The following is a 171236-nucleotide window of genomic DNA, read 5'->3' on the forward strand; positions in this document are numbered from 1 at the left end:
TGTCTCCGTCAAGCTGAACGCGCCCATCATGCGTCGAAATATTCAGCAGTGGGAAACGGTTGTGCCGAGTCGCTTACTGAAGCGTAGGTTCGATTCGGCCTTTGCGGACGCCCCAATCTCGATCCGGATTAGACCGTGGCACGACGCTTTCCGGTCATTCACCTTAGCAAGACGGCTCGAGACAAAACCACGGCGTACGATCGGGGAAAAGCAATGCACCCAACACTGCGCTTGCTGCGGTGGTGGAGTCCGGAGGAGTCGGTGCGTCCCCTGGCCACGATCGAACAAGGTCAGATACGCGAAAAACGTCGTGGCCGATCGCCCAAGCAAGGTTTCGTCCGTGATTCATCGTCTCGCCACCATATTCTGTGAAGACGGGGTTCAGATAGGCAGCAAACGATACGCCGTCAAGCTTCCATAGATCATGGTCAAATACCTCGTCGAGTTCCAGCAGAGGTGCGGCCTTAAGAAGGACAGTGAGAGTTTCGTTCGGCCGTTCGACCAGCTCCGGTACTCCGGCATACGCATTCTGACTTCTTGCTAGAACATAATTGAATACAGAATCGGCTGCGATATCCCAACGCGCCACCCTTCCTCCGCAAGCGGTTAGGGAAGCGAAAATCCGGCCGGCCAGTTCGTCGGCGTTTTCGCCGAGGCGCAGTCTAGCGGCAGTTGACAGCGCGATCGCCCAATATGGCGCTTGCGCATCGCTCATCGATACGATCGAACCGCTATAGTGCTCCAGGATCAGTTGCAGGATCGAAGCAAAGAGCTCTTCCGACTCTCGACGTCGGCTCTCGTCATTGACCAAGGCAGGCGCCGCTCCCATCCAACCCAGCACCTTCGAGATTCGAATCGGCAGGTAAAACAGCTCCGAGATACCGCCTCCGCGAGTTGCCAGCAAGCAGAAAGGGTCCCGTTGAAGATGCTTTAGCAATGCCGATCCTGCATCCAGAAGCAGCCTTCCGGTAGCGTTGACCAGGCGGTCAATGCAACACCGTACCTCCGCTGACGCGATATAGGGCAACATGGAAACTGCGAGGGCTGCACACACTTGGGACTGCCTGAAAACATCGCTCGATAAGGTAGCTCGCTCCAACGTAGCATCCCGAAACCGCTCTACGAATCCTGCAAGCAGCTCGGGATTCGTGGCTATTGGCGACAACGCTGCACCGATCACGTCGGAGAACGAACGCGCACTCCATTCGCCGCTTATCGATGAATAAGCCCGCCAAAGATTGTCGTATCGCTCCCTAGTGATGTTGCTCGCACTGGGAGGCCAGGATTGCATAACTTCACGCAGGGGGCGTGCGGGGTCTTTGCCGTAATGGGGATTTCGGCAGAAGCCCGGAGGGCCGTACAAGTTCAATCCCCAAACGACAGGCGACTGGCCTTCTGTTCTGAGCCGGTTCGAAATACGGCGACCGATCTCGACGAGATCAAGGACACTCGCGGTGTCCTGAATGAAATCTCGGCCTTCGATACAATCGAGAATCGCATTGGTGCCCAGTCCACCTGCATCGGTTTCAACTGCAGATTGGTTCTGTGCGGATGTCGCGACCAGAGTGATGCCGGGGGTTCCTACGTCCCCGAGCATCTCCGATTTGAGGAGGACGCCGAGATCGGAGATCAAACCGCCGCTTTCGCACGCATCGATAATGATATTGCTTTGCCCCGGAGCAGCCTCGTTGAGGCTGCGAAAGAGATCCGAAAGCGATAATCCAGTCATAGACTGCGCTTCTTGCTGCGTGTCTCGGACCCACATATAGAAGCTGCCTGCGCGTACAGTACCGTGACCGGCAAAGAAGAAGGTGAACGTGTCGATCCGCCCAACTGAAAACAGTGCATCCCTCAGCGCGGCACGCACCATCTCCGCCGACGGCGATAGAAGCAGTCTGGACCGACGGGCGTCGTACTCCCCGATCTCCGGACGAGTCAACGACTCAAAAATACGCCTGGCGTCATCTTCGGCGCCTCCTAGGGGCACGTTGTGTTCGTAGGCGTCGCAGCCGATCGAGACGAGGACCCTCATGCTTCGTCCCCGTAGTTCGCGAATTTGGCCTTCCGATCAGCTTCACGCGCGACGGCTACCTTGCTCTTCCGGCGCAAAATTTCGTCGAAACGCACTTTGAATTCAGGCGATGCAGCGCTCAAGGCATCTGCCAGCTTCACTGCAGCGTCGGGACCCGCGTGCAGTTGGGGCAGAATGACTTCTCCATTCCGGCTCGCATTGAGCTCTATTTTTTCCAGCATGTCGAGAATGGCCTGCTCCAGCGATCCGGACGCTTGGGCATCGACGGTATTTCCAGTTTCGGCACACGCAGCCGTGACAGTCGAGTAAAGCATTGTCGCAAATTGCTGATGCATAGACTCTCGAAGCTTTGCCGCATTTCGTTGAATGATACTGAGATCGTTATCTATTAGACTGCAAAACGGCGTTTCGATGCTCGAGGAGTGTTGTTGGAGTTCAGTATCCGGTAAATCGGGAAGACCCGGGTGCAGCCAGTTACCCCGATGCCGAAATCGGTGAGTGCTTTCGGGCGACAAGTATTGCGAGACGAACTGTTTCTGCTGTTCTGCGACAAAGTTCGCGAAGGACGCGTTGAAAGCATGGGCTCCAGCATCTTCAGCAAAATAGTCCTTGTCGCCGTCCACGACCGCATGCTCGTTCACGTGTTCCTCGCTATCGGGTGGGGGATGGCTGATTTAGCATCGTATCATCGCGTGCGCATAGTGCTGAAGCCATGCTTGACCAGGTAGCCAGGGTTTGTTGTTCATTGCCAAGCTCGCGTACTGCGCTGTGCGCCTGTTTTCAGCAGCTGCGGACCGTGTGACCGCGAGGAGCGTCAGCGCGGCGATACTTTCGCCGTGAGTATCGCGTCCGCGTGCGAGACGAGTGCAAGGCAGCTTCTTCGGATTTCGCGGAAGGCCTCCGGGAACCGTGCAGAGATCTCGGAGTGTCCGCGACCATCGATGTCAACGTGTTCAGGCAACACCGCAGACGTGTTTCATTCGCCTGAAGTCGCGGGCTGGAACTATTGACCTTTCCATAATTCTTTACGTCACCACAGGGTTGCCTGAATCCAGCACGCGGCAATGATTGAAGGTCGGTGCTGCGCGCTTTTCAGCTTGTTGCGGGCGACGGTCTGCAACTCGTCGAGGTTGTCGGGGCAGAAATTCGCAATGGCGTGACGTTTGAGCCATGCCCACAGATACTCGACGGGATTGAGTTCTGGACAGTACGGCGGCAGAAAGGTGATCTGAATATGGCCCTCGAGAGAGTCCAGGTATTGCCGGACAATTGCCGCGTGGTGGGGCCTGGCACCGTCCCAGATGATCAACAGCGGCTGCCTCAGATGGGCTTTGAGCGCCTTGAGAAACTCGACCACCTGCTCCTTCTTTACGCTGCCTTCGTACAACCGAAACAGATAGTTCGTGCGACTGAGGCCCGCAATCGCGGACACATGCTTCCAGTTGAAATGAAACTGGATAACCGGCGTTTGCCCCTTCGGCGCCCAAGTACGCACTCGCGTCGGCCGCTCGCTGATGCCGGTCTCGTCGATAAAGACGATCAGTCGGCCTTCGCGCTTGGCTTTTTTTTAAGCGCGGGCCAGGTGTGCTGCTTCCAGTGGCGCACAGCCTCTTCGTTACGCTCGATTGCGCGCCGCTCAGGCTTCTGTGCGCTAAAACCGAGCGTCCCAAGAATGCGCCAGATTTGCGTTTGTCCGAACTCGACGCCATACATGCGCTTGATGAGCATACCGACGCGCTTGAGCGTCCATAGCTCCGTGCCAAAGCCGTGTTCGGTGGGGTTGTGTAACAACGCCTGCCGCAGCTGCGCCAATTGCTGCGCATCGAGCCGAGCCGGACGACCTCGACCCGGTACCGCGCGCAACGCATCGATTCCGCCTTCATCGAGCAATCGCTTCCATGCGTACACCGTCTGTCGGGCTACCCCTACGGCAAGTGCTACCTCTGCCGGACCTTTGCCTGCCTTAAGCATGCGGGCGGCCCGCAAGCGCTTCTTGGTTGCCTCGTCCATCGGCTTCTTTGCCATGGCATGCATCTCCAATCAATCCCTCAGAGATACAACGCACCAGCATCGAATCGGTTGTCATCTTTTATGGAAATCTCAATAGTTTGGCGAAGAATAAAAACGTAAAGGTGAATCGCGTGGATTGCGCAAACCGACGTCTTATATAATTCTGCTTGTTGTCGTCTGCGGCCGTCGGTTCTATCGCGCCGCGTGAAGCAGCATTTTCTGCCCTGAGGCCCGGAATGCAGCTACTCGCAATTGACAGCAATGACGTAACGTGACAGTGAGGCGACAGTGGCATTCATCTTTCTCCATGGAATTGCACAGCAGGACAGGAAAGCGGACGAGCTTCTTATGCTTTGGATCGAGAGCATTAGGGTCGGTCTTGACCGCGCACGATCGAAGAATACATTGCCATCTCGAGAGCGGATCTTCATGCCCTACTACGGAGACCTATTGGCAGATCTTGAGCCGGCCGCGGCTCAAAAGCAGATTCGTGTCCGAAATGTGAGAGGCGCAGACGCGCGAACGACGATTGATGCACCGTCCGGGATAGGTGCGCCGAGCGATACCATGGAGGAGTTGCTCAACGAGATCATTCGGGAAAAGTCTGGTTCGCATGCCCGGCGGCGCCTTGATAACGGGCAGAGGACTCGGGGGCTCGCGAGCAATGCGTTAGGCGCGTTGTCGACCGTCGTGCCGATTCCCGCGCAGAGGCAAATTGTGAACCACGCCTTGACGCAGGTTGCGGCATACCTGGAAGACGCTTCTCTGAAGCGTGCAATTCTCGACAGTGCAATGTCGGCCATTATTGACGGAGCGCGTATGGCGGAGAGGCATGGCGAAGCGCTGATAGTCGTGGGGCATTCGTTAGGCTCGGTAGTCGCGCTTGAAGCGCTTGCGGGATTCACAGGGAAGCGGGTGGACCTGCTGATGACAATCGGCTCACCTCTGAGCACAGAAACGGTCTCGTCAAGAATGAACCGAGATACACGAAGGTGGCCCGAATCGGTAAGAAACTGGGTGAACATTGCAGACCCTGATGATGTGGTTGCGTTGCATCGCTCGATCGATCGGCGTAACTTTTTGAAGAACTCTTCGGATGACGACAGAGCGGCTATTTGGAACATCCTCGACATCAAAAATCACATGGACAATCACCACGGAATCGCCGGGTACCTTGATGACCCTGTGGTAGCGCACCTCCTTACGGATTCGGAGCGTTGGATTGGCGACTGATTGTCGATGTGGGTCGGGACGATCGGGACACTGTCCTGCCCACCGTTGCGATGGGTCAGGGTCGAAGTTAGCCGGTGGCCGCATGTAAGACACGGGTATCGCTAGCTGGCTACAACAAGAGTGCGGCATTCCTCCGACACCTGACCTGCGTGGTTACCTAGTGAGTAGCGGTTGTATGAATCGTGGCGCACTTCGGACGGAACGCGAAATCGAGATCCGGCACGCGCATTATGCGATCGGGCGTCACCGCGTGGAACTTGGCATTGGGCGTCGGTCATAAGATCAACGGCATAGGCCGGCGCCGTTAAACTGACGGCGGTTGTTCTTTGGTACTCAGATCGTACGTCGACTCATGAGTGGCCGATCACAGTCGCACCGTTTAGCCACCCTCTGACGCGAGTTGTGCTCGATAAATCCGCACAGACACTTCATAGCACGATTCGTCGAAGGCGAACCCCCAATCCACGTGGCCGTGATATCAACGGTCGGTGTAGAGAGTTGAACGGCCGTCCCAGAAGCCACCGTCGAACGTCCGCAAAGACCGATTATCGAAGTGTCGTCGGGTGACTTGGAAGGACGGGCCTCTTTATCTCAATCAGTCACATCCAAGTTCGTCCTCGCCCGGAGCCCTCATTGTCATTGCGTCTCTGACAGCGATGCGCTGCCCTGCTTATGTTTTGCAAGATGATTCCCGCTTGGGAGGAGTTGATCGTCTCAACAAGATATTGGCATCCGAAACCTATCCAAAGGCACATTAGCGACCCACAGAATGCCGCGGCACCAAGGACGAAAGACACGAGAACTTTGTCGGCAGTCGGATCAACCTTGCTGAAGATGATCCAGTTGGGATGGGCCCAATGGACATACGTTGTGAACGACAACAAAACGCCGCCCGCGACCGCAAACGTCTTCGCTGCTCCCCAGACGACGATGTTGTATGCGGTGGAGACGAACCTCGGAGAGGACGCGCAGCCAAATATGCCGCAACAAATGAATGACGCGGCTTGGGGCACGACTACCAGAGAAAAGACGGCGAGGTAGAAGCTGACACCGCCTAGAAGGTCATACGAGTGCGTGAGCAGTCCGTCTTTGAGGAAAACACCGAAACCGTTGAGTGGCATCCCGTCAGGTCCGATAGCGTCTAGACCGACTGCCGCCATGGTAACTATCGGTGTCAATACCGTAGTAAGCCAAAACACGAATGTTATCGTTGCGATCGCGCTGGCGTGAGCTCGTCGTAGATCCAAGAGCAATGCCGTAGAAATGATCAGAAAGGAAATCAACAGCAAAATGTGCATCGGCTGGTCGCGTCAGATAGGTACTGCCCGGTGGATCGGTGTGCCACAAGGTCTAGTTTAGAATGCCCAGAAACACCGGTAGCGAAATCGCTATCCCATCGCGGATGCCAGCGCTTCTCGAAGGGTTATCGGCAAATTCATGGACAACTTGAGCCGTAATGATCGAGGAATTCGAAACCGCTCGGGGCAATTGAATTGTCCCTGGGAGCGGAGCCTACTCGCTCGCTCACGGTTTATCGCGTATTCGCGGTCGCAGCATCCGAAGACAGAGAGGTAACCCGAAGCGGCCGCTCAAAGAGAGGGACGTGAAGGTCCGCAATGGCCGACGCGCCACCATTCGTTGTGCGACAGCTCGGCCAAAACACCAGCCATTAACGGTCATCCGAATTCGTCCTCGCCAAGGTATTCAGGCGTCGCTTCCCTTCGTCTGCAAATGCGTTGATTGGTGGTTCTTCGTCCGACTGCGGAAGTGCAATCGAGCCAGTCAGGGTACACGTGTTCGCGTTTCAATGAAGCGTTGGTCTCGTATCAACTAAAGCTCAGGGCGTGTTGACCGAAACGGTTCTTGCAGCGCGCCAGTTGAACCCCTTCTGATAAGAGTAATCGGCATTACTTCGCGGGCAGGTTCCACGCTCCCCCCATACCGGATTCGCTGAATCAAGCGACGTACGGCGACCCTGGCCATCAGTTCGACCGGCTGTCGAATCGAGGTAAGACTAATGAGGGAAGAGGATGCGATCGGCATATCGTCGAAGCCAAGTATCGAGAGCTTTCCGGGCACCGCGATGTCTCGCCGCTTCGCAGCGTCCAAGACGCCGAAGGCAATTGTGTCGTTTCCGGCGATGATGGCGGTGACTGGTGATGCGGCGTCGAACATCGAGAGCGCATGAGCCAGTCCGGCTGCCGATGTGTAGTCGCCCCAGCGTACGTCAAGCGAAGTGATCGGAACGCCCGCCTTAATCATTTGCCTCTGGACGCCAATCAAGCGGTCTCTGCTCGTCGACGTGTTCTCGGGGCCGAGAATCAGCCCTATTCGTCGATGACCAAGCGACAGCAGGTGCTCGACTGCTACTGCGCCCGCATCGGCGTTGTCGATCTCGACAAGATCCACTTTGACGTCGATTACGCCTCGCACGACAAGGACTAGCGGGATGCCACGTTCATGCATCTCTTGAACGACGGCTGAATCCAGCGTCGCGGTGGCGAAGATGAGACCCTCGAGGTATCCCTCGATGAGCGGGCGATAGGCAAACAAATTTCGAGAGTCATTCATCGAATCGATCAGCAGCGTCATGTGGTATCCAATTGACTGCAACTCGTCTTGCAGGCACGCGAGAAGTTGGGTCATGAAGCTGTTATGGAGCGCGCCAACTACCACGCCGATAAGTCGCGTCGCGGCCTTGCGAGGGCGGCGGTTCGATACAGGAAGGCGAAAGCCTAGCGCTGATGCCGTGGCATGCACAGCCTGGCGTGTTTCCTCACGTATCGCCGCATGTCCGCTCAGGGCACGCGAAACCGTCGAGACAGAGAGACCCAGGTGCGCAGCGACGTCGCTGAGTCTTACAGGATGGCTCGCTAATTGACTCGACATGGTTCGTCTTTCTCCGCAGGTATTAAGACTTCTTGCCGTCGAATGGGGCTAGGGAAAACCGTTAGCATTTGCATACGCATTGCAACTCGCATTGGCGTTAAATTGCCGAAATCAACCAACGCACGGATGCAGCGAGCGGAGGTTTCATCCAAGAACTGTGAGGCTAACAATGGCAATTCGAAACTTGAAGCTTGGGCGAAGCGAGCAGAACGTGAACGATGACGCCGTTATGGTGCGCGACGTCGTGACTGGCATTCTCGCGGACGTGTCGAAACGAGGCGACGCCGCAGTACGTTCGTATTCGGATCGGTTCGACAACTGGTCGCCCGAGTCTTTTCGATTGAACAACGACGAGATCAGCGCGTGCGTTAGGGCGCTTTCGCCGGGGCAGATCGAGGACATCAAGTTTGCACAGTCTCAGGTCCGCCATTTTGCCCAAGTGCAGCGGGAGGCTATGCACGACGTAGAAACCGAAACCCTGCCGGGCGTCATTCTCGGTCATCGAAACATGCCGGTAGATAGCGTCGCGTGTTACGTGCCGGGAGGGAAGTTTCCCTTGGTCGCGTCGGCGCACATGGGCGTGGTGACGGCGAAGGTTGCCGGTGTGCCGAGGATCCTGGCGGCGTCTCCGCCCATTCAGGGTGCGCCAAATCCTGCGGTCGTCGCGGCGATGCATTTGGGCGGGGCTGACGAAATCTACACGTTCGGCGGCGTGCAGGCGATTGCCGCGCTCGCGCTTGGAACGGAGTCGATAGAAGCTGTGTCGATGGTGGTCGGGCCTGGAAACGCATACGTCGCCGAAGCAAAACGCCAACTGTTCGGCCGGGTCGGTATCGACTTGATCGCCGGACCCTCGGAAACGCTCGTGATTGCGGATGACAGCGTCGACGCGGAGATGTGTGCGACAGACCTTCTCGGTCAGGCCGAACACGGCTTCAATACTCCGGCCATCCTGCTGACGAACTCCCTTAAATTGGCCGAAGCAACCATTGTTGAGGTCGAGCGACTCCTCAGAGTGCTGCCGACGGCGGCGACAGCCGGCGTTTCTTGGCGGGACTATGGGCAAGTAATTGTGGTCGACACGATCGACGAGATGGTCAGTGAGGCAGACCGCATCGCATCTGAGCATGTCCAGGTCATGACGCGTGATCCTGATCATTTCCTCAAGCATATGAAAAACTATGGCGCCTTGTTTCTTGGTCCCCGGACTAACGTTGCTTACGGCGACAAGGTGATCGGCACGAACCACACCCTGCCGACTGGACGCGCCGCGCGTTACACCGGTGGCCTCTGGGTTGGGAAGTTCATCAAGACCTGCACTTATCAGAAGGTACTGACCGATGAGGCGAGCGCCTTGATCGGACGCTATTGTTCGCGCCTGTGCGCGATCGAAGGAATGATCGCGCACGGTGAGCAAGCCAATCTTCGCGTTCGTCGATACGGGAACGAAGACGTTCCGTACGCCGGCGTCGCCACTCGATAACCACGCGTGCGGACCGCAACCAGCGGGCAGACGCAATGCGAAGCGCGCATGCGTTTCGCATTCGCCAACATTCAGGAGTAGCGAAACATGCAATCCGTCATTGATTTCGTTTTCTGGCCTGCACCCATCAGGCACTTGCGGTTCCGCGATCACGTTGACGCCGCGGTAGCGGGCGGATTTTCCAGCGTGGCGATCTCTCCGATCACCTACATCGATGAGGTATCGCGCGGACTCAGCGCGCAGGACCTTTGCGCATACGCCGACGACCATGGAGTTCCCGTCCGCCATCTGGATTCGCTCACGGGGTGGGCGCCCAGCGGCCGCATGGAAGGTTACGATGACGAGATGCGAGCACGGTACATGATCTCGCTCGAAGAATCGCTCGAGATCTGCGTATCGATGAAAATCTCGAGCATTCTCGCGTGCGCTGCGTTCGAAGCAGACACGGTCGCCACAGAACTCGTAATCGAAGGCTTCGCCGACCTTTACCGTGAAGCGCATGACCTGGGTATCTGGGTAGACCTCGAGCCGATGCCATTTCTCGGTGTACCCGACCTGCGCGCCGCGCTTTCGATCCTCGATGCGGCAGGCGCAGTTGATGCGGGCATCGTATTGGACACCTGGCATTTCAACCGCGGAAATCCGGATCTGGCGTTGGTTCGTTCGTTGCCACCCGGCAAGATTACTACGGTGCAGATCAGCGACGCGTTGAGGAGGCAGCGGGCACCGACGATGATGGAAGACACGCTTAGATATCGGCTGTTCGCCGGCGAAGGTGAACTTTCGATCACGCCAGTTCTGGAGGTACTCGGAGAAAAAGGAGGGCTGGCCCGAGTAGGTGCGGAAGTGTTTTCCGATTTCGCCGCCACCCTGACTCCCCGCGAAGCAGGCCGCAGGAGCGCCCAGTCCGTACGCAGTGCCTTGGCTCTGGCCGGGTTCTCGATGGAAGGCACGACGTTGTACGCGGGCTGATGACATTACTTCGCTAAGCAGTCACTGCGTCCTTGCCTACGGAATCTTCCCTTAGTAGCGCTTTCAAGCCGTCGACCAGGATGTTGGCTGTCGTGCGCAAGTGCTCAACCATGAGCGTAGTAGCCGTGTCGACGTCCCGCTCAAGCGCTGCGGTCACGATTGCCGTGTGCTCCGCAAGCACATCACGGTCTTGCTTATAGAGCGGCACAGATAGGCGACGATATCGTTCACCTTGCTCGTACATTTGCGCGCGCATGCGCAGCAGCCGCTCGCTTCCACAGGCCGACACTAACGATTCGTGCAATGCGTGGTGAGCCTCCGACCACGCATCACTAAGGCGCGATGGATCGTCTGCGGTACGGTAAGCGGTTTTTCCCAGCCTGTGCATGGCTGCAACAACGCGGGTTTCCCAGTCGATCGTGCCTCGCGCGATCGACCTGGCGAGGCAGAGGGACTCAAGGTCAATTCGCGTCTCGGTAAGGTCGTAAAGGTCCTCCAGCGAAACCGGCGCGACCCGGTAGCCACGCTGTGGTTCTGAGATGACCAGTCCTTCGGCTGACAGCTTGGATAGCGCCTCGCGGACGGCCGGCAGGCTGACTTCAAAGCGCTCACAAAAATCACTTATCCGGAGACGCGTGCCCGGCGTAAGACGGCAACTGAGAATGTCCGCTCGCAATCCGTCAAAGACGGTCTCGGACAATGTCTTTTTATAAGCCATGACTCAACCCAATCAAGAGCGCAAGAGCCGCCAGACGGAAGCGGCCACTTTCGATGAGAAATATATTTCGGTGGTTGAGTGTACATCATGAATCCGGTTACTACCAAATAGTCGGGTTTGCCCTACTTAATGTATCTACTATGGAATAATATATTTTGACCACGTTGACCAACTGTGGGGCTTGCAAGTGTCCAAGGACCAGCCGGTACGCCGCCGCGAAGAAACGCTAGGGATCGGCGAAAGCGCATCTCGTCGCGTGCTCGCGACCGCAATCGAGGAGGCGAGGATTGCACCGGGAACCGTGCTTACCTCGCAGCTGCTTGCGCGCCTCGGCGTTGGCGGCCCGCTGGACGATCAAGATTTAGTTGCCCTTACGGAGTGCGGCTTGGTCGAGGAGGCCGGTGGCGCACTGAAGGTGGCGCACGCAGGTACCACGAGCATTGTCCATTTCGCGGCGTCTTCGCGGGACGCGACAAGCCAGTAAAACGCCGTACGAACGCCACAGGAGTACCTCCATGATTTCCTCAGCGCGCGAAGATCGCCCTGGCTTCACGCTCGCGGAAGCGGCCTTGGCGCTCGGCGCCTTGGCAATCGGTGTCGGTGAGTTCGCTTCGATGACCATCGTTCCGGCGGTCGCAGGATCGATGGAGGTACCTCTCCCGGAAGCGGGAGCAATTGTGACCGCGTACGCTCTGGGGGTCGTAGTCGGGTCACCAGTGGTGACACTGGTTTTTCCCCGCATTGAGCGTCGGAAGATGCTTGTCATGCTTATGCTTGCCTACGCCTTGGCCAACCTATTCAGTGCAATTGCGCCGGACTTTGACTCGCTGCTCGGCGCGCGGTTGCTGGCCGGCTTTCCGCATGGCGCTTACTTTGGCGTTGCGGCACTCGTTGCCGCCAGCCTTGTGCCGCGCGACCGGCGCGGTCGCGCTATCGCACACATCATGCTCGGCCTGACTGTCGCGAATATCTTCGGCGTGCCGCTGGTGAATTGGACGAGTCAGCTCTTAGGATGGCGCGTTGTTTATGTTCTAGTAGCTGTAATAGCTTTTGCAACCTGCGTTTTGATTTTGACGTTTGTTCCGCGCTCGCGATCGGAAGGTGCCACTGTAACCGCGGAGATGTCTGCGCTCCGGAACATACATGTATGGCTCACGCTCGGCGTTGTCGCAGTTGGATTCGGAGGTATGTTTGCGTTCTACACATATCTCACGCCCATCCTGACCGATGTCACGCGTGTCGCGCCACTTGAGGTTCCGTGGTGCTTGGCTTTGCTGGGCGTAGGGATGACGGCAGGGTCTCTAATCGGCGGACGGCTCGCGGACTGGTCTCAAGACAAGGCAATCGTCTCCTCACTGCTTTTCGGTGCAGCGACGCTTGCTAGCTTCTCGGTGACGAGTTCTTATCTGCCGTTGGCGCTTCTCAATATCTTCGCAATAGGGGGATTTCTCGCGATCGTTCCGGCGGTGCAGGCCCGTCTCATGGACATTGCCGGACCCGCGCAGACGCTGACGGCGGCATTGAATCACTCAGCTTTTAACGTAGCCAACGGACTTGGTGCATGGCTAGCCGGCGCTTCGATCGTCGCAGGACTGCCTGTGGTTGGGGTGGTATGGATCGGTGCAGCGCTCGCTATCGGCGGCTGTGTTCCGTTAGCAATTTCGGTGGCCCTTGGCTATCGTCGCCCATCCTGTCCCTGCTCTTCGCCTTGACATGTTTGCTGCTTCTGCATCGATGTGGGCGCCAACCCGCGCCTGATGAGAATAAACATTTTGTTTTATGGAGACACGCAATGAAATCCATCCCGGTTCGCTTCAACCGTCGCCGCCAAGTTGTCATCAGGCGCGCGCTGTCTGTCGCGCTTATAACCACCAGCGTAGCTCATCTGTCGGCGATGGCCGCAAAGGTGCCGGGCATCTACTACGGCATCGCCACCGAGTCGAGCGAATATTGCAACGCCCAAGTGCAGGGCGCGAAGGCGGTCGCAGATTCCGTCAATACGAAGCTAAACGTCCTCGTCAGCGAATTCCAGGGACAAAAATTTTTGCAGGACTACGGTGCGATCTTCTCGGCCGGCTGCAAGGACTGCGTCGCGATGATGGACCCGGTGTCGAACGCATTCACCAAGGCAATCGTCGATCGTGCGAGCCGCGCGGACGCCAAGGTCATCACGTTCTGGAACCGTCCAGAGAATATTCATCCGTGGGACACCGCCCCACAGAGTTGGGTCGCCCATATTTCGTTCGACGGTGTTGACTCGGGCTATCAAAACGGAATGGCGCTGTGCAAGGCAATTGGAGGAACGGGCGGTGTCCTGGTGTTGCAGGGTGTTGCAGACAATCCTCCCACCAAGCAGCGTTTCGCGGGATTTCAGCGAGCCATGAAGGAATGTCCCGGGATGACCATCCTTGACAATCAATACGCAGATTGGGGGCAAACCAAGGCTCAGACGATTGTGCGCGGCCAACTTGCAAAATATGGCGACAAGGTTAAAGGTGTTTTCTCTGAGAACGATTTGATGGCGCTCGGCGCGCTGGCAGCGCTGCGTGAGAAAGGCCTGGCTGGCAAGGTGCCGGTCACCGGAAGCGATGGACAATCCGATGTGCTGCGTCTCATCAAGTCTGGCGAAATCGTCTCGACGATGAAGGTCGATGGCGCCGCACTCGGCGCAGTTTCGACGGCGCTCGCCTACGGCGTCGTCACCGGAGATATCGACCTGGCGAAACTCACGCACGCGCAACGTAGTTTTTATCTCAAGCAGACGCTGGTCACAAAATCGAACGTTGATCAATTCCTCGACAAAAAGTTCGATCCGTCGGAATTCACATACCAAAAGCTGAAGGGCGACATGTGGACGTATTCGTCGGGGCCCATCACGGATAGCGCGAACAAGTAAGCAAGTACCTCAGCGCCGACGAACTTCGACTGTTCCAAAGGACGGACAATGTCTTCGAAACTATCTTTTCCGGTTCGCAACGTGGGGCCCCTGATTGCATTGCTCGCGCTATCGCTTTTTTTCAGCCTGACCGGAAGCAACTTTGCCAGTATGGCGAACTTCGTTGCGATCATCGAGTCCAGTGCTGTTCCTTGCATTGCAGTGGTTGGCCTCACGTTCGTGATCGTTCAGGGGTCAATCGATCTGTCCGTCGAGGGGCTTGTCTCGCTCGCGTGCATTCTTACCGGATTGTTCGTCGCGAATTCGGTGAACGCGCACAACAGCGTAGGCCTGGCGCTTCTGCTGGCGTTGGGCAGCGGTCTCGCGCTGGGTCTGTTTAACGGAATCGTGTACGCGAAGGCAAAGGTTCCGTCGCTGATCGTGACCCTCGGCACGTGGTTCGCCGCTAAGGGTCTTGCCACGATGCTCTTCCCGTCGATGCAACCGCAAATCCACGATGCAGCGTTTCTATCGATCGCACTCGAGAAGCACCTCGGTCTAAGCGGCATCGTCTATTGCGCGGCGCTCATCGTGCTTGCGGCGCTCGTGATCGAGAAGCGCACCACCGTCGGCAGGGTGAGCTACGGCATCGGCGGAGACGAACACCTGTGCCGGCTCGGGGGTCTACGGGTGGACCAAACGAAGATCACCGTCTTCGCGCTCTCGGGCGTGCTCTCGGCAGTGTGTGGGGTGCTACTCGCGGCGCAGCTGGGCGTCGGAAGTTCGCAGGCCGGGGAGGGGTTGCTGTTCCCTTCAATCAGCGGCGCGGTCATCGGCGGGACCCTGCTAAGCGGTGGTAAGGGCGGCATTCTCCAGTCGTTGACTGGCGTGCTGATTCTTAATGTCATCCAGAACGGCCTCTTGCAGATCGGTGTCGACCCGTTGGTCACGCAAGTGGTCGAGGGCGTGACAATCATCCTTGCAGTCATCGGGGGCTCGTGGAACCTGCGCGAAAAGATGAGGGTAGCGAAATGACCGATGCAGTCTATGAAGTGAAAGACCTGACGAAGCGGTTTGGTTCCGTGATAGCGCTCGACGACGTCAGCGTGCGCCTTGAACCCAATGAAGTGGTGGGCCTCATTGGCCAAAACGGTTCGGGAAAGTCGTCTTTGATGAAGACGATGGCAGGAGTGCAGCGCCCGGATAGCGGGAGTCTTTTGCTCCGCGGCAAGCAGGTGGCCTTTAAGTCGACCGCCGATGCAGCGAGCCGCGGCGTCGGACTTGTGCACCAAGAGCAGTCGCTCGTTCCAAATCTGACTGTTGCCGAGAACATTTTTATCGACAAGTCCGCGTCCTTCGTCCGACACGGCTGGTATAGGTGGCGGGAGCTACTCGGAGCCGCGCGCCGACAGCTCGACAAAATCGAACTGGACATTCGACCGGATGCGCTTGTCGAAAAGCTGTCTTTTGGTCAGCGTCAGATGGTGGAGCTGGCGAAGGTCCTCGCGCTGGAGGAAATGATTGAGGACGATCTCGTGATCATGTTCGACGAGCCGACATCGATGCTCACGTCGCGAGAGATCGACGACCTCTTCAAGCAGATAAACCGCATTCGGGCGCGAGCGTCAATCGTTTTCATCAGCCATCGGATGGACGAGGTGCTAACACTTTCGGACCGCGTCTATGTCATGAGCGACGGTCGTCGTGTAGCCGAGCGCCGGCGAGGGGAAGTCAATTCCGACGAGCTCTATGAATTGATGGTCGGCAAGCAACGCAGCACAGTGACGAGGGAATCCGCAGGACCGCGAACAACGAAGCCTCGTCTTGTTCTCGACAACGTTCGCTTCGCCGCGGACGCCGGACCGTTTTCAATCACCGTCAATGAGGGCGAGATACTCGGATTGATCGGTGTGCAGCGCTCGGGGGCGGAAACGCTTTGTCGTGGACTTTTCGGGATCGACGAGGCGACCAGCGGTCAGATCATACTTGACGGTAAGCCGTTCCAACCGCACACGCCCACCGATGCGGTGCGCCGCGGGGTGGGCTATCTACCGGCCGAACGAAAGAAAGAGGGGATGCTCGCGGGCATGTCGGTGTTAGAGAACATGACGCTCAGTTTCGGTTTCGACTACGCCTTTGGCCGCGTCATTGCGAACCGCCGCGACGAAGGCTTGGTTGCAAGCGACTGGGCAAGACGTTTGAAGGTGAAGACGCCATCGCTGTATGAAGACATTTCTAAGCTGAGCGGCGGCAATCAGCAAAAGGCTGTGCTCGGCAAATGGCTGATGGGCAAGGATCTCAGACTGTTGCTCCTGGATCATCCGACGCGAGGACTGGACCCCGGCGCGCGGGCGGATCTCTTCGAAAGCATGAGAAGCCTCGCTAGCGAAGGATTGTCGATCGTCTTCGTTGCCGACACGCTCGACGAAGTGCTTCTACTCAGCGATACGGTCGCAGTGATGCGGGACGGGCAGTTCACTGAGGTGTTCAGCGATATAAGCCGAAATAGACCGACCGAGGAGCAGATTGTGAGGGCAATGGTATGAGACTCAATGAACTTCCGATCGAAAAAGGCGAAGCCTCTCTGCAAAGGCGCCGGGATCTAAAGCAGGGCCAAAGCAGGCTCGCATGGCGGCGTTTAGCACCGGGGCTGGTGCTCGCGGTCATGCTAGCGGTCGTGGGCACGATTTCGCCGGGCGCAATGTCTTCGAGTTCGCTGATTTCATTCTCGATTGACGCCGCACCGCTACTTCTGCTAGTGCTTGGCAGCACTTTGCCGATTCTTCTGGGCGGCATCGACCTTTCAGCGGCGGCCATGGCAAGCGTCTCGGGCGTGGTGATTAGTCTTGCCGCGCCCCACCTCGGATCATGGTCGATTCCGCTGGCAGTGGCGCTTGCCGGACTGGTGGGCGCGGCGCAGGGCTACCTGCACGCTAAGTACCAGGTGCCGTCGTTCGCCATCAGCCTTGGCACGCTTGGACTGCTTTCCGGCGTTGCGCTCTTCGTCACTAAGGCCACGGCGCTTCCAATAGAGAACGATCTTCGCATTCTCGACTTGCTTAACGGGTCGATGTTAGGCGTCCCCGCCTGCGTGTATCTCGTGGCAGCGGTCTGGTTCTTTCTCTCGCTGACGCTCCGTTACCTTCGCTTGGGCCGACACATCTATGCCATTGGCACGTCCGAACGGGCGGCTCGCATGTCGGGCATCGATGCACTCAGGGTGAGAGTCATCGTGTTCTCCCTATGCTCAATGTGCGCAGCACTGGCCGGCGTGCTGTACATATCGCAGACCATGTTCAGCTCCCCGACTCTTGCGCAGACGATGCTGCTGCCCGCGATTGTCGGGGTCGTGCTTGGCGGCACGTCGATCTCAGGCGGTATCGGAGGCGTCGGAGCTAGCGTGATCGGTGGAATTTCGGCGGCGTTTCTGCGAGTGGGTTCGGTCGTAGTGGGTCTACCGCCCACTAGCCAGGATTTGGTCTACGGCATCGTGATTCTCGTGGCGGTGACCGCAACGATCGATCGCCGCAAGATGGGCCTGGTGAAGTAAGGCAATGCCGGCTTCCACGCCGGTTCCTACAAAACATCAAGGATAGTCACTCATGAAATTGGTTCGATATCGAAACGGTTGGGGCGAAGGGCTCGCTGCCTACATCGACGGTGAATGGCGTGGCCTCGCGGTGACGCACGCAGCTTTGCATGGCGGAGCGGAAGAAGTACTTCTCAGTCCGGGAAGGCTTTCGAGCGTTTTAGAGACATTCGCACTCGAGGGCCAGCGCCTCGACATGGATGAAATCACCTATTTAGCGCCGATTTCATCCAGCAGGAAGATCATCTGTGTTGGCCTGAATTATCACGACCATTCGGCAGAGTCCGGGTTCAAGCAGCCGGACTATCCGACGCTGTTTTTCCGAGTTGGGACGAGCCTCACCGCGCACGGTCGCGGTATCGTGCGGCCCTCTTTTAGCGACTCGCTCGATTTCGAAGGCGAACTCGCCGCAGTCATCGGCAAGGGAGGAAGCAATATCCCGGCGGCTGATGCGTTCGAGCATGTTGCCGGTTATTCGATCTTCAACGACGTGACCGTGCGTGAATATCAATTCAAAACACCGCAGTGGACCGTGGGTAAAAATTTCGATGGCACAGGCGCGTTCGGTCCATGGTTTGTCACGACCGATGAGTTTCCCGATGGCGGTAGGGGGCGCACGCTGGAAACGCGACTCAACGGCGCGGTCATGCAGCGCGCTTCGCTGGACGACATGGTGTTTGGTCTGCCACGCCTCATCGAGACGATCAGTCGAGCCATCACGCTCGAACCGGGTGACGTCATCGTCACGGGCACGCCGTCTGGCGTCGGTCACGCGCGCAATCCTCGTGTCTACATGAAGCCCGGCGATGTGGTGGAAGTTGAGATCGAGGGCCTCGGCGTGCTGAGCAATACCATTATTGATGAACCTTCGTCCAAGCGGGCCGCATAAAGAGGGGGCCGAATGGGATTGCTTGAAGCAGGCGTTCGCAGGGACCGGCTTGGGTCGGTTCATTCGATCGATCGCGTCGTGATGTCGGTCCCCGGTCTGGCGGAGGCCCAGGAATTCTTCGAGTCCTTCGGTCTCAAGTGTACGCCCGGAAATGCACAAGGCTTGCTGGATGTTGGGACTTTTGACAGCGCGCATGTCTGGCTAACGGTGGTATCTGGTGCACGCAAGAAGCTCTTGTACGTTCGCTATGGTGTCTACCAGGCCGACTATGAATTGATACAGGAAAAGGTAACGCTTTTGAATGTACCTCGGTGTGCGGCACCAGAAATAGCTCATGGAGTCGCCGAAGCGGATGGTCTGTGGCTTATGGATCCCGATGGCATCCCCTTACAGCTCGTGGTCGCAGAGAAGTCTTCACCTAGTTCCAAGTCGCCGCTGACTGAGACTTCAGCCACTCCTTTGGGAAAAGGCGCGGCTCCCAGCAGGAGTGCAGCCCCCCGCGTTCATCCTCGTTATCTATCGCACGTACTTTTCTTTACGGCCGATGTGCGTAGAGCAATGGACTTCTACGTCAATATTCTTGGACTAAAGCTATCAGACCGCTCTGAGTACGACATAGCGTTCCTGCACGGCGCCTATGGCAGCGACCATCATCTCGCCGCATTTGTTAAGTCAAACGGGCCAGGGGTTCATCATTTGTCGTGGGACGTAGGTAGCGTGGACGCGGTTGGATTAGGCGCCGAACAAATGAGGCGTAAGGGGCATAAACAGGGATGGGGCGTTGGCAGGCATGTGCTGGGATCGAACTATTTTCACTATGTGCGTGATCCGTGGGGCAGCTATGCGGAATACTCCTTCGACATTGACTTCATCCCTGCTTCTCTTGACTGGCCTGCTGCCAACCAGCCTGGAGAAGATTCCTTTTATGTATGGGGTCCGGAGCCGCCCGAAGACTTTGCTGTCAATTACGAGCTGCCGGAACAAGGATTGCCCGCGAAAGTCGCAGGCGAAAAGATCAACTGACTAGGATTGACACGGTTGCTATGGATACGTCACAGGCGATGCAGCAGAGGTTTGCGCTGCCGCGTACACCGGGCTTTTCGTTGGCGGGCAGGCGAGCGCTCGTCACCGGCGCAAGCAGGGGGGTAGGCGTTGCGGCGGCTTCTGCGCTATGTGAATACGGAGCGGAAGTGACGCTCGTCGCTCGGTCTCTCTCCGAAGCCGAGGCGGTAGCTGACGCACTACGGCTGCGCGGCGGAGCGGCGCATGCGGCGAAGTTGGACGTGACTGACTTGCCAGGCCTCCGTGGCGCATTAGGTGAGATTGGCGGCCCGGATAGGCCTTTCGACATTCTGGTCAATAACGCCGGAACGAACCGCCCTGCACCATTCGTCGATGTAACGCTTGACGACTTCAATGCAGTGATGGATCTGAACGTTCGGAGCTCATTCTTTGTGGCCCAGTTCGTAGCGATGACCCTCATTTCAGCAGGCCGACCAGGTTCGTTTATCAATATGTCATCACAGATGGGACACGTCGGGGCGCCGATGAGAACCGTCTACTGTAGCTCCAAGCACGCCATTGAGGGTCTAACGAAAGCCATGGCTGTAGAGCTTGGTCAGTATGGCATACGAGTGAATTCGATATGCCCGACCTTTATCGAGACGCCAATGACGCGCGATTTTCTGGCATCGAAAGACTTCAAACGGGACGTACTTGCGCGAATCAAACTGGGTCGCGTGGGGACTATGGAAGACGTTATGGGCGCGGTGCTCTATCTCGCGAGCGACGCCTCGGCGATGGTCACGGGTAGTTCACTGCTGGTGGATGGTGGGTGGACCGCCGACTGAATTTGCACGAGACATCAATCTGAAAAGGATCTAAGTCAATGGATATTCGCTCTACAAACACGGTCGTTCCGGTATCGATGCATGACAACGTGAAAGTCTGGGGGCTGTTCCCGAAGTTCTCCCTCTTCGAGCAGACACAGGGAACGTATCTGGAGGCGATCGAAGAGTGGACGATCGCGCCGCACACGCGCGCGACGCCTCATTCGCACGACACACACGAGTTTTATTACATCCTCGTTGGTGAGGCGGTCGTGCAGATTGAACAGGAAGCCAAGAAAGTCAAGCCCGGCGACCTCATCTATATTCCGCCGAGGGTTCCGCACAGCATCTGGCCCACGACCGACGAGGGCGTTCGCGCATTCTCGTTTTCGGTGAGTTACCAAGAACCGCGCGGGCCGGGCTACAAGGATGAAATACTGGCAGAAGTCCCCGTCACCGAGTGACGACGTTCGCTGCCCTTGCCACGCGAGTGCGAGGGCGTTGATCGAGGCACTACGAAAAAGGAGTCGAGCACGATGATAGAGGAGGAGTTGCGGCCGATGGCATTAAACGAATCGAGGAGGCAGGTCGCGTTGCTAGGGGCGGGTAGGATCGGAGTCGTTCACGCCAGGGCGCTCGCACAACTGCGCGACGTGGAACTGAGGTACGTAATGGACGTTGATGAAACCCGCTGCAAGGCGTTGACCTCGACCTTCGGCGGAGAGCCGGCGACGCTCGACGAGATACTCGCGGATACCCACGTGTCGGCGGTTATCATCGCGACGCCGACGAACACGCACGCTGAGCTGATGGTGACGTTCGCCCGCGAAGGCAAGGCAATTTTCTGTGAAAAACCTGTGGACATAGACCGCGAGCGTGTCTTGTCTTCTCTTCGCGCCGTAGAGGAGTCGGGCGTGCCGTTTGCCCTGGGTTTCATGCGCAGGTACGACCCTACATATCGCAGGATTTACGAACGGATCTTGGCTGGAGACATCGGTATCCCGGAACAGGTGACTATCTTCAACCGCGATGTGGCGCCGCCTCCTATCGACTTCGTCCGTGCATCCGGCGGCCTCGTGCGCGACATGACCAGCCACGATGTAGATCTTGCTAGCTGGTTGCTTGGCGAGGACCTCTGCACCGCATTTGCATCGGGCAGTTGTCTTATCGACCCGCGCATCGGCCAGGCTGGCGATGTCGATTCGTTGGCGGTCGTGCTTACAACGGCGACGGGGAAGCTCGTTCAAATCTCTGAGAGCCGGAGGTCGGCGTACGGTTACGACCAGCGTGTGGAAGTTCTAGGATCTCAGGGCATGCTCCAGGCGGGAAACAAGCTCGAATCGCTCGTCCTCCACGGTGGTTCACAAGGTCTGTCGTCGGCCAGACCATTGAATTTCTTCCTCGAGCGATACGAGGACGCATACCTGTTCCAACTGAGAGATTTTTTCGAATCACTGGAGGCTGGCCGTCGTCCCGCCGTGGGCGTTGCTGAAGCGCGGCGCGCATTGTTCGCGACGGAGGCCGTGCTCGAATCAATGAGAACGGGCGCGCGTGCGGATATCGAGCAAGCGTGACGCATCATCGCTCAAACCTATGCAAGGAGCAGAAGAATATGAGAGCACCGCTCAAGATCGGCGTCGTCGGAGTGGGCACCGTTAGCCTGAGAGGCGTCATTCCGCACCTGATTCAGTCCGACATCGCGCACAGAGTCCAACTGACGGCATTATGTGATCCCGTGGAATCGAGAGTGCGCGGCGCGGCCGAGAAATTTGGCGTCGCACAAGCCTTTACAAGCTATGAGCACTTTCTCGATGAAGCGGATATTGACGCGGTGACGCTTGCAACGCCGATTGGAATCCACTTTGAGCAGGGCAAGGCCGCATTGCTTGCAGGCAAACACGTTCACTTCAACAAGACCATGACGGTCAGCACGGCCGAGGCGGACGAGCTGATTGCTTTAGCGAAGGAAAGAGACCTCAAAATTGTTGCTTCGCCGGGCGAAATGCTCAGGCCGCACAATCAGGCAATCAAGCGGATGGTGGAAGATGGCACCCTCGGCACGCTCGCATGGGCAATCTGTGGGGCGGCATTCGAGAATTATCACGAAGACGAACCGGAGCGCGACAATGCGCCGGGCACGACGCCCATCGATCCCGGCTGGTACTTCAAAAAACCCGGAGGCGGACCGCTATACGATATGGCGGTTTATGCTCTGCATGGTCTCACAGGTATTCTCGGCCCCGCGCGGGCGGTGACTGCGCTTTCCGGCGTCCGTCTGCCAGAGCGAACGTTCAAAGACAAAACGATCGTGACCGAGTGCGATGACAACACGATTATGTTGTTGGACTTCGGGCGCGGTCTATTCGCGGTTGTGTATGGGACGGCGGCCGGTGGACTACGGGATTCTCTGGATTTCAGCGGAAGTTATTTCGGCACACGGGGAACAATCGCCGGCTTGCTGCTCAACGGGAAGCCATTTGACTACGCAAACCGCGATATCGCGATCTCCGCGCCTGACCATGGCATGCGTGCGGGCTTTGGTGGGAACGAATGGATCCTTCCGAACATCACCGGGCCCCACCGCGACATACCGGAGCAACACGTCTTTGCCGACGTCATGCAGCTCGTTGACTGGGTCGTCGATGGGACACCGTCCGTTGCAAGCGCGGAACATGCTCGACACGTAATCGAAATCATTGAGGCCGCATTCCGGTCAGCGGAAACCGGAATCGCGCAGGCTTTACAGACGACGTTCTGAACCGCTTGGCGGCGGTACAGCCGAGTACGTGTCGGTCTAGAGTTATGCGATTAGGGGAGCGCTGTCATTCTGAAGGCGCCCCCTTTCGATCTTGCAGAGCCGAAGACGATCCTATACGCAACGTCAGCGCAGAGGTAATCAGATGTTGACCGTAGACGTTGCGGCTAAGACATGCACGCTGTCATGTCGCGGGCGCTCCAGCCCAATTCGGACAACGCGTTATCAGATTGACTGAAGCTTGATGTTTTAGGACGTTGACGAGCCTCGAATGGCGGGTCGTGGTCCGGCAAGACTCGTTCGCTAATCGGGGAAGTTCGATGGTCGACTGCGCCCCGTTGCGAACGACAGCAAAGCGGCGCGCTGCAGCCGCACGGCGGATTAACGGCGAGCGTCGGCTAAGGCCGATTCAGGTTCCTCCGGCAGGTGCCGGCATCAGCACCCCAGCGTGAGCAAGGCAAGACGCTGCTGTCAAACAACGGGGATCGTGCGAGGAGGATGGCGCTCGCTACCGCGTTGTGAAATTGTTGGCAGAATTCGAGCCGTTAAAAGACTTAGAGTTATCTTAATAGCGGTCTTTGATGCTCAATATTCGATCGACACCGGTGGTCCACTGGCCGTTACTTACTCGCTACGAGGCGTGCCCCGTCGACCTGACGAAGTGCTCTCGGCCAGGAAGGGATGCTCGCGGTTTTCGGCATCTTGGCGTTCGAACGGCAGTTCGCGTCCGGGAGGCGTCGCTCAAGCTGTGGTGCGCAGCCCGTGCGAGGGATCCTGTTTCTGGCGCTCGCAGGATTCGGGGGACCGACACGACGGGTGTCGGCGCTTTGGCCAGAGAACAGTAAACATTAGTGTTGCTGTGTGCCGGATTGAATCGCGGCCTGGCGCTGCAATGACGTTTGCTCAGCCTGCAATCGCGCTTCAGCCTTTTGCAGATTGACCGGATAGTCCACATCAACAGCCAGCGGGTTGTAGCCGGCTTGTTCGAGATTGGCGAGTTCGGCGCGTACTTGTGCGCGTGTAAGTGGCGCATCGGTTTGAGCGAACGAAGTAATTGGAGCAGGGGCGAGCAGGGCGAAGGCAGCCGTCACGAAAATCTGTTTCATCAGATACCTACTTTTGGCGTAAGGGGCTTCCGAAGTACTGCTAGAAGCGTCAAAGTATATGCGTCTTAAGCTAGGTATTTTCCCTTAATTCGGACAAGACTACATTGCGCAAAGCACAATGCTGCGCGCCTACCGCCTTCAGATGGACCGCAGAAAGGCAGTAGACACGCCCAGTCGAAGATCTGAGGAGAGGGTGCGCGACCGCGCGATCTCCTTGGTGAGCTGCTTCACCGTACGGCACGCCAGCGTCAGTTCGCCGTGGGGTGACATGGCAAGCGCAATGAAGCGCGGCACGGACGGCTCCCTTGGCGCAGCGCGCCGTGAGCATTATCCGAGAGTGCTACGCCGACTTCGGCCCGACTTTGGCGCGCGAGAAGCTCGAGCAATGCCACGGCATCCGGCTGGCCAAGGAAACGGTGCGGCATCTGATGACCGAAGCGGGCCTGTGGGTACCGCGTTCACTGCGCGCCGACGAGAGTCTGGAGCGGGCGCTGACGTGGCGCAAAGCGCGACGGGTCACCAAGACGCTCACCGTGCAATACGACCGCGTGTTGTATCTGCTGGAAGATACCGACGCGAACCGCGCGCTGATCCACCGTGACATCGAGGTGTGGGAATATCCGGACGGACGCACGCAGTTACAGGCCGGCGAGCGGGCGCTGGTATGCCGGCAGTACGACCGTCTCACCGAGGTCGATCAGGGGGCGATCGTCGAGTGCAAGCGTCTCGCGCACGTGCTTGAGTTGGCGCAGGCGGTGCAGGCTCAGCGCGACAACCGCAGCATTGGCACGGCGCCCTCGCGCATGCATCGCGGCGCGCAGGTACGCACGCCACGCCGCGTATCCGGCACCAAGAAACAGCGCGAGCCCACGCAACAGGACCTGGAGGCAACGATGATTGCGCTGCATGAACACGAACGCGGTGCCGCGTCAGTAAAAACAGCTCGGCGGTGCAAACGGGGAAGTCGACGCACCCGCGCCCTGCCCGCTCGACCCTGCATCTTCAACACCGTGTGAGAGCAAAAACCTTGGATAGATACGACATCTGTATTTAGCCCGCACCCCGACATCTGTATTTGGCCGTGACACGTTAGGCAACCTAATAGAATTGTGGTCATCATTTTTAGCTTCGCGTGCGCGGGTCGGACGAAAGCACCGCGGGATGCGAGAAGTCGCATGCTGCAGCCAGATCAGAGCCAGCCCGTCTGTTACGTACTGTATGCGGAGCCGCGTACGCGATGTGACTTGTTCACATTTCCTGTCCTTGAGCAAGCCGCCGGAGAGGCAACCCCATAGTTGAGTATCGTCAACCGCTTGGCTTCAGGATCCCGCCTTTCGAGAACCCGAAGCGCGCGTTGTTTCCCACGAGGGGACGACCATGCCGTTATGCTGGTTGTACCAGACAAGTCTGACTGGAAGGGGGTTGGGCTCTTGCACCGTATCTTGTCCTTGCGCAAAAAATCGGACGGCGCGCGAATCAGGCGTATGTCCGGCATTTGCTGGTTGACCTTCGCCAAAACTTGTCTCTACAATCTGGTACAAGCAGATTGGCGGTTGACGGCATGATGGGATGTACGGACGTTATGTGGGCTGACTAAATAAATAGGAGACTTCGTGGAATCAAAATTCAGATGGAAGGTGATGGGCCTGATGTTCCTCATTGCAGCGGTGAGCTACCTAGATCGAGCCAACCTAGCAGTGGCTGCACCGGTCATACGAGCCCAGATGGAATTCACGCCCAGCCAGATGGGTTTCATTCTGAGCGCGTTCACGTTCGCATACGCGGCCGCCCAGGTTCCCGCAGCGTTTTTGGCAAACCTCCTCGGGCCACGAAGATGTTTCTTTTACTTCATGTGGCTCTGGTGCATTCTGCTTGTAGCGACAACCAGTGCGACGACTTTTGCATCCTGGATCGGCTTTCGTATTCCGTTCGGGGCTGCTGAAGCAGTGAGCTGGCCAGCCCTGGCGCTGTTGATGAGTAAATGGTTCCCAAGGATCGAGTATTCGCAAGTCTCGTCCATTCAAAACTTGGGCCTTGTAATCGGATCGGCTGTCGCACCGCCTCTGGTATCAGCTATCATTGTGAAGGCGCATTGGCAGGCTGCCTTCGTCGCGACCGGTGCGATGGCTGCGGCTTTGGGAACGTTCATCTGGTTCTATCTGCGCGACGATCCGAAGGCCGATTCCCGCGTCTCTAGTAGCGAGCGCGAGTGGATCTCTCATGACAAAGTCGTTGAAACTGAATCCGCGACGCCGGCCGGATTTTTGAAGTTGCTTGCGACGAGACCTTCGGTATGGGCCTGCGCCCTTGCTTGTTTTGGACTGAATCTCGTCAACTTCCTATTCCTCTCTTGGTACCCGACTTATCTCACCGACACGTACCGGATGTCGATGTCGAAGATGGGGCTGCTTGCGGCGCAGCCTTACGTTTTCGCAATAGTTTCAGTCGCTGGTGCGGGTTGGGTCGTTCGACGGCTAGTCGAAGCCGGGCAAACGACGGAAGCTGCTACCCGTCGAGTAATTTTCAGCGGCCTCTTCTTCGGGACAGTCTGCTTATTCGTTGCTGTTAGCGTAAATAATCTCTATCTTTCGGTAACGGCGATGTCGCTCGGGTACGCGTTTGTCATGTCGATATTGGGCCCGATGTGGGCGATGGCCCCCGAGATTGGTGGCCGACGTGGGGCAAGCATCGTTTGCTCGATCATGAATTGCGTGGGACTGTTTGGGGGAATCGTTTCGCCGATAACCATGGGCTTTTCGTTCCAATGGTTCCAATCATACACGCCCGCCATTGCATGCTCAGCTGGGGTGACCATGTTGTGCGCACTGGCATTCTTGCGGTTATTTAGGTCTGAATCCGACCGCGGCAAAGTCGACGATTTCTTGACAGCAACGGCAGTTCACCGTGATGTCCTGCACGTCACCTGAGGACCTCCCGGACAAGACCAATCGCACGCAGAATTGCACTTCGTGCGAATGGAGTTTTGATGGCGTACGCCGCAACGTTGCGTGTCTTCTTGGACTGCCCGTCGAGCCATGGGCGATTCCCTAACGGTCATCGGCGAGAGTCATGCGGGTGCGAGCACGCTTCCGGGGGGGACGGGTGGAAATGAAAACTGACGCGAACTCCTTCGAGAGGGGCGGTTGGCGCGACCGGCGCCCGACGATCGTGCGGTGCTCACGGGCATTCTCTTCATTTTACAGGCGGGCCCTGCATTGGGACTTACTGCCTCGGGGATACGCAGTCGGCGAAAAGAGAAGCCACGAAATGGCTTCGCTCTTCTGCGTTTTGCCAGTCACCCGAACGACGCCAGCAATTCATGCCACTGACGGAGCGATTGACGCCTCGCTTTCATCCACGAGACTTTCCTCAATATCGTCTGTTGCGTCCGTGACACTTGTAAGCGTCATTCTGCGTTTTGAGCACTGTCGAGCGCCATGGACCAACAATTTCCGGGAGATGAGGGATCCTGGCATAGGCAGCCTTGCAAAGCCGTCATGTGCGCTGGACTTATATCTGCGCCGGTCGGACAATCCTAGAGGAACAAAGCCGACCAACTAACTTGGTCGACCGCGGCACCTTGGCCTGACAATCAACGTGTCTGGTAGCCCAGTCCAAGCGGCGTGTAAGCATGGCGTTTTTGCAAGCGAGATTGGAAATCGGAAGCATCACACACGAGTCGAAATTGAGCTAGCCATAGCTAGCTTGATATAAAGCGACGATGTCGCCACGGGCAGGGATGCGAGGGTTGTTGTATGGGCTACTCGATGCGAGAGCCTGGTCCGCCATCAATGGTAAGAGACGCTGCCACTCTGTTGGCGAGATTCCGTAATTGCGTGGCGATGGAACTGAGAGTTCGCGATTCAAGCGTTGAAGCATCTCGACCAAGGTGCGCGACGCTGTCTCATCGTCCATTTCGCTCCTCGCGAACCCAGCGATCCTTGAGGCTTCTGCGTATTTGTCTAGCGCACTCGGTAACGAGTACTCCGTAACTACGGGCAACATCATTGCGTTCGACATGCCGTGTGAAACGTGGAAATGCGCGCCAATCGGCCTCGCCATGGCATGCACTAATGCCACGGGAGCAATCGAACAAGCTATGCCGGCATGCGTCGCGCCAAGCATCATTGCTTCGCGGGCCAGGCGATCTCCCGGTTCGGCATAAGCTCTGCGCAGATGATGTCCGATAAGCGACAATCCCGACCGAGCAAAGAGATCTGAATGTGCGTTGGCTCGACGGGAGACGAAGGCCTCGAGCGCGTGCACGAAGGCATCCAGTCCGGTGTCAGCGGTCACTCGCGGAGGCACGGTCATGGTTAGTTCGAAGTCCACGATTGCTGCTACTGGCAGCGCGGCCAGGCCGGAAATGAGCATCTTCTCATTATTCACGGTGTCCGTTACGACTGTGAAGCGCGTGACTTCGCTTCCTGTCCCAGCCGTCGTCGGAACTGCGATAAGGGGGACAGCCGTGGCATCAGCGTTCACCGGTAGCTTGAATTCGCGGATATGTATCCCAGGATCAAGTCGGTGTGCGGCTGCCAGGATGTTCATCGCCTTCGCGGTGTCCATTGGCGACCCGCCTCCGAACGCAATCAAACAATCAAAATTTCCTTCAATAAGGACTTTCGCCCCCCGGGCGACGACAGTATCAGTCGGATCCGGAACCGTGTCTGAGAATATGGAATACTCGATGCCGCTTGCGTCGAGCCCGACGGTGAGTCGGTCGATCAGCCGAGACGTTTTCATGAAAGGGTCGGTCACGATCAGCGGACGCGTAACCCCGAGCCGTCTGCATATTGCCGCAGTTCCCGACACTGAGCCACCGCCGATTTCCATGTAACGCGGTGCATAGATATAGGCCTGATTATTCATTACGCGATGCTCTTCTTGGCAGACCATTCAGTCTATTTCATATGTCTCGCTTAGTAAACTGGTACGACCAGATTCAGAGGAAAGGGAGCCCAACTTGGCCACTTTCGGGTTTGCTATTTGTCGCACGTCTTGGCGACTACGTCGAAAATCGGTGACGTCTCGGCGGGTACTTTCCCGTTCGCACAGGTCGTGTGACGGGCGACCGGACCGGATACATACATAGCTTGCGCTTTCTTGCTGGGCACATTTACTTGCGTAGTTCGATTGATCGTGCCAGTCATCTGCACGTCTTGCGCCGGAGTCACGTCGGGGCCGAGCGATAGGGACCGTGATAGGGGACTATTGGCGGAGAACATGCTGGCAGGACCTGCGGCGAGCCTCATCGCACCGCTCCTCGGATGGCACGGCATGTACACGACAGATGCCGCATTTGTGGGTGCTCGGACTTCTCCTCGCTCGTCGGACGCTGGCTGCTTGATCCATTCAGCAAGGCGGATTATGAAAATTCGGACATCGCAGCGGAGGCGCGCGTCAAATAGTTGGCCTTCGCGCCTCCTTACGTGATAGCGGTTGGCTATAATTTCTTGAATCGCGGCCGCCCTCCGAGGGCTACAAGCACTGCGCTTTTCCACGAAGTTCCCGCGGGTGTTGAAGCGTACGCCTGGTTTGACCAGATTTGATGTCCACGCTATCCTTGTAGCTGTGCGCTTTGGCACGGCGGCCGCCTTTGCTGGCTCAAAAACTTTCGTATTCCAAGAAGCGGTGATCCCATGCTTGACAACGTTCGACAACTCGTGCAACTCATACATGAGCGCGGCTTTGAACCGGGAGACAAGCTGCCCTCTGAGCGAGAGATGTCCGAAATGTTTGGCATGAGTCGCGGGGCACTGCGCGAAGCGTTAATTCGGTTAGATACGCTGCGAATCATCGACGCTCGCCCAAAGTCGGGTATCTACCTGCGGGCCGGATCGGAAGAGCGGAGTATCGAAGCGATGGTCCTATTCGCGGAGGCCGACGCACCCCTCGCGCCTGACGAGGTCATACAAGCCGTCGAATTGCGACGTTTGCTCGAGACTCAGGCCGTGCGTCTTGCGTGTGAGCGGCGCACGGACGAAGATCTCGAGCGCTTGTCCGCAATCGTTAAACGTTGCGCTGCCGCACGAGGGGACGGCGAGAAGCTCGCGAGTCTGGACGCAGAGTTTCATCTGGCGATAGTCGCGGCGACTCAAAACGACGTGTTCGTGCGATTTGTGAACGTTTTTTACCTTATGTCGCGCAAGCGCCGCGAGGTCTACTTTTCTTCGGATGAGCACTGCCGTCAATCAGTGAACGACCACCGCAAGTTGCTAGCCGCGATAGTCGAACGTGATGTCGAGAAGGCGGAGAGCATCTTGCGGCAGCATATTAAAGGGGTTGACGTGTATTTTCGTGCGTTGTTTGGATCGACCGCTGACATCAAGACCAAGGTTGATCCACGGGCGCCCGCGGAAACAAAAAGATCGGCGAGCGGGCGGAAGCGCAAACCAGTCACATCAAACGACGCTGTCTGAGATACCGAGCAGAGATCAAGACGCGGATACTCATGTACAAGTGCGTGCGTCGCCTTGCTCGGACTCGCTAACTGCAAGCGCTAGGTCGATTTAGGGCTTGTCCGCCGCGTGAGTTGCGAAATCGGCAGGAGACACGACCTCGAGTTGCTCGAAGTCGTCGCTGTTTCCGAGAACTTGGTGACGAACGCCCGGGGGGAAGAGGCAGGAGGAGCCCGCCGTAAGACGAGTTACGCCGATGTCTTCAAACTCGAAGTCGATCCATCCGCGCAGTACAAACACCATCTGGAACGCCGCATCGTGCGTATGCCACTCGGGCTCCGCCCGCTTGCCCGGCACTGCGCGAATAATGTGTGCGACGTAGCCTCCGTTCGACGCTTCTTTGAATCCGAGGTCGCGATACTCGAAGTAGGGGCGCAAGCCGAGTTCAAAGTCGCTCTGGTCAGCTGCGGCGTGTGAAACAGAGGTGCGTCGGATTGTATTGGTCGACATTGCTTTCCTTGGGGATGGTTGATTAACGAAAGACGATTCTCGGCATCAGACGAAGCCGGGACCGCTCGAACCAGCATGGCGTTGAATGAAATCCTCGTTGACTTCGATACCGATGCCAGCCTTCTCGCTCGGTCGGATCGTGCCACTTGCGTCAACGTCGAACGAGAAATCGATCAGATCGTCGCGCAGCGGGTTGTAAAGTGAGCAATCTGCTTCGAAGTACCCGGCGTTTTCAACAGCGCTGAGAACGTGCAGGGTCGCGGCCATGTTGATTCCCATACTGGAATGACAATGAATAGGAAGCTTTTGTGCAGAGGCCATCGCCGCAACCTTCAGTAACTCGGTGATACCACCCATCTTTGAGATGTCAGGCTGCAGTACAGTAACGGATTCGGCCTCGATGAGTTGCGCGAATTCGAAGCGGGTGAAATGGTTTTCACCGGCAGCCAGTGCAAAGCTGCACAGCAACTTCGCTTCACGATAGCTGCGGTAATCGTGTGCGGGAAACGGTTCCTCGAGCCAACCTATGCGCGCCGCATCCAGGTACGGCGCAACAGTGCGAAAGTCGCGCAGAGTGTATGCAGTGTTGACATCGGTCAGGATATCGATGTCTGGGTATGCCTCGCGCACGGCGCTGACTCGTGCGATGTCGTCTGTGGTGGAGTCGCCTAGCCTGAGTTTGACCGCCTGGAAGCCGCGTTGAACGATCGACGCGACTTCGTCGATTAATGCGCCGGGCGACTGGAACCCGAGGCAGATACCGCCAGCGTAGGCCGGTACGCTACGCGACGCTCCGCCGAGCAGCCGGTAGAGCGGCCAGCCTGTCGACTTGCCACGGATGTCCCACAGCGCCATGTCGATCCCGCTCATAGCCGCCGCACAAGCCGCACCCATTCCGTGTGACGCAAGCTGATAGCGATAGATTTGCGACCAGACGCCATTCACATCTGTTGCCTCGAAACCGGTAACAAGTTGCTTAAGTGTCGTGTTGACGAGCGTAGCGACCGCGAGGTGAGCACGCCCGTGGTGCGACTCGCCCCAGCCGACGATGCCCTCATCTGTAATAACCTTGACGATTACGGTATCCCGCTTGACCATCCTCCCGATTCCCAGACTGACCTGATATGCAGGAGGAACTGGAACGGTAACCGGATAGGCCACGATATCCAAGATTTTCATTTTCTTCTAAGTACGGACGATGCGTTGTGGGTTAAAGACGTCTCTGCGTCTCAGGGCTTTTGATAGAGTCGAGATAGCGCGACCACACTTCGGGATTGACTAAATTTTCCGGCATGCGTGAATGCAGGATGTCAACGACGGCCCGAGCTGCGCCAGTGCTCATTCGTTCCAAACCTTCAGTTGTGAAAGCGGCGACGTGCGGCGTCAATAAGACGTTGTCGAGCGACCAATAGGGGTGTGCGGTGGGCAATGGCTCCGGTTCGAATACATCAAGTGCTGCGCCAGCGATCTGACGGCTACTCAAGGCTTGAACCAACGCTTCATCGTCAATCAGCCCGCCGCGCGCTGCATTGACGAGTAGTGCGCTCCGCTTTGCCAGAGCTAGTAAGCGTGCATTAACCATGTGTTTTGTTGATGCGACTAGCGGCGCGTGAAGCGTGATGACGTCTGCGCCAGCGAACACTTCCTCGATCGACGTTTGCTCGATGAACAGCGGCAACCCTTCGCGCTTGCTGCTGTCACAACCAATGACGCGCATCCCAAAGCCATGATGCAGCGCTTCCGCGACTCTGATGCCAATTCGGCCAAGGCCAACTACGCCGACGGTCCGCCCGCGCATCTCGAAGCCCTGAAACGCCTGCCTCACGAGCCAGCCGTTTTTCCGCCAAGATGTGGGGAGCCGGTCAAAGCCGCGAGCCATCGCTAAGATCGCACCAACGACATGCTCGGCGACCGCTTGCGTGTTTGAGTCTGGGAGGTTTGCGACCGGAATTCCTGCGCGGGTTGCCCGTTCAACCGGTATGAAATCCAGACCGACTCCGTGGCGCACACAGGCTCTCAGACGCCGAGCGCGATCGAAGATGTCCTCCGGAAGACGCACGCGGACGATGAGCGCGTCAACGTCGGATACGAGCGAGCGCAGCGTATCCTCCCGATCATTTGGCGCGGTAAGTAGTTCGCAAGTTGGCGCGAGGATGGATAAGGCGGATGGATCGATTGGGTTCGTTGCTAGAACGCGAAACGGTTTCGTCATGGAATATCCTGCGTGCGTCTTAACTGGTACAACCAGATATTACGAGCCGTCGTCGCGTTCCGTCAACAAAAAAGTAGATCGGCCTTGAGCAGCACGACTGCGTGCAGAACAGGATCGGATGCGGCACGACGATCTAATACTCGCGAGACTTGCTTTTCGGCGCACGTCGTCGTAGTGTCAAATCTGGTACAACCAGAAACCGGAGTAGATATGCCGAAGACAGTGGGCGTTGTGGGAATAGGTGCGATGGGGCAAGGCGTAGCAAACTCGCTTATACGGGCGGGGTTCGCAGTAACAGGCTATGACGTGAGTGCGGACGTGCGCGCCAAATTTTCGGCAGCTGGAGGCATTGCGTGCGACCGCTTGGCTGATCTCGGTCAGCGGTCGGATGTGGTGATTATCTTGGTGGTAAACGCTGCTCAGACGGAGCAGGTCCTTTTTGGCACCGATGGATTGGCTTCAACGCTCAAGGCAGGCAGTGTCGTGATTGCTAGCTCGACGGTAGCACCAGCATTCGCCGAGGCAATGGCGAAGCGACTCGAAGAGCAGGGGATCGCGATGATCGACGCTCCTGTATCGGGAGGGGTGGTCGGCGCAGCGGCGGGAAAACTGACGATCATGGGCTCAGGACCGCAGTCGGCGTATGATGCCTGTAAGGATGTATTTGATGCCTACGCAGCCAAAGTGTACCGGTTTGGTGAGCAAGTCGGATTGGGCTCCAAAGTGAAGCTGATCAATAATCTGCTTTGTGGCGTACATATCGCAGCTGCAACCGAGGCAATGGCATTGGCGAAGCGCCAAGGAATCGAGCCTCAGCTCCTGTACGACGTTATCACGAACAGTGCAGGAAACTCGTGGGCGTTCCAAGATCGCATGCCCCACGTGATTGCAAATGACTTTGCTCCCGTGACTGCGCTGAACATCTTCGTTAAAGATCTAGGCCTGGTTCTCGACATGGCCGACAGCTCGCAATTCGTCGCGCCGTTGACAAAATGCGCGCATCGCATGTTCTTGTCGGCTGCCGAAGCGGGTCACGGTCTCGCGGACGATACCTCCGTAATCAAGATTTTCGATGACGTCGGCCGAGTACGCTCAGTACTGGCCCCTTGATACTTGGATTGATTGGGCGAGCAGTTGTCTGAGGCCTGTTGACATTCGCTTGGTACGCCGATACGACGCCGGTCGGCGTAAAGCCAAACGGACTCGCTTCGTTGAAAGCGAGCCAATCAGAGTCTCAGAGACGAAGTCAAGTAGTCGAGCCGGCCGCCCGAACACCGACGAGAAGATCTCTCATTGGGGCTATTAACGCATTCTCGAAGTCAGCATAATTCTCATCCTTGCAGGCTGCCGCGACTAGACGGTCAGAATCTAACGATCACGCTAGCGCCCGAGCTACGTCTGCGACCGGCCAAGTACTTGTAGGCAGGCAATGTAAGCACGGAACGCCAGGGACGCCTTGGCTTCATACTTTGCAAGGCCGTGACCCGCGCTACCGCCGCCGGCGTAATGAGCAACTTAAACGGAAGACGGGGGAGACATTCGAGGTAGCGCGTAGTCACCCATGGACTGCGATGCTTGCTATGTAGAAGTGCCGAGAGGTAAAGTCGTTGGCTGACGGAAAACTTAACGCGCATAGGACCCGGCATGAAGCCAAAACTCGAGAGCTTTTCGAGCGCGATTAACATATTCGCTGCAATCGTAGACGCAGGCACGTTTAAAGGGGCGGCGGAGATTGTGGGAATGTCTCCGCCGGGGGTAAGCAGAGCGATTGCAAGGCTTGAAGATCGGCTCAAGCTGAGGCTATTTCACCGCACCACCCGTGCAGTCTCTCTCACGGAGGAGGGGCACCGCATGTACGAACGCATGTTGCCTCATCTTATTGCACTCGAAGAAGCGGCGGCGGAAGTTTCGGGTGTGTCGATGTCGGTCCGCGGCCGGCTTAAAGTGAACCTCGATCCCGTATGCTATCGAACTGTGCTCGGTTCGCGGCTTGACAGTTTCATGGACCTGCATCCCGAGCTGAAAATTGAATTCATCGCGCGGGACAGCTTGGGTGATCTGGTGTCAGAAGGCTTCGACGTCGCGCTCAGATTCGGCAAGCCAAAGGACTCTACGCTTGTAGCGCGTAAAGTACTCGATACGGCTATCATGACACTCGCAGCGCCATCGTATCTCGTGCAGCGAGGGCGTCCCAGCAGACCTGAGGATCTCGAGAACTCCGACCATCGATGTTTGGAGTTCCGCGATCCGGCAGGCGGAAAGCCCTTCCCTTGGGAGTTCCATCAGGGCCGGAAGCGCGTCGTGATAACGACACGCGGTCGGCTGACGGTCAACGATCCGAGCGCATTACTTGACGCCTGTCTGGCAGGATCGGGCATCGCCCAAATGCTATCTATAGGCGCCGAGCATTTGATTGCAACAGGGCTTTTAGTGAACCTATTTCCTGATTGGGCAGACGAGCGTTATCCGCTATACGTTTTTTATCCGTCGCGTGAGCACATTCCAGCAAAGACCAAGGTCTTTCTCGACTTTATTGATGGGCTGAAGGAATAATTGCAACCATTCGCGCGCGTCCGGCCTGTATGCCTGATAGCGCTCCCGATGTACGTTTCCATTATGATTCAGCCAGACGGCGAGGCTGGGGACGCCGTGAGGCCATGCGCCTCACGGCTCAGGTCCCGGTTACCCAAATTGCAATTACGACCCTTATACAAGCACCGCTTCCCTGAGGATGGAAAACGCTATGCCCCGGGTTAGAGGCAGGTGAGAAATGCTGTTATCGAATTCGATGACGGCGCGGATGTTGAATGTCAGCGGCTAACAACCGCGGCGTCGACGCAGCGCGCTAAATCAATCGATCCTTATCGTGGTAACGTTGCATCCAGTGGGGATATGGTATTCGAGTTTCTGAAACCGAGTCCAAACGCGCGAGGTGTTCGACACTGAGTTGAATGTTACGCGCGTCAAGATTCTGCGCTAGCTGCTCCGGCGTGCGGGCACCGACTATGACGGATGCGACGGCTCGCTTCGCGAGAAGCCAAGCTATCGCGACCTGCGCCTGCGATGCCTCGAGGGAGTCAGCTACCTCGATAAGCACCTCTAGAATCCTATGACCTATACCCTGGTCGACCGGCGGAAACTCTAGTTTACTGCGCCGCCCCGCGGATGACTCGGCGCTTGCATATTTTCCGCTCAAGTAGCCACCCGCGAGCGGACTCCACACTAGCAGTCCCATTGACCGCGACTCGGCCACGGTAACGATGTCGTGTTCGACGTCTCGGCTCGTTAGTGCATAGTGGACTTGGTTGCTCACGATCGGTGTGCGATCGGTGCGCTCTGTATAGGCTGAGGCACGCTCCATATCAGCCGCGCTGAAGTTACAAGCGCCGATGTGACGGACCTTTCCCTGCGTCACCAGATCATCAAGCGAACGTAGCGTTTCGTCGAGCGGTACCAGCGCATCCCGATCGTGTAGCTGGAGTAGGTCGATATGGTCTCGTCCGAGACGCCGTAGACTCGTCTCCACCGATCGGATTATGTGGGAGCGACCAAGGCCGACCTGATTATGGCTGGGACCGGTACGAAGCCGTACCTTCGTGGCCACCAGCATTTTCGTCTCGTCGAAGCTAAGCGCCTTGATTACTTGCCCGACGATCTCTTCGGAGAGACCTTGCGAATAAACGTCCGCTGTGTCGATAAGATTGACGCCTTGCTCGGCGGCGACAGCCGTGAGGTGGATGGCTTGATCGCGGTCCAGTCCGGCTATGTTGCCCCAGATGCCGGATCCCGCACCAAAGGTCATTGCACCAAGGCTCAGGCGGGAAATACGCAGCCCAGTTGTACCAAGAGTAATGTAGTCCAAGAAGCTCTCCTTGTTTCGACGAGTGGCGCGTCTCGAGCGCTCAGCTCGCGTCTGCGACTAGCTTTTTAATAACGGTATCGAGATCGACCTGACCGCGGATGACATTCTCAGGCGATCCTTCAAAGCAGATCCAGCCTTCATTGAAGCCGTCGAGCATGCGGATACGGGGCATCGGATTCCTCATGCCTTGGGACTGGAACATAGATTCCCACTGCGACCTTTCAACGACTTCGGCCTGCACGGGATGCCCGAAGGCTCGCGAGAAAGCAGCCGCAATATCGTTGGGACTGACACGGTGTGGACCCTCGATCTCAACGACGCGGACGCCGGTCCACGTCTCCTGCAGCAATTTTGCCGCAAGGGAGCCAACGTCTTCCGTTGCCACCATTGGCACAACGCGATCTAGCGGTTGCAGGAAGCTGGCGATTCTCGCCGCGTCACGAGCCGCTGCGACGTCCCACGCCGAATTTTCTAGGAACCAGCCCGGCCGCAAGAAGGTTACTGGGATGGACAGATGGGTCAACGTTTGTTCCATGAGCGTTCGCTGCGTGAGCAAATTGCTCTCAGTTGCATGTGCGCCAATGGTCGACAGACATACAACCTTTTTCGGTTTCGCAAGACGCAAAGCGCTCGCGACTGCGTCAATTACGGCCTTGGCCTCTGGAAATCCAGGAGCCGGGTCGAACTCGGAGGGTGGCAAAATAAAGACTCCCGTTGCGCCATGGAAAGCAGTCGCTAGCGCTGACTCGTCTTCCATGTCGGCGATAGCGATTTGACAACCTCGCTCTCGCCACGATGCGGCGCGGTCCGCATCTCGAACGACTGCCCGTACTTGCTGGCCGCAGGCGAGGAGCGCCCGCGCCAATGCGCCACCGACTTTGCCCGTGATACCCGTGACTGCATACATGATGCCGGTCCTTTATAGAGTTGAAGTGATCGGTAAGGAGTTCCGCACTAACTAACTTTCAGTTAGGCTCGGCGCAAGCCGGAATAAAGGCCTTGCTCGAACTGACCATACAGGTTGACCACGCGTTCATCATAAAAAGGCAGGACCTGCGAGAACATGGACCCCGCTACGCGTTTGACAGGGTCGATCCAGAAGTAGGTATTTAGCAGGCCCGCCCAACTGCCACTTCCGGCGCTACGACCATGTGGGCCTGCCTCCGTGTTGATGTCAAAGGACAATCCCCATTTGTGTGCCTGATCAGGGAACTGATCGAAGCTATTTGACCATGCGGGTTGCGCTGTCTTCATCTCGCCAACTGCGAGATCACCAATATGATTGCGGAACATCGAGGCAACTGTCTCGGAGCGCAGGAGGCGCTCACCGCGGTATGTTCCATTTCCAAGAAGCATGCGCAGAAAAGTCATGTAGTTGTTCGGCGTACTAAACAAGCCTCCTCCGCCCATGAAGAACTCTGGGCGCTGGTTCATCTCGAACGGTTCGGGCTTGAGACTTCCATCACCTTGACGACGGTGTAACGTCGCGACCCGTCGCTTCTGTGCGGTGCCGATAAGAAACCCGGTATCGTTCATTTCAAGCGGAGCGAAAATGTTCTCTCGGAAGTAGACTTCAAGTGACTGGTCGGCCACGGCCTCGACAAGCTTGCCAACCCAGTCCATGCTAATCCCATACTGCCAACGCTCGCCCGGTTCGAATTCGAGCGGTGCTGCAAACGCACCATTTAGCGAGTAGCCAATATCTGGCATCCCGGTCACTTTCTCGTACTCGGTGAGGCGATCGCTCCAGATGCTGTAGGTGAAGCCGGAAGTATGGGTCAGCAGATGACGGACCGTGATCGCATTCCGCGCTGGCCGCAGTATTGGATGACCCGTTGTGTCGAATCCTTCGAGCACCTGCGGCGTTTTTAGTTGCGGCAGCAGATCCGAGGCGGGTTGTTCGAGCTTGAGCCTTCCCTGCTCGACAAGCTGCATGCACGCCGTTGCAGTGATTGCCTTGGTCATCGAGGCGAGCCAGAAGATCGAGTCTCCCGTTATCGGCCGCAAGCGTTCAGCATCTGCATGACCAGCATGACCCGAGTAGACAACCCCTTGCTCCGTCGCTCCTATCGCAACCACCCCGGCTACTGTGCTGTCTTCGACCGCTGTGCGGAGGGATGCGTCGATTGAGTCGAATCGTGCAGTGGACTTCGAAATGGCGGCAGATTGGTGCCTACTCGTGGCAGCGCTCGCGCTGCGCGCTTGCAGTGGCGCCAATGTTGCCGCAGCCAGCAGACCGGATGCGCTCTTAAGTAGAGCGCGGCGTTGAAGTCGGAAAGACATGTTTTCTCCAGTATAAGGACGATGACAATGTGTTATCAGATCGGTCTGGGCACCATTCTCGATGTCGGCGCCAACAAGCAAAATACTTCGCTAAGCACTTCATTAGTGACGTTTAGTCACTAATCGGTGTGTCGTGTCTGTTTTGCAGACCCCAAACCCGACGCCAAGACGCGGCTTCGCACGACTTCAGGGACGAGGCATGAAGTGCCTTTCGCAGAGCCGTTTTGCGACATATTGACGAAAGCGTCGCGCGGGGTATACTGAGCGCTCAGTCAGATGCAGTCTTGGTGGTGTTTTGGTCGGGGCGGTGGTTGCCCCTCGGAGACCGGGGCTTCCAGCGCGGTCGCATATATAGGTGGACCAAATATGAAAATCGTCGATATGCACTCGCATTGGGGCACGCGCCGCGGCTTTCCGTTGCGAACGCCCGAAGAGCTCGCGCAGCAAAAGAAGACATGGAATTCTGAACCCGTCTACCACTCGGAGGCGGAAATGGTCCAACACTTCCGAGACAACGACGCGCGCGTTATCCTAGATTTGGGCTACACCAAATACCTACCGATCGAAGAAGTCTCGGCGTTGCACGACTATGCGTTCGATGTCCAGCGCAAAGGCATGGACGTAATCGCCGGGCATTGGCTGCATATTGACCCGTTAGATCGCGACGCTGGGGTGCTGGAATTACGACGGTGCATCGAGGCAGCCCCGAGTTTTGTGGGTTACGCGGTGTCGGGTTCGGGGTCCGCTCCTGCAAGCGACCCGATCTGGTTTCCGTTCTACGATCTTTGTGCGCAGACCGGAACGCCAGTGTTGATCTTCGTCGGCACCACCGGACTAGGCGCGGGACTGCCTGGCGGAGGCGGAATACTGCTAGACAATTGCCATCCGCGTCATCTCGATTTCGTCGCGGCGAAGTTTCCGTCGCTTCGCATAGTCGCGGCACGCCCTGGTTGGCCATGGCAGACGGAAACCATCGCAGTTTTGATGCATAAGCGCAACATATGGTACGAGCTGCACGGATGGTCTCCGAAGTACTTTACCACCGACCTTAAGCATGAAATCAGCCGACGTCTGCGTAATCGCGTGATGTTTGGTGCCGATTATCCGCTGTACTCCTACAATCGATTGCGCGCCGATTGGGAGAAGGAAGGCTATGCGCAGGAAGTCCTTGAAAGTGTGTTCTATCTTAATGCCGAGCGCTTTCTCGCCGGCGAGGAGACGCAATGAATCTCCAACTAAAAGGGAAGGTGGCGATCGTCGGCGGTGGCAGCCAGGGAATCGGTCTTGGTATCGCGCGTACACTCGCCGCTGAGGGCGCCAGCGTTGTGATCACCGCGCGTCGTGAGGAAGACCTCAAGCGCGCGGCCCACGAAATTCACGAAATGACCGGCAACCAGGTGACATGGATCCCAGCGGATTGCCGTAAGGCGGAAGACTGCGAAAGAGTAGCGACGACCGTTCGCGCTGTCCACGGGGGCATTGATGTGCTGGTGAACAACGACGGTGCGCCGCCGGTCGGCCCATTGCTTTCTTTCGACGATGCAGCGTGGCATCGCGCAGTCGAGCAAAATCTAATGTACCCGGTGCGCATGGTCCGGCAGGTCGCGGAGTCAATGAGAGAGCGGGGCGGTGGGAGCATTCTTAACATAACTGCCATCTCTGCAATCCAGCCGATCCGCGACCTCGGGCTTTCGGTGGCGACTTGGGGCGGCGTGATCGGCTATGCGAAGACTTTATCGATAGAACTCGCAGAGTTTGGCATCAACGTCAACACAATCTGTCCCGGCTACATCGACACCTCGCGCCTGCGCAAGGTCTTCGCCGCGGGCGATGAACCGGACGAGAGCGTGCGCACCCGTTTGTTACTGGACGTTCCCCTCGGGCGAGTCGGTACGGTCGACGATATTGCAGGTCTCGCGGCATTGCTGGTGTCGCCGCGCGGCGCCTACATTACAGGCGCTGCCATTCAGGTTGACGGCGGTCTGCTTCGCGGCGTCCGCTAGACCGTCCAGTCATTGCAGCAAAGGAGCCGACCATGAGAGTTCAGCCGGAGCGCCAAGTAGCGCAGCATTTGCAGGATCTTTATCGTCGCAATGGTTGGTGGAAAGACGTTACGTTTAGCGAGATACTGGAGAAGCGCGTCTACGAGATGCCCGATCGCATTGCGTTCAAAGATGACCGCCGTTCAGTGACTTACGCGCAGCTGTGGTCCGAAGTGCGGCGGTTTGCGGAACTGCTGCGCCGCCAAGGGATCGGTCATGGCGATGTCGTAACACTGCAAGTGCCGAACCGCGTCGAGTTTCCGGTCGTGTTCTTCGCACTCGAACTGATTGGGGCGATTGCGAATAAGATCAGTCCCGATCTGCGCGCGGAGGAATTGCGCTACATTCTCGATTTTTCTGAGTCTAAGGCATACGTGTGCGCGCTTCAGTTCAAGGGCTTCAATTACATTGACATGTTTCGCGACGTGCGCGGCAGGTTGCCTGCCCCTGTGTTGGCCGTTTGCGTCGATCCCGTTTCAGGCGACGACGTCGTCTCTTTCGCGCAGACACTTTCCGTCTTGCCTGAGATTCGTGACGAGCATCGGCTGTACATGGACCCTGACGAGATCATGCGAATGTGCTTTACATCTGGAACAACCGGTAATCCGAAGGGTGTACTGCATAGTTTTAACACTACACTGTGTGCTGCAGCTTTTTTGAATCGCGACATGCGGGTTACTAAGGACGACGTGTTCCTGGCGTATTTGCCGGTAGCGCTGAACTGGGGCTATCTGACGTTGCTTCAGTCAGTTATGGCGGGAGCATGCACCGTATTGCTAGAGCGCTTTTCGGCGCGTGCCGCACTTGAGCGCATCGCTTCGGAGAATGTGACGTTCGTTCCGACCGCGCCCGCTGCCATCGTCGCAATGCTCAACGCGCCGGAGTTAAGCTCGACGGACTGCTCCTCGCTACGCGTGATGGTAACCGGCGGTGCATCTGCGTCGTTAGAAACGATTAGACTCTTCGGCTCGGCTTTCCCTCAGGGTCGGCTTATCGAACTCTACGGCATGTTGGAGACAGGCTTCCATTCTTATACACGGCTCGAAGACGATCCCCTCGAAGTGATCGGGACGGTAGGGCGGTGCGTGGCGGAGATGGAACTCGGCGTACTCGACGACGTGGGACGGTTTGTCAATGACGGCCAGACAGGCGAGCTATGCGCGAAAGGGCCGTCGGTGCATCTTGGCTATTTGAATAACGCACAGGCGAACAGCGAGAGCTTCACGGACGAGGGGTGGTTCAGAACTGGCGACCTTGGAGAGATCGTCGATAAGAACCGCAATATCCGAATTTCTGGGCGCAAAAAAGAGATCATCAATCGAGGTGGAAAAAAGTATTTTCCGCGCGAGATCGAAGACCTGCTGTACGAGCACGAAGCCTTTCTGCAGCTTGCAGTTGTCGGCGTACCCGACGCACGCCTTGGCGAACGGAACTGCTTATGCGCAGTTCTCAAGCCAGGCGCCCAGATCACCCTCGACGCGATCATCGCCATGATAAAAGGTCGGGTTGCCGATTACAAATTGCCGGAGGAACTGGTGATACTAAATGAATTCCCGATGACTCCAACGGGAAAAATTCGTCGTGCCGAGCTACTCAAGCAACTCAGTGCACGCGTTGGTTGACCGGCATGGAGCAGTCTTGATTGGCAAGGAGGCGGTTCGCAGGCATAGCGCCGACGCGCGGGTCGGCGCTATGCTTGAGTACTGAATCGACATGATGGAAAAGTTTGATCCACCCCCGTTTTTGGTCCGAACCGCAGTCAAGTGTCGGTTTAAGAACTGCTGCTTTGGATTGCGCGCCCGCGCGATCTGAACCTGCGTCATGTGACTACGAGGCCGCACGGTGCCGGCCTCGTACGCCATTCTTCATCAGCCGCTCGGCGTGGCGCATTGAGGCGAACCGGTGCTCGTTCAGCATGCATCCAACACCTTGGCGCCAATGCTGGCCCGTTGTCGACCGTAATGTTGGCCGGTGGTGGGAAATTCACTGCGCCGCTAACCTTGTCGACTACCAACCCGAGTCGTTGGTCAATTAAGGCTCGACAACGCCGCGCTGGAAGACCTGCTGGCTCAATATAGCCAGCCAACAGGCCTAGCGCGATCCGGCCAGGGATTGATGACCGAACGCACCGCGGGATGTTGCCCGGCGGGCCGTAGGGATTCGCGCTCGCTGATTTACTACGATCCACACCTTTCTGACGGGCTGGCCTATGTTCGGCAGTTTCGATCCCTGAACGTGCTCGACGACTACACGTGCGAACGCCTGGTTATCGAAGGTCGGTACGTCATCCGAGTGCGCCTACCGAATGTTCGTGGCGGCGGCCAAGGCGAGTTACGGTCTGGCAGACGATACGTCTGTAATCAAAATTTTTCGACGACGCAGCACAACTCCGAGCGCTGACGAGTCGGTGAGATGTTCTTCCTTGCGCTCCGATCTTGGGGTCTTTCCGGATGTAAATCGCGGCGCTTTCACATTGACAGCAAGTGTTCCACTGCTATACTCAAATGCAAGGTGACTGAGCGCTCAGTTCGATAGATGGTAAGGAGGCGTTGATGGGTCGGCTAGTTCATAAGACTGCATTTATAACGGGTGGTGGGAGCGGCATCGGTGCAGCAGCGGCGTTGCTATTCGCGAGAGAAGGATGCGGAGTCGCAATAGGCGATCGTGATGTAAGCGCCGCGCATCGGATTGCCGATGAGGTCAATCGCGCGGGTGGAGAGGCGATCGTTTTCGAGCTAGATGTCACGCGCGAAGACAGCGTCCGAGGAGCGATTGCGGGAACTGTCTCCGCCTTAGGCGGTTTGGATGTGCTCTACAACAACGTGGGCGGATCTGCAGTAAATGACGGGCCAGTCACTGAAGCTTCAGCAGAAGAGTTCTGGCGTTGCATCAATGTCGATTTGTTTGGCACTTGGCTGGGCTGTCGCCATGGCATTCCCGAGCTGGTGCGGCGCGGGGGAGGATCGGTAATTAACACCTCTTCCGTTCTTGCACTGATAGGTTCGCCGAACAAGGATGCCTACACAGCCGCCAAGGGCGCGGTCGCTGCACTGACGCGATCAATGGCGGTCGAATATGCGCCACACAAGATCCGCGTCAACGCAATTGCGCCGGGCATCACCCGGACACCACGCGTCGAGCGTCTGCTTGCAGAGGACGGAGTGACCGCACGGCTCGCACAGGGCTATCTTCTTGGCATCTGCGAGCCGATTGACATCGCGCATATGGCACTTTACCTAGCGTCGGATGAATCACGGTTGACGACGGGACAAGTCTTGTCAGTTGATAGCGGCGCATCCATCGCTTAGCCAACCAGAGCGAAAAATAGAAAAATCTTAGGAGACGGAAAATGCAACGACGAAACGATTTTGGCGCTTTTTTCCTTGGCGTCACACTCTCAATGGCGGTGGTTCCAGCACATGCGGATGACGTGCTCAAGTTCGGCGTGAGCGCACCGATGTCAGGTGCCGCGGCGAACTGGGGCATCGGTTGCGACTGGGTCGGCCAAAAGGTCGCAAAGCACATTAACGACAACGGCGGCATTCGTGCTGGCGGCAAGTCTTACAAAGTGCAACTGACTACCTACGACAACCTGTACACTGCCGCTGGTGGCGCGCAGAGCGCACAGGCTATGATCAACCGAGATGGCGTACATTACATTGTTCAGAGCCTTGGAACCGCGCCCGTGCAGGCGACGCAGAGTCTATCGGAGCGTTCGGGCGTAGTTCTCTTGACAACTGCATGGGGCAAGACAATCAAAGGCCCAAAGTTCCCGCTGACGTTCACCAATTCAAACACACCGTATGAGATTTTTGGACCGCTCTTTTCGCTCGTGAAGCAACAGCATCCGAACGTCAAGACCGTGGCATTGCTCAATCCGAACGATTCAACCGGCCAGCAGGCCGAAGCGCAATCCAAGCAGGAGTGGGCAAAGCTCGGCGTGAGTGTCGTCAGCTCCAGCTTCTATGAGCGCGGCACGACGGAATTTCAGTCCATTGCGACAAAAGTGGCCGCTGCCAAACCCGATGCTGTTGATCTCGGCGGATCGGCGCCCGGCGACGCTGGCAGCGTACTGAAGGAACTGGCGATTCAAGCCTGGGCGGGCGTAAAGCTGTATCCAGCGGGCACGGGAAGCGACACTCTCGTGAAGGTGGGCGGCAAGAGCGCTGAAGGCGTCTATATGGGCCAAGGCGCCGACTTCTCCGGCCCAACGGCGACCAAACTGCAACGAGATCTCGATACCGAGGCCAAACTGGCGCTAAAAGAACCGCTCAACATCCTGCAGATGGGCGTATGGGACGGCGTGATGGCGATCAAGGCCGGTATTGAAAAAGCTGACAGCGTTGATCCAAAAGCGGTAGCCCGAGCACTGCCGTCAACGAAGCCGGACACATCGTATGGAGCGGTGGGTTATGGCGGCAAGGCGACCTATGGCTCGCCGCAGCAACTGCTCGTGCCCGTGATCATTACCCAAATCAGAAATGGCAACACGGTCGAAGTGCGTCGAGTGGATTCACCGGACGTCAGCGGCAGTTAAGCGGGCGGCCATCTCACGACCCTCACATCGGTGCTGCACCGCTCGCGGACCGACCGCAAATCTGCACAGAAGGGTGATCTCCATGACGTTATTTCTTCAGCTTGCGTTGAACACGCTACAGGCAGGCTCCGTATACGTGCTGTTCGCGCTCGGCCTTACGCTGATTTTTGGCGTGATGGGCGTGGTGAACTTCGCGCACGGTCAGTTCTTCACGCTTGGCGCCTTACTAACGAGCGTACTGGTGCCGTCGCTGCAAGAAGCGCTGCACATCGGCGTCGCCGTGTCGTTCTTACTGTCGAGCGTGCTCTCGATCGCCGTCGTGCTCGCGTTGGCACTCGCGGTCTATCAGTGGGGCTTCCGGCAGTACCTGAGAGATATGGTCGGCTCGTTCATCCTTTCGGTCGGCATGCTGCTGTTTTTCGAAGGCGCTTTCTTATGGATCTTCGGCGGCGTGCCGCGGGTGGTCCCGAACATCGCGCCCGGCGAGCTACGCATCCTTGGTGCCGGGATCGAATTGCAAAGACTGATCGTTTGCGTGGTCGCGGTCGTGGTCGCGATATTGCTGTATGTGATGCTCGGGTATACGCGCTTTGGTCGCGCAATCCGAGCAACCGCTGAAGACGCCGGCGCTGCCGCGCTCCAAGGCGTGCGGTATAAGCGGACACTGCTCTATGGCTTCATGATAGGGTCGTTTCTCGCTGCTGTCTCCGGTTGTCTGATCGCGCCAATCACGGTGATAACCCCGGCAGTCGGGAACGACTATCTAGTCAAAGGTTTTATCACGATTATCATCGGCGGGTTGGGCTCAATTCCCGGGGCTATTCTTGGCGGGCTAACGATCGCGTTTCTCGAAAGCGTCGTCGGTTATTACCTTGACGGCACTATGGCGACGATCGGCATGTTCTGCCTAGTTGCCGTGCTACTTCTGTTCCGACCACGGGGGATGCTCGGCCATGTACAGCATTGACCGCAAGATCATTGTGCTGAATGCCGTGTTGTTGGTCGCGGCCATCGGGGCGCTCAGTTATTTTGAGCCGACGTATCTGACGCAACTTGTCGTCTGGTCTGCGATTAATGCGGTTCTCGCCGCCAGTATGCGCTTCGTTTTGCTCATCGGCGAGACGAACATGGCATGCGGCGCAATCTATGGCTTCGCTGCGTACCTCACCGCGATCGCCGTGACGAACGGTTTGGACGTGGTGCCACTTGTGCTTATTGCATCGAGCGTCGGCGCGGCCGTACTTGGCTTGCTGTTCGGTTGGATGACCTTGCGTGTGAAGGGGCCGTACTTCATGCTGATCGGTTTCGCGTTCACCGAGGTCATCCGTCTAGCATACACGCGTATCGATTTCGTCGGCGGCAATTCTGGCATGGTTGGCATCTATGCTCCGATGTCGCTCGAACCGTGGATGCCCGCGCTCAGCGTGTCGGTATGCTATCTACTGCTATGCGGTCTTTTCGCGGTGGAGAAGTCGTCGTTTGGTTTGCTAATGAACGCCATTCGCAACAACGACAACGTGGTTGAGACGCTGGGTGTTAGCGCTCTGCGCGTGAAGCTCTTGTGCTTTGTAATCGCCGCGTTGGTGGTCGGTGCGGCGGGATCGATACACGCATACAGCTATCACGTCATCAGCCCTGGCGATTTCAGCTTCCTAATTCCGGTTTACGCGCTTGCATACGCGAAGGTCGGCGGTGAGCGTCATATCGTTGGACCGGTGATCGGCGCCATCTTCCTCACGGTCGTCTCGCAACTCGTGCAGGGCTCGGGCGCGCTGCAGTATGTGCTGTTCGGCGGAGTCATTATTTTATCGATGCTCGGCGTGCGCGGCGGACTGATCGACGTCGGAAAATGGATTGGTTGCTGGTGCCTAATTGGCGGAAGGCCCGGTGTTTCGAAAGACCGTGCGAGCGGAGAACTTGGATGAATAACCATGACTTGCAATCGTCGCGCCAGTACTCCGCGCATCCATTGCTGGCGGTGAAGGGCTTGACACGGCGCTACGGCGGACTCGTCGCGGTTTCCGATCTGAATTTCGAGATCCGCGCGGGCGAGATCCTCGGGCTGATCGGTCCGAATGGGGCCGGGAAGACCACGACATTCAATCTGCTCTCGGGTCACGTGAAACCAAGCGGTGGGGAAATGCTCTTCGACGGCGCCAGCATTGCAGGTCTCGCGCCGCACGCGATTAGCCGACGTGGACTGGTTCGCACCTTTCAGCACGATAGTTTTTTCCGCGACATGACGGTGCTCGAAAACCTCGTAATCGCCGCAAACCGGCAGTGGCGAAAACGCATAGACCGGGTAGAAAGCGCGCATGCGATTGCAGCGCGAGTAGGTCTGGAAAAACATCTTGACATGGAAGCCGGGAGTTTGCCGCACGGAATGCAGCGGCTGCTCAGCGTTGGCATTGCGATCTCGACAAAGCCCAAGCTGCTGGGGCTAGATGAGCCGTTGACCGGACTGCATACCGTCGAAGTTGCGAATGTGCTCCACTTACTTCGCACGCTCTGTCGGGAAGACGGCACCACCATCCTAATCGTCGACCACAATATGAAGGCGATGATGGGCATATGCGATCGTTTCATCGTGCTTCAATACGGCAAGTTGTTGGCACAGGGTAGTGCGGAAGAAGTGCGCAATAACCCCGAGGTGATTCTCGCTTATCTGGGGACAACACAATGACAACGACAACTTCTCTTTCAGTGCGTGATCTGCGTGTGCGCTACCGCGGCGTGACAGCCGTTGACGGCGTCAATCTCGACCTGCCCCGTGGCGCAGTAGTAGCGCTGATTGGCTCGAACGGGGCCGGTAAGACTTCTGTGATGAACGCGGTGATGAATCTCGCGGGGGACTGTTCCGGCACCCGCGTCTTTGACGGCAATGATATCTCCAAGATGCGCACAGATCAGATCGTCGGTCTCGGAATGGCGCTCGTGCCCGAAGGGCGGCGGCTCTTTCCGTACATGACCGTTGCGGAGAATCTCACGATGGGTGCGTACCTGCGTCGCGACTCGGCGGCGATCCAACGCGATAGGGACCGCGTATTAGACGTCTTCCCCGCGTTGCGCGAGAAGCTCAATCATCCGGCGATGTCGCTGAGCGGCGGGCAGCAGCAAATGGTTGCGATCGGCCGCGCACTGATGTCGTCGCCGCGCCTTTTGCTACTTGATGAGCCGACCATCGGACTCGCACCAGCCGTGGTCGATCTAATCGGTACAACCATCCGCGCAATCAATCGAGATGGAGTGGACGTACTCTTAGTCGAGCAAAACGCGTCGGTGGCGCTTGATCTGGCGAGCTACGCCTACGTAGTTGATGGTGGCAACGTGGTCATGCAGGGCTCATCTGAAACCCTGAAACACGACAATCGGGTTCAGGCTACTTACCTTGGTCTTTGAAGCGGCGAGACAAGCCTATCGGAGCGCGTATGGATCACCGACCGAAACCGGTTTGGGCGCCTACTGACCATGACGTCACGACTGCGCAGGTTACTTCACTCGCGGAAACGCTTGGACAGAAGGATTTTGACAGCTTGTACGCATGGTCAATCGCCCATCCGGATGAGTATTGGGAAGGGGTGATACGGTGGCTTGGCATACGTTGGCGGGAGCCGTACTCATCATATGTCGACCTATCTAAGGGCAAGGCGTTTCCCCGTTGGTTCCCGGGTGGCAAGATCAACTGGGTCGAGAGCATCTTCGCGCCTTGCATGAACGACGGGCGCAGCGAACGACTAGCAGTCGTCTCGGAGGACGAGGGCGGGCGGGTCGTCGCACGTACTTTCGCGCAATTGCACGAGGATGTCCGTGCGTTCGCGGCGGGGCTGCAGAAAGCTCATCTCGGCGCTGGCGACCGGGTCGGCCTGCTCATGGAAAATAGCTTTGAAGCGGTCGTCTCGTTCTTGGCAATTTCGTGGATCGGTGCAGTCGCTGTGCCGCTCTTCTCCGGGTTCGGGGCGGACGCTATTGTCGCGCGGCTGATGGGCTGTGAAGCGAAAGGGCTAATTTGCACGGCCGGATATACGCGGCGCGGAAAGCCGGTGCGAATGGGCGAGACGATTGAGGCATGCGCGGCGGCACTCGCCTCGCTAAGTGTGGTGATTACCAAGCCGACGCGCGGTATGCCGCTCCAACCCATCGCTGGGGCGCTGAATTGGTACGACGTAACAGCGGCGGGCCGCGCAGATCCACTTGTCAACCCGCTGCTCGTTGAAGCGGATACGCCCTTTATGATCGTCTATACGTCGGGCACCACTGGCAAGCCAAAGGGCACGGTTCACACTCACGGCGGTTTTCCTCTGAAAATTGGCCACGACGCTGCGGTGTACTTCAACCTCGGCCCAGGCGATACTTGGCTGTGGCCAGCCGATATGGGGTGGGTCGCCGGTCCTATCACGATTGCTGGTGCGTTGTTGCGGGGCGCGACCCTGGTGTGCTACGGCGGCGCACCGGACTGGCCTGACTGGTCACGCTTGCCGCATTTAATTCGCCGGCATGGCGTTACCCACTTCGGCGCGTCGCCTACACTGATCCGCTCACTCGCAGCGCATCGATCGTCGATCTCGCGTTACGATCTCGAGTCCATCCGGCTTGTAATCACGGCGGGTGAGGTGATCGACACCGATACTTTCTGCTGGTATGGCCGCGCCTTCGACTGTCCCGTAATCAATTTCACAGGCGGTTCTGAGGCTTCGGGCGGACTGCTTGCGAACGTGGTCGTCAAACCGATCGTTCCCGGCGGCTTTAACGCCGTCGCACCCTCAATCCGGGTTGACGTCCGCGGGGGCGACGGACAACCGGTGCGCGGCAAGATGGGCGAATTGGCTGTGCTCGAGCCGTTCGTTGGGATGACGCGCTCGTTCTGGAACGATGCTGAACGTTATTTGGACACATATTGGCGCAGCATGCCCGATATCTGGATTCACGGCGATCTTGCGATCCAGTACGACGATCACATGTTCTTCCTTTACGGCCGCTCCGACGACACGCTTAAGATCGCGGGCAAGCGCGTAGGGCCAATAGAGATCGAAGACGTCGTCGTGAGCTTACAAGCGGTGGCAGAAGTGGCGGCGGTAGGCATCGCAGATCCGCAAAAGGGGCACCGACTCGTCGTGTTCGTCGTTCCCGACGAAATGTCGACAGAGGCGCAAACCGATGACGACCTTTGCGAGCAAATCAAGAGGATCGTCGCGCGAAAAGTCGGCCGGGAATTCGCGCCATCGGAGGTGCATGTCGTCGGCGAACTTCCAAAGACACGAAGCGGAAAGGTGATGCGGCGTCTCATTAAACGCGCATACGAGCGGCAGCCGCTCGGTGACATTGCGTCACTGGAAAACCCGGGCGCACTCTGCGCAATCCGCGCCCTGAGTCGAACCGATTGAATGGGAAGGGGGCAGTATGAAGATCGGTTTCGTCGGTGCTGGCCGGATGGGTTATCGAATGATCGGGAACCTGCTGCACCACCGACATGAGGTGTGTGTATTTGACAATGACGAGGCCGCGCTAAGACGCGTCGCAGAGCGTGGGGCGGCGGCTGCTTCACTCGCCGAGGTCGCGCGTCAGGAAATCGCAATTACGATGCTGCCGACGCCCGATGTCTCGCTGCAGGTGTAGAAGGCGACGCTGGTCTATTTGCGCTCACGCCGCGCAAAACGTTGCTGCTCGAATGCTCCACTGCCGACGTCGTGACGATCGAACGACTCGGCGTGAGGGGGACGCGGGCGGGCGCGCAGTTCGTCGATGCTCCACTGACAGGCGGCGTAGAAGGTGCGGAAGCCGGAACGCTAACGTTCATGGTGGGAGGTACGGGCGCACAAGTCACGCGCATCCGCCCCGTGTTGGAGGCGATGGGCGAGCGCATTCTCCACAGCGGGCCGTTCGGTAGCGGCAGCAAAATGAAACTCGTTACCCACATGATCTGCGCAACCAACTTGATGGTCGCCGCGGAAGCGCGGACACGGGCTCAAGCTGGGACTCGACGCGCAGTCAATGTATGACGTAATCGCAAACGGCACCGGGTGTTTGGCGCATACTACCCTCTACCAGGAGTCGTGCCCGGCGCCGCCGCGAGCCGGCGTTTCGCCCAACCGACGTTTCCAGTGACCGGCATGGCGAAGGACATGCGTTGCGCGCTCGACGCGGCGCGCGGCGTAGACGCGATTACCCCTCTACATAGCGTCGCGGAGAACCTGCTCAGGACTACTGCCAACATTTCGACAGGACGCTCGACTGGACCGCGGTCTCGACGATGTTCGGTTCGCGTCGCTTTTACCCGGATCTGCCGGGGGCTGGCGATTTTTTGTAACCTTGACTGAGATTACTTGAAGCCAAGGCCTCGGGCCATGAAGGTGCTAAGTGCTTCGATTACTTCTTCCGGCTCGGTGCGATCACGCAACGACCAGCGGCGCAATGCGATCATGGTCGGCAGGAATGTGACAATGTTTGCAGCGATATGAAGATTGCCGAAATCGAGCCGGGTCTCAGAACTGGCCGTCGAAAGAATCCCCTCAAACATCGCGATGAACTCCTCGACACGCGCAAGGATCACTTTACGAGACCGCTTGTCGAGCAGATGGCTATTTTGATAAATCAGCATGATCTCGTCCTGGTGCTCGTACATGATGCGTGCGACCGTACGCAGCGCCCCTGAAACTTGCGTTGCCGGCGCCGCGGATTCGTCAAGTGCCTGTTTCACCTTGAATTGGTACTCGGCAATAATCCGATCGCAGACAAGGTACAAGATGTCATCCTTCGATTTGACATAGTTATAGATCGTCCCCTGTGTCATATCGGCTGCACGTCCTATGTCGCGTACCGTTGCCTCATGAAATCCCTTTTCTATAAAAACTCTGATAGCCGCACGGACTAGTATGTCGCGGCGCTCTTGCACGAGCGTTTCGTCGCGAGTATTTGTTTTGACGATGCGCGCGCGAGGCTTGCGGACTGTGGGAGACTGGTCGTTGGAAGATGCATCGGATTTCATGCGTATATGCGAATGGAGAGTTTGTTCGAGCATCATTTCGCGGACTTGAATACTCGACGGAAGATGTGGCCAAGCGGTCGGCAAAGACGTAACTGACTGACGGCTCAGTCACTACAGTGTATGCCATCGCGCGTCCGAGGACAATTCTTGCTATTTCCTTGCGTTATACCGGCGCCTCCGCTACGTCCTTGGAGCGATCGGCCACCAGGATCGTCATTTTGGCAACTCAGATAAAATTGGAGTCGCCGCCTTCGATCCACGCATCCCGTGGGGGTCAGGCGGGCGCCGCCCTTTGCGGATCTGGATAGCCAATGATTAGCCTCAAACAGGTAGCTGCACTGGCGGGCGTGTCAACATCAACTGTGTCGCGAGCGCTGGCCGCACCAGAGCGCCTTCATCCGAAGACACTGAAAAAAGTGAAGGACGCCATTGAGTCGCTCGATTACCTGCCGTACGCGCCCGCACGGGTCTTACGCTCCGGGCGGTCGCAGTCAATCGGCATTGTGGCGCCAACCTTGATGAACGAGCTCTACGCGCGGGCAGTTGACACGCTGGAAGGAGAATTCCTTCGCATCGGTTACACGGGGCTGCTGACCTGTCATCGCGACGATCCCGATCTGGAACTGACCATCGTACGCACCCTGATTGAACGGCGAGTCGATGGTCTGGCGTTGATCGGGACGAACCACCATCCCGATCTTCTCGCACTTGTGCGGAAACAGAAGCTTCCATACGTGCTGATGTGGGCGACCGACGCCTCCGCTCTCCATCCGAGCGTCGGTTATGACAACCGTTTGGCGATGGCTCGCGTCGCGGAGCACCTAGTGCGGCTCGGACATCAGCGGTTCGCTGTGCTGCCTGGACCGATCGGAGTGCCATTAGCGGCTACACGGCTTAACGGCGTGCGACAAGCCCTAGCCATCCACGGAATACGCCTGGAGGCGCGCGATGTGGTCCCGACGCGATACGATCCGGGGGAAATCCGTGAAGCGACTCGTCGACTTATGCACACAGGGGTGCGGCCCAGCGCGCTGGTGTGCGGCAACGATATGATTGCTGCCACGGTACTGGCCGAATGCCGGGAACTCGGAATCGACGTGCCTTCGGAGGTGTCGATTACGGGATTCGGTGACTGGGACATCGCATCTTTGACGTTTCCCCCGCTCACGACCATTCGCTCCGACGCGGTTAGGATCGGCAAACTCAGCGCGAAGAACCTTTTGCGCCAAATCAACGCAACGGGCACGAGCGAGTGTCAACAGGACCAATTTGAAGCTGAGCTGATCGTGAGGCAGAGCACTGCCCGGGCTGCATGATGCACAAGCAAGCGTCACATTCGCTTTGCTACCAGATTGCGGGCGCTTTTTAGCAGACTTGGTTTAGACCTATTTGACTGTGACACCGCGCAGGCGCGCGCTTCTCTCCGCTTCTCTTCTCTTCGATCGCTCGATCAGAATGCCACCTCGCGCCGATCTGTAGCTCTTAGCCACCCCGTCAAGCAATTCGTCCACGGCGTGCGCGGCCGACTCCCACGTAAACCCTAGCGCGATCAGCGTTGACACGGTTGCGCACGCGCCGATACTCTATGCCAACGATTGCAAAACGCTAAATCGATGTTTTGTCGAGGAAATATAGCTGGTTTAACCAGAAGGTGACAACGTTGGCAAACCTGAAAAAGGAGATGCAGATGCAGAAGCGACGCCGCAAGTTCTATGGGTGGGGCTACGAGGGCGAAGATGTGTCCAACGACGAGCTCGTCGAATTTGAAAAAGCATGGACCCGCTTGCTAGGGGTGTCAGATTTCGAACCGGTGCCGTTTCCGCGGCCCGAAATGATCAAGCTGCGTGCCCCCCGGATAGCCGTGCCCGAATCGCTCAAGTCGATCTGCACGGTCGATCATCATGAGCGGCTCTATCACACATATGGAGCGTCGACGATTGACGTTGCTCGTGCGATCCGCGGCGAGTTCGACAATCCGCCCGACGTTGTAGCGTATCCGAACAGCGAAGACGATATCGTCGCGTTGTTCCGTTGGTGCGAAGACGCGAACCTCGCGGCGGTGCCATACGGCGGTGGCACGAGCGTGGTCGGCGGCGTGAACCCGCCGACGCATGACCGGTACCGCGGCGTCGTGACGATCGACATGCAGAACTTTGACAAGGTGCTCGAGATTGACCACAGATCGCAGGCCGCGCGCATCCAAGCAGGCGTGCTGGGCCCGCACCTCGAGCAGCAGTTGAAGGCCAGTGGACTGACGCTGCGCTTCTTCCTGCAGGCGTGGGAGTTCTCTTCGCTCGGTGGCTGGATCGCGACGCGCGCTGCGGGCCATTTTGCGACGGCCTACACGCAGATCGACGACCATATCGAGAGCCTACGGGTCGTGACGCCGGCGGGCAGCATCGAATCTCGTCGTTTTCCGGTGTCCGGCGCGGGCCCGAATCCCGACCGGATGTTCCTTGGCTCAGAGGGTGCGCTCGGCATCATCACCGAGGCATGGGTCAGACTGCATCGCAGGCCGACGCATCGTCGCATGACGAGCGTGCGTTTCGCGGACTACAATCGCGCCGTCGAAGCCGTGCGTGTTATTTCACAGTCTGGCCTTAATCCGGCGAATGCACGCCTCGTCGAGCGGGAAGAAGCACAGTACACAGGTTCCAGTGATGGCACCTATGACATTCTGGTGCTTGGCTTCGAATCGGCCGACCACGCCGTTGACGTTTGGATGCACCGCGCGCTCGAAATTTGCGGCGATTTTGGCGGTCAATGGGACCGCGGTGGGCCTGCAGACAACGACATCGGGCGCGATGCGTCGGCGAAGAGCTGGCGCGACAAGTTTTTGCGCGGACCCGCGTTGCGCGAACACGCGATCGCGCGTGGCGTGATGCGCGAGACGATGGAAACGGCGATCACGTGGGATCGCTTCGCGCAACTGCGCGAACATGTGAAGTCCGAGACCCACCGCGCGATCAAGGAAGTTACCGGCCGTCCCGGTTCGGTGACCTGCCGTTTCACACACATCTATCCGGATGGACCCGCGCCGTATTTCACATGGTTCGCATACGGCGATAAGCGCCGCATTCCTGAACAATACATGGCCATCAAGCAGATCGCCGAACAGTCGATGGTAGATGCAGGCGGTACCGTTACGCACCATCACGCGCTCGGACGAGATCATCGCCCCTGGTACGACAAGGAGCGTCCAGAGTTATTCTGCTCAGCGCTGCGCGCGGCAAAGCAAACCCTCGATCCTCGTGCAATCTTGAACCCCGGAATTCTCTTCGATCCGTCGTAAAGGGCCACAACAACGATGCGTCAAAACTGGAGATATCAATGAAAGGAGTGCTTTCCGGTATCCGGGTGCTTGATCTCAGCCGAATTCTTGCCGGACCGTGGTGTACCCAGCTCCTCGCTGATCTCGGCGCCGACGTCGTCAAAGTCGAGCGCCCGGGCAGTGGCGACGATACCCGCGCGTGGGGGCCCCCGTTCGCGCCTGGCCCCGACGGGGCGCCGAGCCGTGAGTCTGCTTATTTCCTTGCAGCGAATCGCGGCAAGCGCTCGATAGCGATCGACTTTAGCGTAGCGGCCGGGCAAGATGTAGTGCGAAAACTCGCAGCCAATGTCGACGTCGTAATAGAGAACTTCAAATTCGGTGACATGCGCCGTTATGGACTGGACTATTCGACGTTGCACGCGGTGAATCCGAAGCTTGTCTATTGCTCGATCACGGGGTTCGGACAGAGCGGCCCGTATCGGGAACGTGCCGGCTATGATTTCGTGATCCAGGCGATGGGCGGCTTAATGAGCGTCACTGGCGAGCGCGACGATCTGCCCGGGGGCGGCCCCCAGAAGTGCGGCGTGCCAATTTCCGATTTGATGACCGGCATGTATGCGACTGTGGCGATCCTTGGAGCGCTTAACGAACGCCATGTGAGCGGGCTCGGCCAGCATATCGACATGAGCCTGCTGGACACGCAGATTGGCTGGCTTGCCAATCACGGGCTCAACTATCTCGTCTCGGGCGACAACCCTAGACGTTGGGGTAACGCTCATCCAAATCTCTGTCCTTATCAGTCGTTCGATGCAAGCGATGGTGCGATGATCGTCGCCGTCGGTAATGACCGGCAATTTCAGTCTCTTTGCCGAGTGCTTGGACTGGACCAGATTGCGTCGTTGCCCGAATTCGCATCGAACAGCGGCCGTCTGGCTAATCGTGAACTTTTGGTCCAGCAGATCCAGCGCGCGCTGGCCAGCGGTACGCGTGAACGATGGCTCGCCGAACTAGAAGCAGCGGGAGTGCCGGCGGGTCCGATCAATTCTGTTGCACAGGCGCTCGCGGATCCACATGTTCTCGAGCGGGGCATGACGTTTTCCCTACCGCATGCAATGGGTTCGGAGGTGCCGCAGATTGCCAATCCGATCAAGTTCTCTCGCTCGCCGGTCCGATATGACCGTCCGCCGCCCGCTCTGGGCGAACACACCGACGAGGTGCTGACAGCGGCGGGTCTTTCTGACGCAGCAATCGCGGGCCTCAGAGAATCCGGCGTAATAGGGGCATGTAATCTGCGGACACCTGTTCCCAGCTGACTTGGGGCCTTGCAAAGCGACGACGAAGGATAGGTTTCAAATCGGCGCAGCACTGACAATGCTTCACCGACGACGCGGCTGCGGAGAATCGGCTCCGGGTCGCGTCAGTAGCAAGTTTGGCCTCGCGCCTTATCCACACGACAACAACTATTTGGATATCGGCTCTGAACAAATTTTGTAGTACTGAGAATGGTGGAGACGAGACATGCATCAGATCGACCCGACTGTAACCTACATTATCATCGGAGCACTCATCGCTTACATTGCGGCAACCGCGTTGCTAACCGTCAAATTGCGAAGCAGGGATTCAAGCGACTTCATGGTCGCCGCGCGTTCCATGCCGGCGATTGTCGTTGGCATTTTGATGATGTCAGAATTTGTGGGCGCGAAATCGACCATCGGTACGGCACAGGCCGCGTTCGAGTCCGGCTCCGCTGCGATGTGGGCAGTACTTAGCGCGGCGATCGGCTTCCCCTTATTTGGCATCTTTTTGGCGAAAAAACTCTATACGTCTGGGGAGTTCACGATTTCGGGCGCCGTTGCGAAGCGCTATGGCAGATCGACGCAGATCACAGTGTCACTCATCATGATATATGCGCTGCTCCTGGTCAACGTCGGCTACTACGTGAGCGGCGCTGCCGCTCTATCGACGATTCTTAACATCCCGCTCGGGCCTGCGGCGATCGTCACCGCGGTGGTCAGTACCTTCTATTGCGCGATTGGCGGGATGAAGAGCGTCGCATACGTATCCGTGGTTCACACGGTGGTGAAGTGTGTGGGCGTTGCCGTTGTGCTGGGCGTCGCGCTGACTTTGGCCGGCGGCATTCGACCAATGCTGGAACACATGCCGCAATTCAACTTCAGCGCCACAGGTAAAATTGGCTTTCCGACCATCTTTGCTTGGTCTATCGCGAACATCGGCGCGATCTTTTCGACGCAGTACATCATTCAGGCTGTGTCGTCGTTGAGAAGTGCGAACAGCGCGCGTACTTCGACATATATCGCGGGTGCATTGTGCATACCCGTCAGTATTGCGCTCGGGCTAATTGGTGTGGCCGCGAAGTATCTGTTTCCCGGAATGAAGAGCCTTTACGCCTTTCCGGTCTTCATGACATATATGTCGCCGTTACTCGCCGCAATAGTTGCAATATCACTGGCCGCATCCGTTTTCGTCGGTGTTTGCAGCGTATGTCTTGCCATCTCGTCATTGATCGTAAAAGATTTTTATAGCCCGATGCGTCACCCTTCGCCTGACCAGGAATTTCGGATGTCTCGATTGCTGGCGATTCCAATTGGTTTCGTACCGCTCGCGTTTGTGTTCTTCTTTCCCGAGGTGCTGCACCTGTCTTTCTTCACGCGCGCGATTCGCTTGTCAATAGCGGTAGTGGCAGTGCTCGGTTTCTACCTGCCGTTATTCAGCAGTAGCCGGGGCGCAACATTGGGGCTGCTGTGCGCAGTCCTTGCGACCACAGCGTGGTACGCGATGGGCGATCCATATGGCATCGACAATATCTACATTGCGTTGGCAGCGCCGCCGATCGTGATGGCGCTTGATCGACTTTTTCCAAAAGCGGCAGACAAACGTCAGGTGGCACCCATTACAAACAACGTCGAATAGGACCCTTTCATATGACTCTCTTTTCTCTCGCCGATGAGCGACCCCGAGTTTCGTCCGATGCTTACATTGCGCCCAATACCGTCCTGATCGGTGACGTGCGCATCGGTAGCGGCAGCAGCGTCTGGCCGCAAGCCGTGCTACGCGGTGATAACGATGCAATCTCGATTGGCGACGGCAGTAATATCCAAGACGGAGCGGTCGTGCATGCCGACCCCGGCCATCCCGTCGACATCGGCAACAATGTAAGCGTGGGCCATGCGTGCGTGTTGCACGGGTGTCGAGTGGGGAGCGGCACCCTGATTGGCATCCACGCGACGATTCTGAACGATGCATATATTCCAGAAGGCTGTATCGTTGGCGCCAACGCGTTGATTACTGAGGGCAAGGTGTTTCCGCCTCGTTCGCTAATCATCGGTTCGCCCGCGAAAGCTGTACGCCAACTTACGGGCGCGGAGATTCAGGCGGTTCTTACCAACGCGAAGGACTACGAGTCCAAGGCTGTGCGTTATAAGGAGGCACTCCAGGAAATTTGAAACGGCCACATTCGAAGATGGGTTGTGGTTAGAAGGCTCTTCCCCGACGCTTATGCAGCCGCTTGCCGCCACGGAATGAGCGGGCGGCGAGGTCGATTTTTCTAACGCTAAGCTGGAGGTTCATATCAGGCGACGAAATGTCGCCTGATTAGGAACCTTTTTACACAGATTGGTCGTGTATCACCGGAGGGGCTCTGATACCGCCCGGCGCGGGGGTGGACTCGCGACTGGCAGAATAATAGTGGCACTTCGGACACGCACAGACCGGTGACCGACGGACAACCTGTTTGCACACCGCCATCGGTAACCGTTGCTTCGCATGCGTTTGCCCAATCGTGTCAAGTTCGACATCGTTCGCGTTACCATCGCGAGGGTAACCGCCGGGTCCGGATGCGCAAAAGGATGCCGCATTTGCGCTAGGAGACAATCCAATAGTCTACTCGCGCCGCAATCCTGCCGATTTGAATTACTACCTTAACGGCCTGCCGATGCTTGTCGAGCCGTTGATGCGCCTCATTCGATGCGCACATCGCTTTGAATCCTCGGCAACTGCTGGTGCAGCGATCGAATCGAGGTTATCGACTGCGTTCGGCTGTGGTTTAAGCTACCTGTTGTAACGAGGGAGGCGGCCAATCGATTGCTTGGCAACAAAATGGCATCGCGCAAGGTCGACCTGTTGGCCAGCGTGCTGTATGCGTTCTGCAAAGTCCATATTCGCTTCCTGTAGCCATGTGGTTCCGAGCACAGCATTCCATAACGGACGATCGCAACGCTATGCACCCGCCGGCCGCGACAGTTTCACGCTCTGCAGCAGCGCCTGCAAGTCGTCGATATTGAACGGCTTGGAAAGAATCGTCACGCCGACATGTTTCGCGCGTTCAAGTTCATCGGCATAGCCCGTCATGAGCGCGATGGTCTGTTGTGGCCACTTCCGGCGAACTTTCTCCGCGACGTCGATCCCGCTATTCAAGCCCGGCATCTGCACATCGGAAAGAATCAGGTCGAAGGTCGCGCCATCCTCGAGTAGACTGAGCGCTGCATCGCCGGTCAGTTCGTGCCGCGAGTGCCAGCCGAACACTTCCAGAACCGCCGACAGTCCGGCTGCGACCTCTTCGTTATCCTCGACGAGCAGAATCGAGCCTTTTACCGGCGCTGTCGTGGGCGCGGGTGCAAGAGGCGATGCGACGGGATTTGTGCCGACGCTTTCTGTCGAACGCGGAAGGATGAGCGATACGGTCGTGCCTTCCCCAACGATGCTCTCGATACGCGCCGTCCCGCCCGCCTGCTCGCACATCGCGATGACCTGCGCGAGACCGAGTCCGGTGCCCGCATTCGCGGCTTTCGTCGTGTAGAGCGGTTCGAATGCGCGCTGCACGACCGTGGGCGCCATGCCGACGCCCGTATCGGAACAGGAGACCAGTACATACTCGCCGGGCTTGAGATTGCCGCTGCCCGTTTCGACGATGCTGTTCTCGCAGCGCACGACGAATTTTCCGCCGTGAGGCATCGCATCCTTGGCGTTGACCGCGAGGTTGATCAATGCCGACTGCAGTTCGGACGGATCGACGTAAATCGACCAAGTGCTCTCCGGAGCGTCGATATGCAAGCTGATACGGTCGCTGAGCGACATGCGAATCAGCGATGCGTCCTGTTCGAGCCATGCGCCGACATCGACGACTTCCTGACGCAGGGGCTGCTTGCGCGCCACGCTGAGCAGCCGCCTCGCCAGGCCCTCGGCCGTCACCGAGGCGCGTTCGACCGCTATGACTTCCTTCTCGAGCCCATTGAAGCCCTTGCGCCGCGCCAGTTCCATATTGGCTTTCACGACCATCAACAGATTGTTGAAGTCGTGCGCGACGTTCGCCACGAGATTGCCCAGCGCGCCCATGCGCTTCATCTGACGCGTCGTCTCCTCCGCCGAAAGACGCATGCCAAATTCCGCTTTCCACCTTTCCCATGCCGTTCGCTCGCGTCTGAGGCGTGTCAGGCTGAACGCGACCAGCAGCCAGATGCCGACACAAGGCACCAGCGTTGCGATGGCGATGAGACCGTCGTGCTTCAGCCACCTCGACATCACGACGGAAACGGGAATCCCGCTCGTCACATAGAGCGGATAGTCTCCCACTTGCCGATAGACGAGCAATTTCTGCACGCCATCGAGCGTCGAAAAAATTCTGAGGCGTCCGCTCTTGCCGTTAACGTGCACGGCTTCCATCAGAGGCTGATTGTTCGTGGGCGGTCTTCGTGCGCGCGGAGCGGGAAATCGCACGAGCGTCGTACCGTCGCCCCGAAACAGGCCGATGGTCAGCGCGCTGTCATGGATGGTCAGCCGCTGATAGAAAGACAGGAAATAGTCCCGCCGAAGCGAAATGACCAAAGCGCCGAGATAATGACCTGCGGCGTCGTAACGGGGAAACGTAAGGTTGAAGACGTCGATGACCGGGGCCGGAGTCCGTTCGGGTTGCGAAACGGCCATCTTTGCGCCGCCCACGGGCCTGTCGAAGAAACTGATGAGGCGTTCGTCGATGGATTGCAGTCCGACCGGGTAGGCGCTGCTGCTTGCTAAAAGATTGCGGTTGCGCCCGAATAACGTGATCGCGGCGACCGACGGTAGCCGCTGTGCGGTATCCGCAAGAAAGTCGTGAAGCGACTTTTGTCGCGCGCGTATTTCCGCATCGCCGTCGCCGCCCACCATGGTCAGCACGCGAAGCGACACCTCCTGACTGACATCGAAGACCTTCACAGCCTGTTCTTCGGCCACCCGCGAAAGTCGGTCGATGCCTTCCGACGAGTCGGAAAACCGACTTTGAAAGCCGAAATAGCCATACACAGCCAGAAAAAGCAGGGGCGTGACGATCGAAGCGACCAATGTCGCGATAAGCATGCGGCGCGTCGTGCCGAAGTCGCGTGGCGGCACAGGTATGTCCAGCGCTGAGCCGTCCGGATTGGATGTTTCCGGATGAATGATCATAAATATTGCGTCGGTATCGAGAACGGGAAGTCTATGGACATGTCCCGGCAGCGTCAAATGAGTATCGGCGCTGCATGCGCGGCGGCGAGGACGTGGCCTGAGTTTCCGAGCGATGGCGGGGAGGGCAGCGGCGGCGGACCGTGAGTTTCGTGGATTTGCATCGGCGAGGGGTCTTCGCCGCGCATCACGACTCGCTTTACTTTATAGTACTGACTATTGCCATCGCGCGCGCAACGGAAACCAGGGCTGATAATTGGGCTGTCGTTCGTTTAATGATGCCATCATGGAACAAATCGTTGTCGAAAGACTGACGGGGCTGATTGCTTTCGCGCGTGCCGCATCGCTTGGCAGCTATACGGCTGCCGCGCGTTCGCTGTCCGTTTCGCCATCGGCTATCAGCAAGAGCATCCAGCGGCTGGAGCAGCATTTCGGACTCAGCCTGTTCAGCCGGACCGCTCGCTCACTGACGCTGACGCCGAAGGGACGCGATCTTCTGGAGCGCACGCAACGCTTATTGCACGAGGCGGAAGGTAGAGCAAGGCGTCGCCGCCGCGCGCGCGGAGCGGCCGGAACGTCGCTCAGGCTAACGACGAAATCGCTGATCGAACTGCGGTTCTGCCTCCCCTCGGAGATGCCGCCAACGGCGGTATTTCGTCGGTCTGCGGGCTCAAACTTCGCCTGCTTCAGTTTTACGAACATGCGAGGCGCAGCAATCGAGGAAGTGAACCTCGCTGAGCACGTGGTGCGCGACGCGTCTACCGGGCTCTCCGGTGTGCTGCGTATCAGCGCCGCCGTGACCTTCGCGCGCATGCACGTCATACCCAAGCTGAAGACGTTCCTCGACCGGCACCCGAGCCTGTTGTCGTTCTGGCTTGCCGCGAAACTGACTAGCACATGCACGTTATCTAGGGAGGTGTGCTCAAGCGCCAATGAGGCAACATTGTTGTCTCGGGCTCTTTGTCCGGTGCTGGAACAATCGGCACTCCGAGCGAAAGCGACTGCGGAATAGGGCGTCGTGTTGCGTGTATAAAATTACCCGCCGATGACAATTCGGCGGAGTTGCATTTCCAATACGACCACCTGAAATTCACGGACCGTGAGTGGGGCATTGAATGCGATCATAGCGCTTTCTCAATCCTTTCTGCCACACGAAGCAAGACCGTTAGGAAACGGCCGGTCAATTCATTTGCGCTTACGCGCGCTGACGACACGCTCACACTCAAAGCTGCTTCGATGGTCCCTTCTCGATTCCGAACCGGCACGGCGATCGCTCGCATCCCCAGTTCGAGTTCCTCGTCGCTGATGGCGTAGCCGTCTGAATTAACGCGGCGGATAGAATCGAGCACCTGCTCAGGCTCATTGATCGTCCGGGAAGTGAGCTTTGTCATAGGCAACGCCAAGATGGCGCGCTCAATCTCTTCGTTCGTCTTCTGGGAGAGCAATACTCGACCTGTCGCAGAACAATAAGCAGGGAGGCGGCCGCCAAGCTTCGCCCCGGTCGATACGATGCGGATTGCCTCGGCGCGTCCGACAAACACTGATTGACCGTCATCGAGTACGGCGAGAGATACCGACTCCTGGAGCTCGTCGCGCGCAGCCGCGAGCAGCGGCTGCGCGATCTGCGCAACCGACGACGTACTGAGATATGCGCCGCCCAGCCGCAGCATCCGAGGCAGCGGTGAAAAAAACTTACCGTCGTGGGACAAGTACCCCAGGTCCACAAGTGTCAACAAACAGCGCCGGGCGGCCGGACGCGTGACGTTAGCTAACCGGGCCGCCTCGGCGACGGTCATCCGTGGGGATGCCGCACTGAATGCCTCGATGATGGCCAAACCCTTTGCAAGTCCACCCATTCCCTCCCGTAAGCGGGATCCGCCCTCGCCCTCAACTTCAGATTCCTGCTCAAAACCTGGCGCGCCGACGGACTCGTCAGCGTTGACTGCTTCGTTGGGGAATGTCATGATAGTTCCGTATTCGAACACTGTACGGTATTCGAACACATCCACCCGGCGGTGTCAAATGTCGAGCGGCATGGATTCAAGACGCTCGGCACATCAAATTTCGCGCAAGGAGAAACACTTGAACTTCATTCCCATCAAACCAGCGCCTCGTGCAGATATCAGGTGGCCCGAAAGAGGCTTGACGCGCGTGCCCTATACGGTGTTCCGAAGCGAAGCGGTGTACGCCGACGAGCAGGACAAAATTTTCCGCGGCGCAAACTGGAATTTTCTTTGCCTCGAAGTGGAAGTGCCGAACGCAGGCGACTTTCGCTCCACGTTCGTTGGCGACACCCCGGTCGTCGTCACGCGCGATGAAGACGGAGAGCTTTATGCGTTCGAGAATCGCTGTGCGCACCGCGGCGCAATGGTGTGCCTGGAGGATCAAGGCAATGCCAAGGACTTCAGCTGTGTCTATCACGCCTGGACCTATAACTTGCAGGGGGACCTGAAGGGTGTCGCCTTCAAGGACGGTATCAACGGCAAGGGGGGCATGAAGCCTGATTTCTGTATGGAAGATCACGGGCTACGCAAGCTACGTATCGAAACGCTGCACGGGCTTGTGTTTGGTAGCTTTTCGGACGATGTGGCGCCGCTGGAGGATTACCTCGGCGAAGAGATCGTGTCACGCGTCGCACGCATTTTGGATGGTCGGGTTCCGGTGGTGCTCGGCCGATTTACTCAAACGCTTCCAAACAACTGGAAGCTTTACGTTGAGAACGTCAAAGATTCCTATCACGCGAGTATCCTGCATCTATTTTTTACTACGTTCCAGTTGAACAAACTTTCGCAGCGCGGTGGAATCATTGTTGACCCAAGCGGAGCGCATCACGTCAGTTTCTCCGCGGTGGACCATACGAAGGATGACGCGGGAAGCGACTATTCGAAGCAGAACATTCGCTCGGAGAGCGGACATCGTTTAGAGGACGTGTCCATCCTCAAAGGCACCGACGAGTTCGGTGATGGCATTACGCTGCAGATCCTGTCCGTGTTTCCAGGCTTCGTGCTACAGCAGATTCAAAACGCCATCGCCGTGCGTCAGATCTTGCCGAGAGGCATCGAGGAAACCGAGCTGAACTGGACATATCTCGGATTCGACAATGACACGCCGGAGCTGCGGGAAATGCGCTTGCGGCAAGCTAACCTGGTTGGCCCCGCGGGATATGTCTCGATGGAAGATGGCTGCGTCGGAGGCTTCGTTCAGCGTGGTATCGAAGGCGCGGAAGGATCCTGCTCGGTACTTGAAATGGGTGGCGACACAGCCGATAGCAGCGAGAGCCGTGTAACAGAAGCCTCCATTCGAGGCTTTTGGAAGGCGTATCGCCACGCTATGAACTATTGATCGCAGGGGACCCCATCATGCAAGACGTTTTTCAGTTGATTGCGCGAGCGCAGGCTGAGTATGTGCGCTGCATAGACGATGGAGATCTCGCCGGATGGCCAGACTTCTTCGTCGACGAATGCATCTACAAAGTGACTACGGCTGAGAATCACAAGCGAGGTCTCGAGGCAAGTCTGATCTATGCGGCGTCGCGCGGCATGCTAATGGACCGGGTCGCGTCGCTGCGGGATGCGAACATTTACGAGCGTCATGCGTATCGACATCTACTCGGACAGCCCTACATCGTGTCGGAGGACCTCGACGTCGTCCGCAGCGAGACTTCGTTTATGGTCGTGCGCATCATGCGCGACGGAACGACGAGCCTATTCGTCACAGGGCGCTATCTTGATGCTTACGTGCGTAATGGGAACAGCGTGCGATTGCGTGAACGCGTTGCCGTGTGTGATAGCTCGCGCATTGATACTCTGCTCGCGCTGCCGTTGTAGAAGGTATTGCGTCCATGGTTGCGCGGGGTGTGCGCAGCCTTCATGACATCACGCCGGAATCGATACGAAAGCTAGTACGGACCGGTTAGCGATGAGTGTCCTCGAGCAATGTAAGCGTGCAGGTCACTCGTCGCCGTCAATGTTCATAAGGAGTGAATGTGGCTCATCATATCAACGTCGCCGCGAGCGACATCAGCTTCCAGTGCAACGACGGCGAGACCGTTCTTGATGCCGCCGAGCGGGCCGGCTTTGCACTCCCGTATTCATGTCGCAAGGGTGTGTGCGCCGAGTGTGTCGGAGAGGTAGTCAATGCGGAAGGGACGGAGAAGGCGCTCTTTTGCTGCACGCGTCCGACGACGGACTTGACCATCGTGCCTCGCAAGATCGAGAAGCGGGAGCGCATCGCGCGCAAGAAAGTTGATGCCTCGGTTTTTCGAATTACGCAGCCTGCGCCGGATGTGACAGTCCTACAACTTCGCCTGCCGATTGGAGTGCGCGCAAAGTTCAGAGCCGGCCAGTACCTGCAGGTTCATCTCGACGACAACACGGTTCGGAACTATTCGATGGCCAACCCGCCGCACCAGAATGACAGCGTGCATCTACACGTGCGCCGCGTGCCAGGTGGCCGTTTCTCGGACGGGGTGCTGAAAGAACTCGCAGTGGGAAGCAAGTTGCGGATAGAGTTGCCCTACGGCGAGTTCTTCTTTCGCGACGGGTCTACAAAGCCGGTAATTCTCGTTGCAACGGGAACGGGTTTCGCGCCGGTGAAGTCCATCATTGAAGATGCGCTCAAGCGCAAGTTTGCGCGTCCGTTGAAGTTGTATTGGGGCGCTCGCAACGAGAGTGACCTTTATTTTTTGGATCTTGCGCGTAAGTGGCACGACGAAGGGCACGTCGAACTCGTGCCTGTGTTGTCGCATCCTGACGCGATATGGGCTGGCCGCACAGGTCTTGTGCATCGCGCGGTACTTTCGGATCATCCGTCGCTCACTGCGTATCAGGTCTACGCATGCGGTAACCCGGCGATGACGCGTGCTGCACGTACGGAGTTCATCCGTGCGGGCCTGCTGGAAGATGAGTTTTTCTGTGACGCCTTCGTCCAGACCGACGTGCTCGAAACTGTGCTCTAAGAATGGTCGATCCGCCCCAAAAAATTCTGGTCTACGCCCCAGCAGAACGAAGAACTTGCACTACCTTTGTGTTCCCTGGCATGTGGTCGAGCGCACGGCTCAACAATGCGACCCTGTCGTTCGTATCCGTACCGTTTTGCCTTCCGACTTATACAGCTTAACCACAAATCCATACGCCATCCGGCTTTGAAAGCTCTAAATGAGCAGACGTCTGCGATTGTCCGCGCTGACATCTATAATGCTGAGCAATTCCCACGACCCGACGGAAGCGGGGCGAATCCAACAATTTTTCGAAAAGATCATTCATGAAAGCCGCGTTCTACGAAAGACAAGGCGATGCCGTCGATGTCCTCAGGATCGGCGACTTCCCTGACCCATTACCGGCGCGTGGCGAAGTACGGGTCAAGATCGCGGTCTCCGGTCTGAATCCGTCCGACATCAAGGCCCGTACCGGCTTCACAGGTGCTCCGATGCGTTTCCCACGGGTGATTCCCCACCAGGATGGCAGTGGAACCATTGACGCGGTCGGCTCCGGTGTATCAGAGGAACGGATCGGAGAAAGGGTATGGGTGTTCAAGGCACAAACAGAACGGCCTTTCGGCACTGCGGCAGAATATGTAGTCCTCCCGTCCCGCCTGGCGGTCCCGCTCGGCAACGATGCATCGTTCGAGACGGGGGCATCTATTGGGATTCCAGCGATTACCGCTCACCGCTGCCTGTTCGCCGATGGCGATTTGCGTGGAGGGCGTGTGCTAGTGCATGGTGGCGGCGGCGGAGTAGGTACGGCCGCGATTCTCCTTGCGAAGTGGGCAGGCGCATGGGTCGCCGCGACGGTGAGTAACGAGACCCAGGCCGATGCGGCCAGAAACGCAGGTGCCGATGTCGTAATTTTTCGCCATTCAGAGGATGTTGCGCAGCGTGTCCTGACGGCCACAGGGGGTGTAGGCGTCGACCGTATCGTTGACGTCGACATAGTCGCGAATGTGCACATCGATCTTGCCTGTCTTGCAACGGACGGCGTCGTGACTGCTTATTCCAGTAGTCGTTCAGATGCGACGCTTGAAATACCCTTCCGTCCAGCGATGTTTGGCGGTCATGTTTTTCGATTCGTGTACCTTTATTCGATGTCCGAGAGGTCGATTCAAGACGCAGTGCGGGATATATCAGCGTGCATCAGCGCCAGGGCATACTCGCCGACGATAGGGCAGCAGTTCCCGCTCGAAAAAGTCGTGGATGCGCATCTCGCGCAGGAGAGCGGGACGGTGGTAGGGAAGATTCTTGTGAAAATCGGGAGCTAGCCTTCATGGGATGGCTATGATCGGCCCGGGTGTTTAGGTTGCATCGAGGCGTGACGGTTTATCGAGCGATCCAACGTCAGAGTCCGATGGCCCGGTCCTGCCTTCGTCCGACAGGCTGAGCGAGCTTGGTGAAATGGTAAACTGAGCGTACTTACGGGGGGCGGCGGAGATGAATTCAGAGAAGTCGACAGAAGAAGTCGCGTATCGCAATCAAGCGGCGCAACGAGTCCTGTCGGTTCTGAGCTTCCTGATCGACGAAGAGGGCAGCACGAGTGTCTCGCGGTTGGAAGCCGAGCTGTCACTCAGCCGCATTATCATTTCCAGGGCCTTGGATACGCTAGAGTCAGCGGGCTTCGTGATCTCCTCCGGTGACAAGAAAACGGTTTCGTTGGGTTACCGCGTTCTTGGACTGAGCAACGGCAAGGTCGACGACTTCGACATACGGGCACTTTGCCATCCGTATCTCATTGCCTTGCACGAACTTACCGGCGAGAGCGTCTTTCTCTCGATTATTGCCGGGGACAACCGAGTGCCGGTCGAGGTGATCGAAGCGAAGGGGCCGCGCGTCGCGCATAGTCAGCGAGGGCTTTCCGTGCCTTTGCATGTCGGCAAGACGTCCAGGACGCTGCTTGCATTTCTCGATGACCAAGACATTGAAGACTTCTTGCGCGCTGCTGCGCCAATCGATCAATATGTCGATTTCTCCACCGCGTCCAAGTACGAAACCGTGGATGACGTCTGGAAAGACATCCAAACCGTTCGAAGAGACGGATCAATCATGTGGCACGGCGCAGAACAGTTTGGCGCGCTTTACCTCGCATTCCCATTACTTGACCGGGCCAACCGTCCTCACGCGGCTATCACCATTGGCGGTCCGCGTGAAAGGTTCAGTCAAGCGCGGGCAGAAGAATTACTTCCGCAAATACGGACGATCCTGCGCCCGCTTCAAGAGCGAGCCCGATTGATACCGGCATCGCCGATCTTTGTGACACGTGAACACTCATGAGCAGTTCCGCGCTTCGAGCTCTGACGCTCCTTGAGATCATATGCACCGCTGAAGCGCCGATCGGCGTCACGGCTCTCGCCAATCAGCTTGGCCTTTCTGTTGCGACAGTATTTCGCAGTCTAGATGCGCTTGAGCGCCTAGGTTATGTCGCTCGGTTCCAGTCTTCCACTGACTTCGTTGCCGGGGATACGACAAAACGATTGCGTCAGACGGGATTCGCGCGTTTTTTTCTTCGCGATGTCGCTCTGCCGTACATGAGACAGATTGCGTTTGCGACTGGAGAGTCGGTGACGCTGACTATGCCTGTCGGTTGGTATGGTGTCACGGTTGCGACCGTTGCAGGGACCAATCCAATCAGGACGGCCTCTGCGGTGGGTTCCATCGGCGAATTATCGCGCGACCTTCCATCGAAAGTACTCTTGGCTTCGTTGGACGGACTAGAATATCAGCGCTTTGTCGCATGGGCTAGGAAGGAAGGAGTAACGCTCAAGAACGATCTGCCTCGCGAGCTGGACGCCATACGCTCCAACGGATATGGATGCGAGGCATTCAAGTTTGCGGAAGGACGAGCATCGATTGCGCTGCCAATCCGCTTGAGTAGCCGCACGCTAGGCGTCCTCGCCATCGAAGGCCCTGTGCTTGATTCTCAGAATCAGCGTGCCGACGATAAGAAGATCCGCGACTGGCGTCAGATCGTGACGTCGATTGAGACCAGAATCGCGGACCAGCCGGCATTGTTCGAGAATCCGTATGCTCACATCGATCCCGACACTATCAGCTTGCCGGTTACGCAAGTCCGGTAGCCAGTGCTGTAGTCGCGTGCCGATCGATCCAGATGACTGACCTGACTGACCGGCATTCGCTTATCACCTTGAGTGGGTTGCGCCTCGAAAGGCGCAGGATTATTCATCGTCTGTGTCGATAGACTGCGATTACGTTACCGCGGCCTCTGTACGCTTGCTCTCGCTGTAAATCCAACGCATCACGAACGTCACCGCAGCGCCGAGGAGCACTGGAGCCGCCGCGATTCGAAAGATCTCGTCGATTGACAGTTGGGCGCTGTATAGCACGCCAGCGAGCAAGGGCCCGAGAATTCCGCCCAGCCGCCCCATGCCAAGGGCCCAGCCTGTTCCGGTCGCTCTTAAGCCCGTGGGATAAAAGTGGATCGCGAGCGCGATTGTTCCCTTTTGTCCGCCGCTTACGCAAAAGCCAACTGCAAACGCTGCGCACATCAGTACCTTTGGTTCTGCCGAGATAGACGATGCCATCCATAACATTGACGCAGCGCCGCCGAGATAAAGCGCGGCGAGTGTCAGGTAGGGCCCGGTCCGATCCATCAACGGCCCGATGACAAACGCGGCACAGAAGCCGCCTATCGTAGTCAAGGTCGTTACCCATACGATGGAATCTGTCGCGTACTTCAAAGAGTGAAGCATAGTCGGCAGCCAACTTTGAATGAAGTAGAACACGCCCAGATTCAGGAAAACGAGTATCCAGAGACAGATGGTGCCTCTGCGCTCGGCCGATCCAAGCAAGCCCAGCACGCCGATACGATCAGATTCGGTCGTCGAGTTGACGAAGCGCGCGCCTCGAATATTGGGCAGGGTGGGGTAGTGGCGGCGCAGAAGTTTCTCGACTGTGTCGGTTCGCCCTTTGCGCAGTGCAAAGTAGATCGATTCCGGCAGAAATTTCCAAAGAAGATACGTCAGGGCGAGCGGTGTTACTCCGCCAACGAGAAACACCGACCCCCAGTGGTAGCGCGACAGCAAGGCGCCAGCAACGAATCCTGACGCGACAAAACCGAGCGAATAGCAGCAGTAAATCAACATCACCGCCGTGGCACGAAACCTTTTCGGACTGTATTCCGAAGTTAATGCGATCGCGCTCGGAATGGCACCACCTAGGCCGATGCCTGCCAGAAACCGGAACGCGATGACCTCCGACACGTTGGTGGCGAAGGCTGTCGCAAGCGTGAACAGCGAGAACACGACCCAAGAGGCGATCATCAGTCGCTTGTGACCGATGCGCGGGGAAAGTGGCGATACGACGAGAAATCCCACCATCAGTCCGATCAGCGCGGCGGAAAATAACGGACCGAGTTCCGCGCGCTTGAGCTGCCATTGGGCGGCCATGTGAGGAACCGCATAACTGATGCACTGCGTGTCGAAACCATCGACGAAGAGGACAAGACCGCAGAGAAGAATGATGAGGTAATGCCGCTTTCCCATCTTCCCTTCATCGATTAAATCTTCGATACATAAGGTGCGTCCCGTCACAATCGTCTCCTTGTTTTCATATAGGAACCCTCATCGATCACCGCGCTTGAAGTGGCATGGGGGGTGTGTCATGCCGCTGGCGGGTTCGCAGTGCGAGGTGAGATCTACGTTGCGAACAAACACTATGTGAAATGTCATTTCACATATATTCATCCTAGGGTGTGGTGGCGTCCGTTGTCAACTAATCTCTTCCGCCTCATTGGACAGGGCCGTGGCGATGCCTGCGATTGGACGCTTGGTGACCAAAATCTAAGGATTTGGAGCATTGACGTCGATCCCAGGCAGCTCATATTCTGAATTAAGTGAAATGTATTTCACATACTGTCAAGGAGAGATATGGCTACTAGCAGGCTTACCGTCAACAAACTTGATATCGATGTCCTTCGCGCCGGTCATGGCCGTGTGCTGCTCTTTCTGCATCCGCATCTCGGGCGCGCCAGTTCAGTGGACGTGCTGACTGCTCTAAGCGAGTCATTCGATGTAATCGCACCGTCCCATCCAGGCTTTGATCAGTCGTCCATCAATGACGATTTCGATTCGGTCGACGACCTCGCGTACTTCTATCTCGATCTGTTGGGGGAGCTCGATCTAAAAGATGTCGTTTTGGTCGGAAGCTCATTCGGAGGCTGGGTCGCGTTGGAGATGGCGGTGAAGTCCGTCGAGCGCATCGGTCAGGTCGTTTTGATCGACTCAGTAGGCGTCAAGTTCGGACACCCGACAGATAACGACATTGCCGACGTGTTTTCGATGTCGGAAGCGGCCTTCGCCGAACATGCCTATTTCGATCTTCGCTTCGCGCCTCCGCCGAGGGATCGGCTCACTGACGAGGAGCTGTTGACCGTTGCCACGAACCGCGAGGCTTCCGCGCGATTCGCATGGCTACCGTGCCTTTACAACCCTAAACTCAGGCAGCGACTGGGTCGCGCGGACAGACCTACGTTGGTTATCCAAGGTGCGAATGATGCAATAACCGCGCCTTCATATGGTCGTGAGCTTGCTGCAGCGCTGCCGTGCGCCGAGTACCGCGAGATCGTCGACGCGGGCCACTTTCCACATATCGAACAGCCTGCCGTGGTTGCGCGGGAGATCGTCAGCTTCGTCCAGCGAGTCGCGTCGCAACATGAAGCAGCCGTGTCGATCGAGCAGTGAAACGTCAAGGAGGTTAATAATGAATGTCTTCTATTTCACCGAGCAGCCTTACCCCGATGCTTGGAATCCCGAGGCAACGTCGCTGCGTGTGACGCTGCCGAATAGCGAGTGCGATCCTTCGGTGATGGCCGACTTATATGCTCGCTACTTCGACGAATGGATGCTCGCGGATGAACTCGGCTTCGACCTTATGGTCAACGAGCATCACGCCACGGCCACCTGCTTGTCATCCGTCGCTGGCGTCACGTTATCGATTCTAGCAAGACAAACGAAACGCGCCCGCCTGCTCACGCTCGGTTATCCGATCGCCAATCGGCTGGATCCGGTACGAATCGCGGAGGAACTCGCGATGATCGACGTGATCTCCCACGGCCGGCTGGAAATGGGCTTCGTCAGAGGTGTCCCTTACGAACTCGGTGTCACGCAGAAATCCGCTGTCGGCATGACCGACCGTTTCTGGGAAGCGCACGACTTGATCTTGAAGGCGCTGAGCACGCGGGACGGCCCCTTCAACTGGCAGGGAAAGCATTTCCAGGCGCGCAATGTCAACGTCTGGCCTCGACCTTACCAGGATCCGCACCCGCCGGTCTGGATCTCCGGACGAAGCCGAAGCAACATCCGCGATATTGCGTCGCGCGGACACGTCTTCGCCACGTTCCTGAGCGGAAAGCAGACGGCAGGCATGTTCGACTACTACCGGGAGGTTGCGGCCGAGCTCGGACATGCCACGCCTTCTGCGGATCGCTTCGCCTACCTCGGGATCGTCGCCGTCGCTGATACGCATGACAAAGCCATGCAGCGCGCACGGATCCTCGTGAATTACCTGCGAACCTCGGCGCTGGTTGCCGAGCCATTCGACAATCCGCCCGGTTATATGTCAGCGGCCGACAGTGCGCGCATGATGCGGGCGAATGGAAAGCGCACCGCGAAGTCAGCATCCGGCAAAGCGGTCGATGTTCATAGCGGCTCGATCGAAGAACTCATCGATGCCGGTGCGATGTTCGTCGGCACGCCGGATGAGGTGTATGAGCAGATCGCCGCTTTCGATGACGACGTAGGCGGCCTCGGCAACCTTCTCATGATGGGCCATGCCGCGTCGCTCTCACATGCCGACACGGTGGACAACCTGACTCTGTTTGGCAAGGAAGTATTGCCTCGCCTCAAGCAGCGCTCGGCGTCGCGCATCACTGTCTCTCGTGAGCTCGAACAGGCAGGCACGTAAGCAGCAACGGTGTTGGTGGTGAACCTGTCGGGTCCGAGTGCCGGCTCAATGGTTCGCCGCCGCTCGTCTAGAACTGTTCATGGTCGCTTCTTACCAATCTACGGATTTGCAATACATGTCTCCAATGCAAAGTGCCCAAAGCCGGTTCGAGACGGTCAATGGGCTCAAGACGCACTACCTCGAAGGGGGCAAGGGACCGGCCTTGGTTCTTCTTCATAGCGGGGAGTTCGGTGCCTGTGGCGCGTTGAGCTGGGAATGGAACTTCGACAGGCTGGCAGAACATTTCCGCGTGATCGCGCCCGATTGGCTCGGCTTTGGTCAAAGCGAAAAGGTATTTTTCTTCGAAGACATGTGGAACGCCAGGGTGAACCACATGAGCGCCTTTCTTCGGCAGATCGGGGTAGAGCGCGCTCATTTCATGGGCAATTCCATGGGCGGCACTGTCCTCGTCAATGTTGCCGCGAGCGATGACAAGCGTTGGCCGATCGATCGCATGATCCTGGTCAGCGGCGGAGGGCACGTCCCGGAGAACGACGATCGCAAAGTGCTGACCGACTATGACGGTTCGGAGGAAGCAATGCACCGCATGGTCGACGTGCTCATCAAGCGTCCTTCGCTGCGCAACGACCTCGGATATATCAAGCGGCGTCACGCCTTGTCAATCGAGAAGGGCGCCTGGGAGTGCGTGGCGGCCGCTCGATTCAAGGCGCCAGTGCGCGCGGCGCGGCCTCTGGTGGACAAGCATCCAGACTATTCTCGCATCGATATTCCGACGCTGATCGTCGCGGGACATCAGGACACGCTTCGTGAGCCCGGCTACGCGCGGCAGTTGCAGAAGCAAATCGGCGGTTCCGAGCTCCTGATGCTCGACGGCGGACATTGCCCGCAAATCGACGTGCCCGACGTGTTCAACGAAAGGGTGCTGACGTTCCTTCTATCGTGAATTCAAACAGCTGGGCATCGAAGGGTACTCAAGACAAGTCCCTTACGAGCGACTCGCTACAGAAAATATGGAGACAGTCGGTGAGGAAAGCCCTAACCCTGATAACGTGTTCCTTGTTGGCAAGCTCGGCACATGCACAAAGCGCCGTAACTTTGTACGGTCTGGTCTTCGAGGGCTTTGTCTATACGAGTAATCAGAAGGGATCGTCGGTATTTCAAACCGCTACGGCGTTGACGAATCCCAGCCGATGGGGCTTGCGCGGTGAGGAGGAGCTCGGTGCAGGAATCAAGGCTGTCTTCACGCTGGAGAATGGATTTGACCCGAACAACGGGAAGCTCTCTCAAGGGGGGCGAATGTTCGGTCGTCAGGCTTATGTTGGCTTGACTGGGCCCTTTGGTGGATTGACGCTCGGCCGTCAGTACGAGCCGGTGTTCGAGTATATCGGGCTATCGAGTGCGACGGCGCAGTGGGGATTCTTTGGATCGCATCCCGGCGACTTCGACAACATGAACGCCACAGCCCGGATAAACAACGCAATAAAGTACGCAAGTCCCCGGTTGGGCGGCGTCGCGGTCGAAGGCGTGTTTGCTCCCGGCGGAACGCCAGGAAACTTTGGCAACAACCGCGTGTACAGCTTCGGAGTCGACTATCAAACAGGCCCGGTTAAAGCGGCGGTTGCCTTCGCCAATTTGAACAATCCGTCGGTCACCGCGTTCGACGGCAGCGTGTCTCCCGGCTCGCCTGGTTACAGCTCACCGGTAACGAGTCCGGTTTACCGAGGCTATGCGTCAGCTGCATCCTTGCAGATCTTCGGCGCTGCATTCACATACAAGATAGGTGACGGAAAGGTCGGACTTGTCTACACGAACACCCGCTTCGTCGATATCCGTCCGATCGCCGGTATCCCGTATCGGGAACCGCAGGTACGGATCAACAGCTACGAAATCAACTCGTTGTATCGACTGACGCCATCGCTGGCGTTGGCCGGATCGTACGATTTTACCGATGCGGACACGGCGCGATATCACCAGGTCGATCTCGGCGCGATCTATTCGCTGTCGAAGAGAACCGATCTCACTTTGGTCGGCGTGTGGCAACGCGCTGAAGGGATCGATTCGACGGGACAGAAAGCAGTGGCGAACATTACTGGTCTGACGGCTTCCAGCAACGCTACGCAGCTAGCCATCAGAGCGATGATCGCCCACAGATTCTGACGTGCTTTCCATACCCCTGATTGTCTCCGCGACGAATCTTTCAGAAGATCGAATCGTGCGCTAAAGAACCGCACAGAAAGGAGAAACGAGCACAGGCATGTGTTGGAGTTTGACGGCTGTAATTAAATTCGAAACCTGTAGACAGTGAAAAAACGGAGTTCAAAATGGCACGTCCTTTTATTTTGGGTATTGGTGGAACTCTGCGTGACGGCTCTACCTCGGAGAGAGCCTTGCGAATCAGCGTCGACGAAGCCCGGTCCAGAGACTGTGAAGTCGAGGTGGTGTCAGGCGACAACCTCGTATTACCAATGTATGCGCCCGGCGTAACGGCCACACATCACGGTGCGCGCCGCCTCGTCGAACTCATCCGTCGATGCGACGGAATCATCGTCTCGACACCGTCTTATCATGGCGGACTTTCTGGACTGGTGAAGAATGCGCTGGACTATCTCGAAGACTTGCGAGACGACAGCCGTCCCTATCTCGACGCGCGGCCAGTTGGATGCATCGTTTGCGCGGGCGGTTGGCAAGGAGTCGGATTGACTCTTACTTCTCTGCGATCGATCGTGCATGCGTTGCGCGGATGGCCGACGCCGCTCGGCGTAGGAATCAATACGATCATTCCGCCGGGCAGCGAAGTACGCGACCCCTTGACGGAGCAGGAAAAACTGCTTCGTGCGGTCGGGGAACAGGTCGCTGGCTTCGCCTGGAATCAGCGAGTGTCTTGCCGAGCCGAGAGCGATGCAGAAACGTGCTGAAGCTCCGGCACGACGATGGCAGGGTCGGCTGACTGCACTGGCGTTGCGCCGTCACTTGCATTCCGGTGCCTAACACCGACGTCTGCGAACGGAGGAACGACACCTGGCACGTACTTTTGATGTTGTCGATGTACCTGACGATCAAGGAACGAATGAAGCGTCCGCACCTTGACACTCGGATGCGAGCGGTGCTGAGATCGTCCCCCTCAAGGTGGCGACGCGCAAGGGGCTTGCGCATCGCGAGATCGAGCTCACGTCACTCCGCGACTTGAGATTCCGCACGGGGAGGGGTCTACCTCAACGCGCTCCGCTCACAAGCTCGGCGTAGTCCAGAGGGATTCTGAAATCCGACCCCTCGTTTAGCGTGCGTTCTTGAAAGACTATCGCTGAGGTTGGGCACAAAATTCAGCAGACTTACGAGCCTAAATAATCCGCGTTTTTTCATCCGAAGAGCGGGGGGATGTGTTATCTCAATATCGGTTTCGCGGTCACCGAGCGCGGGCGGGGTGCTCCTGCACAAAATGGATCGGCCGCCGGCGCCTTCGTTGATGTGCATGAATTCAAATGTTGTCGACTCTGATGCTCTGAGATCAAGCGATCGTGTTTATGTCATGGCGCGACGCGCGCCTACCGAAGAAGCAAAAGACTGGCTTCTTGCACCCCAACGATTGAGGACCTGGACGCGAACAGACGGCCGAAAAGCGCAGGTGATTGAGCATAGCCTCCTTTCACCCAAGCGGTTTCCGATGCAAAAAGGGAAGAGAGAGTCGAGGCACTAAGTCAGAGCACTCGACGTGTCGCATCTGCGTACAGGTCCGCGTGTAAAGCGGTTCTATGCCTCGGCGGCTACCAAGCAACAGCCATTGGACCCGGGCGCTCCGTGCGACCGGCAAAGATTCACTCTGCCTATCTCACGCGGGGCTTTTACTACGCGCGATATGGTGCTCACCTGCCCACTGCGGCCAACTCAAGGAAACGACCATGAAACTGTACGTTCATCCGCTGTCCGGTCATTCTCACCGTGCCCGACTGCTGATTTCGCTCCTTGCTATTACCCATGAACTCGTCGAAGTCGATCTTGCCGCCGGCGCACACAAGTCCCCGGACTTCTTGAAGTTGAACCGTTTCGGTCAAGTTCCGGTGCTCGTCGACGGAGACGTGGCGATCGCCGATTCGAACGCGATTCTGGTGTATCTCGCGCGCAAGTCCGGCAGGACTGATTTCCTTCCGCAGAATCCGGTCGAAGAAGCCGCCGTACAGCGCTGGCTGTCGGTAGCAGCGGGCGAAATCGCTTTTGGGCCGGCGGCCGCGCGGCTCATCACCGTGTTTGGTGCCAAATTCAATGCCGACGAGGTCATCGCGCGCGCGCATCGTATCCTCAAATTGATCGATGAAGAACTCAGCGGTCGTGACTTCCTCGTCACGTCCAAACCGACTATCGCTGACGTCGCGTTGTATGGGTACATCGCGCGTGCGCCCGAGGGCAACGTGGACCTGTCCAGCTATCCAAACGTCAATGCGTGGCTTCGACGCATCGAAGCACTGCCGGGCTTCGTCGAATTTGCCAAGACGCCGGTCGGACTTGCCGCCGCTGCATGACTGCTCCCGCCGCGGAGACGGGTTCTTGCAACATCGAACGCGCATTTTCGATCGAGGAGATAGATCGTGAGTTCTGTATCGAGCCAAATCGGCTCGCCCTGGCATCCGGGCGAACTACAACTACAAGAGAAGGTCGGTGTAATGCAGAAGATGGACAGCGTGGGCCGGCGTTTCGTCCGGGATCACATGCCCGAACAGCACCGAAGCTTCTTTTCCCAACTTCCATTCATCGTCGTTGGCGCAGTAGCAAACGATGGTGACGTGTGGGCGTCCTACGGGTGCGGGCGACCGGGCTTCATGCGTTCGCCTACCGATCGGATCCTCTCTATCGATGCCGCGTTCGATCCTAATGATCCAGCCGCCGGTGGCATCGGTGACGGCGCGGCGCTCGGGCTGCTCGGTATCGAGCTGCACACTCGCCGACGCAATCGGCTGAATGGCATGATCCGCCAGCGGGCCGCGCGCGCATTCGATCTTGAAGTCGTGCAAAGTTTCGGCAATTGTCCGCAATACATCCAGTTGCGCGACTTTGAGTTCGTGCGGGATCCGGATGTCTTCTCGGAGACGGCGCCGATAGAATACGATCGCATCGACGACCGCGCCCACGAGATGATAACAAGCGCCGACACGTTGTTTGTCGCCTCGTATCAAGGCGATGGCGACGCGCGCCAGGTCGATGTTTCGCATCGAGGCGGGAAGGCGGGGTTTGTGCGCATCGGCGATGACGGTGTGCTGACGATTCCCGACTTCGCTGGCAATCTGTTCTTCGCGACGCTTGGCAATTTTCTGGTCAATCCCCGCGCCGGCTTGCTATTCACCGACTTCGAAACCGGCGATGTCCTGCAAATGGCAGGCGACGCAGAGGTCGATCTCGAGTCGCCAGAGATCGCTGCTTTTCAGGGCGCCGAAAGGCTGTGGCGCTTCAAGCCGCGCAGAGTGATTCACCGCCGCGGCGCGTTGCCGTTGCGCTGGAAGTTTCAGACGAGCGGTTGGTCGCCCAACTCGCTTATGACAGGGAGTTGGGATGATGCAGCGAGCCGACTAAGGGCCTCAGACCTCGCGCGTTCATGGCGCCCTTTCAGGGTTGCGAAGATCGTCGACGAAAGCGCAGTGATCCGGTCCTTTCATTTGGAACCGATCGACGGTGCTGGGCTGATTCCGCACCTTGCGGGTCAGCATCTGCCGATTCGTGTCAGTATCGTGAGCGATGGCACGCCGATTCCGCGCAATTACACATTGTCGAGTGCGCCGTCGGACGGCTTTTACCGAATAAGCGTGAAGCGAGAAGGAAGCGTCTCATCATATCTGCACGACACCTTGCGCAATGGCGACGTGATTGAGGCGCGTGCCCCGGCGGGCCAATTCACGGTCGATGCACTCGAACGCCGGCCCGCAGTGTTGCTTGCCGCCGGTGTTGGTGTAACGCCGATGCTCGCCATGTTACGTCACATCGTCTACGAAGGCCTACGCAAGCGCGGAATTCGCAAGACGTGGTTCATACACTCGGCGCGTTCAATCAAGGACCGTGCGTTCAGCGAGGAGATCAGCCGTCTAGTGGCTTCCGCCGATGGTGCAGTGAAGGTCGTGCGCGCGCTGTCAGACCCGAGCGACGCGCGCGAGGGCGAAGACTTTGACGTTGCGGGACGTGTTGATATGAATTTGCTGCGTGCGACGCTTCCCTTTGACGACTACGACTTTTATCTGTGCGGGCCAGCGGGTTTCATGCGGTCGATTTATGACGGGCTGCGCGACCTCAACGTCGCAGACGCCCGCATCCACGTGGAAGCCTTCGGTCCGTCCGGCGTTAAACGGCGCACCGATGCGACGTTGAGCGTTTCCTTGCGCGCACCGGCAGATAAGCCGACGCCCGTCGCGTTCGTGAGGACAGGAAAGGAAGCGCGCTGGCAGCCGGATTCCGGATCTCTGCTTGAACTGGCCGAAGCACGTGGCTTGGCACCAGACTATGGTTGCCGGAGCGGCAGTTGCGGAAGCTGCCGGACGCGCATTGTTGAAGGCGCAGTGGCCTACACTGCAAGTCCAGAATTCAAGGTGCCGGAGGACGAGGCGTTGATCTGCTGCGCCGTGCCTGCACATCCCAGCTCGGGCGGTGGGGATCGTCTGCTGCTCGACGTTTGACAATACTGCTCGTCCCTTAGCGACTAGCCTCAAGTCCTCACCCTTAGAAAGGAATTGATCATGAAAGATGTCGACGCAGCGCGGCCGCCGTTTCCGCCCTTTTCGCTGGAAACCGCCATTGAGAAGGTGCGTCTTGCAGAGGACGGATGGAATTCGCGCAATCCTGAGAAGGTATCGTTTGCGTACAGCGCGGACAGCGTGTGGCGCAATCGAGCAGAGTTCGCTACGGGTCGCACTGCGATCGTGGCACTGCTTACGCGCAAATGGCAACGCGAGCTCGACTACCGTCTTATCAAGGAATTGTGGGCATATGAGGGCGCACGCATTGCCGTTCGCTTTGCATACGAGTGGCACGACGACGCGCAGAACTGGTATCGCTCTTACGGCAACGAAAACTGGGAATTCGGCGCCGACGGGCTTATGCATCACCGCTATGCCTGCATTAACGACCTGCCCATCAAGGAGAGTGAACGGAAGTTCTTCTGGCCGCTAGGGCGCAGACCCGACGACCACCCCGGACTGAGCGATCTGGGTCTGTAAGAGCCTGCCCCCGCCGCAACCATGCAGGAGTCTCATCGTCATGAACACTGCCTCCTATGTACGATCTCCCGTCGAACGTGAAGCTTTGCTACGAAGGCTGGCCGGTGTCACGTTCGTGATCTTCTTCCAGGCTTACATGGTTGCCCCTATCGTGCCAGCGCTTTCGCACATCTTCGCGGCACCACAAACAGCTGTCGCTCACATCGTGCCGGCCTATCTTATTCCGTACGGTGTCGCGACGTTGATCTACGGCTTGGTTGCGGATTGGGCCGGCATCCATCGCGTGTTGTACGGGTCGCTCGCCGCGTTCGCAGGACTCACGCTCCTGAGCGCGAGCGCAACGAGTGTCGATCAGCTTGCGGCCTGGCGAATCGCGACGGGCCTCGGCGCAGGCGGCGTCGTGCCTCTTGCACTCGTCCTAGTCGGCCGCGCCTTTCCCTACGAACAGCGTGGGCGCCCGCTAGGCTGGCTTTTTGGCGCGATGGCAGGTGGCATGGCGTTCGGTTCCCCCTGCGGTGCCTTGCTCATGCCGCTCATTGGCTGGCGCGGACTGTTCGTCATGGTGGGACTTGTCGGCGCCATGCTTCTGCTTGTGCTGCTTCCTTATCGCAGATTCCTTGCAGCGGCGACGCCACCACAAACCATACAGCTTCCCGACGTTTTTTCTGGATACAGGCAGCTGCTCCGCAATGCTCGCGCTCGACGCACCTACGGCTATGTGCTGGTGAACTCGATGTTTCACTCCGGCGTCTTTACTTGGCTCGCGGTATATCTGGAACAGCGCTATCGACTTGATGCCGTGCATGTCGGCCTCGCCTTGCTCGGATACGGGGTTCCCGGTTTCCTGCTGGGGCCGTTTATCGGACGGCTGGCGGACCGGTATGGCCGCGCGCGCATCGTTCCGCTCGGTCTGGCCCTGAGCGCGCTGGGAGCGGCTGCCCTTTGCATGAGCGTGCCAGTGCAGGCAATTCCGCTCGTCGCGATGATCCTTTCGCTCGGATATGACATGACGCAGCCGCTTTTCGGCGGCATTGTTACTTCTCTTGGCGGTCAACGCCCGGGACAAGCAATGGGGCTCAACGTCTTCACGTTGTTCGTCGGATTCGGCCTCGGTAGTCTGCTCTTCGGCGTGATCCTCGCCCATGGATTTGAGATGGCCTTGGGCCTCTTCGCCGCCTGTGAACTCGTCGCCGCAGCGGTCTCATTGAGCCTGTTCAACTCTGAAAGGCGAACAGACGCAAGCGGTGGAAAGGCTGCTACGGCGGAAAGGCCTCGATGAGTTATCGACTTCCGATTGCGCACCCAAATATCGGCGCCCGGATGGAAGCCCGTAACGACCCGCGACGATACAGTATTGATTCGACCGCGCTCACATCGACGCTCCGGCTCCTTCAGACCAAGAGTCGCAGGCGGTTATAGCGCTCTACACACCAGACCTCAAAGAAAAGCGGGGTACAACATGAAGCGGCCAAATCGACTGTGGTCGGCTTGACCAGGAAATCCATATGGAATCCCTGTAAAACGAGCATGCTGTACCGGGTGAGGCGTCCGCGGGTCCGGCGCTACGCGAATCTGGGATAGGTCAGAGATGGGAATGAGCGGCGCGGTGGGAAGACGCGCCAGGTGCCGTCATCGTGCCGAAAGAAGTACATTTCCGCAGCCCTGCCGCTTTCCGAGGTTATGACCTTCACGAAGCACTCGTTCGTGCGTCCACGATTCTTAAACCGCAGTATGCGCACGAGCGCAGCAGGGGACGGCGAAAGCCAATACTCAACTGTCTTTCGCAGGGAATGTTTCCAGTCGTTCATCGATCTCTCCATATCGCGGCAGCTGCCGCTAGCGTGATGCGAGGTTCGCCGCACGGATCGGATGTTCGATTTACGGCGCAGGCACGAAATGTCGGCCACATAAATGCGGAGGCGCCAGATTGACGCAGTCCGCGTAGTATTATCAGACGATTGTCGTCTCGAGTTCGCCGAGCGCCTCGATCCATACCTTCATGACGTCGCCGCGCTTGAGGAACGTCCCAGTTTCCATGCCAACGCCGGCCGGGGTGCCGGTCAACAGAATATCGCCGGGAAACAACGTCATCCGCTGGCTCAGGTAAGCAATCTGGTCGGCCACGGAGTAGAGATGATTTGACGTATTCGAGTCCTGCTTGATCGCATCGTTGAGCCAGAGCTTGATGCCGAGCTTTTCCGGCGATGCCACGAACTGGGCTGGCGTGAAGTAAGGTCCGAGAGGACATGCGCCGGTAAAGCACTTGTGGCCGATCCAGTCGAAACGGAACGGCGACGATTCGTCCACCTTGTCGCGCTTAAGGTTATCCCGCGCCGATAGATCGTTCGCGATGCTGTAGCCCGCCACGTAGTCTAGGGCGTTTTCGACCGCGACGTTGTCCGCGCGCTTGCCGATGATCACTGCGAGCTCCGCTTCCCAGTCCAGCAACTGCGTGTGGCCCGGATACCTGACTTTCTGGCGGTGACCCGCTAGCGTGCCGCGTCCGGCTTTGATGAAATGCCAGGGCGGAATGCCGTCCCCGCGTGGGTCGAGCGTGATGCGCATGTTGAATGCGCGCGCCATGGCCTCCACGTGGTCCCGATAGTTTGCGCCGCATGCGTAAATGACACCGGGGCGGGTGACCGGTGCGTCGAACGAGAGGGCGTCCGCCTGAAGCCGCGCGGGCGCACTGTCAAAGGCGGCGTTGTCCAACGCCTGGACCAGGGCCTCCAGTTGCGCATGAGCGCCCGCCCAGTTTCCGATCAGTTCATCGATACCGGCGTCCGAGCGATCAAAGAGCGCAGGACCTGCCCATGCAGAGTTGAGGGCCCGGAGGCTGAAGTGTTGTCCGCGATGCAGGAGACCCGGACAGGTGGCGCCTGACGAGTCGATGTAGGTGAAAAGCTGATAAGTCATCACATGCTCTCAGTCGATGCCGGCTCTCTGGTTTGACAGGGTGATCGTGCAGTTGAGGCTTCCTTCCATCAAAAGCCACGGCCTCAACTCCGCTTCGAACACGCCTTCGGCGATGAAGGGATCTTGTGCAATAAGGCGCTGCGCTTCCTCGATCGACGGCGCGCGCAGTATGCTCATGCCCCCTTGCGAACCGGGCGGGCCGTCGCCGGTGAACGGCCCCGAGAGGAAGACTTCGCCGGTACGCTCGGCCTCAAGCATCCACTCGATATGGCGCGGTAGCACATCGGCCACGCGCTTAAGATCGAGTGGCTTGCGCAACGCAACGTAGAACGTCTTGTTGAGCATGTTTCGCAGAACGGTCTGAAGGTCGCTCATGGTCGCTTCGAAGATTCAGGTGACAGTCGTGGGGGACGCAAGACAGCGCGATCAATCGGGTTCTTCAAAGTTCATGATGAATTCCTTGGGCGCCGGCATGCCCGACCAGACTGCTTCGAGTACGGCCCGTACTTCATTCTCCGTCGAACCCATCGGTGTCCAGTCCGCGCCTTCGGGAATCACGTCGATATCCCAAAAGTATTCGATCATGCTGTTCCACGGGTCGCGAATGTAGTGAAAGTAGTTCGATCCGGCGCCGTGCCGTCCGAGGCCATATCCGTCGCGGTATCCGGAGGCGAGCAAGTGCTGAGCGCCCATTTCGATCTCGTCGATGTCGCTCACCTCGAAGCTCATGTGATGTAAGCCGGTATGCGACGATTTGGCGATGCCGAGCATATGATGATCCCCACCGAATGGCGAGCGCATGAACGCGATGATGTCCAAAGCACGGTCGGAAATCAGCAGGCCGAGCACGTCGGTATAGAAACGTACGGCACGGTCGACGTCCGGCGAGAACTTGATGAGGTGCCCGAGACGGCGCGGACGCGTGCGCTTTTGCGACGACGTTGCATCACATGCCCGCACGCCGAGACGACGGTAGCGCTGCGGTGAATTCACTTCTACCGGGGCGGGCAACGTCGAGGGCACATCGTCGGCCTCCTGCACGTTGATCCAGTCGCCGTCCGGATCCTTGAACCAGATGCCGTCGAAGGGCACGGCAAAAGGCGCATCGTGCAGTTGAACGTCAGCCGCTTCGAGCCGCGCGCGGAGTTCGGCAAGGCCACCCTTTGGCGTGCCGAACGATACATAAGCGAGGCGCTTCTTCGGACCTTGAATGAGACGGACTTGGTCCTGGTCGCGACCTTCGCAACGACAAACCAGATGGCCTTCGGACATGCGGGTCTCGAGGCCGGCGCATTCATAGAAAGCTCGACCGATTTCGAGCGAAGGAACGATCAGTCCTATGTGGTTCAGGCTGTGGATCATGTCGGCCTCAGCGGATAGGAGAGAAGGGCGCAGGCATCAGCAGTTCGCTGCGCTGTTCGATTACATATGACCCGGCTTTTGTGAGAAAAGCCCGCCACGCCTCGGACTGCGACAGCGCCCGGCGGCGTTGAAGGCGGTCCTCGAAGGTCTCGAAGCCCCACAGCTGTACGACACGGTTAAGCTCGCCGGTCTCTGTGACGAAATACCCGACCAGGTTGCCGAGCGCTTGGGCTTGCACGTCAAGTCCGTCGGACTGATAGAGCGCGAGGAACGGTTGCACGGTTCCGGGCTTAAGGGTGTAGGTTCGTTGCTCGATGATCATGAAATATCCTCACGCGTTTCTGGACTCTTGCTCGAGTAATGTGATGACTGCTGAGATGTCCTTCTGCCCGATGCCCTGATCGACGGCACGGCGAAAGTACGGTGCAGCGGCTGAAAAGAGCGGCATGGCGCTGCCGGTCTCGCCCGCCATTTCAGAGGCAAGATGTAAATACTTCTCCAACGCCGTGAAGGGGCCTGGCGCGGGCTCAAAGCGCCGGTCCGCCATCATCGGAGCGCGGATGTTGAACATGGTCGAGGCGCCCGCGCTTTTGCCGATCGCCTCCACCAGCACATGCGGATCGATGCCCGCGCGCACGCCGAGATTCATCGCTTCAGCGGCCGCGAGGGTATGCACTGCGAGGAGCGCATTCGCGATCAGCTTCATGCTCAGCGCGGCGCCGATCGGTCCGAGGTGGAACTGGGTCGGCGCGATCAGATCGAGCACGTCCTTGCAGCGGGCGTAGAGTTCCTGTGATCCGCCGACGAAGAGTGCCGCCTTCTTCTGCAGCACCATCGGCGGTGAGCCGCTCACTTCGCATTCGAGCAAATCAAGGCCGGCGTCCCGCAGGCGCTGTTGCATCTCGAGCTTGAATGCAAGGCTGTACGTGCCGAGCTCGACGACAATCTTGCCTCGCACGCCCGCTTCCAGGAGTCCGTGCTCGCCGCCGAGTACCTCAAGCTGCGCCTCCTCGCCAGGCAGACAGAGCAGCACGATGTCTGCGTCGCGCAGAAGCGTCGCAGGATCTGCAACGGCAACGCCGCCTATATTGCGGAATTCCTCCATGCTGCCACGTGCAACGCCCAGCACACGCGCTCCGGCCTGGACCAGATTGGACGCAACGGGGAGGCCGAGTTGCCCTAGGCCGATCATTCCCACTGTCTTCATGCCGCTGTCTCCTTCTTTATCGATCTGATGTGTTTGACGAAATTCTGATCGTGAGGTTGAACGCCGTCGAGGAAGTGGCGCTTATTCAAATGGATAAATGTGATTTATAGCCCGCCGAGGGCCGTTCTGAACGGGAACTTCGGCGCAGACGTGTAAACCCCAGTGCATGCCTGCTACCGGTCGTCTATAAACTGGATTAATAGCTGCAACGAGTCGAGCATTTCAAGTGAGAGACAGCTGGCAGAAATGAAAGACCTCAATTTGCTTTACGTTTTCGAGGCCATGTGGCGTGATCGGTCCGTCACGGCAGCGGCCGAGAATCTCGGGCTGACGCAGGCCGCCGTCAGTGCGTCGCTCAAACGGTTACGGGAAACGTACGGAGACAAGCTTTTTGTGCTTGTCGGAAGGCGGATGGAGCCGACCGCAGTGGCGCTGGAGCTAGCCGGGCCATTGATCGAATCGCTCAACCTTGTGCGCGGCACGACAGGCGTGCCACAGCCCTTTCGGCCCGAGAAATCAGATCGAACGTTCACCATTAGGACACGCGACATCGGCGAGGTCGTCCTATTGCCGATGCTATATCGAGAGCTCCAACGTACAGCGCCCGACATCAAACTGCATACGATGTTCACGCGCATCGAAGACACGATTCCAGCGCTCGGTAACGGGCGGATCGATGTGGCGGTGGGTTATCTGCCGACGCTTGAGCAGGACATTCACCGCAAACCGCTTTTCAAGCAACGTTATGTCTGCGTGATGCGAAAAGGTCATCCGCTCGCACACGGAACGCTGGATGCGCATGCATTCGGTCAGCTCGATCATTTGCTGGTCGAATACGGCGGCAGCGGGCATCTGTTGCTCGAACGGGCATTATTCGAAGCAGGGGCCAAGAACCGCATAAAAGTGCGCATCCCGCAGTACCTTGCCGCGCCACATTGCCTACTGAGTTCGGATCTCATCTGGGTAGCGCCCGAGATCCTCGCCGCCACGTTGAGCCGTCATTTTCCATTGACGTACCGGCCCGAGCCTCTCGGGCTGGAAGCGTTCGAGATCGCGCTGTACTGGCACGACCGTTACCATCACGACCCAGCAAATCGCTGGTTCCGGTCGTTGATTGTCGACCTCTTTCGCAAGGAAATCTCAAAACCGATGTCAGGTGGCCGAGAGATGTCAGGCGACCGCGACCTCGAAGTTCTTGCCAAGCCCTTCCAGCCGTCAGACATGGGTGACGAACCTCGCTACCAGGCCTAAGCCATGGGTGCAGTGCACCCATGGCATGGTTGTTCAACGAGCTAGAAGTGCTTAGCGATGCGTCTTGCTGCGGGCTATCGAATGGCGTCACGCGGAGAATGCTTGGCAGAGGAACTTTGTCTCCATGAACTCGTCGATGCCTTCACGCGCACCTTCCCGGCCAACCCCTGATTCCTTGTAACCGCCGAACGGTGCGACTTCGGTTGCGATCATGCCAGTATTGATGCCGACGATGCCCGCGTGCAATGCACGGGACACGCGGTGGATGCGCGAAGCGTCACGGCTGAACAGGTAGGATGCGAGGCCCATGCGCGTGGCATTGGCGCGTGCGATCAATTCGCGCTCGTCGCTGAAAGTGGCGAGTGCCAGCACTGGCCCGAAGGTCTCCTTGCACGACATCGCCATGGACTCGGTGATGCCGCTCATCAGGGTGGGCTCGAAGAAGTGGCCCTTGCGCTGAGCACGCTTGCCGCCGGCAAGAAGAGATGCACCGAGTTCCAGCGCGTTTTCGACATGCCGCTCGATCTTGCGAAGCGCCTCCTCGCTGATGACCGGGCCGAGCGTAACGCCAGCCTCCGTGCCGTCGCCAAGTTTGAGCGATTCCATCGCCTTGAGCATGCGCGCGACGAACTCGTCGTGCACAGAAGCCTCGACCAGAAAGCGATTCGGCGCGATGCACGTCTGGCCAGCATTGCGGAACTTGGCGAACAGTGCGCTGGACACGGCGACGTCGAGGTCGGCATCGGCAAAAACGATGAACGGCGAATTGCCGCCGAGTTCGAGCGATACCCGTTTCATCGTCGCCGCGCATTGCGCGGAGAGGATCTTGCCAACTGAGGTCGATCCCGTGAAGCTCAATTTGCCAACTGCCTCGCTGGAGGTCAGCGTCCGTCCGATCGCCTCGGCCGCGCTGCGGTCAGCAGTGACGACGTTGAGCACGCCTGGCGGAATCCCCGCGCGTTCAGCGAGTGCGCACAGCGCGAGTGCGGACAGCGGCGTGTGCTCGGCGGGTTTGAGCACCATCGTGCAGCCAGCGGCGAGCGCGGGCGCGGCCTTGCGGGTAACCATCGCAGAGGGCAGGTTCCACGGCGTGATGCCCGCGGTCACGCCGATCGGCTCCTTCACCGTCGTGAAACTCATGTTGCGGCGCGCAGCAGGAATAGTGTCGCCGTAGGTCCGACGCGCTTCTTCCGCGAACCATTCGACGAAGGACGCTGCGAAAATCACCTCGTTCTTCGCATCCGACAACGGCTTGCCCTGTTCGCTCGTCAGGATTGCTGCGAGTTCGTCCGCATGGTCAACAATGAGACGCGCCCACTTTCTAAGCGGCCCGGCACGCTCTGTGGCCGTGCGCTCGCTCCACTCGTCGAATGCCCGTTGCGCGCTCGTGATGGCGTACTCGACATCCTCGGCCGACATGTGTGGCACGGTGCCGACGAGTTCGCCGGTGGCTGGGTTGCGGACCTCGAAGGTCTCGCCGCTCAGGGCGGCGACCCATTCGCCACCAACATAAGCGCGGTCGCGCAACAGAGTTTGATGGTTCGATTTCATTGTTTCCTTGATTACAAGTCCAGTGTCAGGTCGCCGCACCGTGCCCGGGACACGCACACGCACATTTGCTTGCGGCTGGTTTTGTCATCGGGAGAAAGCACGTAATCGCGATGGTCGACCTCGCCTTCGATGACCGTAGTCGCGCATAGGCCGCATTCGCCCCGCTTGCAGTCGTAAATCGGTTCGACCCCCTGGCGGATTAGCGCATCGAGAATCGACTCGTCGCTTGCTACCTCGACCGTCTGCCCGCTTTGCTGAAGCACGACTCGAAAGGCGGCGTCACCGTCGGCGGGGGCCGCTGCGCCGAAGAACTCGAAGTGGATTCGTTCGTCCGGCCAATGCGCACGCCGTGCCGCGCCGATTACGGCTTCGTTCAGTCCGCGGGGACCGCATACATAGACGTCCGCGCCCGCAGGCGCATTGCTCAGCAGGAGATCAAGGTCCACGCCACGGGTGGGGTCACCGCCGTCGCAATGGAGTGTCAGCTTGTCGCCGGCAAGGGCCTTCAATTCGTCGACGAACGCCGCGTCATCTGCGCTGCGCACGCAATAGTGGATGCTGAACGTGCGCGCCTGGGCGGCAAGGACATGCACCATTGAAAGGATCGGCGTAATGCCTATGCCACCTGCTACCAAAAGATAATGGGGCGATTCCGGCACGAGCGGAAAGTGATTCTTCGGAAGGCTGCACGTCAACAGCTGCCCGGCCTGCACGCGTCCGTGCATCGCAGCGGACCCGCCCTTTCCCGCGTCCTCGCGTAAGACGCCAAGCAGATAGTGGCTGCGGTCCGCGGGCGAACTCGCGATGGAATACGATCGCACCGCCAGCTCGCCGGTCGCGAGGGGAATCGATACGTCGAGATGCGCGCCTGCCTCGAAGGCGGGCAACGCATCGCCCTGCGGATGGCGCAGAACAAAGCGGCGGATGCGAGCCGTCGCCTGCAGCACTTCGGAGACGACTAGCTGTTGACTGTCTTTCATACGCTTTACTCCCGGGTATCACCTAACCGCCGCCTGACTGACGCGGCCCGCTCACGACGCCAGCGCGGTCGATTGCTGCTTCACCAGCTTCTCGACGATCCGGCGTGCCGCAACCGAGCCGCCGTCCGCGCGCACGCCAACTTCGGCCTTCATCGAATCGTCGGTGTCGATCATGATCTGCTGAGCTTCCAAAACCTCGACGTCTTCCATGAACGTGGTGTAGATCGAGTCATGAATCGTCTTCGTGACCTCCGCGTCGTCCTGGGCGAAGCAGCGCGTAATGGTCCAGTAGTACTTGCTCGTGCGCGCGTCGACGGGCGTGATCGTGTTGACGGAGAACCAGCGCAAGCCGCGTTCGAGATCGTCGGTGCCTGCCGGATAGGCGCGCGCATCGATGGTCACGCTCGCCGGCGGCTGGAAGCGAATGACCTGCCAGCGGTCGATGTTGCCCCCGAGCTTGCGAACGCGCGAGAACAGGGGCGGCGGCGGGGCGTTCTTGATGATTCGTTGCACATGCACTTCGTTGCCCTCGACACGCTGTGTCATCGGCGTTTCAACAATCTCGTTGGTACCGATGGTCCGCGTATGCACATACGTCTCGTGGGTGAGGTCTAGCAGGTTGTCGGTGAGAAGCTGATAGTTCGCCTTCACGTCGATGCAACCGCCGGTCGAAACCCAGCCCGGCTCGCTGTTGTAGCGGAAATCAGGAATCAGCGATTCATCTGCGGCCTCGGGATCGCCCATCCAGACCCAGATCCATTGCCACTTTTCGACCACCGGATAAGTGCGGACCTTCATGGAAGGAGGAATCTGCTGCTGGCCCGGAATGGCCACGCACGCGCCGCTGCAATCGAGCGTGACGCCGTGATAGCCGCATTGCACGGTATCGCCAATCAGATTGCCCTTGGAGAGCGCCGCGCGCCGGTGCGGGCAGCGGTCCGTCAACGCGACAACCTTGCCTGCCTGGGTGCGATACAGCACGAGCGGCTCGCCGATAATCCAGCGTTGCGTCAGAGAGCGCTGGATCTCGTTGCTCCAGCCAGCCACATACCATGAATTCTTGAGGAACATTCTTTTCAACCTTGATTAGAGTGATTAGGCGACAGGAGGGAGCAACCTCAGACGGGGTCGAGAATGCGGGAGGCGACCAAGCCCCCGTCGACCGGCAGATTCACGCCATTGATCCAGGCGCTTTGCGCTTGCAGCAGGAAGACAATTGCGGGCGCCATCGCTTCCGGCGTGCCGACCCCGCCTGCACGGCGAATCGCGTCGTCGACGTTCGCGGCACCGAGTGATGCACGGAAGTCCTTCAGGATCGGCGTGTCGGTCGGCCCCGGGCTGATGCAGTTCATGCGGATGCCAGCGGCACTGCGCAGGGTCGTGGCGCGCGCCATGGTCCAGACGATCAGCGCTTCCTTGAAGTACGCGTAGGCGCCCGCGTCCGGGACCGGATGCTGTTCGAGCCACTGCAGACCTTCCGTGAAGTCGCGGGTGGCCGCGAGCTCGACGTGAAGCGCGCGCCGCGCCTGCCAGTTTTGGCCGGCCGTAGAAGCCACATTGACGATGGAGCCGTCTGCGCGGAGCTTCGGCAATACGGCTTCAGTGAGCCGGCGCAGGCCGAGATAGTTCACACGGGCAACGATGTCGCCTCCCGCATTGCCGGGAACGCCCGCGACGTTACACAACCCGTCGAGCGTGCCGGGCAATTGAGCGGCGGCGGCGTCGATCGACAGCGGGTCGGCAAGATCGATCTGGATGAAACGGGTGACGTCGAAGTCGGGTGCGTGACGATCGAGTGCAATGACCTCGATATCCTGTGCGATAAGCAGACGAGCGGTGTGCGCACCGATACCGGACGCGGCGCCGGTGATCGCAACCGTCTTCAGCTGCCCGGATTGGGACGCTGACATGTGTTCTCCTGTTTCAGAAGCGAAGTGGCTGAGCGTTCTATTCCAGCTTCACTTTGATGATGTGTCTCTTGATCTATTTCGTTCTATGTCTGTATCGGCCGGTCGCACTCGAAGTAGCAGTCTTGCGATGCGGCGATGTAATGATTGTCGAAGCGCTTGATTGACGAGTCCATATAACGAGGTTGATAGCGCACGTTCGATGCCGTTTATACGAGCCGAAGATGCAAGCCGGGATGGTGCCGTGGAGCCGAATAACCACACAAGTCGCGAATAAATGAGATCGATAGCTGAATATTGGCCATGCCAATGGTTGTTCCAGCATGGCCCACCTAGAATCAAATCCAGTGCATGGAACGTGTCCATCGCTGCAGAACCATATTTCGCTCAAAGGAGACAGTAATGATCAGCGTCAGCCGCAAGCTGGAAGTCAATCCTGCAGACGGTTCCGAAAAGGTTCGTCTCAATCGTCAGCAAGTGTGGGAAGGTCTGGTCCGCAAGGCGGAGAACGCCGTGCCATACGTTGAAGCCATCGAGAAGTGCGACATCGTCGAACAGAAGCCGGACCGTTTAATTCGTGAAGTCGTGCTCCATGGGGAAACCCTGCGCGAGCTGATCCTGTTCTTCCCGCAGGAGCGCGTCGAGTTCGTCCGCCTCTCGGGACATGCGAAAGGACAGATCAAGAACATCATTGAGGAAGATGCCGACGGCACGCTATCGCTGCGCTTCACGTTCGATATTGTGCTCGAGGGCGAGGAGCCGGGTAGTAAGAAGGAAGCGGAATTCGCAGCAGGCATGGAGCAAGCCTACCTAGACGCCGTTCGCACCACGCTGCGACGCATTCGCGAGGATGCTACAACGCAGGTTTGAACGATCGCCCGACCGCGGCAAGCAATTACAAGAAAGGAGACAGATATGCGCTGCAATATCGAAGCAATGTTCACCGATATCGACGCGAAGAACGTGCAAGGCTTCCTCTCGAATCTCGCAGATGACGTGGTATTCCAGTTCGCCAATGCCACGCCGTTGAAGGGAAAGCGTGAGGTGGAGGAGGGTGTCAGCGGCTTCTACGCGAGCATTGCCGGACTAAATCACGAAATGACGGGCAAATGGGAAATCGATGAAACGACCGTATTGCGCTTCAGAACGGTCTACACCCGGCACGATGGCGGTGCTATCGAAGTGCCGTGCTCCGTGATCCTGCATCATGCCGAGGACGGCCGCATCGACGATTACCGCATTTATACCGACCTCTCCCCTGTCTTTGCTCCTCAGATGCACTAGCCCGTTAACCCGGAGGATGAAATGCAACATCCATTGGATGGCAAGGCGATCATCGTCACGGGCGCCGCGCGTGGGATCGGGCGTGCGGCGGCGTACGCATTGGGCGAGGCGGGCGCTTCACTCGCGCTGGCCGATCTCGATGAAGAGGGCCTGCAGGAAACCGCGGAGTACCTGAAGCGCTCTGGCGTGCAGGTAATGGCCGTCAAGACGAACGTGGCGCGGGAACCCGACGTTGCGGCGCTGGTCGAGCGTGCCGTGACCAAGTTCGGACGCATTCACGGGGCGTTCAACAACGCGGGCGTCGAACAGCGTAATGCGGCGCTGCATGAGATGACCGAGGAGCAGTGGGACGTCGTGATGGACGTTAACCTGAAGGGCGTCTTCCTCTGCCTCAAGCATGAGATCGCTGCGATGCTGAAGTCGGGCGGCGGCGCAATCGTCAATACGTCGTCGGGTCTCGGCCGTGTGGCGATTCCGAACGCGGCGGAATACTGCGCATCCAAGGCTGCGGTTCTCGGCGTCACGAAAAGCGCGGCGGTCGAATACGGTGCTCGCGGTATTCGTGTGAACGCGGTCTTACCGGGCATTATCCGCACGCCGATGATTGAGTCGCTCATTAGTCAGCCGCAGTTCTCGGACCTTTTGCCTCAGCTCGAGTCGCGACATCCAATCGGCCGTCTCGGGTCGCCCCACGAGGTCGGAGACGCCGTGGTTTGGTTGCTCTCCGATCAGTCTTCATTCGTTACTGGGGCGGAAATCGCCGTCGACGGCGGATATCTCGCGCTGTAGCCAATAAACATTCGCAGTCCGGTCACCCTTCGACGCTTCCTGGCTCACGTTGCAACGTGAGTCCCGGAAGCGTTTTTTGGCTCTTTTGAAAATGAAGTGGGTAATGGCTCTCAGCGGGCATGCGAGTTGAATGCGGAGAAGTCGAGTTTGCCAGCGATAAGAAACAGCACCGTTCGCATGGTTGCGAAGCGCGTGTAGCCACGAGCCTTGCGCTTCGCGGCCTGAAACAAGCCGTTGATGGCTTCGATAAAGCCGTTGGTCTGTCGGGTCTGGGTCCACGCAACGATGCCGTCAAAGTGTCGGCGAATCAATCGTGCGACCTCCTTCATCGGTTCGACTTTCGAACGCATGACGTTGGTGCACCACTGCCGCAACAATTCGGAGACGACATGAATTTGCTTGCGTTCGAGAATCTCGCGCAACTGCTCGCGATACAACCAGGCGCGGGCCGTTCGCTTGGTGGTGTACTGCCCGAGAAGGGCCTCGAGGTCCGTCAATTGCGCAAGGTTCAGCTTGTTGGCGTCCTTAAGCAGTGTCCAGCGCATCCCTTTAAGTTCTGGGTCGGCTTTCTGTTGTTGGCGCCGGACCGTATCAAGCGCCTTGGACGCATGGGCGACGACGTGAAACTTGTCACTCGCGCATTGGGCAGATGTTCGCCGACGCCTTTGATGAACGCGGGCGACATGTCGATGCTCACGGACGTCATTTGCTCAGGCGTGCCGTGATGCTGGCTAAGGTGGGCCGCAAAGCTCTCAATCGTCTTCGCGTCACGGCGAGGCGTGACGAATACGACGCGCCGAGCCTGCATATCGGCGACCAGCGTCAGATATTCGTGGCCTCGCCGGTACGAGGTTTCGTCGATGGCCACCGAGCTGACGTCCGACAGGTTCGCCGACGCCAGCGCGAGTTCCACATAGCGCGAGCAGATGGCATGCACCCGATGCCAGGACAGATTGACGATGCGCGCCACTGCGGCAAACGGCATCTGTTGCGCCAGCATCAGCACCAGGGCCTCGAACAGCAACGTGAAACCGTCGAGTTGGCCGACCCATTCCGGCACGACCAGCCGCACCGAGCCATCGGGCAAGCGCACGCGCGGCACACGCACTTCCAGATAGCACTCGTGCTGGAAGAAATTCAGGTGGCGCAGCCGCTTGATTTGCGTGTCGTGCACTGGATGCTCACCGGCGAGCCCGGAGTAGGCGAAGCGACTTCCTGCGACAAAGTCCACCGCAATCGTCAGCTGTCGTTTGGCCGTATCAAAGTCGACACCTTGCACGTACCACGGTGCCTTGATTCCCAGGGCGGCTTCAAAGAGTTGATTCGTCATTGTTCGCTTGGTCGTGCATGGCTGGTTGCCGCATTCTGCCGCAACCAGCCATTTCCCAGCTTGTCGATGCAAAGCGCCTCAAGGGTTCGCTGCGCCGGGCTCCCGCCCGCCCTTGACCCGCACAACCACCCACTCTGATTTCAAAAGAGGCCGTTTTTTTTGGCCTTCGAAGGCTCGCGATATAGACCGGATTTGTATCGAACCTTAGAGCGTAGCGAATGGTTTATCAAAGCGCACACCCATAAAATCGAATCGCCGTCTGTCTCTCTGGACAGGTGGAGCAAGCCATCCATCCACTTCGGAAATCATTCAAGCCTGCCTTGATCAAGTGAAAAAGATAAGACCAATCTTGTAACGAATATACAGGAGGAGACGGTCGATGTTAAAGATGAAATCGGCGGCGCACGTGGCGACCGCCTTAGGTGTTTGCGTGTGCAGTACGCATGCTGAAGCACAAAGCAATGTCACGCTGTATGGGATTGTGGATAGCGGATTTTTCTACTCTAGTAAATCGATTGATTCATCGGGGAATAGAACAGGAAAGAAATTTGCATTGATTGATAGCGGTCTTTCCCCTTCGCAATTCGGCTTGAAGGGCACCGAGGATCTTGGCGGGGGATTAAAGCTCGATTTCGATCTGGAAAGCGGCATTAACATGACCAACGGGGGGTACAACAGCTCCAATGGCAATTTTTTTGGTCGGCAAGCCTGGATGCAGTTGCGCAGCGATATCGGCAACTTGAAGATGGGTCTGCAATTCTCCCCCTTCTTTCTGACTCTCTATGATCTTGATCCACGTGGCCTCGCACCGTTCGGCACCAGCGTCGTCCATTACATTGACAACGTGGTGGGGACAGGCCTGGCCAACGCCAACGCGATCTCTTACACCACCCCGGTCATGGCTGGTCTGCAGGCGAGCGTCATGTATGCATTTGGTGGCTCGCCAGGCGATTTCCAAGCCGGCCAGCAGTACTCAGCCAGCCTGAAATACGACAACGGAAGCCTGCTGCTCGCCGCTTCGATTTACAACGGTAATGCAGGCGGCACTGCGGCCTCGACTCCGGTGCCTACGACCGTTGAATTCGCCGGCCGGATGATCGGCGGAGGCTATCGCTTCGGGAAACTGACGGTCAAAGCTTCCTACACGAGCTACAAGGTCGCTGGCGCAATGAGCAATAACGTCTGGGGCGGAGGCGCCGATTTCCTGGCCACTCCTGAAATCGATGTGAACGCTGGCGTCTGGTACGCCAGCGACCGCAATAACACGGCCAACCATTCATTGCTCGGATCCGCGGGGATTAACTACTACTTGTCAAAGGCCACCACCTTGTACGGTCAGGTAGCCGTCGTCAACAATCACGGCGCGATGACTACCGGGCTGTCCGTCAATGGCGCGCTGAAAGAGGGAGCCGGTACCTCGGTGGGCGGCGCAATCGGCGTTCGGCACATGTTTTAATTTGGCGGGAGATAACGCATGAACAGAAAGCACATGAGCGCCGGCTTGGCTGTCCTGCTTTCGCTGGCGGGAATCGGGGGCGTGAGCGCTCAGGGTAATGAAGCGGTTGCGTCGGATGTTGCCCCGTCCAGCGCGGTCCCGTCGGCAAGAGAAGCAAGACTTGCCAATCGACGGCTCGCGAAAACGGTGCGAAGCCGACTCGCGAAGGTGAAGGGCATCGACGTGCTCAATATCGTTGTGGTCGCGAAAAACGGTACGATCACGCTTGGAGGTTCGGTACCGGAGGCCGGTCAGATAGAGCTCGTCGTCGCTGCCGCGCGTGATACACCCGGCGTGGAGGCGGTCAATAACGCACTACGAGTAAAGGCAGCTGGGCAGTGAAGGCAGCGTCCCTCGCGTATAGCGAGGGACCTGTCGTGCTTTACCTTAGGCGCCGGACGAAGCCTCCAGTCCTTTCACTGTATAACCGGCAACTTGCTTGTAGCTCGCAGTAATACTCTGAAGCTCGGCCTCGTCGATAATTCCTGCAAGCGACGTGAACGGCTGCCCATTCGTCCTTTCATGCACCACTTGCAGGATCTTGTCGGGCGGCGCCTTGCGATTGGTAAGCACCACCTCGCCCGTCGCCTTCACGCGTTCCCTGTCGTAAGCCATAAGTGCCTCCGGACCGACGCCGATGTCGACGAGATATGCGCTGAGCACATCGGCATCGACGATCGCTTGACCCGCGCCGTTGGAACCACGCGGCACCATCGGATGAGCCGCGTCGCCAAGCAGCGTGAGCCGACCGAACGTCCACCGCGGCAGCGGGTCTTGATCCACCATCGGGAACTGCAAAATGCCTTCCGTTGATTCGATCATGGCCGCCACGTCGAGCCAGTCGAAGTGCCAGTCAGCGAACGCTGGGAAGAAATCCTCAAGGCGTCCGGCACCATTCCAGTCGCGACGCGCAGGCTGTGGCGCATTGATTTCCGCCACCCAGTTCACGAGCTGACGGCCCTGTTCGTCGACATTGTCGCGAATCGGGTAAATGACCATCTTGCCGACGCCTGGCACCAGCGCGCCGGCGCGCACCATCGTAGCGCCGCTGAGAAAGGGCTTCCAGTGAACCGCGCCGCGCCACATGTTCACGCCCGAGTAACGCGGCGCCCCTTCATCCGGATAGAACTGCTTGCGCAGCGCCGAATGCAAGCCGTCACATGCGACGGCAACCGAAGCTCTAACGGCGTACGCGCGATCATTCGAATCCACGAAGTTGACGATGGCTTCGTCATCCGAACTCGATGCACCAACGCACTTACGATCGAGCACGACGGCATCGTCACCGAGGCGTTCGCGTACCGCTTCCAAGAGCGTGGTTTGGAGATCTCCGCGATGAATCGAGAACTGTGGTGTCGCATAGCCGGCAGCAACGCCCGACGGCTCACGATAAATCAGTTGGCCGTGTCTGTTAAAGAAGGCAGCTTCCTTCGTTGCCACTGCGACTTGAGCCAGCCGTTCGTTAAGGCCGAGACGCCCCAACACCTTCGTGGCATGCGGCAACACGTTAATGCCCACGCCAAGCGGACGAAGCTCTGGCACCGCTTCATATACGCGGCAACTGATTCCTGCATCGTGCAGAGCAAGCGCGAGCGTCAATCCGCCGATGCCCGCACCGATCACCGCGACTTCACATTCCTTTGACATATCTCCTCCGTGCACAATCGTGCGATTCACGAACGACACCAGTTCTTGGCATCGGCGATAATTGACAGACGTCTGCCGAATATTAGTGAGAGCCGCGCGCCGTGTCAACAACGTTCGGAAGACTAGACGAGCTTGCTGCAAGCGCTAGGTTAAACTTGCTCGGCACAGACCTTATAACCCTTACGCGGAATGACAAAGAGAACCGCCCAATCGCCCACTTCCGACCCGGCGCTCGATGAACTCTATCGGCGCCCGGGCTTTTTGATTCGCCGGGCGCACCAGATTGCGATGGACATGTTCATCGAGGCGTGCGCGCCGATCGATCTGACGCCAAGTCAGTATGGCGTGCTCTATATTCTCAACGTAGCCGGGCCGATGAGTCAGATCGGCGTCGCACGTCTGATCGGTCTTGACCGGTCGACCACTGCGCTCGTCATCAAGCTGCTCACCGAACGCGGCTTAACGATGAAATCGCCCAGTCCGCTCGACGCGCGCAAGGTCGAAATACTGATCACGGCGGACGGCAAGCACGCGCTGCGCCAGGCCGCAAAGTTCGCCGAACGGGAGCGTAAGTCGCTGCTTGCGCCGTTCAGCGCGGAAGAAGCGTCCACTTTTCTCCGATTGCTCGAGAAGTTTGTGACGCACCATAACGAGAATACGCGCGTGAGTATCGTCGGATCCATCGACGCATAACTCACTCAGTCTAAATCCCCGGTTCAATCGGTCTGCGACGAAGCATGCAGTCATGCATCGTCGCATTCCTATATTGACAGACGTCTGCCGAAATGTGACTATCGCTTCGTGATTGCGAGAGCGTGCTGTCGAAGAGTCGATGCGGGCCGTCGCGACACCTCGTCAAAACAATGCTCGTGGCGGAGCAGGAGACTGTATGCAACATATCGATATCACCCGGCTCGTCGACGAAGGCCCATTCGGCAAGACACGCTTTCTCGTGGCACTGCTGTGCTGTCTAGCTGTGTTCTGCGATGGCTTCGACACCCAAGCCATCGCGTACATCGCGCCGGCGCTCGCGGCGGAATGGCATGTGAGCAAATCGGCCTTCGGCCCTGTGTTCGCCGCGAGCCTCGCCGGTCTGATGGTCGGGGCTCTATTGTTCGGTTCGCTGTCCGACAGGCGTGGCCGCAAGATCGGACTAATCCTGAGCGTGGTCGTGTTCGGCGTGTTTTCACTTCTGACCGCAAGCGTCGATTCGGTCGGCGCGCTTCTCGTCATGCGATTCCTCACCGGCCTAGGTCTTGGCGGCGTGATGCCGAACGCGATCGCGCTGACGTCCGAATACGCCCCAGCACGAATTCGCAGCACGGTCGTGATGGTCATGTTCTGCGGGTTCTCGCTGGGCGCGGCGCTGGGTGGCGTGGTGGCGGCATCGCTGATCGGCCATTTCGGATGGCGCAGCGTGCTGATAGCCGGGGGAATCGCACCGTTGTTGCTTACACCTGTGCTAATGCGCTATCTGCCGGAATCGCTCGACTACATGGTGGCGAAGGGCATGGCGCGGGAGCGGATCGTAGCGGCGTTGGCGCGCATCGCGCCAACCGTCGACATCGATCCCGACGACCGGTTCATCCGCCATGCGCGTGATGCGGCCCGGTCATCGGTGGCCGAGTTGTTCTCGAAGGATCGCGCGCGCACGACAGTGCTGTTTTGGCTGATCTTCTTCATGAGTCTGCTCGAGGTGTATCTGTTTTCGAGTTGGCTGCCTATTTTGCTCAGCGAAAGCGGGCTGTCTGTCGATCGCGCGGTGACGACCAGCAGCCTATTCCAAGTTGGAGGCGTGGCGGGCACCTTGCTGCTCGGGCGCTTTATTGACCGTCGCTGGCCGTTCGCGCTGCTGTCGCTCGTCTATGCGGGGGCGTCGGCCGCCGTGCTGCTGCTCGGCTTAAATGTGCACGGCGCTTTTTCTGTGATGGTCTGCGCCATTCTCGCGGCGGGCTTCTGCATCGTCGGTGGTCAGATTGCTGCGAACGCGCTGGTGGCGCGCAGCTATCCGACTGCGATTCGCGCGACCGGCGTCGGCTGGGCGTTCGGCGTCGGGCGCATCGGCTCCATCATGGGACCGCTCATTGGCGGCGCTTTGCTCGAAATGCGATGGGATCCCGCGCATCTGTTCATGCTCGGCTGCGTTCCCGCGCTCGTGTCCGCTGGCGCCGCATGGGCACTTCACGCGCGCCGGGTTGAGGGCAACGCGGTCACGGCGCTGGAGCAAGGCGGTGCCTGATGCCGGCTAATAACTGAAACTGTCGCTGATTCTTCGCGGAGCACGACGCAGAACAGGGCGTTCCTACGCGTCGCATTCGATCGACCAACGTCAGAAGGAGACATGCAATGTCCACGGAACAGATCCGCGCGTCGCGCGCGGCGTACTACACAAAGATTGCACAGCAACGCATGGCACCGTTGTGGGAATCACTGCACAACTTGGTGCCGAAGACGCCGCAGCCGGAGGCCGAGCCTGCCATCTGGAAGTATTCCGAAGTGCGCGAGCTGGTCATGCAGGCGGGCGACGTCATCAGCGCCGAGGAAGCCGTGCGGCGCGTGCTGGTGCTCGAAAACCCGGGGCTGCCGGGAAAGTCGAGCATGACGCCGAACCTATACGCCGGGCTGCAACTGATTTTACCCGGCGAGATTGCACCGAGTCATCGCCACACGCAGTCGGCGCTGCGATTCATCGTCGAGGGCAAGGGGGCGTGGACGGCGGTTGATGGTGAGCGCACCACGATGCATCCAGGTGACTTCATCATCACGCCGTCATGGACCTGGCACGACCACGGCAATCCTTCGGTCGACGAAGGCGGCGAGCCAGTCGTTTGGCTCGACGGTCTGGACATTCCCTTGCTCGCGCAGATTGACGCAGGCTTCGCCGAGAACTATCCGGAGAAGACGCAGCCTGTGTCACGCGCGGAAGGCGAGAGCTTTGCGCGCTTCGGGCACAACATGGCTCCGGTGCGGCATCGCGTAAGCGATCCGACCTCGCCGATCTTTAGTTACCCCTACGCACGCAGCCGCGAAGCGCTCGACACTCTGTATCGCAACGGAGCAGTCGACGAGTGGGATGGCGTGAAGCTGCGCTACGTTAACCCGACGACCGGCGGTTGGCCGATGCCGACGATCGCCACCTTTATGCAATACCTGCCGGCGGGCTTCAACGGACGCACCTACCGCAGTACCGACGCTACGGTGTATTGCGTCGTCGAAGGTAACGGCGAGGTGGCCATCGGCGAGCGCGTGTTCAGCTTCGCACCGCATGATGTGTTCGTGGCACCGTCGTGGGCACCGGTTCGGCTGAATGCGTCCGCGGAGAGCGTGTTGTTCAGCTACTCGGATCGCCCGGTGCTGTCCGCACTCAATCTCCTTCGCGAAGAGCGTCACTGAACTTCATATCAACGAGCGTACTGCGCTTCCATTCTTTCCATTCGAGTAGATACCATCATGGCATTCGTTTTCCCTCCCGAAGCACCGGTCGCGGTTCCTGTCGCGGGCCGCGATGCCCAATTTGCCGTACGCCGCGTTTATTGCGTAGGCCGCAACTATGCCGCGCATGCGCGCGAAATGGGTTTCGATCCCGATCGCGAGCCGCCGTTCTTCTTCTGCAAGCCCGCCGACGCCATCGTGCCCGTCGGCTATGACGAGACCCTCGAACTTGCGTACCCGTCGGAAACCCAGAACTATCACTACGAAGCCGAACTGGTTGCAGTGATCGGCAAGGGCGGCTCAGACATCACGCTCGAGAACTCGTTGAGTCACGTATGGGGCTACGCGGTCGGTCTCGACATGACCCGCCGCGACCTACAAATGAAGATGCGCGAGATGGGCCGTCCCTGGGAAATTGGCAAGGCGTTTGACCGTTCTGCGCCGCTCGGCCCGATTCATCCGGTAAGCGACGTCGGCCACTTTGAACAAGCCGGGCTCTGGCTCGATGTCGACGGCGTCACAAAGCAGAAGAGCGATGTGTCGCATTTGATCTGGTCGGTCGCGGAGACGGTCGCATATCTGTCGAAATTCTTCCGACTGGAACCGGGCGACGTAATCTTCACCGGTACGCCGGAAGGTGTCGGCGCCGTCAAGCCGGGCAACACGATGAAAGTCGGCGTGGAACGCCTCGGCGAACTGACCGTACGCGTCGTGTAGCGCGACATCCGTCATCATCGACCATGGGATCCGCCGTGCAATTACATAGCTTCTTCAACAGCTCGACGTCATATCGCGTGCGCATCGCGCTGGCGCTCAAGGGTGTCGCTTTTGATACGCTGCCGGTCAACATACGCAAGGGCGAGCACCGCGCCGTCAACTACATCGCGAACGTAAATCCATCCGCCGCGGTGCCGGCTATTGTCGACGACGGCTTCACACTGGGTCAGTCCATCGCGATCATCGACTATCTCGACCAGGTTCATCCTGAGCCACGGTTGATTCCGTTGCAAACGCACAGCCGCGCGCGCGTGCTCGAGTTCGCTTCGCTGATCGCCTGCGACATTCATCCGGTGAACAACCTCCGAGTGCTGCGGTATCTGGAGACTGAACTGGGCGTGACGGCGCAGCAAAAGAGCGACTGGTACCGTCACTGGATCGCGGAGGGCATGGAAAGTGTGGAGCGAATGCTCGCTCGCGAGAATTCCGGACCGTGGTGCTTCGGCAACCAGCCGACGCTCGCGGATGTGTGCCTCTTGCCGCAAATCTCGAACGCCTTGCGGATGGGCTGCGATCTCCGTCCCTACGCGCGCAGCCTGGCGGTGTATGAATTTGCCGCGGATCATCCGGCGTTCGTACGCGCGGCGCCGGCGCGCCAGCCGGATTTCGTGGCCTGACAGAAGCTCGTGGATGAATGGTTCAGGGCAGATCCATGACTGGATCTGCCTTTTTTGATTGGTTGGTCGGCAGACGGAAGCTCCCCGATCCGCGCGGTAGCTCAACCACGATTCGTGAATCGGCAGGTCAGAACTTATGCACCAACCCGAGTTGCATGCCGCGTGCGGGAGCGCCCGGATAGGCGACCGGAATGCCCGCGGTCGTCGCACCGTTCATGGCGAAGGTAGCGCGGTTGTGGTTCTCGATCCAAGATGCGGCAGCGTACACGTTGGTCCGCTTGGAAAGGAAATAGTTAAGCATCACGCCTACCTGATCAGCGTTACTGTCTAGGTTCGACTTGTCGTGCAAGTGTGCTGCTCCGAAGGAGAAGAACGTCGCCGGATTGAACATGTAGCGCACCGATGCCGTGAGCACGTCTCGATTTAGCGGCGTGTCCGATTGCCGGTTGTTGTTGTAGCCGAGATAGAAGGTGAGATTGCCCAAATCGTACGAGGCGCCGGCATAAAGCGCTTTCAAGACTGTGCCGGCACTTGAACCTGGCCAGACAACTCCCACCGGGTCTTCGACGCGCTGATAGCCGATTACCGCGCCTACCGGCCCTTTTGCGTATTGGATGCCGATGTGATAACTAGCGATTCCGTTCTGCGACGAATTGCTCGCATCGCGAAGACTGATCATCAACTGCGCCTTGGTACCTGCTATCTCAGGCGACTGGTAGGAGATGGCATTGCTCACCCGGGGCACGATTGCAAGAAAACTGATTAGGCCGGAACCAATTGTCTGGCCGTTGAACGCGTCGAGCGCGCCGGAGACCGGAATATACACAGGCGAGTTCTGTCGGCCGAAGCGGACCTCGCCATAGGGACTGCCGAACCCAACCCAAGCTTGACGGCCGAAGGCCGAGTTGGGAACACTTGCCGCGCCCGTCGTGGTGAGGATGCCTTGCTCCAAGATGAAATTAATGGAGTACCCGCCGCCAATATCTTCCTTTCCGAGCATGCCGAATCGCGAACCGAGATACATGCCGGGATCCATGCGCGCAGTCGTGCCGCCGCCAGTGTTTGCTACTTCTATGCTGTTATCCAGCAAACCATAAAGCGTGACGCTCTGTGCATGGGCTTGCGAGGCGCAAGCGATCAGGGCGGCGCAAAACAAGTGCTTCGTCTCCATTCCGTATTCCTATTTTTTGATGCGCGCTTGGCAGGGAAACGACGGCGCGATGGTTTCGTGACTTCGAACGGGTTTTTATGTGACGCGCAACACTTCGCGAGGAGGTATGGCAGACGCAGCACCCGCACCGGTCGCCTATCGTCACCCAACAAGTTTGTGCATAAAACGGATTTTGTGCAAGTAAGGCTAATCCCCGACCAGTTGCGGCGCTTCGATACACGCGTGGAGCGACAACGTAGCCCAAGCGTACGCGCAGTTTGATAACCAGCTAGGGACAAACCCTTTGTTTGCAGAATGCTTTAGAACATGCATACTTTGGCCAAGTCATTTCGAGGAGACAACCGTGCCGTTCGTAAATGTCCAGCATCTGGCGGGTGCGTTCACCCGAGAGCAACAACTGGCAATCATGGAAGACATCGTTGCGGCCGTCGTGCGACAGGGCGGCGAGGGCATCCGCCCCGCAACGATCGTCACGATTACCGAAGTTGCGGACGGACTTTGGTCAGTAGGCGGTCAGAGTCTGACTATGAAGGAAGTCGAGCGGCGCCGGGCTGCCCGTGCCGCCTCGTCCGATAAATCTTGAGTCCCGCCATCTTCAATCGTTAAGGAGAATCAGCCGATGTACGCCATTTCTGCAGCTTTCGAAGTAAATACGGCCAACGAGCCCGTTCAACTAACACGCGCCCAGATGTGGAAGGGCCTGGTTCAGAAGGCCGAATACGCGGTTCCGTTCGTGCCCGCGATGAAAGAGTGCGAGGTCATCGAGAGGTTCGAGGACGGGTTCATTCGCCAGATTTCGCTGCGCGGCAAGACGCTCCGCGAGCGCATCACGTTCACGCCCGATGTGCAGGTGCACTTTCAGCGCATCGAATCGGCAGACAACGGCTGGATCACGAATGTGCTGAGCGATTCTGAGCGCGGTCTCACGCTGACGTTCACATTCGCGCTGGTGTTCGACGGCATCGCGGCCGGGTCGGAGGACGAAAAGCGCAAGGGTGAAGAAGTGCGCGAGAGTTATGTTGAAGCGATTTCGGCAACCATCGCGGAGACGCGCCGCCGCGTGCAGGCCGGTGAGATCTGATCACAAGACCCGACGATGAACAGAGATACTTTCGCAAACGTTCCTGCGTATCCGGTGCTCGTCTCGTATGAGTCGAGCCGTGGCGCGCGAACCGGTGTGCTGGTGAACGACCGGGTTCACGACCTTGCGGGCGTGTCCGGCAAAGAAGAATACGCCGAGATGAAGGCGGTGCTCGAGAGCTGGGCCGACGTTGAGCCGTGGCTTGCCAGCTCCGACGCCGCGCGGGCAGGCGAGTCGCTGGCCCAAAGTTCTGTCCGGTTGCTGCCGCCGATTGCAAACCCCGGCGGCATCTACGGCGCCGGTGCGAACTACACCGACCATGCCGAAGAGATGGCCAAAATCACGGGCTCGGGCACGCCGGCGGCCCGCGGCGATCGCTCGTGGCACTTTCTTAAGAGTTCGCATTCGATCGTCGGCCCGGAAGCGACCGTGAGACTGCCGGAGGGCGCAACATCAATCGATTGGGAAGTGGAGCTGGCGGCGGTAATCGGACGTCAAGGCAAGAACATCGCGCTGGAAGATGCGCTGAATCACGTCGCCGCGTACACCGTCGCTATCGACTTTTCGGCGCGAGACTGGAGCCGCCGCACCGATCTGTCGGAGCGTTCCCCCTTCCGTATGGACTGGCTCTCGCACAAGAGTTTTGACGGCGCTTGTCCGATCGGGCCTTGGCTCGTTCCCGCCTTCCGCGTGCTGGATCCTCAGGACCTCGGGCTGCAGTTGTCGGTCAACGAGGTCGTAAAGCAGAACTCGAACACCGGCAAAATGATCTTCTCGCTTGCCGAACAGATCCGCGATTTGTCGACGCGCATCACGCTTTGGCCGGGCGACCTCGTACTGACCGGCACGCCGGCAGGCGTGGGCAGCAGCCGCGGCGAATTCTTGCGTAATGGCGATGTGGTGGATGCAGCGGTCTCCGGACTCGGCGTCCTGCGCGTGAAAATTTCTGCTTGACCCAGGCGATTGCACCATGAAAAGCACCATGAAAGCCATCGTGATGCGCCGTTTCGGCGGTCCGGAAACGTTGGAACTGGCCGAGGTGCCACGCCCCGTGCCGCAAGCGGACGAAGTCCTGATTCGGGTGCACGCGGTCACGGTGAATCGAACGCTCGATCTCGCTGTGAGAGCCGGGCGGTACGGCCGGCCAGTAACGCTCCCGCATGTGCTCGGCGCCGACCCGGTCGGCGAGATCGTCGAAATCGGCGATGACGTGGTCGATCGTAAGATCGGCGATCGTGTGGCGACCTCGCCGTTCGTCAAGGCCGCGACCGGATCCGCGCCTCCGGTGCTGCTCGGCGTTTCAGCATGGGGCGGCTATGCCGAATTCGTCGCGGTTCCGGCGCGCATCACGCATCTCGTTCCTGCGAAACTGGATTTTGCAGATGCAGCCGTCGTCGCGCGTCACGCTCCGCTTGCGCTGCATCTGCTGGAGACAAAAGCGAGAGTATGCCCTGGCGAGACGGTTTTAGTGATGGGTGCGAGCGGAGGACTGGGTTCTGTAGGCGTGCAGGTGGCGAAATCACTGGGGGCAACGGTCATCGCGGGGGCCGGTGCACCCGAACGCGTCGCGCGTGCGGTCGCCGCAGGTGCGGATTATGGCATCGACTACCGGCGCTCCGACCTTGTGCAGGAGGTCATGGTGCTGACGGGCGGACGCGGCGTGGATGTCGTGTTCGAGAACATCGGCGATCCGGATCTCTTTCCGCAAGCGGTTTCGAGTCTTGCGCGGGGCGGGCGTCTGGTCACCGCAGGGTCTCATGGCGGCGGAAAGGTCACGCTCAACGTGACGGAGTTGTATCAGAAGCAGCTCACGCTGTATGGATCGACAGGACAGAGGAGCGGCGACCTCGACCGGGCCCTCGCGCTGGCAGCGGATGGTCTTCTTCAAGCCGAGATCGCCGACACGTTTCCGCTGTCGAGCGCCGCCCGGGCGCATGAGGACTTGGAAGAAGGGCGGATCACTGGAAAAATCGTACTGCTGCCGCAGCATATAGAAGTTCCTCTATCGAGCTAGTGCGCCATAATATCGACATCATGAAACGCGACGAGCCCATCACCATCCAGTCAGCCTTGCCGCATGCGGGCGGCAAGAGCCGGCCGCTTTCAGAGCAGGCATTCAACACGCTGCGGCGCCGCATCCTGCGCGGCGAAATCGCGCCGGGTACCAAGTTGCGCATCGAGGTTTTGCAACAGGAGCATTCGCTGTCGAGCAGCCCGCTTCGCGAAGCCCTGAACCGGCTCGTAGCGGAAGGACTTGTGACGGCGGACGACAACAAAGGATTCCGCGCGGCCGCCGTGTCCGCCGAAGACCTCAAGGACATCACCAATTTCAGGCTGCTGGTTGAGCCCGCCGCGCTGGCGCAATCCATCGCCAACGGAGACGGCGAGTGGGAGGGGCGCATCGTCGCAGAGTTCCATCAGCTCGAGCGCCTGCGCAAGCGTGTGGCTTCAGGAGGCGACTGGCCCGACGAAGAATGGACCGAGCGTCACAAGCTCTTCCATATGGCCATGCTCTCAGCTGCGGAGTCGCCGCGCCTGCTCGCGCTGTGTTCGAGCCTATTCGATCAGTCGGAACGCTATCGGCGTTTTTCGGTTATGAACCGGAAAGAGCCGCGCAATACGGACGAAGAGCATCGCCGTATGATGGAAGCGGTTCTTGACCGGAAGTCGGAGCTCGCCTGCGCGATCCTTCGGGACCATATCGCGCAAACCGCCCGAAATGTCATGCTGATCAAAAGCGTCCAGGACGCGTAAGCGTCTAGGATGCACGCGTTTGCCTCCCTGCGTTTATCAGGAACGCCGCGGCACCACGGCCGCCCTCGCCATCGAGCCACTCGCGCTACATCAATTCTGTTCTTTCGTTTTTAGACCGAGCGCTCCCCTAAGCGGCTCGCTTTTTCCCATTTTTGTGCACAAACTTTTCGGCAGACTTAGTCGACTACGCTGGCTCGGCTCTCTGCCCTGTGGTCTCCGTTTGTTATAGGGAACATCTCTACTTGCACAAAACCATCTTTGTGCACAAAATGATTTCATAACGAACCGGAGGAAGACAGCATGGCAACGAGCGACAGCCCGCGGTGGGGGCAACAAGTCAGGCCGATCAGCGGTCAGGATGCATCCAGGGAAGGTTTAGAAGCGGCGGCTTCGAACGAAGAGAACGGCATGGCACATCGCGCGGCGTCGACGGATTCGAAAGCCGCGGCATCGATGTTGCCGCTGTCCAGGGGTTACACCACGCTCGCGGTTCTCATCGTCGCGTACATCATTTCGCTGGTCGACCGCCAAGTCATGTCGTTGATGGTCGCGCCGATCAAGCAGACCCTTCATATCAACGATGTTGAGATCGGTCTTCTTCAGGGATTTTCGTTTGCGCTTTTTTACTGCATCCTGGGTCTGCCACTCGGGCGGATTGCAGATCGCAGCAGCCGGCGCATTCTGATCGCCGCAGGGATGGCGTTTTGGAGTGCCGCAACGATCGCTTGCGCCTTCGCCCACAGCTTCACGGAATTGTTCGTCGCGCGCATGTGCGTCGGCATCGGCGAAGCTGCGCTCGCGCCGGCCGCCTATTCCCTACTCGCCGATCTGTTCCCGCCGAAGCGGCTGATCCGCGCCAACGCGCTTTTCTCGATGGGCGCGATGCTGGGTGGCGGCCTTGCGCTCGTGGTCGGGGGTACGGCGCTCGACTACGCGGCGAAGTTCGCGGGAGTATTGTTCGGCGGGCAGTTCCAAGCATGGCAACTGGTGTTCATCGCGGTTGGTCTGCCCGGGATCCTGCTCACAGGCGTGTTGCTCGCGCTCGTGAAGGAGCCCAAGCGTCTGGACGACACGCCGGTTCCCTCCATCCGTGAAGCCTGCGGTCAACTGTGGGCCCTGCGCGGTCATCTGGTGCCGCTCTACACATGCGCGACCTTGTTGTCGATCGTCATGTTCGCGAATCTCGGCTGGCTGCCGACGCACTTCATCCGCGTCTTCCACATGACGGCCAGCCAGACCGGAATGGGCCTGGGGATCGCACTCATGGCCGGATGCGTGATCGGCGCATATTTCGGCCCGTCGCTTACTGGCATGCTGCTGCGCCGCGGTCATCAGGACGCACATATGCGCACGGTGCTCATCGCTTCGCTCGTCATCATCGTGCCTGTGATGGGGCCGCTTATGGACAACCGTTATGCAGCCCTGTTCGCAGCCTTCCTGTACTACCTCGTGCAGAACTCGTACTTTGGCGCAATAACCGCGTCGGCCCAGTCCGTCACGCCGAACCGAATTCGCGCGATCAACTCGGGCATTCTGTTCCTCGTCATGAATCTGGTTGGCCTGGGTGGAGCCTCGGTCATCGTCGCCTGGGTTGCCGGTCACGTATTCGGGGGCGGCCCCAATGCGATCGGTCATTCAATTGCGCTCGTCAGTGCCGTTGCCGCGCTTGCTTCGTCCGTCATCGCCCTAAGGACGATGAAGCGCTATCGTCAGCCGGCGGGTATCGTCAACTTCACGGAGAACCGCTGATGTCATTGGAAAAGGAACACGGCCTCGCGAACCTCGAATTTCCTGCGCTCGCCCCGGCGGACGGGTACAGGCTCGTTGTCGTGGGCAGTCACGGCGGCATCGGTTCGGCGCTGTGCCGAGCCGCCGAGGCAAACGGCATGCAGGTCGTGGGACTGGATACGGAACAGGCGATCCGCGACAAGCCGGCCGCGTTGGCTGGACCAGCCATCGCCGTGGACGTGCGCGACGAAGTGTCGATCGCGGCGGCCTTTAAACAGGTCGGCGAGTTGCATGGTCGGATCGATGGGCTTGCCTATGTCACCGGGATCGGCATTCCGCCTACGCCTGCGGTGGATCATCAGATCGGGCAGTGGGACAAGACGATGGAGGTGAACCTCCGCGGTGCATTTCTGACTGCGGTAAGCGCACGGCCATTGCTGAAGCCTGACGCTTCGGTTGTTTTCGTCTCGTCGGGTCTTGCGGTTCAGGCGGATCCCGGTTTCGCCGCCTACAGCGCGTCCAAGGCGGGCCTGCTTGCGCTTGCGAAAACGCTTGCAAAAGAGTGGGCGCCGGTACGTGTAAATTCCGTCGCTCCAGGCCTCGTCAATACCGCCTTCCTGGGCGGTGGGAGTGGGCAAGGCAAGGCTGTCGATGGAACCGTCGAGGACTGGTTCGGACCCGAGCGGGCTCGCGCGATCTTGGAGACCATTCCGCTGAAGCGGATTGCCGTTCCGGACGACGTTGTCGCGCCGATGCTCTTTCTCCTGGGGGCGGGTTCTCGGTTCGTCACTGGACAGACCCTGCACGTGAACGGTGGAAGGCTGTCGCTCTAACGGCATCATTTTTTCATGGATCCAATAGCATGAGTATCATCAAATGTAACGAGCTGCTCTACATCCGGCGCAGCGTGCCGGACGTCACGCAAGTCGAGACATTCCTCAATCGCTTCGGTCTTATCACCTGCGCAAAGCAGGGCGAATCCGTGTACTTGCGCGCCACCGATCCCGTTCACCACTGCTATATCCTAGAACAGGGTCCGGCCCGCCTGTTGGGATTCGCCTTCTTGGCCAAATGTGAGGCGGATCTAAGAACGCTCGCGGCGGGCACCGGCCGTGACGTGGAAGAGATCACCGAGCCGGGCGGCGGTCTGCGAGTGCGCCTGAAAGAGCCGAATGGCTATGACGTGGATATCGTCTACGGCATCGCCGTGCCCGCGCCGATCAACGTCGAGCGTCAGGCCGTCAACACCGGCCGCGAGCCGACGCTTCGTGCCGACGAACCGCTGCGCTTGCCTCGCGGCCAGGCAACGCCGGTCAAGCGGATCGCGCATGTGGTCCTGGGGACGCCGCTCGTCGAAGAAACCGCCGCATGGTTTCGCGAAACGCTCGGCATGCTGCCCTCGGACGAAGTCTTTCGCACGGCCGGCGGTGAACAGATTGCGTCGTTCCTGCGCGTCGATAAAGGCGCCGAGCATGTCGATCATCACGCGTTTCTGCCGATGCGTTCGGATACCGCCGGCTTCCAGCACGTTTCGTTCGAAGCGCAGGATATCGATGCCGTGATGGCCGACCACCATTATCTGAAGTCGATGGGCTATGAGCACCTGTGGGGTATTGGTCGCCACTTGCTTGGAAGCCAACTCTTCGATTACTGGAACGACCCGCTAGGCTATGCACACGAGCATTGGGCCGACTCGGACCGTCTTTCGGCGACTGCAACCACCGGAGTATGGGAGGCCAAGGAAGGCATGGTCACGCAGTGGGGTGAGGGCGCAAGCGAGCAATTCCGCCATAACGTGAAGCCGTGACTCTAGTTCGTTCAGGAGTAACCGACTTACCAGGGTCGTGCGCAAGCCAATTGTACGTAGCGAGCCGGACGAAATAGTCGACCGTCGTAAGCCTCTCTCAGGGGCTCCGCTCGGAGCCTTTTTGCCGACGCTCTGGCGTCGGCTTTTTTTGTGTGGCTTGAATGGAATTTACGATTCGGACAGGAAGTCTATTGAGCCCGGGGCACCAAAGGTCAGCTCGACGCCTGTTCGCAAACTCCCATGCGGGGGCTGAGCAACTTTTCGTTTCGTCGCAGAAGTGCGGGACCCCGCCATACGCTAAATTGGGGCATCCAGTTATTCCCCGACGGAGGGAACGGTGGCCTGCGGCGCCGACGACACTGAGTCGTCGGCCGCGCGCGAGGGAGTTGCCAACGGTAGCCTCAACTTCTCATCCAAGCGCGGCCCCAGCTATTTAACGTGCGTTCGCCGTGAGGCCAAACACCGGGCTTGGCGCCCACCGCGACGCGTGCGAGTTCCGCCGAAAATTCGAGTCGGTTTCCATCGGGGTCGGTGACCATGAAGAAGAGGTTGTTACCCGGTCCATGACGTCCCGGCCCGAAGAAGATCGGCACATCAATTGCCGCGAACCGGTCGCCCCAATCGCGGATGTCGTTCCATTTATCGGTTTCGTAGCAATGGTGATCCCATTCGTTTCGCGAGCCCTGGAAGAACGCAAGGCTGTGATGCTCGTCGTCCGAGCGGAGGAATACCACTGCGACACGGCCGTTATCATCCACTACTTCGTCGGAAATAGAGAAACCGACGATATCGGTGTAGAAGGTCACAACGCGTTCGAGTTCGGTCGTTTGAAAAACGGTGTGCTGCAGGCGGGCCGGAAGACCGTCGCGACTAGCGACCGATGCCGCGTCGGACATCTCAAGTCCGAACGCCATCCGGCGACCTTGCGGATCGCCAATCACGAATGCGCCGGGTTGAAACAGCGAGGCGGTCAGAGCCTGGCAGGCTAGCCCATGATTCTGCAGTCGCTTACGCAGCGCGTTGAGTTCCTCCTGATTTCGCATCGCGTAGCCGAAATGCGGCCCCTGCCCGCTCGAACGCGCGGTGATCTCCATCGCGCGGTCCCGACCGACCAGGACAACCCGATCATGGCCTGTCCCACCCACAGAGGTCATCTGCATCTGCGATGTATAGAACTCGGCGAGCCGCCCGGGGTTGTCCGACACGACGTGGAGGTGATGCAGGCGCGCGGGCGTGCTTTGCTGAAGCGAAAAAGACAAATGACCCTCCTGTTTATGTCCCTGAAGCGTTCCAAGCCGATCTGTCGGTCATAGCAGTTCGTCGACGACGATGTTTCTCAGCGTGCCGACGCGCGAGATCTCGACCTCCACAACATCGCCCGGCTTCATCCACAGCGGCGGATCGCGAAACGCTCCGACGCCGCCGGTCGTGCCTGTGATGATCACGTCGCCCGGCAAGAGCTCGGTGAATACGGAGCAGTACTCGATCAGCCGTGCGACGTCGAAAATTAGGTCATTCGTGAACGCTTCCTGGACGATCGCGCCGTTCAGGCGGGTGATGAGCTTTAGGGACGACGGGTCGCCCACTTCGTCGGGCGTGACAAGGCAAGGCCCGAAGCCGCCCGTGGCGGGGAAGTTCTTGCCCGGCGTGAACTGGATCGTATGTTTCTGCCAGTCGCGCACGGTGCCGTCGTTGTAGCAGGCATATCCTGCAACGTGTTGCAGGGCGTCGGCCTGCTTTACATGCCGCGCCCGCTTCCCGATGACGACGGCCAGCTCGCCTTCGAAGTCGAGCTTCTCCGAGACGTTAGGGCGCACGATGTGCCCCTCGTGACCGGTTTGGGAGTCGGCCCACCGCGTGAAGATCATAGGATGCTTTGGGACTTCGCGCCCTGTCTCCTGCACGTGCGACAGATAGTTGATCCCTACGCATAGGATCTTTTGCGGGTCCGGAATCACCGGCAGGAGGTTGACATTTGCAAGCTGAAGCGCAGCGTCGGCGGTTGCAGCCCAACCACCCAGGTCGGACAACGTGTCCTTCTGCAGCGCTTCTTTCAAAGTCGCGCCGAATCGCGATGCGAGCGGTCCGGCATCGATGACGCGCGCGCCATCGAGCAAGCCCCATGACGCCGTACCCTGGTGTTCAAAGCTAATCAATCTCATGTTTGTCTTCCTAGAATGACAGACGTATGCTAAATTTTTGATGGGGCTGCCGTCAACAGAATTATGGCGGTCCGAGATAGTTTCCGGAGGTTCGAAAACATGTCGGAAGGCGCATGCCCTTGAGCTTTTTTTCCATTTCTTAGGACACCGTTCCTCGAGCTAAAAGAGTGATCGGTGCTGCGTTTTCAGTATCACGCGGCGGCACACGCCGTGTGATAGCAGATACACACGGAGGAGATTGAGATGGCGCGACGACTCGAAGGGAAGGTGGCTGTCCTAACCGGAATTGGCAGCGGCATGGGACGCGCTGCGGCGATTCTATTCGCTGCAGAAGGGGCGAAAGTGGTGGGATGCGACATCGACGAGGAGAGCGGCAGCGCGACGATCGATTCGATTCGCGAAGCTGGCGGGATCGCTGTGGCGCTTGCTCCCTGCGACCCATCCGAAGCGGATCAGGCTCAGGCGCTGATTGACTCCGCCGTGGCAAGTTATGGTGCCATCGACATCGTCTACAACAACGCTGCAAAGGTGCACTTCGCGCCCATCGAAGAGATGACTATCGAGATGTGGCGTGGCACGATGAAGGGCGAACTCGATATAGTGTTCAACGTGTGCAAGGCCGCGTGGGGACACCTCAAGGAGCGGGGCGGGTCGATCATCAATTGTGGATCGGTATCCGGGAAAATGGCCTATGAGGTGCTTCCCGCCCTTGCACACTCCGCGGGCAAGGGCGGGGTCATCGCAATGACGCGTCACCTGGCCATGGAAGGCGGCAAACATGGCATTCGGGTAAACAGTATTTCACCTGGGCTCGTGAGAACCGCGGCTACCGCTGCACTCATGGAAAACCCTGCATGGTTCGAGCCCATGAAACGCAAGCTGATGTTGAATGGACGTGTCGGAACGCCCGAGGACGTCGCGTATTGCGCGCTGTACCTCGCTAGCGACGAAGCCGGCTGGGTCACGGGCGCCGACTTCGCTATCGACGGCGGTACTACTGCATGGTGATGTGCCGCCCGTCGCATCCTTCTTACGGTTGTCGCCCTGCGATCCGGTGTGCGGTCCGAAGCGGCGATGGCGATCGAAGATCGAAAATCGCCGCGGTGCTGACTCGCGGTATCACATCTTCTATCGGGACACGATGCGCGACGCCTTTAACGAACGGGACGTCGCCGCGTCCGCATTCAAGCGGCTGTAACTGAACGATCCGCTGAATGTGCCGGTCGCTTGAGAAGAGTCATGCGGCGGCGGCGCCGCGCTGGTGAGCTGCTCTGGACGGGCAGCGAGCGGGCGTCTTGCTGGACGGCGCAGTCTCGTGTCATCTGTCGGCAATCCGCCCGCATTCGCTGCGGGCGGCCGTCGACTTCATCCAACGGGCCGTTGCGGTGGTCTGATAGAAGCGCTTCTTGTTACCCGCCGTGATTGACACGCCGTCGAGCTTGCTGAGTTCGTCGACCGTGTGGCAGATCAAGCGGCCATCAAAGCCACCCACGGCATGAGTGGCACGGACCGTGTCATGTATGCGATCGACTATCCCTATAAGCGGATCATCTTGGTTCACATGCTGCCGCGCGCCGTCCCGCGCCTTTATGCCTAACACGACAAGACGTCTTGAGCGCTTGCCTCGGCAGCACGATCGTCGACGTGCCCGCCACTCGCCCCCGTCATCGCCCAGATTGCCAACATCAAGACTCATCCCTCCGGGCGGCTCGCGACAGAGCAAGGCGTCCTCGCGATCCATGGCTGGGTCTAGACGGGGGATCCCGTTTCGATGTCATAGTTCGAGAGAGCCAACGCATTCCTAAAAACCTCACGTTCTCGGGCCGCATTATGTCGAACCCGATATCGCAAACGGCGTGCGGCTAGCTCGCGGTTCGTGGCCAAGCATTCGTGAGCTCAGAACGGCTTCGTGGGAAGATATTTCCCGTCCAGTGTGATCACCGCCCGGTGGCCGCCTTCCGGATCGTCGACCTTCTTGATGTCGAGCTTGAAGTTGATCGCACTGATGATGCCGTCGCCGAATTCTTCATGTACCAGAGCCTTTAGCGTCGAGCCATAGACCTGCACCATTTCGTAGAAGCGGTAGATCGTCGGGTCGGTGGGTACGCCGCCCGGAATGCTGCCACGCATCGGAATCGTCTGCAGGCCGCGCGCCGCGTCCGAGTCGAGACCGAGCCTGTCGGCCACGACTTTTGCCACATCCGCCGGCAGGGGATGCTGTCCGAGAAGCGCGGCGGTCACGAAGGCAATGCTGAGTCCGGTGCCTTCCGTGAGTTGCTTGAAGGTTAGGTTCTTCGCGATCTTGGCGTCGATGATTGCGTCGGACAGCGTTGCACGCGCGTTCTCACGGTACTGGGACTGACTCATGATGAATCTCCGGATGGGAAGTTAAGGTGCTGGTCAGGCGGCAAGGCTCGCACGGGCCGGTTCTGCACACGCGTTCGGATGCCTCGAAAGTGAGACGAAACGATGGGTGGCACCATCGAGCGCGTCGACGGATCCCGTTTCAATGTCATAGACCCAGCCATGGATCGCGAGGACGCCTTGCTCGATCGCGAGCCGCACGGAGGGATGAGTCTTGATGTTGGCAAGCTGGGCGATGACGTTTTCGCGAATCATCGAGTCGATGCGGTCGCGTTCGCTCGAATGCTTGCGTGCTTCGTTCACGACCCGCGCTGAATCCGCATACTTGAACCAGCTCCGGACCGACGGCATGTGATCCATGCAGGCGCATGTCGCGATTGCAGTCATGGCGCCGCAGTCCGAATGGCCGCAAATGACGATGTCGGTCACGCCGAGTCCCGCGACGGCATATTCGACGGTCGCGGTCACGCCGCCCGGTTCCGGACCATGAGAAGGAACGATGTTGCCGGCATTACGGATGACGAACAGGTCGCCCGGTTCACGCTGCGTCACGAGTTCGGGCACGAGCCGGCTGTCTGAACACGAGATAAACAGCGCGCGGGGATTTTGGCTCGTTGCAAGCCTCCTAAAGAGTTTCGTGCGCTGTGGGAAGGCTTCCCGCTGAAACCTGAGAAATCCGTCGATGATGTCTCGCATCTTTCACTCCGCGATTGTGAACGGTGGCTCGATGAGGTGAATGCTCGACGGTTTCGGCTATAGTGTCCAAGACCGGTTTCTTATCCGAGCTATAGGGAAGACCAATACCGAAGGAGTCGCAACCATGCTGCTACGACATATCCGGTATCTGCTGGCCGTAGCGGAGCATCGCAATTTCACGCGCGCCGCGCAGGCCCTGCACATATCTCAGCCCACGCTCTCGCAGCAGATCCGACAACTCGAAGAAGCCCTCGGCGCTCTCTTGCTGGATCGGACTGGGCGTTCTATTCGCCTGACCGACGCAGGGGAGGCCTATGTCAGCCACGCGCGGCGTGCGCTGCAGCAACTCGAGTCCGGCAAGCGCGCGATTTCCGATGTTCAGGACCTCAGCCGCGGCGTTCTGCACATCGCGGCAACCCCAACGTTCACCGCTTACTTCGTCGGACCGTTGATTGAGGCATTTAACCGTCTGCATCCGAAAATCATGCTGAGCTTCACGGAGATGCCGCAAGATCGGATGGAGGCCCTGCTTTCCGACGGCGCGCTGGACGTCGGAATCGCATTCGACACGGTCTCGAATGAGGAAATCGAGCCGCAGGTACTTTTCGTTGAGGAACTGGCGCTGATGATCGGCAAGGCGCATCCCCGAGCAAGACGGCAGCTTCGCATGACGCTCAACGAACTCAAGGAGGAGCCGCTGATCTTGTTGAACGGAGAATTCGCGACGCGCCGATACATCGACCGTTATTTCCGCGAGAACGGGGTGGCACCGCGGCTTGCAATGGAAGTCAATTCGATCAGCGCCGCGATTGAAGTCGTCAGCCGCAGTGCGCTTGCGACGCTGCTTCCAGCCGCAATCACGCGTGAGCATCGCGGGCTGTGCAGCGTCCAGCTTGAGCCGGCACTGCCGCAGCGGACGGCCGCGCTGCTGCTTCGCAAGAGTGGGTACAGGAGCGCGGCGACACGGGCTTTCGTGGCTTTATCGGTGCTGCAAAGCGATGCCGAGCGTGCCGCTGGGAAGCGGGTCAAGCGGAGCAAACGTCCTACCACCGAGTGACGGTCTTGCATCTTCTGGCGGTCGGTTCGACGTTTGGCGACAATGCGACGAAGGTGTCAGGCGGATTCGAACGCCGACGATTAACAAATGCTTTAAGCAAACTGCTTTTCGCATACAATCTTCCGAATGTATGTATCGAGAGCGATGATGATCAAGCGGTGGGTTCCGGATATCAAAGCGCGTAAGGGTCCAATCTATCAGCGCATTGCCGATGCGATGGCCGCCGACATCTCGCATGGAACGCTAAATCGGGGCGACCGGCTTCCACCTCAACGAGCTCTGGCCGCGGCGATCGGCGTCGACTTTTCGACCATCAGCCGCGCCTATGCGGAGGCGCAGCGGCGCGGCCTTATCGATGCGCGAGTCGGCAGGGGCACATTTGTCCGTCATATGCGCGACCGAGCGCCCACGCCAGCGTCCAATGCATCGACGGATTTCATGGTGAACTCGCCGCCCAATGTGTTCGAGGGTGAGGCGGGCAATACTCTCTGGAACGAGGTGTCAAGGGCAACGGTCGCACTCGATGCCAAGGCATTCATGCGGTATCAGCCACCGGCGGGAACGATCCACGACCGCGACGTGGGCGCGCAATGGCTGCGCCAGCGCCTGAGCGCGGTCACGGCGGAGCAGGTGCTCGTCTGTCCAGGAACGCAATCCGCATTGCTCGTGGTCATCATGATGCTTGCTGCAAAGGACGACGTCCTGTGCGTCGAAAACCTCACTTATCCTGGCATCATTCTCATCGCGCGCTATCTTGGGATCCGCCTGGTAGGTGTCGAAATGGACGATCAGGGCGCTATTCCGGAATCTCTGGACAAGGTGTGCAAGGAACATCGGGTGAAGGCGTTCTATTGTATGCCGACCTTGCACAATCCCACCACGCGGAGCATGTCGCTGAAACGCAGGATGGCGATTGCCAGCGTGCTGTCACGCCATCGCGTTTCGCTGATCGAGGATGACAACTATTGGCCGCTTCTCGCTGAGCGTGGCAACGAGTTGCCGCCGCTTTCGAGTTTCTTGCCCGACCAGTCTTTCTATCTTTCGGGGCTCTCCAAATGTCTCACGCCGGCGCTGCGAATTGCCTATCTGGCGACGCCGGAAAAGTCTTTCGCCGAGCGTGCTGCTGTCATTTTGCGCGCGACCGCGTCGATGGCGTCACCTCTGAGCGCTGCGTTAGCAACCCGATGGATCGAAGATGGCACCGCGTCAACCTTACTTGCCGCAATATGCCAAGAGGTCGCAGCGCGGCAGTCGTTGGCGCGGGACATTTTGCCCGAACAGACGAAACACACGGACCTGCGAGCGTTCCACACCTGGTTGGTACTGCCGAAAATCTGGACCCGAGCGGCTTTCGCCGAGCGGCTTCGAGCCGACGGCATCAACCTCGCCTTGAGCGATGCTTTTTGCGTCGGCGTAGCAGAGGAGGCCGTGCGCCTCTCATTGGGTGGGCCGCCCACGATCGGCGACCTGAAGTTCGGGCTCGAAAAGATCGCATCGCTGCTCCGCTCTGACCTATCTGAGCCCAGCGTGATCGTGTGAGCTCGCCGTGCTGCGAGTACGCCGGCCTCGCCGGCCTCGCCGGATGCGCCAGTCATTACCGAAGCAGTTCGGCTGCAGTCGTCCTTTTGGGACGAAGATGCCGAGCGGTCGCAGCGAGACCGATACCCCTTTTTTCGACCCGCTGCGATACGGCCGACACTGCCGCCGTATCGCCCCCCGATCCAGTTCCGACCCGTTGCATGCTGGCACGGCAATGGACGTCTTCTCGCGTTAGTTTAAAGCCGATCGCCCTCAGTGTTTGTAACCACTGGCCCGCACCTTTTGAAGGATTGCTATCCCTCAGCGGATTGCACTCATCATGGGCGATGCGACCTAATGAATCTAAGACGCATATCCGGAGGAGCGCCCGGTACACCGATCCCTAGATTCTGCGAACACGTTTCTCATAGCGTTCGTCCCCAGCGTGGCTGCATACAATCGTTTTAATGTCTGCATCTCGCAATCTGGAAGAGACAGGCGTCTTTGTCCATATCGCCGGGTGTGCTTTCTAACTATTATGAAAGTGGTTGCCTAGCCGAAGCTTTGCCAGCATCATCACGTCATGCCATTGTATGTATCTTTGTATGCGTACAATTGCCCAGTTAACCAAACAACCAACGCTGGATGGATGGGAGCGAGCAATGAGGGCTATAACGGGTTTTATTGGCGGTGCGTTGTCGCTGACGCTGGCGCTCGCGCCGATTGCGGGGCGGGCAGACGATGCGATCGTCAAGATCGGCTTTGCGGCGCCGCTTACCGGGCCGTCCGCGGCCGACGGCAAGGAAATGGAAAACGCCGCGCGGCTGGCGGTCGAAGATGCGAATTCACGCCATCCGACGCTCAAGGGAAAGGCCGTTCGATTCGAACTCGAACCGCAAGACGATCAAGGCGATCCTCGCATCGCTTCGCAGATTGCCCAGCGATTCGCCGACATCGGAGTGTCGGGCGTTGTAGGGCACTTCAATTCCACCTGTAGCATCGCCGCTGCGAGAACGTATTCGGCAGCCAACATTGCCCAGGTCAGTCCAAGTTCGACTAGCGCGTCCTATACGCAGCAGGGCTACAAGACGACCTTCAGGGTGGTGGGTCACGATGCCGTAGCCGGCGCGACGCTCGGCAACTATCTGGTCGATCAGCTGAAGGCCAAGCGAATCGCGATCATCGACGATCAGACTGACTTCGGGCGAGGCCTCGCCGACCGGGTCGAGGCGACCCTGCGCGAGCGCCACGCGAACGTTGTGGCGCATGAATATGTGACCGATAAGACCATCGACTTTAGCGCCGTGCTCACTAAGCTGCGCGCCAAGAACCCCGATGTCATTGTCTTCGGCGGCTTCGACGCGCAGGCGGCTCAGGTGGTAAGACGGATGCGCAGTTTGGGTCTGACGGCGACGCTCGTCGGCGAGGGGTTCAACAACGAGATCTTTCTTGACCTTGCCAAAGGTGAGGGAGAGGGTTCGCTGGCCGTTCAGCCCGGAATACCGTTTTCGCAGATGCCCGGAACGGACTTCGTCAATCGTTATCGCACGCGCTTCGGTACGAGTCTGAAAGGCTTCCAGGGGCCGTATGCCTACGACGCCGCGTCCGTGATCATCGAAGCGGTGCTTAAGGCTCAGTCGAAGGATCCGGCCAAAGTGCTGGCTGCTGTCGCCGACAGCAGCATCAAAGGCGCCACCGGACCTATCGCATTCGATGCACGCGGCGATCTGGCCAGCGCTCCATACACGCTCTACAAGCTAGAAGGAAAAGACTGGCGCGACATCGACGTGATCCGGGCGAAGCAATGACATGCAGGCTTAATGCGTTGGCAAGCGAAGTAAGGTCTCGCACGCGGGAGGGCTGAGACAGATGTCGGGCGAATCGAGGGTCGAGCAAAGCCGAGCGGTTTCGTTGGCATTCAGTGGGCTGGACAAAGTGTTCCTGCGCACGCGATTCGATGCCGCTGCAGCCGATGCCATCGCGACTGACCAGGCAGTCGCATCCGGCGCAAGCCTCCCGCTGAACGGAGTGATTCTGGCCGTGAAGGCGTGCTTCGATGTCGCCGGATGGGTCACCGACGCGGCTTCGGCCGTTCTATCGGACCAGCCCGAAGCGACGCGCGATGCTCCGGCCGTTGCTGGGCTGCGCGCCGCCGGTGCAACACTGGTGGCGCACACTAACATGACCGAATTCGCCTTCGGCGCTCTTGGCATCAACAACACCACGGGCACGCCGGTTACTCCGCTCGATGCGCATGGAGAACGGGTTGCCGGCGGATCGACTTCCGGCGGCGCCGTTGCAGTTGCAAGAGGTTTTGCGGACATTGCGCTCGGTACCGACACGAGCGGTTCGATCAGGATTCCGGCGGCGTTTTGCGGGATCGTAGGCTTCAAGCCTTCGACGAATGTTATCTCGACGCAAGGGTGCATTCCGCTGTCGACCACCTTCGATGCGCCAGGCTTCATTGCCCGCGATGTAAACACCATTGTCAGGGTGGTAGAGGCGTTGAAACTTTACAGGACACCCGTCGTGCGGGTTCGGCCGACGAGGCAGCTTGAAGGGATCCGGCTGGCTCTGCCCGTGGATTTCGCACTGACTGGTTGCGATCCGACTGTCGTCGCAGCGTTTGAAGCGTGTGTCAATCGCCTTGCCAGCCTTGGTGCTTCGATCGTTGAGACCGACTTCATGGACCTTAGAGCGCCGTCGCGTATTGCCGCCGAAAGCGGGATCATTGTGGCGGACGCCTTCGCATGGCACGAACCGTGGATTCGTACGCGACTGGCGCGTTACGACCCGCTCGTCGGGCCCAGGATATTGCGCGGTGAATCGATTCCCGCTTATCGATACCTGAAGGGCGCGGCAGCGCTCAAGCACGAAGCCAATGTGTTTGACGCAGAAATGGCGCGCTACGATGCTCTGTTGACCCCGACAGTGCCCATTGTTCCGCCTCGGATCGCAGACGTGACCGCGGACGAGATCGAGTATCTTCGTGTGAACGCGCTATCTTTCAGTCTCACCGAGCTGGCGAATCGCCTTGACGCGCCGAGCATCGCCATGCAGTTCGATCCGGCCAGGCCGCGACCGTTCGGGCTGATGCTCACTGGACGCCGCCATCGCGACATCGATCTGCTCTCCGTGGCGCGCCGAGTCGAGGCGGCGCTGTCGAAACCTTAATGCGAGATCCATCGAAGAGGAAACAGAAATGATCGTCAGAGACGTTGCATCGATCGTTGGAACGGCACGGCACGCCTCCGGAAAAGGGTGGGAAAGCAAGCGGCTCATCGTCGCGAGCGATGACGTGGGATTTTCGGTTCATGACACCACGGTCCTCGAAGGAACTGAGCTGGAACTGGAGTACAAGCATCACATCGAGGCTAACTACTGTTTCGCAGGAGTAGGAGAAGTCGTCAACCTCGCCACCGGCGACACGCACACCATTCAGGCCGGATCCATCTACGTCCTCGATAAGCACGACCGTCATAAAGTGCGCGCAGTCAAAGGCGATCTTCGTTTGGTCTGCGTTTTCAATCCGCCTCTCGTCGGTGATGAAACGCATCGCGATGACGGCAGTTACGCACCTTCGCGAGATCAGTAGCCCACCGCTGATCGACGCGGCTCATTAAGGCGGACGGGGCGCACTCATGTTCTTCGCAAACACCGACTACTTTTCTCCGACATATGCTGTCGCACGCGATAAGTTTCGCGCCGCGGCAAGCGGCGCGGGGGCGGATCTACACGTCTACGATTACGATCGCTCGTCCGGGATCGAGGAGGAGCGTCTGAGCATCGACGTCGCGTGTTTAGGAAGCGCAACGAGCCGGCACAAACTTGTGGTCATCAGCGGAACGCATGGAGCTGAAGGCTACGCCGGCTCCGCGCTCCAGACCGCGTGGCTTCGGCTCTGTGCCTCGCGGCGAGAGCTCGACCACATTGGCGTGATTCTCGTCCACGCACTTAATCCCTATGGCTTCTCGTATGGCGTTCGGACCAACGAAGACGGCATCGACCTCAATCGTAATTTCGTGGACTTCTCGAGGGGCAGGCCGGAAAACCGGATCTACGACGAAGTGCATCGCTTCCTGAACGCGGACATTGCCGACGCGGATCGGTGTTCGCACGCCGAAGCAGGGCTCAGCGCCGCGCGCAACCGTCTCGGAGAGGACGCGCTTTTTGACGCGATCGCACGCGGCCAGTACGCGCACCCGGACGGCGTGTTCTTCGGAGGCACGCGGCGGACATGGGAAAACCATACGCTGCAAAGAATTGTGCAGGCGCATCTTCTACCGGCGGAGAAGGTGGCGGTAATCGACTGGCACACCGGCATCGGCGATTACGGCGAGGCATTTTTCCTGCCGTTCGCTGACGCCGAATCCGATGCATACCGGCGAACCACGCAATGGTGGGAGAAGGATGGCTTGCCTGCTGCGCGTCCGCATGGACGCAGCTGCCCCCGCTACCAGGGTCTGGTTTTTGACGGCATCCGGAAGCTTCTGCCGCATGCGGAAGTGGCAGGCGGCGTCATCGAGTGGGGCACGCGCGGCCGCGAGCCGGGCGAGCTGGCCATCCGGCAGGACCTATGGCTACGCCGGTTCAGCGATCGCTATCCGCGAGAGGCGGTCGTACAAGTGCGCGCAGACCTTCTCGACTCATTTGTTCCCACATCCTATGTCTGGCGTAATTCGGTGCTTTCGTCGGGTACGGGGATCGTCGATAAGACCGTGGACGGACTAATCCAATGGTAAGTTCTTTTGACCAGGGATCGTTAGGTAAATGAAGACGCCATTCCGGTTTGACCACCTCGTCGTGGCAGTGCATTCCTTAGAGGCGGCTGTGTTGGACTATCGGCGACTGGGCTTCAACGTTTCTGCCGGTGGACGGCACACCCATGCGCCGACGCGCAATGCGCTCATTTATTTTCACGACGGCGCTTATATCGAGTTGATCGAATGGGTCAACCCCGCGAACGGCGAGAAATGGTACGAACGTCTGACGAGACGAGGCGAAGGAGTCATCGACTTCGCGCTCTGCCCTGCGGATTTCTCGATCGAAACGCAACGGTCGGACAGGCGCTACGACTTCTACAAGAACGCTTCTGCAGGCTCGCGCGTTCAGGCGGACGGCGCGGAGATGCACTGGCTACTTGGCTGGCCGACAGACGAGGCGCTTCCATTCCTCTGCGCCGATGTGACTGCGAGACACCTTCGCGTCCCTGAGGGAGACTGTCGTGTTCATTCGAATGGCACGCTAGGAATTCGCAGCGTTTCGGTTCAGGTGCTCAATCTCGACAAGGCGGTGCAACGTTACGAACGCTTGCTTCTGTCGACCGCTGAGCGCATTGATCTTCCCTGGCTGGAGGATGTAGGTCTCGAGGCCGCGTCTTTGATGGTCTGCACGACGCGGATTTTCCTTGTATCGCCGAGAACCCACAGCAAGGTGGACATCGCGCAAGCGCTGGCACGCGATCTGTCGACCTATGGCTCGAGAGTGTATCGAGTTGCACTAGCGCATGACCGGCAGAATGCTCCGCCTACAATGCCGCTCGATCTGACGCACGGCGCGCACCTGACGACGCCCGAAGCGGACGATGATATCGAATCGCAACTGCTTCCTCTTCGCGCCGCGCGCTGATTACCGCGGCAGACGTTCCGGCAAATCGCGGCGGCGGCGTCGGGGCGACAGCCTAGCGTCATAAGAGAATTGATATCGAGGGGAACAGATGAAAGCACTAGTCGTTTTCGCCCACCCGGAAGCACAATCGTTCAACGGGCAACTTAAGGAAACTATCGTCGCGGCGCTTCGCGAACAAGGAGCCGACGTTCATGTTTCCGATCTGTACGCGATGGGCTTCGATCCGGTCGAAGGACCCACACATTTCGAGCATCGCGCGCGGCCTGATGTCTTCGATGTACAGACAGAACAGCGCCATGCCTTCGACGAGCAACTGATGAGTGAGGACATACGCGCGGAAATCGCCAAGCTGCTGGAAGCGGACCTCGTCGTCTTCCAGTTTCCGATCTGGTGGTTCTCGATGCCAGCGATGCTTAAGGGATGGCTGGATCGCGTATTCGTGTATGGGCTTTTCACGAGCAGGCGACGCTACGACGAGGGCTTCTTTGTCGGACGCCGCGCGCTGGTATCCGTGACCGCGGGCGGCCCGGAGTCGACCTTCAGCCACAACGGACGCAACGGCGACCTCGATCTTATTCTCTGGCCGCTGCACTTCACATTGCACTACATGGGGTACACAGTGCTGCCATTTTTTGCGACCTTCGGGATCTCAGCGTCTATACGCTACGCGGGTATATCAGCCGATGCGCCGCGTCTCGAGCGCTACAAGGCGGATTTGCGGGCGCATATTGCGAAGATCGACCATATGACGCCGCTTCGGTTCAACGGCTGGCAAGACTGGGATGCGCTGGGTCAACTGAAGCCCGACGCGCCGAGCTTCAGTCCGTTCATGCGCCATGCTTTTTGATCTTGTGTGCGTAGGCTCCTAGTAACGCTGAAGTGGCTCGGACTTTTTGGCCGTATCTTGTCAGAGTCCAAGTTCGCCGAGACTGGCGGTGGTTGCCCGGATGCGTCCGTACGGTCAGAAAAATTCCGATCGCTTCCTTGATACGGAAGTCGTTAATCCGTCCTGTGAGCCGAACGTTCAGAACGACGGACGGCCGACGAAAGGCGGATAGGGCAGGCTTCACTGTTACAGAGTCATTCGACGCTAAAGCAAGTACAGCGATGCCATGCGGCCAAGTGCCAGCTCGGGGCAACAAGTGCGCAATCCATGGTGGTCTGTTGCAGTCACCGACCGGCACGTGGTGCGGCGGCCCAATCGAAGACATTGTATGCGCCTGCTTCAACGTGGTCGGCGAGGGCGCTCGCCAAGATCATCGCGTCGGAGTTGACCGGGCCTCCAACGCCCCTCCGAGATGGGCGGAAGACATCCGCGCCGCGCGTGACGGACTGGCCCGACAGAGAGCATATTCCGGCGCGCCGCGCTTTGCCTCTGCGCCATTTCTGATCCTCGTAATGACAAGCGGTAGAGTCATGCCACGACAGGGTCGCCGTTCGGGCGCTGAGCTCGGCGATGCGGATTCGAACGCAGTCATTCCTCGCCTGACTCTCGGCCGTTGGCGCGACCGCCTCTTTCCACCGCCTTGTCGCTTGAATGGTCCGTGACTTATAGTGCGGTGTCACCACGTTCAATCCCGCGCATTCGGGAAGCCGTCTTAACCGCTCGAGCGTGTCCTGCCAGACAAGAAAGTCGTTTTCTCGATCATTCATTCCTGACATCCCTCTGTGGCGACTGGTCAGCGTTTGATAGGAGCCGCTCCTCGCATGTTTTCACACACAAAAGCTGTCGGTCTTTCAATCCCGCGCGCTGCGTGGGGCATGAATTTCAAAAAAGAAGAGCGGCCGCGGACATCTACAAGCGTCGTTCTCACATCGTGGGCAAACCGAACATCAGTCGAGGGGACCGACCGGCTGGTCACGGTGCTTCGACTTGGGCAGCGGAAGCGGCGCTCAGTCGCCATCGTTGCGGCGTCATGCCGGTCACTTTCCGAAACACGGTCGTGAAGTGTGCTTGCGAATTGAAGCCGACAGATATCGCGATTTGAGCGATGGGCATACGATTTTCCGCCAGCAGGCCCTTGGCGGTTTCCAGTCGCATGACAGTGAGGTATGTGTGAGGGCTTAGTCCTGTCAAGCGCTTGAACTGCGACGCGAAATGCATTCGGCTGAGGCCGGCGAGGTCAGCGATGTCACTGAGCGTCACCCGCTCGCCTAATCGGCTCTCCATATACGCGATCGTCCGTTCGAGCCACCACGGAGGCAGCGCTTGCCTCGGCTTGTCGTCAAGCTGCGACCCATTCTCCATCGCGCGGGTGAGAATGGCCATCACGAGACTGTTAGAAAAAGCGTGTGCGTACGGGTTCCTGAGAGCCTCGGTCTCAAGCAGCATGCACGCGAGCTTGCCCATCATCGTATCGGCCGCAAAACCCGGATCCACAAGCCGATAATCCGGCGCAGCCGCCTTTCCGTGCAACTGGAGATGCACCGAAGCAACCACCGACCGAGGCACAAACACGTGAATAGCTTCGGCACTCCGGGTGAAGCTTGCCTCTAGCTGATCCTCCGGCGCGGTTACTTGCGTGGCGCCAAACGCAACGGGGCCATTACGCAGGTTTCTTCCGTTTTTGGAACACGTAATGGTGGTTGCCCGCAGCAGCACTTCAATGATGTAGTGCGAGCTCTGAGTCGGGGCGGAATACCGACGTTCGACGTGCGTCTCGTCTTTCCAGTAAGCAATGTTTATTCGATCGCCGCGGTGATCCATCGACGCTGCGATGGATCTCCACGAAACCTCCTTGATCAGGACGGGCAATTCGAAGTGTGGCGAAAGAAAATCATAAGCGGCAGCACGGTCAATCAACACAGGATCAGTCGTAGTCACCATCGAGCGCGTAGTAGCTGAAGCAATGTTTCAATCGGCACTTGCGGACTATTCCGGCGAGAGCCGGATTGATTCCCTGCGAACCACAACGTCAGTCGGCGACGATGGCCAGGACTGGAAGTGCCACCCGAAGTCCGAGGAGCCAAGCTTTCAGCGAATCAACGCCGCCTGGCTCGCTCGATGATTGCAGCGAACGCATCGTCCAGACAAGCCGCGGCCGAAGACCGGCGGCGATCAACGTCCGGTTGATACTTACATTACTTGCGTTCGCAGAATAATGCAAACAATTTGATTCTATGCTGCATTGAGTGCATACATTTCGACGCTGATCACATATTCGTCTGCATCGCGCTAACAGGCCGGCCACCGCAGCCCGGCGAAATCGCACGGAGATGTGGGTGGGCTTGAATCGCGGGCTTAACGGACGCCCAGCAGTGCCTTCGGTTCGAGGAACGCTTCGATGCCGAACGTGCCGTATTCGCGGCCGATGCCCGATTGCTTGAATCCGCCGAACGGCGCAGCAGGTTCATGCGCGAGCGTGTTGACGAGCACGCGCCCCGCGTCGATGCGCGACGCCACTGCGTTCGCTCGCGCGGCGTCCGATGAAGCGATGTACGCCTGCAAACCATAAGGCGTATCGTTGGCGATCGCGATGGCATCTTCGATATCGCCGTACGCGATGATCGACAGCACAGGCCCGAAGATTTCCTCTCGCGCAATGGTCATGTCGTTGGTCACGTCGCTGAAGAGCGTCGGACGCACGAACCAGCCCGCGCCGACGTGATCCGGACGCCCCTCGCCACCCGCGATCAGTCGCGCGCCCTCATCGATGCCAATACGGATATAACGCTGCACGCGCTCCCATTGCTTGCGGCTCACCATCGGGCCGATGCTCGTATGCGGATCGCGCGGATCGCCCGAGAGAATCTTCTCGATGGCGCTCACGATTTTCTCTTCGAACTCCGCGAGCCGCGCACGCGGCACCAGAACGCGCGTGCCCGCGATGCATGCCTGACCGCTGTTCATGAAGCCAGCATCGAGCGCGAGCGGCACGGCTTCGTCGAAGTTCGCATCGTCGAGCACGATCGTCGGCGACTTGCCGCCGAGTTCGAGCGTCACGCGCTTGAGCGTATCGGCGGCTGTGCGCAGGATCGTCTTGCCGACGACCGTCGATCCCGTGAACGACAGCTTCGCGACATCGGGATGCGCGCTGATCTCCGCGCCCACAATATCGCCTCGGCCCGTGACGATGTTGAACACGCCTGCCGGAAGTCCCGCCTCATGCAGCGCTTCGGTGACGACGCGCGTTTGCATCGCGCTCATTTCGCTCGGTTTGATGACCGCCGTGCAACCCGCCGCGAGCGCCGCCGCCAGCTTGCCGCAGATAAAGCCGGCGTCGCTATTCCACGGCGTGATCAGCCCGGCAACGCCAAGCGGTTGCATCACCACTTTTGCCGTACCCGCGTCACGCAGGAACGCATAGTCTTCGAGCACCTTCGCCGCTTCCAGCAGCACGTTGCTCGCGTGTCGCGCCATCCAGCGGCCGCGCGAAACCGGTGCGCCGTATTCTTCGACGATGGCCTCGAAAAGCTCATCCTCTTTCGCGATGACGGCGGCGTGCATGCGCTTCAGCATGTCGATACGTTCGCGCTTGTCCGTCCGCGAGAATGCGGGAAATGCGCGCTTCGCCGCCGCAATTGCATTGCGCGCATCGTCCTTGTCTGCGAGGCGCACGCGGCCGATAACTTTTTCTGTCGCGGGATTGAAGAGTTCGAAAAGCTCGTTGCCGTGCGGCGTGACAAACGCGCCGCCGATATAAATCTGGTCGATGTCATGCATGATGAATTCGCTCGGTCGATGTATTGAGCAAAAGATAAGGCGTTTGCATTGATTCGACTAGACGTACAATCCGGCATGACCTATTGAACGATTTAGCATAATGAAAACATCGGGGCTCACCGAACTCGAAGCGGTTCTTTCCGTCGCGCGGCATCGCAGCTTTCGCGCGGCGGCGAATGAACTGAGCGTATCGACGTCCGCGCTGAGTCATGCGATCGCCGCGCTGGAGGCTCGCATCGGCGTGCGGCTCTTCAATCGCACGACCCGAAGCGTGTCGCTTTCCGAGGCCGGCGCGCAATTCGTGCAGAACATCGCGCCCGCGCTTTCGACGATTCGCGACGCGCTCGAACAGGCCGGCAGCTTTCGCGACACGCCATCGGGTACGTTGCGTATACATCGGTGGGCGCGGCGCATCAGGCGATGCCGCTTTTCATCGCGTTCTTGAAGCGCTATCCGGACATGAAGCTCGATATCGTCACCGAAGGCCGGCTCATCGATATCGTCGTCGAAGGTTTCGATGCGGGCATTCGTCTGCTGGAAACCGTACCGCAAGACATGATCGCGGTGCCGTTCGGCGATCGCCAGCGCTTCGCCGTCGTCGGCAGTCCCGCGTACTTCGAACAGCACAAGCCGCCACGCACGCCTGCCGACCTCGCGACGCATCGCTGCATTCGCAGCCGCATGCCGAGCGGGTCGATCTATCAATGGGAATTCGAGCGGCATGGCGAATCCATACGCATCGATGGCGACGGCGCGCTGACGCTCGACGAACCGGGCATGATGCTGACCGCCGCGCGCGCGGGGATCGGTCTCGCTTACCTGACCGAATGGAATGTCGCCGCGGATCTCGAAGCAGGCGCCCTCGTGCGCGTGCTCGAAGACTGGACGCCGCCGCTCGACGGACTATGCCTCTACTATCCCGGCCGTCGTCATGTGCCGGCGGGCTTGCGCGCATTGACGGACATGATCCGCGAATATGCCGACGCAAATCGAAAGCACCCGGCGCCGAAAAAGAAGCGTCGAAAGGTCAATTCAAAGACTTAACGCCGCCATCAGTTTCGGCGTTTTGAGCGTGAGGCGTGCGATCGTCGCTTGAAAGCGTCGTCGTCGACGAGCTCGGTCGTGAAGGCACGTGTCGGGACGCCGTTGACGGCGCGACGGGCGCGCAAGGCTTATCGGAGCATGTAGTCGCGTACTCGTGCCGACGCGTTGTTGTGGGCCGTTATCCCGATGATCCCGGCAGCGCAGCAGGTCCCGATCGAATTACAGAACAGAAAGGACGACCTGTAGATCGCAGGCACGGCGAGCAGTCGCTTGGGAACGTCTGGCGATATGCGTTCGGCACTATGTACCTCGCAAACGATGGAGCCGATGAGTGACCCCCCGCCGAACTCGCCGTCAATCGCGGCGCGACCGCGTGGAACGCACGCGTCACGAGCATGTGGTGTCCATTCCCACCGTAAATAGTCATCCGTGCGCGTCCTTCACCATCAAGATATCGCACTCCCAGCGCCGCATGTTGATCATACATTCAAGATTGATCAACGCCGAGAAGCGCCATATAGTCGTCTCAACAGCACTATAAAAGACTAAGCCAGTGGAGACGAGAACGTGAGCGACAACCCTGAAATCGGACAGTCCATCCTCGCGCGAGAAATCCGGACGAATTATCATGACATTGGAACCGGCAAACCGGTTCTGCTGATCCATGGCTCCGGACCCGGCGTCACCGCGTGGGCCAACTGGCGAGGCACCATCCCGGCGCTCGCCCAGTATGGCCGGGTGCTTGCGCCTGACATGGCCGGCTTCGGCTACACCGATCGGTTCGACGATGGCATTTACGGACTCGATCGATGGATCGACCATGTATTCGGTTTCCTCGATGCACTCGACATAGTGTCGGTCAGCGTCATCGGCAATTCGTTCGGCGGCGCGCTGGCGCTCGCCATGGCCGCGCGCCGGCCAAATCGGGTCGAACGGCTCGTACTCATGGGAAGCGTTGGTGTCTCGTTTCCGATCACCGAAGGTCTCGACGCCGTCTGGGGCTACACGCCTTCGCTCGAAAATATGCAACGCATCATGCAGTATTTCGCGTTCGATCAGTCCCGCCTCACCCCGGCGCTCGCCAGCATGCGATACGAGGCGAGCATTCGCCCCGGCTGCAGCGAAGCCTTCGCCCAGATGTTCCCGGCCCCTCGCCAGCGCTGGGTCGAAGCGATGGCGACGCCCGTTGCGGACATCCAGGCGCTTCCACATGAAACGCTTATCGTGCATGGCCGCGACGATCAGGTCATCCCGCCCGCCACTTCCCTCGCGTTACACGAGCACATTGAAAACTCGCAACTGCACATGTTCGGCCGCTGCGGTCACTGGACCCAGATCGAGCAGGCGGAGCGCTTCAACCGGCTTGTCGTCGAGTTTCTCTTCAACGAATCGAAAGATTCGTGACCCCTTATAAATTACCGGCTCCGCGCCGCGACCGCGGCCGGGACATGAGCAAGCCGACGACAGGAGACATCGTGATCGAATTGAAGGATGTGTCATACGTGCGTCTTGGCACGCGCGATCTTGAAAGCGCGACCCGTTACGCGACCGAGGTCTTGGGTCTTCAGATTGCACGGCGTGGAGAGAAGAACGTCTATCTGCGCTCGGATGACCGGGACCACACACTGGTGTTCTCGGAAGGGGATCCGGCTCGACAGGTCAGTGGCTTCGAGGTCCCAACACCTGAAGCGCTCGATCATGCGGCTAAAGTGCTCGACGACGCGCGTATCGCGTTCACGCGCGGCAGCGCGGCCGAGGCGGAGCAGCGTTGCGTGCGTGACTTCATCAGCTTTGCGGATCCCAGTGGCAACCATATTGATCTGGTGGTGTCGCCGCATCATCGTGGACAGCGCTACTACGGTACGCGCGACGCGGGTATCACCGGTTTCAGCCATATCGGCCTGTGCACCACGGACGCGAAGCGCGACGAGAAGTTCTGGACCGAGGTACTCGGCGCCCGCGTGAGCGATCGAATCGGCGATGCAGCCCTGCTGCGCATCGATCCTGTGCATCACAAGGTCGCGCTGTTGCCATCGCCGCACGCAGGCGTGCAGCACATTAATCACCAGGTGGAGAGCATCGACGACATCATGCGGGCCTGGTACATCCTGAAGGAGAAGAACATTCGAATTCGCTTCGGGCCGGGGCGACATCCGACCTCCGGCGCGATGTTCCTGTACTTCGAGGGACCCGACGGCATGGTCTACGAGTATTCGAGCGGCGTTCGCGTGTTCAGCGAGGAAGAGCATCTCACGCATCTTCCGCGACAGTTCCCGTTCGAGCCAAGTTCCTTCTGCATGTGGGGTTCGAAGCCCGAAGTGCTGGAGTTCGGCTCATGAGCGCGATCGAAGCGTCTCCTGCGCAGCAGGCGACCGTGCGAATGGCGGCACGCGCATTAGGGCGCGCGGGACTGGTCCATGCCTACGGGCACTGCAGTCTACGTCTGAATCACGACTATCTGCTGGTGTGCGCGCCGATGCCGCCGGGATTAATCCAACGCGAGGCCGGCGTGGTCGTGCCGATCCGCGGCGAATTGCCCGATGGCGTGCTGGGCGAAGTCCGGATCCATCAACAAATCTATGCGAGAAGGGATGACGTGGGCGCCGTCGCGCGCAGCATGCCTCCTTCAGTTATGAGTCTCTCGACCGCCGGCATCACGCCGGTTCCGCGTCATGGGCCGGGCACCTATTTCGCGCCGTCTGCGCCGCTTTGGGACGACGTGCAGCTGGTTCGCTCCACGCCGCAGGCCGAAGGCGTGGCCCAAACCCTTGGCCACGCGCGGGCAGTCGTTATGCGCGGCAATGGTGCAGTCGTCGTGGGCGCCACCCTGGAAGAGGCGGTTGCCTTTACTTGGTTCCTCGAAGATGCTGCGCGGGTCGAATGCGCTGTTCGTGCAATGCGCCTTGAAAACGCGTCCGCGATGAGTGCGGAAGACGCGGCGCGACGTGCGACGACAGCGGGACGCGTCATCGAGCGAATGTGGGACTATCTCAGCGCCGGTGACCTCGAGCTCGACAGTTCGCAGCCCTAACCGACAATCAAGATGAGGAGAAGACATGGAGTCGATGCAGATCGGCACGGTTGCGCACGCGCTGTTCGATGCCCTTGAGGGTTGTGAGCCGATCGCGCCGCTCACGATGACCGAGCCTGGCATGACCATCGCCGATGCCTACGAGATTCAACGCCGCATGATCGCCACGCGACTCGCGAAGCGAGGCGAGCGCATCGTCGGCAAGAAGATCGGAATCACGAGCGAAGCCGTAATGAACATGCTCGATGTTCGGCAGCCGGATTTCGGGCAGCTCACCTCGGGCATGCAGTTCGCCAACGGCGCGACGATTCCGCTGTCGCAATTCATTGCGCCGCGCGCCGAAGGGGAAATTGCGTTTCTGCTGGCAAAGGAGTTGAGTGGGCCGGGGCTCACCGCGCATGACGTGCTGGACGCAACCGAGTGGGTCATGCCTTGCTTCGAGATCGTCGACTCGCGCATCCGCGACTGGAAGATCCGCATTCAGGACACGGTCGCCGACAACGCCTCGTCGGGTGCCTTCGTGATCGGCGAGGGGCGGGCAGATCCGCGCGCTCTCGACCTCGCGGGAATCACGATGAGATTCTCGCGCAACGGCGAAACCGTCGGCACCGGCCAAGGTTCTGCCGCGCTGGGGCATCCGATCAATGCGGTCGTCTGGCTCGCCAATCAGCTCGGCGAGTTCGGGATGCCGTTGCGGGCGGGCGAGATCATCTTGTCCGGTGCGCTTTCGGCGATGGTGCCGGCGCGCGCGGGAGACCACATGCGTGTCGAGTTCGACGGTCTGGGTCACGCCGACGTCGCTTTCGCATGACGCGTGCTCATCACGCGTTCGAATCAAACAGCACCAGAGGAAACGACAATGGATTCGAAAGAGGCAAATAGGCCACTCAAGGCGGCGATCATCGGTTCCGGGAACATCGGTACCGATCTGCTGGTGAAGATATTGCGTCATGGGCGAAATGTGGAAGCCGCGATCATGGTCGGAATCGATGCAGCTTCTGATGGCCTTGCGAGAGCACGGCGGCTTGGCCTGCAAACTTGCGACAGTGGCGTGGACGGCTTGTTGTCGATGCCGGAGTTTGCCCATATCGACATGGTGTTCGATGCCACGTCCGCGGCGGCGCACGTACGCAACGACGCGTTACTGCGCGCTGCAAAACCTGGCATCCGCTTGATCGATCTCACGCCCGCCGCCATTGGACCGTACTGTGTGCCCGTGGTGAACCTGGACATGCATCGCGACGTCCACAACCTCAACATGGTGACGTGCGGCGGTCAGGCGACCATTCCGGTCGTCGCAGCGGTGTCGAGCGTCACGCGTGTTCATTACGCGGAGATTGTCGCGTCGATTTCGAGCCGTTCGGCGGGACCTGGAACGCGCGCTAACATCGACGAGTTCACCGAAACCACGTCGCGTGCGCTGGAAACGGTGGGCGGCGCTGCACGCGGCAAGGCGATCATCGTGCTCAACCCCGCCGAGCCACCCTTGCTCATGCGCGATACGGTCTTCACGCTTTCCGAAGACGCTGACGAAAGCGCCGTCGAAACGGCGATCGTGGACATGGTCGAGTCCGTTCGTGCGTACGTGCCCGGCTACCGGCTCAAGCAACGCGTGCAGTTCGAGCGGATTCCTTCTAGCCGTCCGGTCGAAGTGCCGGGGCTCGGTCTGCGCAGCGGGCTCAAGACCTCGGTATTTCTGGAGGTGGAAGGCGCGGCCCACTATCTCCCCGCCTACGCGGGCAATCTGGACATTATGACGTCGGCGGCGCTCGCGGCGGCCGAGGCCATCGCGGCGCGGCAGACCGCTTCGGGGCAAGGCGCGTTCGACGACACCTTCGCGGGGATCCAATGAAGCAGAAGCTCTATATCTCGGATGTCACATTGCGCGACGGCGCGCACGCGATTAGACATCGCTACAGCCTGGATCAGGTGCGGCGCATCGCGCGCGCGCTCGACGAAGCACGCGTCGATTCGATTGAGGTGGCTCACGGCGACGGCCTGCAAGGCTCGTCCTTCAACTATGGCTTCGGCGCGCACACCGATGCCGAATGGATCGGCGCTGTCGCCGAAGTCGTCCAACATGCGCGTGTGGCGACCCTGCTGCTTCCAGGGATCGGCACTGTGCATGATTTACGCGAGGCCTACGATGCGGGTGCGCGCGTGGTGCGCGTCGCCACGCATTGCACGGAGGCGGACGTGTCGAAACAGCATATCGAGGCGGCGCGCAACCTCGGCATGGATACGGTCGGTTTTCTGATGATGAGCCACATGGCGTCGCCGCAGGTACTCGCGGAGCAGGCGCGCCTGATGGAAGGCTACGGGGCAACCTGCGTCTACGTCGTGGATTCTGGCGGCGCACTGACGATGAACGACACGCGCGATCGCGTTCGCGCGCTCAAGGACGCGCTGCACGCCAATACCGAAACCGGCATCCACGCGCATCACAACCTGAGCCTCGGTGTCGCGAACTCGATCGTGGCCGTCGAGGAGGGATGCAACCGGGTCGATGCCAGTCTCGCGGGGATGGGTGCTGGCGCGGGCAACGCGCCGCTCGAAGTCTTCATCGCAGCGGCGAACCGGCTGGGCTGGCTGCATGACTGTGACCTGTATCAACTGATGGATGCCGCCGACGACATCGTGCGGCCTTTGCAGGAGCGGCCGGTGCGCGTGGATCGAGAGACCCTAGCGCTCGGTTACGCAGGCGTCTATTCGAGCTTCCTGCGGCACGCGGAACGCGCGGCGCAACACTACGGCCTCAAGACGGTGGACATTCTCGTCGAGTTGGGCCGGCGCCGCATGGTCGGTGGTCAGGAGGACATGATCGTCGATGCAGCGCTCGATCTGCTGTCGAAGTCCGCCGTCGACGCGAGCACACATTAACGCCGATTGAAGAATCAGCCGGAGGCAGCATGGAACAAGGATGTACGCATTTCGAGGGCGGCAGTGCCGGAAGCCCCGTGCGTTTCGTGCGTAACGCGCAATCGGTCGATGCCGCGACGCTGCGCCAACTGGTGCAGCCCGGTCGCGTTCACTCGGCCGTCTATACCTCGCCCGATATCTTCGAGGCGGAAATCGAGCGCATCTTTCATGGTTCGTGGCTCTACGTGGGTCACGCCAGCGAAGTGCCGCAGAAAGGCGACTATCGGGTACGCCGTCTCGGACGCCAGCCGGTCATCATGGTGCGCGGTCATGACGACGTCGTACGTGTGCTGATGAACCGCTGTCGGCATCGCGGCGCGGCAGTGTGTGAGCAGGAAGCGGGACGCGAAAAGTTTTTTCGCTGCTGGTTCCACGGCTGGACCTACGACAATACCGGCAAGCTCATCAATGTGACGGACCCGGCCGGCTATGGCGACGACTTCCGCATGGAAGAGTATTCGCTTACCAGCGCGCCGCGCGTCGAGATTTATCGGGACTTCGTGTTCGCGTCGCTGTCGCCTAAGGTCGGCTCGCTTGCGGAGTATCTCGGCCCTGCTGCGCAGATGATCGACCTGTTGGTCGACGCGTCACCGACGCGCCGTATCAAGCTGTCGGCGGGCGTCCACAAGACTGTCTACAACGGCAACTGGAAGATGGTCGGCATGGACGGGTATCACCCGCATTACGTGCACGCGTCGGTCGTGTCGATGTGGCAGCGTCAGGCGGACAGCGGCATCGGCGCCACGCATCGTGCCGACCCGTTCGACGGCAAGGCGAAAACCTACACGCGCGATCTGGGGCACGGCCACGCCATGCTCGACATGCGCGAACACCGCGTCGAGCACTACGCCGACTATGAAACGTACCTCAAGGGCGTACAGGGCGGTGCGGAATATATCGAAGCGCTTGCAGCGCGCGACGGTGCCGAGCAATCGAAGCTGCTTGTTGCGATCGCCGGCGATCCGCATATCGGCGTGTTTCCGAACATGCAGATCATCAATAACCAGGTGCGCATCATGGTGCCGTTGGAACCGGGACGCACCGAGGTGCTGATGTTCCCCGTGCTGTTCGACGGCGTGGACGACGCCATCAACACAATGCGCCTGCGGCAGCACGAGTCCTTCTACGGCCCGGCGGGCGCAGGCTCGCCTGACGACGCTGAAATCTTCGAGCGGGCGCAGCGCGGGATGAACGCGCAGGTCAATCCGTGGATCGACATTTCCCGCGGCATGACTCGCGAGCAGGCCCATCCCGACGGAACCATCACCGGGCACATCTCGGATGAAGTACCGCAACGCGGCCAGATGCGCTACTGGCTGGAACTCATGACCGAGGGAGCCGAACTTGAATAACGCCGTTCATCCTCAATGGCTGTCGTCGGAGGCGGGTGTTTCGCCGATCGAGCAGGCTTCGCAGTTCCTCTATCACGAGGCCGCCTTGATGGACGCGCACCGCTTTGATGAGTGGCTCGCACTGTGGCACGCAGACGGCTTCTATTGGGTCCCGTGCAATACCGAAGATCTCGAACCGGACAAATCGATCTCGCTCATCTACGAAAGCCGACGGCAACTCGACGATCGCGTCTATCGGCTCAAGGGCCGTCATGCTCACGCGCAGAGTCCGCGTTCGAGGTTGCTGCGCGTCGTGTCGAACGTGACCATCGAAAGCGCGAGCAAGGAGGCGTTGATCGTGCATTCAAACTTCGTGCTCGGCGAGGTACGCAGCGATCGTCAGGAGACCCTGTTCGGACGCTGCCGCCATGTGTTGGCACTCGACGAAGGCGCGATGCTGATTCGCGAGAAAAAGGTCTTTCTGCTGAACAACGACACGCCGATGAGCAACCTCACGTTCCTGATTTGAGGCCGACATGGACGCACACGCGATGGAAAGTGGAACATCGACCGATGCAAGCGAATTGACGCCGCTCTGCCAGCTCGACGACGTGACAGATGGCGACGGTCTTCAGATAAAGATCGGCGAGAGGATGCTCGCGGTATGGCGTGTGGACGATCTCGCCTTCGTCACGGACGACACCTGCACGCATGGCGATGCATCACTCGTACTGACCGGCATGCTCGACGGTTTCTCGATCGTTTGCGGCCTGCATCAAGGCGAGTTCGATATTCGCACGGGCGAAGTCCGCGCGGCACCGTGCAGCAAACCGATACGCAGTTACGCGGCCACGGTGCGCGAGGGCGTTGTGCTCGCGCGACTCGCCGAATGACGATGACTGAAAGGGCGCAGAAATGAACGAGACGACAACGCCTGGGACTTCGCTGCCGATAATCGCGGTGATGGTCGGCGACCCGGCAGGTATCGGTCCGGAGGTGGCGGTCAAGGCAGCGGTGGACGCGTCGGTGCGCGCGGTGTGTCGGCCGATGCTGATCGGCGATATCGGGTCGATCAGGGCTGCCGCGCGAGCGGTGCCTCTTGGCGACGAAACGGAAGTAATTCAGTCGTTCGAGGCGCGCGCCTTCGCGTCGGGGCGCATCGTCGTGCTGGATCCGCTCGATCTTGCGCCGCACGAGTATGCAACGGGCCAGCCTTCCGCCGCGGCGGGGCGAGCCGTCGTCCGCTGGATGACGCTCGCCGACCGGATCGCGCATAACGGACTGATCGGCGGATGGATCATGGGGCCAGTCGATTCGATGTCGCTCAAGCTCGCGGGCGAAGTTGCGAGCATCGACGATCTCCAGCCCGACCATACCTTCATGTTTCGCATGAGCGGCAAACTGCGCGTGGTGCCACTGACGGAGCACATCCCGCTGCGCGACGTGCCCGCCACGGTGACTTTCGATGCGGTATTGAACCTGGTCACGCTGGTGAATGAGCGTCTGAAGAACTGGGGAATCGAGACGCCGCGCATCGCGGTTGCGGGACTCAATCCGCACGCCATGTTTGAGGAGGAGGAGCGGATCATCGGCCCTGCGGTCGAACAGGCCAGAGCGCAGGGCATCGATGTGCGGGGTCCTGTTTCGCCCGACTCCGTATTTCGCCACGGACTCGACGGGCGCTATGACGTGGTTGTCAGCATGTATCACGATCAAGGGCAGATCGCGCTCAAGTCGGCGGCTTTCGAAGGGGCGTGCACGCTCTATCTGGGGGTTCCTTATGTGCGCGCGACCGTCCCTCATGGGACCGCCATGGATATCGCGGGAAAGAATCTGGCGCAGCATCGCAGCATGGCCGCGGCATTGAGGACTGCGGCGGCGCTCGCCGCTAAGCGTGGCTTCCTCAACGAACAATGACGAGTCGCCGATATGACGAACCACCAAACCGATCCGCTGTACTCGCGCGTGGTGATCGTCGGAGCGGGGCAAGCCGCTGCGGCGGTCGCTAGGACACTGCGTGCGGAAGGACATCAGGGCGGGATCATCATGCTAGGCGAGGAGCGCGTAGGGCCGTACGAGCGGCCACCCTTGTCAAAAGCATGGCTGAGCGCCGAGAACGTGCCGGAAGTTGCGGCTCTGCTTGATCGGTCGCAACCGGAGCAGTTTGACGTCGATTTACGCACCGGTACGCACGTGACCCGCATCGACCGTCCGTCGCGTACCGTGCACGTCGACGATGGAACGCAGATTCACTTCGATCGCCTCGTGATCGCAACCGGGGGCCGCGCGCGGCGGCTCGCGGTGCCTGGCGACGCGAGTGACGATATCGCCTATCTGCGCACCATCGACGACGCTTTGCATATCCGCCGCGGGTTGATAGCAGGCAAGCGGCTGCTGGTGATCGGAGGTGGATGGATCGGACTCGAAACCGCATGTAGCGCCCGAAAGCTCGGCGTCGACGTGGTCCTGGTCGAAGCGGCGCAGCGGTTATGCGAACGGACCGTGCCGGCGATCGTGGGTCAGCATCTGCTCGAGATTCAGCGCTCGCTTGGCGTCGACGTGCGCCTGGGTGCCGGCATCGAGCAACTGTCGAAGCTGCCCGGCGAACGTTATGCCGCTTCGCTATCGGGCGTTCGCGAGGAATTCGACCTCGTGGTCGCGGGCGTGGGCATGGAAGCGAACGATGAACTCGCGGCTGAAGCAGGCCTCCCTTGCGCGGGCGGCGTGCTGTGCGACGTCGAAGGCCGCACGGTCGATCCATATGTCTTCGCGTGCGGGGATGTGGCGTCGTTCGAGCATCCGTTCGGACCGGTCGGAATGCGGCGCCTGGAATCGTGGGACAACGCGGAGCAACAGGGCGCGGCATGTGCCAGGGCCATCCTCGGCAAGCAGGCGGTGGCGCATTCGCTGCCCTGGTTCTGGTCCGATCAGGGCGACGTGAATGTGCAGATCCTCGGGTTCCCGAATGCGACCGCCTCACCGGTCGTGAGAGAAGGCGACGGCAAGGTGACGCTGGTCTGGCTGGAGGAGTGCGCAACCGACGAACCCGCGCGAATTGTCGCGGCGGTCTGCATCAACGCTGCGGCAGACATGCCGGTACTGCGCCGCATATGGCAGAAAGGCGTGCGTGTCGATCGAGAGACGCTCGCCGCGAAGGACGTAAGTCTCAAAAGCCTTCTGCAGCGGACGGTCGGCGGGGCAAAGAATGGAGGTGCGAATAATTAGAGGCGCCTCAGGCATCGGGCTTTTGCATTTACATCGACAGAGCACATCAGAGCGTGGTGGTACCGGGGTCCGGCTGACCGTCCATGCCGAAAAAGGAGACAGGCGTGAAAGCTTTTGAAACCTCGCAGGAGTGGCACGACGCAGTCGCGAGCACGGGATCAGCTCCCGGCGCGAGCGCAACGGAATCGGGATCACGACGACTATTCTTTGCCAGCTTTCTCGGCACGATGGTCGAGTGGTACGACTTTTTTCTCTACGGCTTCATCGCGCCGCTCGTCTTCGAAGAGTTGTTCTTCCCAAAGTTGAACGCGCTCAGCGGCACTATTGCCGTGTACGCGACGTTCGCCGTCGGCTATGCGAGTCGGCCTCTCGGCGGACTTGTGTTCGGTCACTTCGGCGACAAGATCGGCCGCAAGTCGATGATGCTGGTAACCCTGCTGATGATGGGTATCGGTACGGCCGCCATCGGGCTCTTGCCAAGCGTCGCGCAAATCGGCATGACCGCGACCTGTCTGCTCGTCGCGCTGCGTTTCGTCCAGGGCTTTGCACTCGGGGGTGAGTCGGCGGCTGCCAGCCTGATGGTGCTGGAGAGCGCGCAGCAGCGTCGCCGGGGCCTGCTGGGGGCAGCGCTTCAGGCGGCAGGACCGCTGGGCGTGCTGCTGGCCTCGCTCGCGGTATTCGTCGTATCGCGTCTGCCGCACGAAGCCTTGCTTGCCTGGGGCTGGCGGGTGCCGTTCCTGGTGAGCGCCGTACTGGTGGTAATCGGCCTGTATATTCGTCTGCGAGTCGAGGAAACAGTCGCGTTCCGCAAGCAGCAGAGTCAGCACGACCTCACCCGCATCCCGGCGTGGGAGACCTTGCGCAGCTACAAGTGGCCTGTTTTCGTCGTGCTCGTGGTCAGCATCATGGAGAGCACGTTCTACTATCTGACGGGCGTCTATTCTATCTCGTACGTTACGAAGACGCTCCATATGCCCGGCTCCGTCGCGATCGGCGCGATCGCCTGCGCGAACGCTTTCGCCCTGGTATCGGTACCGCTCTACGGCGCGCTGTCGGACCGCCTCGGGCGCAAGGGCGTGTATTTGCTGGGCATCGTGGCGTCGGCGATCTACCTGAACTTCTTCTTTACGATGCTCGACGGCCGCTCGCCAATGGTCGTAGTGCTGACGGTCGTGGCCGCCGTCGGCGTGATTCATGCACCGATGTACGCCATGTTCGGCAGCTTCTACGGCGAACTGTTTCCCACGCGAGTGCGCTTCACCGGCTTCTCGATGGGCAAGGCGTTCGGCACGGTGCTCGGCGGCGGAGTCGCGCCTATTATCGCGGCCTCGCTCGCGGCGCGCAATCACGGCGACCCCTCCGGTATCGGTCTCTACTATCTGTGCCTCGCCTTCGTCGCGCTGTGTGTGGTGCTGCGCGTGCGCGAAACGCGGCACGACGACATCACCGTCTAGCAACCCCTCAGTTCTCACGTATCCATTGGACGAGCGTCGTGCGCCTCGCTGGAGGCGCACCGGACGCTGCTTTAGTTCGTCTCCAACTTCTCGAACAACACATCATGAAGAAGAACAGGCTTCTCCTCGGCATGCTCGCGCTCGGCGCCGGCGCCGCACACGCGGACAGCAGCGTGACGCTCTACGGCCTCATCGGTACAGGCCCCGCGTATGTGAACAACGTAAAGGGCAGTCATTTGTTCGAATCCGCAAGCGGCCTCATTCAGGGTAATCGTTTCGGTCTGAAGGGGCGCGAAGATCTTGGCGGAGGCATGTCGGCCATCTTCACCTTGGAGAATGGCTTTGACGGCAACACTGGCGCGCTGGGGCAAGGCGGGCGCATGTTCGGACGGCAGGCGTTCGTGGGTCTTGCGACCAGACAATACGGGACACTGACCCTGGGTCGCCAGTACGACACCAATTACGATTTCATGGCCGATACGGGCGCGGCCAAACTCTTCGGTGGCAATGGCGCGCATGTATCAGATAATGACAACCTGTTCGGCACCGTGCGCTTCCAGAACTCAGTCAAGTACACGAGCCCGAGCTGGGGCGGCTTTAGCTTCGCTGCCATGTACGCGATGAGCAACGCTGCCGGCGACTTCGCAAATAATCGCGCCTACAGCGCGACGGCGGCATACCGCAACGGCAGTCTGAAGCTTGCGGTCGGCTATCTGCAGATGAACCATCCGAATGCGGCTGACAATCCCAACGGCGCCGCCGGCAGCGATTATCCCGCACCGTTCAGTCTGTTCAAGACCAGCGCACTGGGCCCGCGAACCGCGCTGGTGGACGAGCAGCAGGTGATCGCCGCGACGGCGTCGTATGCCATCGGGCCGACGCAGGACAATCTCGTGTACTCGCACGCCAAATACCGCTATTTCGACGGTAGCCATCTACGGCTCGACAATGCTGAATTGAACGGTACCTGGCACATCACGCCGGATTTTTACACCGGCCTGGGCTACATGTTCACTTTCGGTCGCTATGAGGAACTGAATCAGTCACCGAAGTGGCATCAGGTCGATCTGGGCATCGACTATCTGCTATCGAAGCGCACTGACCTGTATGCCTTCGCGATCTATCAACGTGCGGTCGGTTCGGCCAGCAACGCTGCCATCTTCTTCATGCAGCCGTCGAGCACGAAGTCCCAGGTGGAAGTGTCGTTCGGTATTCGACACCTGTTCTGACCAAGACGTTCACGGCCGGCTCACTTGCCTTTGGCAGCAGATGAGCCGATGAACTGCGCACGCGGACGGAGAACGCTTCCATACATGCGTTGTTCCTGCACATGGGCGAGCCATCCGGCCACGCGCGCGAGCGCGGAAATCGCGCCGCTCGTGCGTCGCGGCAGACCTATGGCGCGCGTGAGCACCACGGTTCCAAGCTCCTGACGCGGAAGTAAGCCGTGCTCCTTCGCTATTTGATCGACGAACTGATAGATCGCGTTCATTTGGCGGCTGTTGTCGCTCCGTCGGCGTGCGAGATCGAGCATGTAGCGGGCTCGCGGATCGCCCCTGGGATAGATTGGATGCCCGAAACCGGGAACCGCGACGCCGCGTTCAAGCAGTGTATTGGCGCGGCGCATCAATGCCTGCATCGTGCTAGCGCTGTCAAAGAATTCCTCGACGCGGTCGTACAACTGGCCGGTCAGCGAACCAGTGCTCGCAGCGATGCCGGATACGACACAACGATGCAGCGTGCAGCCCGTCGATGCCGACACGCGGGCGGCGACCGTCGCGGGCGAGAGTTCGTGATCGGCGAGCAGGATCAGCAAAGCTTCCATCGACTCGCGATTAATTTCGGTCGATTCGACGGCAAGCGAGGACAGGATGCCCTGTGCCACCGACTGACCGGTCTCCATCGACTTGAAGTGGCTGCGTGGCGACATCAGTCCGCAACATCCGACCAGCATCTGGATGATATCGATCCCGGCGGACGCCATGTCGAGGTCGGCCGGCTCGGCCGTCGCCGTCCTTCCACGGCGCTGTGACGGCTGCATGCCGAGGTGCAGCGTAACGATGGAGAAAACGTCGAGCAAATTGCCGGGCTGCATGCGCCACGATGCTTCAATGAGCGCGTTCAGTTCATGCCATGGTTTGCGCTTCGGCCATTCGAGTTCGACGTTAGTGTCGTTGAGCATTCCGGTCCATAGCAACTGCGCGACGGCCTCGAATGGAAGGCGTGCACGCGCAAGGTCGGTCGCGAGCCTGCCTCGATAGCGTGGTCCGTCAGGCGTGATCTCGGTCACCGAGGTTGGGATGATCGGCTCGCCAAAATTCATAGCGGATGCCGCGACCGCGCCGTGCCCATGCCGCGCGAGCGAACGCGATTCGAGACGCCTGAGGTCATCGCGCCAGTAGAGGCGGCCCTTGTGTCCCGCTTGTCCGATGCTGCGGATCAAACCGCGGCTCACGTAGGCATACAGCGTCTGTTGCCGGACGTTCAGGATCTTCATTGCTTCGGCAGCGGTCACGTAGTCCGTGTGGTCGGAGTTCGCCGCCGCGTGTTCGTCTTTAGTTGCCCGCCGTGCGGGACCGTTCGTGATGACGTCGGACATGTTGATTGGCTGTCGATATTGATCAATAGAACTCTACGGCGAAGCCGTCGTCGTGTCCATCAGTTCGGTGGGATCGCGCATCGCGCGTTGATCTAACAATCAATCTTGATCAACGGAACTGAAAACCTTACCGTTGGCTCCGCATGGGGCCCGCGATCCATCCTTGGCGTCGGCCACAACAACAGAGACTGACCAGGAGGAGACACCATGACGGCTCGAAGAACCTTCCTCAAGGAAGCGATCGCCGCCGGAGCATCTACCGCGCTCTTAAAGCCGAATGCAGGCGTAGCGCAGCCTGTCAACAAGGCGCCGTCGGTCGCTAAGCCCGGCGCGCGTCTGATTGCCGCCGAGACGCAGGTGCCGTCGCTTCAGGAAGCGCCTTCAGCAGACGCGGCACACATCGGCAATCCGGGCTCCGACTTCATGGTGGATCTGCTGCGCATGGCGGGCATCGACTATGTCGCCGCCATGCCGGGCTCCACGTTTCGCGGCATCCATGAGTCGATCGTGAGTTATGCGGGAGACCAGCACCCGGCGCTCGTCGTCTGCACGCACGAAGAGGCGTCGGCGGCGATCGCGCATGGCTATGCGAAGGTCGCAGGCAAGCCGATGGCCTGTCTCGTCCACAGCACCGTGGGGCTTCAGCACGCCTCGATGGCGATCTTCAACGCCTGGTGCGACCGCGTGCCGATGATCGTCATCGCGGGAAACATCGCGGATGCGACGAAGCGCCGTCCCGGCGTCGAGTGGTATCACACCGCGCTGGATCTTGGCGCGCTGGTGCGCGACTTCACCAAGTACGACGACGCGCCTGTGTCGCTTCAGCACTATGCGGAGTCGTTCGTCCGCGCTTACACGCTTTCGATGACGCCGCCGATGGAGCCGGTGCTTCTTGTCGCGGACGGCGAGCTGCAGGAGCGCCCGATCGAGAACCCGAGGGAGATTTCGGTGCCGCCGTTTCGTCCGGTCTCGCCGCCCGTTGCGGGCCGAGCTGCGCTGGAAGAGACCGCACGCATGCTTTGCGGCGCGACGAATCCGGTCATCGTCGCGGACCGCGCGATCCGTTCGCAGGCTGGCATGGATGCGTTGGTGGCGCTTGCGGAAGCGGTGAACGCGCCGGTCGTCGACCTGCTCGGACGGCTGAATTTCCCGACCGGGCATTTCCTAAATCAAACCTATCTCAAGACCCAATTGATATCGCGCGCCGATGTCATCCTTGCTCTCGAAGTATCGGATCTTTGGGGGTTGACGGGAACGGTAGCGGACGTCATCGGGCGACCGACCAAAAAGTTTACGAAACCCGATGTCGATCTCGTGAGTGTGTCGACGTCCTATCTCTATTCGAAGTCGAACATGCAGGACGCGGAGCGGTTCATCGCGCCCACGCTTGCAATCGGCGGAGATGCGCAGGCCTCGCTCGGGCCGTTGCTCGAAGCGGTGAACGCGGTGTGCACGGCTCCCCAGCGTGAGACGATGAGAAAGCGTGCACCCGCACTGCGTCAGGCTCATACGCTGATGCGCGAGACCGCGCGACACGACGCGACGCGCGCCTGGGATGCGAGTCCGATCAGCACGGCAAGACTCTCGCAAGAAGTCTGGAACGTGATCCGACATGAAAATTGGGCGCTGGTGTCGTCGTCGTTGTTCATCAGCCAGTGGCCGCAGCGGTTGTGGGATTTCGACAAGACCTGGCAGTACATCGGCGGCGAAGGCGGCTATGGCGTCGGTTACGGCGCGCCGGCCGCAGTTGGCGCGGCGATCGCGCATCGGGATGCGGGACGCATTCCGGTCAATATTCAGACCGACGGCGATCTAATGGTGCTGCCCGGTGTGTTGTGGACCGCTGCGCATCACAAGATTCCCCTGCTCACCGTGATGCATAACAACCGCGCCTACCACCAGGAATCGATGCACATTCAGCGCATGGCTAACTGGCGCGACCGAAAACCTGAAAACGGCACGGCGGGCACGCTCATCAACGATCCGCCGATCGACTATGCCGGGCTCGCCAGAAGCATGGGCATGTGGGCCGAGGGACCGATCTCGAACCCGGCCGATCTCGGACCGGCTCTCGCGCGCGCGATGCAGCGAGTGAAGGCGGGCGAACCGGCCTTTCTCGACGTCCTCACGCAACCTCGCTAGGAGCGCACATGAAGCCGATACGCATGATCGCGCTGGCCGTAAGTGCGCTTGCCTGCTTGATCGATATGACCTCGCCGCCTGCGATGGCTGTACAGGCGGACGTTCATGCCGGACAGGGGCTGTACATGAAAAAGGGCTGTTACGAATGCCATGGTCCCGTGGGGCAGGGCAGCATCATGTCCGGGCCCGCCCTCGCACCGTCCCCGTTGCCGGTAGAGGCGATGACGGCCTACGTCCGCTCGCCGAAGGGGCAAATGCCTCTCTACAGCAGCAAAATCCTGTCTAATCGCGATCTGGCGCAGATTCAAGCGTATCTCGCGGCGGTTCCGGCGTCACCGGACGCGGACAGTATTGCACTGCTCGGCGGAGCCTCTACGGCATCGTCGTCTAAAGACGACTCCGAACGCGGACAGCAGGTATATGTCGCACGATGCGCGTCCTGTCATGGCGCATCGGGAGGCGGTGCGGTCGGGCCGTCGCTCGTCGATGTCGCGAAACGTCGTGGTGTGTCGGGCATCGAGTCATTCGTGCGCAATCCGTCAGGTGCCATGCCAAAGCTTTTCCCGGAAGTTCTGACCGAGTCGGATGTTCAGGCCGTCGCCCAATACGTAGCGAGGCTCAGGTAGGCCGCTGCGCGCGTCAGGCAGACGCTCCGGGCCGATACCGGAGCGCACGGCCGCAGTTCAACTTCTTGAAGCTCGGCCCTCGAATCTGTCTCATGAGAGACGCGTGTTCAGGTTCGCGCTGAACTCGCGGAGCACGTGCAGTACGCGTGGCGACGACGTCAGGGCGCGAAGGTTTCAAACATCGTCTGCCTGAGCCATTGATTGCCCGGATCACGATGGTTTCGCCCGTGCCATAGCACGGTGATGGTGATGTCGGGAATCTTGATCGGGCACGGGGCGCTGACGAGTCCGAAAGGCGCGAGCGTACTCATCGCATAGGCGTGCGGCACCACGGCGATCAGATCGGTCGTTTGCAGAATATGCCCAACTGCAACGAAATGCGGCACGCGCAAGCGGACGTTACGGCGTATGCCGGCCCGCTGAATGACGGTATCGACCATGCCGTGTCCGGTCCCCTCGGCCACGATCGACACATGCTCGGCGTCCGAGAACGTCTTGCTCGTCATGCCCGCGCCTGCCAGCGGATGATCGGCGCGAAACAGACAGACGTAACGCTGACGGAACAAGCGGCGCTGGAAAAATCCCCCCTTCAGATCAGGTAGAAAGCCGATGGCAAGGTCTACCTGGCCGTGCTCCATGTCCGCGCGAAGTGTGTCGGACTGGTTGCGCACCGTGCTGATCGTCACACCCGGTGCGATCAACGCGAGCTTGCGCATCAGGACCGGCAGGAACGAGATCTCGCCGATGTCTGTCATCGCGACTGTGAATGCTCGCGTGCTCGATGCCGGATCGAAAACCGACATCTGGTTCAACGTATGGTGAATCGCGCCCAGTGCATTGGCGATCGGCTCGGCCAGCGCCTCAGCGAACGGCGTCGGAACCATGCCTTTCGAGGTTCGCAGAAACAGTTCGTCGCCAAGCACCTTTCTCAGCCTCGCCAGCGCATTGCTGATGGCCGGCTGAGACGTGCCGAGCGCGGTGGCGACGGCCGAAACACGTCGCTGCTGCAATAGCTCCTGAAAGACGACAAGCAGGTTGAGATCGATATCGTGAAGTTCCATCGGCTGCCCCTTTTGGCAAAAGCATTATCAATCTGAGTGATTTTGCGTATCAAGGAGATTCTATTTATCGATTTCGCGGCTCCGTGCATCATGCATCAAACGCAGAACAGCATGGAGACACGGAAGTGATGAAGGTTTCTGTCCTGCCGCTAGAGCGCGATATCGAGGCGACGAGCGGCGCCAATCTGCTTGACGCACTGCGCGCTCATGCGATCCCGATTTCGTACAGCTGCATGGCAGGCCGTTGCGGCACGTGTCGTTGCACCGTGGTCGCCGGCTCAGCTGTGACGCTCGGCACCGAAGCAGGCGGTTCGCGCGTCACGGGCGGCCAGTCCGTGCTCGCATGCTGCACGACGCTCATCGAGGATTGCGTGATCGAGATTCCTGAGGTCGACGAGATCGTGGTTCATCCGCCGAAGATACTCAAGGCGACGGTCATCGACATAGAAGACCTGACGCACGATATCAAACGGGTGCGGCTGGCGTTGTCCAAACCATTCAACTTCTCTCCCGGTCAGTACGCGAACGTGCAGTTCACGCCGGAACACATTCGTCCTTACTCGATGGCGGGCACGGCGAACGGCCAGGAAGTGGAGTTTCATATACGGCTGGTGCCCAGTGGGCACGTGACGTCCTTCGTCGCGGCCGATCTCAAGCCGGGCGATGCAGTTCGCATTAGCGGACCTCTGGGTACCGCCTACCTTCGCAGAAAGTCGGATGACCCGGTTCTGTGCATTGCCGGTGGCACCGGGCTGGCGCCGATCCTGTCAATTCTTCGCGGCATGGCCGAGTCGCAGACAAGCCGGCCGATCCATCTGTACTTCGGCGTGCGTTCCAAAGCGGACGTCTATGGCACCCACTGGCTCGACGCGTTGCGCGAAAGCCTGCCCGGCCTGCGTGTCCATGTCGTGCTGGCTTCCGGCGAACAGCGCGTTCCGTATCGCACGGGCATGGTGACCGATGCTGTCGACGGGGACTGGAACACGCTCGACGGATGGCGCGCGTATGTGGCGGGCGCGCCGGCGATGGTCGACGCTTCGTCCGCGCTGCTGCGCAGGAAGGGCGTCGACCCCGGCCGGATTTACGCCGATGCTTTTCATGCAAGCGAGTCTCGATCAAGCAGTTCCCAGTTGCCGCACCAGAGGAGACGTCATCATGAATGAGAGCCCGATCGACTTTATCCGGCCTGTCTGGAAGGGGGACGATACCAGCCAGATTCCGTTCTGGGCGTACAGCCAGGAAGCGGTCTACCGGAAGGAGCTCGATCGTTTCTTCTATTCCAGTCACTGGTGCTACGTGGGTCTGGAAGCGGAGATTCCCAACGCCGGTGACTTCAAGCGCACGTCCATCGGCGAGCGCTCGGTGATCGTGACGCGCTCTCAGGATGGCGAAGTAGCTGTGGTGGAAAACGTGTGCGCGCATCGCGGCGTGCGCTTCTGCCGGGACAAGTTCGGCAATCGAAAAGACCTGACGTGTCCATATCACCAGTGGAACTATGACCTTAAGGGCAATCTGATCGGTGTGCCGTTCCGGCGAGGCGTGAAGGCGGACGGCAGGGTCAACGGCGGCATGCCTGCGGACTTCGATCCGAAACAGCATGGTCTGACGCAACTGAAAGTGGCGACCCGCAACGGTGTGATCTTCGCTTCCTTCGACCACGATGTCGAGCCGCTCGAAGCATTCCTCGGACCGTCGATCCTTGCGCTATTTAACCGTGTATTCGACGGACGGAAGCTGAAAATTCTAGGCTACAACCGGCAGCGAATTCCGGCAAATTGGAAGTTCATGCAGGAGAACATCAAGGATCCGTATCACGCGGGCTTGCTGCACACCTGGTTCCTCACGTTCGGACTGTGGCGCGCTGACAGCAAGGCAGCGCTAAAGATGGACGAGAAGTTTCGCCACGCTGCAATGATCGGCGTGCGCGGTGCACAGGGAAAGAGCGAAGTGACCAAGGGCGTGTCGAGCTTCAAGGAAGAAATGAAACTGAACGACGACCGCTTTCTCGACATCGTTCACGAACCGTGGTGGGGCGATCTGACCGTCGCCATGCTGACGATCTTCCCGAGCCTCATCATCCAGCAGCAGATCAATTCGGTGTCGACGCGCCAGATCGTGCCGAACGGCGTCGGATCGTTCGATTTCGTCTGGACGCACTTCGGCTTCGAGGACGACAGCGAGGAGATGACGCGCCGGCGTTTGCGCCAGGCGAATCTCTTCGGCCCGGCGGGATTCGTGTCGGCCGACGACGGTGAGGTCATCGAGTTCTCGCAGGAAGGCGTCGAACAAAAGCCGTTCTATCAGGCGCTCGCACAACTCGGCGGACGGGATATCGCCGATGCCGATCACAACGTCAGCGAGACCCTGATTCGGGGCATGTTCGAGTACTGGCGCAAAGTGATGGAGATTTGACATGCTCGATTTCGAGACCTATCAGGAACTTATCGGGCTTTACGCCGAGTATGCGGCCGTGCTGGACAGAGCCGACTGGGATCGCTGGCCTGAATTCTTCACCGACGAGTGCCTGTACCGCGTTCAGCCTCGCGAGAACTTCGATCGAGGCCTTCCGCTCGCAACGATGTCCTTCGAAAGCAAGGGCATGTTGAAAGACCGGGTGTATGGCATGACAGAAACGATCTTCCATGACCCGTACTACCAGAGGCATGTCGTCGGCGCACCCATCGTCCGGGAAGTCGACAGCCGTCATATCCGGTCGGAAGCGAACTACGCCGTGTTTCGTACGAAGCAGGACGAGTTGACCACCGTATTCAACGTCGGCCGCTATATCGATGTCATTCAGCGCACGCCGCAAGGCCTCAGGTTGAAAAGCCGAACCTGCGTGTTCGACAGCGAAATGGTCGCGAACTCGCTCATTTATCCGATTTGAGGTGCTCGATGACAAAGACCTGGGCGAAAGTGATCGAGCTTGCTGCAGTGCCCGCCGATGACGTGACCGCGGTTATCTCAAAGGGCCGGGAGATTGCACTTTATAGCGTCGACGGCTTGGTCTACGCGACCGACAATATCTGCACGCACGGCCACGCAAGGTTATGCGACGGCTTTCTCGATGGCCACGAGATCGAATGTCCGCTGCATCAGGGAAGGTTCGATGTGCGCAACGGCAAGGCCATGTGCGCGCCGCTCTCCGTGGATATCCGGACCTACCCCGTGCGGATAGAGGAGGGCCAGGTCTATATCGAACTGGAAGACGCCTGATCCTTGCTTGGGAAAAATGGAAGAGCAGTGTGTCAGGACATTCCATTTATTTTTTCGGATGCCTATCCAATATATCGCGATAGGAAGGGGCACGGCGCTTCATCCATCGTCACAGTGAAAGCCCTTTCACCTATCGCCGCCCCACGTTACAGAAGGAGTTCGCCATGAGCGCGCACGCAGACAGCGCCGTAAGAGCGCAGGAATCAGACCGTTCGGTTTCATATCGGGAACGACTCGCAGCACTCAACGTCGCGCCGCTGTGGGACGTCTTGAAAGGGCTTGTCCCTAATGAGCCGCGGCCGAAGGCCAGGCCGCATGCGTGGAAGTGGGCCGTGATGCGTGACCGGCTAATCGAATCCGGCGCTGTGGTGAGCGCGGAAGAAGCGGAGCGGCGCGTTCTGATGCTGATGAATCCCGGGTTGGAAGGTTTGCCTAATGCGACCGATACGATCTATGCCGGCCTCCAACTGATTCTTCCGGGTGAGATAGCGCGGGCACATCGTCATAGCCAGTCTGCGTTGCGCTTCGTGCTCGAAGGCACGGGCGGCTATACGTCGGTTGACGGCGTTCGCACTGAAATGCTGCGCGGCGATTTCATCGTGACGCCCGCGTGGACCTGGCACGACCACGGCAACGACGGCGATGGACCGGTCGTCTGGCTGGACGGACTCGACGTTCCGCTCGTCAGTTTCCTGCGGGCCGGATTTCGCGAGGAATACGAGGAATCGAATCAGTTTCCCCGCACCGGCGAATCCGATCAGGTGCTGACACGTTACTCCGACGCTTTGCTGCCGATCGGTAGCAGCCACGCTGGGCCGACATCGCCGATCTTCAACTATCCCTATGCGCGCACGCGCGAAGTGCTCGACCGGCTCGCGCGCTACTCGGACGTCGATGCCTGTCACGGCGTCAACGTTCGCTACGCCAACCCGCTCACCGGCGGCTGGGCCATCCCGACCATTGCCGCGTCGATGCGCCTGATTCCGCGTGGCCTTACCACGGAGTTCTTCCGATCGGTGGAGGGTACGGTCATCGTCGGCGTCGAGGGTTCGCCTGCCGTCGAGATAGAAGGTGCCGGGCGCTTCGATATCGCCGAGAACGACGTCTTCATCGTGCCGGGATGGAGCCGCTGGCGCATGAGTGCCGGCGACATCAGCGACGCCGTGATGTTCACCTACTCTGATCGTCCCGTGTACGAGAAGCTCGGCCTTTACCGCGAAACGCGCGGTTGACTCACCCTGACGCAGGATAAGCCATGAAGATTTGCCGCTTTAACGATAACCGTATTGGCGTTGTCCGTGGGGACAGGATTCACGACATCACGCCGCTGTTCCACGCTCTGGGTGAGCCGGGCTGGCCATATCCGCCTTACGACTGGATCATCGGAAACTTTCCTCGTATCGAGGACCAGATCGAAACGTTTCTTCGCCACGCGGATACGGTGCGGCTGTCGACGGCCAAGCTGCTCGCGCCGGTCGCCAATCCGGGCAAGATCATCGGGGCGCCGATCAATTACCGCGATCATATCGACGAGGCCAATGCGGATCAGCAGATCGCACACGGTAAGACCTTCACCACGCTCGAACAGTTTGGTTTGTTCATCAAGGCACCGACGTCGCTGAACGGACCCGAAGGTATCGTCGAGTTTCCGTTTCCGGACCGCCGCACCGATCACGAGGTGGAACTCGGCGTGGTCATCGGCAGGCGGGCCAAGAAAGTCTCGAGAGAGAAGGCGCTCGATTACGTGTTCGGTTATTGCGTGGCGCTGGACATGACGGTACGCGGTCCCGAGTTCGCGGGCTTCCGCAAGTCGGCGGATACGTTCGCGGTGATCGGTCCGTGGATCACGACCGTCGACGAGATCGAGGATCCCAACACGCTCGACCTGGAACTTACGGTCAATGACGCGCCGCGCCAGAAGTCCAATACGCAGTACCTGATCTACAACGTTCAGCGGCTCATCGAATACGCATCGGCGATGTACACGCTGCATCCGGGCGACGTCATCATGACAGGCACGCCGGCGGGCGTCGGCCCCGTGACGCCCGGCGACGTCGTCAAGGCGCGCGTCGAAGGCCTTGGCGACTTGACGATCCGGATGGCGCGGTCATGAGCCCGGAGACATCTCACAGGTGGGTGCCGGCGGCGGAACGATCCTGGTCGAGACGCTCCGGCGTCGTCACGTCGTGCGCGGACCGGATTACGGCTCCGGCGTTGCTGATGCGCGGCAAGGCGCCGTTCATGTGACCGGTCCGGAGCAGGGCGCGACGCTGCCCGGCAAACCGTGGTGGCGGGCGCTCGAGCCCTGCATCTTCGACAGCAACTAGCGTGTAACGAACAACACCATTGAAGAGACCGACCCGACTCAAAAACAGGCATCCCACAAGAGGACGACTGCTCCACGAAGTCCGTCGGGGCAGCAATACTGGAGGAAGACAAATGAAACACAAGCTGACGAAGGCCACGAACGAGGGCCGAATGAGCTCGTTCCAGAAGATGGTGCTCGTCGTATGCGTCGCGCTGAGCATGCTGGATGGCTTCGATGTGCTGGCCGTCGCGTTTTCGGCATCGCACTTGGCATCGGACTGGCATCTCAATGGTAGCCAGCTCGGCGCGTTGCTCAGCGCCGGCCTGTTCGGCATGGCGGCCGGAGGCTTCATCGTTGCACCGTGCGCCGATCGCATCGGGCGCCGGCCGCTCGTGCTGCTGTGCCTGCTTGCGATCGTCGCGGGCATGCTGGCTTCCGCATGTGCTCAGACGCTGGAACAACTTGTGGCATTGCGCGTCATGACGGGACTCGGCATCGGCGGCATGATGGTGAGCGTCGCGGTCATCGCCTCGGAGTACGCGTCCGACAAGTGGAGAAGCGCAGCGATCAGCATGCAGTCGGCCGGCTATACGCTCGGCGCGACGCTGGGCGGCGCTGTGAGCGCACTGCTGTTGGCACGCTATGGCTGGCGAAGCGCCTTCCTGTTTGGCGGCATCAGCACGGCGCTGGTGATTCCGCTTGCATGGTACGGCCTGCCCGAGTCCCTGGATTTCCTGATTGCACGGCGACCACAACGTGCGCTGGACAAGGTGAACGCCATCTTGCGGCGCATGAAGCAGGACACGATCGATGAACTGCCGCGCATCGAGGACTCTCGGGAAGCAAGCGCTGGGTCGGACGAACTGACCACGGCGCCGTCGCTGATCGGGTTGCGGACGCTCCTGATCTGGCTTGCGTTCTCGCTTGTGATGGCCGGATTCTATTTCGTCATGAGCTGGACGCCGAGGCTTCTGGTCCAGGCGGGCATGTCCGCTTCGCAAGGCGTGACCGGCGGCGTCCTGCTGAATGCGGGCGGCATTATCGGGTGCACGTTGTTCAGCCTGGTCTCGGGCCGCGGGAAACTTAGAACGCTGCTGACCTCGGCTCTGGTGGTCAGCGGCGTGCTGCTCTTAATGTTTGGTGCGAACGCTTCGCAACTCCAGTTCGCCATGCCGGCAGCGATCGCATTGGGCGCCGCGATTACCGCATGCGTCGGCGGCCTTTATTCGCTGACGCCGCTTCTCTATCCGCCGAAAACTCGCGCCACCGGCGTGGGTTGGGCAGTCGGCATGGGCAGACTCGGCGCGATCGCGGCACCGCTCCTCGTCGGCATGCTGATCGACCACGGCTGGCAGGTCCATCACCTTTACTACCTGTTCGCAGCGCCATTTCTGCTGGCAGTTATCCCTGTAGCGGCCATCTTCTTCTTCATGAAGCGACAGAAGCACTGGCGTCATTCCGATGCAGTCGAAGCCGTCTAATTCCCATACGAGAACGGCGCAATTCGCTTATCGATTCACCACTTTGTTTGGAAATCACATGAAAAGGACTTGCCTGGTTGCGGCGGGAGCCGTCTGCTTGCTTGCGGGAGCGGCACACGCGCAAAGCTCCGTCACGCTTTACGGCATCATCGACACAGGGCTCGAATATGTGTCCCATGCGAATGCGTCGGGCGACCGCGTTATTCGCATGCCCGCCATCACCGGCTCACTGCCTTCGCGATGGGGCCTTCGCGGCAGCGAGGATCTTGGCGGAGGATATCGCGCACTATTTGTTCTTGAGAACGGCTTCAACGTGCGCGCGGGCGATGCGGGTCAAGGCGGCCGTCTTTTCGGACGGCAAGCCTGGGTAGGCCTCGGTTCGGAATACGGCACGCTGACGTTCGGCCGTCAGTACACGATGACGTTCTACGCGCTGCTCGAGAACGACGTGATGGGTCCGGCCATCTACAGTCTCGGATCGCTGGACAGCTACATTCCGAATGCCCGAAGCGACAACACCATCGCCTACAAGGGAACATTCGCGGGCCTCACGCTCGGCGCAACCTATTCATTCGGGCGCGACGCAGCAGGATCCGGCAATTCGCCCGGACAGGGCACGTGCGCCGGATCGGTGCCAGGCGACTTCCAGCAATGTCACCAGTGGTCCGTGATGGCCAAGTACGACACGCGCAATTTTGGCGCGGTGGTCAGCTACGACCAGCAACGGGGTGGAACGAACGCAGCCGCCAACTTCTTTGATGGCGTGGCGACGACACCGATTCCCAGCAGCGGCGACAAGGACACACGGGCTCAGGCCAATGCGTACGTCAAATTCTTCGGCGCGACGATCTCGGGCGGATGGCTTGGACGGTGGGTCGATCCGGCGGCGCAAGCAGCAGCGAGCGTCAAGTCGAACATTTTCTATCTGGGCGCCAGCTACGTCATCACGCCTTCTCTCTATGTCGATGGAGCGGTCTACCGGATTCTTAATCACGATCACGACACGAGAGCGACGCTCAGTACGATTCGCGGCATCTATTCACTATCGAAACGAACGGCCGTCTACGCGCAGGTTGGCTTTCTTGGCAATAGCGCGAGGGCGAGATATACGCTGAGCGCCGGTGGCCCGGGAACGACGCCGCCGCCCGGGGCGAATCAGACCGGCGTCATGATGGGGCTTCGACAGCTCTTTTGAAGATCAGGCGTCCGGCGCTCACGAGTCTGAGGGCAAGGGAGAGTCCGGACTTCCGAGGACGGAGCTGCCAGCCCGGACAAGCGCCATCGTTGAAATCCACCCAAACTTGGAGATACATAATGAATGTCAGCTCTCATACTGCGGCTTCACTGGCCTCGACGTTGAACGAACGTGCGGAGCGCTCGAACCGCTTTCGCTGGTCTTGGTCCCCCGACACGTTTCAGTGGGACTGGATGGACCATCACGAAGTGCCGCTCGAATCGCATCGCTCGAACGATGGAACCGAACGACGCTGATTGCTTACTCGATTGTTTGGGCGATCTTTACCTTGGCTACCGGTTCGCGCACCGCAGGCTCAGGTTGCAGCGCAATCAGGAGTTGCGTGCAGGGTGCGCTAGCCTCGCGATTGCGCAGCACTGACCGGCGCGCCGGTGACGGCCGAGTTGGATGGGGAGGCCGTCGCGCATACGTAGCGAAGCTTGAGTAAGGCGGCGCGAGCGTCGGGTTACACCCTCCCGCCGTGCCGAAGCGCTCGTGGCATGGCGAGCGATTCTCCCATTTCCAGCGACAAACTGTCTCGCAAATCGGTATTTACCCTCATGAGACTAGCTCATAGAATTCGGGGGCAGCACTTAGAAGATGAATTGCTGCCACTCGAATCACGGAGGTTTCATGAAGGCGCTCGCCCGAATCGTTATAGCTGTTTCTTTTTTCTCTTTCGCGCTCGGTGCTTCGGCTCAAGCTGCGGGGGAACGGACCCGCGCTGAAGTGCGCGCAGAGCTCGCTCAGTACGAAAAAGCTGGGTATAACCCAGCCGACTGGATGCATTTTTCAGAGAACCTTCAGAGTGCCCGCGCGAAGATTGAAGCAACCGGAAAAGGGGCGCAGACCCATAACGAGCAATTCAATGTGACAAGGGAGCCGATTCGGTGACCGGTTCAGCTGCTAATCGCATAGGGACGTTGAAGCTGCGTTGAACGCACCTCCTGGTCTGCGCTAAGTGGGTCCAGGCGAGCAGGCATCTCTTGCTCTTACCCAAGATCTATGCACCGCGAAATGTCGGTTTCCTCGTTCACGAGCCCACGCCGGCACTCAGCGCAGACTTTTTGAGGACACAATGCCCAATTTCAGAGCGCTTCTCTTGTCAGCAGTAGTTCTCGCCTCTGCAGTAACCGGAAATGGTTGGGCGCAGCAGCCTCCGATCAACCCAGGACCTGCTGCGCGAGCATCGGACGTTCCATCGACCGACGCTTACAGAACTGCCAACCAAGCCATGATTCAAGGCAAGACGAATTTGCCATACACCGGAGATGCCGACTACGATTTCGTGGCTCAAATGACGCCGCTTTACCAAGGAGCCGTAGATGTAGCAAAAGTGGAGCTCCAGTATGGAAAGGATCCGGAGCTACGCAAGCTGGCTCAGAGCATGGTGTATTCGCAGCAGGCGCAGCTCAATTTCATGCGTACGTGGCTTCAGACACACCAGCCAGCACGGACGTCAAAGCAATGAGCGTCTACTCGCAGACGCAACGCAGGCGGGCATCTTCGTGTGGAACCGGCGCGCGCCACCCCGAAAAACACGACGCCACATATCAGTTTTAGAAGTAACCGGCGAATGAGGAGTCGTTCTCAACTAGTACAATCGCCGTTGAATTTCGTGGCTTTCCTAGCGACGCTCGGGCATTACTCAAGACGCATCTCTTCGAGACAGCGACGAGCTGCGCCCCGGCTCGCCCTGCCTTGGTGACTCCCCGATAAGCAACGGCGCTCAAATGCGCCGCATGCGTTTCCGAACAGCGGAGTAAGGTTATTGAAGCGTAGCCGGAATATACATTTCCCCCCGCAATGCCGACGTGCCAGTCGTAAGGATGATAGCAGCAGCGCTCGCTTTAAAGAGATGTCGCACTCAGACGACAGCCAAAGCGTCACTTCTTAGTAGGCTCGATCGATCTGAGCAAATCACTGTTGCGCGGCGAGCCGCTTAATCAGCCACGAACCGGCCGGTCCCGGCGGCGCATCCGTCCGGTACATGATTTGTAATGGATACATGCCGCCGGGAAGCTCGGGAATGTCGAGGCGAACCAAACGACCTGATGCAAGGTCGTCGCGCACCGAATGTTCGGGCATATAACCCCACCCCAGGCCGGCGTTCAACAATGCTCGCTTCGCTCCGAGATCGGAAAGCGACCACGTCTCCGGAGCGAACACAGCCATTGTCGTCTTGTCTTCAAAGGCGCTCCGCACGGTAAGTAGTATTTGCCGATGATGCTTCGATGCGCCCACAACACCTCGTTCGGGCCCCGCTAAAGGATGAGATGGAACGGCGACCGGCATCATCTCGACGGCGCCAATCGCCACGCGCTCAAGATCAGTTTCGTCGCTATGCAGCAGTCCTCCAATACCTAACCGCGCCACCCCTTGCTGAACTAGCCGCGACACCGCGCTTAAGGCCTCGACATTGAGCCTTATCGTGACGGTGGGGAATTCTTCTTCAAAGGCCCGGATGGCGTCAATCAGCCTTTCAACCGGGAGCATGACATCAACGACCAGCGTTAATTCGGGCTCTAAGCCTTCAAGAATGCCGGCGACGCGTGCTTTTAAGTCGTTGAGTCCCCCTGCAAGATTGCGCGCCTGTGCAAGCACGATTTTCCCATTATGGCTCAGAGTCAGTCGTCTTGAATTGCTTCGATCAAACAGTTCGATCCCAAGTTGCTCTTCAAGTGCCGCTACCGAGTAGCTAATTGCCGAGGTAGCGCGGCTCAGTCGCCGCCCCGCGGCAGCGAAACTACCCTCGTCCACCACGGTTATGAAGACGCGAAGCTGGTCGAACGTGGGCGTGCCTACGATCATCGTATTCAAAAGTTTTGAACAACAAGAACGGCATTTTACGGCTATTTCGAAAACGCGATCAAGGTTAAATTTGAAGCGTGCCCAGGCGAGAAGCGCCTTGGCAAAAATCTCAAAGGATAGGAGTTAGCCATGCATAAGAAAGCCTTTACCCCGGAAAACGCCGCAATTCTGTTGATCGATCACCAAGTTGGAACTCTTGCCTGGACGCATTCGCACGACTTAAATCTGGTGCGGGAAAATACCTTCAAGCTGGCGCGGATCGCAAAAGCGGCCAAGATTCCTGTGGTGCTCACATCAAGCATGGAAGACCGTGCTCAGGGGCCTTTGCTCCCTGAGCTACAGGAGATACTTCCGGAAGCCTTCGCTGCCCGTATTAAGCGGCCGGGCATTGTGAACGCTATGCACCACGACGGGTTCAATGAAGCAGTTGCGGCTACTGGACGTACGAACCTAATTGTCGCAGGTGTCACGACGGACATCTGTGTCAACTTTCCGGTCCTTCAAATGCTCGATGAAGGCTATGAAGTCCAGGTGTCGGCGGACGCGTCAGCATCGAACACCAAATTCGGTAATGAGATCGCGCTGCGCCGCATGGAGAGGGCCGGCGCTGTCATTACGACGGTCGACCAGATCATCGCTGAACTTGCTGTCGATTGGACTACTCCTGTCGGCCAGCAGCTTGTCGCCATTCTGAACTACCACTAAACAACCGTCTTACCGGCACGCCTCACTGCATCGTCCGCGGACGCTTAAAGCAATCTTGGAGTACCCATCATGAATCAATTGTTTTGCCCGGTGCGCATCGGCCGGAATCAACTGTCGAATCGAATGGTCATGGCACCGATGACGCGCTCGCGAGCGCTTGGCGATGGAACGCCCGGCCCGCTTGCAGCGCAATACTACGCACAGCGCGCGGGCGTCGGTCTGATCGTGGCGGAGGGCACTCAGCCGTCCGACGACGGTCAGGGCTATCTGGCGACCCCCGGCATCTATACCGATGGGCATGTAGCAGGCTGGCGAACTGTCATCGAAGCTGTACATGCAAAAGGCAGCCGCATGTTCATTCAACTGATGCACGTCGGTCGCATGTCGCATCCTGATAATACGCCCCACCATCGTCAAGGCGTAGCCCCGTCCGCCATTGCTCCGGGGACCGGAATGTTCACCGCCACCGGTATGCAGGATATTCCGGTGCCGCGAGCGTTGCAGACGGAAGAGATCGCCGGAGTAGTAGAGGAATTTCGTATCGCGGCCCGTCGCGCCATCGAGGCCGGTGCGGACGGCGTCGAAATCCACGGTGCGAATGCGTATCTTGTCCACCAATTTCTGGCGCACAGCGCCAATACACGCACGGATCAGTATGGCGGGTCGATCCAGAACCGCAGCAGGTTCGCACTGGAAGTCGCTCGCGCGGTTGCGCAAGAGATTGGAGCTGACAGAACGGCTATTCGATTGTCGCCGGGCCTGTCGATCTGGGGTATCGACGAGGGTGACGAGGGACCGGATTTGTATCGCTATCTCGTCTCCGAACTCGATAAACTCGGGCTAGCGTATTTGCACATTACGATCAAGGACAACGACGCCTTGCTGGCGGAGCTTCGACAGCGGTGGTCGAACCCACTGATGCTGAACCGGCCCGGTCGCACACCGGCCGAGGCAGGAAGCGATGTGGCATCGGGCCTGGCCGATCTCGAGTCCTTCGGGCAACTCGTGCTGGCGAACCCCGACTTTCCCGAGCGGCTGAAGCTCAATGTGCCGATGAACAAGCCGGACCCGGCCACGTACTACGGCGGAACGGATGTAGGGTACACGGACTACCCTTCGCATAACGAAACGTTGGTTGCGTAAGGAAAATTATGTTCTCGCTTACACCACTAGAAGCGTTCACGCACGGCGATGACTTCCGAGCGCTCTCCGTGCGCGATTCGGAACGCATTCTGAATCCGTTTCTCGGTGTTGATCATGCGTGGATGGGTGGCCCGACGTTCCCGCCTCATCGTCACGCCGGAATGTGCGCGGTCTCCTATCTCTTTGCCGATTCGGAAACCGGTGTTCTTAACCGCGATTCAATCGGCACACGCAACCTAATCAGGCCCGGCGGGATGCACTGGATGACTGCCGGTTCAGGGATCGTTCATGAGGAAGTGCCGGCCGAGTCGGGAAAGACCGTTCACTCACTGCAGATTTTCGTCGACCTGTCGGACGAGAACAAGAGCCTCGATCCATTTGCGTTGATCGTCGAGCCTGAAGACGTTCCAGTCGTCCAGCGAGGGGGAGCGACCATCAGGATTCCCGTCGGCAATTTCGACGGAGTGCGTTCGCCGGTAACTCCGCCAACGCCGGTGACGATCCTCGACCTTTCGCTGGCGGCAGGGGCCGAGATCCGCATTCCGCTTTTGACTGCCGCAACGGGTCAGACGTTGTTCGTCTTGGTGATCAGCGGCGCAATCGCTTGTCTTGGTCGGCGCTTCGACGCCGACGGACCCGCGATTCCCGTAGTTCGTGGACCGCGGAAAGAGGAGGGCGTCACCGTCGCGGCGGCGGACGGACCCGCACAGGCAGTCGTATTCATCGGTGCACAGCTGCATTCATGAAGCATGAAAGCGCGAGTATCGCCTTTCCAGCCGTACTGAGGCCGTCAATCAGCAGGCCTTGGCGATTGTCTGATTACGCGTGTCGGTTGACTCGATCAAGTCCATCAATGCGCACGCGACGGCCAACTGTGCCGGTAAGAGGTGCCGCGCTTCGAGAATTCGCATGACACGACGCCGCCAGTAAGTAAGCGGCAGAACCGGTCTTGCGGCCGCGACTTCCAATGCGACGGCGCGGTGCAGATGCTCAAGATCCGCGTCGATCAGCAACAGTTCATAAGCGGCTGAGGGCGGCAGATGGTGTTGTTCCATGCCATCATATCGGCACTGGAGCGACTTTCCTAAGCCCTCGCCGATGAAATTCGATCTGATGCAGCGGAACCTTTGCGAGATCCTCGGGCTCCAGTAACTGCGTGATGAACAGCAAGGCCGGTTAAGTCGCCGTCGATCTTCTCACGGCGGGCGATCTGGTGTAGGTCGGTTGCATGGATAGTTCAATCAGCGAGCATGCGGACTGTACTCGCGCGGCGAGCGCCGCGCGACCCCTTTGACTCAATCAATGGGTGAGCGAGAGCCCTCACCGAAATAATTGTTTCGAAGCGCCTGCACTGCCCATCAACAGACCTAGCAAAAAGCTCGAGACCGCAACGATGCCCAGCACGGCCAGCGGATTTTCGCCGGTCTGATCTCGAACAATGTCCACCTGCGGCCCGCGAACTCTTGAGTGGTCCTGGCGACTTGCCCGATCCTACCTTTGATTTGACTCATCGGAGTACGGCGCAAGTCGGCAGGAGGGTCGGCTCGCGCGCAGGCTAGAACAGATTGCGAACCATGGTCGACTGCGTTGACCGGCGAAAACACGCTTTAATTGCATACCATATTTGACATAATTGTTTCTATCGATTTTTCGTAGTCTGTTTAAATCTACAGCACAGGCGGCGGCGACGGCACCGTGACGTGCACCAAGACAGTCGAGCCTCGCTGATTGGTCAGTTCGTGGCGGCACGTGACAGCTCAGCCGGCCTTGAAATATACTTACCCTGCCGCTAAATCTTCCTGCGACAAGATACTCAAGCCTCGCAGGGTGTGCAATTATTACCTATTGGTTTGCTGAGCCTCGCTCCTGACACAAGCTAATAGCCGCTCCTAACGAGCTGCGCTATGCTATTGAGTAGACTGCAAACTATCAGAGGACGAATATGAAGGTCGTGATGAGTTCAGATGTCAAAGCGCTCAAACGATCCGCCTCCGGCATGAAGGCGTTGCGTACGATCGCTGCCAGCAGCAAGACGAACCGCGACACAAGGGTTGAACTTCGTGACGCGAATGGAAAACGGCACTCCGTCGTGATGAAGGTCGTTAACAGCAAGGGATAAGCTTGAACATCGCTTTCCCAGCTGTCCTGCTGTTTGCCTTACTCTTCCCCGGCATTGTCTTCTATCACTTCTATCAAGATCGCGAGGTACGCGAGGCTGACTTCACGCCGTTTAGCCGCGCTCTGTTCATCGCGATTTTGGCCGCCTGCATTCTAAATGCAACGACGACGGCTATCGTGCATTTCGGCTGGGGATACAACATTCTCGTCGGAGATATCCTGCGCCTCTTGATTGGGGGCACCAGCCCCTCCGCACAAGTTTCGCTGAACGCGGCTACTTTGCGGTTGAACGAGCATCCGTTCGAGCCAATCGGGTTCCTCTTTATATCCATTTTCCTTGCCATCGCGAGCTCCCTCGGATGGAGATGGGGGGTGCGCGGACTCGGCCTCGATCGCTCGTCCTCTCCGTTTCAATCTCTCATACGTGCTAGCGCTCCCTGGTACTACCTCTTTCGGGGTATCGATGCACTCGAGCAGCCAGATGCAGTGCTCGTCGCAGCAATCGTCTCGTTGAAAGATGCGTCGTACCTGTACACCGGTATCCTGGAGGACTACTTCCTCACATCTAAGGGCGAGCTTGATCGCCTCGTTTTGAGCGGCGCCGCCCGACGCAAGCTCGAAAAAGACCACGAGGAAGGCAAGCAATGGGACGACCGGTTCTACGCGATCGATGGCGATTACCTCGTCATCCGTCAGAGCGAGTGGACAACACTGAACTTCAAGTACCTGATAGTTCAGGGAACGGTGCCCGACGTTGCCGAGGTAGAAGCCCTGTCGACCAACGACGGTTGTGACCCGACGTCGTTGGTTTGACAAAAATAGTATTATCGCATTTTATGTAGTTGTCCTAAACGAGTAGAAATGCGGTTGGCTACGGCTCCTTTGACCACAATACGCAAGCAAGTGATGCCCATCAATTTATATGGTAATACTACTTTCTCAGGGGCCGTCAGAAATCTGATATTGGGCTGGCTCATCGCGTCGCTTGACCAAATAGCCGCGGATCCAGCGTAAAGGGTTCTGCGCTTATGACCTTGATGCGCGCCATCTCAGGATGCATGGGATTCAGGAGCAGATTGAAATCACTTGGGCAGACGACGGACGGTACGCGCATCGCCAATTGTTCACCAGCCTCAAGCCATTGCCGGCCGAGCGCTCTAGTTGCCGGGGGGTCGCGCGTCAGATCTGCCCAGCCTTCGGGTAGAACAGGTATGAACGCGGCGTCATAGGTGGCGTCTGGTACTTCCAGCGTCACTAGAAAATACCCGCCAGCCGGCAACAACCCTGCCATGTGCACCAGCGCTTCAAGTAGTGCCGTTGACGCGTGGCAACAGGAGTAAAGGACACGCATTCCGCGCGGGTTCCATCGGCCGCCGGCGATCGCCGCACCGTTGCCGCTCAGATCATCGGCGCGGTAATAGCCACGCCGTTCTTTCGCGAGGCGGTAAAGCCTCATGCGGATACGCCGTGAATGACGCGCAGCAGAATCTCGCGCACGCGATCGTAGCCGGGTTGGGAGTCGAGGACCTCAAGCGGGCTGAGTCCCGCGAGCTCCGCATTCGATCGTTGCATCCATGCTGCAGCTAACGCCGGATCCTCAAACACCTCGACAGCGAGTTGACGCACGTACAGAACGCGCGCGACGCGGTCCGACTCGGCCGGCGACAAGCGCTCCTCGCGTGCCATTTTGCGCAGGATCGTTGAACTCGGCAGGTTGAGATTCGCGAGCAGCGTTTGCACCGGCACGTGCAACAAGTCCTTCGCAACGCGCTCAATGATCGCCGCTTCCATGCCTTCGCGGATCTGCCGACGCTGCTCGAGAGGGTCGAACCGGATGAGGAACGTTTCAATATCGTCGGTCTGGGCGACGGATTCACCAGCGACAACTAATGACTTCGTTGCATGCGGTGCTGCTGGACGTGTGGGCAGATGGCGCCCGGGCGGTGGATTCGAGCGCATGATTTACGGCCCCCAAATGAGAATATTGTGATTCCCATTGTAGAGGTATCCCAAACGAGAATCAAGCTTGTCCCGTTTGGGAAGCCGGTCATGCGGCCGCGGATCAGGTTCGCCATGCTAGGACCTGATGCGCTCTAAAAGAACCACGGCTTCACCGCCGGTCCATAGTTTTCTACCACGTGGTAGCCGCAGACGCAAACAAAAGGGGTCGGTTCGCCGCGGCGCTACGAATTCCAACCAGCCGTTAAAGGGTGAACGTGGCGCGAAGATTGAACGCTTGGTAATGTGCCGAGAAGTGTGCAGAAAGTTCGAAGGCAGGAAGATGCCGAAGGAAGGGGTGGCCGTGGTGTAAGTTGATGAATGTCCAGTTCTTCAACCTGCCCTCAGGAGGGCTTACGCCATGGCCACGACCAAGCGTATTACGAACCGGCCGCCAGTGGAAGCGCTGGTGGCCGGCGACCGGGACCTGATGAAGGCGCTCATGAAGGATGCGCTTCAGGAGGTGCTCGAAGCAGAGATGAAAGAGTTGCTGGGCGCATCGCCCAACGCAGCTCCGCGCGCGTCGACGTAATCAGCGGCACGAGCGCGGGCGGCGTGAACGGCGCGGCACTGTCGCTCGCCCTCGTATATGACAGCGACTTTCGCACGCTGCGCGACGTGTGGATGGATATGGGTACGTTCGGGGACTTGCTGCGCGACCCGCTTGACAAAAATCCAGGATCGTTGCTCCGCGGTGATGAGTATTTCCTTCCACAAATCAAGGAGGCGTTCAGCAAACTGGCGAAGGCCGATCAAGCCGCTGAAGTCAATGAACCGTGCCCCAACGCGCCGGAGCGGATGCCGATCGACCTGCGCCTTACTACGACACTCTTGCGCGGCCGCCCCGCCTGCACAGTCGACGATCTTGGTACGCCCGTTGGCGACATGGACCATCGCGCGCGCTTTCGCTTCCAGCACACGGATGGCGAGGATGGCGTGGATCATTTCAAAGATCGCGTGACGCTCGTGGAATGGCTCTCGCGCGCTGCGCGGTCGACCGCCTCGTTCCCCTTCGCCTTCGAACCGTCAAAAGTCCGGCCGAGCCACGCGAAGGACAATCTTGGCCAACTACTCGACGTCAACGATACCCCAATCGGCGATCAACCGAGGAACTTGCCGCGCTGCGTGGTTGATGGCGGCATTCTCGACAACAAGCCGTTTCGCGGCGCGCTGCGCTCCATCTTCGCAATGAAGACGCAACGCAGCGTGCGGCGCGTGATCGCGTATATCAATCCTGACCCGGGCAAGTCGGCACAGGAGGTCAAACCGGTGACCACGCCGATTACACCAAACATGTCGTACATCCCGAGCCCAACGGAGCCAGATCCGCAACTTGGAGCGGTGGTCGGGTCGAGCCTGTTCGGCATTCCGCAGTCGCAGGCGATCATCGATCAGTTAAACGAGGTGCAGGCGCATAACGCGCGGGTGCGCACCCGCCGCAACAAGGTGCTGGATATCGTCGGCCAATTTGTCGCGAAGGCGAACCATCCGACGTGCAAGACCGCGCCGGATCCCGAGACCACGGCCTGCGCGCTGTTCGAGTTGTATCGCAAGCGTCGCATTGCCTACACGTTCGACACATTTGTCAACGTTACATTGCCCGCCGCGGCGCTTAATGACCCGACGCTGAACGATGTCGTGAGCATCATGGGAAAGAACGTAGCGCAGATCATTCGACTAAAGTTCGAGAACGCGAAGGGGATCGAATGGATCCCAAAGAGCTGGCCGAGCGACGACGACTGGGACGGAGCCCCCGACAGAGGACCGTGCGCGCGCAACGGGAAATGGAACTGGGGCCAGCTTCCAGTTGATTTCGCCGCGAAGGTCTTGCTCAATCTACTGCGACTCACAACCGAGGAGGTGATGCGCTTCATCGAAGAAGCGCGAGCCACTCAGACCGGACTGGAAATGCCGGAGTTGGTTGAGCGGATTGCCGAGCGGTTCGGCCTGACGGTGCAACAGCGCTGTGCGCAGGCGGCCAGCGTGTTGAAGTTCTTGCTGTTCGTCGCAAGGCCGCGATTTTCTCGGCTAGCTTCGCAGTCCCAGGAGTGACGGTTCGTGTTACGACTGGACATGTACGTTCCGCGCAGGTTCGAAAGCATCGCAGGCAGATCATGCGAATTGCGTACGTTTAAACTTCAGAGGCTTGCCTACGCGCGCTGACTCGACGAAAGTGTCTTGGCATCTTGAGTCAAGCTTGGAAGCAGTCTGCTCTCCCAGCAGTACCAGCACACCAACCTGGGTATGATCGACCAGCTGCTTAGCGGGACGCTTGTGCACTCGTTCGAGTACTTCTCGCACCACACGACGCTCGGCTGCCTACCCGGAAGCGCGTTGTCGCAACACACGATATTAACTTGGCGCCAAAAGGCAAAGCATTGTCAGACCTAGAGCGCCCTAACCCGAAATCTACGCGGGAATCAAGACCACCCCTATACGAAGAACCACTGCAGTCAGATCAGCCCGGCCTGAAGCAGGACGTCGCTTTCGCAGCGTAAAATAGGACCGGTGCTTAAGTCGGTGCTTACTTTCATTTTTCCGTCTATCTTATAGTTCGGAAAGATCAGAGAATGAACGTGGAACTGCTTCTGAGCCTGCGGCACCCCGATGACGACGCCCGTGCCTTTGCGACACGAGCTTTGCTTACCCACGTCCGCCAGGAAGCTGGTCTCGACGCATCGCTCGTTCATGGCAAACAAGAGAATGATTCAAAGTGAAGCGCACCGGGTTTTCCGGAGACCTTTACTCCTGAGAGAATAGAGTCATGGAAAACCTCGAAAAAGCAAAACGGAAGACGGCGCCGAAATATTCGGCGGAAGTGCGTGAGCGCGCGGTTCGTATGGTGTTCGAGCATCGTGCGGAGTACGCGACGCAATGGGAAGCAATCCAGTCGATTGCCGCCAAGATGGGTTGCTCACGCGAAACGTTAAGAAACTGGGTTCGTCAGGCTGAGAGCGATCGTGGTCTGCGCGCGGGCCCCAAGACGCAGGAGCAGGACCGCATCCGCGAGCTTGAACGTGAAGTCCGGGAACTGCGTCAGGCCAATGAAATCCTGCGCAAGGCCTCGGCATATTTCGCACAGGCGGAGCTCGACCGCCGACCGAAGTGATGATTGCCTTCATTGACGATCACCGGTCGGCGTATGGGGTCGAGCCGATCTGCAGGGTGCTGCCGATCGCCCCGTCGACGTATTACCTTCATTCGTCTCGACGCGCTGATCCGCGTCGGCTGCCGCCGCGCGCGCAGCGCGATGCACTGCTGTGTCAGCATATCCGGCGTGTATGGGAGGAGAACTTTCGGGTATATGGTGCGCGCAAGGTTTGGCGGAAGCTATTGCGCGAAGGATTCAAGCTCGCACGGTGTACTGTCGAGCGACTGATGAAGCGGCTCGGGCTGCAAGGTGTGCGGCGCGGCAGATCGATTCGAACCACCGTCAGCGAGCGAAACACACCGTGCCCGCTTGATCACGTCCAGCGGCAGTTCAAAGCGTCACGGCCGAACGCGCTGTGGGTGTCAGATTTCACCTTCGTGGCCACCTGGCAAGGCTTCGCTTATGTTGCCTTCATCGTTGATGTGTTCGCGCGACGCATCGTAGGCTGGAGAGTG

General features: G+C 59.0%; 155 protein-coding genes, 5 pseudogenes and 1 other annotated feature. Of the genes and pseudogenes, 114 read left to right on the forward strand and 46 right to left on the reverse strand.

The window, feature by feature from the left end:
- Positions 1-163: 163 nt before the first annotated feature.
- The 3 genes from NCR38_RS30475 to NCR38_RS30485 all read right to left on the reverse strand — a co-directional run bounded on the left by NCR38_RS30475 (position 164) and on the right by NCR38_RS30485 (position 4057).
- Positions 164-2032 carry a caspase family protein gene (locus tag NCR38_RS30475; RefSeq protein ID WP_250478105.1) on the reverse strand — a complete coding sequence of 623 codons (1869 nt, stop codon included), beginning with the start codon at positions 2030-2032 and terminating at the stop codon, positions 164-166.
- Positions 2029-2673: a hypothetical protein gene (locus tag NCR38_RS30480; protein ID WP_250478106.1), complete on the reverse strand. Its 645-nt coding sequence runs from the start codon at positions 2671-2673 to the stop codon at positions 2029-2031. Before NCR38_RS30480 ends, NCR38_RS30475 begins: the two co-directional genes overlap by 4 nt.
- 389 nt (positions 2674-3062) lie before the next feature.
- A protein-coding gene (locus NCR38_RS30485; protein ID WP_250478107.1) for an IS630 family transposase occupies positions 3063-4057 on the reverse strand; the annotation gives its coding sequence in 2 pieces (ribosomal slippage) (positions 3063-3592 and positions 3592-4057; 996 coding nt in all).
- A 273-nt stretch (positions 4058-4330) separates the two neighbouring features.
- Here NCR38_RS30485 and NCR38_RS30490 point away from each other — a divergent pair.
- Positions 4331-5275 (forward strand): hypothetical protein, encoded by a 945-nt coding sequence (locus tag NCR38_RS30490; RefSeq protein ID WP_250478108.1) that lies wholly within the window; start codon positions 4331-4333, stop codon positions 5273-5275.
- 1830 nt (positions 5276-7105) lie between these two features.
- Here the strand turns inward: NCR38_RS30490 and NCR38_RS30495 are convergent.
- Together NCR38_RS30495 and NCR38_RS34385 are read right to left on the reverse strand one after the other, a co-directional pair.
- Positions 7106-8035 (reverse strand): substrate-binding domain-containing protein, encoded by a 930-nt coding sequence (locus NCR38_RS30495; protein ID WP_250478210.1) that lies wholly within the window; start codon positions 8033-8035, stop codon positions 7106-7108.
- Positions 8018-8164, reverse strand: a pseudogene (locus NCR38_RS34385) (LacI family DNA-binding transcriptional regulator); the annotation flags it as partial. The pseudogene NCR38_RS34385 and the gene NCR38_RS30495, both read right to left, overlap by 18 nt.
- 169 nt (positions 8165-8333) lie before the next feature.
- Here NCR38_RS34385 and hisD point away from each other — a divergent pair.
- Positions 8334-9647: a histidinol dehydrogenase gene (gene hisD / locus NCR38_RS30505; RefSeq protein ID WP_250478109.1), complete on the forward strand. Its 1314-nt coding sequence runs from the start codon at positions 8334-8336 to the stop codon at positions 9645-9647.
- An 87-nt stretch (positions 9648-9734) separates the two neighbouring features.
- Complete coding sequence (locus tag NCR38_RS30510; RefSeq protein WP_250478110.1) at positions 9735-10619, forward strand: sugar phosphate isomerase/epimerase; 885 nt, start codon at positions 9735-9737, stop codon at positions 10617-10619.
- A gap of 13 nt (positions 10620-10632) precedes the next feature.
- Here NCR38_RS30510 and NCR38_RS30515 read toward each other — a convergent pair whose 3' ends face one another.
- Positions 10633-11337 (reverse strand): GntR family transcriptional regulator, encoded by a 705-nt coding sequence (locus NCR38_RS30515; RefSeq protein WP_250478111.1) that lies wholly within the window; start codon positions 11335-11337, stop codon positions 10633-10635.
- A gap of 187 nt (positions 11338-11524) precedes the next feature.
- Between NCR38_RS30515 and NCR38_RS30520 the strand changes: the two genes are divergently transcribed.
- The 12 genes from NCR38_RS30520 to NCR38_RS30575 all read left to right on the forward strand — a co-directional run bounded on the left by NCR38_RS30520 (position 11525) and on the right by NCR38_RS30575 (position 23277).
- Positions 11525-11821 (forward strand): hypothetical protein, encoded by a 297-nt coding sequence (locus NCR38_RS30520; protein ID WP_250478112.1) that lies wholly within the window; start codon positions 11525-11527, stop codon positions 11819-11821.
- A 31-nt stretch (positions 11822-11852) separates the two neighbouring features.
- Positions 11853-13049, forward strand: coding sequence for an MFS transporter (locus NCR38_RS30525; protein WP_250478113.1), 1197 nt, complete (start codon positions 11853-11855; stop codon positions 13047-13049).
- 80 nt (positions 13050-13129) lie between these two features.
- Positions 13130-14233 (forward strand): sugar ABC transporter substrate-binding protein, encoded by a 1104-nt coding sequence (locus tag NCR38_RS30530; RefSeq protein ID WP_250478114.1) that lies wholly within the window; start codon positions 13130-13132, stop codon positions 14231-14233.
- Positions 14234-14281: 48 nt separating this feature from the next.
- Positions 14282-15247 carry an ABC transporter permease gene (locus NCR38_RS30535; protein WP_250478115.1) on the forward strand — a complete coding sequence of 322 codons (966 nt, stop codon included), beginning with the start codon at positions 14282-14284 and terminating at the stop codon, positions 15245-15247.
- Entirely contained in the window at positions 15244-16758 is a 1515-nt protein-coding gene (locus NCR38_RS30540) for a sugar ABC transporter ATP-binding protein (protein ID WP_250478116.1), read from the forward strand. The genes NCR38_RS30535 and NCR38_RS30540 overlap by 4 nt, the downstream gene beginning before the upstream one ends.
- A complete protein-coding gene (locus NCR38_RS30545) occupies positions 16755-17762 on the forward strand; it encodes an ABC transporter permease (RefSeq protein ID WP_250478117.1) in 1008 nt (335 codons plus the stop codon). Before NCR38_RS30540 ends, NCR38_RS30545 begins: the two co-directional genes overlap by 4 nt.
- A gap of 52 nt (positions 17763-17814) precedes the next feature.
- Positions 17815-18690, forward strand: coding sequence for a fumarylacetoacetate hydrolase family protein (locus NCR38_RS30550; RefSeq protein ID WP_250478118.1), 876 nt, complete (start codon positions 17815-17817; stop codon positions 18688-18690).
- A gap of 12 nt (positions 18691-18702) precedes the next feature.
- On the forward strand, positions 18703-19713 hold the full coding sequence (locus tag NCR38_RS30555) for a VOC family protein (RefSeq protein WP_250478119.1): 1011 nt from the start codon (positions 18703-18705) through the stop codon (positions 19711-19713).
- 38 nt (positions 19714-19751) lie between these two features.
- Positions 19752-20540: an SDR family NAD(P)-dependent oxidoreductase gene (locus tag NCR38_RS30560; RefSeq protein WP_250478211.1), complete on the forward strand. Its 789-nt coding sequence runs from the start codon at positions 19752-19754 to the stop codon at positions 20538-20540.
- Positions 20541-20578: 38 nt separating this feature from the next.
- Complete coding sequence (locus NCR38_RS30565; protein ID WP_250478120.1) at positions 20579-20983, forward strand: cupin domain-containing protein; 405 nt, start codon at positions 20579-20581, stop codon at positions 20981-20983.
- Positions 20984-21079: 96 nt separating this feature from the next.
- Positions 21080-22093: a Gfo/Idh/MocA family oxidoreductase gene (locus NCR38_RS30570; RefSeq protein ID WP_250478212.1), complete on the forward strand. Its 1014-nt coding sequence runs from the start codon at positions 21080-21082 to the stop codon at positions 22091-22093.
- 38 nt (positions 22094-22131) lie between these two features.
- Positions 22132-23277, forward strand: coding sequence for a Gfo/Idh/MocA family protein (locus NCR38_RS30575; protein WP_250478121.1), 1146 nt, complete (start codon positions 22132-22134; stop codon positions 23275-23277).
- An 845-nt stretch (positions 23278-24122) separates the two neighbouring features.
- On the opposite strand, the gene NCR38_RS30580 is transcribed toward NCR38_RS30575, so the two are convergent.
- Positions 24123-24380, reverse strand: coding sequence for a DUF4148 domain-containing protein (locus NCR38_RS30580; RefSeq protein ID WP_061121555.1), 258 nt, complete (start codon positions 24378-24380; stop codon positions 24123-24125).
- Between the two features lie 138 nt (positions 24381-24518).
- The gene (locus tag NCR38_RS30585; protein ID WP_250478122.1) at positions 24519-24674 is read right to left on the reverse strand and encodes a hypothetical protein; all 156 of its coding nucleotides are present in this window, start codon (positions 24672-24674) and stop codon (positions 24519-24521) included.
- A gap of 23 nt (positions 24675-24697) precedes the next feature.
- Between NCR38_RS30585 and NCR38_RS34560 the strand changes: the two are divergent.
- Positions 24698-24847: pseudogene (locus NCR38_RS34560) on the forward strand (ISNCY family transposase); the annotation flags it as partial.
- 1146 nt (positions 24848-25993) lie between these two features.
- On the forward strand, positions 25994-27307 hold the full coding sequence (locus NCR38_RS30595) for an MFS transporter (RefSeq protein WP_143756440.1): 1314 nt from the start codon (positions 25994-25996) through the stop codon (positions 27305-27307).
- 763 nt (positions 27308-28070) lie between these two features.
- On the opposite strand, the gene NCR38_RS30600 is transcribed toward NCR38_RS30595, so the two are convergent.
- Positions 28071-29252, reverse strand: a complete 1182-nt coding sequence (locus NCR38_RS30600; protein WP_250478123.1) for an iron-containing alcohol dehydrogenase — start codon at positions 29250-29252, stop codon at positions 28071-28073.
- Between the two features lie 770 nt (positions 29253-30022).
- Here NCR38_RS30600 and NCR38_RS30605 point away from each other — a divergent pair.
- Entirely contained in the window at positions 30023-30802 is a 780-nt protein-coding gene (locus NCR38_RS30605; RefSeq protein WP_061121551.1) for a FadR/GntR family transcriptional regulator, read from the forward strand.
- 90 nt (positions 30803-30892) lie between these two features.
- On the opposite strand, the gene NCR38_RS30610 is transcribed toward NCR38_RS30605, so the two are convergent.
- The 3 genes from NCR38_RS30610 to NCR38_RS30620 are packed head-to-tail and all read right to left on the reverse strand — an operon-like array spanning position 30893 to position 33503.
- On the reverse strand, positions 30893-31291 hold the full coding sequence (locus tag NCR38_RS30610) for a cupin domain-containing protein (RefSeq protein ID WP_250478124.1): 399 nt from the start codon (positions 31289-31291) through the stop codon (positions 30893-30895).
- 45 nt (positions 31292-31336) lie between these two features.
- Positions 31337-32470, reverse strand: coding sequence for a mandelate racemase/muconate lactonizing enzyme family protein (locus NCR38_RS30615; protein ID WP_250478125.1), 1134 nt, complete (start codon positions 32468-32470; stop codon positions 31337-31339).
- Between the two features lie 31 nt (positions 32471-32501).
- Positions 32502-33503, reverse strand: coding sequence for a hydroxyacid dehydrogenase (locus NCR38_RS30620; protein WP_086961594.1), 1002 nt, complete (start codon positions 33501-33503; stop codon positions 32502-32504).
- A 210-nt stretch (positions 33504-33713) separates the two neighbouring features.
- Between NCR38_RS30620 and ltnD the strand changes: the two genes are divergently transcribed.
- Together ltnD and NCR38_RS30630 are read left to right on the forward strand one after the other, a co-directional pair.
- The gene (gene ltnD / locus NCR38_RS30625; protein ID WP_061121547.1) at positions 33714-34613 is read left to right on the forward strand and encodes an L-threonate dehydrogenase; all 900 of its coding nucleotides are present in this window, start codon (positions 33714-33716) and stop codon (positions 34611-34613) included.
- A 534-nt stretch (positions 34614-35147) separates the two neighbouring features.
- Positions 35148-36056 (forward strand): LysR family transcriptional regulator, encoded by a 909-nt coding sequence (locus NCR38_RS30630; protein WP_250478126.1) that lies wholly within the window; start codon positions 35148-35150, stop codon positions 36054-36056.
- Positions 36057-36348: 292 nt separating this feature from the next.
- Here the strand turns inward: NCR38_RS30630 and NCR38_RS30635 are convergent, their stop codons facing one another.
- The 3 genes from NCR38_RS30635 to NCR38_RS30645 form a co-directional block, all read right to left on the reverse strand.
- Positions 36349-37365 (reverse strand): aldo/keto reductase, encoded by a 1017-nt coding sequence (locus NCR38_RS30635; protein ID WP_250478127.1) that lies wholly within the window; start codon positions 37363-37365, stop codon positions 36349-36351.
- A 40-nt stretch (positions 37366-37405) separates the two neighbouring features.
- Entirely contained in the window at positions 37406-38272 is an 867-nt protein-coding gene (locus tag NCR38_RS30640; RefSeq protein ID WP_250478128.1) for an NmrA family NAD(P)-binding protein, read from the reverse strand.
- A gap of 62 nt (positions 38273-38334) precedes the next feature.
- Positions 38335-39648 carry a serine hydrolase gene (locus tag NCR38_RS30645; RefSeq protein ID WP_061121543.1) on the reverse strand — a complete coding sequence of 438 codons (1314 nt, stop codon included), beginning with the start codon at positions 39646-39648 and terminating at the stop codon, positions 38335-38337.
- A 366-nt stretch (positions 39649-40014) separates the two neighbouring features.
- Between NCR38_RS30645 and NCR38_RS30650 the strand changes: the two genes are divergently transcribed.
- The 12 genes from NCR38_RS30650 (at position 40015) to NCR38_RS34565 (ending at position 52223) form a co-directional block, all read left to right on the forward strand.
- Positions 40015-40875 (forward strand): amidohydrolase family protein, encoded by an 861-nt coding sequence (locus tag NCR38_RS30650; RefSeq protein WP_061121542.1) that lies wholly within the window; start codon positions 40015-40017, stop codon positions 40873-40875.
- Entirely contained in the window at positions 40872-41651 is a 780-nt protein-coding gene (locus NCR38_RS30655) for an SDR family oxidoreductase (protein WP_250478129.1), read from the forward strand. The genes NCR38_RS30650 and NCR38_RS30655 overlap by 4 nt, the downstream gene beginning before the upstream one ends.
- A 32-nt stretch (positions 41652-41683) precedes the next feature.
- The gene (locus tag NCR38_RS30660) at positions 41684-43312 is read left to right on the forward strand and encodes a class I adenylate-forming enzyme family protein (RefSeq protein ID WP_250478130.1); all 1629 of its coding nucleotides are present in this window, start codon (positions 41684-41686) and stop codon (positions 43310-43312) included.
- Positions 43313-44242: 930 nt separating this feature from the next.
- A complete protein-coding gene (locus NCR38_RS30665) occupies positions 44243-44998 on the forward strand; it encodes an SDR family NAD(P)-dependent oxidoreductase (RefSeq protein ID WP_250478131.1) in 756 nt (251 codons plus the stop codon).
- A gap of 41 nt (positions 44999-45039) precedes the next feature.
- Positions 45040-46227 (forward strand): ABC transporter substrate-binding protein, encoded by a 1188-nt coding sequence (locus NCR38_RS30670; protein ID WP_250478132.1) that lies wholly within the window; start codon positions 45040-45042, stop codon positions 46225-46227.
- Between the two features lie 82 nt (positions 46228-46309).
- On the forward strand, positions 46310-47194 hold the full coding sequence (locus tag NCR38_RS30675; protein ID WP_250478133.1) for a branched-chain amino acid ABC transporter permease: 885 nt from the start codon (positions 46310-46312) through the stop codon (positions 47192-47194).
- The gene (locus NCR38_RS30680; protein ID WP_250478134.1) at positions 47181-48152 is read left to right on the forward strand and encodes a branched-chain amino acid ABC transporter permease; all 972 of its coding nucleotides are present in this window, start codon (positions 47181-47183) and stop codon (positions 48150-48152) included. Before NCR38_RS30675 ends, NCR38_RS30680 begins: the two co-directional genes overlap by 14 nt.
- Positions 48149-48910 carry an ABC transporter ATP-binding protein gene (locus NCR38_RS30685; protein ID WP_250478135.1) on the forward strand — a complete coding sequence of 254 codons (762 nt, stop codon included), beginning with the start codon at positions 48149-48151 and terminating at the stop codon, positions 48908-48910. Before NCR38_RS30680 ends, NCR38_RS30685 begins: the two co-directional genes overlap by 4 nt.
- Complete coding sequence (locus tag NCR38_RS30690) at positions 48907-49626, forward strand: ABC transporter ATP-binding protein (protein WP_250478136.1); 720 nt, start codon at positions 48907-48909, stop codon at positions 49624-49626. Before NCR38_RS30685 ends, NCR38_RS30690 begins: the two co-directional genes overlap by 4 nt.
- 29 nt (positions 49627-49655) lie before the next feature.
- Positions 49656-51608, forward strand: coding sequence for an AMP-binding protein (locus NCR38_RS30695; RefSeq protein ID WP_250478137.1), 1953 nt, complete (start codon positions 49656-49658; stop codon positions 51606-51608).
- Positions 51609-51624: 16 nt separating this feature from the next.
- Entirely contained in the window at positions 51625-51840 is a 216-nt protein-coding gene (locus NCR38_RS30700) for an NAD(P)-binding domain-containing protein (RefSeq protein WP_250478138.1), read from the forward strand.
- A gap of 41 nt (positions 51841-51881) precedes the next feature.
- Positions 51882-52223, forward strand: coding sequence for an NAD(P)-binding domain-containing protein (locus tag NCR38_RS34565; protein WP_409219322.1), 342 nt, complete (start codon positions 51882-51884; stop codon positions 52221-52223).
- Between the two features lie 320 nt (positions 52224-52543).
- Here NCR38_RS34565 and NCR38_RS30705 read toward each other — a convergent pair whose 3' ends face one another.
- Entirely contained in the window at positions 52544-53209 is a 666-nt protein-coding gene (locus tag NCR38_RS30705) for a TetR/AcrR family transcriptional regulator (protein ID WP_250478139.1), read from the reverse strand.
- Positions 53210-53520: 311 nt separating this feature from the next.
- Between NCR38_RS30705 and NCR38_RS30710 the strand changes: the two genes are divergently transcribed.
- The 5 genes from NCR38_RS30710 (at position 53521) to NCR38_RS30730 (ending at position 59944) form a co-directional block, all read left to right on the forward strand.
- On the forward strand, positions 53521-54525 hold the full coding sequence (locus NCR38_RS30710) for a substrate-binding domain-containing protein (protein ID WP_250478140.1): 1005 nt from the start codon (positions 53521-53523) through the stop codon (positions 54523-54525).
- 344 nt (positions 54526-54869) lie between these two features.
- A complete protein-coding gene (locus NCR38_RS30715) occupies positions 54870-56501 on the forward strand; it encodes an FAD-binding oxidoreductase (RefSeq protein WP_250478141.1) in 1632 nt (543 codons plus the stop codon).
- A gap of 38 nt (positions 56502-56539) precedes the next feature.
- Entirely contained in the window at positions 56540-57793 is a 1254-nt protein-coding gene (locus NCR38_RS30720) for a CaiB/BaiF CoA-transferase family protein (protein ID WP_250478142.1), read from the forward strand.
- 205 nt (positions 57794-57998) lie between these two features.
- Positions 57999-59411, forward strand: a complete 1413-nt coding sequence (locus NCR38_RS30725; RefSeq protein ID WP_250478143.1) for a sodium:solute symporter family protein — start codon at positions 57999-58001, stop codon at positions 59409-59411.
- Between the two features lie 11 nt (positions 59412-59422).
- Complete coding sequence (locus tag NCR38_RS30730; protein WP_061121993.1) at positions 59423-59944, forward strand: gamma carbonic anhydrase family protein; 522 nt, start codon at positions 59423-59425, stop codon at positions 59942-59944.
- 772 nt (positions 59945-60716) lie between these two features.
- Here NCR38_RS30730 and NCR38_RS30735 read toward each other — a convergent pair.
- The gene (locus tag NCR38_RS30735; protein ID WP_250478144.1) at positions 60717-62915 is read right to left on the reverse strand and encodes a hybrid sensor histidine kinase/response regulator; all 2199 of its coding nucleotides are present in this window, start codon (positions 62913-62915) and stop codon (positions 60717-60719) included.
- Between the two features lie 283 nt (positions 62916-63198).
- Here NCR38_RS30735 and NCR38_RS30740 point away from each other — a divergent pair, with 283 nt between their 5' ends.
- Entirely contained in the window at positions 63199-63924 is a 726-nt protein-coding gene (locus NCR38_RS30740; RefSeq protein WP_250478145.1) for a LysR family transcriptional regulator, read from the forward strand.
- 109 nt (positions 63925-64033) lie between these two features.
- Here the strand turns inward: NCR38_RS30740 and NCR38_RS30745 are convergent, their stop codons facing one another.
- The gene (locus tag NCR38_RS30745) at positions 64034-64876 is read right to left on the reverse strand and encodes an IclR family transcriptional regulator C-terminal domain-containing protein (protein ID WP_250478146.1); all 843 of its coding nucleotides are present in this window, start codon (positions 64874-64876) and stop codon (positions 64034-64036) included.
- Between the two features lie 118 nt (positions 64877-64994).
- Between NCR38_RS30745 and NCR38_RS30750 the strand changes: the two genes are divergently transcribed.
- The 6 genes from NCR38_RS30750 to NCR38_RS30775 all read left to right on the forward strand — a co-directional run bounded on the left by NCR38_RS30750 (position 64995) and on the right by NCR38_RS30775 (position 70976).
- On the forward strand, positions 64995-66254 hold the full coding sequence (locus NCR38_RS30750) for an aromatic ring-hydroxylating dioxygenase subunit alpha (protein WP_250478147.1): 1260 nt from the start codon (positions 64995-64997) through the stop codon (positions 66252-66254).
- 14 nt (positions 66255-66268) lie between these two features.
- Positions 66269-66739, forward strand: a complete 471-nt coding sequence (locus NCR38_RS30755; RefSeq protein WP_409219326.1) for an aromatic-ring-hydroxylating dioxygenase subunit beta — start codon at positions 66269-66271, stop codon at positions 66737-66739.
- A 158-nt stretch (positions 66740-66897) separates the two neighbouring features.
- Positions 66898-67869, forward strand: a complete 972-nt coding sequence (locus NCR38_RS34390) for an FAD-binding oxidoreductase (protein ID WP_250478149.1) — start codon at positions 66898-66900, stop codon at positions 67867-67869.
- A 305-nt stretch (positions 67870-68174) separates the two neighbouring features.
- Positions 68175-69167, forward strand: coding sequence for an NADPH:quinone reductase (locus NCR38_RS30765; protein ID WP_061119736.1), 993 nt, complete (start codon positions 68175-68177; stop codon positions 69165-69167).
- A gap of 169 nt (positions 69168-69336) precedes the next feature.
- The gene (locus NCR38_RS30770) at positions 69337-70173 is read left to right on the forward strand and encodes an IclR family transcriptional regulator (RefSeq protein WP_061119737.1); all 837 of its coding nucleotides are present in this window, start codon (positions 69337-69339) and stop codon (positions 70171-70173) included.
- Complete coding sequence (locus NCR38_RS30775; protein WP_250478150.1) at positions 70170-70976, forward strand: IclR family transcriptional regulator; 807 nt, start codon at positions 70170-70172, stop codon at positions 70974-70976. Before NCR38_RS30770 ends, NCR38_RS30775 begins: the two co-directional genes overlap by 4 nt.
- 129 nt (positions 70977-71105) lie before the next feature.
- On the opposite strand, the gene NCR38_RS30780 is transcribed toward NCR38_RS30775, so the two are convergent.
- On the reverse strand, positions 71106-72449 hold the full coding sequence (locus tag NCR38_RS30780; RefSeq protein ID WP_250478151.1) for an MFS transporter: 1344 nt from the start codon (positions 72447-72449) through the stop codon (positions 71106-71108).
- A gap of 336 nt (positions 72450-72785) precedes the next feature.
- On the opposite strand from NCR38_RS30780, the gene NCR38_RS30785 reads away from it, so the two are divergent.
- The 9 genes from NCR38_RS30785 to NCR38_RS30825 all read left to right on the forward strand — a co-directional run bounded on the left by NCR38_RS30785 (position 72786) and on the right by NCR38_RS30825 (position 83289).
- A complete protein-coding gene (locus NCR38_RS30785; RefSeq protein WP_250478152.1) occupies positions 72786-73598 on the forward strand; it encodes an alpha/beta fold hydrolase in 813 nt (270 codons plus the stop codon).
- 19 nt (positions 73599-73617) lie between these two features.
- Entirely contained in the window at positions 73618-74820 is a 1203-nt protein-coding gene (locus NCR38_RS30790) for an LLM class flavin-dependent oxidoreductase (protein WP_061119741.1), read from the forward strand.
- 115 nt (positions 74821-74935) lie between these two features.
- Positions 74936-75763, forward strand: a complete 828-nt coding sequence (locus NCR38_RS30795; protein WP_159680277.1) for an alpha/beta fold hydrolase — start codon at positions 74936-74938, stop codon at positions 75761-75763.
- Positions 75764-75843: 80 nt separating this feature from the next.
- Positions 75844-76977 (forward strand): porin, encoded by a 1134-nt coding sequence (locus NCR38_RS30800; RefSeq protein ID WP_061119844.1) that lies wholly within the window; start codon positions 75844-75846, stop codon positions 76975-76977.
- Between the two features lie 164 nt (positions 76978-77141).
- Positions 77142-77735, forward strand: a complete 594-nt coding sequence (locus tag NCR38_RS30805; protein WP_250478154.1) for an NADPH-dependent FMN reductase — start codon at positions 77142-77144, stop codon at positions 77733-77735.
- A gap of 981 nt (positions 77736-78716) precedes the next feature.
- Positions 78717-79334 (forward strand): glutathione S-transferase family protein, encoded by a 618-nt coding sequence (locus NCR38_RS30810; RefSeq protein WP_053572482.1) that lies wholly within the window; start codon positions 78717-78719, stop codon positions 79332-79334.
- A 66-nt stretch (positions 79335-79400) separates the two neighbouring features.
- Positions 79401-81470, forward strand: coding sequence for a pyridoxamine 5'-phosphate oxidase family protein (locus tag NCR38_RS30815; protein ID WP_250478155.1), 2070 nt, complete (start codon positions 79401-79403; stop codon positions 81468-81470).
- A 60-nt stretch (positions 81471-81530) separates the two neighbouring features.
- A complete protein-coding gene (locus NCR38_RS30820) occupies positions 81531-82010 on the forward strand; it encodes a nuclear transport factor 2 family protein (RefSeq protein WP_061119745.1) in 480 nt (159 codons plus the stop codon).
- Between the two features lie 40 nt (positions 82011-82050).
- Positions 82051-83289, forward strand: a complete 1239-nt coding sequence (locus tag NCR38_RS30825; protein WP_250478156.1) for an MFS transporter — start codon at positions 82051-82053, stop codon at positions 83287-83289.
- A 671-nt stretch (positions 83290-83960) separates the two neighbouring features.
- On the opposite strand, the gene NCR38_RS30830 is transcribed toward NCR38_RS30825, so the two are convergent.
- The 5 genes from NCR38_RS30830 to NCR38_RS30850 all read right to left on the reverse strand — a co-directional run bounded on the left by NCR38_RS30830 (position 83961) and on the right by NCR38_RS30850 (position 87495).
- Entirely contained in the window at positions 83961-84926 is a 966-nt protein-coding gene (locus tag NCR38_RS30830; RefSeq protein ID WP_061119747.1) for a fumarylacetoacetate hydrolase family protein, read from the reverse strand.
- A gap of 9 nt (positions 84927-84935) precedes the next feature.
- Positions 84936-85301, reverse strand: coding sequence for a YciI family protein (locus NCR38_RS30835; RefSeq protein WP_250478157.1), 366 nt, complete (start codon positions 85299-85301; stop codon positions 84936-84938).
- A gap of 51 nt (positions 85302-85352) precedes the next feature.
- Positions 85353-86198: a VOC family protein gene (locus tag NCR38_RS30840; protein ID WP_250478158.1), complete on the reverse strand. Its 846-nt coding sequence runs from the start codon at positions 86196-86198 to the stop codon at positions 85353-85355.
- Between the two features lie 97 nt (positions 86199-86295).
- Complete coding sequence (locus NCR38_RS30845) at positions 86296-86610, reverse strand: NIPSNAP family protein (RefSeq protein WP_061119750.1); 315 nt, start codon at positions 86608-86610, stop codon at positions 86296-86298.
- 9 nt (positions 86611-86619) lie between these two features.
- Positions 86620-87495, reverse strand: coding sequence for an NAD(P)-dependent oxidoreductase (locus NCR38_RS30850; RefSeq protein WP_061119751.1), 876 nt, complete (start codon positions 87493-87495; stop codon positions 86620-86622).
- A gap of 246 nt (positions 87496-87741) precedes the next feature.
- Here NCR38_RS30850 and NCR38_RS30855 point away from each other — a divergent pair, with 246 nt between their 5' ends.
- On the forward strand, positions 87742-88746 hold the full coding sequence (locus NCR38_RS30855) for a LysR family transcriptional regulator (protein ID WP_061119752.1): 1005 nt from the start codon (positions 87742-87744) through the stop codon (positions 88744-88746).
- Between the two features lie 87 nt (positions 88747-88833).
- Here the strand turns inward: NCR38_RS30855 and NCR38_RS30860 are convergent, their stop codons facing one another.
- The 4 genes from NCR38_RS30860 to NCR38_RS30875 all read right to left on the reverse strand — a co-directional run bounded on the left by NCR38_RS30860 (position 88834) and on the right by NCR38_RS30875 (position 93187).
- A complete protein-coding gene (locus NCR38_RS30860) occupies positions 88834-90297 on the reverse strand; it encodes an NAD-dependent succinate-semialdehyde dehydrogenase (protein ID WP_250478213.1) in 1464 nt (487 codons plus the stop codon).
- 11 nt (positions 90298-90308) lie between these two features.
- Positions 90309-91244 carry a PDR/VanB family oxidoreductase gene (locus tag NCR38_RS30865; RefSeq protein WP_250478159.1) on the reverse strand — a complete coding sequence of 312 codons (936 nt, stop codon included), beginning with the start codon at positions 91242-91244 and terminating at the stop codon, positions 90309-90311.
- Between the two features lie 84 nt (positions 91245-91328).
- Positions 91329-92348: an aromatic ring-hydroxylating dioxygenase subunit alpha gene (locus tag NCR38_RS30870; RefSeq protein ID WP_250478160.1), complete on the reverse strand. Its 1020-nt coding sequence runs from the start codon at positions 92346-92348 to the stop codon at positions 91329-91331.
- A gap of 47 nt (positions 92349-92395) precedes the next feature.
- Entirely contained in the window at positions 92396-93187 is a 792-nt protein-coding gene (locus NCR38_RS30875) for a coniferyl-alcohol dehydrogenase (protein ID WP_061119755.1), read from the reverse strand.
- Between the two features lie 399 nt (positions 93188-93586).
- Between NCR38_RS30875 and NCR38_RS30880 the strand changes: the two genes are divergently transcribed.
- Genes NCR38_RS30880 through NCR38_RS30890 form a run of 3 tightly spaced genes read left to right on the forward strand, consistent with a single transcriptional unit; the run spans position 93587 to position 95257 of the window.
- Complete coding sequence (locus NCR38_RS30880) at positions 93587-94054, forward strand: SRPBCC family protein (protein ID WP_053572497.1); 468 nt, start codon at positions 93587-93589, stop codon at positions 94052-94054.
- Positions 94055-94099: 45 nt separating this feature from the next.
- A complete protein-coding gene (locus NCR38_RS30885; RefSeq protein WP_061119756.1) occupies positions 94100-94468 on the forward strand; it encodes a nuclear transport factor 2 family protein in 369 nt (122 codons plus the stop codon).
- A gap of 33 nt (positions 94469-94501) precedes the next feature.
- The gene (locus tag NCR38_RS30890; RefSeq protein WP_250478161.1) at positions 94502-95257 is read left to right on the forward strand and encodes an SDR family NAD(P)-dependent oxidoreductase; all 756 of its coding nucleotides are present in this window, start codon (positions 94502-94504) and stop codon (positions 95255-95257) included.
- Between the two features lie 110 nt (positions 95258-95367).
- On the opposite strand, the pseudogene NCR38_RS30895 reads toward NCR38_RS30890, so the two are convergent.
- Positions 95368-96587: pseudogene (locus NCR38_RS30895) on the reverse strand (ISL3 family transposase).
- Between the two features lie 379 nt (positions 96588-96966).
- Between NCR38_RS30895 and NCR38_RS30900 the strand changes: the two are divergent.
- Both NCR38_RS30900 and NCR38_RS30905 read left to right on the forward strand, forming a co-directional pair.
- A complete protein-coding gene (locus tag NCR38_RS30900; protein ID WP_250478162.1) occupies positions 96967-98043 on the forward strand; it encodes a porin in 1077 nt (358 codons plus the stop codon).
- Positions 98044-98061: 18 nt separating this feature from the next.
- Positions 98062-98424: a BON domain-containing protein gene (locus NCR38_RS30905; protein WP_061119759.1), complete on the forward strand. Its 363-nt coding sequence runs from the start codon at positions 98062-98064 to the stop codon at positions 98422-98424.
- Between the two features lie 45 nt (positions 98425-98469).
- On the opposite strand, the gene NCR38_RS30910 is transcribed toward NCR38_RS30905, so the two are convergent.
- Entirely contained in the window at positions 98470-99729 is a 1260-nt protein-coding gene (locus NCR38_RS30910) for a flavin-dependent oxidoreductase (RefSeq protein WP_061119845.1), read from the reverse strand.
- Between the two features lie 189 nt (positions 99730-99918).
- Here NCR38_RS30910 and NCR38_RS30915 point away from each other — a divergent pair, with 189 nt between their 5' ends.
- The 5 genes from NCR38_RS30915 to maiA all read left to right on the forward strand — a co-directional run bounded on the left by NCR38_RS30915 (position 99919) and on the right by maiA (position 104555).
- Positions 99919-100422, forward strand: a complete 504-nt coding sequence (locus NCR38_RS30915; protein ID WP_250478163.1) for a MarR family winged helix-turn-helix transcriptional regulator — start codon at positions 99919-99921, stop codon at positions 100420-100422.
- Between the two features lie 139 nt (positions 100423-100561).
- Complete coding sequence (locus tag NCR38_RS30920) at positions 100562-101968, forward strand: MFS transporter (protein ID WP_250478164.1); 1407 nt, start codon at positions 100562-100564, stop codon at positions 101966-101968.
- Between the two features lie 107 nt (positions 101969-102075).
- Positions 102076-103122 carry a gentisate 1,2-dioxygenase gene (gene gtdA / locus NCR38_RS30925; protein ID WP_250478165.1) on the forward strand — a complete coding sequence of 349 codons (1047 nt, stop codon included), beginning with the start codon at positions 102076-102078 and terminating at the stop codon, positions 103120-103122.
- Between the two features lie 57 nt (positions 103123-103179).
- Positions 103180-103878: a fumarylacetoacetate hydrolase family protein gene (locus NCR38_RS30930; protein WP_250478166.1), complete on the forward strand. Its 699-nt coding sequence runs from the start codon at positions 103180-103182 to the stop codon at positions 103876-103878.
- Between the two features lie 35 nt (positions 103879-103913).
- Positions 103914-104555 (forward strand): maleylacetoacetate isomerase, encoded by a 642-nt coding sequence (gene maiA, locus NCR38_RS30935; RefSeq protein ID WP_250478167.1) that lies wholly within the window; start codon positions 103914-103916, stop codon positions 104553-104555.
- A gap of 127 nt (positions 104556-104682) precedes the next feature.
- On the opposite strand, the gene NCR38_RS30940 is transcribed toward maiA, so the two are convergent.
- Positions 104683-105726 carry a porin gene (locus NCR38_RS30940; protein WP_250478168.1) on the reverse strand — a complete coding sequence of 348 codons (1044 nt, stop codon included), beginning with the start codon at positions 105724-105726 and terminating at the stop codon, positions 104683-104685.
- Between the two features lie 343 nt (positions 105727-106069).
- On the opposite strand from NCR38_RS30940, the gene NCR38_RS30945 reads away from it, so the two are divergent.
- From NCR38_RS30945 to NCR38_RS30980, 8 genes are all read left to right on the forward strand, one after another.
- Positions 106070-106309 (forward strand): tautomerase family protein, encoded by a 240-nt coding sequence (locus NCR38_RS30945; protein WP_061119765.1) that lies wholly within the window; start codon positions 106070-106072, stop codon positions 106307-106309.
- Between the two features lie 36 nt (positions 106310-106345).
- A complete protein-coding gene (locus NCR38_RS30950; protein WP_250478169.1) occupies positions 106346-106807 on the forward strand; it encodes an SRPBCC family protein in 462 nt (153 codons plus the stop codon).
- Between the two features lie 15 nt (positions 106808-106822).
- Positions 106823-107761, forward strand: a complete 939-nt coding sequence (locus NCR38_RS30955) for a fumarylacetoacetate hydrolase family protein (protein ID WP_250478170.1) — start codon at positions 106823-106825, stop codon at positions 107759-107761.
- A 16-nt stretch (positions 107762-107777) separates the two neighbouring features.
- A complete protein-coding gene (locus NCR38_RS30960; protein WP_250478171.1) occupies positions 107778-108821 on the forward strand; it encodes a zinc-binding dehydrogenase in 1044 nt (347 codons plus the stop codon).
- A 20-nt stretch (positions 108822-108841) separates the two neighbouring features.
- Positions 108842-109561, forward strand: coding sequence for a GntR family transcriptional regulator (locus NCR38_RS30965; RefSeq protein ID WP_082378269.1), 720 nt, complete (start codon positions 108842-108844; stop codon positions 109559-109561).
- 300 nt (positions 109562-109861) lie between these two features.
- A complete protein-coding gene (locus NCR38_RS30970; protein WP_250478172.1) occupies positions 109862-111310 on the forward strand; it encodes an MFS transporter in 1449 nt (482 codons plus the stop codon).
- Positions 111310-112122 carry an SDR family NAD(P)-dependent oxidoreductase gene (locus NCR38_RS30975; protein WP_061119769.1) on the forward strand — a complete coding sequence of 271 codons (813 nt, stop codon included), beginning with the start codon at positions 111310-111312 and terminating at the stop codon, positions 112120-112122. The genes NCR38_RS30970 and NCR38_RS30975 overlap by 1 nt, the downstream gene beginning before the upstream one ends.
- Positions 112123-112151: 29 nt before the next feature.
- Positions 112152-113096, forward strand: a complete 945-nt coding sequence (locus tag NCR38_RS30980; protein WP_250478173.1) for a VOC family protein — start codon at positions 112152-112154, stop codon at positions 113094-113096.
- A gap of 401 nt (positions 113097-113497) precedes the next feature.
- Here the strand turns inward: NCR38_RS30980 and NCR38_RS30985 are convergent, their stop codons facing one another.
- A complete protein-coding gene (locus NCR38_RS30985; protein ID WP_250478174.1) occupies positions 113498-114355 on the reverse strand; it encodes a VOC family protein in 858 nt (285 codons plus the stop codon).
- A gap of 48 nt (positions 114356-114403) precedes the next feature.
- Positions 114404-115258, reverse strand: a complete 855-nt coding sequence (locus NCR38_RS30990; protein WP_053572516.1) for a fumarylacetoacetate hydrolase family protein — start codon at positions 115256-115258, stop codon at positions 114404-114406.
- Positions 115259-115501: 243 nt separating this feature from the next.
- Between NCR38_RS30990 and NCR38_RS30995 the strand changes: the two genes are divergently transcribed.
- Positions 115502-116266 carry an SDR family NAD(P)-dependent oxidoreductase gene (locus NCR38_RS30995; RefSeq protein WP_250478175.1) on the forward strand — a complete coding sequence of 255 codons (765 nt, stop codon included), beginning with the start codon at positions 115502-115504 and terminating at the stop codon, positions 116264-116266.
- 310 nt (positions 116267-116576) lie between these two features.
- Here NCR38_RS30995 and NCR38_RS34570 read toward each other — a convergent pair whose 3' ends face one another.
- The 3 genes from NCR38_RS34570 to NCR38_RS31010 form a co-directional block, all read right to left on the reverse strand.
- The gene (locus NCR38_RS34570) at positions 116577-116999 is read right to left on the reverse strand and encodes a hypothetical protein (protein ID WP_409241448.1); all 423 of its coding nucleotides are present in this window, start codon (positions 116997-116999) and stop codon (positions 116577-116579) included.
- 155 nt (positions 117000-117154) lie between these two features.
- Positions 117155-117625, reverse strand: a complete 471-nt coding sequence (cynS, locus tag NCR38_RS31005; RefSeq protein WP_250478176.1) for a cyanase — start codon at positions 117623-117625, stop codon at positions 117155-117157.
- Positions 117626-117658: 33 nt separating this feature from the next.
- Positions 117659-118318 (reverse strand): carbonic anhydrase, encoded by a 660-nt coding sequence (locus NCR38_RS31010; RefSeq protein ID WP_250478177.1) that lies wholly within the window; start codon positions 118316-118318, stop codon positions 117659-117661.
- Positions 118319-118442: 124 nt separating this feature from the next.
- On the opposite strand from NCR38_RS31010, the gene cynR reads away from it, so the two are divergent.
- The 8 genes from cynR to NCR38_RS31050 all read left to right on the forward strand — a co-directional run bounded on the left by cynR (position 118443) and on the right by NCR38_RS31050 (position 127368).
- Positions 118443-119375: a transcriptional regulator CynR gene (cynR, locus tag NCR38_RS31015; protein WP_250478178.1), complete on the forward strand. Its 933-nt coding sequence runs from the start codon at positions 118443-118445 to the stop codon at positions 119373-119375.
- A 144-nt stretch (positions 119376-119519) separates the two neighbouring features.
- Positions 119520-120914, forward strand: coding sequence for a PLP-dependent aminotransferase family protein (locus tag NCR38_RS31020; protein WP_250478179.1), 1395 nt, complete (start codon positions 119520-119522; stop codon positions 120912-120914).
- A gap of 641 nt (positions 120915-121555) precedes the next feature.
- A complete protein-coding gene (locus tag NCR38_RS31025; RefSeq protein WP_250478180.1) occupies positions 121556-122701 on the forward strand; it encodes a branched-chain amino acid ABC transporter substrate-binding protein in 1146 nt (381 codons plus the stop codon).
- Positions 122702-122762: 61 nt separating this feature from the next.
- Positions 122763-124067: an amidase family protein gene (locus NCR38_RS31030; RefSeq protein WP_250478181.1), complete on the forward strand. Its 1305-nt coding sequence runs from the start codon at positions 122763-122765 to the stop codon at positions 124065-124067.
- Positions 124068-124095: 28 nt separating this feature from the next.
- Positions 124096-124488 carry an ectoine synthase gene (locus NCR38_RS31035; RefSeq protein WP_061119778.1) on the forward strand — a complete coding sequence of 131 codons (393 nt, stop codon included), beginning with the start codon at positions 124096-124098 and terminating at the stop codon, positions 124486-124488.
- 46 nt (positions 124489-124534) lie between these two features.
- Entirely contained in the window at positions 124535-125635 is a 1101-nt protein-coding gene (locus NCR38_RS31040; RefSeq protein ID WP_250478182.1) for a DUF2817 domain-containing protein, read from the forward strand.
- Positions 125636-125663: 28 nt separating this feature from the next.
- The gene (locus NCR38_RS31045) at positions 125664-126521 is read left to right on the forward strand and encodes a VOC family protein (protein ID WP_086961325.1); all 858 of its coding nucleotides are present in this window, start codon (positions 125664-125666) and stop codon (positions 126519-126521) included.
- A gap of 88 nt (positions 126522-126609) precedes the next feature.
- Positions 126610-127368, forward strand: a complete 759-nt coding sequence (locus NCR38_RS31050) for an NAD(P)H-dependent oxidoreductase (protein ID WP_061119781.1) — start codon at positions 126610-126612, stop codon at positions 127366-127368.
- 323 nt (positions 127369-127691) lie between these two features.
- Here NCR38_RS31050 and NCR38_RS31055 read toward each other — a convergent pair whose 3' ends face one another.
- The 3 genes from NCR38_RS31055 to NCR38_RS31065 form a co-directional block, all read right to left on the reverse strand.
- A complete protein-coding gene (locus NCR38_RS31055; RefSeq protein WP_311394684.1) occupies positions 127692-128183 on the reverse strand; it encodes a DUF3331 domain-containing protein in 492 nt (163 codons plus the stop codon).
- Between the two features lie 196 nt (positions 128184-128379).
- Complete coding sequence (locus NCR38_RS31060) at positions 128380-129348, reverse strand: AraC family transcriptional regulator (protein WP_250478184.1); 969 nt, start codon at positions 129346-129348, stop codon at positions 128380-128382.
- Positions 129349-129762: 414 nt separating this feature from the next.
- On the reverse strand, positions 129763-131184 hold the full coding sequence (locus NCR38_RS31065; RefSeq protein WP_250478185.1) for an aldehyde dehydrogenase family protein: 1422 nt from the start codon (positions 131182-131184) through the stop codon (positions 129763-129765).
- A gap of 100 nt (positions 131185-131284) precedes the next feature.
- Here NCR38_RS31065 and NCR38_RS31070 point away from each other — a divergent pair.
- From NCR38_RS31070 to NCR38_RS31135, 14 genes and pseudogenes are all read left to right on the forward strand, one after another.
- Positions 131285-132228 (forward strand): annotated as a pseudogene (locus NCR38_RS31070) (LysR family transcriptional regulator).
- A 567-nt stretch (positions 132229-132795) separates the two neighbouring features.
- Complete coding sequence (locus tag NCR38_RS31075) at positions 132796-133632, forward strand: alpha/beta fold hydrolase (protein WP_061119786.1); 837 nt, start codon at positions 132796-132798, stop codon at positions 133630-133632.
- Between the two features lie 44 nt (positions 133633-133676).
- A complete protein-coding gene (locus NCR38_RS31080) occupies positions 133677-134567 on the forward strand; it encodes a VOC family protein (RefSeq protein WP_250478186.1) in 891 nt (296 codons plus the stop codon).
- On the forward strand, positions 134564-135259 hold the full coding sequence (locus tag NCR38_RS31085) for a class II aldolase/adducin family protein (protein WP_061119787.1): 696 nt from the start codon (positions 134564-134566) through the stop codon (positions 135257-135259). The genes NCR38_RS31080 and NCR38_RS31085 overlap by 4 nt, the downstream gene beginning before the upstream one ends.
- A 25-nt stretch (positions 135260-135284) precedes the next feature.
- Positions 135285-136070 carry a fumarylacetoacetate hydrolase family protein gene (locus NCR38_RS31090; protein ID WP_250478187.1) on the forward strand — a complete coding sequence of 262 codons (786 nt, stop codon included), beginning with the start codon at positions 135285-135287 and terminating at the stop codon, positions 136068-136070.
- A gap of 48 nt (positions 136071-136118) precedes the next feature.
- Entirely contained in the window at positions 136119-137111 is a 993-nt protein-coding gene (locus tag NCR38_RS31095; RefSeq protein ID WP_061119789.1) for an acetaldehyde dehydrogenase (acetylating), read from the forward strand.
- Entirely contained in the window at positions 137108-138139 is a 1032-nt protein-coding gene (dmpG, locus tag NCR38_RS31100; RefSeq protein ID WP_250478188.1) for a 4-hydroxy-2-oxovalerate aldolase, read from the forward strand. Before NCR38_RS31095 ends, dmpG begins: the two co-directional genes overlap by 4 nt.
- Before the next feature lie 29 nt (positions 138140-138168).
- Entirely contained in the window at positions 138169-139530 is a 1362-nt protein-coding gene (locus NCR38_RS31105; protein ID WP_250478189.1) for an aromatic ring-hydroxylating dioxygenase subunit alpha, read from the forward strand.
- Complete coding sequence (locus tag NCR38_RS31110; protein WP_061119792.1) at positions 139523-140038, forward strand: aromatic-ring-hydroxylating dioxygenase subunit beta; 516 nt, start codon at positions 139523-139525, stop codon at positions 140036-140038. Before NCR38_RS31105 ends, NCR38_RS31110 begins: the two co-directional genes overlap by 8 nt.
- 7 nt (positions 140039-140045) lie before the next feature.
- Positions 140046-140402, forward strand: coding sequence for a Rieske 2Fe-2S domain-containing protein (locus NCR38_RS31115; RefSeq protein ID WP_250478190.1), 357 nt, complete (start codon positions 140046-140048; stop codon positions 140400-140402).
- Between the two features lie 70 nt (positions 140403-140472).
- A complete protein-coding gene (locus tag NCR38_RS31120; RefSeq protein WP_061119793.1) occupies positions 140473-141426 on the forward strand; it encodes a PdxA family protein in 954 nt (317 codons plus the stop codon).
- A 12-nt stretch (positions 141427-141438) separates the two neighbouring features.
- A complete protein-coding gene (locus NCR38_RS31125; protein WP_250478191.1) occupies positions 141439-142734 on the forward strand; it encodes an NAD(P)/FAD-dependent oxidoreductase in 1296 nt (431 codons plus the stop codon).
- A 104-nt stretch (positions 142735-142838) separates the two neighbouring features.
- Positions 142839-144188 (forward strand): MHS family MFS transporter, encoded by a 1350-nt coding sequence (locus tag NCR38_RS31130; protein ID WP_250478192.1) that lies wholly within the window; start codon positions 142839-142841, stop codon positions 144186-144188.
- A gap of 104 nt (positions 144189-144292) precedes the next feature.
- A complete protein-coding gene (locus NCR38_RS31135) occupies positions 144293-145417 on the forward strand; it encodes a porin (protein ID WP_061119795.1) in 1125 nt (374 codons plus the stop codon).
- Positions 145418-145437: 20 nt separating this feature from the next.
- On the opposite strand, the gene NCR38_RS31140 is transcribed toward NCR38_RS31135, so the two are convergent.
- Positions 145438-146787: a citrate synthase gene (locus NCR38_RS31140; protein WP_250478193.1), complete on the reverse strand. Its 1350-nt coding sequence runs from the start codon at positions 146785-146787 to the stop codon at positions 145438-145440.
- Between the two features lie 207 nt (positions 146788-146994).
- On the opposite strand from NCR38_RS31140, the gene NCR38_RS31145 reads away from it, so the two are divergent.
- The gene (locus tag NCR38_RS31145) at positions 146995-148929 is read left to right on the forward strand and encodes a thiamine pyrophosphate-binding protein (protein ID WP_061119797.1); all 1935 of its coding nucleotides are present in this window, start codon (positions 146995-146997) and stop codon (positions 148927-148929) included.
- 8 nt (positions 148930-148937) lie between these two features.
- Positions 148938-149555, forward strand: coding sequence for a cytochrome c (locus NCR38_RS31150; RefSeq protein WP_250478194.1), 618 nt, complete (start codon positions 148938-148940; stop codon positions 149553-149555).
- 158 nt (positions 149556-149713) lie between these two features.
- On the opposite strand, the gene NCR38_RS31155 is transcribed toward NCR38_RS31150, so the two are convergent.
- Positions 149714-150616, reverse strand: a complete 903-nt coding sequence (locus NCR38_RS31155; RefSeq protein WP_061119799.1) for a LysR family transcriptional regulator — start codon at positions 150614-150616, stop codon at positions 149714-149716.
- 128 nt (positions 150617-150744) lie between these two features.
- On the opposite strand from NCR38_RS31155, the gene NCR38_RS31160 reads away from it, so the two are divergent.
- The 10 genes from NCR38_RS31160 (at position 150745) to NCR38_RS31205 (ending at position 160326) form a co-directional block, all read left to right on the forward strand.
- The gene (locus NCR38_RS31160; protein ID WP_250478214.1) at positions 150745-151779 is read left to right on the forward strand and encodes an FAD-binding oxidoreductase; all 1035 of its coding nucleotides are present in this window, start codon (positions 150745-150747) and stop codon (positions 151777-151779) included.
- Entirely contained in the window at positions 151772-153028 is a 1257-nt protein-coding gene (locus NCR38_RS31165) for an aromatic ring-hydroxylating dioxygenase subunit alpha (RefSeq protein WP_250478195.1), read from the forward strand. Before NCR38_RS31160 ends, NCR38_RS31165 begins: the two co-directional genes overlap by 8 nt.
- Before the next feature lies 1 nt (position 153029).
- Complete coding sequence (locus NCR38_RS31170; protein ID WP_250478196.1) at positions 153030-153503, forward strand: aromatic-ring-hydroxylating dioxygenase subunit beta; 474 nt, start codon at positions 153030-153032, stop codon at positions 153501-153503.
- A gap of 8 nt (positions 153504-153511) precedes the next feature.
- The gene (locus NCR38_RS31175; protein ID WP_061119802.1) at positions 153512-153832 is read left to right on the forward strand and encodes a non-heme iron oxygenase ferredoxin subunit; all 321 of its coding nucleotides are present in this window, start codon (positions 153512-153514) and stop codon (positions 153830-153832) included.
- Between the two features lie 164 nt (positions 153833-153996).
- Entirely contained in the window at positions 153997-155064 is a 1068-nt protein-coding gene (locus tag NCR38_RS31180) for a cupin domain-containing protein (RefSeq protein ID WP_061119803.1), read from the forward strand.
- A gap of 23 nt (positions 155065-155087) precedes the next feature.
- Positions 155088-155945, forward strand: a complete 858-nt coding sequence (locus NCR38_RS31185) for a fumarylacetoacetate hydrolase family protein (protein WP_250478197.1) — start codon at positions 155088-155090, stop codon at positions 155943-155945.
- A 383-nt stretch (positions 155946-156328) separates the two neighbouring features.
- The gene (locus NCR38_RS31190; RefSeq protein WP_250478198.1) at positions 156329-157621 is read left to right on the forward strand and encodes an MFS transporter; all 1293 of its coding nucleotides are present in this window, start codon (positions 156329-156331) and stop codon (positions 157619-157621) included.
- A gap of 58 nt (positions 157622-157679) precedes the next feature.
- Positions 157680-158816: a porin gene (locus NCR38_RS31195; RefSeq protein ID WP_250478215.1), complete on the forward strand. Its 1137-nt coding sequence runs from the start codon at positions 157680-157682 to the stop codon at positions 158814-158816.
- A gap of 672 nt (positions 158817-159488) precedes the next feature.
- Entirely contained in the window at positions 159489-159749 is a 261-nt protein-coding gene (locus NCR38_RS31200; protein WP_053572552.1) for a DUF4148 domain-containing protein, read from the forward strand.
- A 184-nt stretch (positions 159750-159933) separates the two neighbouring features.
- Positions 159934-160326: a DUF305 domain-containing protein gene (locus NCR38_RS31205; protein WP_250478199.1), complete on the forward strand. Its 393-nt coding sequence runs from the start codon at positions 159934-159936 to the stop codon at positions 160324-160326.
- 449 nt (positions 160327-160775) lie between these two features.
- Here the strand turns inward: NCR38_RS31205 and NCR38_RS31210 are convergent, their stop codons facing one another.
- Complete coding sequence (locus NCR38_RS31210) at positions 160776-161666, reverse strand: LysR family transcriptional regulator (protein ID WP_250478200.1); 891 nt, start codon at positions 161664-161666, stop codon at positions 160776-160778.
- A 129-nt stretch (positions 161667-161795) separates the two neighbouring features.
- On the opposite strand from NCR38_RS31210, the gene NCR38_RS31215 reads away from it, so the two are divergent.
- The 3 genes from NCR38_RS31215 to NCR38_RS31225 all read left to right on the forward strand — a co-directional run bounded on the left by NCR38_RS31215 (position 161796) and on the right by NCR38_RS31225 (position 164260).
- Complete coding sequence (locus NCR38_RS31215) at positions 161796-162371, forward strand: isochorismatase family protein (RefSeq protein ID WP_053572555.1); 576 nt, start codon at positions 161796-161798, stop codon at positions 162369-162371.
- Between the two features lie 69 nt (positions 162372-162440).
- On the forward strand, positions 162441-163514 hold the full coding sequence (locus NCR38_RS31220; protein WP_250478201.1) for an alkene reductase: 1074 nt from the start codon (positions 162441-162443) through the stop codon (positions 163512-163514).
- 8 nt (positions 163515-163522) lie between these two features.
- Complete coding sequence (locus tag NCR38_RS31225) at positions 163523-164260, forward strand: pirin family protein (RefSeq protein WP_250478202.1); 738 nt, start codon at positions 163523-163525, stop codon at positions 164258-164260.
- A 48-nt stretch (positions 164261-164308) separates the two neighbouring features.
- Here NCR38_RS31225 and NCR38_RS31230 read toward each other — a convergent pair whose 3' ends face one another.
- Complete coding sequence (locus NCR38_RS31230) at positions 164309-164569, reverse strand: hypothetical protein (protein ID WP_250478203.1); 261 nt, start codon at positions 164567-164569, stop codon at positions 164309-164311.
- Between the two features lie 1066 nt (positions 164570-165635).
- On the opposite strand from NCR38_RS31230, the gene NCR38_RS31235 reads away from it, so the two are divergent.
- Entirely contained in the window at positions 165636-166445 is an 810-nt protein-coding gene (locus NCR38_RS31235) for a DUF6338 family protein (protein ID WP_250478204.1), read from the forward strand.
- 160 nt (positions 166446-166605) lie between these two features.
- On the opposite strand, the gene NCR38_RS31240 is transcribed toward NCR38_RS31235, so the two are convergent.
- Together NCR38_RS31240 and NCR38_RS31245 are read right to left on the reverse strand one after the other, a co-directional pair.
- A complete protein-coding gene (locus tag NCR38_RS31240; protein ID WP_250478205.1) occupies positions 166606-167088 on the reverse strand; it encodes an RES family NAD+ phosphorylase in 483 nt (160 codons plus the stop codon).
- A complete protein-coding gene (locus tag NCR38_RS31245) occupies positions 167085-167591 on the reverse strand; it encodes an antitoxin Xre/MbcA/ParS toxin-binding domain-containing protein (RefSeq protein WP_250478206.1) in 507 nt (168 codons plus the stop codon). The genes NCR38_RS31240 and NCR38_RS31245 overlap by 4 nt, the downstream gene beginning before the upstream one ends.
- A gap of 400 nt (positions 167592-167991) precedes the next feature.
- Here NCR38_RS31245 and NCR38_RS31250 point away from each other — a divergent pair, with 400 nt between their 5' ends.
- The gene (locus NCR38_RS31250; protein ID WP_250478207.1) at positions 167992-168162 is read left to right on the forward strand and encodes a hypothetical protein; all 171 of its coding nucleotides are present in this window, start codon (positions 167992-167994) and stop codon (positions 168160-168162) included.
- A gap of 23 nt (positions 168163-168185) precedes the next feature.
- A complete protein-coding gene (locus NCR38_RS31255; RefSeq protein WP_250478208.1) occupies positions 168186-169682 on the forward strand; it encodes a patatin-like protein in 1497 nt (498 codons plus the stop codon).
- A 401-nt stretch (positions 169683-170083) separates the two neighbouring features.
- On the opposite strand, the gene NCR38_RS31260 is transcribed toward NCR38_RS31255, so the two are convergent.
- On the reverse strand, positions 170084-170329 hold the full coding sequence (locus tag NCR38_RS31260; RefSeq protein WP_250478209.1) for a hypothetical protein: 246 nt from the start codon (positions 170327-170329) through the stop codon (positions 170084-170086).
- A 65-nt stretch (positions 170330-170394) separates the two neighbouring features.
- Between NCR38_RS31260 and NCR38_RS31265 the strand changes: the two are divergent.
- Positions 170395-171236, forward strand: a pseudogene (locus tag NCR38_RS31265) (IS3 family transposase); the annotation flags it as partial.
- Positions 170697-170813: a sequence feature (AL1L pseudoknot), on the forward strand. (Overlaps the previous pseudogene by 117 nt.)

The organism is Caballeronia sp. INML1 (assembly GCF_023631085.1).
Lineage (GTDB): Bacteria > Pseudomonadota > Gammaproteobacteria > Burkholderiales > Burkholderiaceae > Caballeronia > Caballeronia turbans.

Bases quoted from the DNA above. Each gene is read 5' to 3' on its own strand.
- NCR38_RS30475 (WP_250478105.1), bottom strand. From the start codon at position 2,032: ATGAGGGTCCTCGTCTCGATCGGCTGCGACGCCTACGAACACAACGTG.
- hisD (WP_250478109.1), top strand. From the start codon at position 8,334: ATGGCAATTCGAAACTTGAAGCTTGGGCGAAGCGAGCAGAACGTGAAC.
- NCR38_RS30510 (WP_250478110.1), top strand. From the start codon at position 9,735: ATGCAATCCGTCATTGATTTCGTTTTCTGGCCTGCACCCATCAGGCAC.
- NCR38_RS30515 (WP_250478111.1), bottom strand. From the start codon at position 11,337: ATGGCTTATAAAAAGACATTGTCCGAGACCGTCTTTGACGGATTGCGA.
- NCR38_RS30525 (WP_250478113.1), top strand. From the start codon at position 11,853: ATGATTTCCTCAGCGCGCGAAGATCGCCCTGGCTTCACGCTCGCGGAA.
- NCR38_RS30530 (WP_250478114.1), top strand. From the start codon at position 13,130: ATGAAATCCATCCCGGTTCGCTTCAACCGTCGCCGCCAAGTTGTCATC.
- NCR38_RS30535 (WP_250478115.1), top strand. From the start codon at position 14,282: ATGTCTTCGAAACTATCTTTTCCGGTTCGCAACGTGGGGCCCCTGATT.
- NCR38_RS30540 (WP_250478116.1), top strand. From the start codon at position 15,244: ATGACCGATGCAGTCTATGAAGTGAAAGACCTGACGAAGCGGTTTGGT.
- NCR38_RS30545 (WP_250478117.1), top strand. From the start codon at position 16,755: ATGAGACTCAATGAACTTCCGATCGAAAAAGGCGAAGCCTCTCTGCAA.
- NCR38_RS30550 (WP_250478118.1), top strand. From the start codon at position 17,815: ATGAAATTGGTTCGATATCGAAACGGTTGGGGCGAAGGGCTCGCTGCC.
- NCR38_RS30555 (WP_250478119.1), top strand. From the start codon at position 18,703: ATGGGATTGCTTGAAGCAGGCGTTCGCAGGGACCGGCTTGGGTCGGTT.
- NCR38_RS30560 (WP_250478211.1), top strand. From the start codon at position 19,752: ATGCAGCAGAGGTTTGCGCTGCCGCGTACACCGGGCTTTTCGTTGGCG.
- NCR38_RS30565 (WP_250478120.1), top strand. From the start codon at position 20,579: ATGGATATTCGCTCTACAAACACGGTCGTTCCGGTATCGATGCATGAC.
- NCR38_RS30570 (WP_250478212.1), top strand. From the start codon at position 21,080: ATGGCATTAAACGAATCGAGGAGGCAGGTCGCGTTGCTAGGGGCGGGT.
- NCR38_RS30575 (WP_250478121.1), top strand. From the start codon at position 22,132: ATGAGAGCACCGCTCAAGATCGGCGTCGTCGGAGTGGGCACCGTTAGC.
- NCR38_RS30580 (WP_061121555.1), bottom strand. From the start codon at position 24,380: ATGAAACAGATTTTCGTGACGGCTGCCTTCGCCCTGCTCGCCCCTGCT.
- NCR38_RS30600 (WP_250478123.1), bottom strand. From the start codon at position 29,252: ATGAATAATCAGGCCTATATCTATGCACCGCGTTACATGGAAATCGGC.
- NCR38_RS30605 (WP_061121551.1), top strand. From the start codon at position 30,023: ATGCTTGACAACGTTCGACAACTCGTGCAACTCATACATGAGCGCGGC.
- NCR38_RS30610 (WP_250478124.1), bottom strand. From the start codon at position 31,291: ATGTCGACCAATACAATCCGACGCACCTCTGTTTCACACGCCGCAGCT.
- NCR38_RS30615 (WP_250478125.1), bottom strand. From the start codon at position 32,470: ATGAAAATCTTGGATATCGTGGCCTATCCGGTTACCGTTCCAGTTCCT.
- NCR38_RS30620 (WP_086961594.1), bottom strand. From the start codon at position 33,503: ATGACGAAACCGTTTCGCGTTCTAGCAACGAACCCAATCGATCCATCC.
- ltnD (WP_061121547.1), top strand. From the start codon at position 33,714: ATGCCGAAGACAGTGGGCGTTGTGGGAATAGGTGCGATGGGGCAAGGC.
- NCR38_RS30630 (WP_250478126.1), top strand. From the start codon at position 35,148: ATGAAGCCAAAACTCGAGAGCTTTTCGAGCGCGATTAACATATTCGCT.
- NCR38_RS30640 (WP_250478128.1), bottom strand. From the start codon at position 38,272: ATGTATGCAGTCACGGGTATCACGGGCAAAGTCGGTGGCGCATTGGCG.
- NCR38_RS30645 (WP_061121543.1), bottom strand. From the start codon at position 39,648: ATGTCTTTCCGACTTCAACGCCGCGCTCTACTTAAGAGCGCATCCGGT.
- NCR38_RS30650 (WP_061121542.1), top strand. From the start codon at position 40,015: ATGAAAATCGTCGATATGCACTCGCATTGGGGCACGCGCCGCGGCTTT.
- NCR38_RS30655 (WP_250478129.1), top strand. From the start codon at position 40,872: ATGAATCTCCAACTAAAAGGGAAGGTGGCGATCGTCGGCGGTGGCAGC.
- NCR38_RS30660 (WP_250478130.1), top strand. From the start codon at position 41,684: ATGAGAGTTCAGCCGGAGCGCCAAGTAGCGCAGCATTTGCAGGATCTT.
- NCR38_RS30665 (WP_250478131.1), top strand. From the start codon at position 44,243: ATGGGTCGGCTAGTTCATAAGACTGCATTTATAACGGGTGGTGGGAGC.
- NCR38_RS30670 (WP_250478132.1), top strand. From the start codon at position 45,040: ATGCAACGACGAAACGATTTTGGCGCTTTTTTCCTTGGCGTCACACTC.
- NCR38_RS30675 (WP_250478133.1), top strand. From the start codon at position 46,310: ATGACGTTATTTCTTCAGCTTGCGTTGAACACGCTACAGGCAGGCTCC.
- NCR38_RS30680 (WP_250478134.1), top strand. From the start codon at position 47,181: ATGTACAGCATTGACCGCAAGATCATTGTGCTGAATGCCGTGTTGTTG.
- NCR38_RS30685 (WP_250478135.1), top strand. From the start codon at position 48,149: ATGAATAACCATGACTTGCAATCGTCGCGCCAGTACTCCGCGCATCCA.
- NCR38_RS30690 (WP_250478136.1), top strand. From the start codon at position 48,907: ATGACAACGACAACTTCTCTTTCAGTGCGTGATCTGCGTGTGCGCTAC.
- NCR38_RS30695 (WP_250478137.1), top strand. From the start codon at position 49,656: ATGGATCACCGACCGAAACCGGTTTGGGCGCCTACTGACCATGACGTC.
- NCR38_RS30700 (WP_250478138.1), top strand. From the start codon at position 51,625: ATGAAGATCGGTTTCGTCGGTGCTGGCCGGATGGGTTATCGAATGATC.
- NCR38_RS30705 (WP_250478139.1), bottom strand. From the start codon at position 53,209: ATGAAATCCGATGCATCTTCCAACGACCAGTCTCCCACAGTCCGCAAG.
- NCR38_RS30710 (WP_250478140.1), top strand. From the start codon at position 53,521: ATGATTAGCCTCAAACAGGTAGCTGCACTGGCGGGCGTGTCAACATCA.
- NCR38_RS30720 (WP_250478142.1), top strand. From the start codon at position 56,540: ATGAAAGGAGTGCTTTCCGGTATCCGGGTGCTTGATCTCAGCCGAATT.
- NCR38_RS30725 (WP_250478143.1), top strand. From the start codon at position 57,999: ATGCATCAGATCGACCCGACTGTAACCTACATTATCATCGGAGCACTC.
- NCR38_RS30730 (WP_061121993.1), top strand. From the start codon at position 59,423: ATGACTCTCTTTTCTCTCGCCGATGAGCGACCCCGAGTTTCGTCCGAT.
- NCR38_RS30735 (WP_250478144.1), bottom strand. From the start codon at position 62,915: ATGATCATTCATCCGGAAACATCCAATCCGGACGGCTCAGCGCTGGAC.
- NCR38_RS30740 (WP_250478145.1), top strand. From the start codon at position 63,199: ATGGAACAAATCGTTGTCGAAAGACTGACGGGGCTGATTGCTTTCGCG.
- NCR38_RS30745 (WP_250478146.1), bottom strand. From the start codon at position 64,876: ATGACATTCCCCAACGAAGCAGTCAACGCTGACGAGTCCGTCGGCGCG.
- NCR38_RS30765 (WP_061119736.1), top strand. From the start codon at position 68,175: ATGAAAGCCGCGTTCTACGAAAGACAAGGCGATGCCGTCGATGTCCTC.
- NCR38_RS30770 (WP_061119737.1), top strand. From the start codon at position 69,337: ATGAATTCAGAGAAGTCGACAGAAGAAGTCGCGTATCGCAATCAAGCG.
- NCR38_RS30775 (WP_250478150.1), top strand. From the start codon at position 70,170: ATGAGCAGTTCCGCGCTTCGAGCTCTGACGCTCCTTGAGATCATATGC.
- NCR38_RS30785 (WP_250478152.1), top strand. From the start codon at position 72,786: ATGGCTACTAGCAGGCTTACCGTCAACAAACTTGATATCGATGTCCTT.
- NCR38_RS30790 (WP_061119741.1), top strand. From the start codon at position 73,618: ATGAATGTCTTCTATTTCACCGAGCAGCCTTACCCCGATGCTTGGAAT.
- NCR38_RS30795 (WP_159680277.1), top strand. From the start codon at position 74,936: ATGTCTCCAATGCAAAGTGCCCAAAGCCGGTTCGAGACGGTCAATGGG.
- NCR38_RS30805 (WP_250478154.1), top strand. From the start codon at position 77,142: ATGGCACGTCCTTTTATTTTGGGTATTGGTGGAACTCTGCGTGACGGC.
- NCR38_RS30810 (WP_053572482.1), top strand. From the start codon at position 78,717: ATGAAACTGTACGTTCATCCGCTGTCCGGTCATTCTCACCGTGCCCGA.
- NCR38_RS30820 (WP_061119745.1), top strand. From the start codon at position 81,531: ATGAAAGATGTCGACGCAGCGCGGCCGCCGTTTCCGCCCTTTTCGCTG.
- NCR38_RS30825 (WP_250478156.1), top strand. From the start codon at position 82,051: ATGAACACTGCCTCCTATGTACGATCTCCCGTCGAACGTGAAGCTTTG.
- NCR38_RS30830 (WP_061119747.1), bottom strand. From the start codon at position 84,926: ATGACTTATCAGCTTTTCACCTACATCGACTCGTCAGGCGCCACCTGT.
- NCR38_RS30835 (WP_250478157.1), bottom strand. From the start codon at position 85,301: ATGAGCGACCTTCAGACCGTTCTGCGAAACATGCTCAACAAGACGTTC.
- NCR38_RS30840 (WP_250478158.1), bottom strand. From the start codon at position 86,198: ATGTCCGAAGGCCATCTGGTTTGTCGTTGCGAAGGTCGCGACCAGGAC.
- NCR38_RS30845 (WP_061119750.1), bottom strand. From the start codon at position 86,610: ATGATCATCGAGCAACGAACCTACACCCTTAAGCCCGGAACCGTGCAA.
- NCR38_RS30850 (WP_061119751.1), bottom strand. From the start codon at position 87,495: ATGAAGACAGTGGGAATGATCGGCCTAGGGCAACTCGGCCTCCCCGTT.
- NCR38_RS30855 (WP_061119752.1), top strand. From the start codon at position 87,742: ATGAAAGACCTCAATTTGCTTTACGTTTTCGAGGCCATGTGGCGTGAT.
- NCR38_RS30860 (WP_250478213.1), bottom strand. From the start codon at position 90,297: ATGAAATCGAACCATCAAACTCTGTTGCGCGACCGCGCTTATGTTGGT.
- NCR38_RS30870 (WP_250478160.1), bottom strand. From the start codon at position 92,348: ATGTTCCTCAAGAATTCATGGTATGTGGCTGGCTGGAGCAACGAGATC.
- NCR38_RS30875 (WP_061119755.1), bottom strand. From the start codon at position 93,187: ATGTCAGCGTCCCAATCCGGGCAGCTGAAGACGGTTGCGATCACCGGC.
- NCR38_RS30880 (WP_053572497.1), top strand. From the start codon at position 93,587: ATGATCAGCGTCAGCCGCAAGCTGGAAGTCAATCCTGCAGACGGTTCC.
- NCR38_RS30885 (WP_061119756.1), top strand. From the start codon at position 94,100: ATGCGCTGCAATATCGAAGCAATGTTCACCGATATCGACGCGAAGAAC.
- NCR38_RS30900 (WP_250478162.1), top strand. From the start codon at position 96,967: ATGTTAAAGATGAAATCGGCGGCGCACGTGGCGACCGCCTTAGGTGTT.
- NCR38_RS30905 (WP_061119759.1), top strand. From the start codon at position 98,062: ATGAACAGAAAGCACATGAGCGCCGGCTTGGCTGTCCTGCTTTCGCTG.
- NCR38_RS30910 (WP_061119845.1), bottom strand. From the start codon at position 99,729: ATGTCAAAGGAATGTGAAGTCGCGGTGATCGGTGCGGGCATCGGCGGA.
- NCR38_RS30915 (WP_250478163.1), top strand. From the start codon at position 99,919: ATGACAAAGAGAACCGCCCAATCGCCCACTTCCGACCCGGCGCTCGAT.
- NCR38_RS30920 (WP_250478164.1), top strand. From the start codon at position 100,562: ATGCGGGCCGTCGCGACACCTCGTCAAAACAATGCTCGTGGCGGAGCA.
- gtdA (WP_250478165.1), top strand. From the start codon at position 102,076: ATGTCCACGGAACAGATCCGCGCGTCGCGCGCGGCGTACTACACAAAG.
- NCR38_RS30930 (WP_250478166.1), top strand. From the start codon at position 103,180: ATGGCATTCGTTTTCCCTCCCGAAGCACCGGTCGCGGTTCCTGTCGCG.
- NCR38_RS30940 (WP_250478168.1), bottom strand. From the start codon at position 105,726: ATGGAGACGAAGCACTTGTTTTGCGCCGCCCTGATCGCTTGCGCCTCG.
- NCR38_RS30950 (WP_250478169.1), top strand. From the start codon at position 106,346: ATGTACGCCATTTCTGCAGCTTTCGAAGTAAATACGGCCAACGAGCCC.
- NCR38_RS30955 (WP_250478170.1), top strand. From the start codon at position 106,823: ATGAACAGAGATACTTTCGCAAACGTTCCTGCGTATCCGGTGCTCGTC.
- NCR38_RS30960 (WP_250478171.1), top strand. From the start codon at position 107,778: ATGAAAAGCACCATGAAAGCCATCGTGATGCGCCGTTTCGGCGGTCCG.
- NCR38_RS30965 (WP_082378269.1), top strand. From the start codon at position 108,842: ATGAAACGCGACGAGCCCATCACCATCCAGTCAGCCTTGCCGCATGCG.
- NCR38_RS30970 (WP_250478172.1), top strand. From the start codon at position 109,862: ATGGCAACGAGCGACAGCCCGCGGTGGGGGCAACAAGTCAGGCCGATC.
- NCR38_RS30975 (WP_061119769.1), top strand. From the start codon at position 111,310: ATGTCATTGGAAAAGGAACACGGCCTCGCGAACCTCGAATTTCCTGCG.
- NCR38_RS30980 (WP_250478173.1), top strand. From the start codon at position 112,152: ATGAGTATCATCAAATGTAACGAGCTGCTCTACATCCGGCGCAGCGTG.
- NCR38_RS30990 (WP_053572516.1), bottom strand. From the start codon at position 115,258: ATGAGATTGATTAGCTTTGAACACCAGGGTACGGCGTCATGGGGCTTG.
- NCR38_RS30995 (WP_250478175.1), top strand. From the start codon at position 115,502: ATGGCGCGACGACTCGAAGGGAAGGTGGCTGTCCTAACCGGAATTGGC.
- NCR38_RS34570 (WP_409241448.1), bottom strand. From the start codon at position 116,999: ATGGATCGCGAGGACGCCTTGCTCTGTCGCGAGCCGCCCGGAGGGATG.
- cynS (WP_250478176.1), bottom strand. From the start codon at position 117,625: ATGAGTCAGTCCCAGTACCGTGAGAACGCGCGTGCAACGCTGTCCGAC.
- NCR38_RS31010 (WP_250478177.1), bottom strand. From the start codon at position 118,318: ATGCGAGACATCATCGACGGATTTCTCAGGTTTCAGCGGGAAGCCTTC.
- cynR (WP_250478178.1), top strand. From the start codon at position 118,443: ATGCTGCTACGACATATCCGGTATCTGCTGGCCGTAGCGGAGCATCGC.
- NCR38_RS31020 (WP_250478179.1), top strand. From the start codon at position 119,520: ATGATGATCAAGCGGTGGGTTCCGGATATCAAAGCGCGTAAGGGTCCA.
- NCR38_RS31025 (WP_250478180.1), top strand. From the start codon at position 121,556: ATGAGGGCTATAACGGGTTTTATTGGCGGTGCGTTGTCGCTGACGCTG.
- NCR38_RS31030 (WP_250478181.1), top strand. From the start codon at position 122,763: ATGTCGGGCGAATCGAGGGTCGAGCAAAGCCGAGCGGTTTCGTTGGCA.
- NCR38_RS31035 (WP_061119778.1), top strand. From the start codon at position 124,096: ATGATCGTCAGAGACGTTGCATCGATCGTTGGAACGGCACGGCACGCC.
- NCR38_RS31040 (WP_250478182.1), top strand. From the start codon at position 124,535: ATGTTCTTCGCAAACACCGACTACTTTTCTCCGACATATGCTGTCGCA.
- NCR38_RS31045 (WP_086961325.1), top strand. From the start codon at position 125,664: ATGAAGACGCCATTCCGGTTTGACCACCTCGTCGTGGCAGTGCATTCC.
- NCR38_RS31050 (WP_061119781.1), top strand. From the start codon at position 126,610: ATGAAAGCACTAGTCGTTTTCGCCCACCCGGAAGCACAATCGTTCAAC.
- NCR38_RS31055 (WP_311394684.1), bottom strand. From the start codon at position 128,183: ATGTCAGGAATGAATGATCGAGAAAACGACTTTCTTGTCTGGCAGGAC.
- NCR38_RS31060 (WP_250478184.1), bottom strand. From the start codon at position 129,348: ATGGTGACTACGACTGATCCTGTGTTGATTGACCGTGCTGCCGCTTAT.
- NCR38_RS31065 (WP_250478185.1), bottom strand. From the start codon at position 131,184: ATGCATGACATCGACCAGATTTATATCGGCGGCGCGTTTGTCACGCCG.
- NCR38_RS31080 (WP_250478186.1), top strand. From the start codon at position 133,677: ATGAGCAAGCCGACGACAGGAGACATCGTGATCGAATTGAAGGATGTG.
- NCR38_RS31085 (WP_061119787.1), top strand. From the start codon at position 134,564: ATGAGCGCGATCGAAGCGTCTCCTGCGCAGCAGGCGACCGTGCGAATG.
- NCR38_RS31090 (WP_250478187.1), top strand. From the start codon at position 135,285: ATGGAGTCGATGCAGATCGGCACGGTTGCGCACGCGCTGTTCGATGCC.
- NCR38_RS31095 (WP_061119789.1), top strand. From the start codon at position 136,119: ATGGATTCGAAAGAGGCAAATAGGCCACTCAAGGCGGCGATCATCGGT.
- dmpG (WP_250478188.1), top strand. From the start codon at position 137,108: ATGAAGCAGAAGCTCTATATCTCGGATGTCACATTGCGCGACGGCGCG.
- NCR38_RS31105 (WP_250478189.1), top strand. From the start codon at position 138,169: ATGGAACAAGGATGTACGCATTTCGAGGGCGGCAGTGCCGGAAGCCCC.
- NCR38_RS31115 (WP_250478190.1), top strand. From the start codon at position 140,046: ATGGACGCACACGCGATGGAAAGTGGAACATCGACCGATGCAAGCGAA.
- NCR38_RS31120 (WP_061119793.1), top strand. From the start codon at position 140,473: ATGGTCGGCGACCCGGCAGGTATCGGTCCGGAGGTGGCGGTCAAGGCA.
- NCR38_RS31125 (WP_250478191.1), top strand. From the start codon at position 141,439: ATGACGAACCACCAAACCGATCCGCTGTACTCGCGCGTGGTGATCGTC.
- NCR38_RS31135 (WP_061119795.1), top strand. From the start codon at position 144,293: ATGAAGAAGAACAGGCTTCTCCTCGGCATGCTCGCGCTCGGCGCCGGC.
- NCR38_RS31140 (WP_250478193.1), bottom strand. From the start codon at position 146,787: ATGTCCGACGTCATCACGAACGGTCCCGCACGGCGGGCAACTAAAGAC.
- NCR38_RS31145 (WP_061119797.1), top strand. From the start codon at position 146,995: ATGACGGCTCGAAGAACCTTCCTCAAGGAAGCGATCGCCGCCGGAGCA.
- NCR38_RS31150 (WP_250478194.1), top strand. From the start codon at position 148,938: ATGAAGCCGATACGCATGATCGCGCTGGCCGTAAGTGCGCTTGCCTGC.
- NCR38_RS31155 (WP_061119799.1), bottom strand. From the start codon at position 150,616: ATGGAACTTCACGATATCGATCTCAACCTGCTTGTCGTCTTTCAGGAG.
- NCR38_RS31160 (WP_250478214.1), top strand. From the start codon at position 150,745: ATGAAGGTTTCTGTCCTGCCGCTAGAGCGCGATATCGAGGCGACGAGC.
- NCR38_RS31165 (WP_250478195.1), top strand. From the start codon at position 151,772: ATGAATGAGAGCCCGATCGACTTTATCCGGCCTGTCTGGAAGGGGGAC.
- NCR38_RS31170 (WP_250478196.1), top strand. From the start codon at position 153,030: ATGCTCGATTTCGAGACCTATCAGGAACTTATCGGGCTTTACGCCGAG.
- NCR38_RS31175 (WP_061119802.1), top strand. From the start codon at position 153,512: ATGACAAAGACCTGGGCGAAAGTGATCGAGCTTGCTGCAGTGCCCGCC.
- NCR38_RS31180 (WP_061119803.1), top strand. From the start codon at position 153,997: ATGAGCGCGCACGCAGACAGCGCCGTAAGAGCGCAGGAATCAGACCGT.
- NCR38_RS31185 (WP_250478197.1), top strand. From the start codon at position 155,088: ATGAAGATTTGCCGCTTTAACGATAACCGTATTGGCGTTGTCCGTGGG.
- NCR38_RS31190 (WP_250478198.1), top strand. From the start codon at position 156,329: ATGGTGCTCGTCGTATGCGTCGCGCTGAGCATGCTGGATGGCTTCGAT.
- NCR38_RS31195 (WP_250478215.1), top strand. From the start codon at position 157,680: ATGAAAAGGACTTGCCTGGTTGCGGCGGGAGCCGTCTGCTTGCTTGCG.
- NCR38_RS31200 (WP_053572552.1), top strand. From the start codon at position 159,489: ATGAAGGCGCTCGCCCGAATCGTTATAGCTGTTTCTTTTTTCTCTTTC.
- NCR38_RS31205 (WP_250478199.1), top strand. From the start codon at position 159,934: ATGCCCAATTTCAGAGCGCTTCTCTTGTCAGCAGTAGTTCTCGCCTCT.
- NCR38_RS31210 (WP_250478200.1), bottom strand. From the start codon at position 161,666: ATGATCGTAGGCACGCCCACGTTCGACCAGCTTCGCGTCTTCATAACC.
- NCR38_RS31215 (WP_053572555.1), top strand. From the start codon at position 161,796: ATGCATAAGAAAGCCTTTACCCCGGAAAACGCCGCAATTCTGTTGATC.
- NCR38_RS31220 (WP_250478201.1), top strand. From the start codon at position 162,441: ATGAATCAATTGTTTTGCCCGGTGCGCATCGGCCGGAATCAACTGTCG.
- NCR38_RS31225 (WP_250478202.1), top strand. From the start codon at position 163,523: ATGTTCTCGCTTACACCACTAGAAGCGTTCACGCACGGCGATGACTTC.
- NCR38_RS31230 (WP_250478203.1), bottom strand. From the start codon at position 164,569: ATGGAACAACACCATCTGCCGCCCTCAGCCGCTTATGAACTGTTGCTG.
- NCR38_RS31240 (WP_250478205.1), bottom strand. From the start codon at position 167,088: ATGAGGCTTTACCGCCTCGCGAAAGAACGGCGTGGCTATTACCGCGCC.
- NCR38_RS31245 (WP_250478206.1), bottom strand. From the start codon at position 167,591: ATGCGCTCGAATCCACCGCCCGGGCGCCATCTGCCCACACGTCCAGCA.
- NCR38_RS31250 (WP_250478207.1), top strand. From the start codon at position 167,992: ATGGCCACGACCAAGCGTATTACGAACCGGCCGCCAGTGGAAGCGCTG.